This window comes from Sinomicrobium pectinilyticum (assembly GCF_003725735.1).
Lineage (GTDB): Bacteria > Bacteroidota > Bacteroidia > Flavobacteriales > Flavobacteriaceae > Sinomicrobium > Sinomicrobium pectinilyticum.
Map to the genome: position 1 here is coordinate 1 of NZ_RJTM01000002.1, position 230,686 is coordinate 230,686.

The window sequence follows — 230,686 nt, forward strand, 5'->3', positions numbered from 1 at the left end:
AATTCGGTTGACCGCTAAAGGGAATGGTTTAGCGGCTAAAGGAATTCGGTTGACCGCTAAAGGGAATGGTTTAGCGGCTGACTCAAACCGGTTCGGTGTAAACGTAATCCCTTAAATGGTAAAAAACAGGTCCCGGATCATCCGACGGGAAATACGGGACACCGGTCCGGCGGCAAAGGCAGGTGTGTTTTTTACCGGAAGGCCGATAGTGGTGCCATCACTTTCCAACCTTTTGATTTGCAGTCCGGGGGTGGTTTAGTTTTTCTCATTAAAAATCATCCCTTACAGGACAAGCCGTTTAACACAGTAAGGGCAGGAATAATTACCTCTGTACATGAAGCTGCTTGACGGACGGAAGCAAGACATTCAGGGCGTTGTGCCGGGATACCAGCCCTTAGAATACAATTCCTTAATAATGCGGATTAAAGGCTGAAATTAAACTTTTATAGCCTTCAGGCGGATATACTTTTTTGCAAGTTAGTTGCTGGTTATTGAGTTTATAGGTATTGCCTAAATAACTCAGTAACTCAATAATCTGATAACCCGACGGAAAAATCACAATGGATTGATCTTTAGCCTAAACAAAAATCCGATCCTTAACTCTCATTAATAGCCAAAAACCAGTTTCATTACCTGCCGGGACCCATAGACTTTAAAAAGTGTCCGTGAATTCATTATGACGGCTGGTATGGGTTTTGTATTTTTGACTCCTTGTTAAACAGAACAAAAAGCTACACATGCAGGAAGAAAAGGTCATACTGGTAAATGAAAAAGACGAACCGCAGGGATTAATGCCTAAAATGGAAGCCCATGAAAAAGGATTACTGCACAGGGCATTTTCCGTTTTTGTTATGAATGACAAGGGGCAGACCATGATACAGCAAAGAGCAAAGACAAAATATCATTCACCGGGCCTCTGGACCAATACCTGCTGTAGTCACCAGAGAGAAGGAGAAGGTTCCGTAGAAGCCGGTAAAAGACGGCTGATGGAGGAAATGGGATTTACCACCGGCCTCGAGGAAATTTTTTCCTTTATATACAAGGCGCCTTTTGACAACGGATTGACCGAGCATGAATTTGATCATGTGCTGATAGGGAAATACAATGAAACTCCGGACCCTAATCCGGATGAAGTGGCGGACTGGAAGTGGGTTTATCCGGAGGAGGTCAAAAAGGATGTGGAACTTCACCCGGAATTGTATACGGCATGGTTTAAGATTATTTTTGATAAATTTTACGGGCACTTAATGCAAAACGCATCGCTATGAGGGTAAAGGTAAGCAGGAAAGCCCATTTTAATGCAGCACACAAACTGCACAATCCGAAATGGAGCAACGAAAAAAACGAGGAAGTCTACGGCAAATGCAGTAGTCCCAACTATCATGGCCATAATTACGAACTCATCGTAAGCGTTACCGGGGAGGTAGACCCGGAAACCGGATTTGTTATGGACATAAAGGATCTGAAGGACCTGATAGCTGTGGAAATAGAAGATGTCTTTGATCACAAGAACCTCAATCTCGACATTCCCGACTTTGAGGAGCTTAATCCTACTGCCGAACACATTGCGGTGGTGATCTGGAACAAACTGCGCAAGTTCATAAAACCCGATCTGGATCTCGAAGTCGTCCTGTACGAAACTCCCCGGAATTTCGTTACATATACCGGGACCTGAAAACATGAAGGAACCACACAAGATCAGCAACAAAAACACAAACCATATATTACAGATGAAATCGTATCCTATAAAATTTACCCCCATTCTTAAAGAGCGCCTTTGGGGAGGAACCAAGTTACGTGATGTGCTCGGAAAAGAGATCAGCAGCGATATTACCGGGGAAAGCTGGGAACTGTCGGCAGTACCGGGAGATGTTTCCGTAGTGGCCAATGGTCCGTACAAAGATAAAAGCCTTCAGGAACTTATGGATACACATGGTGCGGCATTGCTGGGAGAAAGTGTATTAAGCCGGTTCGGGACCGAATTCCCTATCCTTATCAAGTTTATCGATGCCAAACAGGATTTGTCCATCCAACTGCACCCTAATGATGAGCTGGCAAGAAAAAGACATAACTCTTTCGGAAAAACCGAGATGTGGTACATCATGCAGGCCGATGAAGGGGCCGAACTGATCGTTGGGTTCAACAAAAATGTGACCAAAGAAGAATATACGGCCAATCTGGAAAAAAATACCCTTACCGATATCCTGAATTACGAAAAGGTAAAAGAGGGTGACACTTTTTTTATAAATACAGGAAAAGTACACGCCATAGGAGCGGGGGTATTACTGGCCGAAATACAGCAAACTTCCGACGTAACCTATCGCATCTATGATTTTAACCGCAGGGACAAGGACGGAAATACCCGCGAACTGCATACCGAACAGGCCCTGGATGCTATTGATTATGAAAAGAAAGACGATTTTAAAGTAGCATATACCAAAGAGAAGAACGTGTCCAATACCATGGTGGAATGTCCTTATTTCACTACGAATTATATGGATGTGGAAGGCCATCTCGAACACGATATAACAGGCAGGGACTCTTTTAGTATTTATATGTGTGTGGACGGGGAAGCCGAAATAGCTATAGGGGAAATAACCGAAAAGGTACGGAAGGGAGAAACCGTATTGATCCCGGCAACGACGGAGATGGTTAACCTCATTTCGGATAAAGCCAAACTATTGGAAGTATACATCGGGTAAATTACCGTAAAAAATCTAAATTTGTAAAAAATTAATATATCATGGCAAGTGTTAAGAATCTGAAGAAAGAGATCAATTCTGTTTTGGGAGATATTATAGAAGCGGTATACGTATGGGAAACTGCGACAGATAATAATAATTCCAAAGAGGGAAATGCAATAATTGACGAAGCTATCGACGTTTTTGACGATCTGATCGAAAAAGTGAACGATAAAAGTGTGGAGAACAGAACTGCTCATTTAAAGTCAGTTAACGAGGAATTGGAGACAAAGGCCAATGCGCTGATCGAAAAAGTAAACAAGTTGTCATAATTTTTTTGAAAAAAAGATTGGCAGAAAATAAAATCCATTTTATATTTGCCACCGCTTTTAAGGCATACTTGAGGCCGGCATAGCTCAGTTGGCCAGAGCACGTGATTTGTAATCTCGGGGTCGTGGGTTCGAATCCCTCTGCCGGCTCAAGCAAAACCCTTCGTTTCCGAAGGGTTTTTTTATGGGGTTAATTGAGGATTTCCTGGAGTTGTTCCGGACAAAGACGTGTCATTTTCATCTTTTCACGTATTTTTGCGGCACAAGAATACTGTTTTATGTACAAATCTCTCATCCGTCCCGTTCTTTTTCAGTTCGATCCCGAAAAGGTACATCACTTTACTTTCGCCTTTATAAAAGCGGTAAATAAGATACCCGGTATGCGGGCATTGCTTAAAAGCATATATACGGTTAACGATCCGAGCCTGGAAAGAGAGGTATTCGGTCTGAAATTTAAAAACCCCGTTGGCCTTGCCGCGGGATTTGACAAAGATGCCAGGCTGTTCAACGAACTTTCGGGTTTTGGATTCGGATTTATCGAAATCGGGACCCTGACCCCGAAACCCCAGCCCGGAAACCCGCGCAGGCGATTGTTCCGCTTACGTGCCGACACCGCCATTGTAAACAGGATGGGATTTAATAACGGAGGAGTGGAAGAGGCCGTAAAATGTCTCAGGAAAAACAAGGGCGTCCTGGTGGGGGGGAATATAGGTAAAAACAAAGTAACACCCAACGAAGATGCTGCGGAAGATTACCGTATATGTTTTGAAGCCCTTTACGATTATGTCGACTATTTTGTCGTGAACGTCAGCTCACCGAATACACCCAACCTGAGGGCCTTGCAGGATAAGGAGCCCCTGAAAAAACTACTGAGCAGTTTACAAGACCATAAACTACAGGCTACCGGGAAAAAACCGGTATTACTGAAAATAGCTCCCGATCTTACCGAGGGACAACTCAGAGATATTGTCCATATCGTGGAAGAGACCGGTATTGCCGGAGTAATAGCTACCAATACTACCATTTCCCGGGAAGGCTTAAGGTCTCCTGAGAAGGAAGAGGTAGGGGGACTGAGCGGAAAACCGCTGAAAGACCGTTCTACGGAGGTCATACGGTTTCTGAATAGGGAAAGCAAAGGCAGTTTCCCCATCATAGGCGTGGGAGGTATACATTCTCCCGGCGATGCCCTGGAAAAACTGGAAGCAGGGGCCAGTCTGGTCCAGGTCTACACGGGTTTCATATACGAAGGCCCCGGACTGGTAAAACGGATAAACAAAGGACTGCTCCGCAAATTGTAAAATTGGCTTCTGCCCCCGGAACAGGATTGTTGTATACGGTAAGCCGTGATAAACTAACCCAAATTGTTTACATTTGAATAAAATAAGACCTATGCAAAAACATGTTATTTTCGATATGGACGGTGTACTTGTGGATAGCGAGCCCGTTCATATGCAAATACTGGAAGAAGTGCTGGCGGGGATCGGGGTGGAAGTGACCAGGGAATACCATTTTACCCTTGTGGGAATGGGCGCATTAATGATCTGGGAAAAACTCAAAAAGGATTTCGGCCTTAACGGTGATCCCCGGGATCTTCTGGAGGCACATAAAGCATATTTTTTCCAGGTTATACACAACAGGGAAATTCCGTTGACCAATGGAATTTCCGAATTGCTCGACCGTTTGAAATTGGAAGGCTATAACCTTTCCCTGGGGTCCTCTTCTCCGGTTAAGCTCATCGATATTTTTATGGAAAAGGTAAACCTCAGGAGTTATTTTGATCATGTTGTAAGTAGTGAACATGTAGCCAACGGAAAACCTTTCCCGGACATTTTTCTGAGAATATCCGAGTTATATGATATTTCTCCCGATAAATTTGTGGTGATCGAGGACAGTAAGAACGGGGTCCGTGCAGCCCGGTCCGCAGGGATGCAATGTATAGGATACAGGAACATGAATTCGGGGAACCAGGATCTCTCCGCAGCCAATCTCTTGATTTATGATTTCCGTGAACTTACCACTGAGAAAATGGATATGTTTTACCTGGTGAATGAATAGAGTAAAGCTCATAGAATGTCCGCGGGATGCCATGCAGGGTATCCGGGCCTTTATACCTACAGCTGAAAAAGCGGCGTATATACAGTCCCTGTTGCGTGTGGGGTTCGACACTATAGATTTCGGGAGTTTTGTTTCCCCTAAGGCCATTCCGCAAATGGCGGATACGGCGGAAGTCCTGGGTGCCCTGGACCTTTCGGGGACAAAGAGCAAGTTGTTGGCTATCGTGGCTAATGTCCGTGGGGCAGAGGATGCTGTGCTCCATCCGGAAATTCATTACCTGGGCTATCCTTTCTCTATCTCCGAAAACTTCCAGATGCGTAATACCCACAAGACTATTGCGGAATCTACTGTTTTTTTACAGGAAATACTGGATATTGCCCATAAGGCCGGTAAAGAAGTGGTAGCCTATCTTTCCATGGGCTTCGGGAACCCTTACGGGGACCCCTGGAATGTGGAAATTGTTGCGGAGTGGACGGAAAAACTTTCCGCAATGGGAGTAAAGATATTATCCCTGTCCGATACCGTTGGCAGTTCTACCCCCGACGTCATCCGCTATCTGTTTTCCAACCTTATTCCGGCTTACCCGGACATAGAATTCGGTGCGCATTTGCATACTACTCCCGCTTCCTGGTACGAAAAAGCAGATGCGGCATACAAATCCGGATGCCTCAGGTTTGACGGGGCCATACAGGGGTTCGGCGGTTGTCCCATGGCCAAGGACGAACTTACCGGTAATATGCCCACAGAAAAAATGTTTTCTTATTTTACTGCTGAAAAAGCAGACACGGGGCTTTCTCCGATGAGTTTTGAAAGTGCCTATAATGAAGCGACCAGGATCTTTGGTGCCTATTTCTGATTTCATCGCTGCATATGGCCGTCAGGATTTCCCTCCTCAGGAGACCGAAGAGGCGGCTCCGGGAGCAATCGGTGTCTTTGCGGAACGGTTGTCCCGCTCATTCTGCTTGTTTTTTCCGCCTTCCACTCCGGGCAGACAGCAGTAGAAGTACAAACTCTTTTCTTTTTGCCGGAATTACTTTAGCGTGAATAATGGATAAGTATAAAGCATTGATAAACAGATGCTATATTAGTGATGATTTAGATATTTCCCAATGCCATAACTGAAAAGCGTCTCCCGATATCGGGAGCGAACCCTGCCAAAAGCTGGGTGCGGCAATCTCATGAGGCAGGCAGCATACTTCCAATAGTATGCGCATACCTGCCAGGAGACTGCCACCCCCTCACTATCGTTCGGTGTCGCAGTGACGATATTTTTATTTTAAATAATTGATAATGATATTATTGACAAACATTTTAAACATTATTCACGTTACTTTAATGAAAAGGATGGTATTGCTTTCTAGTTTACGGAATAACATATTTTATGTTTAAAATAAAAAATGGCCTTTAATCCCCCAGGGCAAACGCATTATAATGGAGTAATTTCATTTAAGGTTAAAAGCTTAAGGGGTATTTCCGGTTCTTGATAAGTTCGGAGTTGGTTAGTCAGGGAGTTGAAACGGAAACCTTCACTATAAAATTCCAGAACTCCCAAACTTAGTTTCCATCATCAGTTTACAACAAAACACTATAAATCACCAATTCTCCCGGTCTCTGAGCCCTTCAGCAAGCTCAGGATACCCGCCGGATGGGCAGAAACTAAAGCCGAAGGGCAGATTACAGGTTAGACTGGAACCTGGAACCTGAAACCTGAAACCTGAAACCTGTAACCTGAAACCTGTAACCATTAAACATTGCAATTATAGTTTTTTTAATACGTTTCCCCTATTTAATCCCCAAATTTGACGTATATTTGCGTGCAACTAATTTATAAGTTGCGCCATGAAAGCTCATAGTTCAAAAATTGTAGGAGAGGGGTTGACGTATGATGATGTCCTTCTTGTTCCGGCTTATTCGGAAGTCTTACCCAGAGAGGTCAATATCCAGACCAAATTCACTAAAAACATAACGATCAATGTACCTATAGTTTCCGCTGCGATGGATACTGTTACGGAATCGGCAATGGCCATTGCCATAGCGCGGGAGGGCGGTATAGGTGTATTGCATAAAAATATGACAGCCGAGCAGCAGGCTCTCGAAGTTCGTAAGGTAAAGCGGGCGGAAAGCGGAATGATCATCGACCCGGTGACTCTGCCGCTTACGGCAAAAGTAGTCGATGCAAAGAAAAACATGGCCGAACACAGTATTGGAGGGATACCTATTGTCGATGACGAAGGTTATCTCAAAGGGATTGTGACCAACAGGGACCTGCGGTTCGAGAAAAACAACAACAGGCCGATAGTGGAGGTGATGACTTCCGGCAACCTGGTAACTGTAGGAGAAGGTACTTCTTTGGCAGATGCCGAAGGGATACTACAGGAGAACAAGATTGAGAAATTACCTGTAGTAAATTCGGAAAACAAGCTCGTAGGGCTTATTACGTTCAGGGATATCACCAAGCTTACCCAAAAACCCATAGCCAATAAAGACAAGTACGGCAGGCTTCGCGTGGCTGCCGCAATAGGAGTTACGGGAGATGCCGTAGAACGCGCCGAAGCATTGGTAAATGCCGGGGTCGATGCCATAATAATAGATACCGCCCACGGTCATACCAGGGGAGTGGTAAGTGTACTTAAAGAAGTTAAAAGAACATATCCCGAACTCGATGTTGTGGTGGGAAATATCGCTACCGCAGAAGCGGCCAGGTACCTGGTGGAGAATGGTGCGGATGCCGTAAAGGTAGGGATTGGCCCGGGATCTATCTGTACAACCCGTGTCGTGGCCGGGGTAGGGTTCCCGCAATTTTCGGCAGTGCTGGAAGTAGCCTCCGGTATTAAAGGTTCGGGTGTACCTGTAATAGCCGACGGAGGTGTCCGGTATACCGGGGATATCCCGAAAGCCATTGCTGCAGGAGCAGATTGTGTAATGCTCGGATCACTGCTTGCCGGGACCAAAGAGTCCCCGGGAGAAACCATTATTTACGAAGGCAGAAAATTCAAGAGTTACAGGGGAATGGGATCTGTTGAAGCCATGAAGCAGGGAAGTAAGGACCGTTATTTCCAGGATGTGGAAGATGATATTAAAAAACTCGTGCCGGAAGGTATTGTTGGCCGGGTGCCCTACAAAGGAGAACTGGTGGAGAGTATGCACCAGTTTATAGGCGGTCTCCGTGCAGGTATGGGATATTGCGGTGCCAAAGATATAGAGACCCTTAAAGAAACCGGGCAGTTCGTTAAAATTACCGCCTCGGGTATCAACGAAAGCCATCCTCATGATGTGGCTATAACCAAAGAGGCCCCTAATTACAGCAGGAGGTAATAGTGCTGCAGGTTCCAGGTTGCAGGTTGCAAGTTTGATGACGTACACCGGTCTAACCTGCAACCTGTAACCACAAACTACATAAATCTTTGTTAAACGTCCGGGCCCTGACTTGCGATATTTTATCGAATTACTATTTTTGTTTGCCCTCGAATAATACCAGGAAAAAACCGATATATGCCTGTTGCCCCCTGGCGAAGGACCGTGGGGGACTAAAAAGAGGTTTGATGTTAAGAAAAAGTATAATTGGTTTAATAATAGTTCTCAACCTGGGAGCCTGTTCGTATTTCCGTAGCGATGAAACAGTAGATGCGGTAGCCAGGGTAGGGGACAGTTACCTGTATAAAAAAGACCTGTCGGGAATTTACGGAGAGAATATGTCCCGCGAAGACAGCCTGGTAGTGAAGAATAATTTTGTGAATAACTGGGCGATGAGACAGCTTTTCATGGAAAAGGCAAAGATAAACCTGCCGGAAGAACAGCTGAGGGAGTTTGAGAAACTTATCGAAGAATACAAAACCGACCTGTATACCACAACCTATAAAGAAGCACTGGTAAACAGCGCTATGGATACGGCAGTGACCGATGCGGAAGTAGAGTCTTTTTACAATAATACCGAGGACAATTTTAAACTGAATGAAGAATTGTGGCGTTTTCGCTACATAGAGGTCAGCCCGGATTTTGAAAAGCTTGCCGAGGTCCGGGAAAAATTCAGGAGATTCGGAGAAACCGATAAGGCCGAACTCGAGGAGATGGCCATACAGTTCAAATCCTATTCCCTGGAGGATTCTATCTGGGTGAAGACCTCCCAGATTTTTCAAAAGATTCCCCTTCTGGGTAACGAGGAAAATGAAAAAAACATAAAAAAATCGAATTTTATTGAATTAACAGACTCATTAGGGGTATATTTGGTCTATATTAACGATATTTTGCATCGCCACGATAATGCCCCGATGTCGTATATCAAACCTACTATTAAACAGATATTGCTGAATCGTAAGAAACTGGAATTCCTGAGGAAACTGGAAAAAGAAATAATGGATGAGGCAGTCAGAAAAAAGAAATTTCAAACCTATGAATCGGATAAGTAAGATTGTTGCAGGAATTGCTATTTGTATGCTGCAACCGGGATGGGCACAGGAAAATGCGAATGAAACGAAGGAAACTACCGGAACTGTGGAAACAATAAGCACAGAGATGCCGCAGGACAGCACTGCGGTGAGCCAGGTAAGTGAAGCAGCACCGAAAGAAATTTCCGAAAGTAGACCGACCCCCGGCGAAAAAGTGAAAGTAGACGGGGTGGTATCCGTAGTGGGGGATTACATTATCCTGGAATCGGATATAGACAAGAGTTATATAGATCTGCAGAATCAGGGGGTGTCTATAAAAGATATCAGCCGTTGCCAGCTGCTTGGTAAACTCATGGAAGACAAGTTGTATGCGCACCAGGCCGTACAGGACAGCCTGGAGGTGTCCGATAAACAGATCTTGGCACAGACGGAACAGCAGCTTAATTACCTGGTAAGCCAGGTAGGTACGATGGAAAACCTGTTGGCGTACTATAAGAAATCGGATGAAGAAAGTTTCAAGGAAGAACTTTTCCAGATCAATAAAATACGGGTACTGGCCGAAAACATGCAGAGCAAGGTGGTGGATGAAATAGAGATCACACCCGAAGAGGTAAGGCAGTGGTATAACAATATCCCGGAAGAAGAACGTCCGGTTTTCGGTGCCGAACTGGAAATAGCGCAAATAGTAAAAGAGCCTGAAGTTCCCGAAGAGGAAAAGCAGAAAGTGGTAAACAGGCTGCGGGAGATGAAGAGGGATATCGAAGAGAACGGCGCCAGCTTTGCCACCAAGGCCATCCTGTACTCCAAAGACCCCGGGTCGAGCACCAAGGGAGGTTTTTACCATGTGACCAAGCACACCGGCTTTGCCAAAGAATTTATGGACGTAGCGTATAGCCTCCGTGAAGGAGAAATATCCGATCCTTTTGAGACGAATTTCGGATGGCATATTATAAAAATAGATAAAATAAGGGGGCAGGAACTCGATCTGAGACATATCCTCCTCATGCCCGAAATACCACAGGATGCATTGGATAAAACCAAAAAAGAACTGGAAGAAGTGCGGGAAAAGATCATCAACGGAGAAGTTTCTTTTGCAGATGCCGCAAGAGAGTATTCCGATGAGAAGGAAACCAAGTTCGAAGGCGGACAATTGCGTAACCCCAGTAACATGGATACCCGTTTTGAACTGACCAAGCTGGACCCGACGCTCTATAACCAGGTGCGTAATCTGGAAACCGGGGAAGTATCACAGGTTTATAAAGAAGAAGACCCCAAAAGTCCCGGGCGCATCACCTTTAAAATACTTAAGGTAACCAACAAGTATGAAGATCACAAAGCGGATTACGTCAAAGATTACCTGAAGATCAAGGAACTGGCACTGAAAGAAAAACAGATAAAGGCCATCAGGGAGTGGATGGAGAAAACCATTGAGGATACCTATATTATGGTGAACTCCGATTATAAGGACTGCGATTTCTCTAATAAATGGGTTAAAAATTAAACCGTTCCCGGCATATCTACCCGGTATGCCGGTTTTTATATTGAACTTATCAGAAAATAAATACCTCAAATCCGAAACTTTATGTCTGACGTTTCCGCGCTGAAATCCCTGGTAGAAAAATATCTTGAGCTCAAAAAGGAAATAGCCAAAGTAATCATAGGTCAGGAAGCGGTCATAGAAGAAATACTGCTGGCCATATATTCCGGCGGACATGCCCTGCTGATAGGTGTGCCCGGGCTGGCAAAGACATTGATGATCCACACTATAGCCGATGCACTGGGACTGGACTTTAAACGGATCCAGTTTACGCCGGACCTGATGCCGAGTGACATTCTGGGAAGCGAGATCCTCGATGCCAACCGGGAATTCAGGTTTATAAAAGGACCTGTATTTGCAAATATTATCCTTGCGGACGAAATAAACCGTACACCTCCCAAAACCCAGGCTGCCCTGTTGGAAGCGATGCAGGAAAGAGCGGTTACGGTGGCGGGATACAATTATAAAATGAGCCTTCCGTACTTTGTACTCGCTACACAAAACCCCATTGAACAGGAAGGCACCTATCCTTTACCCGAAGCACAACTGGACAGGTTTATGTTTGCCATAGAACTGGGATACCCTACTTTTGAAGAAGAGGTAAATGTTGTAAAATCCACTACGATAGATAAAGAAGTAAAAGTAACTCCCATGTTCACTGCAAAAGAAATTGTGGATATTCAGCATCTGGTACGCAGGATACCTGTGGCAGACAACGTTGTGGAATATGCGGTGCGTTTGGTGGGTAAAACAAGGCCCAACAGCGGACAGTCAGCTAAAATTGTAGATGAGTATGTAGACTGGGGGGCAGGGCCGCGGGCTTCGCAAAACCTTGTCCTGGCGGCAAAAGCGCATGCGGCGGTCCGTGGAAAGTTCTCTCCCGATATAGAGAACATACAGGCCGTAGCCAACGGAGTTCTCCGCCACAGGGTCATAAAAAACTACAAGGCCGAAGCCGAAAATGTCTCTGTTGAAGATATTATCAAAGCATTACTTTAATCTCATTAAATTGGGTCTAATTCCCTAACACCTGTCCTTAGTTTATCGAAGGGCTCTGCATCGAAATGAGCTAAGGTTTGGCTCGTTTGAATACCTCGCATCCCCATAATTATCGGGATTGCCTCGAGGTAGTTGATTCTTTTTTGAATTTCCTCCCCGGGCCGGGAGCAAAAAAGATATACCTGTCACACATTTATGACAGGTATATGGAAAATTTTATATTGTTCAGTTTACTATTGATAAGGTGCCGAAGTCGTTTCCTTCTCCTGGAAAAAACGGTAAACGATCCCTGCCAGTATAGCACCCGCCACAGGAGCGGCAATAAACAACCACAGTTGCTGTAACGCCCAGTCACCTACAAATATGGCCTGGCTTATACTGCGCGCCGGATTTACCGAAGTGTTGGTGACCGGAATGCTGATAAGGTGTATAAGGGTAAGCGCCAGCCCGATGGCCATACCGGCAAAGCCCGAAGGTGCTCTTTTATCTGTTACCCCGAGGATAATGATAAGAAACATAAAAGTCATTACCACTTCCGTAAGCAGGGCAGCTCCCATGCTGTAACCGCCCGGAGAATGTTCTCCGTACCCGTTGGCTGCAAAATTCCCTATTTCACTACCATTTCCTGTAGCAATGACATAAAGAATGCCCGCCGCAACCAGCCCACCAAGTATTTGGGCGATAATGTAGGGAAACAGGTCGCGTACGCCAAAACGCCCGCCCATCCATAAGCCAATGGATACGGCAGGGTTCAGGTGCGCCCCGGAGATGTGCCCCAGGCCATAGGCAATGGTCAGTACCGTAAGGCCAAAAGCCAGTGCTACCCCGAGTAGGCCGATTCCCAGTTCCGGGAAAGCCGCTGCAAGTACCGCACTTCCGCAACCTCCCAGTACCAACCAGAAGGTGCCGATAAATTCTGCTAAAAATTTTTTCATAAAATAATCAGTTTTTAAGGCCGAGAAGCCTTGTTATACATAAAGGCATTTGTTTTATTGCCCGGCAATAACAACGTGTTACACAATTTTGACACAGTTATTTACTGCCGCGGTGTACATGAAAAAATATTTATCTCTTTCGGAGATAAGTGAAATGTGGGGTGGTAATGAAAAAAATAATTATATCAAATTTAACTAAACTACCGAAATATTGTTAAGGTTGTGAGAAAATTTTCATGTACATGGATAAAATGTATGGAAACAGGGACGAATTCCCAGGTATAAATACCCTTTTTGTGCGAATGGTTTACTTTTGTAAAAGACAAACAAACATGTGCTATGGAAATGCAATATAACCGGGAATTCCTGGTAAAACTCGCCAGGGCCAAAATGCCTTTCGGGAAATATAAAGACACTTATATTACCGATCTCCCGGAGCCTTACCTGGTCTGGTTTAAACAAAAAGGTTTTCCGGGCGGGACCCTGGGAAAACAACTGGAAGCTATGCTGGAGATAAAAATTAACGGGTTGGAAAACCTTGTCAGGACCATACGGCAACAGGGCTTTTAAAAGCCGTATACATGTCAAAGGCCGGACTTTAACCCGGCCTTTGATGTATTATTAGGATTGGCCCCGGACTTTTCGAATACGATCCGTCATCCCTTCAAACGGATAAGCGGAATGCGCAACTGGTCCGAAACACCTTACTGTTTTAAAACTGGTAACCCTCCTGCATCTGGTATTGCTCCATGATACCATCTATACCGTATATCGCAATAACTACAATGGTATAAATAAGATAAGCTATATTGAGAACAATACCCACAATGGCAATAATCCTTCCCGTTTTTATACTGTTGTAGTTGTCGTAAAGTTCGGGTTCGGCTTTGTATATGTTAATGGATTTATTAGCCAGTACAAGAGCAATGATCGCAGGGATAACCCCTATCCCGCCAATACAGCAGCAGAGCAGTGATCCTATACTTAAAATGAGGATGAGTGCGGCGTTAGGTAATTTTTGTTGTTCCATATTTTTAAAGTTAAGTTACAAGAATTTCAGGATGTAATTGCCCATTATAAATAACACACTTATAATGGCAAGACCCGTGGTGATTGCGGAGAAGTTTTTTCTCTTCCATAGGATACCTGCCAGAAGGAAGGCGGATAACAATAACAACGGATAAATGGCCGGGTACATTTTAAATGCCCCTGCAAAATCACCTTCGAATAATAAGGCTGCGGAACGTTGCAGTCCGCATCCGGGACAGTCAAATCCCAGAATCCGCCTGTTGATACAAGGCAACATATATTTTTCCGCGTCCAAAATCGATGAAGTATTTGTCTATCAGAATCTAAATTAATATTATTTTTGAGAAAAAGTAAGGATGAACAGTAAAAATCGCCCCGTATTGTATGTAATCTGTATTGTTATAGGAGGATTACTGGTCTTTATAGGACAGGATGCGGAAGAGAACAAGGAGATACCCTATGTAATGATACTGGGCTTCGTATTGCTCATGTTCGGGCTTTACAAGGCAACTACGGGATGGGTAAAGGACAATCCCCGGGAAGATAACAGGCCGGAAGATAACGGGCAGGACGAACGGGAAGATGATACCCGCGACAATTAAAGAGATTACAACTGATACAAATGAAGGGTATAAAGACAGGAGACAGGGTAGAGACCATAGACGATTCCTTAAAGGGAAAAGTAGTGGCTGTCCGCGACCGGGTGCTGCATATTCTTACTGACGAAGGATTTGAGTTGCAGTTATTCCCGGAAGAGGTCATTAAAATAAACGACGCTTCCCTGTTACATGAAACCTCGGCAGATGCTGATAAATACCTCGCCGAGAAAGCATCTTATAAACGACGGGTGAAGATGAGGGCGAGGCCTAAAGAACGCGATGCCCCTAAAATGGAGGTCGATCTTCATATCCATAAGCTGGTGCCTTCTACCCGGGGAATGACCAATCATGATATGCTTACCCTGCAACTGGACACAGCCAGGCGGCAACTGGAATTTGCCATACGGAAGCGTATTCAGAAAGTGGTCTTTATCCACGGAGTGGGGGAAGGTATACTGAAAATGGAACTTGAATACCTCTTTGGCAGATATGAAAATATTAAATTTTACGAAGCCGATTACCAAAAGTACGGTCTGGGAGCTACGGAAGTATACATTTTTCAGAATGCGTAATACACCTTCCGGTTATGCCGGAAACGGCTGGCCCCGAAAACAGTTCGAATTACGGGCTTAAGATTTCACCCTGATTTCCGGAAAAGTATGGTTCGGGGCACCGGGTTATTTAGGCCATGCCCCTGAACCCAGTAACCGGGTAACTAAAGAGCAATTTCATTGCTTTCGGGCAGTAGAGGTCTGGTTTTTAATAAGGATAAGACCTTTAAACAGGCTTATAAGCATCCTCCAGCTTTTGCAGGTCTATTTTTTTCATTTGTAAGAGGGCCTGCATAAGCCTGTCGGATTGCTTTTCATCTGCGTTTTGAAGCATTTCCGAAACAGCTTCCGGAACAATCTGCCAGGAAAGTCCGAATTTGTCTTTGAGCCATCCGCAAGCCTGTGCTTTTTCGTCTCCGCCTTCGGTGAGACAGCCCCAGTAATAATCCGTTTCCTCCTGATCTTTGCAGTTTACGATAAAAGAGACTGCTTCGTTAAAGGAAAAATCGTGTTGGCCAGGTCCGTCCATGATCATAAATTTTTCCCCGAGTAAATGAAACTGGGCGTGTTTCACAGCACCTTCCGGGGCTTCTTCCCCGGCCTCATATTTAAGTATACCATCGATTTCCGAAGGCGTGAATATTCCGGTATAATGATATATGGCCGTTTCGGCCAGCCCCATATTTTTATTGACAAATAAAAGACAGGGAGCTATCTTTTGGCCCACATCCGCTATATTGCCAAGGCTGATCTGCCAGGTGAGGCTATAACGGTCCTGAATAAAACCGTATCTTTTACTCCAGGGATAGGTGTTCAGCGGCATAAGAATATTGCCGTTTTCCGATAATTTTTGCCACAGTTCGTCCACTTCCGTTTCCGTTTCGCAGGTAACGAAAAAAGATACCGACGGGTTTGGTTTGAACTGCGGCCCCCCGTTAATGGCCACAAACTTATAATGCTCTATCTCAAATTCCACGGTCATTACCGACCCTGCCGGTTTTCCGTGAAATTCGAAACCTTCTTTACCGTATCTTGTCGTTCTTCCCGTTCCCGAATTTTTAAATATCGAAATGTAAAAAGCCGCGGCATCTTCTGCTTCATTGTCAAACCAGAGACCAGGAACGATTTTCTGTGTTTTTGTATTTTTCATAATGTGGTGTTTATGTTGTCAGACTTAGAAACTGTTTAAATTTTGTTTTTGGAATATTTTATAGTGTATTTTTTCGTCAGATGAAGGTATTTTGAGGTGCATAGCCATAGCTACGGATCGAAAAATACCTGAAATATGGCGGAAAAAGACGCGTAAAAGAACCAAAGGATAAAACTTAAACAGTTTCTTACAGTAAAGATAATAGATAACGGATTTATTTCCGGGGGGATACATGACGTTTTGCAGGGGAGAACGGGACAAATGTTCCCCGGATGCGGATTAAGGCTGCTTCCGGTTACTTTTTTTCCTGCCCGAAGGGGGTTCAGGTGTGATTTCAGCTTTTGTCCGTCCCCGAAAGCCTGGAGCCGGACCCGGAAATAAGGGTACGGACTGCGCCGAGTTTCTGGCCGGGGACTCGCAAAAATATGTTTATATTTGTGACTTATCCAAAAAAACAGATTAGCATGCAAAACGGTATTTATGCAAAATTTAATACCTCCAGGGGAGAAATTCTCGTGAAGTTAACCCACGACAAGACCCCCGGGACGGTAGGTAACTTTGTAGGTCTGGCGGAAGGAAAGCTCGAAAACAAGGCAAGGCCTCAGGGGCAACCGTATTACGACGGACTTACATTTCATCGGGTGATCCCCGATTTTGTTATACAGGGAGGATGTCCCGAGGGAACCGGCTCCGGTGGCCCGGGTTATCAGTTTGACGATGAATTCCACCCCGATTTAAAACATTACGGCCCCGGAGTACTTTCTATGGCAAATGCAGGTCCCGGCACCAATGGCAGCCAGTTTTTTATAACACATGTGGAAACCGCATGGCTGGATGGTAAACATACGGTATTCGGATTTGTCGAAAGCGGACAGGATGTAGTAGATGCCGTCCGCCAGGGAGACCTGATAGAAAGCGTGGAAATAGTAAGGGTAGGCGAAGAGGCTGAAAAATGGGACGCCGTCGGGGAATTCCGGAAATTTGAGGCAGCCAAGGAACAACGCCTTGCGGAAGAAAAACAAAAGACGGAAGATACCCTGAAAAAATTGACAGAAGGCTTCGACCGGACGGGAAGCGGCCTGTGGTACAAAATACTGGAAAAGGGCAACGGAGATAAAGCCGTAAAAGGGAAAACGGTTTCCGTGCACTATGAAGGCATGCTCATGGACGGCAGTGTTTTCGATTCTTCCTACAAAAGAAATCAGCCGATAGATTTCCGGTTAGGTGCCGGCCAGGTAATTTCCGGCTGGGAAGAAGGTATAGAACTACTGAACACCGGCGATAAGGCACGGCTTGTAATTCCGCCGGAACTGGCTTACGGAAGCCGGGGGGCAGGTGGGGTGATTCCGCCTAATGCTACCCTGGTTTTTGATGTGGAACTGGTGAAAATAAGCTAAATCCCCGAAATGGTTTAACAGGAAATAAAAAGGAGCGGTTTTAGGCCGCTCCTTTTCTGATTGAAACTAACTAACTAATTCAGGTTGGGCTGGGGAGTTAGCCGGAGGTAAGGCTTTACTTCCCTGAACCCTTTGGTGAATATACCGGTAGCCTCCTCGTTGGAAACGGAAGGGACAATGACCACTTCATCTCCGTGTTTCCAGTTTGCGGGCGTGGCCACCTTATGATATTGTGTGAGCTGGAGCGAATCGATAACCCGGAGCAGTTCGTCAAAATTCCTGCCTGTCGATGCCGGGTAGGTGATCATCAGTTTTATGGTTTTATCCGGTCCTATGATGTATACGGAACGTACGGTTGCCGTTGCACTTGCATTAGGGTGTATCATGTCGTAAAGGGTGGCTATTTTCCTGTCCTCATCCGCAATGATAGGGAAGTTTACCGACGTGTTCTGGGTTTCGTTAATATCCTTGATCCACCCTTTGTGCGATTCTACACCGTCTACACTTAATGCCAGTACCTTTACATTCCTCTTGTCAAACTCGGCTTTGTATTTTGCAGCCGCACCAAGTTCTGTGGTACAAACCGGGGTATAATCTGCCGGGTGAGAGAATAAGATTCCCCATCCGTCTCCCAGATATTCATAAAAATCGATCTCCCCTTCGGAGGTCTGTGCTTTAAAGTTGGGAGCTTTGTCTCCTAATCGTATTGTGCTCATATCTTCGTTCTTTTTATTAAACTATTTAGCCTATAAAGTTACTAGAGTAAAATGGAAAAAAGAAATTTTCCCTGTAAAATATTTGTTAATGCCAAAAGAAGGAGTGGATATTGCCAGGGCAAACGCATTATATACGGGAGGAGTGGTAATTGGTAAGAAGTAAGAGTGTTACATTCGGGTTTGAGGAGTCCTGATATATCGGGATGGAGTCGGGGGGATTGTTCTTTTGTTACAAGTTATAAGTTACAAGTTACAAGTTGCAGGTTTGGGTTCTGAGCCCAGAAAGTAAACCTGCAACCTGGAATTCTAAACGTTGCAATTATTAGTTTTTTTTGAATCCGTTTTCCCTGTGGATATTGCTAATATTTGTACGGGATCATTTTTTCGGATTAATAGCCCGGTACTCTGCAAATAACTTTTTAATTTTGAGAGTTATAAGGAACAGCTATGGAAAAATTACAATACCCGATCGGGAAGTTTGCCGCCCCGGTACATATAGGCCAAGAAGAAACAGCGGCCTGGACCGCAGTGCTGGAAACTTTTCCGGGGCGACTGGAAAAACTGGTAAAGGAATTGACAGATACACAACTGGATACCCCTTACCGGCCGGGCGGATGGACGGTCCGCCAGGTGGTACATCACCTGTATGACAGTCATACCAACAGTTATGTCCGTTTTAAATGGACATTAACCGAAGACTCGCCGGTTATAAAAGCGTATTTTGAAGATCGCTGGGCAGAACTGCCCGATACGAAATCTGCCCCCGTAACATTGGCATTAGACGGTTTAAGGGCACTGCACGCCAAATGGGTTTACCTGCTTAACGGGCTGGAGGAAAGTGATCTGCAAAGAACATTTATTCACCCGGCAGGTAACAGGAAGGTCACATTGGCCGAAAATATCGGTATTTATGCCTGGCATTGCAATCATCATTACATGCATATCCGGAATCTGCTCGAGAGAAACGGATGGCTTTCCTGATCCGGGACCGGTACAACTTTTTGTGGAAAATATTATTTCTTCCATTTTATATTACACCCGATGCTCGGTTTTTGTATTTCCGGGACTTTCTCTCCCTTTAAAAGGGCATCGAGGGCCGCCCTCATATCCTTTCCCGTTACGGGGATTCCGTTTCCCGGCCGGGAATCGTCCAGCTGTCCCCGGTAAACAAGTTGGAGGGCCTTGTCAAAAATGTAAAAGTCCGGGGTGCATGCCGCGTCATAGGCTTTCGCCGTTTCTTGTGTTTCATCGTACAGATACGGGAACGGAAAGCCTTGTTCCCGGGCATTTTCTGCCATGAGCCCGGGAGCGTCATCCGGATAATTCTCTGCATCGTTACTGGAGACAGCGGCAAAGCCGATCCCTTTCCCCCCGTAATCCGTGGCAAGCCTCGTGATCTCCGGATTCACGTGCTTTACAAACGGGCAGTGATTGCAGATGAACATGATTACCGTGGCTGTTTCTCCCCGTATATCCGAAAGGGAAATATTTTTTCCGGAAACAGTATCCGGCAGGTCGAATTCCGGTGCCCTGGTCCCCAGGGCGAGCATATTGCTGGGTGTTCTTGCCATGATTTGTCAGATTTTTGTTAGAAATGACTTTTCCATAAGGTAATAAGCCTTACGTAATAAGAGGACCGAAGTTACGAATTTGTGCTTTTCAGGGCAAACGTATCCGGAATTGATGTGCAGGTTTTTAGTTATCGCACGGAGGTTCACAGAGCGGGCGCAAAGATCCGCAAAATGTAACTATTCGCATACCTCTGCGTTTTCTTTGCGTATCCCTGCGTAATAACTTCTTACCGTGGTTATCCGCAGGAGGTCAAGTCTGCTTTTTGAAGATGCTCTAATCCCTTCCGGCAGTTTTCCTTTGATATTTTATATGTGCAGAGCAGGGATAATTGAAAATATCGTAAATTGTAGTGGCTTACTCACTAAGTGTCCCGGTAATTATCGGGATTGCCCCGAGGTAGTTGACTTAAAAATATTGATATGTTACCTATAAACAATTCCGATTATGAAAACATTGCAACAATGGTTCGACGATTATGCCGTTAGCCACCAGAACAAGACCAACAAGAAGATCCATTACATTTGTGTGCCGGCCATCTTTTTTTCCATAGTGGGTTTGCTGATGAGTATTCCGGCCGGTCTGCCGCAACGAATATGGCCCGGTGAAAATCCGTATGTAGAAAACTGGGCCGTAGTTGTTCTGATCCTGGTTTTGATCTTTTATGCCCGTTTATCCCTTTCCATGGCATTCAAGATACTGTTATTTTCCGCATTGTGTATCATCGTCAATATCTGGATTTCCCGCATTGCCCCCTTATGGCTGGTATCCCTTCTTATTTTTGCCGTTGCATGGGTGGGACAGTTCTATGGGCATAAGATAGAAGGGAAGAAGCCCTCTTTTCTGAAGGACATTCAGTTCCTGCTGATAGGTCCGGCCTGGGTGATACAGAATCTTTTTAAAAAGGCATAGAAAATTATTTGTTTTCCGTGTTATTGTTCGTAATTTTAAAGAAATCGATCTGCCAAATATTTACGCCATGAAGAATGCTTATGATACATTGTCGCAAGCCATTGCGGAACTCAAGGAAGAAGGGTTTACGCAGGATTACAACCTGCGGGACAAAGGCGTGCATAACACCCAGAAAAGCAGTCATATTCCTGCCGAGGATCTCAATGTGCTTAAAATTTATCGCTTCGAAGGTAAATCCAATCCGGATGATAATGCCGTACTGTATGCTATAGAGACCGCAAAAGGAGAAAGAGGGTTGCTGCTGGATGCCTATGGGGTCTATTCCGGCAATATTTCCAAGGAAATGATGGATAAACTTCGTATCCATTAATTGGTTACGGGTAAAGGGCAGAGCCCTGCTCTCGGTAGCTTCGGGATCAGTACGATATTTTGTTATGTGAAAATTTATAGTTCGGTTACCTGGTTAATGTATATTATCAGAGTATTGATCTAATGCCTGTTGTCTTACCAGTTGAATAACTTTATACCCCATCATTAAAGAGCCATTTTATTATTTATAAAAATACGCTGCACCTTTCGGTGCAAAATAGTAGTGGTCTAGTGCCTGCCCGGGCTCTTTTTAAATACTGCAGGCATGCGTTAAATCCTTTGGAATTGGGTATTTCTTGTATTAAGTTTGGTGTTTTTAAACAGACTGACACATGGAAGAAATATCCTGGCAAGATTTTGAAAAGGTAGAAATACGCGTAGGGACTATCGTAGAAGTAAACGATTTCCCCAAAGCCCGGCGGCCTGCATACCAATTGGTCATAGACTTCGGAGAGACCATAGGCCGGAAAAAATCATCGGCACAGATCACTAAAAGATATACGAAAGAAGAGTTGCTGGACCGGCAGGTCGTAGCAGTAGTGAATTTCCCTAAAAAACAGATTGCCAATTTTATGAGCGAGTGCCTTGTGGTAGGTGCCGTCGGAGAGGAAGGGGATGTGGTATTGCTTGCCCCGGATTTTAAAGTAGAGAACGGGCAGAGAATTGCCTGACAGTATTTCTCCGCCCGTTGATAATCCTGAATCAGAGCATGTTTAAAGAGGATTGATTGTAGTGAAAAATAATGATGATTTTAGTCAATTGAATTCTTTTTAAACATGCTCTTACATGAACTCGTGGAAATAAACGGCATTCATAAGTAATTTGTTGGTGCCGAACCAGAAAGCCCGGAAGTTGGTATTGTCGGTAAACAGTATTATTTTTCCTTTGCCCGACTGTTGCACCTTAAACGGTACCGACCCCTTCAGCTGTTCGAGGTTCTCTTCGGAAACGTATCCGCTTACCAGGGGGTTGTCCGTATAGCGGATAGGATTGTTATAGCTTTGCTTGTCCGGTTCCATAAAGATATTGGTATTGCGGAAGAGGGATATACTGTTGTTTTTGTAACCGAAATTTATGGGGTGTGACCGGTCTGTTTCCGCTTTGAATATGGCACCCCCGGTGACCTGTGCTCCGCGGAAATCCTGTTGCTCTTCATAGGTTACATTTTTGGCAACGATATCCGTTTTTCGGAATTCCGTACTTATGAATTCATTCTTTTTCAGCCAGTTTATGGCATTCCGGTAACCGATCAGCGTGCCGCCTTTTTTCACCCAGTTCTGTAGTTTTTCCTTGATGTTGTTGTTCAGGTTTCCCCCGGTGTTCGTCAGGATAAAGACATTGTACCTGTCGAGGTCTACACGGCTGAAATAGCTTTCGTCTATTTTGGTGATGGGAATATCGTACCGCTGATCGAACATGTGCCATATTTCCCCGGCATCGTAAGGGGAGATGCCGTTACCGGTAAGGATGGCTACCCGGGGTATTTCGAGAGTGCCGAACTGGCCGCTGCCGAGATCGGTGCCTATTGCGGAGCCGGTACCTACGCCGTGAATATCTATATGTGCTTCCCGTGCTGTTTCCTGTAAAAACGCATAGAGTTCATCACTGCTGATACTCTGGTTGTGTACCGGGATCATAATAGTCCCGTAATCATATTCTTTGCCTTCTATGGAAAAAATGCTTCTGCCTGCTTTTGCGCGGATACCTTTTTGCAATATTTTGTAAAGGGCTTTCGGGGTATAGTATTCATGCCATTCAAAAAGGTATGCGTAATTGCTTTTGGCAGTAACACTGCCTTCCCGAAGGCGAAGATCGGTAATTTCCGCTCCGCTCCGCGACGTGCTTACCGTGGTATAGTCCACATCAAATGCCAAGGGAAAGGTCCATGAGGAGATATCGTAAAAGAGGCTGTCCGTAAACTCGGTGCGGGTCTCGAACATGGCATTGATGATCTTGATATTCTTTTGATTACGGGGAACGACGTAGCTGAACCCTTTTTTATACAGCTTTCCTTTTTCGGTGAAATCTTCGGCGACCTCGTGGATCCTGATCTGGTGCTTTTTTAGTATTTCCGCAAGGTGCCAGGCCTTCGCCGCATCCTTTTCATCGCCGAAAACAATGGCTTTCCCCTTGTTCCCGGCCGCTTCCGAACGGGTGTCTTTATAGAAACCGCGCTGATAGTCCAGGAGTTTCTTCCGCATGTTCCTGGCCGCTTCTAGGGTAGAAAGGGCTGTGGTAAACTGGTTTCTGATGGTAAAAGGAAAAGTGAGGAGCCCGTTCTCACTTTCCTGTACATGGCCCCTGGAGCTGCCCTGTTCGAAGAGAATACCGATACTGCCGTTTATATCCGGGAAGGTAGAACCTTTTCCGTAGTAAAAATCATCGTAGTTCTCTTCCGAAAAATAAAGCGACCCGATATTGTCCAGTGCTTTTACATGGAATTGTGCTATTTCCCTGGTCAGTTCCTGGTTCATTTCCGGGGTCAGGGGATGAACTCTCGAAGGTTCTCCCGGCTGGAAGAAGAACGTGGAGTTCGTTCCCATTTCATGATGGTCGGTGAGGATATTGGGCAACCATTGGTGAAAACTCTTTACCCTCACACGGCTTTCCGGTAACTGCACGGGGAGCCAGTCGCGATTCATATCAAACCAGTAGTGATTGGTTCTTCCGCCCGGCCATACTTCGTGATATTCCCTTTCGTTATTGTCGGGGTTCAGGTTTTTGCTCCGGTTGGTATTGGCCCAGTAGGCAAAACGTTGCAGTCCGTCCGGATTCAAGGCCGGATCAAAGAGTATAACAAGGTTATTTAGCAATTCGTCCATTTCCGGTCCCTGTCCTGCCGCAAGATAGTATGCCACGGCCAGTGCCGCATTGGAGCCGCTCGGTTCGTTACCGTGTATGGAAAATCCCTGGTAGACCACGGCCGGCATATTGTCCGTGCTGAGGTCTTCGCTCCCGGCTTCTGTGAGTTTGATGTGTTCCCGGCGTATGTTTTCAAGGTTCCGGTGGTTTTCCGGAGAGGTGATCACCAGGAGAGGTAAGGGGCGCCCTTCATAAGTGGTACCGCGGTCTTCGATAGTGATCCGGTCTGAAGCTGCGGCGAGCACTTTCATGTATTCGATAAGCTTGTCGTGCGTTACGTGCCATTCGCCGACCTCATGCCCGATAATACTTTGTGGTGTAGGAATGTCCGTACGGTAGGAGATGTTCTGAGGTAAATAATAATTGAGGTTAACAGCTTCCTGCGCATAGGAAAAATGCACAAGCAAAAAGAGTAGTGCTGATTTTTTCATGATTATAACGGTTAGTCGGGAATAAATATAAAAAAACCGCTCCTTTTTAAGGGAACGGTCAGAGATTTTAAATAAGTTTTAACGCTTATATATCGTCAAAACTCAAATCCGTAAAACTTTCGCTGGCAGAGACTTCTCCGTTCGACTCGACTTCTTCTTTTTTAAAGTCTTTCTGGTGACGCTCGGAAATTACTTCTTCTCCTTTTTCGTCTATAACGTAATCGGTCATTTCCCCGAGAATATCCCTAAAGGCATCGAAATCCTCCTTGTACAGATAAATTTTGTGCTTTTTGTAATGGAAAGAACCATCGTCATGTGTGAATTTTTTACTCTCCGTAATAGTTAGGTAGTAATCTCCTGCTTTGGTCTCCCTTACATCAAAGAAATAAGTTCTCCTTCCGGCTCGTAATACTTTCGAGAATATTTCATCTTTCTCTAGTAAATCTTTTTCACTCATAATCCCTCTAATCTTAAAAATTAGTTGTATAGTTAAACAGAACCAAAAATGTGAAAAAAAATGAAATGAAGCAACAAAAAACTCACATTTCTTTTTCCGAAAGCTGGCTCAAATACAGGTCTTTGTAATATCCTTCCGTATTTATAAGTTGATTATGAGTGCCTTGCTGAACAACCGAACCGTTCTCCAGAATAAGGATTTTGTCGGCATTCCTGGCCGAGGAGATTCTGTGGCTTACGATAATAGTTGTTTTTTCTCTTGATACCTTATGGAGGTGTTTCAAAATCTTTTCTTCGGTTTCGGTATCTACCGCCGAAAGGCAATCGTCAAATAAAAATATCTCCGGGTCTTTGATAAGTGCCCTGGCGATGGATACCCGTTGCTTTTGTCCGCCGCTGAGTGTAATACCCCTTTCGCCCAGTACCGTATCGTATTTTTTGGTGAATTTTACAATGTTTTTATGTACTTCCGCCCGCCTGGCAGCATCGATAACCTGCTGGTCGGTGGCATTTGCTTTACCGAATTTGATATTGTTCTTAATGCTGTCCGAAAAGAGGAAGGCTTCCTGGGGTACGGCGCCGATGGCTTTTCTCAGGTCGTGCAGGTTCAGTTCCTTTATCGGGGTATCATCGATACGTATTTCTCCTTCGGCCACATCATACAACCGGCCTATGAGGTCCAGTATGGTCGATTTTCCGGAACCTGTTTTGCCGATGATGGCCAGGGTCTCTCCCCGGTTGAGCGTAAAGGACAGATTGTTCAGTGCGGTTATATTGGTGTCTTCATAAGTAAATGACACATTCCGAAATTCGATTTTTCCGTGAATGGGTGTGGGGGCAGGATTGCTGTTTTGTATTTGGGGTACCGTATTGAGGAACTCGTTGATCCGTTTCTGGGATGCTTCCGCCCGCTGTACCGTTGAAGTTACCCAGCCTACAATAGCTACGGGCCAGGTAAGCATGGCAATATAAATAATAAATTCCGCGATAATCCCCACCGTTTCGATCTCGCCGTTTATATACTGGTTACCCCCAACATATATGGCAATGGTACTGCTTATCCCGATGAGCAGGGTCATCAGTGGCATAAACCATGCCTCTACCCGGGCCAGGTCCAGGCTTTTTTTTCTCCCGTCTTCCGCAAGGACTTCGGATTCCCGGTTGATGCGGGGCTCTATGTTATAGGCCTTTATCACAAAGATACCGGAGAAAGTTTCCTGCGAAAAAGTAGACAAGGTTGACAGATATTGCTGTACCACGGTACTCTTTTTATGAATAACCCTGCTTATCCTGTAAATAAGGAAGGAAAGGAAGGGGAGTGGTATCAGGCAGTAAAAAGCCATCGTAGGCGATTTGTAAAACATAATGGGGATAACACATAGAAAAAGGGTCAGGGTCTGTATGCTGTACATAACTGCCGGCCCGGCATACATACGTACCTGGTTGACATCTTCACTGATACGGTTCATCAGGTCGCCCGTCCGGTTCTTTTTGTAAAAATTAAGCGATAGTTTTTCGTAGTGCCGGAATATCTCGTTCTTCAGGTCGTATTCTATATAACGGGATATGTTGATAATGGTCTGCCGCATCAGGAAAGTGAAAAAGGCAGAAAGTAAAGTAGAACCGACAATAATGAGAATATAGGTGAGCAGCGTGGACTGCAAAGCGGCCTTATCCGCATTTTCGGCGGATAAAAAATCCTCGACGGCAGCGATAGATTTACTGATATAAGGCGGCATAACCAGCGAAAATATCCTGGCTATGATAGTGATAATGACGCCGATAAGGAGTTTTGCCTTATATTTTTTAAAGTATTTGTTAATGTATTTTAATTCCTTCATAAAATATCAAAAAGAACAGTTGTTTTGTTAAATCGTCATTTTAAAGTGCTTGTTTTTAAGATATCGTCAATTTATTCGTATTTTTGTCTATTGATTTTATCAAATGTTTAAAATAAAGATAACTCTAATATCCAAAGCATAATGATGACAGATCTCTTACATCCCGACGAACTTAAAAAAGTTGACCCGGTTTTTGGTCAACTTTCGTTTGATGATCACGAACAGATCGTATTCTGTAATGACAAAGATACAGGATTAAAAGCAATTATCGGTATCCACAATACGGTATTAGGACCGGCGCTTGGCGGAACGCGGATGTGGAACTATAATACGGAATGGGAAGCCCTGAATGATGTGCTCCGTCTTTCCCGTGGAATGACGTTCAAATCTGCCGTAACCGGATTGAATCTGGGCGGGGGAAAAGCGGTTATCATAGGAGATGCAAAAACACAGAAAACTCCGGAACTGATGCGGAGGTTCGGTGAGTTCGTCAATTCTCTGGGCGGTAAATATATAACGGCAGAGGATGTTGGCATGGAAACTTCGGATATGGACCTTGTAAGAGATGTAACTCCCTATGTGACCGGGGTATCCGAGTCCAGGGGAGGTGCGGGCAACCCTTCGCCGATTACGGCATTTGGTGTGTATATGGGCATGAAAGCTGCGGCGGCATTTAAGTTCGGTACGGATAAGCTGGAGGGCAAACAGGTCCTGGTACAGGGTATCGGGCATGTGGGCGCATCCCTCGTAGAGTACCTGACCAAAGAAGGAGCCAAAGTATTAATAAGCGACATCAACGAAGACCGTCTGCAGGAAGTAAGCAAAAAATACGGTGCGGTGGTGTATACGGGAGACGACCTGTATACCGCCAATGTGGATATTTACGCACCGTGTGCCCTCGGCGCAACCATAAATGATGATACGGTATATAAAATTAACGCTAAAGTTATAGCCGGGGCGGCCAATAACCAGCTTGCCGATGAGAACAGGCACGGGGCCATACTCCGTGAGAGAGGCATCGCCTATGCTCCCGATTTCCTTATTAATGCAGGTGGTATTATCAACGTTTATGCCGAACTGGAAGGGTACGGAAAAGATGAGATCCGGCGAAAAACCGAGAATATTTACCATACGACGGGAGAAATTTTTGCACATTCCGAGAAAAACGGTTGTACCACACACCAGTCCGCATTACGTGTGGCACAGGCCAGAATAGATGCCAGAAAACAGGAAAAAAATGCATAAATTCCGTTGCGGAAACCAAAATTCCCATTTGGTAACATAAAAACTTGGAATTTGCAACCGGAAACACTTATTTTTGCAGGGCGAAAGAATATTTCTTTCGCCTTAATTTTTTTAAAGGCAACAAGTTCTTTTCATATGTTAACAAGACGACATATTCGGGTTAAGGTAATGCAATCCATTTACGCGCTGACCCAAGCCGAAAAAACCGACCTGGACAAGGAAGAAAAATTTCTGTCTGCGAGCATGGAGAATATGTATAACCTCTATCTTGTGCTTTTGAGCCTTTTGGTGGAAATGCAGAAAATGGGTGCTTACAGGTTAACAGCTTCGGGGAAAAAATATCTGGCGACGGAAGAAGAAAAAAATCCTAACCGCAAATTTGTGGACAACAAGGTGCTGGCACTTCTGGGGAACAACATACTTCTTGCGGACGAGCTGAAAAACCGGAAACTCAATAACTGGTACCTGGACGAGGAGTATGTGAAAGTACTGTTTAAGGAAATGGAAGAGAGCGATTTCTATGCGGAATATATGTCTACCCGTACTTCCTCCTTTAAAGAAGATAAAGAATTTCTGCAGGACCTTTACAAGGAAGTAATAGCCCCTAACGATAAACTTTATGATTACATAGAAGATTTTAACCTTACATGGGTAGATGACCTTCCGTTGGTAAATACCTTTATCCTGAAACTGATACGAAAGGTAAAGCCTGCGGATAACGAGCGTTATTTTCTTCCCCGGCTTTTCAAGGATGAAGAGGACCGTATGTTTTCCAGGGAACTTTTCCGCAAAACCGTACTCAATGAGGAAGTACTTCAGAAGGAAATATCTGGTAAAACCCCCAACTGGGATACCGACCGGATCGCGGAAGTGGACGAGGTCTTACTGAAAATGGCCATCTGTGAGTTCCTGAAATTTCCTTCCATACCCATTAAAGTAACCATCAATGAGTACCTCGAGATCGCCAAGGAATACTCTACCCCCAAGAGCAGTATCTTCATAAACGGAATACTCGATAAAATGGTTAAGGATTTCGAGTCCAGGAATAAATTGAACAAAGTGGGAAGGGGGTTAATGTAATTATCCTTATTTTTATGCCCGTAAACAAAAAAATAATTAGTTAATCCGAAAAATAACAGAGTGACATGAAAAAAGTTTTGTTGACCATAGCACTTGTGGTGGCAGTCTTTACCTCCTGTAAAAAAGATGCTGCCAGTAAAGTAAAGGCAGAAAACGTAGCTCAGGCAGCTGCAAGGGATAAAGCTGCAGGTAAGCTCCCTGTTCTGGAATTCGATAAAAAAGAGCACGATTTCGGTACTATTCAGCGCGGAACTGCCGTAGAGACCGTATTTAAGCTGACCAATACCGGGGAAGCCCCCCTGGTAATTACCAATGCAACAAGCAGCTGCGGATGCACTATCCCGGAATATCCCAAAGACAAGCCCATTGCCCCCGGGGAAACTGCGGAATTGCTGGTTAAATATAACGGTTCCGGGATCAACCAGGTGACCAAAACGGTAACCATAACCACCAATACCGAAAAAGGAAGCGAGCAGGTAAGGATCAAGGCTTTTGTAGAAGAGCCTGCAAAATAAGAAAAATTTAAATCAATATATGGAATCAATCAGTAGTCTGGCCCCCTTTTTATTAATGTTTGTGGTGATCTATTTTTTTATGATCCGTCCGCAAATGAAACGTCAGAAACAAGAAAAGAAATTTGCTGCGGAACTTAAAAAGGGAGACAAAGTGGTGACCAAAAGCGGAATGCACGGAAAAGTTGTTGAACTGAATGACAGTGATAACTCCTGCGTTATAGAAACGCTGGCAGGAAAGATAAAATTCGAAAGATCGGCCATTTCCATGGAAATGAGCCAGAAACTTAATGTCCCGGCAGCAGACAAAAATGCAGCAAAAGACAATAAGAAATAAGTGTTTACAGCCTTATAACGTTAAAAGCCGCTTTTTCGAAGGTGGCTTTTTCTTTTTGGTACTTATCTGTATTGGTCGTGCAGCCCTTTGCCTTCCAGGATGAGCGGAATTATTTTTTCCAGACGGGCGTATCTGGTGGTTTCTCTTTTGGCTTCCTCTATATATCCGGCATATTCCCGTTGTTTATAAGGGGCTAGGGCCTCGAATTTTTCGTGAAAAGACCGATCCTCCTGTAGTTTTCGGAGGAGTTCCTGCGGTATGACCAGTTCCTTTTTTTCCGGTTTTATTTCCTTTCCCTGTTTTTGATTGGCAATGGCCTCTTCTACGTATCGCCTTACTTTGTCCTTTTCTATTTCCGTTTCGGAGGTAAAACGCCATTGGCGCAGGGCTTTGGTTTTGCCTTCCTGGGCATTGACCAATACACTGTGCTCGTCCCGCAACAGGGCACCGTTATGGAACCAGAGGGCGATGTGCTCTTTGAAAGCGGCAAAACCCACTACATTCTTCCCGTTGACCGTGTACGTGGGGAGGCCCCATTTGACGGTTTCCTGCAATTCGGTCTTCCGGAGAACATCCCGGAGTGTTTCCAGTGCCTTACGCCATTTGTCGTGTTTTTGCAGATAGGCTTCTACGGATATGGTCTTTTCCATTTTACATATTTTTGACCTGTATGGTTTTATTTTATGTTATGGCTACGAAGGCACTCAAGCACAAAACAGGGAAGCACCAGGGCCTTTAGTTGTAGTTTCTTTTAATCCCCTTAATTGGGGGATCTGTCAATTTCAAATGACTGGGGATCTGTGCTTCCCAAACGGCATTTAACCGGTCTGCGGCTTTACCATTCCCCTGAGATGAAAGGAGGACGGAGGCACCGATTGCCTGTTATTATTTTATTTCCCGTATTTCTCCGAGGTGAGCTGGGCAATCTTTACGATAACCTCCACGGCTTTCTGCATGCTTTGTACGGGGATGTATTCGTATTTGCCGTGAAAATTGTGCCCGCCGGCAAATATGTTGGGACAGGGGAGCCCCATGTACGAGAGCTGCGAACCGTCCGTACCTCCGCGTATGGGTTTTATAAAGGGCTCTATTCCCACATCTTTCATCGCCTGCTCCGCTATGTCCACAATATGGAAAACGGGTTCTATCTTTTCGCGCATATTGTAGTACTGGTCCTTAATTTCCAGTGTTATGGCGTTACCGTGCTTAAAGTTCAGCTCATTGGCTATTTTTTGCAGAAGTTCTTTCCGGGCTTCGAATTTGTCAAAATCATGGTCCCGTACGATACCTTCCAGGACGGTGTTTTCCACATCGCCCTTTATACTGTAAAAGTGGAAGAAGCCTTCCGTGCCTTCCGTGCGTTGCGGCACCTCATTGGGCGGTAGCATATTGGCAAACCTGTTGGCCAGGAGCAGGGAATTCACCATTTTTCCCTTGGCGTAACCGGGGTGTACACTTTTCCCTTTTATCTTTATGGTAACTCCGGCAGCATTAAAGTTTTCGTATTCCAGTTCGCCAATCTGGCTGCCATCCATCGTATAAGCCCATTCCGCCCCGAATTTTTCCACATTGAACTTACCTGCGCCCCGGCCGATTTCCTCGTCCGGCGTAAAAGCGATACGTATTTTCCCGTGTTTTATTTCCGGATGACTGATGAGATATTCCATTGCCGTGATAATCTCCGTAATACCGGCCTTATCATCTGCTCCGAGCAGGGAGGTGCCATCCGTTACGATAAGGGTCTGCCCCTTGTATTGTAACAGGTCCTCAAAATAACGCGGGGAGAGTATGATATTTTCCTTTTCGTTCAGAACAATATCCTTTCCGTTATATTTCTCTATGACCCTTGGCCTTATATTGGTACCGTTAAAATCGGGGGAAGTGTCCATGTGTGAGATAAAACCGATGACAGGTACGTCATGGTCCGTATTGGAAGGGAGCGTAGCCATGACATAGCCGTTCTCGTCTACGGAAACATCCTGCATGCCTATGTCTTTGAGCTCTTCCACCAGCTTGTTTGCCAGTATCCATTGCTTGGCCGTACTCGGCGTGGTATCCGATTTGGGATCAGATTGGGTGTCTATGGTAACATAGCTTATAAAGCGGTCTATAATATTTTGCATGCGGAAATTTTTTACGAAAGTACTACGAATAGAGATAATTTTAAAATTTTGTTTCGCACCTTGCGGTACATTCGTTTAACGACCAATTTCCTTGGATGTTTTGTAGGAAATGGAGTATTTTTAATAATTGATAAAAACCATGAAAAATATGCATCGCGACATTCTTAACCTTTTAAAAAGAATACAGGCAATTACAGATACGGGACTTTTATACGCGAAAGATGAGTACGACATAGAACGATATGAGGAGCTCCGTGAAATTAATACGGAATTATGGCGGCAATACACCGGCCACACCGCCGAAAATATCGGCCTCATGTTCCCCGCAGTAAAAGATTACCCGACAGTAAAGGTAGATGTACGGGGGCTGGCACTGTCCCCGGAAAAGGAAATACTGCTGGTACGGGAGAGCGCCGACGGCAAATGGTCGTTACCCGGTGGTTGGGCGGATGTTGGCTTTACGGCTTCGGAAACCATCGTCAAAGAATTTAAGGAAGAGACCGGGCTGAACGTAAAACCCGAAAGGCTACTGGCTGTCATGGACAAAAAAATGCACCCACATCCCCCGCAGCCTTTTTATGTCTACAAAATGGTATTTCACTGTAAAATACTGTCCGGGAAAATGACCAGGAGTTTTGATGTCCTGGATGTAGACTATTTCAAGATAGACCAACTACCGCAATTGTCGGAAGACAGGATACTGAAAAGCCAGATAGAGATGCTGTACACCAAGGCGACTTCGGGAGATCATATACCTTATTTTGATTGAGTTGAGCGGAGTTGTGGAGTTATCTGGTCGCGGCCGGAACCTGGTGATTCAGGTGAGGTGGGGATTTGATTATTAACTTAATACCAAAAAAGGCGCAACATGCTGTGATGCTGCGCCCCTGACGGTTAAAAACCCTATTAACTACATAATCCCTCCGTCTTCTTTGGTATTGTCGTCCCTGTTTTTTCGTTGTACCTGCCTGTTCTTTCCGCTCCCGAAACGATAGGAGAGCCCCAGGTAAACCGAATTGCTTTCCCAGGTGAACTTCCCGTTTTGTACAAAAGGCCTTTCGCTGTCAAAAGCAAACCGCATGGTGTTGAATATGTCATTGACGTTGAGGCTTACGGTCCCTTTACCGTCCGCAAAAGCATAACGTGCGCCCGTATTTACGAAATACATGGGCTTGGCATCGAATTGCAGCGATTTGTTCCTGCCCCGGTAGAACCCGAACAGGGAAAGGGTGAGCTTTTTGGTTACCGTAAAGTTATTGTTCATCCTGAAGTTGTAAGCCGTGTTGTCCACTTCTACGTATTCCGTGCCCACATAGCCCTTTTGTGTCTGGGAGAAGAGATCGAAGCTGGTGTTGAAGTTCCACCATTTTACGGGCTTGTAATTCCCGGAGATTTCCAGTCCATAGGACGAGTTGTCGTCAAAATTATCATAAGTGAGGATAAGCCTGCTTTCGTCTAACGGGTCTACATAAAGGGCATGATTGATCTCATCTTCTATCCTGCGGTAGAATACCCCGGCAGTGATGCTTCCCTCCTTTAACCGCCTGGTGTAGTTGGCTTCTACGGAATTGGTAAACTGCGGTTCGAGGCTTTCGTTACCGAATTCTGATATCAACGGGGTACTCCATTTTCGTATGGGGTTTACCTGGCCTATACCCGGACGGTCCACCCTGCGGCTGAAACTCACCTGGTATTGGTTCTTTTCGCTGGGAGAATACGTCACGTAAGCCGAAGGGTATAGTTGTGTGTATTTATCCGTAAATGCCCTTACCGTATTGGTATCTGCTTTTACCTCCACATTTTCAACACGTGCCCCTACCTGGTATGACCATTTGTCGAAATTCTGCCCGAATGTAGCATAAGCAGAGTAGATGTCCATGCCATAATCAAAAGCAGTACTGGGAGTAGGGATCAGATCACCTTCTGCATTAAAGGACATTCCGGTGGAATTGAAATCCAGGTTGGTCTCAAATATCCTGGCCTCCGCACCAAGCTCCAGTTTGGTTTTTTCCGACAACGGGTTTACGTAGTCCAGGTTTATTGTGGTCTGTTCTCTTTTCGTGTCCGTATTGTCTACATAATCCGGGAATTGTGAAGGCCCCCGGAAACGGTTGTCAATACTTCCGTCATCCGAAAACCGGTTGTGATCCACTTCCAGTTCTATATTATGCCCTTCCCTGGCAAAATCCAGTTTATAATCAAAATTGTATTGCTGGCTATGGTTGGAGTTATGATCGTTCATGGATTGGAAGAGGTTTCTCGCTTCGTCGTCATGATAGAAAATATTTGTTCCTCCAGCCCCTTTGCCATCAAAAGTGTTCTGGTTCGTAAAGACAGAAATGGTGTTTTTGTCGTTGAGGTAAAAATCCATTCCTACCTTGTAGAGATGTGATTTGTTGTTGTTTCGGAAAGAAAATTTTTGCTCCAGGTTTTCTTCGCTGCGGAACAGTCTTCCCTTATTGTTGTACTTTCCTATGTTGTTGCCGTAGCTGCCATATACATTGAACTTTCCGTTTCTGTAATTCAGGTCTACGGAAGAGTTGAACTTGGCGTCTTCTGCTTCGGTAAGCCCGAGGTTGACGTTCCCGTTAAAACCGATATTGGCATTTTTGTGCAACACGATATTTATAATACCGCTCATACCTTCCGGGTTGTATTTTGCCGACGGATTGGTAATAAGTTCGATCTTTTTGATCGAAGTGGACGGGATCTGCTTTAAAAGCTGGGCTACGGGAACATTGGACAGTTTGCCGTCTACCATGACCCTTACGTTCTGGTTGCCCCGGAGCGACAGGTTGCCATCCTGGTCCACATTCACCGAAGGGAGGTTGTTCATGATCTCCGAAGCCGTTGCCCCGGTAGTTGTCAGGTCTTTCCCTACGTTAATGACCTTCCGGTCTATTTTCTGTTCGATGGTAGAACGTTCGGCTACCACATCTACTCCTTCCAGTTCGGCTACGTTTTCTTCGAGCGATATGGTCCCCAGGTTTACTTTATGGCTGTCCGAAGGAATATTTACCTGTTTGTGATACGTCTTATAGCCGATATATTGTACCTCGAAGATCAGCTGTCCGTCCGGAAGGCCTTTCAGTTCAAAGGTACCGTCGTCCCGGGTTATGCCTCCGGTGAGTATTTCGTTGTCTTTGGCAGACCGCGCTACCACCGATGCATAAGGAATAGGTTCCTGCAGGCCCTCGTCTATGACCTTCCCCGTAATAATCCCGGATCTGGAAAAAGATACGGGTGCTGTGGATGCTTGTGCGGTGAGTGCATAGGAAATCAGTAATGCACACCATGTAAATACATGTTTCATTAGTAGTTCTTAGTTTTTTGATTGATGATATGATGTCCCGCCGTTTTTTGTTCCGGCGTTTGTTAAATGGACGACAAACTGTCTGAAGTGTTACAGGGATAAATTTGTTTTAACAGTTTTTAACAGTGAAGTGTTAATGAGTTGATGAGCGTTTCGTACAGGTATAGTCCGAATAACTCAGTGGCCTATTGGTCTGGTTATTAGGTCAATGAGTGTTTCGTTAACCTGGTAACTTAATAACCTGACCAACAAGTTAGTGCGCTTACCGGTATTTCATAAGATATAAGATATGTATGCAATCTACTTTAGTATCCGGTGGGGTGGTTGTTATGTATGCCATTAACATTTTGGCAGCCTGACAAGGGGACAAATACGTGATGCCCCGGCATTTCTTGTTGCTCGCAGTTAAAGGCCACAGCGTTTTAGCTCTTCCCTCAACCGGGGGATAACCTGTTTGTCGAACCAGGGGTTTTTGGCCCTCCATATATTATTTCTAGGGGAGGGATGGGGCAGGACAAAGTATTTGGGAAGATATTCCTCGAAGTTTTTTACTGTTTCGGTGAGGGTATTTTTTCTTTGTTCCTGCAGGTAGTACTGCTGGGCATAGGTGCCGATAAGCAGGGTGAGCTTTACTTCCTTCATCTGTTCCCACAGGGTATGGTGCCATAAGGGGGCACATTCTTTCCGCGGTGGAAGGTCGCCGGACTTGCCTTTACCGGGATAGCAGAACCCCATGGGAATGAGGGCTATTTGCTCCGGATTGTAAAAAGTGTCGCGGCTTACCTGCATCCATTGGCGGAGGTTGTCGCCGCTTTTGTCGTCCCACGGAATACCGCTTTGGTGAACCACGGCCCCCGGGGCCTGACCGATAACCACTATTTTACTGTCCGGATGGGCGGAGAGTACGGGGTTTGGTCCGAACTCCAGGTGTTGTGCGCACGCTTTGCAGTTTTTTATGTCTTCGAGTAATTCGTCCACTTTAAGAGTTTATGGATTTTGAGTTCCTATTCGGATATAGCTGTCATTGTACCACCTTATATCTAAAGGTTCCCCGGCATCTTTAATGGTTTCTTCGCTCACATCCTTACCTGTGCCATAGTTTATCTGCCAGTCCGGATTTTTGTTGATGCCAAGCACCACTAATAACCTGCTGCCTTTACCCAGTTTCCTGGAGGTAAAGAATGTATTTGTTATAGGGACAGATTCCTTTTTCCCGGGAGTGAGGAGTTGTCTTTTGGTATTGTCCCTGGTAAAACTGGCCCTGGCTATGTAATTGGAGAGGGAGAAGTATTTGCCGGAAGGGAGTACTTCATAAAGGAATATGGCCATATCCATATCTTTTTTATTGATGGCAGCATGGATTTCACCGGTAAAGGAACCATTCACGATAAGGTCTTTATCCAGGGGTTCTGAAATATAGGTAATGCCATTCCCTGTGTAAATATCGTCCGAAAGGATACCCCCGGAATAACTGTTGTAAGCATCGAGATCTTTGCGGTCTCCCAGGTCAACTTCATGTCTTACGTATTCTGCCTGGCCCTCTTTTCGGGGAATAAGTTTATAGTGTTCCCCCTGCCGTATATTACTCAGGTACAGGGTGAGGGAGTCTGTATTCATGGCTTGTAATGAGGGGGCATGCCTCCACTTGTCCGTACCCATCACCTGGTAGTTTATCCTGTCTTTTAAGATGGCCGGAAGCGGTCCGCCCTTTAGGACATGATCGAACCATTCATAAACCACTTCGTATATACTGATATTGGCCGATTTATCTATGGTATAATCGCCTATGGTCTTGTTGGCATAGGATTGTCCTCCGCCGTGAGAATAAGGGCCGATCAACAGGTAATGTTCAGCTTCGGGATTATATTTGTAATGTTCTTTAAAATAGTACATGGCCCCGAGTTGATCGACATCGAAATATCCTGTGGTGGTAAGGACGGGAATATTGATATTGGCAAAGTCTTCCCGGTAAGGGACCATATTCTGCCAGAATTCATCATACGCCGGATGATCGATCCAGCGCTGGAATATTTTGTTCGGCTCACCGTTAAGGCTGTCCAGGGTTTGAAATGCAGAACCTTCTTTATACCATTTTTCAAATAATCCGGACCAATGTTCACCATCAAAGAACGACTTCTCATCGGTAAATTTATTGTTGATGACATAGTGTATCCAGCGTAACATATAACTCATAAAGACATGGTTTTGCATAGGGTAATCCACGCCTATGCCCACAGCTACCTGCGGAACAATGGTTTTTAATGCGGGATGTGGTTTTTTTACGGCAGACCATTGGCTGAAACCGAGGTAGCTCCCGCCCATCATACCTATCTTGCCATTGCACCAGGGTTGTTTACTTATCCAGTCAATAACATCATAGGCATCCCGGCCGTCGTGCTCAAAAGGTTCTATTTCGTTTTGACTCTTTCGTTTCCCGCGGGTGTTTACGGTGACTCCCACGTAGCCATTTACAGCGGCCCTTTTTGCTGTTTCAAAGTCGTAATCCCCGGCATATATATTATACACCAAAATTACGGGCAGGGGATCGGTATTTGTTTTTCTTCTGATGATGGTTGCGGTAAGCGTGGCTTTTTCGCTGGTTTTTATCAGAACGTCTTCTTCTATGGTAAAGATGGCTTCGTCCTTCTTTTGAAGGAGCTTCCGGGCCAAAGGACCAATTTCGGAAAACATGGCGTATTTGTTGTAGGCCTTGCACAGCCCTTTTGCCTGTGCCGTACTAATGCTGTCTTTATCTTTGAGTTCCTCGAGCTGTTTTTGCAGTTTTTCTTTCAGGTCAGGAATATCTTCGTCTATGTTTCTCGATATGGAAGGCATGAGGTGCCCGGGGAAGTTGTCGTAGTACCTGTTAAAAGTTGTGGTAAAAGCTTCGGTAAAGGCTGTGTTTTCGGTATTTTGTAATTGCTTGGCAGCGATGTATACTTCATGCACGAAAAGGTTAGGTTCGTACATCCGGTTTATGGCGTATGCATCCAGATAATGGTCGATACTTTGTTGTACATCTCCAAAATGTCCGGCAGCCATCTGCATTTGATAAAGGTTGCCATAATAGAGGAGGGTGGTGTCTTTTTTGGTATTCCGAAGCACTTTTTCCGCAAGGGAAGGAATAAATTCCCGAAGTGCGGAGCTGTCGCTTACCACTTTTTTTTCAAAATAAAATTGCTGTGCAAAAGTGCATGTCATTGCCAGCATGGCAACGGATAACGCAGTGTAGGTTTTCAGGGTCATATTTATAAGGATGTTAATAATGGGTTGGGTCATTCCTGTTTACAACCTCGCTTAAAAGTATTAAATTTTTATTTTATCGGTCTCGGTTATAGGGCTAAATCCTCTGCAGTTTTTTGCAAAACTTTAGTAATGCGAAAAAAATATAGGCTGATTATTCGATTAATGAGTTGTTGAGACAGTGAGTTTGTGCGTGCTCTGGTTTGATTAGTGGTCTGATAAACAATGATTAAAGAGGGAGTTTGTTTTATCCGAATCTCTGTACCTTTCAGTGCAGTAAGATTTGGTAGTGATCGGATTTAACCTTCGTTGACCGGAAATTCATAAACATCCAGAAAGCGCCCGGAAACTTTGCCGGGTTCCCGGTGAATTACCGAACCTCCCATTTTGTCGTAAAAACCTTTGGCATTGGGATCGGAGGAAAGGGACACGGACCTGCCGTTCTGTTGTTTTATATGTTTGAGTATCTGTTCGAAGATGCGGGTGCCGTACCCCTTCCGGATATACCCGGGTAGCAACCAGAAATGGTCAACTTCCCAATGGTGATCGCCCTTGTGTACCAATCCGTAAAATCCTATAAACCCATCCGCGTTTTCTACTTTGACCACTTCGTTCCGGGTAATATATTCCGGGGTAATGGTAAGGTCTTCCCTCCAGAGCTCCATAAGGCGGTCGGCATATCCCCAATTTTTTTTTGAACTCATGGCGGTCTGTGTAAGGAGGTCGTGGTCTTCCGGTGTGGCTTTGATGTATTTCAGTGTGCGGTTCATGGTGTGCTGTGCTGAAAGTTGTCAATCATTTTAAGAATGCGCTCCGCTCTGGCATCTTCCTGCCGGACTTCGTAAACCCATTGCAGCCATTGCCGTTGTTTATCCGTCTTCAGCCTGAGAAACCTTTTGTAGACTTCGGGGGGCTCCGTTTTAAAACAGGCAATGATTTCTTCGGGGATCTCAAATGGGGTGCCTGTGGAAAATGTGACGTTCGTCTTTTCGGCAGGGGGCGTTACCGGAAAAAGTTTCAGGTGCACATAATCTCCCTCGCCTTTTCCTATGGTTTTGCGTATGGCTGCGTTTACAGGGAAAAACAGGGTGCCGTCTCCCTTTGGCATCAGTGTTTTTACCGGTAACCGGTATCCGTCGATCTCTGCATGTACCTGAAGCATGCCGAAATATTTGTCTTTTTCCTGTTTTATTTCGGGCAGGGCTATGTAGGTCCATCCGCCTTTTCCGGGAAATTTTTCCAGCAGGTATTTCTTGCTGGTCAGGGGGTTGGGTGTCATGGTAGCCTGTGTTTTTTTGATGTATAAAAATAGGGATTTCCCCGCAATTCCGGGCTGTTTTCGTCAAAGAGGTGCGGCAGGCCATGTTAAGGGCAGGGGCCGGGAGTTTTTGAAGCGGAGACCTGCCCCGGGACTGTGGAAAAATAACATCCGGGGAGACAGGGAATATCTTTGGTCCTTGAAAAAAAATCGTATCTTGTCTTAAAAGATAAAAACAGGAAAAAAATGGCAAAAACTAACGGGGCAACAGCGTGTAACGGCCTGGATGACTACTATACCAAAGCCACAATTGGCAGGCATTCTTTTTATATAGATGAACCGGAAAAAGCAGGAGGCAAGGATAAAAGCCCTTCCCCGACGGATTATGTACTGGGCGCACTGGCTTCATGTACGGCGATTACCATGCGTATGTATGCCCAGCGGAAAGGATGGGAAGTGGGGGTAATAAAGGTACATGCGGTCTTTGCCCCGGTAATGACCGCCGATGGTATAAAACAAAGGATAAAAAAAGAAGTGACCTTTGAAAAAGAACTACCGCAGGATCAGGCAGACCGGCTACTGGAAATCGGGGAAAAATGCCCGGTAAGTAAAATGTTGAAGACAGAAGTGGAGATGCTGATGAAGCAGACCGGCTATGCGGATCAGGGGTAACGGGAATACAGGATATGCGGAAAAGGGACGGGAGCGGTGTTCAGGAGATTTTTATATGAAATGAGTTGTGACAATTTGAATTGATACCAACCGAAATGTTTCATGGCGAATTACATCAGCGAACACCATTAAAAAATAAATAATAAGTGAGTTAAATAAAAATGAACAGATGAAAAGATGTTATAAAAATCAGTTTGTTAAAATACCGGGACCGTAAAGTGTTAATCTAAAATCGTAAATCGTATATTTGTCCCTTTGTAATTGAAATAAGCTGGTTTTTTGAAAGATATTTTTTTGCATGGGAATCATTAAGCTTCACGACAAATACTTTAAACCATTTATATCTTCTGCGGAAATTGACAGTGCCGTAAGGCGGCTGGCACAAAGCGTGAATGCGGATATGCCCGGTGAGGTTCCCGTATTTATAGCCATACTGAACGGTGCTTTTATGTTTGCGGCGGATTTTATGAAGGCATACCCGGAGGATTGTGAGATATCTTTTGTGAAACTGGCATCCTATAGCGGAATGGCCTCTACGGGAGCCGTAAAGCAACTGGTAGGTCTTGATGAAAGCCTGGAGGGGCGGACGGTTGTGGTGCTCGAAGATATCGTGGACACGGGGAATACCCTGGTGGAAATTCACCGGATATTTTCGGGGATGAAGGTGAAAAGCCTGAAAATAGCCACCTTGTTCTACAAACCGGAAGCGTATAAACAACAATTGAATATCGATTATATAGGGTTGGAACTTCCCGATAAGTTCATCGTAGGCTATGGCCTCGATTATGACGGACTGGGAAGAAACCTGCCCGAAGTATATCAACTAAAAGAAAAGGACATGATAAATTTAGTTCTCTTTGGAAAACCCGGAGCCGGGAAAGGAACGCAAGCGACTTTTTTAAAGGAAAAATACAACCTGGTACATATTTCCACCGGAGATGTTTTTCGTTATAATATAAAGAACGAGACCGACCTGGGAAAACTGGCCAAAACCTATATAGATAAAGGAGAGCTGGTACCTGATGAGGTGACCATAAACATGTTGCAGGCCGAGGTGGAGAAAAATGAAGATGCCCGCGGGTTTATCTTTGACGGTTTTCCCAGAACTACTGCCCAGGCAGAGGCGCTGGACCGGTTGTTGCAGGACAAAAACATGGAGGTAAGCGCCACAATTGCCCTGGAAGCCGATGATGAAGTGCTTATAGAGCGTCTCCTGGAACGCGGAAAGGTAAGTGGAAGAAGTGACGACCAGGATGAGGATAAGATAAGGAACCGCTTTGAGGAATACAATGAAAAAACGGCCCCATTGATCGATTTTTACGAGCAGCAGGGCAAACTATACAGTGTAAACGGTATCGGCTCCGTAGCGGAAATTACGGCGCGCCTTTCGGAGGTTATTGAGAGCCTGGAGATCGTAAGCAGTAAATAATTCATTTACAGCAGGTATCAGGACAATATTGTCTGAAAAATATATTGTGGAGGCGCACCGTCGTGCGTCTCTGTGTTTCCGGATGGGTACACTTCCTGCCGTAATACAGGAGCAAAACACTATACATAAACCATAGCCATAAGAAGATGACGGAGGGGAATTTTGTAGATTATGTAAAAATATATGTGACTTCCGGGAACGGGGGTAAGGGGTCTTCCCATCTTCACCGGGAGAAATATGTTCCGAAAGGAGGGCCGGACGGCGGAGACGGTGGCCGCGGCGGACATATTATTATCCGTGGCGATAAGAACCTCTGGACGCTTTTTCACTTCAAATTCAAGAAACACTTCCGTGCAGGCCACGGGGAACATGGCAGTAAAAACCGCAGTACCGGCGCCGACGGGGAAGATGTGTATATGGATGTGCCCCTGGGGACTGTAGTTAAAGATACGGATAGCGGGGAAGTACTGTTTGAAATTACCGAACACGGCGAGGAAAAGATCGTAGTGAAAGGAGGTAAAGGCGGGCTGGGTAACTGGCATTTTAAAACAGCTACCAACCAGACACCCCGTTATGCGCAATCCGGGCTGGAAGGGGAAGAGAAGAATATTACACTGGAGATGAAAGTCCTTGCCGATGTAGGGTTGGTGGGCTTTCCGAATGCGGGGAAATCTACTTTGCTCTCTGTGGTTACCGCTGCCAAGCCCAAGATAGCCGATTATGAATTTACCACGCTGAAACCCAACCTGGGGATCGTACAGCACCGGGATTTTCAGACCTTCGTTATGGCGGATATCCCGGGGATCATAGAAGGTGCGGCAGAAGGCAAAGGGCTCGGGCATTATTTCCTGAGACATATCGAACGGAACTCTACGCTGTTGTTCCTGATACCTGCGGATAGTAAGGATATTAAAAAAGAATACGATATACTTCTGGACGAACTTCGCCGTTACAACCCGGAAATGCTGGACAAAGACCGTTTTATTGCGATTTCCAAGTCCGATATGCTCGATGAGGAACTCAAGGCGGAAATGCGTGAAGAATTTGGAAAAGCCTTTGACGGGGTACCGTATATGTTCATATCTTCCGTAGCGCAACAGGGTATACAGGAATTGAAAGACAGGCTGTGGGAAATGCTGAACAGGGATGAAGAAGGATAGAAGCGGTTATGGGTTATAGCCTGCCGTTCTTCACTACCCGGGCATTTTTTTCCGCAAATCGATCTCCCCAGTCCGCAATAGCTTCCAGTACGGGGATGAATGTCTTACCAAAATCCGTGAGCGAATATTCTACCTTCAACGGAGGTTTTGAGGTGTGAACTCTACGGTTTACAATACCATCCTCTTCCATCTGTTTCAGTTGGATGCTAAGTGTCCTTTCCGTTATGACCGGGAGTTTTTTCCGGAGTTCGCTGTATCGCATGGTCCCCTGTTTCAGGTGGGACAGGATCACCGTTTTCCATTTTCCTCCTATAAATGCCATGGTAATGCTCGTGGCACAAGGATACAGCTTGTCGCCTACCTCGTATAATTCTGTTTCGCAAATCAGTCCCATAGGTGCATCTATCCTTTTGGATAGTTATTGTAAAGCTAAATATAGTTAAATAGCTTTGCAACTATAATTTTTATAGTGTAAAAAATGAAAAGAATATTTGCTGTCCTGGTTTTTATTTGTCCCGTAATCCTGAATGCACAAAACGATGTGATTGAAGTAGCTTCCTTTAAAGGTATTCAGGTAACCGGTGTTACCGTGACCGAAGAAGGAAGGATCTTTGCCAACTTCCCCAGGTGGAGGAAAGGCATCCCCTTTTCTGTTGTGGAGGTTTTTCCTGACGGAAGTTATAAGCCCTATCCCGATAAAACCGTAAACTCCTGGGAAGTGGGTGATCCTGCAGGTGGAAAATTTATCGGGATACAATCGGTAGTGGCTTCCGGGGACGAATTGTATGTTCTGGAAACCGCCAACCCCCTGTTTTCCGGGATCATTACCTCGCCGAAGATCTATGTGTATGATCTGGGGAGTGATACTTTAAAAGAGACTTATGTGCTGCCCGATAGTGTCGTAAAAGAAGATTCTTATGTGAATGATCTGAGAGTGGACAAGAAAAAAGGGAAAATATACCTGACCGATTCCAGGAGGCCGGGGCTGATCATTGCAGATAAAAGCAGCCGTACTTATACGAGGGTGCTGGACGGACACCCGTTTACCACGGCGGAAACTGACCATCTTACTATTGATGGTAAACCCTGGAAGGCCAAAGTGCATTCGGACGGGATTGCATTGGATACCGGAAATGATATGCTCTATTTTCACGCGTTGACAAGCTATACACTCTACGGTATAAAGACCGCTGATCTGCTGGATCCGGAGAAGCTGGGGACTGCAAAGCCCTTCAGGAAGAGAACAGCCGCACCCGACGGAATGATAATGGATAAAAAGGGAAATCTCTATTTTGCCGACCTGGAGAACCATAAAATACAATACCTGACCCCAGACAGGAAAACCATTAAAACGCTGGTGGAAGGAGATGCCGTCCGATGGGCGGATACCTTCGCGATCTACAATGGTTACCTGTATTATACCAATTCCAGGATACATGAAGCAGACGGGGATATCGACGATATGGAATTCACTATTAATAAAGTGGAACTGCCCGAATAAACCGGCGGAAAGTTCGTCCGGCCCTGTGGTTTTTGTTTTGTTAAGTTCATTGTTGTTTTTGTGGTATATGTTTAATATGAGGCAGATATTTCTGTGTTTTTATTACATTTATGGTAATTGACCATAGAAACATTTAAAAAAAGGGACTTAAATTATGGAAACTACAAGGCGAAAGTTTTTGCAGTCGGTGAGTTTACTGGCTGCCGGAATAGCCATGCCTGTATCGGCATTCAGCTTCGGGAGTTCAAAGAAATTACGGGTTGCTCTGGTTGGAACCGGGGTCCGGGGGATCAGTTTTTGGGGGAAAAGACTGGCAGAACAATATTCGGATATCCTGGAATTTGCAGGGCTTTGCGATATTAATCCCGGGAGACTGGAATACGGGCGCCGGCATATCGGTGTAACCTGCCCTACGTTTACCGATTTTGAAAAAATGATCGGGGAAACCAAACCCGACCTCGTGATCGTAACCACAAAAGACTCCACCCATCACGAGTTTATTATCAAAGGGATGGACATGGGATGTGATGTGCTCACCGAAAAACCGCTCACTACGGACGAAGATAAATGCCAGGCTATTATCGATGCCGAGCGAAGGTCCGGAAAGAAGCTTATCGTAGGGTTTAATTACCGGTGGAGCCCGTACAATACCAGGATCAAGGAATTGCTGGCTGAAAATTCCATCGGAAAAATAACTTCAGTGGATTTTCACTGGTACCTGAATACCTATCACGGGGCTTCCTATTTCAGGAGATGGCACGGGTTAAAGAAAGAAGGAGGGACGTTATGGGTACACAAGGCTACGCACCATTTCGATCTGTTGAACTGGTGGATAGATTCCGAGCCATCCGAGGTATTCGCTTACGGGGACCTGGAGCACTACGGGGCAAACGGACCTTTCAGGGGAGATAAATGCAGGACCTGCGGACACAAATCGGAATGCGATTATTACTGGGACATTACCGAAAATGATCATATGATGAGGCTTTATGTGGACCATGAAAAACATGACGGGTATATCCGTGACAACTGCCTGTTCCGTAATGAAATAGATATTTATGATAAGATGTCGGCCCAGGTGAAATATAAGAATAATACCATCCTGAACTATTCACTCACCACGTATTCGCCCTTTGAAGGCTGGCGGGTTGCTTTTAACGGAACGGAAGGCAGGCTGGAAGCCTGGCTGGACATTCCTTACCAGAAAGGAGAAACCGTAGACCAGAGTGAAATGCATGCCAGGGAGATGGACCAGTCGGGGGAAGAGGACAAGGACCAGGAACCTATTATAGTGCATAGGTTATGGAAAGATTTTGATACTGTAAGAGTTGCCATGGAAAGAGGAGGGCACGGCGGCGGAGATATGCGGTTACAGGATAAAATGTTTAAAAACCCGGATATGCCCGACCCGTATGGCAGGGCCGCGGGTCTGAGGGACGGGGTGATGTCGGTGCTGATCGGCATTGCGGCCAGAAAAAGCATAGAAACAGGCCAGCCTGTGAAAATAAGGGAACTGACGGACCTGGAGCCCAGGACCAAAAGAGTATAGAAGGGAGTATTACGAAGGGATTGCCGGTTTCCTGAAGGGAGAAAAGTGCTATTTATGGCTTTCCCGGCGAAATCTTTTTGTCCTGTTTTTGAACGAAGTCGGAGGATTTCCTTAATTTTGAGAAAAGCAATGTATTATGCGACTTCTCAAAATTTTTCTCCTGGCCCTGCTTTTCGGGGCATGCGCTACTGCAAAGATAGATTACGACAGGAATGCGGATTTTTCTGCGTATAAGACATTTGATTTCTACCCGGACATGAATTCGGGGCTTAACCAGTTGGATGAAAAACGGATTATGGCCCGGACGGAAGCCTTTCTGAAAGGGAAGGGAATGGTGAGGTCAAATACTCCGGATATGTATGTCAATATTTTTACCAGGCAATATGAAACGCCTTATAACAGTTCGGTAGGTATAGGAATAGGCAGTGGCGGAAGGGGCGGGGGCTTCGGTATATCCGGGGGCATCCCCATACGTTCCAATTCCATGACCCAGGAAATTACTTTTGACTTTATCGATGCCCAGAGAGACGAACTTTTCTGGCAGGGTGTGCTTGAGGCTAAAATGGGGAATAATACCAGTCCCGAAATGAGAGAACAGGCCTACCGGAAAGTGGTGGAAAAGGTGCTGGGAAAATATCCCCCCGGGAAAAAATAATATTAAAGCCGACCGTTGCGGACGAAATAAAAGGCTGTTTTTTTAGCCGGCAAGTTGCAGGTTGCGGTTCTTAAGGTATTTGGGAAAAACACGGGAGAGGTAAGAGTAAGGGGTGCCGGAACGCACCCGTAGTGATATAAAAACGGGATAACGGGGCTCAGTCACTCAGGACGACCAGCCGGAAATTCCGCAACTTTATTGCCCGGCCCGGAAAATGAATAGTGATTTACGATAGTATACGGAAATAAAAAAAATCCCTGCGGTAACACAGGGATTTTTTCATTAAAACCAATTAACTAACTAAACTAACTCAATTCACATTATGAAATTTCAATAACCTTTTTGGGTTTCGGAAGGGCTTCCTCGCGCTTCGGAAGGGTAAGTTTCAAAATACCGTTCTCGTAAGCAGCGTTGATATCCTCTTCGTTTATGCTGTCCGGAAGGTTAAATGACCTGCGGAAGGCATAGTGACGAAATTCCCTTCGGGTGTACTTGTCATTGTCCTCTTTCTTTTCTTCCTTGTGTTCGGAAGAAATGGTCAGGACCTTGTCGTCCACTTCAATGTTAAAATCTTCTTTGGTCTTTCCGGGAACAACCAGTTCCAGGATAAAATCTTTTTCGGTTTCCTGAATGTTCACGGCGGGAACATGTGTGTTGTAATTTTGAATTCCGCCTAACCAGTCGGGTTTCAAAAATTCATCGAAGATAGAAGGAAACCAGACGTCGTTATTTCTCTTTACAAGGCTCATAATGCTATTATTTTTAAGGTTTGACATTTTTTGTTTTCATCTTACCTATTGCAAATTGAGTTCCATTCCGGAAAACAAGACATTATGGCATTTTATTGCTTGTAATTGATGACAAAATGGCATTATTTGGTGCTCCCGGCTGTTTTAAGCTTATGGAGATTACAGGAGAGTGAATTTTATAGCGTTGTCTAAATACCCATCAACGGAAAGCCTGTTTTATCCCTTGCGAATGTCCGGGACTTCAAATTCCGGGAGGTTTAGTTATAGTATGTCTTGAAGATTCGTACCAGGACGTCGGGCGGGATGACCTTATCGGGGTAGTGGTGCATGATTTCCAGCACTTTGTTTGTGGCCAGCGGGTTTAACCCCATGTGGATGCCGAGGTCTTTTATTTTTTCGATTTCCCGGGGAGAAGAGGACCTGTCGATATTCATAAGCAATACCAGGCGGTGGAATTGCAGGATACGTTCGGACTCCGGTTTTAGCGGTACGTTTTCCACTTTTGTAGTAAACAGTTTGTCGAGGGTCTTTTTCTCTACGCCCAGTTGTTCGGCTACGGTGAGGAGAAAGCGGTATTCGATGTCTTTGATATTGCCGTCCGATTTGGCCAGGGCGATCATATCAGCCAGCAGGCTCAGCTTTTCTTTTTCGGTGTTCATGGAAGGTCGGAATTGCGAAAGGTTCGGTTAGTACTATTGTTTTTGGTTAGGTAATAAAATTGGTCAATGTGCCTATGTGATAATATATTCATGACTGTAAAACAGTTAATGGTCTGACCGGCGCATTAGAACTTGTTTAAACTGAATTCATCCCGATGATTATCGGGAGGCTAAAAAAACGTCCTTTTTGCCCCCTATTCGTCTTTTTTTTGCTCCGTAGCTAAGGCTATGCAACTCAAAAAAGCCTTCATAGGGAACAAAAATCATCATTTTTCGCTACAATCAATCCAGTTTAAACAAGTTCTTAATTTGTATATATAAAACAAAAAACTCCCGGAAATTATTTTCCCGGGAGTTTGAATTTTATCATTTATATTGCCTGGTCCTGTCAGGTCCTTAGCTTAAAACTTCTTTTACCTTGTCGGCAGCTTCCTGGAACTGTACGGCAGAATGTACCGCGAGTCCTGAATTGTCGATGAGTTCTTTGGCTATTTCGGCATTGGTACCCTGCAGACGAACAATGATCGGTACCTTAATGGCATCTCCCATGTTCTTGTAAGCGTCCACGATACCCTGGGCTACACGGTCGCAACGAACGATACCCCCGAATATATTAATGAGGATGGCTTTTACGTTAGGGTCTTTCAGTATAATACGAAAGGCGGTTTCTACACGTTTGGCATCTGCCGTTCCCCCGACATCGAGGAAGTTGGCGGGTTCACCCCCGGCCTGCTTGATGAGGTCCATAGTGGCCATGGCAAGTCCGGCACCGTTAACCATACATCCTACGTTACCGTCAAGGTCCACGTAGTTGAGTCCTACGGCCTTGGCCTCTACTTCAATAGGGTTTTCCTCGCGCAGGTCCCGCATTTCCGCGTAGTCCTTATGACGGAACAGGGCGTTGTCATCCAGGGTAACTTTGGCGTCTACGGCCATGATCTTGTCATCGGATGTTTTTAACACGGGGTTTATTTCAAACAGGGAAGCATCGGATTTGATGTAAGCGGTGTAAAGCGAGCTCACGAATTTTACCATTTCCTTGAATGCATTACCACTCAATCCGAGGTTGAAAGCAATTCTTCTGGCCTGGAAAGGCATGAGGCCTACAGCAGGGTCAACTTCTTCGGTGAAGATGAGGTGAGGGGTTTTTTCCGCTACTTCCTCGATATCCATACCACCTTCGGTCGAATACATGATCATGTTCCTCCCTTTGGCACGGTCGAGCAATACGGACATGTAAAACTCGGAAGTTTCACTGTCTCCCGGATAGTATACATCTTCGGCAACCAATACCTGGTGCACCTTTTTTCCTTCTGCGGAAGTCTGGGGCGTAACCAGGTTCATACCGATGATCTGCTCGGCAAGTTCTTCTACCTGCTTCAGGTCCTTGGCCAGTTTAACACCACCTCCCTTACCGCGTCCTCCCGCGTGTACCTGGGCTTTTATAACATGCCATCCGGTTCCTGTTTCCTGAGTGAGTTGCTTGGCGGCGGAAACGGCTTCCTGAGGGTTGTGGGCCACTATACCCCGTTGTACCCTTACACCGAAACCTGCCAGTATTTCTTTTCCCTGATATTCGTGTAAATTCATAACAAAGGTTCATTTAAATGAGTGACAAAAATAGCAAACCTGGTATAATTACCCTAGCCTAAATACATTTTTTTGTATTCCCCGTAAAATAGCTTTATTTTGTCCCCGACGTATTAAAAAGCTGATTTCCAATACAGCATGTACCCGGCTTCCGAAGGTGGATGTGAAAAAATACCTCCGGGGAGTACAATTGTTGGTATTATCACAAAATGTTTATTTTTTATTTAATGTCTGTATTTGTTCTATCGGAATAGGGCTAATGGCTTATATTTGTGGACTTAAACAGAGGAATCGATCACTAACACACAAAGTTAAAAGATGAATAATCAGGATTTATTACATATTGCCCGGGAATTCGGTAATCCGGTTTATGTATACGATGCGGAAAAGATCATATCGCAATATCAAAGGCTTACAGGTGCGTTCAGCAAAGTGAAAAACCTGAAGATTAACTATGCGGCAAAAGCCCTTTCCAATATTTCGGTGCTGAAACTCCTCAATAACCTGGGGAGCGGTCTGGATACAGTTTCCATCCAGGAAGTACAACTGGGGTTGCAGGCGGGCTTTAAACCGGAAGATATTATTTTTACGCCCAACGGGGTCTCTCTCGAAGAAATCGAGGAAGTGGCTGCTCTCGGGGTGCAGATCAATATTGATAACCTTTCCATTCTGGAACAGTTCGGTACCAAACATGCGGATATACCTGTGTGTATACGGATCAACCCGCATGTGATGGCGGGAGGGAATACGAATATTTCCGTGGGGCATATCGATTCCAAGTTCGGGATCAGTATTCACCAGATGCCGCACCTGTTGCGCATTGTTGAAAATACGAAAATGCACATCAACGGTATCCACATGCATACCGGTAGTGACATTCTGGACATAGAGGTGTTCCTCTATGCTTCGGAAATTCTTTTCGAGACTGCAAAGCAATTCAAAAATCTCGAATTCATAGACTTCGGAAGCGGTTTTAAGGTGCCGTACAAGGAAGGGGATATTGAGACGAATATAGAAGAGCTGGGCAAAAAACTGACCAGGAGGTTCAACGATTTTTGTAAAGAATACGGCAAAGACCTTACCCTGGCTTTCGAACCCGGAAAATTCCTGGTGAGCAAGGCCGGATATTTCCTTGCCAAGGTCAATGTGGTAAAACAGACGACTTCGACGGTTTTTGCCAGCATAGATACCGGGTTTAACCACCTGATCCGCCCCATGCTTTACGGTGCGTACCACGAAATTGTAAATATTTCCAATCCCGAAGGAAGGGATCGTTTTTATTCGGTAGTAGGGTATATCTGTGAGACGGATACTTTTGCCAATAACCGGAGGATAGCACAAATAACCGAAGGGGACATTTTGTGTTTTAAAAATGCGGGGGCATATTGCTTTACGATGGCCAGCAACTACAATTCGCGTTTCCGTCCTGCCGAAGTACTCTGGTATAAAGGCCAGGCCCATCTGATCCGTAAAAGGGAAACTTTTGAAGACCTGGTAAGGAACCAGGTGGAAGTAGACCTGCCGCTTTCGGGGAGTAAAAAAGAGAAGGAAGAGGCTGTAGGGGTGAAAGACTAAGTACAAAAAAGCAGGCATAGTGCCTGCTAAATAAAATACCTGTCATTTCGGGCAGCATGGAAATACATTTTCTTTGCTGCCCGACGTGCAGACAGGGGCGCCTTAACGACCTTCGGCGCTTTTCCGGTTTAAATGTTAAAGTTCACATAGACCGACAAGCGGTTCTTGACTTCCACTTTACCATTATTGAGGTTCTGGTTTACGGGAAGCATTCCCATAACGCCCAAAGACCATTTTTTATAGGCGGCTTCTATGCCCCATTTCCCGAAAAACACATCTCCTTCGGTATTGGCAACAGCTTGTCCGTACTGTTCATTTTCTGCATAGACCTCCCCGGCAACACCGAGAATAGGGGTAATGGTGACATTGTCCGGAACGGAAAAGGAACGGAATACCTGTATGCCGTAATTGAACTGGTTCCCGAACTGGTAATGCTCGTTGTTTTCGGTTTTAAAAGTATAGTTGAGCATGGCGCTCGCTCCCCAGTTGCCGAGGGTTACGGCATAATCTGTCCCGATAATATAGTCCCAGCTTCCTGTTCCGGCCTGGAAACTCGGGTTTACACTCCCTTCGTTGTTGGACCTGTCATAATTCCCGGTAGGAAGTTTAATGCCGCCCCCCACTTGCAGGGTGTGGCGGAGTTTTCCGCTTGTTTCCATCGTATCTGCGGGTTTCAGCAGTTTATAGAATCCCATTACGGTCATATCTCCCATACCGGTAAGGTGCTGGTCGGATTTATCGGCAAAGGTACGGTTGTGAAAATGGTACGGTACCATGGCATGGACCACTACCCGCCGTCCTACCGGGACTCTTCCCCAGGCCTGTATGGTATTAAAGTTTTCATCTACCCAGGGCGAATTATTGAAAATACCGTCCCTGGAGCGATATTGCTGGGTGATGTACCTCAGGCCGATGAAATTATTGTCCAGCCCGGTACTGTACCCCATACTGCCTCCGTTACCGCTGCACCCGCATACATCGCACATAAGGAAGGCCTTGGCGGGACGGAATGCGGTAGCGAAAGGAGAGGGGATACTGTCCGAAAGCGTATGGGCTCTCATGCTTGTTGTGCTGCCGAGGAAGAAAAGAAAAAGGAGGAAGCATATTTCCTGCGGAACCAGGAGGAGGGTTGTAGATCTTTCCTGTTTTTCCGGTGTAAGTTCCCGGTGTTGCCTAATATTCTGAAAATCGTTCATCGTTTAAATAATTGTCGTCTGTTAATGTTTGTAAGAATGCTATCAGCACGGACTTTTCTTCGGTTGTCAAGGCAATTCCCGGGGTGTCGCCTGTTTTCAGAAGGGGGTCCAGGTTGTCCGATTCCACGACACCGCTGCTGTAAAAATTGAGTACGGATTCCAGGCTTCCGAAGCGTCCGTCATGCATGTAAGGTTTGGTGACGGCCACATTGCGCAGGCTGGGTACTTTAAATTTGTACCGGTCGGATTCGCTGCCGCTTACTTTCATCCGGCCCGTATCGTCCAGGGACGGATTGGGTGGCAGTCCGTTATTGCGGAAGGAATGATCTGTAAACAGGTCCGTGGCATGACAGCCTGCACATTTTTGGCGGAAGAGTTGCAGTCCGCGTTCTTCTTCGGGGGTGAAATTACCTCCCTGCTCACCGCGTACATATTTGTCATACCGTGAGTTGGAAGAGACCATCATTACCATAAACTGGGAGAGGGCCTTAAAGAAGTTTTCGTTGTTCACTTCTCCGTTTTCAAAGGCTTCGGCAAATAATTCCCGGTATTCCCTGTCAGCTCTTATTTTGCTGATGACGTTGGAGACCGTTTCCCCCATTTCCACCTCGTTGGTTATGGGAATAACGGGAAAGAGGTCCAGGTGAGAGGTAGCGCCGTCCCAGGCAAATTCTGTCATAAACGCGGCATTTTGGATAGCCGGGGTATTTCTCGTGCCTTCCTTGTCGTCAATACCATGGCTGAACTGGTGCCCGTGGTGGGTAAAGGCGAAACGCTGCTCATGGCAAAAACCACAGGAAATAAACCCGTTAGCGGACAATTTGCCGTCGTAAAAAAGCTTTTTTCCCAGTTCAAACCCCTTTTCTGTCGGCGGATTGGCCGTAAGGTCGTACTGCAGTTCGGGGAAGTTGGACGGTACGGTGAATGTCAATGGCTCATTAACAGCCCGGTATTCGTCATTATCCGGGCTACAGGCTGTAACGGTAAGAACCGCAATCAGTATCAGTAATCTTTTCATCTGTATCGTTTTTATGGAGAGAAGGAGGTATCCAAAAAGATTTTTAACCACAAAGTCAGCAAAGAATATGCAAAGCTCACAAAGGAACAGGTGCTTTATTACAAGACATTTAACCTTTTTATTTCTTTGTGCCTGCCCTGCCTTTGCCGGCAGGCAGGTTTGTGTACTTTGTGGTTTTAATAGAAGTTGAGACTTTTTAGGCACCCTCTTCTTCTCTCTGATGGTTAATGATGATTACCCGAGCCGTTATGTACGTGATCCACAGAGAACATCTCCGTTGCATTACCGGCGATTTTGGGCGATTTTTCTTCGCTGATCATAATAACCGGTTCTTCGGAAAGCAGCATTTTATCAGAACCGTTCAGTATTTTATCGGCATCTACGGAAAGGTGGATCAGCGGGCTCATTTCTTCGCTTACCATGGCCCGGGTACTGAGGTCCAGGCTCACTTCGCGGTAATTGTCCAGGCTGGAGCCATGGCTTCCCATATGGATCTTGAATTCCGTGGGTTCGGTTACAGTGGCTGAGGTGAATGTACCCTCGAAGTTCAGGAACTTGTAACCGGCCTGCCAGGACCACATCATTTCCTCCTGCTCGGCTTCCTCGAGGAAATCCCCCTGCCCTTCGGCTCCCTGAAGGTATTTTTCCTGGTCCACGCCGATACCGAATTGTAGTTTTACATAATTTCCCGCGGGGATCCCGGTAAGCGTGATTTGGGTTTTTTCACTTTCCTCGCTGATTACAAAATAACTGTCGTCTTTCGGGTACACATAGGTGTTCCCCCGGTCATCTGTCAGTGTGAAGTTGCTCACAATATAGTTCAGCCGGTCGATGGTAAGGGTCTCGTCGTTACCGTTGGTATATGCGGAGGTGTGCAATATAAGGTCGTCCCCGGCCACACCGTTATCGAATTCGACAGAGACCTGTCCTTCTCCGGCCAGTGCAGAGGTGTCGTCATCGGAAGAACATGAGGTATACAGGCCTGCAAGGGCCGCAAATAGAAAGGATTTAAATATATAGGTTCGCATTATCATTATAATTTAAGTTGAAAAATAGGCGTACCTGTCCCTGCGGTCATTCAGGGAAAGATACTTTTATGGTAACCGGTATTCAGGATAATGCGATCGGTGGTTTTAAAGGGCGGTTTACCGGCAAGAAAAAATAAATGGTATCACGGGGGGCAAAAGGATTCCCGGGGTGGTAATCCGGATTGTTACGGATGGCGGGGAGCGGGCTGCCCCTTTCTATGTAAAGCAGGGGTAATTCTGTTTTCTTCGGGGCTTCGGTCCCTTTTTCATCATTACCATCTGCGACTTCTTTTGCAATAGCCCCCATGAGATAACATTTCCCGTAACATTGTATTTTGGGACGTTCTTTGTTGATACATAACACATTGGCAATATAATCGTAGTTAGCCGCGTATTCCAGCACGGGGAACAGCGGCTTAAAACATATCAGGAATGCCAGTATGAAAAGGGAATTTTTCAAGAAACCGGTTTAAGGAAATGAATTATTTCTCGCTCAGCAGTTTTTCGGCTTTTTCAATACTTTGACTGATAAGTTCGCGAAGCTCGTAAACTTCGTTTTTTTCCTCCTCGAGGATATTTATTTTAGCCGTGATTTCTTCGGTGGTCTTGTCTTTTGGATTGAATTCGCCGTAAGGGAATTTTTCACTGAAATCCTTCATCCAGTCCATCATGGCTTTATGGGACATTTCCAGGCTGTCCAGGATGCCGGAGCTGTCGGTGGAGTCTGCTTCCTGTTCCAGTTTTTTTGACAGTGAATTCAGTTTCCCCATTGCGGGCATGATTTCGTCATGGGCGGTGATTACTTCGTCGAAAAGCTTGTTGTATGTTTCTGCTTCTTCGGACGGTCTGGTATTGCATGCGATAGCTGTAGCGATGACCATAAACCCTATTGCGTATAACCTGGGAGATTTCATTGCGGATAAATTTAAATTTTAAGTGAACGGAATTCTCCGGGTATACGGTACAGACTTTACATGATGTTGTAATGCAGGCTGTCCGGGCATCCGCGGAGAGAAATCCTGAAAAAATGAAACTGTATTTTTTTCCGTAGGGGAAAAAGGAGGTTAAAGCAATGAAATAGGTGGTTTCAGCGGACTGTCGCCGGGCCTGGAAGTGTAATTGGCCGCAGGGGAATAAGCGTTTACTTCATGAACAGGGGGGAAAGAAGGAACGGTTGCCGTTTCTTCCGCATTCCGGAAGAACAAAAGCTGGTGCTCGAATTTCAGGACAGGTTTGTCTTTATGGTCGTTCTCGACCTCTTTCACAGCTTTCATGAGATAACACTTACCGTAGCACTGCATTTGAGGTTTGTCTTTGTTGATGCAAAGCACTTTGGAAATATAATCGTAATTGGCGGCATATTCCAGGAAAGGAAAAGCCGGTCTGAAACAGATAAGTAATGCCAATATGAGAAAAGCGTGTTTCACAGGGCAAAAATAAAGAAATGTTGTAATTTTTCCTGGCCTATTCCTGTTAAATAATAGGATTTCCGGGCAATTATTTATGTTTTCATCTGCCCGGTTATTTCATACAGGGCAATTCCCGTAGCCTGTACCACATTCATGCTGCTGTTGCTTCCGAACATTTCTATGTGGATACAATGGTCGGAATTCCCGATGATTTCCGGTGAAATCCCCAGGTTTTCATTACCGATAATCAGTGCTATTTTCCGGAAATCACTGAAATCGAAACGGCTTAGCGGTGAGCTGTCCTCCGTGATTTCCAGGGCAATGAGGATGTATCCCTTCTCTTTTAATGTGGCAAGGGTGTTCCGGGTATCTTCGTTATAGGAGTAGGGGACATGTTTATCTGCCGCACGTGCCGTCTTTTTCATTCTCGGGGAAAATTCCGGCTGCCGGCTGCCGCAGAAAAGTATTTCCCGTACCCCGAATGCTTCGGCAATGCGAAACAGTCCGCCTACATTGGCAGGCCCGGTAACGGTATCGCAAACAATGACCAGGGGGAATTCTTTCTTTCGGAACGGGGTGTTCATGTGGGTAAGCTGCATGGTTTTAATTCTCAAATGCGTATTGTACGATATTTGCTCCCATTTGCAAGGCCTTTTGTCGTACTTCCTCCGGATCGTTATGTACTTCGGGATCTTCCCATCCGTCCCCGAGGTCGGATTCGAAAGTGAAGAGGAAAACCAGTCTCCCTTCGTGAAAGTACCCGAAAGCCTGCGGACGTTTATTATCGTGCTCGTGTATTTTGGGAAGCCCGTCTGCAAAACGGAATTTTTGTTGGAATACGGGATGATCGGCAGGGATTTCCGTCCATTCTTTGTCGGGGAATACTTTTTTCATTTCCTTTTCCAGGTACGGGTGCATACCGTAATTGTCATCGGCGTGTAAAAATCCGCCGGAGAGGAGATAATTTCTCAGGTTTTCAGCTTCCTCTTCCGTGAAAAAGACATTCCCGTGCCCGGTCATATGAAGGAAAGGGTACTGGAATATGTCTATGCTGCCTGCCTCTGCTGTATGTGGTTTTCCGTTGATCCTGGTCCCCAGTTGCCGGTTACAGAATGCTATAAGGTTGGGCAGGGAGGTAGGATTGGCATACCAGTCTCCGCCGCCGCCGTATTTCAATACCGCGATTTCCTGGGCGGATGCCAGATTACAGGCGGTAAGGAGGAATACTATTAATATTTTGTTCATATGATATCTCTTATAAAGCCCGGTGGGAATGCAGGGCCCTGTCCCTTTACAGACCGGTAACCGGGGTTACTGGTTGATGAGCGCTACGGTATGACAGGCTACCACAGCCGCAGTTTCTGTTCTTAACCGTGTGCTTCCCAAAGATACGGGAATATATCCTTTGTCGAGGGCAAGGGATATCTCTTTTGTAGAAAAATCACCTTCCGGTCCTATGAGTATGGTGATTCGCTGTCCCGGAACCACTTTTTCTTTTAAAAGGTGCCTGTTCCCGTCTTCTTCGCAATGGGCTATGAAGAGCTGTCCGTTCGTTTCCCGTTCCAGGAAAGATTCCAGGGCGACCGGAGGGTTTAGCCCGGGCAGAAAAGAAGAAAGTGATTGCTTCATGGCAGACTGAATGATTTTTTCCAGTCTTTCTGTTTTTACCACTGTCCTTTCGGAATGCTCGCAGATAACGGGAGTAATCTCGTCAACACCTATTTCCGTAGCTTTTTCCAGGAACCACTCGTAGCGATCGTTCATTTTGGTTGGGGCTACGGCCAGGTGTACGTAATAATCCCGGGGTTCCTGTGCGATTTTTTCCGTGATGCGTGCGTTACAGTGCCGGATATCGGCCAGGGTGATCTCCGCTTTAAACATGTGGCCCTTACCATTGGTAAGGTATACGCTGTCTCCTTCCGACTTCCGAAGTACTTTGACAATATGCCGGCTTTCTTCTTTGTTAAACGTAAATTGTGATTCCTCGCCGGTAATGTCCGGACTGTAAAATAAATTCATATCTGCAAACGGTACTGGTTTGTGCGAATATATAAATTATTGGTATTCCGTATGAGAAGCAATAATTTATATTTTATGGTTTTACAGGGAGCCTGGACGTTTTATTTTGGAGGCTAAACCATCAATATGTTCAAACAGATGTGGTTTTATGGGGTTCCACATGGGATCGAGAAGAAAGTCTATACCTTCTCTTCTGGCTAATTTGGCAGCTGGAACAAAATCACTGTCGCCTGAAATTAATATTATTTGATCTACTTGTTTTTTCAAAGTCATAGAAGCAATGTCCAATCCGATTTTTATGTCGACTCTTTTCTGACTTAAGTCAAATTGAACATCTTCTTCTGTCAAATCGTCTATGACGAGCTTTTTGGTCAGTAATTCTTTAGTCCTTGCAGGTTTTATTATCCAACGTTTTCTGTCTTCAAGAACACCGAGACGAAGAGCTACTTTCCTCTTCTTTTTAAGTTCTTCAAAAAAAATGTAGTTGGAACTTATATTGATCTGTTTTTGAGAAATCAATGGATTTTCCTGTTACCGGATTATGTTGTTTTTTATCGTAAGGTAAGCAGTCGTAATAAAAGATCCGATACAATTCACAAGACTCTCCTTTGGCTTGTGTCAGGTGTCTCAGGCACATTTCCCAAAGATCATTTGCAGTTCGTTCCGGGTTTAAGTTTTTAATTTGATGAATAGAACGGTATCGTTTTATAAAAAAACCTCCGTCTACAAGTATAGCAGTTTTTTTCATAAGAGGATATAAAAAAAGCCCCAGGGTAGGCATTCTCACTATAATATTGAAAAAAGTAGAATACGTGGCCAAGAGCATTATGTATACAAATATAATAAAAAATAACGTGAATAATGTTTAAACCTTGTGGATTTTAAGTGCTCAACCTGTTTGTTTTGAATGTTTTAAAGAGTTCCTCTACTTCGACCAGGCTCAGCACAGCGCCTTGAGATGAAGGGAGGTGGTTCCGATTTTAATCGGGATCGGAGGGTTTGAAAGTCCAAACCACGGGAAAAACACAAAGGTTTGGAGATAAATCCTAGGCCTGGTCAAACTCCCCGTCCCGCAAGATGGGTGCTTTTTTCTTACCCATGGAGTTCGGAATTGATAAGGTTAGAAAGACGGAAAATCTGTTTTGCCACGGATACGCGGATATAAAGTAATAGTTACTTTGCAAGGATTCGTGTATCCGTGGCTAAAATGAATAGAAATTAGAGGATTTAACCTAAACCATATTTTTAATAAAAAGGAGCTGCTCCACAGAAGCATTGCCCATCCGGGCATGCTCCGTTTTATGAGGTTCAAACCCGGCATTGCGGATGATCTTCTGTGCAGTATCGTTGGCTCCGAAGGTGCGGATCAGCAGGGTATCGTGCTTTTTCTGCCGTGCGATCTCTTCCGAACGCTGTAAGAGTTCCGCCAGTCCTTTCCCTTCTGTGTTGTGTAGCATTTTACGGGTCAGCAGAGGTTTGTCACTATTTTCCGGCCTTTCCTCTTCGGGCAGGGAAGCTAGCAGTTCGGCCGAGGCAACGGGAACGGATTCTTCAAAGGCCATCAGCATTTGTTTTGAAAAATCATTATGGCTTTTCACCAGGGGTTCCAGCGCATAGGTCTCGTCCAGGTACTTTTGTATGTCCTTATATTTCCCGTGATCTTTGAACAGTCTTTTATATTGTGCCCTGGTATTGTCTATGATCCAGTTGGCATGATCTTCGGTAAGGACGACGTATTTTACTTTAATCGGCATCTCTCGTTTTTTTGCGGTTATACTTCGATGTGTCCCGGCGTTTTCTTTTTCCGGAACATGTAAAGCCATATGGTGCGGGATAAACGGAAATTAAATGTACTGGACACCACGGCCATTATCATAATAATAACAAAAATGTAGATATTTCCCAAACCTATGACAAATTTACCCAGGATGAGCACGGCTACCATTTCGGCGATGGTAAGGGCATAACTCACGTACATGGCCCCGAAGAAATAGCCCGGTTCCCGGATGAAATTATAGTCGCAGTTATGGCATCTCCGGTGCATTTTGGGCATACGGAAAAGAAAAGGATTTCCCTTGGATTCAAAAATGTCCCCTTTTTCACAATTTGGACATTTTTCTTTTAGAATATATAAAATGTCAGCCATGATCTCCTGTGTTTTAATATTGAAGGCAAAGTTGATAAATAAACAGGAACAGGGTATTATACTATTTTCGCTTTAATTTGTACTTTTGGAACATTATGCGCGGTGATGAAAATGCGGAAACCGGCTTCGGGGATAAAAAAACTATGAAAAACATACAGGTATTGCATATAGGGGAGTTCGGCAGGCAGGAAGGCTATCCGTATTTTTACAGCAATACGTTCCGGGAACACGCGGGTAGTTTTCACGAAACCATAACCGTTCCGCACAAGCACGATTTTTTTATTCTGGTACTGTTTACCAGGGGGCATGGCGTACATGAAATCGATTTTAATTCGTACGAAATAAGGCCCGGAAGCATCTTTTTAATGTACCCGGGACAGACCCATTACTGGGAATTTTCGCAGGATGCGGATGGTTATGTGGTATTTCATACCCAGGAATTTTACGAGATGCACTATATAAACCGTTCCATTCACGGTTTTCCCTTTTATTATTCTGCCCAGAACCCACCCTGTCTGTACCTGGAGGAGCCGGATATGTTAAAGGCAATAACCGTTTTCCGGGAAATCCATTCCGAATACGAAGGGGAGGGGTTTATGAAAATGCAGCGCCTGGCAAGTTCTCTGGACCTGCTGTATATAGATCTGAGCCGCCTGTACCTCCGGGATAATAGCGCCGAAAGTCCGGTGTCGGCAACCTATATGCGCAGGATCAGGCAATTGGAGCAGTTGATAGAAAAACATTATATCGAAGAAAAACAACCTTCGGCCTATGCGGATATGATGCATATCAGTCCCAAGCATCTGAATCGCATGGTCAAGGCTTCGTTGCGGAAAACCACATCCGACCTGATTGCGGAACGGGTGATCCTGGAAGCGAAAAGGCTGCTGGTACATTCGCAGAATTCGTTTACCGAAATAGCCAGGGCGCTGGGATATGAAGACTATGCCTATTTTTCGCGCCTGTTCAAATTAAAAACGGGGCTTACACCGTCTGAATTCGTACATAAATATAAATAAGAGAAGCTGCCCCGTTTGATTGGGGGACCGATAGCCTCCTAAGGGTATCGCCGCTTCGGTATAGAGAAGTTTTTGCCACGAATATACAGGTACGAAACAACTGCTTTACAACAATTCCCGTATCCGTGGCAAAACTCACTTTCCGTTCGTTGCAAACCGTTGGGTTTTTAAGTCATAACGATTTGTCTTGTAAATACTGTCAACGTTACAACGGTAGAAGCTGGCACTCCAGTTCGGCGCATTGCAGGCCGTATTCGGAGCAGGTGGCAGGCGGGCAATCGCCCCACGGATCGTTGCATATAACAGGTACGATGCACTGTTTTTTTCCACCGGTGATGGACCTTTGCTGTTCCCTGTTCAATGGGGTGCCCAGGTTAAGAATGTGTTTTTTCATGGTAAAAAAGTTTTAGTTAATTAAAATATTATCCCGAACCTTTATGGACACTCGGGATGTGTGCCCGTAGAATTTAAGGGGATACTTATAATGCCGGAAGTGAATATTCGGGGTTTCATGTATAAACATGAATAACGTTTGGGGGTGTGTTATAAGTAGGTAAGATACAAAAAATATTTAATCCACATCCGGATCTTCTGAAAAGAATACCCGGAGTCATGGAAATCCTGTTGCTGGAATGCAGGCGGACTTATACTTTAAAACGTGCTTTTGCGGTAACGGTTTGTTCGGAAAAATCCTTTTCCCGGTATTTCAGGTACCCGGTAATACCGATCATCGCAGCATTGTCGGTAGTGTATTCGAACTTCGGGATAAAGGTTTTCCAACCGTATTTTTTTTCGGCTTCTTTCAGCGCGTTCCGTATACCGGAATTGGCAGAAACCCCGCCGCCTATGGCAATCTGTCTGATTCCTGTTTCCTTACTGGCTTTTTTGAGCTTGTCCATCAGTATATTGACAATGGTATACTGAATAGAGGCACAAATATCCCTGAGGTTTTCTTCGATAAAAGCTGAATTTTCGGCTGTGTGTTTCTGTGTGAAGTACAATATGGAGGTTTTGAGGCCGCTAAAACTGAAATTCAATCCGTCTACTTTCGGTTTCGGGAACCTGAATGCTTTCGGATCTCCTTCCCCGGCATATTTGTCAATAAGCGGTCCGCCCGGGTAAGGGAGGCCGAGGATTTTAGCACTTTTGTCAAAAGCTTCTCCGACGGCATCATCAATAGTCTCGCCGATGACGGTCATATCAAAATAATTGTCTACACGGATGATCTGTGTATGCCCGCCACTGATAGTCATGGCCAGGAACGGAAAGGTGGGTTTGTCAAAATTTTCTTCCTCGATAAAATGGGCCAGTATATGCGCCTGCATGTGATTTACTTCGATCAGCGGAATGTTTAGCCCGAGTGCCAGCGATTTGGCAAAGGATGTCCCGACGAGCAGAGAGCCCAACAAGCCGGGGCCACTGGTAAAAGCTATGGCAGATAACTCTTTTTTACCGATATTTGCTTTGTCAAGGGCCATATGTACAACAGGAACAATATTCTGCTGGTGGGCCCTGGATGCAAGTTCCGGAACAACACCGCCGTATTCTTCGTGGATTTTTTGAGTTGCAACAACATTGCTCAGGACTTTCCCGTTAAGTAAAACAGCGGCAGAAGTGTCATCGCAGGAAGATTCTATGGCCAGAATGTATGTTTTTTGCTCCTTCATCAGCACTTTTGGAATAAAAGTTGTTGCGTGCAAAGGTAGGCATTTTGTTCGTTGTTTCACCAACCGAACCGATCACCGGGCATAACCGTAATCCGTATTTCATAACCTGTTAATTCAGTTAAGGCATATCAGAAAACTCAGGAAAATAGTAGTCAGGACCTTTTTGATCCTGTTTGTGTTACTCGTGGCGGTGAGTATTTTTTTTGCACTTCCCCCGGTACAGACAGGTATTGCCAAAAGGGTAACCCGCGCCCTTAATAAAGATTTCGGCACCAATATACAGGTGCAGAGGGTCTATATCTCTTTTTTTGGCAGTGTCAACCTGCGTGGTATCTATATAGAGGACCATCACCGGGACACCCTGATCTCCGTAAATCGTCTCAATACATCACTGCTTAGCTTTCGGAATGTGAAAAGTATGATAGACGGGAAGCTGAATTTCGGTGACATGAGCATGGAAGGGGTGTTTTTTAATCTTCGCACCTATGAAGGCGAAGAAGATGCTAACCTGGACCTTTTCGTGGAAAAGCTGGACAGCGGGGACACCACCAGCACAGCTACAGAACCCTTTTTACTTACCACCTCTTTTATACGCCTGGAAAATGCGCGCTTCAAGGTAACGGACGATAATGCCGAGAATCCCGGTATTCTCTATTTCAGGGATATTCATACGGACCTGCATGACTTCAAAATAGAAGGTCCCGAAGTCACCACGAAAATAAAACAACTCGGGTGGATCGCGGACCGGGGTATGGAGGTACAGCGGCTCGATACCGATTTCTCTTACGGGCTGACCGAAATGCGGCTGGATAATCTTTCTATAGAAACGCCGGGATCGGATATTAAAGGTAATCTGGCTTTTTTGTATGACCGGGAGGATTTTTCTGATTTCCTGAACAAGGTAAGGATAGCGGGTAATTTTGAGGATGCTACTATTGCTTTTGACGAAGTCAATACTTTTTATAACGAGTTCGGCCCGGGGAAGCGGGTAACCTTTAGTTCCGGTCTGGAAGGAGTACTCAATGACCTTCGGGCCAAAAACCTCCGTGTCACTACGGAAAATACAAGTATAGCCGGGAACTTTCATTTCAAGGGGCTGTTCTCTTCGGACCTCCCATTCCGGATGGATGCCGATATCGGGTATCTTTCCTCCAATTATTACCAGTTAAGAGGGCTCTTGCCCAACATACTCGGAAATTCACTGCCATCTTCCCTGAAAAAGCTCGGACAGCTTCGTGCTCGCGGAAAAGCCGTGATCACGGAAACCGCCATTAAGACTGACCTGGAGCTGGAAACCGAGTTGGGGAGCAGTGTTTCCGAACTGGAGCTTACCAAAATAAACGACATAGATAACGCATCCTATACCGGGACCATAACCCTGACGGATTTTGATTTAGGCAAGTTTATCGAAGATGAAGGTTTCGGGAAAACTTCCCTGGAACTGGATGTAGACGGTAAAGGATTTACCAAGGAAACACTGAATACCGAAGTCAGGGGAGCCGTGAGCCAGGTCGTATATAATGGTTATAATTATAGGGATGTAGTGGTTTCCGGTGTGATTAAAGATCAGCTGTTCGACGGTTCCCTGGTATCTAATGATGAAAATTTTAAGATGAGTTTTGACGGTCTCGCCGATTTTTCCCTGTTGGAAAACCAGTTCGATTTCCGGGCCTCTATTACCCGGGCCGACTTCCGTGCTCTTAATTTTGTGTCCAGGGATAGCATATCCGTGTTTTCCGGAGATATAAGTATGAATATTACCGGGAATGACATTGATAACCTTAAAGGGGAGATCAATTTTACCAGGACAAATTATAAGAACCAGAACGACGATTATTACTTTGAAGATTTCAAGATCATCTCCGTTATAGACGAGACCGGCCGGGTACTCACCGTGGACTCCCCCGAAATCATCAACGGCTTTATGAAAGGGAATTTCTCATTCCGGGAACTGGGCAAAATAGTACAGAACTCCGTTGGAAGTATCTATACCAATTACAGTCCGCACGATATAAAACCCGATCAGTATGTAGAGTTCAATTTCTTTATAAACAGCAAGATCATTGAAGTGTTTTACCCCGAGGTGAAACTGAGTAAAAACACCTATATAAAGGGAGAAATGATCGCGGATGAAGGAGACTTCAAGTTTAATTTCCGGTCGCCCGATATTGAGGCTTTCGGCAATGTTCTTAAAAATATCGACCTGCAGATCGATAATAAGAATCCTTTGTTCAATACCTATGTTGAGATCGGGGAGATCCATACCGGCTTCTACGATATTTCGCAGTTCAACCTCATTAATACCACCATTAAAGATACCTTGTTCTTCCGTACGGAATTTAAGGGAGGTGATGATTCCAAAGATGTATACAATCTGAACTTCTACCATACCATAACCCCTGATAACAGATCGGTAGTGGGGCTTAAAAGGTCTGAGGTAGGTTTTAAGGGGAATCAGTGGTTGCTGAATAAAGACAACAATCATAAAAACAGGGTGGTGTTCAACAAAACGCTGGATACGGTTACGGTAGAAGAAGTGGTGATGAATTACAGGGAGGAACAGATCAACCTTCAGGGGAAAATGATCGATTCCACATACAAGGATTTTTCGGTGCAGTTCAAAAATGTTTCCCTGGATAAAGTGACCCCCGATATTGATAATCTCAACCTGAAAGGATTGATGAACGGAGAATTTTATGTGCTGCAACAGCGGAAAAATTTCTATCCCTCATCCAATCTGCGTATTGATGATTTTACGGTAAATGACATCAACTTCGGTAATTTTGATGTGGGGATTGTCGGTAACCGTGACCTTTCGAGTTACGGTATCGATGCGGTCATACAGAAAGGGAATGAGAAGATACTGGATATCGTAGGAGATGTATCTTTTGAGAATAATACGTCTTCTCTCGATGTGGAAATGTCTATGAGCGACCTTGATATGAAAGCCTTTAGTATGCTGGGATCGGATGTTATTTCAGACCTCAGGGGAATGGCTTCGGGAAATGCCAGGCTCACGGGGACATTCAAAAAACCCGAACTGAACGGACAGCTGACTCTGAGAGACGCCGGGTTGAAAATTCCGTATCTCAATGTCAACCTGGATTTTGACCCGGAAACTAAGGTAGATCTGTTCGGCCAGACATTTCAGTTCAATGATATTACGCTGACCGATACGGAATATAAGACCAGGGCTTTGTTTGGCGGGACTATAACACATACTGCCTTTTCCGACTGGTACCTCGACTTTTCCTTGGATACCCAGGGACAGCGTTTTCTGGCTCTCAACACCCCGGAGACCGAAGAAGAATTGTTTTATGGTACGGGGTTCATTAACGGAGAAGCACAGATATACGGGCTTACGGATGAATTAACCATCAAGGTCTTTGCTACTACCGGGAAGGGAACATCATTAAAAATACCTTTGGATAATGAAGTAACAGTGGGGGATACTTCCTTTATCAATTTTATAGACAAGCAGGGAGAAACCAGCTTCGAGACCCACGAAAGAGAACTGGCCGACTATAAGGGACTGGAACTGGAGTTTGACCTGGATATAAACCCCGATGCGGAAGTGGAGATCGTCATTGACAAGGAGCTGGGAAGTTCGCTCAGGGGAAGAGGGGCCGGAAACATACTCCTGGAAATCAATACCAACGGTAAGTTCCGGATGTGGGGGGATTTTACGACCTATAGCGGAGACTACAATTTTAAGTACGGTGGAATCATAGAGAAAAAGTTCAAGGTGAAACCCGGTGGGTTTATGAGCTGGAACGGGGACCCGCTCCGGGCTAATGTTGATCTCGAAGCCGTATATAACCTGAATGCCAATCCGGCCGTTCTGCTGGACAATAATTCCGTGACCCGCAAGATAGAGACAGACCTTATCATTAAACTCAACGGGGAACTCCTGCAACCGGATATCGATTTCGATATTCAGTTCCCGGGGACCAATGCCGTGATTAATTCGGAGTTGCAGTATAAGCTGGATGATAAAAGTAAGCGGGAATTACAGGCTTTGTCCCTGCTGTCCCAGGGCGCTTTTATTAATAATGAAATCAATATCAGCGGTGGCGGCGTGGCAGGTAACTTTATAGAATCCGGTTTTAGTATGCTGAACGATATTCTCAATTCCGGGGACGGTAAATTTGACATCGGGCTATCGTATGAACTCGGAACAAGAGATCCCAACCTGGATTTTGAGACGCAGGACAGGTTTGGTGTAACTGTTTCCACCCGGATAAACGAGCGCATACTTATCAACGGAAAGATAGGAGTGCCGATAGGAGGTGTGGCGGAAACGGCGGTTGCCGGTGATGTGGAAGTACAGATATTGCTGAACGAGGACGGAACGCTGAGAGCGAGGATATTTAACAGGGAGAACGAAATACAGCAATGGCTTGCCGACCGCATAGGATATACCCAGGGTGCCGGTCTTTCCTATCAGGTAGACTTTAATACCTTCCGGGAGTTACTGCAGAAAATATTCACCAAAGAAAAAAAGGCCCCGGAGAATGTTTCCGCACCTCAGAAAGAAGTTTCCGCCGGATCGGAAACCATGGGGAATGGCCTGATCCGTTTCGGGCAGAAAGGAGATTGAAGAAAGTACGAAGTTAGGAGTGCGAAGATTTTTTAAGCTTTACTTCTAACTTCGTACTCCTAACTTCGTGCTTCTGACTTTACAAAATATCACTTTTCATGCGGTTCCATACTACGGCCAGTAATAAGCCGGAGACGATCATCGCAACAGTAAGCCCTGTGGCAAGCGCATAATTACCGTATATCCAGTTTCCTGTGGCAAACATACAGCAGTAAACCAATATACAGCCCAGGACCATAGCCAGGATCCCGGAAGGGATCGACCATTTTTCCCTGTTGTCCACAATATTGATATCCTCTGCCTGTGCCTGGTCCAGTATTTTTTTCCATCCCGGTCCGCCGGGCTGTGTCTTTTGGTAAAAACTGTACAATACTTCCTTTTTTTCCGGTTTGGTGGCAAAGGTTACGATCACCCATATAATGGTGGTAATAAGCACTATGGCGGGCAGGGTGGCCCAGGAGGGAAATATACCTGCTATAGCGGTGCTGTCTATTTCTTTATAGCCGAAGAGGTAGTCTCCCAGAGGGGAGAGGGTCAGTACCAGGCTGGTAATGGCCGCGGCAAACATTACGGAAATTTCGCTCCATGCGTTGATACGCCACCAGAACCAACGGAGTATATATACCAGTCCGGTTCCGGCACCGAACATCAGCAGAATGTCAAACAGTTGTTTCGCATTGGTGAGCAGTAATGCCATTATCGCACTGGCCACCATGAGCAATACGGTAGAAATACGGCCCACGTTAACCAGTTCTTTTTCCGATGCGTTTTTGCGTATCGTCTGTTTGTAGAAGTCATTTACGATGTATGACGATCCCCAGTTCAGCTGTGTGGAAATAGTACTCATATAAGCAGCCCCCAGAGAGGCCAGAACAAGTCCGAGAAGCCCGTTGGGAAGCTTGGTGAGCATAGCTGAGTATGCCAGGTCGTGCCCCAGTTTGCTTTCCTCGATACCGGGGAATGCTTCGTGTATACTGGCTACGTCGGGAAATACTACAAGAGATGCCAGGGCTACCAGTATCCAGGGCCACGGTCTTACGCCGTAGTGCATGATATTGAAGAAAAAAGTAGACGCTATGGCATGATTTTCGTTTTTTGCCGCCAGCATACGCTGTGCAATATACCCTCCTCCTCCGGGTTCCGACCCCGGATACCAGGAACTCCACCACTGTACCGCCAGTGGGATGATAAGGATGGAGATCAGCGCTTCCGTATCTGAAAAGTCTGGTAAAATAGAGAGTTTTCCCGCTACGTTTTCATGGGTGATCAACTTGGAAATACCACCTACTTCCGGAAGGTTTACCAGGTAATAAGCAGCCCCCACGGCACCGATAATGGCTGTGAAAAACAAGATGAAATCCGTATAGACAACACCTTTGAATCCTCCTATGGCACTGAATATAACGGTGATCACCCCTCCTATGAGAACCGTTTGTACAGGAGATAGCCCCAGCATTACCCCGCCGATTTTTATCGCTGCAAGGTTTACCGCAGCCAGGGTGATGATGTTAAAAAAGAGGCCGAGGTAAATGGAGCGGAAACCGCGAAGGAACTTCGCCGGTTTTCCGCCGTACCGCAGTTCGTAAAATTCCATGTCCGTCAATACATTGGATTTGCGCCATAGTTTGGCATAAATAAACACGGTAGACAGCCCTGTCAGCAAAAAGGCCCACCAGGCCCAGTTGCCCGAAACTCCGTTGGTGCGGACAATATCGGTCACCAGGTTAGGGGTATCGGTAGAAAATGTTGTGGCCACCATAGAAAAGCCTAACAGCCACCAGGGCATGCTACGGCCGGAGAGAAAATATTCCGTGGTATTCTTCCCTGAACTCCTGGACACAACAATGCCGACGATCAGTGTTATTGCGAAAAAACCGAAGATAAGGGAGTAATCTAATAATGATAGTTTCATGAAAGTTGTAGTTAGTAATTGTTTCCTGGTTATATTTATTTTTTTATAAAAAATCTTCAATGCAACACCCGGGCCGGATCGCCAGCAGTAATTCTGTGGTTTTCATATCAGGTCCTGGTTGTCCTTAAAAATACTTTCTTTGGCCTGTTTGATATAGTTTCTTCCTATGGGGATCCTCTTGTTGTTTATTTCTATAATGTTCCCTTCTACCGCTTTTACCTTGTCTATGGCTATCGTATAGGACCGGTGTACACGTATAAAATTGGCGGAGGGGAGTTCTTCCGTGATATTGGTCAGGGATTTATGAACAATGTATTCGTCGATAGTGGTTACAACCTTGATATAATCTTTGAGGCTTTCGATAAAGAGAATATCATTGAGGTTGACTTTTACCATTTTTTTGTCTACCTTTAAGAACATGTGAGGTTCTTGCTGAGCCTTAATGTTTACGAGCCCACCCCTTTTTATAGTAATTTCTTTGGTAAGCTTGTTTACCGTTTTCGCAAAACGATGGAAGGGGATGGGTTTTACCAGATAGTCAAACACATCGAGTTCATAGCTTTCCACGGCATATTCCCGGTAGGCCGTGGTGATGACGACGAATGCGTTGTAGTTGATGTTTTTGATGAAATCCAGCCCGCTCATTTTGGGCATGTTTATATCGAGGAAAATAACATCTATATCATTGTTTTCCAACGAGGCCATGGCTTCGACCGGGTTGTTATGACAGGCGGAGATTTCCAGGTTTTGGAACTCCCCTGCATGAGATGACAATACACTTGCGGCAAGAGGTTCGTCATCTATAATGATACATTTAATTTTCATCTGTATGCTGGTTTAGAAATGCGGCATATTGCCGGTGCCATTCTGTTATCTGGTTTATGGCCAGAATTTTGAAAAATTGACAAAAACATCTCAAAAAGAGCCAAAAAATAGATGTATTTTTACTAAAAACAAAATATTTTAAAATAATTTTTTGTGTGCGTAAATTACTGATATTTACTAATATGTAAAATGATGTAATTGATGAGTTTTTTGATGTTGTTCAGCTAATTTATTTTTGTTACGGGATATTAAGCTCTAAATTTTTGCGCTGGAAATTGTGTGCTCCCGCGTCTTCAGGCGCCTTGCCGGCGCAGGAAGGAACAAGTGTTTTTTTGGCGGAAAACAATATCTCTAAGTCCGGAAAATAACGCTGTTTGTAACAGAGTTGAGTGCGCTGGTCGAAAAAGTTTTAGCATATGAACCATATAGAATAGTTTAGTTTCGAAAAAATAATCACATTCACACCGTTAGTTATGCATCGATATTTAGTACAAGCTAATGATATTAGCCACAAGGAAGTGGGGAAATTCGAAGAGACCCGTTACGAGAAGTTTCACAATGAGGTCTTTGAAAATTCTCACCGGGCTTCTGTCCTTGTTGCCGAAGAAATAGCGCAACTTATCAAGGACAAACAGAAAAAAGGAGAAAACTGCGTACTCGGACTGGCTACGGGATCTTCTCCCATAAAAGTATACGAGGAGCTGGTGCGTATGCATCATGAAGAAGGGCTGAGTTTTGCTAACGTAATTACCTTCAACCTGGACGAGTATTATCCTATGAACAAGGATAACCACCAGAGTTACCATTACTTTATGCATCAGCATTTGTTTGACCATATCGATATAAAGCCGGAGAATGTTCATATTCCGGACGGAAGGGTGTCCCTGGAAGAGATCCATCAGTATTGCATCGATTATGAAATGAAGATCAAGGAGCACGGCGGACTGGATTTCCAGTTGCTCGGTATCGGGCGTACGGGACATGTGGGGTTTAACGAGCCGGGGTCTCACTACAATTCCGGGACCAGGATCATTACCCTCGACCACCTGACCAGGGGAGATGCCGCGTCGGACTTTAACGGTATTGAGAACGTGCCGAAAAGAGCCATAACCATGGGTATAGGCACCATATTGAAAGCCAGGCGGATTGTATTGCTCGCATGGGGGCATAAAAAGGCAGAGATCGTTAAGAAGACCATAGAAGAAGATATAACCTCCAATGTTCCGGCAACGTACCTGCAACAGCATAAAAATACTACGTTTATACTGGATTATGAAGCAGCTTCGGAGCTAACACGGTTTAAAACCCCCTGGCTTGTAGGACAATGTGTGTGGACGGACGAGCTTAAACGCAAGGCTATGGTCTGGCTGAGTTTAAAAACCAACAAACCGATCCTGAAGCTGACGGACAGGGATTACAACGATAACGGTATGTCCGGTTTACTGGCACAGGAAGGTTCTGCTTACGAACTGAACATCCAGATGTTCAATGTGCTGCAGCATACCATTACCGGATGGCCCGGGGGAAAACCCAATGCAGATGATACCAAACGTCCGGAAAGGGCAGAACCCGCAAAAAAACGGGTTATTATATTCAGCCCGCACCCCGATGACGATGTGATCTCTATGGGAGGGACCTTCTGCCGCCTGGTAGACCAGGGGCACGAAGTACATGTAGTATATCAGACTTCGGGTAATATTGCCGTTACCGACGCAGAAGCACTCAAGTTTGCCGAAGTTGCCCAGGATATAACCGGAGATGAGACCCCGGCCGTATTCAGGGAAGCCATAGATTACCTGAATAACAAGAGGGAAGATCAGACAGACTCTAAGGATGTGAGGAAACTGAAAGGGCTTATACGGAGAAGGGAGTCTTACGGGGCTACACGTTACGTTGGCCTGAAGGATGAAAATGTACATTTCCTCGATCTGCCATTTTATGAGACCGGTGAAGTAAAGAAAAACCCCATAGGGGAAGAGGATATACGGATTATCGTAGATATTATAGCACAAATAAAACCGCATCAGATATACGCTGCGGGAGACCTGGCCGATCCGCATGGTACGCACAAAGTGTGCCTGGATGGTATTTTTGAAGCCCTTGAGCGGTTAAAATCCGAGTCGTATATGAATGACTGCTGGGTATGGTTATATCGTGGGGCATGGCACGAATGGGGACTGGATGAAATTGAAATGGCCGTTCCCATGAGCCCGGACCAGGTGATCCGTAAGCGGAATGCCATTCTCTTCCACCAGTCGCAAAAAGACCGGGTAATGTTCCAGGGAGATGATTCCAGGGAATTCTGGGTGAGGGCAGAAGAGAGGAACAAAGCTACGGCACGGTTATACGATGCCTTGGGACTGGCCGAGTACGAAGCCATAGAGGCATTCAAGAGATATCATTTTTAGTGTTTTTCAATTATTAATCATTACGTTCCGATCCGCCTGTTTTCCAGCAGGCGGATTTTGGATTATAGAAGGAAGGGAATAACAGTTTTGCGGACGGGAAAGGAAAAATCTTCCCGGTTATTTCATACGGAGCGGAAAAGATTTTCGTCGGTTACCGATAGTGATAATGAAATTGCCGAAATGGCATTAATAGGTCGGAGAAAGGCTTTCGGTGTTAAATAATGAAGGGTTAAAGTTAAAAGTTTTTAACGAAAACGTTAGAAATACACAAACATCCGCAATAAGATTTTTAAGTAAAAAATTATTAAATATCTTTGGTAGCTTTTAAAACAAAAATCATGTCAAACATTATAAAAAGGATAGCTGTTCTGACTTCCGGAGGGGATTCTCCCGGTATGAATGCAGCAATTCGTTCCGTAGTTCGTACCTGTGCATACCATGAACTGGAATGTGTAGGAATCTACAGGGGATACCAGGGAATGATAGAAGGGGATTTTAAAGTGATGAATGCCCGGAGTGTAAATAACATCATCAACAGGGGTGGTACCATCCTGAAATCGGCAAGATCCAATGATTTCCGTACGGAAGAAGGCAGGAAACAGGCATATGAGCAACTGAAAGAACACGGTATAGAAGCTTTTGTGGTGATCGGAGGAGACGGGTCTTTTACCGGTGCGATGATCTTCAGCGAAGAGTTCGGTTTCCCGGTAATGGGTATACCCGGGACTATTGACAATGATATTTACGGTACCAGCTTTACGCTCGGTTACGATACGGCATTGAACACGGTAGTGGAAGCCATCGATAAAATACGGGATACCGCTATCTCACATAACAGACTGTTTTTTGTTGAGGTGATGGGACGCGATGCAGGGCATATTGCACTGAATACCGGTGTTGGGGCGGGTGCAGAGGAAATCCTCATTCCCGAAGAAAATCTGGGATTGGAAAGATTGCTCGAATCCCTGGAAAGAAGCCGGCTGTCCGGAAAATCTTCCAGTATTGTCGTTGTGGCCGAGGGAGACAAAATTGGCAAAAGCGTGTTTGAGCTCAAAGAATACGTGGAACAAAACCATCCGGACTACGATGTCCGGGTAACGGTACTCGGGCATATTCAGCGAGGCGGAAGGCCTACCTGTTTTGACCGTGTCCTGGCCAGTAGAATGGGTGTGAAAGCCGTGGAGAGCCTGCTCGAAGGTAAATCCAATTACATGGTTGGCTTCAGCGAAGACAAGATACTGCTTACCCCGCTGGAAAAGGCCGTAAAAGGGAAATCGGAAATAGACAGGGAACTTTTACGCGTATCGGATATTATGACCACATAACCCTCGTTTTTTCGTAACTTAGAGGATGATAAAAACAGCAAATCAAAATAAATCACAAATAATAATTAGATCATGTCAAACTTAAAAATTGGTATTAACGGTTTCGGGAGAATCGGACGATTGGTTTTCAGGGAAACCGTAAAAAGAGATAATGTAGATGTAGTGGCTATTAATGACCTGTTAGACGTAGATCACCTGGCATACCTTCTGAAATACGATTCTGTGCACGGTACTTTCCAGGGTACTGTGGAAGTAAAGGACGGTAACCTCGTGGTAAACGGAAAGACGGTCAGGATCACTGCCGAAAGAGATCCGAAGAGCCTGAAATGGGATGAGGCCGGAGTTGATGTAGTTGCCGAGTGTACAGGTATATTCACCACTCTCGATACGGCACAACAGCATATAGAGGCCGGAGCCAAGAAAGTAGTTATTTCTGCGCCTTCAAAAGACGCTCCTATGTTTGTAATGGGAGTAAACCACAAAGAAGCAAAGCCTACCGATAATATCGTATCTAATGCTTCCTGTACCACAAACTGTCTTGCACCCATCTCCAAAGTGCTGAACGACGCTTTTGGTATCGAGGAAGGCCTGATGACTACCGTACACGCTACTACGGCAACTCAGCTTACTGTCGACGGACCGTCCAAAAAAGATTTCCGCGGAGGAAGAAGTGCATTGGCTAACGTTATTCCTGCAGCTACAGGTGCAGCCAAAGCTGTTACTAAAGTAATCCCCGAACTGGAAGGTAAACTTACCGGAATGGCGTTCAGGGTACCTACCCCGGACGTATCTGTAGTTGACCTTACTGTGCGGCTGAAAAAAGAAACTTCTTATGAAGAAATAAAAAAAGCGGTAAAAGCTGCTTCCGAAGGAGAATTAAAAGGGATCCTCGGGTATACGGAAGAATTAGTGGTATCTCAGGATTTCGTCGGAGATACGCGTACCAGTATCTTTGATGCGGATGCAGGAATAGAGCTTAATTCCAAATTCTTTAAAGTTATAGCATGGTACGATAACGAAGCGGGATATTCTAGCAAACTGGTAGATCTGGCACTTCACGTATCTTCATTATAATAAGATAGTAGTCAAAATAAGGCAAATAGAGGAAGGGTTTCGGAAGTATGTAATACCTTCTCTATTTGTTCTTTATTAATAAATTATTGAGAATATGATATTAATTGTTGATAGTGGAGCCACAAAATCGGATTGGATCGCTTTAGATGAGGAAGGAAACAAGTTATTTCTGACAAAAACCCTGGGACTCAGCCCGGAAGTGCTTACCCGGGAAATTATTGATGAACGTCTGGCCAATAATTTCGAACTGAGTAATAATAAAGATAAAGTAACACAACTTTATTTTTATGGTGCCGGTTGTGGTACGGACAGGATGAAGACATACCTTACGAAGATCTTTAAGAACTTCTTTGTCAATGCCAAGACGTTTATCAAGGAAGATACCTATGCTGCCATACACGCTACTGCAGAGCCAGGAGAGCATGCGATAGTCTGTATATTGGGCACAGGGTCCAATTGCAGTTATTACGACGGCAGTGAAGTTTTTCAGAAAGTCATATCTCTCGGCTATATCCTTATGGACGATTGCAGCGGAAATTATTTCGGCCGTCAGTTGCTCCGGGATTATTATTATCACAGAATGCCCAAAAGCCTGGCGCATAAGTTTTCGGAAACCTATGATCTGGAAGCAGATGTCATTAAAAACAATCTCTATAAACAGCCTAACCCGAATACCTACCTGGCAACCTTTGCCAGATTTGTTATTGAAAACCGCGAACACGAGTACAGCCAGAAGCTTATCCGGAAGGGAATGCAGTTGTTTATAGATAATTGTATCCGGCAATATGAGCAGGCAGAGTCCGTCCCCGTACATTTTATAGGTAGTATTGCATATTACCTTCAGGAAGAACTGAATGAAGTCATGGCGCAGAACAATCTGAAAGTCGGCAAGATATTACGCCGCCCTATTGACAACCTGGTAGAATATCACAGGTCTATCGTATTCAATAAATAGAATATACAAATGTTAACATAAAAAAAGAGGTTGCTCCAAAAAAGCAACCTCTTTTTTTATCACGCCATTCCGGTGATGGTTATTTGTGTTTTTATTCTTCCGGTTCCGGATATAGTCCGGTAAAAGGCCTTCTTCCCCTTTCCGGATATTTTCTGTCAGGAGACACATGGAGGTGACGGTGTAAACCTCTTTTTACGAGCGTTCATGCACCTGTTGCCACTTCCTCTGGTCCGGAAATGTAGGTTCTATAGAGGTTTACCTGCCCGCGATCATGGATATCTCCACGTTTACAAACTTGGGTAAATTGGCTACTTCCACGGTTTCTCTGGCGGGGGCATTTTCTTCACTGAAATACCTGCCGTATACTTCGTTTATTTTGCCGAAATTGTTCATGTCGCTGATGAAAATAGAAGATTTTATCACGTTCTCAAAGCTCATTCCGGCTGCTTTGAGTATCGCTTCCAGGTTTTGCATTACCCGGGTGGTCTCTTCTTCTATGGAATTCAGGTTTAGTTCCCCCGTAATCGGGTCCAGTGCGATCTGTCCCGAAATGTAAAGTGTGTCTCCCGTAAGTACGGCCTGGTTATAAGGCCCTATCGGGGCCGGGGCCTCGTCGGTGTTGATTATCTTTTTCATATGGCTAAAGTTTTATACGTTTCTTTCCTGTTTTTTGGGGTCAGGTTACAGGTTCCGGTCCGGTGCCCGTCTCTTTTCCCATTTGAGGTCGCTGAGCATGGAACTCTTTATCCCGATAAAGAAATACCAGGAGGTACGGGTCCCGAAAGGAGTCCAGCTAAAATTCATACGCCAGCTTTCCAGGTCCCTTTCAAAACGAAGCTGGGTATAGGAGAATCCCTTGTTCTTAAAATCATACCCGGAAGAAACACCTACACGCCATTTGGGCGACAATTCCACGTTCCCGGAAAACATCAGCGAGTTATTGCTGATTTCGTTTTGCCTGTTCGAATTGGAATATGTCATGGAATATGCCAGCCTTAAGTCCCACGGTAGCGAAGCACCGTAAAACTTGGTCTCTTCCTCTTCTTCCTCATCTTCGTCGTCGTCGGGGAACATCCGGCCATCACTGAAATCCTGATTGGTTCCGAAAAGATCATCATCCCTTCCCCCGCTGGCCGTATTATCCGTTTCACGGTCCACACCGCTGCCTTTAAACGTTTTACTGGAAATAGTGTAGCTTGTTGTAAGATTGGCATTGGTGAGACGGAATAGGCTCCCGCCATTGTCAATATTGAATTTTTCTATCCTTCTCCCGCTGTTGTCTATGGCATAGGGGTCTAGAGTGGCCCCGAAATTCACCGTCATTTTATTGTCAAACAGGGGAATTCCCCCGGTGACCCTCACCGGGCTCCAGGGCAGGGAATCCGCAGCGATATTATAACTTGTTGAGAAATTCAGGTTATTGAGCAAAGTTATTTTTTTAGGTTCGGTTGCCGTGGTGTCTTTGTCCGTTACTTTGGCTTCGAGAGTGTTGCTTATGGAGATTCCGATATTGTTGGAATTTCCCCTGCTCGGCGTTCCGTAAACACCACCTTCGAACCTGGTGTATTCCCTCACTTCTCCTTCTTCGTTCGCGATATATTCATCGTAATACTGGTCGAAGCCGGGGGTGTAACCATAGCTGACAGATGGTCTCATAACATGCCGGATAGCCTGTATTTTCTTACCTTCTTTAAAAAGGAACGTTCCGTAAATTGTAGTTCCGAGACTGGCGCTGAAATTATACTGGCCAAAGCGGTCAAAACCGTTTATAGTGTCAATAGGGGCCTCTTCCAGTTCTTCCTGGTAGTCATGTCTTTTAATTGTCTTCAGCTGCCATACCTCGTCATAATTCACACTTGTGGATACGCTCAGGTATTTCAATATCTTGAAGTTGGTACTTACCGGGATACTGTGGCGAAACCCCGTTTTGGCATCTTCGAACATTTCCTTTTTGAAGAACAGGGAATCCGTGGTCTGGAAACGGTTTTCCGCTCTCAGGTTATACTGGAAATTTATATTCTGGAAAAATCCCTTTTTAATGCCGGATTTGGGGGCAAAAGGATAAATACGTTCCACACTCGCCTGTAAGGTGGGGAGGGTCATATTGATTACCTCGGTATTGGTGTTCTGGGAATGTGTGGCGGTAACGCTCAGGTTGACTGCCGGGTATCCGGGGAATGATTTGGAATACGATACGGACGAAGACAGGGTGTTGTTCATAAAGTTCCCCGTGTTGATCTGGTTGTAGGAATCTTTGTAATACCGGCTGCTTCCCAGGTTTACACTTGCCGAGAACCTCGAACTGGGGTTGGATTTGGCATCCTGCGAATGCGACCATTGTATGTTGTACGTCGTTCCTCTGCTGTAATCCGGAAACCCTTTTTGTCCCTGTACCAGGTTTTCAAAGCGAAAATTGAAATTTCCCCGGAAACGGTACCTGACCGCATAATTTGTCTCTGTACGGAAGCCGTAGCTGCCATTGGTATAATAATCTCCCAGTACCGCCAGGTCAAGAAAATCGTTAATGGCAAAGTAGTAGCCCCCGTTCTGTAAAAAATATCCCCTGTCGTTGATCTCCCCGAAAGTAGGAAAGATAAGCCCCGATTCACTGCTTTTTTGCGACATGGGAAAATAGGCAAAAGGGACGGCTATGGGGGTAGGGACATCGGCAATATACATGTTGCTGAAACCGGCGATCACTTTTTTCTTGGGAACAAATTTTGCCTTTCGTACCCTGATGTAATATTCCGGATCATCCAGGTTCTTGGATGTGGTAAGCTTTCCTTCGTGCAGAAAATAAACGGAATCGTTTTCCTTTTTCGTGATTTCCGCAAATACGTTCATCTCACCACCTACGGTCTGTTCGGACCTGGAGTTCCATATCAGGGCCTTTTGCGTATCAAAGTTGTACCGGATGGAATCGGGTTCGACAATGTTACTTCCCTGTTTAAAATAAGGGGCCTGTGTCAGAGTGCCGGTAGAGTCTTTGATCCGTCCTGCGTAGACCTCCTTTTTTTCGTAGTCAATAACAATAATCCCGGCTTTCAGTTCGGTGTCCTGGTAATAGACTTCCGCTTCGTTATACAGGTATATTTTGTTTTCGCTCCGTACGGTCTTCTGATAGTCTTTGGCCTTGTATTTTATCTGGTCATCCAGAAATCCTTTTTTCGGGGGTACGCTGTCTTTTTGTATACTGTCTCTTTGTATGCTGTCCGTAAGCTGTAAGGTGTCGGTTAAAATATCGTTTGCAATGATGGAATCGCTGGTCTGGATATCCGGCAGTGCCTCACTTACAGGAACTTGTACGGAGTCCTTTTGGGCTTCAATGTTTAAAGGCTGCTTTACCGGGGTCTCCTGCGCAATGAGAAACGACCGGCCAAACAGCAAAATAAGCATTAAAAGTATGTAAGGGTTGTTTGCTCGCAACGCTTTAAATCCTATTTTTGTAAAAATATAGCTTGGTACTCCGTTTGTGATGCAGGACTTTATTTCCGTCCTGAGTTTCACACAGGCAAAGATGTAAAAAAAATATGCGAATTCCTCGCAACAGGTTTTGATTTTATGTTTTTTTTGACAGCTTCATAATATCTCCTTTGAGGAAAACATCCGGAGTTCTGTGTTCCTTTTCACGGTGTAAAAATAGACGGATTACCATTAATAACGTCATCCTTTTTGACAATATTTCGGATTTGTGACGTTTTAATAATGATAAGGTATCGGGTAAATACGGTAATATTGGCTGTAAAATAAAAATACATGATAAAAAAGGTTTGGGTATTGACGGTATTGCTTGCCGGGGTGTTCTGGCTGAGTTCTTTTAACGGCGGAGAGGAAAAAGAAGAAACAAATAAGATATTTACGGTGGTCCTGGATGCGGGGCACGGAGGGCACGATCCCGGAAATATAGGGAATGGGGCCAAGGAAAAAGACGTGGCCCTGGATATTGTTCTGGCCGTGGGCAGAGAGCTGGAAAAACATAAGGATATAAAAGTAGTTTACACCCGTAAAACAGATAAATTCGTCAACCTGTATGTTCGCGGTAAAATAGCTAATGAAGCTAATGCGGACCTCTTTGTGTCCATTCATTGTAATTCACATCACTCCAATGCTTACGGGACCGAAACTTTTGTACTCGGACTGCACGCGAACAAACAGAACTTTGAGGTGGCCAAGGCGGAGAACGAAGTGATTTATCTGGAAGAAAATCACGAATCCAATTATGCCCAGTACGATATTAACTCCCCCGAATCCGTAATTGGCCTTACCATTATGCAGGAGGAATTTTTAGGACAAAGTATTCAGCTGGCCAAGTTACTGCAGGACAACTTTACCGTAAAGCTCAAACGGAAGAACCGCGGGGTAAAGCAAGCCGGCTTTATTGTGCTTCACCAGACATTTATGCCGAGTGTGCTGATCGAGACCGGTTTTTTGAGTAACAGGAACGAAAAGAGTTATCTGGCATCTAAAAAAGGCAAGACGGACATGGCGGAGAATATAGCCGAGGCAATTATCCGTTACAAAAAAGAAATTACCAATAATATAGCGATTGATGAGGTGCCTGTGAGCCCCACACCGGAAAGTGATACCGCAACGGGAGTGGTATTTAAAGTACAGGTGGCTGCCGGGAGCAATAAAATAGAACCGAAACGTTACAACTTCCGGGGACTGGACCCCATATCCATGGAGAGCGTCGGCAGGGTTTACCGTTACCTGTACGGTAATACACCGAGTTATCAGGAAGCCAGAAACCTGCAACGCCAGGCCCGGGACAAGGGTTATAAAGAAGCTTACATAGTGGCATACCGGAACGGAGAACGGATTTCAGTAGATGAAGCGCTGAAAGATAATTAACCTTTTGGGTTCCCGGAAGACGCCCCCGGTCTAGCTGACCGGCGGATGTATTTCCGGTGAAATCAGTTGGAAGTGCAGGACAGCGAATTTTGGCAGGTCACACATTCCGAAAAATTACACTTTTAATATCCGTAATCTAAAAAGCGTCTTAAGAAAATTATTTCTAAATTTGTTCACAACGCAAAAGTGAGAACATTTGAAGATATCAAGAGAATTAAAGACAGCTATAATAGTATTGGGCGGAATATTGCTTTTTATACTGGGATTCAGTTTTTTGAAATCCAATCCCATATTTAAGTCATACCGCACGTATTACGCAGTATATGACCATGTGGGAGGACTGGCAACCGGGACCTCGGTAAGCATTAACGGTTTTACCGTGGGGAAGATCATGGATATCCGTTTTCTGAACGAAAGAGGTAAATTGCTGGTAACGTTTTCCGTGGAGAATGACTTTGAGTTTTCCCAAAACAGCAAAGCCGTACTATTCGACACGGGGATCATAGGCGGAAAAGGTATTCAGATCGTTCCGGTTTTCGATGGCAGTCCGGTATCGGTTTCCGGGGATACCCTGCCTTCTTCCATAAAGCCGGGCCTGACGGAACTGGTAACGCAAAAACTCACTCCTTTACAGGCGCAACTGGGCAGTATGCTGGAGCATGCGGATTCTGTCCTTTCCGGTGTCAATACCATACTGGATGACGATACCAAGGCAAATCTCAAGGCCAGTATGGCTAATTTAAAGGACATAACCGAGAATTTTAAAAGCAGCTCCGTAGCTCTGAACGGTCTTTTACGGGATAACAAGGAAAAACTGGACAATTCGATCACTAATATCGAAGGGCTTACCGGTAACCTGAAAGATGTTTCCGATACGCTCGCAGCGGCCGATCTGGGCCGGACGATGGCGGAGTTACAGCAAACGATCAACGGTTTTAATAACGTAATAGCAAAAATAGACCGGGGCGAAGGTTCCGTAGGTAAACTGTTGAAAGACGAAGAACTTTATGATAACCTCACCGGGGCTTCCCTGCAGTTGGAGCAACTTCTGGAAGATATGAAACTCAATCCCAAACGGTACGTTCATTTTTCCCTTTTCGGAAAAAAACCGAAACCTTATGAAACTCCGGAGGAAGAAACGGAAAATTAATAAAGGAGGAAGAGTAAATCCGGTTTATAATCCAAAAACATACTATGGCTGTCATACCTAATATAATTTTTGCTGTTATTCTCTTTGCCGCGATCTTCTTTTTTGTGAGGAATGTCCGGAAACTGATCCGCAATATACGGATAGGGAAGGATGTGGACCGGTCGGATAACAAGCCGGAGCGTTTCAGGAAAATGGCCCGTATTGCCCTCGGGCAGCAGAAAATGGTTGTCAGGCCCGTGGCAGGTATTCTGCACATTATTGTTTACCTCGGGTTTATTATAATAAATATAGAAGTACTGGAGATCATTATCGATGGTCTTTTTGGTACTCATAGAATATTCTCATTCCTCGGAGGGTTTTATGCTGTTCTTATAGGAAGTTTTGAGGTCCTGGCCTTGTTGGTATTGGTATCTGTTATTGTCTTCTGGGTACGGAGGAATATTATCCGTCTGCAGCGTTTCCGGAAGCCAGAAATGAAGGGATGGCCAAAAAATGACGGAAATTTCATTCTGTATTTCGAAATGATTTTGATGGTGCTCTTCCTGGTGATGAACGCTACCGATGTTTCCTTTCAGCAAATGCAGGCGGGAAATGTGGTAAGCGGACTTATAGCGCCGTTATTTGAAGGGCTGCCCGGATCTACACTGCATATTATCGAACGAAGTGCGTGGTGGCTGCATATTGTCGGAATACTGGTTTTCCTGAACTACCTGTATTATTCCAAACACCTGCATATCTTACTGGCATTTCCGAATACCTATTTTGCAAACCTGAACCCGAAAGGGCGGATGGATAACCTGGAAGCGGTTACCAAAGAGGTAAAGCTGATGATGGACCCCAATGCCGATCCGTTTGCCGCACCGGCCGAAGGAGAAGAAAGCGCTCCGCCGGAAAAATTCGGAGTGTCGGATGTTGCCGATCTTAACTGGGTACAGCTTTTGAATGCATACACCTGTACGGAATGCGGCAGGTGCACCAGTGAGTGCCCGGCCAGTCAGACCGGTAAAAAACTTTCGCCGAGAAAAATTATGATGGATACCCGGGATCGTCTCGAAGAAGTTGGGAAAAATATAGATAATAATGGTACTTTTGTAGAGGATAATAAATCGTTACTGGATAATTATATAACCCGGGAGGAACTTTGGGCCTGTACTTCCTGCAATGCATGTGTGGAAGCCTGCCCGGTAAGTATCGACCCTTTGTCGATTATCCTGGATATGCGACGATATCTGGTCATGGAGCAGTCGGCGGCACCGGCCGAGTTGAACAATATGATGACCAATATAGAAAATAACGGTGCACCGTGGCCTTATAATCAAATGGACAGGCTTAACTGGAAGAATGAGTAAACAGAAACAAGTAAATTAAAGTATAACCAATCCAAATGAGGTCCGTGAGAGGACGCAGAAACTATGAAAAAGGAAGACGTAGAAAGGCTGTTGCACGACAAAGTAGAAGCAGGTGAACATGTAAGCCCGGTACTGCCCGAAGGAATAAAGAACTACCTGATCGACATTGATGGTACCGTAACGGAAGACGTGCCCAATGAAGAACCGAAACGTATGGCTACGTGTGAACCGTTTCCCGATGCTTTGACAACACTGAACAAATGGTATGAAGAAGGACATGTGATAACCTTTTTCACCTCCCGTACGGAGGATCACAGGAAGGTGACGGAAGAGTGGCTCGATAAACACGGATTTAAATACCACGGCCTGCTTATGGGGAAGCCCAGGGGAGGTAATTACCATTGGATAGACAACCACCTGGTAAGGGCTACAAGATATAATGGTAAGTTTACGGACCTTATCGAAAAAGAAGTTACCATCGAGGTATTCGACGATGGAAAGCACGACTAAAAAGTGTTTGCGATTTCGGGTCGACGGTTTGCAGAGGTATAATATAGTCTCAGTCCGGCGATCCGAAACCGTAAATCCAAAATTGTAAATTTTATGAAAGTACCTACCATGGCCGAAATGATGGCGGAAGGAAAACAGCCCGAAGTACTGTTCTGGGTAGGCTGTGCCGGAAGTTTTGATGACCGGGCCAAGAAGATCACCAAGGCGCTGGTAAAACTGCTTGATAAAGCCAATGTGGAATTTGCCGTACTCGGAACAGAAGAAAGCTGTACGGGAGATCCGGCGAAAAGAGCGGGTAACGAATTCCTTTTCCAGATGCAGGCGGTGACGAATATAGAGGTGCTTAATGCCTATGAAATCAAAAAGATAGTAACCGCATGTCCGCATTGTTTCAATACCCTGAAGAACGAATATCCTTCGCTTGGAGGTAGCTATGAAGTGATGCACCATACCCAGTTTCTGAAATCATTGCTGGAAGAGGGCAGGCTCTCTATAGAAGGCGGAAAATTTAAAGGAAAACGGATAACCTACCACGATCCGTGTTACCTGGGCCGAGCCAACGGCATCTATGAAGCCCCGCGCGATCTTATCCGGAAACTGGATGTGGAGTTGGTAGAGATGCGCAAATGTAAAAAAGCCGGACTTTGTTGCGGAGCGGGAGGAGCACAGATGTTTAAAGAGCCCGAAAAAGGAGATAAGGATGTCAATGTAGAGAGGACCGAGCAGGCACTGGAAACCCGGGCGGATATCATAGCGGCCGGTTGCCCTTTTTGCAATACCATGATGACGGATGGAGTGAAAAGCAAGGAAAAAGAGTCCGAAATAGCCGTTATGGATGTTGCGGAGCTCATAGCCAATGCCGAAGACCTGTAATTCATCCGGCTGATTAAGAGCTCAGAACCAGGAAAATACCTTCCGTATTCCGGAACTTCCCCGGCAGAAAACAGGATTATAAACAAATCAAAAAAAACAGCATTCCCATTATGTATATTCCTTTTAACGAACTCCCCGAAACATCGAGGATATGGATATATCAGGCCAACAGGAGCTTCACCGAAGAGGAGCTGACGGAGATCACGGCCAGGACAGAAGCATTCCTGAAAGAATGGACGGCTCACGGGGCTGCATTGCAGGCCGGTTTCGAGATCAAATACAAGCGTTTTCTTGTCATAGGGCTTAACCAGGATGTGCATACTGCTTCCGGATGCTCCATAGATGCATCCGTGCATTTTATCCAGCAACTGGAAAAAGACTATAATGTGGACCTGCTTGATAAAATGAACGTCTCCTATAAACAGGGAGATTTTGTGGCATATAAGCCCCTTACGGAATTTAAAAAAATGGCCAAGGACCGGGCGGTTTCCGGGAAGACGATCGTTTTCAACAACCTGGTCTCCAATAAGCAGGAATACGAAGAACACTGGGAAGTCCCTGCCGAAGAAAGCTGGCATTCCCGTTTTATAAAATAGATGAATTTAATGTCTGTATTGCCCGACCCGTAATTGCGGGTCTTTTTGTATCCGGGGAATACAGGTTTTTAGATAATTACATGGAAAATCCCGGAACTACCCGCTAAAAAACTCCATCACTTTCGTACTCCATCCTGTAAAAAAGTGCTTGAGCACACAAATCCTGCATTGTTGATAATCCTGTCAGTAAGTTTGTCTTTTTAATTTACCGAGATAACCGTATATTGCCTGTGTTTTCCAGAAAACAAGGTGATTTATGAAGAAAATATTGGTATTGCTGTTAGTGATCCCGGCGTGGTGCTTTGCACAGGAAACTGACCCTCTGTCAGTAGGAAATGAATATTTACAGCAAAAATGGGTAGACAGTATCTACAAGAAAATGAGCCTGAAGGAGAAAATAGGACAGTTGTTCATGGTTGATATTTTTCCGGAGAAAGGAGAAAAACAAGTAGAACGCGTAGAAAAACTGATCCGGGAGTACCATATAGGAGGCGTTATTTTCTTTAAAGGGCATCCGCATGAGCAGGCCCTGCTTACAAATAAATTCCAGGCTATGTCCGAAGTGCCCCTTATGGTGGGAATGGATGCCGAATGGGGCCTGGCCATGCGACTGGATTCTACATTCGCCTACCCCTGGAACATGACCCTGGGGGCAGTGAAAGATAACAAACTGATAGAACAGGCAGGATACCAGGTAGGAAAGCATGCGCGAAGACTGGGTGTTCACATCAATTTTGCACCGGATATCGATATCAATACCAATCCTGAAAACCCGATTATAGGCAACCGTTCCTTCGGAGAAGACAAATCGAATGTGGCAGATAAAGGTGCCGCCTTTGCCAGGGGCATGCGGAATGCGGGGATACTGGCCTGTGGAAAACATTTTCCGGGGCATGGGGATACACAGACCGACTCGCACAAAACGCTCCCCATAATATCTTTCAGTAAAACCCGGATCAGCAATGTGGAATTATTTCCCTATAATCGCCTTATTTCGGAAAATCTCGAAAGTGTGATGGTAGCCCACCTGGATGTCCCGGCACTGGAAAGCAGGTCCGGGTACCCGTCTTCCATATCCAAAAATATCATTACCGGGTTGCTTAAAGAAGAACTCGGATTTAAAGGGCTCATATTTACCGATGCCCTTAACATGAAAGGAGCTTCTGATTTTACTGCCCCCGGAGATATAGACCTCGCAGCTTTTAGGGCCGGCAATGATATGCTGGTGATGTCCCTCGATGTACCGAAGGCCGTCCAAAAACTTACGGAAGCTTATGAAAAGGGAGAGATCACCGAAGAAAGGCTGGCCTATTCCGTAAAAAAAATACTCAGGGCAAAGTTTAAAGCCGGGCTGCAGCGCTATGTGCCTGTACAGACCGCAAACCTGTATCAGGACCTGAATACCCGCAGGGACAGTATCCTGGAAGAAGAGATCTATGCCAATGCCATTACCGTGGCAAAAAACCAGGATAGCCTGCTGCCGCTTACTTCTCTGGAAGAAAAAAAGATAGCTTACGTACATTTCGGAGATGACCGGGGAGGAGATTTTTTAAAAGCCCTGAACCGCTACGCACGTGTGGATCATATTACTGCGGATAAACTCGATGAACTTCTCAAGAACCTGAAACCATACAATACAGTGATCATGGGGCACCACAGGTCCAACGCTTCGCCGTGGAAACCTCATGATTTTACGGTAAAAGAGTTGACATGGCTTTACGAAATTGCAAGAGAAAAGAAAGTGATTCTCACTACTTTTGTAAAACCTTACAGTCTTTTGAAGTTAAGCACGCTGGAGAATATAGAGAGTATTGTGGTCGGTTATGAGAACAGCCCGGTGGCACAACGCAAGGCAGCCGAAGTCATCTTCGGGGCTATCGGTGCCCGCGGGATATTGCCCGTTACGGCAAATAAAGAACTTCTGGTAAACACCGGCATCGAAACCGCCCCGTTAGGAAGGTTGCAGTACGGGATTCCGGAGAGTGTGGGAATGAGTTCGGATGTCCTTAAAAAAATCGATTCCGTAGCAGAAGATGCCATAAAAACCCTGGCTATGCCCGGAGCACAGGTACTGGTGGCCCGAAAAGGAAAAGTCGTTTACCATAAGAGTTTCGGCAGGCATACCTATACCGGGACAACCCCCGTAAGGAGCGACGATATTTATGACGTGGCTTCCCTGACCAAGATACTTGCCACACTTCCCCTGATAATGAAAATGGATGACGAAGAAAAAATAGCGATGGATTCTACCCTGGGGAGCATTTTGCCGGAGCTTAGAGGTACAAATAAGCAGGACCTTGTGGTTAAGGACCTTTTGCTCCATTATGCCGGGGTAAAGCCCTGGATACCGTTCTATCGGTTTACGCTGGATAAGGAAACAAAAAAACCGCTGGAAAAGTATTACCGCAAAAGTCCGCAGGGAAATTTTAATGTCAAGGTAACAGAGCATCTGTACATGAGGGAAGATTATAAAGACTCCATTTTTAATGAAATAAAAGAGAGCGATCTCCTTCCCAAAAAAGAATACCGCTACAGTGACCTCGGTTATTTCATATTGCAAAAATTTATAGAAAAAGCCTACGGGAGTACGCTCGATTCCCTCGGAGAAAAGTTTTTTTATGCTTCTTTGGGTGCGGACCACACGATGTTTAACCCTCTGGACCGGGGAGTGGGAAAGGAAAAAATAGTTCCTTCGGAAGCCGACGATTACTTTCGTTACGACGTCGTACAGGGATATGTCCACGATATGGCTGCAGCCATGAAAGGAGGGGTGTCCGGACATGCAGGTCTCTTTTCGGATGCCAATGATATTGCCAAAATCATGCAGATGTACCTTCAAAAAGGGTATTACGGAGGTAAACAATATTTTGAGCAAGGTACTGTAGATAAGTTCAATACCTGTTACTACTGCGACAGGGGTGTGAAACGAGGGCTGGGATTTGACAAGCCCCGGCCGGAAAGCCTGGGAAAAGAGATGTACGACAGGGTCCCGGAAAGCAGTTTCTGCCATTCCGGGTTTACCGGAACGTATGCCTGGGCAGACCCGGAAAATGAAATAGTATACGTATTTTTGTCCAACCGTACCTATCCGACAGCGAGTAACCGGAAACTTATAACCCGGGGGACAAGGACGGAGATATTACGCATTATTTACGACGCTATAAAAAATTAACAAGCACGATACGGAACAGAGAAGGAAAGTAAAACCTGTACCCTGAATCCGGACTCAAACACAACACACATGAAAATAGCTATAGTATGTTATCCGACTTTCGGCGGAAGCGGGGTAGTTGCGACCGAACTGGGCATTGCCCTGGCCAACAGGGGGCATGAAATTCATTTTATTACCTATAAACAGCCTGTCAGACTGGCCTTACTGAACAGTAATATTCATTTTCATGAAGTACATGTGCCCAAATACCCGTTATTTCATTATCAGCCTTACGAGCTGGCCCTGTCAAGTAAGCTCGTAGATATGGTAAAACTGCACAAGATAGAACTTCTGCACGTGCATTATGCCATACCACATGCTTATGCCGGTTATATGGCCAAGCAGATGCTTGCGGAAGAAGGCATTTCCATTCCTATGGTTACCACGCTGCACGGTACGGATATTACCCTTGTCGGCAGCCATCCGTTTTACAAGCCGGCCGTGACTTTCAGCATAAATAAATCCGATGTGGTAACCTCCGTATCCAGTAGTCTTCGGGAAGACACGTTACGACTTTTTGAAGTGAAGAACGATATTCATGTTGTTCCGAACTTTATTGATATGAACAAGTATAAAAAGAAGTTTGAGGACTGCCGCAGGAGCATGATGGCCGACGAAGGGGAAAGAATAATAACCCACATCAGTAACTTCAGGAAAGTAAAACGCATTCAGGATGTGATCAAGGTGTTTTACGAAATACAGAAAAAGGTGCCGGCCAAATTATTGATGATCGGTGAGGGGCCGGAAAAGGAAAAGGCCGAACTTATGAGCGAGGAGTTGGGAATAGCGGAAAAAGCTTTGTATCTTGGTAACAGTAACGAAATTGACCGGATTCTCTGTTTCTCCGACCTGTTCCTGCTTCCTTCCGAAACCGAAAGTTTCGGGCTCGTTGCGCTTGAGGCCATGGCTAATGGTGTCCCGGTAATTTCCAGCAATACCGGAGGGATCCCGGAGGTCAACAAAAACGGGGTAACCGGCTTTCTCAGCGAAGTTGGTGATGTGGCCGATATGGCACGTAATGCCATTAAACTGCTGACCGATGAGAACAAACTGGAAACATTCAAGGAAAATGCCAGGAAAGAAGCCGCTAAGTTCGATATAGAGAATATTGTTCCTCTGTACGAAGAAATATATCAAAAGGCATTTACGGTTGCATGATGAGATAATGCCCCGGTGCCCCCGGAGCCTGCTTTATTCCGAACCAAACCCATATACCATGAAAAAATCGATATTCCTGCTGTTTGTATTTGTCCTGTGTAGCTGGAGCTGTACGGGCCAGGAAGGCAGGACTGTGGATAAGCAGGTTTTGGATAAAGCCTTTGATGTTTTCCGGGAAAAGAGTATTACGGAACATATATTTACGCATAGTGACATCGAACCCCTCATACGCAAACGGGAAGGGAGCAATATTTTTTCTGTCCGTGAACTCGGCACGTCTGTAGAAGGGAGAAGTATCTACCGGTTGCGCTGCGGAAACGGGAAAACAAAGATCATGTTGTGGTCGCAAATGCATGGTAACGAAAGTACGGCAACCATGGCATTGCTGGATATTTTTAATTTTCTGGAAGGCAGGAATGATGATTTTGACGAACTGCGTAGCCATATACTGGAAAATACCACGCTTTATTTCATTCCCATGCTCAATCCGGACGGGGCCGAAAAATTCCGGCGAAGAAACAGTTATGATTTTGATCTCAACCGGGATGCCGTGAGAACTGCCGCCCCGGAATCTGTTATCCTGAGAGAAGCAAGAGCCGAAGAAGAGCCGGATTTCGGTTTCAATCTGCACGACCAGAATATATATTACAATGTTTCCGGAACTTCCAGACCTGCAACTATTTCCGTTTTAGCTCCGGCTTTTAACCGGGAAAGGGAAATAAATGATGTACGGAGACGTGCCATGCAGGTTATTGTGGGAATGAACCGGCTTTTGCAGGAATACATTCCCGGAGGGGTCGGAAAATATGATGATACTTTTGAGCCGCGGGCCTTTGGCGATAATTTCCAGAAATGGGGAACCAGTACCATTCTCATAGAATCCGGAGGATATCCGGATGATCCGGAAAAGCAATTTATACGGAAGTTGAATTTTTCGGTTATTCTTCATGCTCTTTCGGAAATAGCCTCAGGAGATTATGAACAATACCGGACCGAAGATTATTTCCGGATCCCGGATAACGATTCCAAACTCACAGACCTTCTTATCCGTAATGTGGAAGTGACGGGAAGAGAGGGGGAGCATTACCTTACCGATATCAATATCCGCAGAGGAGAAGAAACTCCGCATATTGCTGATCTGGGGGACCTGTCGGTGTTTTACGGGTATGAGGAGCTGGACGCCTCCGGTTATACGTGGATGCCTGGTAAGGTCTATGAAAAGACATATTCCTCGCCCCGTGCCATTAATCCCGACGAAGCGATGTCCCTGCTCCGCAAAGGATATGCTGCAGTTCGTATCAGTTCTTCGGAAAAAGACGAAAAAACAGACCTCCCCTTACTGCTCCTGGGAGAAAAAGAAAATCTGTCCGAAGGCCTGTTTCTAGGGAGACCGGCTTATTTTTTCCTCGTCAAAGATGGCCAACCGGTATATGCCATAGCAGACGGAGAAGTGATAAAGCTATAACATTCTGTCCACCGGCAGGGCCGGTAAGCCACTGATGTGTTCCGGGGTTGATTTGCCGGCGATTTACACCCGGAGCCGGGTAAGGTATCCTGTAAGATGATTTCTTTGAAATACGTAGCCGGACCGGGATGGTATTTTTAACGGAAATTCCCATTACTGTCCATTACGTACCGGCCTCTTTAGTCCCTGTTCCTTTTCTTACCTCCGAAAAGCCGCTTGAAGAACCCTTCTTTTTTCTTTTTTTTCTTTGCTTTTTTCCTGTTTTCCCGTATCTCCTTTTTACGGACTTCATCCGGATTTCCGAAGATTTTTTCTAAGAAAGTATCCTCGCGGATATTGTCACAGTTCAATTCTTCGAGAACAGAAGCCGATGTAGCCGGGAACCGGGCGGCAGTATAAGTGTTATAGGTGGTGTCCCTGCTCATTTTTTGCATGAATTTCGCAAAAACGGGTAATGCGGAGTTAGCCCCCTGTCCCATACTTGTACTGCGAAACCCGATGCGGTGATCGTCTGCTCCGACCCAGGTTACGGTTACGAGGTTCGGAGTAATGCCTACGAACCAGCCGTCTTTGTTGGATTGAGTAGTACCTGTTTTTCCGGCAATGGCATTTTGCAGTTTGTAGGAATATCGTATCCTGGATGCCGTGCCTTCGTTTACCGTGGCCTTCATCATTTCCAGCATCACCTGCCGGGTATGTTCGGAAAATGCAGGTCTGGCTGTCTGTTCCGGCTCGAATTCCACGAGCACGTTACCCTCGTTATCTTCTATACGGGTTATGAAAAACGGCTTTACGGGTCTGCTTTTGTTTACATACGCCGCGTAAGCTCCCGCCATTTCTTCCACACTGATCCCCGCTGTTCCCAGTGCCAATGAAGGGACTTCCGGGAGGGGAGAGACAATCCCCATTCTTTTGGCCATGGCAATAGTATTCGAAATGCCGGCATAGTCCAGTACCTTCACCGCTATGGTGTTTATGGAACGGCTCAGGGCGTATTTAAGGGAGTAGTTTATAAACTCTTCCTCTTCCTTATCCGTGGCATTGGAGGGGCTCCATCCGTCATATTCTTCATAAACTACTTTTTTGGGCGAAAAATAAGAACAGGGGTACAGGCCGTTTTCAAGGGCGGTGGTATACACAATCGGCTTAAAAGTAGAGCCTACCTGCCTTTTGCTCTGCCGTACATGGTCGTATTTGAAATGTTTGTAGTTGATACCCCCGATCCAGGTACGTATTGCGCCGGTATGCGGATCAATACTTATCATTCCCGTATTGAGGAATTTGAGATAATGCACTATGCTGTCTATAGTGCTCCTGTTCGCTATCGTATTTTCTTCCCAGTCAAAGAGCTCTATCTTTCGGGGTTTATTCAGGGAATCCATGATCTTTTTTTCATCCCAGCCCTGCTGTTTCAGGGAAAGATAGGGTTGTGATCTTTTTACGGCTTCTTCTTTTATCCTGGCATTTGCCATCCAGGGAGCCCGTTTGCCGTAACTTTTTTCGAACTGTTGCTGCAGTTTCGAAAGGTGTTCTTTCATGGCCTCTTCGGCTAACGACTGCATTTTGGCATCCAGCGTGGTAAATATCCGAAGCCCGTCCCGGTAAATATCGTATGTCTTGCCTTCGGAATCCGGGTTAGTTTTACACCATGATTCCACTTCCTTCTTTACCTGTTCGCGGAAATAAGGGGCGATACCTTCGTCATGAGAATACGCAGTATACCGCAGTTCGGTCGGAACGGTTTTAAGACTGTCATAAACCTCTTTGTCCAGGTAGTCATATTTGACCATCTGGTGGAGTACGGTATTACGGCGTTCCATACTTTTTTCAGGAAACAACCTGGGATTGTAATAATAGTTGGCCTTGAGCATACCTGCCAGGGTGGCCGCCTCATCTACGGACAGCAGTCTGGCTCTTTTACCGAAGAACTTATAGGAAGCACTTTCTATGCCATAGGTGTTATCGCTAAAGGGCACGGTGTTGAGATACAGGGCCAGGATCTCCTTTTTGTCATATACCTTTTCTATACGCCTGGCTATGATCATTTCACGTAATTTGTTTACCGCAATACCCAGCCTGCCGTAATTTTTTCTTTTGTAAAGGTTTTTTGCCAGTTGCTGGGTAATGGTACTGCCTCCGCCGGAAGAATCGTCACGGAGCAGGATACTTTTAAAGAATACCCGGAAAAAACTGCGGTAATCAATACCGTTATGATCGTAAAAACGAAAATCTTCCGTAGCTATCAGGGCATCTATCATGTTTTCGGGAATATCCTCATACGCGATGGACTGCCTGTCGAACATGTAGTATTTTCCGATGAGTTCCTCCTCCTGTCCGTATACTTCCGACGCTTCGGCCTGTACGATCTCTTCGAGTTCTTTCCTGTCCGGAATATGTCCCCACAGGCCAAAGTAAATACTCCAGTAAAACAATAAAAAAGCCAGGATAAGTCCGCCAATTACCAGGAGGGACCACCGTAACCATTTGGATTTGATCTTTCGCATACGCTAATATATACGCAAAACGAACAATATTAGTATGTCTGTTTGAGATTTTTTTGAATTCCCCGCATAAATTTTGTAGCTGTTTTGCTGAAAACAGCGTTTTTAGCGAAAATTTTCCCCTGATCTTTATCGGGTGAAATTTTCCGGAAGACAAGGGCAGAACCTTTTTTATTTTTGTATTTTGACAGCGATTGTAAAGACAGGTAAAAAACAGCTTATGGTAGACATTACACACAAAATAACAACACTGCGTGCAGCCACGGCACAAGCAGAAGTACAGGTGGGGAAAAAGGAAACGATAGATGCTGTCAGGAAAAACCTGGTGCCTAAGGGAAATGTACTGGAAATGGCAAAAACGGCCGGCCTTTTTGCCGTGAAAAATACCAGCGCGGTGATACCGGACTGCCATCCGTTGCCTATTGAGTACACTGCTGTGGATTACGAGATTGAAGAACGGAAAATACGTATTGTTTTTACGGTAAAAGCCGTATATAAGACCGGGGTGGAAGTAGAGGCCATGCACGGGGCGTCGGTAGTAGCCTTGACCATGTACGATATGCTGAAGCCCATTGATAAGGACATAGAGATAAAACATATTAAACTGTTACATAAAAAAGGAGGGAAATCTTCTTTTGTGAATGAGTTTCCCATACCTCTTCGGGCCGCGGTAGTGGTGTGTTCCGATACGATATCCGCAGGAAAAAAGGAAGACAGGGCCGGGAAAGTGATCGTAGACAAACTGAACCGGTTGGATGTGCAGGTTTCCGCTTATGACATTATTCCCGATGAAACGGATATTATCGAAAACAAAGTACATGAATATGCTAAAAACAATGACTTACTGATCTTTACCGGCGGGACAGGGCTGTCCGGAAGAGATGTCACCCCGGAAGCTCTGTCTCCTCTTCTGGATCGCAGAATACCCGGTGTGGAAGAGGCTATCCGCAATTATGGCCAGCAACGGATGCCATATGCCATGTTGTCCCGAAGCGTAGCCGGAATGGCCGGAAAATGCCTGGTACTGGCATTGCCGGGGTCCACTAACGGGGCCGCAGAATCCATGGATGCCATATTCCCGCACATACTGCACCTTTTCAAGGTGACGGGCGGGCAGCGGCATGACTGAAACGGCCCGGATTTATCCGGATTGTAAGGCTTTCTTTATCAGGGTAAGTGCCCCGGGAGATAATTTCAGTTCCAGTGCGGCTTTCTGGCCGGGGCCGGACATTTTTGTCCAGGTTTTCCGCACGATATCCACAACTTTGTCCTCAGGGTGTTTGGCGGCAAAATCTTTAAAGTAATACTGCAGGAACACCAGGCATACCACATCTTCCAGTACCTGGCTTTCTTCGTCCTTCTTGAGTTGTTTTTTGCGTATGAGCACGGCGACCCGCTCGGTGAAATTGTCTTTAAATCCGAGGTCCTTAAGTATTTCAGTGGTTTTTTCGGCGTGAAATTTTTTCAATGCTTCCCGCCATTTCAGGTAACCTACCCTGTCCATAGGATACGCATTCCTGTCTATTTTCCAGCGGCATATGTGTTGCGCCCTGGCCGCTATTTGAAGTTCCCCGGAGGCATCGGGGTAATAATCCAGCAGTTTTTCCGTCATGCGCCTTGAATAAAGGAGTTCCTTGGGGAATTCTACCCCGCCGATGACTTCTGTATTCGGGTCTTTCGCATTCTCTGCATCTATTTGTGCGATAGCCATTTCAAACTTGGATACGTGTTCCATCTTACATTTTTTGTGGATTGGAAAATACGGTTATAAATGAAAAACAATATACGTTTTTTTCGGATTTTCCCTTTTAAATCGGAGATGCATTTTTACCGGCTTCCCGGAGCAGACTATAAAAATATGAAGGATTCGTTTTTATCTCTGTATAAATACATATATCAACCGGGTATGTTCTCTACAATTTCCTTGAGTTGAAGCAGGTCCATTTCCACAAGCCGGGCATCCTGCTGATACTGTTTTTCGGTCATTCCGGGCAATTGATACAGGCTAAACACTATTTCGCAGCCATCTGCATTGGAAAATACCCGCATGGGATTATACACGGTTTCTCCGGAAGGAAGGGTTACCTCGTGGTCCAGTACGCCAAGATCGTTAGAGGGAACAAAGGCTACCTGCACGGAGCCCATGGGAGATTCTGCAATCCAGACGTCACCTTCTTTGCGGATGGAGCCGCTCAGTCCCGCCGCCCATTTGGGCAGGTTCAGGGGGTCGGAAACAAAATCATAGACGGCTTTCATCGGCTTGTCAATGGATATGCTGATATGTCTGGAAGGTAAGGTCATTTTAATATTTTTTTTGATGATTATCAAAGTTAGCGACTTTTTCAGAGAACGGGAACAAAAGAAATAATAATACCTAAATAGTTGATTTTGTCAACTATTTTATGTTAATTTGTCCTTTATTTAAAACACTCTAATATGGAACAGGCCCTAGTGGATGAGATACGGGCATTCAACCGTTTTTATACCGACATCATAGGTCTCCTCAACCGGAATTTTCTCGACAGTCCGTACTCCCTTGCCGAGATCCGGGTTGTGTATGAGATCTTCCATCAACAAGGAATAATGGCATCGGAGATCATGGACAGTATGCACATAGATAAAAGTTACCTGAGCCGTATCCTGAAAAAACTGGAAAAGGACGGGCTGGTGACCAGGGAGAAGTCCGGAGAAGACGGACGGGCTTACCTGCTGTTCCTGACAGAAACGGGGAAGACCGAATTTAACCGGTTAAACCGGGCTTCAGACAGGCAGGTTGTGAGATTGCTGGAACCATTATCGGGAAAAGAAAAGGAACGGTTAGTAGAACTAATGAAAAATATAAAACGGATATTAACTCCGGAAACATAAAATAAGCATGCGAAATATCGTAAACCCGCCAAAGATTAATATAAGGACCGATTTGCGTCCGGGAGACCTTGGCTATGTGGCCTGCCTGCACGGCAGAATATATAACGAAGAATGTGGTTATGGCCGCGGATTTGAAAGCTATGTCCTGGAGGGACTGGCAGCGTTTTTACGGGAATATGATCCGTCCAGGGACCGGGCGTGGGTATGTGAGGACGGAAGTCAGATCGTGGGATTTCTGTCCGGAGTACACCGCGATCATGCGATACAACTGCGTTACTTTATTCTGTTACCTGAATATCGCGGTTTCGGATTGGGAAAAAAACTTATGCAGTCTTTTATAGCATATATGAAGGAAATCAAATGTTCCCGGGCCTATCTCTGGACCACAAGAGAACAGGAAACGGCCATAGCTCTGTATGAAAGATTTGGTTTCCGGCTCCGCGAAGAAGTGCCTTCCGAATCATTTGACAAGGTCTTGGTGGAGCAGCGCTACGATATGGAACTGTAAAAAAATGCACAGGATTGCACAATGACAATCCTGTGCTTAAATATTAATTCTTTCTGAAGAATGCCCGGTCTACCGAGTACTTTCCTCCTCCGAGAATAAAGACCACGATACTTAAAAGCAGAAAAACGAAGGCGATGGCCTTGGTGTCGAAAGGATCGTTTGCATGCGCTATAAAATAGGCAACACACATGGTAATGAAGATCGGAATTACGGCAAACCGTGTAAACAGCCCTATGGTGATCAGAATACCGCAAAAGAATTCTGCAAAAATCACCAGGATCAGGGATAATTCCGAACCAATCCCTATAATATCTCCGAACATGGGAAGAATATCGTTATAAGACATTAGTTTCATATAGCCGTAACGGATAAAGAGCCCTCCGAAAATGAGCCGCAGGAGTAGTGTAGCGACATCTGTGTTCAGGGAACGATAGTCAAGAAATTTTTTCATATTTGTCTGGTTTGGTTAACATTATGTTGGATAAATGTAGAAATTATTTTTCTATTATACACAGATAGAGAAGAATACGTAGAAAATAAATTCATTTCAAAGGCTATATTATTGTCCTGGCGATGGAATCCGTACAATAATATCCTGTTTTCGGATTATAATACTCCCCGGAATAGATATATTTATCCCTGATTTCAAAATAATATTAGTAAATAGATAATTAAGGAGCCTCATTATTTTTAATTTGTAAAATATTAACAATATTTACAGGGTTCTTTTTGAAGAATGATTTGCTTCTCCTGACGAAGCGGGTTTGTAGCGAATGTTGTACACTAATAGATATGGGCCGTATTTTTCTCCTCCTTTTTACCGTGTTTTTTTTGCCGTTGTCCGTAACGTCCCAGAATGACGTATATACTTTCCGCCATTTGTCTACTGCGGACGGATTGTCCCAGAGCTCCGTAATTGCCATAAAGCAGGATAGGCTGGGACAGATGTGGTTTGGGACACGCGACGGGCTTAACAAATACGACGGTACCAGTTTTACGGTTTACCGAAATATGCCGGAAGATTCCCTGTCTATTAGCAACAGTGATATTCTTTCCCTGGAAGAAGACCGTTCCGGTAATATCTGGGTAGGAACATATAACGGGCTCAACCGGTACGACCCCCGGAAAGACCTATTTACACGATATTTTCATACCAATTCCCCGCATTCCCTGAGCAATAATATGGTATTGTGTATCAGGGAACTTGCCAGCGGGGAAATCTGGATGGGTACGGCCCACGGTATTTCCTTATATGATCCGGAAGAAGACAGTTTTATTACCGTTTCCGCTACGCCTGGCGAACCGCGTAGTTTGCCGGATAATTTTATATCTGCCGTACTGGAAACTGCAAACGGAGATATCTGGATAGGGACTTCCCGGGGAATTTGCAGGCTTTTAAAAAGAGAGGGAAATCTTTTTTATTTCAAATCGTACAAGGCTTCGGATGGTGCGGAGCTATACGTCCGGGATATGGTAGAAGACCCGGAGGGGGATATCTGGATAGGGACCAAAGATAACGGATTGTATAAGCTTTATACTGCGACCGGTAAAGTCCGGCCATTTTCCGGAGACGGGGCGGATGGAAAAATAGACAAAGATGTCCGGACACTTACCATAGACAGGGACGGCGTATTGTGGGCCGGGACGTATAACGGAATAAATACGATAGCGCCGGATGGTGCCGTCCGGAAAATTCTGAACCGGCCCGGGAAGATGTCCGGTCTTAGCAGGAATACCGTAAAATCCGTATATACCGATAAAAAAGGTTCTGTATGGATAGGAGCTTATTATGGCGGGATCAACATCTGGGATAAAGCAAATGTTAATTTTACCAATTATCGCCGTACAACAGAACCCAATAGCCTCGGATATGACGTAGTGAGCTCCATTGAAGGGGACAGGCAGGGGAACCTCTATTTCGGGACCGAAGGAGGAGGAATAACCGTCAGAAATGCTGAAACCGGAAAAGTGGATTATCTACAGGTCCATAACGGATTGCCGGGGAATAATATAAAATCCATGTACCTTACGGGAGAAGAGCAATTGTGGATAGGGACTTTCAATGCCGGGATTGCAGTCTATGATACCCGGATCGGAAAATTTACAGAAAATGTACTGCCCGGGCCATTCCGGGATTTTCTGGACCGGGTGGGGATTTATGCCATAGAAAAAAGCGATACGGATACCTTCTGGCTGGGGACTTTCGGCAAAGGGCTGGTAAGATATGACAGTAATAATAAAGCCTTTTTTGTCCTCAGGCATGATCCGGAAGATCTTAATTCCATATCCAGCGACCAGATAAGGACCATCCTGGCAGATGCTGATACTATTTGGGCCGGAACGCCACGGGGGCTCAACCGGCTTGTTTTTGATAAAAAGAACCCGGGCACCCCGGAAATAAAGCATTTCTTTTACGACCCGGAAAAACTGTCGGGCGATGATATCCTTACTGTTTTTAAAGACAGTAAGAAACATGTATGGGTAGGGACAAAGTCGAGAGGGTTGTTCCGGTGGGACGGAAATACCTTCACCAATGAGCAATTGCGGACGGATAATCAGTATATAACCGCAATACATGGCATTATAGAAGACGAAAAAGGGGATCTCTGGATCAGTTCCAACCAGGGGATCGTAAAATACGGTCCCCGAACCGGTATAACAAAGCTGTATAACCAGAAAGACGGGCTGGTAAGTAATGAATTTAATGATAATGCCTGCCTGAGGCTGGCTTCGGGAAAGATATATTTCGGCGGCCCTATGGGAGTGTCCTCTTTTGATCCGGCTGAAATAGCGGTCAATGCCTATACCCCCCGGGTCATACTTACCGATTTCAAGGTCCGGAACGAATCGGTAAACAACAATCAGGAAGGCGAAATACTGGAAAAGAGCATTAGTTATACCCGGGCACTGACCCTGAATTATGACAAGGCCAATTTTTCCATCCATTTTGCCATTCCCAATTTCATAAACGCTACGAATAACCAGTATGCCTACCGCCTTATAGGTCTTGATGATCAATGGAATACCACGTTCGCTACGGAAGCTTCCTATACGATACAGAAACCGGGTACATACCGCTTTGAAGTAAAAGGGGCCAATAACGACGGAGTATGGAACGAAACCCCGACAGTATTGGAAATTACCGTTCGCCCGGCTCCCTGGAGGAGCTGGTGGGCTTTTACACTCTATGCCCTGCTGATTGTGCTGGCACTTTACGGGTTAATACGGATTATGAAGTCCAAAGCCAGGCTCCGGCATGAGCTGGAGCTGGAGCATCTGGAAAGGGAAAGGGTCAAAGAAATAAACCGCACCAAGTTGCAGTTCTTTACTAATATTTCTCATGAATTCCGTACCCCCCTGACCCTCATACTCGGACCGCTGCAACAACTTTTGTCCGATTATAAGGGCAGCAATAAAATGTACAAAAAATTATTGGTCATAGAGAGCAGTGCCAATCATTTGCTGCAACTCATCAACAGGTTGATGGATTTCCGGAAACTGGAAAGCGAACGGTACAGACTGCAATCGGCCGAAGGGAATATCGTTAAGTTCCTCCGGGAAATATACCTTTCCTTTACCGAGTATGCCAAAGCCGGAAATTACATCTATACCTTTGAAACTCCGGACGAGGAAATACTGGTATATTACGACAGGAATAAACTGGAACACGTATTTTATAATCTCCTATCCAATGCTTTCCGGTATACGCCCAATGGCGGGGAAATAAAATTGAAAGTGGGAAGGGGAAACAAAAATCTTATCGTAGAAGTAAAAGATTCCGGCATCGGGATACCCGACGCCTATATAGACAGGATTTTCGACCGTTTCTTTGAAATAGGAAGGCCCGGCAAACCGGAAAACTATAACAAAGGAACAGGTATAGGCCTTTCCCTCGCAAAGAGTAACGTAGAATTGCACAAGGGAAATATTTCCGTAAAGAACCGTAAATCGGGGGGAGCCGTATTTAAAGTAAAATTACCTCTGGGTAAAGAACATCTTTCCGGAGAAGAGATATTGACCGATTTCAAATTCAGTGACGATATTTCCCTGTATACCGGCCAGTCCGAAAAGATCGAATGGCAGGAAGAACAGGAAGTGCACGATCTGGTAACGGATGAGTCCAAAAACACCGTGATGATCGTTGAGGATAATGCCGCCCTGCGTGCTTTCATCGTTAATCTTATTCGTAAGGACTATAATGTCATAGAAGCGGAAAATGGCAAAGTGGCCATGAAAAAGGCGCTTAAATATATTCCGGACCTCATTGTGAGCGATGTCATTATGCCCGAAATGGTAGGTACGGAACTCTGTGCCAGCCTTAAGGAAAATCTTAAAACCAGTCATATCCCCGTCATTTTGTTAACATCCAGGACCTCTCTCGTGTATAAATTCGAAGGCCTGGAAAGCGGTGCGGACGATTATATCAGCAAGCCTTTTAATGTAAAGGAGTTTCTGCTGCGAATCCGTAACCTGCTGGAATCCACCCAGCGCCTGAAAAAGAAATTTTCCAGCGAGGACCACCTTACCCCGTCAGAAATTACCGTCTCCTCCATGGACGAACAACTGCTCAAAAAAGCCCTGCGGATCGTTGAAGATAATATTTCAGACGAACAATTCGATATCCCTGCTTTCTGTACCGAACTCGGGGTAAGCCGTACCATGCTGTTTACCAAAATCAAGGCATGGACCAATTTTACACCTAACGAATTTATCCGGGAGATCCGTTTAAAAAGGGCGGCCCAGTTGCTCGAACAGGATAAACTCAATATTTCACAGGTAGGGTATAAAGTAGGATTTCGCAATCCGAAATACTTTGCAAGGTGCTTCCGTAAAAAATTCGGGATGACCCCAACCGAATACATAGACAGATTTTCGGCGGATTACGTAGAATAATAATTTTTCCTGTAAATAAGCTTTCCCCGGAGGGTGTACCGGATCTTTGTACACCCATTTTCGAACTTTTACATCTTTCCCTATTTCTACTTTTGAAGCATGAAAAACGGAAAATCCGGTATCCGGTCGGCAGAACTGGCCCTCATGGCATTGATTGTGATCATGGGACTGTTGATCATATATCTCAGTTGAAGCGTATCCGGAATGATGTACGATGAGACCGACCGGAACTTTTCATAGTGTATAGAGAATCCAGCAAATAAAATCCTAATTAAACTTTACTCATGGCCCGATCATTTCTCGTTTTTGCCATTATTACCTTTTTTACCAGTACCGGAAATTATGCCCAGGACAGTACTTCCGTCAGGATCAGTGAGGGGTGGGAATTCCTCAAGGGCGACCTCGGAGGGATCTGGGAAGCCGTAAGACCCGCAGAGAAAGGAAGTCCCGAAGCAGTTCCTGTTTGGGAAACCGTATCCCTGCCACATAGTTTTAATGCGGAAGATGCCGTAGACCCGGATGTCAATTATTACCAGGGCCCCGGATGGTACCGAACACAACTGGAAATAGATAATCCTTTTCCCGGCGGGCGTATATTGCTCCGTTTCGAAGGTGCCGGGCAAAAAACAGAAGTGTATGTATACACCACCAGGGTAGGAGAACATGTCGGTGGGTATGACGAATGGACAGTAGATATTACCGAAGCCGTGGAGGCCTTCCGGAAAACTGCTGATTACGGGTCCCGTTTTGAGGGAAGGGTCCCGGTGGCGATACGGTGCGACAATTCCAGGGACCTGGAAATGATACCTTCCGATATGTCCGATTTTAATCTCTACGGAGGCATTTACAGGTACCTGAACCTGGTGTATGCCCCTGAAGTGTCCGCCGAAAATATCTTTGTCCGTGCGGAAACCGATGTAAAGGGAAAGCTGGGGAAACTGGATATCAGGGCCCGGTTTCACGATCCCCTGAAGGTTAACGAAGCAACCGTACATATCCGGCTTCTCGATCCCAGTGGGAAACATATCGGGAAGTATGAAAAAAAACTGGAAGGGCTGGCGGGAAAAGTACCATTATGGGAAACTGTCGTTAAAAAACCGGAACTCTGGTCCCCCGGAAGTCCTAACCTCTATACCGTGGAAGTAGAGGTGGAAACAAAGGGAGGAACAGCACGTTATTCGGAAAAGGCAGGTTTTCGCCATTTTGAGTTTGTTGAAAAAGGACCTTTCCGGTTAAACGGAGAACGACTGTTACTGCGCGGAACACATCGGCACGAAGACCATGCCGGAGTGGCCAATGCCATGACCGACGAACAGATGCGGGAGGAAATGTTGCTGATGAAGGAAATGGGGATCAATTTTATACGTCTCGGTCACTACCAGCAATCCCGTACCATTCTTAACCTGTGCGACAGTCTGGGTATTCTTGTCTGGGAAGAGATCCCCTGGTGCCGTGGCGGACTTGGAGGCGATATCTATAAAGAACAGGCCAGGCGCATGCTGACCAATATGATCGAACAGCATTATAATCACCCCTCCGTGATCATCTGGGGATTGGGGAATGAAAATGACTGGCCCGGCGATTTCGCCGAATTCGATAAAGCAGCTATCCGCGGTTTTATGTCCGAACTCAACGATCTTTCCCATACACTCGACCCGTCGCGAAAAACAGCTATACGGCGTTGTGATTTCTGTAAGGATATTGTAGATGTTTATTCTCCGTCCATCTGGGCCGGATGGTATCGCGGTATCTATACGGAATACAAACAGGTGAGCAGGAAAGAATTCGAAAAGGTAAACCATTTTCTTCATGTGGAATGGGGCGGCGACAGCCATGCACGGAGACATTCGGAAAACCCGGATAAAATACTGGGGAGGATAACTACCGGAGAAGGAGCCGACGAAAGACAAGGAGATGCTTCACTTTACGGGGGGACGGCAAGGGTTTCCAAAGACGGGGACTGGAGTGAAAGCTATATATGCAACCTCATAGACTGGCACTTAAAAGAGCAGGAAACCATGCCCTGGCTTACCGGAACGGCTTACTGGCCCTTCAAGGATTTTTCCACACCCTTAAGACCGGAGAACCCCGTACCCTACGTGAACCAGAAGGGGGTCGTAGAACGGGATTTTACCAAAAAAGAGGCTTTCTATGTCTTTCAGTCTTACTGGACCGATATACCTATGGCTCATATTTACGGACATTCCTGGCCCGTACGCTGGGGCGATGAAGGAGAACAGAAAATGATAAAGGTATATTCTAACTGTGATGAGGCCGAACTCTTTGTCAACGGAAAGAGCCGGGGGATAAAAAAAAGGAATTCCCGCGATTTTCCCGCAGCCGGATTACGATGGATGGTAGTCCCCGAACCCGGAAAGAACGAGGTGAAAGTAATAGCCCGCAAGGGCAGACAAACAGTTACGGACAGCGTTTCGTTCCGTTATCAGACAGCAAAATGGAAAGCCCCGGCACGTATGGAACTCACCATCGAAAAAGAAGAGAATGATACGGTAACGGTTGGCGTCCGTGTATATGACAAAGACGGAATAGCCTGTCTCGATGCAAGGAACTTTGTACGCTTTTCGCTTACCGGGGACGGAAAACTCCTGGATAACCGCGGTACTTCGGCCGGTTCGCGCAAGGTACAGTTATACAACGGCAGGGCTGTGATAAACGTCCGGAAGCATGGAGGGCGTAGCGTGATTAGTGTAAAAGCTGAAGGAATCCCGACAGCATTTCTCGATCTCAAAGGTGAAGCGGAATGATCGGCCTGTATAAACATATCGGCAATAAGAAGTACCCGGTAAAGTCATATGGAGGACCTGTAGCAAAAAGCGCACGGGTTTTCCCGGTCCTGTGGATACTGCTGGTTATAACAGCGTGTTCGGGAGAAAAGAATGCGGATTATTATGAAGAGGCAAAACAGGTCCTTCACGATCAGGTACTGGAGGAAGCGGAACGTGCAAAAGAAATGGAGCCGGTGACGGTAACGTCGGAAATCTCGCCGCGGAGTGCAGGCTGGAAAAATGATTTTTACTCCGAAGGGGATTACTGGTGGCCGGACCCGGAAAACCCGGATGGGCCGTACATCCAAAAAGACGGACTTACCAATCCGGATAATTTTGTGGCCCACCGGAAAGCCATGATCCGTTTCAGCCGGATTATCGGTGCCCTGGCTTCTGCCTATAAGATTACCGGAGAAGATGATTATGTAAAATATGCCGTACCCCATCTGCGGGCGTGGTTTGCAGATAAGAAAACCCGTATGAGCCCGCACCTGAAATGTGCGCAAGCCATTCAGGGGAGGGTTACCGGACGCGGTATAGGTATTATTGACGGGATACAGCTTATGGAAGTGGCCCGGGGAATGCAGTGTATGGAACGATCGGAGATGATGGACAGTGATGTTCTTGCTGCTGCCAGGCAGTGGTTCGCAGATTACCTGCAATGGCTTACGACCCACCCTTACGGGAAAGAGGAAATGGGAAAAGAAAATAATCACGGGACCTGCTGGGTTATGCAGGCTGCATGTTTTGCCAGCTTTACGGAAAATGAAGAGCTGCTGGATTTTTGCAGGAAACGCTATAAAGAGATATTGCTTCCGGGGCAGATGGCAGAAGACGGTAGTTTTCCCTGTGAAATCGGCCGGACAAAAGCTTACGGATATTCTCTTTTCAATCTCGATGCCATGGTTATGGTATGTCTCATATTATCCGGGTCCGGCGATGACCTTTGGCATTACCAGACACCTGACGGGAGGTCTGTACGGAAAGGGATCGAATACCTGTACCCGTTTGTCGCCGACAAATCCCGCTGGTATCTCGAACCCGATACCATGTATTGGGACGAATGGCCCGTGGCGCATCCGTTCCTCGTTTTCGGGGCGGAAGAATTCCGCCGGAAAGAATGGCTGGATACCTGGAAAAAACTGGATCACAACCCCCGGGTTGATGAAGTAATACGTAACCTTCCCGTTCGTCACCCCCTGCTGTGGTTTGATAACTGACCCGAGGACGGAAGTTTTTCCGTGCCCTTAAAAACTGTTCCGTATGAATGTTTGTATACCCATTTTCGAACTTTTACGTCTGACCGGATACCTAATTTTGGAAGGCTGAAAGAAAAAAGAATACAGGAAGTGCTTTCGGGAACGGTGAATATCCTGTTTAATAGTAAAAACCAATCAAAACCAAAACACATGATAATAAGTAAGAAAGGGAAGTATGTCTTCGGATTTTTATTGCTTGCATGCACTGCCCTGACGGCGCAGGAACGAAAAATAACCGGTACGGTAACCGGTTCTTCAGATGGCCAGCCGCTACCGGGGGTGAACGTGGTGATAGAAGGATCCACCACAGGGGTCACTACGGACTGGGACGGGCTTTACGAGATCACTGTTCCGGACGGTACGGCCGTGCTTAAATTCAGTTATATCGGGTTTATTACCAAAGAGATTACCGCAGGAAACCGGCAGCAAATAGATGTGGTGCTGGAAGAAGATGTCAGTAAACTGGATGAGGTAGTTGTTATCGGTTACGGTTCCCAGAAAAAAAGCGATATTACCGGGGCGGTGTCCTCCGTGAAAGCGGAAGAACTGGCAGCCTACCCGGCCTTAAGTGCTGAGCAGGCTTTGCAGGGACGTGCTGCCGGGGTGGCCGTGCAGTCGAATAACGGCGGAGAGCCGGGAGCTCCCGTTAAAATACGTATACGCGGCGGAACATCAATCAATGCCAGCAGCGATGCGCTTATTGTAGTGGACGGGTTCGTGGGAGGCTCTATGCCTCCTCCCGAAGATATAGCCTCCATGGAAATACTCAAAGATGCTTCTGCAACCGCTATTTACGGTTCGCGCGGATCGAACGGGGTGATACTGGTAACGACCAAAAAAGGAAAACCGGGGAAAGTTTCCATAGAACTGAATTCCACGTATTCCGTCCAGGAGATCAGCAACAGGATAGATCTTCTGGACGCCGATCAGTTTGCGGCATACCGGGCTTCGTACAATGATAATTACACGAGAGGCCCGGCCGATACCGACTGGCAGGATCAGATATACCATACCGGGAGTATAGCAAGTCATCAGCTTTCCTTTTCAGGGGGGAGCGATACGGCCCGGTATTATATATCCGGGACCTTCTACGACCAGGAAGGTATTATTATTAATTCCGATCTTCAGCGTTTTTCCTTTTTGAGTAATGTAGACCTGGATGTAACGGACAACCTCCAGGTAGGCCTCAATATGTTCGGCAGGAGGAATACGGCAAACGGAATTATCACACAGGTAGCTTCCGGGGGTGCGGGGGCGGCAGGAGTAGTATCTTCCGCTTACCGGTTTGCCCCGGACCTGGGTATTTATGATGCCAATGGCGATTATACCATAAATTCACTCGGTGATGATATTGACAATCCTGTGGCCACCGCCCTGGAAAATGTGAACGAGAGGATTTCGGACCTCTACAGGGCCAATTTTTATGCAGATTATACTATCCTGGAAGGCCTGTCATTCAAAACGACATTCGGCTACAGTACGTCCAACAGTACCACCGGTACTTTTCGCCCTACTACCCTTATCGCGGGGGCGGGTGTTGGTGGTGAAGCTACCATACGTAATTCCAGGTCTACCAATCTGTTGTCAGAAAACTACCTGACCTATAAAAAAGATATCGGTGAAGGCTCTTTAACGGTAATGGGAGGGTATTCCTATCAGAAAAACAAATCGGAAGGATCATTTGCAGGGGCCAGGGGATTTGTGTCCAATTCCGTCTCTTACAGAAACCTGGACGGGGGCTCCGTTTACCTGCAACCCGAATCCTCACTTTCCGAAAGGGAACTGGTCTCCGTGTTCGGCAGGGTGAATTTTGAATATGACGACCGGTATATGCTGACGTTTACCGGGCGTCGTGACGGGTCTTCCGCATTCAGTAAAAACAACAAATACGCATTTTTTCCTTCCGGGGCCATTGGCTGGAACATGGCTAACGAAGAATTTTTGAAAGAAAGCAGTGTGATTTCCAACTGGAAATGGCGTGCGAGTTACGGGGTCACCGGAAATCCATCCATCCCGGCATATGGTACCCTGGCCAGGTTTTCGGAGATCTATTCCGTTATAGGTGACAACCTGGTGAACGGAGTGGCTGTAACGGTATTGGCCAACGATAACCTGAAATGGGAGTCGTCTTACCAGACCAACCTGGGAGTGGATATAGGTTTGCTGGATAATCGCCTGAACCTTACGGTGGATTATTACAACATAGAGACGCGCGATCTTTTGTTTGCGCGCCCCTTGCCCGAGTATATCGGGCTGGCTAACCCTTTCCAGATTCAGAATATTGGAGTTTTGGAAAATAAGGGATTAGAGGTAACGATATCTTCCAGGAATATTTCCGGTGAAAATTTTAGCTGGAATACGGATTTCAACTTTTCCATGAACAGGAACAAGGTGAAAAAATTGCCGGATGGTGAAGACATTCTTATCGATTCCTCCCCGGGGCATTTCCTGCAAAGCGATTCGCAGATACTAAGGGAAGGAGAACCTGTAGGGTCCTTTTTCGGATATATTTACGACGGTGTCATTCAGGAAGGGCAGGAAGTCCCGCAGGGATTCGAAAACCAGCCCGGGGGTGAACTGTTCCGGGATATTAACGGAAGAGATGCCAACGGCGATCTTACCGGGATGCCGGACGGCATGATCAATTCGGATGACAAGACCATTATCGGGGATCCCAATCCGGATTTTATTACCAGTCTCAATAATACCTTTACGTATAAGAATTTCGACCTGAACGTATTCTTTCAGGCTTCCGTAGGAGGTGATGTCCTCAATTACACACTTCTGGAGCTGGCCTCGGGAGATTCCAATGCCACCACCGAAGCACTGAAGGCCTGGACGCCCGAAAATACGGACACCAATGTGCCGGCAGCTGCCGTACGGGAAAAAAGGATAACGTCCAGGTTTGTCTATGACGGTAGTTATGTACGCCTGAAAAATCTTTCCCTGGGCTATTCCCTTCCGGAGAAGATACTGGAAAAACTGGGATTTCAGAAGATACGGTTCTTTGTGAGCGGTCAGAACCTGCTCACCTTTACGGATTACCCCGGTGCTGACCCGGAAGTTAACTACAGGAATGACAACGATGAAAGGGGCAATACCTTCCTGGGGCTGGATTACGGCAGTTACCCCAATGTCCGGTCGTTGACCATGGGAGTGAATGTAAAATTTTAACAGATTCAAAAAGGTATTAAGACATGAAAATAAATATATATAAAACACTGTGGTGTATTGGGTTGGTATCCCTGTTTGCAGGATGTTCCGACCTCGAAGAAAAACCTGTGGGGATACTTGCACCGGAAACATTTTTCCGGACAACGGAAGACCTTCAGGCTGCCGTTAACGGAAGTTTTGCCTACATGGCTTCGGAAGAATATTGGGGAAGAAAATTAACTACGGCCCTGCTATTACGGGGAGATCTTGCGGATATCGGAGATCTCGGAACCTCCGCAATGCGGGTAGATGTCAATAATTTTGAAATGAATGATGCCAATGGTATGGTAGCCAGTTTCTGGCCGCGTTCCTATGCCATCATCGGTGCTGCAAACCAGGCTATTGCCGGTGCCGGGCAGATAGATGACGAGCCGGAAAAGGTAAATGCCATTGCCGCACAGGCCTGTTTTTCAAGAGCCTTCGCCTATTATCACCTTGTCCGGATGTTCGGGGATATCCCTTACATTGATTTTGCCGTTTCCGATGTTTCCGATGTGGATGATATTTCCAAAACACCGGAAGCGGAGGTGTATGCAAAGATCATTGCCGATCTCGAATTTGCCAAAAAATGGCTTCCGGACGAACAACCTTACAGGTCCCTGCCATCAAAAGCTACGGCTACGGCTTATCTTGCTTCCGTATATCTTACCTTGGGAGAATACAGGAAAGCATATGACGAGGCGAAATTTGTCATCGATAATGCAGGTACTTTCGGCCTTTCCCTGGATGCGGATTTCCAGGACCTGTTCAATGCCGATAAAGCGCCCGGGCTTCGGGAACCCCTTTTTACCATTGATTTCATAGGACAGAATGCCGACGGAAATCTTGGGACGGATTACCTTGCTTCTATGACAGGAATACGTGAAGATGAGACCGGTAGGGCAATCGGAGGAGGGTGGACCGTAGCGGTACCACAATTGAAAGTATTTGAGGAGTGGGACGAAAAGGACTATCGGAGGGCAGTGAGTTTTGATACCATTGCCGTGTTCAACGGGGAGACTATGCCTTATACGGTTTTTGCCAATTTTTCCGACAGGGGGGTCAACCGTCCGCATATTGCCAAATATTACCGTTATCCGGGACTGGCAGGGAGCAACGGGCGCCAATCCAGCCATAACTATATAGCCATGCGTTATGCAGAGGTATTGTTAATAGCGGCGGAAGCACTTAATGAAATAAACCCGGGATCTTCGGAAGCCACAGGCTATCTCAACAGGCTTCGGGAAAGAGCGAGAAATCGCGCAGGGGTTCTCTCCGCTTACCCGGAAGATGTACCGGGTGGTCTGTCGCAGGACCAGTTCAGGGATACGGTGATCCGGGAAAGACGGATTGAACTTGCTTTTGAATTTAAACGCTGGTATGATATCAAGAGATTGCGGATCGGGGAAGAAGCGTTCGGCCCCGATGGCCTTGAACCACAACCGAATTTCGATCCGGCCAGGGATTATTTGTTTCCGCTGCCCGGTGATGAACTGGCCAGGAATCCGAACCTGCAACCTAATAACCCCGGTTATTAGGGATAATCAGGATCTTTAGCCAAAACAAAAATCCGACCCTTACTTCGCATTAATACAAGATTAGTTAGTTTGATGATACTTACCCGGGAGGCCTGTTTTAAGTTTGGCATGAAGGCTTCCCGGTAAGTTATTTACGAATTCCCCGATTCGGAAAGATCCATGGCTGATATAACGTTCTTTTCCCCGTTTCGGGCAAGATAAGAGGTTATGATCTGCTGAATATCCCTGTTGTACTTTTGGGGCGTGATGAAATCACGGAAGTTTTCATAATATTCTATGCGCTCTTCTTCCGGAATAAACCCGTACCCGGCATAATTTCCGTTCCGTACCTCAATGAGGGCTTTTTCATCGGGAGTTCTCCCTTTTTCCACAATAAGAAAATTCTCCTGAAGGTCCCGGATGTCCCGTATGGCCTGTTCAACACGTTTATTATAAGTCTCCGGGCTTTCCTCTCCCCGGCATATGCCCCTGCAATTTTTTAGTTTATAATGAGAGCAGTGGGGTACATTGGTCTGCAATTGGGTGAATTTCGGGCAAAGATCATATGCCTCACATATTTGTTCAAGGAAAGCAAGGCATTCCGTAACGATGTAAAAAACCCTGAGCGGGCCGGGGACCAGCTTGAGCTGGTTATAACCGAGATGGAATATACCTTTGCGGTCCGTATAAGCCATAATACCGTAACCTTTTACCGGTTTTTTCTGGGCGGTATTGAATTTCGGGAAGTATTGTCTGATCTGCGTGGATTCCCGGATAAGGGCGAGTAGTTCGCTCCCGGTCTCCTCACAGTCGATATGTGCGGTTTCTCTCGCCAGGGCAATTTCCCGGGATGTTTTATCGTAAAAATGACCAAGGACCCTTTTTTTGATGTTAATGGCTTTTCCCACATAGATAATGGTATCCCTTTCATCCATAAAATAATACACCCCCGGTGTTTCGGGCAATTTGTCAAATACGTTTTTCGGAAGCAGCGGGGGAAGTGTTATTTCCCCCGAGCGCGGATTTAACTGTTTGGTAAAGATGCCCTGCGTATCGTTTTGAAGCAATTTCTCGAAAAGGATCACAGTGGCATCCGTATCTCCCTTGGCCCGGTGCCTGTCTTGTATGGGAATATTAAGATGACTGCACAATTTTCCCAGGCTGTACGATTTCAGTCCGGGGAATATTTGTCTGGACAGCCGTACCGTACACAGTTTCTTTCTTCGGAATTCCCCGCCGTTCCTTTGAAATTCTTTGCGGATGACATTGTAATCAAAACTTACATTATGCGCTACGAATATCCTGTCTTGTGTGAGCCGGAGTACGGTATCGGCAATATCCGCAAAGACCGGGGCATCCATAACCATATCATTGTCAATGCCCGTTAAGCCGGTTACATAAGGAGAGATCGGAACTTCGGGATTGACAAGACTATGAAATTCCTCCACCAGCGTATTGCCATCATGTATGGCAACGGCTATTTCGGTAATCCTGTTGGCATTTCCACCGAGACCGGTGGTTTCCACATCGACAATGGCATACATCTGATCGTTTTTTTGGGAGGCTATAAAGATACCAAAAAAACATGTTTCGGTGAGGGCATATATCCTTAACGATGGGAAATATCTATTCCATAGGCTCTCCGCGGATGCTGTTGAAAAAATCGTAGGCCTTTTCTATCTGTTTTTTATCGGCATGTCCGAATTCATCTTTGGTAATGCCATAGACTTTTTGAAGGGAATCGAGGGTTACCTTCAATTGTTCCCGGATGTTGCGGTATCTTGTACTATCATAGATATTGTTGTTTTCGCCCGGATCGGTTTCCAGGTCGTACATTTCCCAGGAGTCGATATCGTCATAGAAGTGCATGAGTTTATAGCGGTCTGTGCGTACCCCGTAATGTTTTTTTACCATATGAAAGTCCGGATAGCCGTAATAGTGGTAGTAAATGGCATTCCGGAAATCTTCCTGACCGGTACGTCCTTCGAGAAGGGGGCGGAAAGATTTACCCTGAAGGTCATCCGGTATGGGAGCTCCTGCAAAATCGAGCAGGGTAGAGGCAAAATCGAGGTTTTGGGTAAGGGCGCGGATATTTGTCCTTTCGGATATATGCGCGGGATATTGCATAAGCAATGGCATGCGAAGTGATTCTTCATACATAAAACGTTTGTCAAACCAGCCGTGTTCTCCCAGGTAGAATCCCTGATCTGAAGTATAGATGACGATAGTGTTTTCCTCCAGGTTATTTTCTTCGAGGTAATCCAAAACGCGGCCTACGCTTTCGTCTACCGAGGCTATGGTAGCCATATAATCCTGTAAATAACGCTGTGCTTTCCACTCGGCCATAGCCTTTCCGGTTAAGTCGGCACGGTGCATAGCGTCGTTTTTCGGCAGATAAATGCTGTCCCAGGTTTTGCGTTGTTCCGGAGACATGCGGTCAAAATCAGTGGTCCAGGGATTACTGGCCAGTTCCGTACTTCCTTCGGCAACACTCATTTTAAGGTCATGGCCTTCGTACATATCCTTGTAAACCGTCATTAACTGTTGCTGTGCGGCAAGTTGTCCTTCGTGTTTGGAAAAATAATTGTCGGGCAACGGAAATTTAACCGAGTCGTACATAGCCGCATGGCGTAGTGCGGGCATCCAGTTGCGGTGCGGCGCCTTATGATGCATCATAACAAAGAAAGGCCGGTCTTCTTTTGCATTTTTCTCCAGCCAGGAAATGGTTTTATCCGTGATAAGGTCGGTGGCGTAACCTGGTGTAACAGCGGTATCCCGCCCGTGGATGAATTCCGGGTTGTAATAATTTCCCTGGTCATTGAGGATATCCCAGTAATCGAATCCTGTAGGAGCACCGTGTAAATGCCATTTGCCGATCATCGCGGTCCGGTAACCTTCTTTTTTAAGATATTTCGGTAAGGTGGGTTGGCTTCCGTCAAATTTTTCCCCGTTTTTGCGAAAACCGTTCTTATGGCTGTGTTTCCCGGTAAGGATTACCGCACGACTGGGACCGCAAATGGAATTGGTGCAAAAATTGTTGCGGAAAATAGCCCCGTTTCGTGCAATCCGGTCAATATTGGGGGTAGGGGCTATCTGTCCTATGGGATGACCATAGGCACTAATGGCTTGTTGTGCATGGTCGTCAGCCATGATAAAAATAATGTTCGGCTTTTTGGCCTCAGGTGTCTCTTTTTCCTGCTCCTTGTTTTTACAGGAAGAAAAGCTGATCATTATACAGAACAATAAAAATAATGTTTTGGTATGCATAGCATTTGTATTCCGGTTAACAGGTATAAAATTAAAGATCAGGCCACAGATGGGAGGTTTGATGTAAGACAGGATCAGTTTTTTTATTTATGGAGCTATTCTAATATTCTGTTTTTTAGTTGTTTAAATTGGTTCGGGGAAGTGGCTGACGGAAAGGTTTTAACAAACTGATGTAGTGATGATGAGTTATTTTTTAGTAAAAAGAATGGAATTTCAATAAAAAACCGGTAAGATCATTGACGTTTTTGTGTACATTGAAATTTTAAAAGCCCGTCCCCGGTGAAAAGGACGGGCTTTAAAAAGGGCCTCTTTGTCAAAAAAGGATAGTAATAACGTATGCCATTATGTTTAATGGCGGGAAGTTTAGTCACAATCCAGGCAGGTCCATTCTACGATCCCGGACCCGGACCCGAAACGTTGCATGGTGTATTTTTCCATATCAATGAGAAAACCAATACCGTTTTCATCGGCATTGGTTGTACAGCAACCATCGCAATCGGTATCCGAACAGAAGTCGTATACGACGGCATCTATTTGCCGGTCTCCCTGTCTTATGCGGAGTGTTTTTAACTTGTATTGATACGCATCACGGGAATGCAGGGCGATAATATTATGTGATGCTACCCAGCTTTCGGGCATGACTCCGGAGACAAAAGCGAACTGACCGGCCCATTGGCAACCGTTATATAAAATACATTCGTCGCTGTCCGGGTCCGGGTACGATTCAAAATTGGTGAGATTAGCTTGTCGCCATACTGCTGCCGTAGACAGTTCAGCCTTCGGGTTTACCAATTCCGGATCGGTTTCCATTTCGTTCTGTGCACAGGAAATAACGAATACTAATGCAGCAGGGAGAATAATGGCTTTTAGCCTCATGTAAGGTAAGATTTTCATGATATCAAAGATTTTGGGTCGATAAAACAGTTGGTTAAAGGAAAAAGCTTTCCCTTTTTTGATTCATTTAAGTTAGTATGTTTTTAAAAAAGCAGGAAATTTTTTATACATACGACATGGTTTCAGTAATAAACAGCGTGATTTTAAAGACGAAAGTAATTTCTCTTTAATCCAAAATCTTTTTCTTACAATTAATTTCCGGGAACAAAAAAAGGATATATCTTTCTGAACGGATATATCCCCGGATTTTGTACGCTATTCCCGGCCCGGTTTAACTGTTGGCCCGTTTTTTTAGTTCTTTTATGGTTTGCAAAGGCGTTTCGCTTTTGAATACAAAACTTCCTGCTACCAATACATCTGCACCGGCATCTACGAGTTGTTTTGCATTTTCCGAAGTAACACCACCGTCTATTTCTATCTTGGTAGTAGCATTGTTTTTGAGGATGATTTCCTTCAGCTCCGAAACCTTTTTATAGGTATTCCGGATAAATGACTGTCCGCCGAACCCCGGATTGACACTCATAATGCACACGATATCGATATCGTTGATGATATCTTCCAGCAAGGTAACAGGGGTATGCGGGTTCAGGGCCACACCGGCTTTCATGCCTTCTGCCTTAATGGCCTGTAAGGTACGGTGGAGATGGGTACATGCTTCATAATGTACAGTGAGGTTATTGGCACCGAGACCGGCAAAAGTTTTGATGTACCGGTCCGGATCAACGATCATCAGGTGTACATCGATTGTTTTTTCGGCGTGTTTATTTATGGCTTCGAGTACGGGCATACCGAAGGATATATTTGGCACGAATACCCCGTCCATAATATCGATGTGAAACCAGTCGGCCTCACTTTTGTTAACCATTTCAATATCGCGTTGCAGGTTGGCAAAATCGGCTGCCAGAACGGAAGGGGCTATGAGTTTTTGATCCATTGTTACGTGTTGTCTTTTGTCGAGGCAAAAATAGGGGAAATCTTTGACTTTGGTGAGGAATGGCTATAAAGAAAAACTCCGGTTATCAACCGGAGTTCATCCATCAATCAAAAAACGAACAGTTATGATAAACTGTTGTTACCTTCTCGTTGAGGCCGATGGTTTACCTCAATTTTCCGGGTGATCCTCGTTGAGCCGCACGGCCGTACGGCTTTAACGGGTTAACCCAGATAGGTTTTTAATATTTTACTACGGGAGGTATGTTTCAACCTTCGGATAGCTTTTTCCTTGATCTGGCGTACCCGTTCACGGGTAAGGTCAAAGGTTTCTCCTATTTCTTCCAGGGTCATCGGGTGCTGGTCTCCCAGTCCGAAATACAAACGGATAACATCCGCTTCCCTTGGTGTAAGGGTTTCCAGTGCTCTTTCGATCTCCGTACGAAGCGATTCGTGCAGGAGGTCTTTGTCCGGGTTAGGGGACTCTCCGCTGCGCAAAACGTCATACAGGTTGGAATCTTCACCTTCTACAAGAGGGGCATCCATAGAAACGTGACGCCCGGAATTCTTCATGGATTCTTTAACGTCATTTACGGTCATGTCCAGTTCCTTGGCAATTTCTTCGGCAGAAGGAACACGTTCGTGTGCCTGCTCGAGGAATGCATAGGTCTTATTGATCTTGTTTATAGATCCGATCTTGTTCAGGGGCAAACGTACAATACGCGACTGTTCCGCTAATGCCTGTAATATAGACTGGCGAATCCACCAAACTGCGTACGAAATAAATTTAAAACCACGGGTTTCGTCAAAACGCTGTGCGGCTTTAATTAATCCCAGATTACCTTCGTTGATAAGATCGGGAAGGGTCAACCCCTGGTTTTGGTACTGCTTTGCTACGGAAACCACGAAACGCAAGTTGGCTTTCGTCAACTTTTCCAGGGCGCGTTGGTCCCCGGCTTTGATACGTTGTGCCAGTTCTACCTCTTCATCTGCAGTAATCAAGTCAACTTTCCCTATTTCCTGAAGATATTTATCCAGGGAAGCAGTTTCCCTGTTGGTTACCTGCTTCGTAATTTTAAGCTGTCTCATCTAATCTTCTCCTTGATTTTTTTATGTGTATAATTGCTTATGCAGTTGGTTATACGTATTATTGACGTTAAATGTTACAAAAGGTTTAATTTAATTTCCATTATTTTCCGGATTTTGTATTCCTTTTCGGTTATGGTCCGGATTTACAGGTTGTTTACGACTGTATTGCCCGTTTCAGGAAATACGGTTACTAATTATTATAGACTAAACATGGGGCCACGTGTTACACTATATTTCTTCTTTTTTATTTGTTTGGTTACGGGAGTCCGGTTTTCGTATGCACAGCAGGCTGTTCTTCCGGTGAGCAATTTTTCCGTGAATGACTATCATGCCGCCAATCAGAACTGGGATATAACCACCGATGACCAAGGGCTCACTTTTGTGGCAAATCACCAGGGCTTACTCGTGTTTAACGGGCAGTACTGGAAATTGTATACGCTGCCCAATAATACCATTATACGATCGGTATACCGGGATGGGGACAGAGTGTATACCGGGTCGTATGAAGAGTTCGGATACTGGAAGAAAAACGAACTCGGGGAATTTGAGTATACTTCATTAACCTCACAAATAGATGTAGCCCATGAATTCAGGGATGAAGAGTTCTGGGAAATAACCAGGTGGGGAGAAAACATCGTATTCCGTTCCTTCGCTACGGTGTATATCTATAACGGAGAAAAGATAACCGTATTGAAGCCGGGTTTTATCATAACCAAAATGATGTCATCCGGCGAAGCCCTTATCCTCGGAGAAAATACCGGCAGGGTACATCGCTATACGGAAAAAGACGGACTGGTACCACTTCCCGAAACCGAAAACATCGGCAATCCCGTAGCCGATATTGTTGCAGACGGGGATAAACTTATTATAGGAACGAAATCCGCCGGGTGTTTCAGTTATGATCCCGGGCATCATAAACTGCAGCGGTGGGACCGAGAAATCAATGAAGAACTTTCCGCATATGAACTTAATAAGATCTGCATTGTGGGGGAAAACCGCATTGCTTTCGGTACCATAAAGAACGGTGTTATTATTTATGACAGGGCTACCCGGACCAGCCAGTATATCAACAGGCACCTGGGGCTGCAGAACAATACGGTATTGGGGGTTGATGTCAGCGGGGATAAGCTATGGCTGGCCCTGGACAACGGTGTGGACGTAGTAAAAGTAAATTCGGAATTTACCTTCTTTAAAGACGAGACCGGGGAACTGGGGACCGTCTATGACATTGCTTTCTATAACAACACTGTTTATATGGGGAGCAATACCGGTGTGTATTATTTTAAAGGGGATAAAATGGTTTTCCTGGAAAACTCCCAGGGGCATGTGTGGGACCTGGAAGTGGTTAACGGCAGACTGCTTTGCGGCCATAATTCGGGCACATATGATATAAGCAATAATACATTTGACCGGATTTCTCGTTTTTCCGGCGGTTATGCCATACGCAGCGTGCCCGGTAAAGATGATACTTTTATACAATGCACTTATGTGGGGTTGGTGGTATATATCTACGGTGAGGAAGGCTGGGAAGTGAGCCCGGTAGAGGGGATAAATTTTCCGATAGACAATATCGTTTTTGAAAACCGCCATACCGTTTGGGCATCGCATCCCTACAAAGGCTTTTTTCGTATCCGGCTTGGTGATGATTACCGTAAAGCAACAGCTATCCGTGAGTTCGATCAGGGTGAATTAAAAAGCCTGAGGACACAGGTGTTCCGGGTGGGGAACGATATAACCTTGTATAATGCGGGAGAATGGTATACCTACGATCCTGTTAAAGAATACCTGGAAGCATTTATTCCTTTTGAAAAATACAAGGATAAAAAGCTGCTGTACCAGGACGGGGGGCATTTCTGGTTTACCGATACGGGAAAGAACGGAGTAATCTATACCGACCTCGTGAAAGATACGGTAATCGTGCAACGGGAGCTTGGCAGGAGACTGACCCCTTTGTTTGAAAAAGTGGTAAAGAGGAATGATTCTCTTTATTACTTTACCCTGAACGACGGTTTTGCCGAATTCAATTTTCACAAGTACAGGAGGCAATGGCACAATCAGCCGTTAACCGTAACGGACAGGGTACGGATAGACCATGTGGAAACGGGAGATTCCCTCTATGCTTTTTCCGCGAACCCCGGGATAGCTTTCCGCAATGCCGGAAATATTCGCTTTTTTGTATATTATCCCGATCATTTTGGCCAGGATTTTCAATATCGTTTAACCGGGCCCCTTACCCAGGAAGGCAGGGTGGACAACGGGGTGATAACATTGCAAAACCTGACATACGGAGACTACAGGATTGATGTTTCGCCCGTGTCTTTTGACATGGACAGCCCGGTTACACTTCATTATGGTTTTCGTATCCATCCTCCCTGGTATTTGTCTCCTGCCATGAAAGTTATATACCTTCTGTTGTTTTTCGCCATAATTTATCTGTTCTTCCTGTGGAACAAAAGGCTTATCAAGGATCATCAGCGTAAACTTACCAGGCGGATGTACCGGGAAAGCCAGAGAAAAATGGAACTGCTGGAACGGCAAAACCTGGAGAAGGAAGTGAAATTGAAAAGAAAAGAGTTGATGAACTCTACCCTGATGATCAGTAAGAAAAATGAACTTCTTCTGGAAATCCAGAACGAATTACGGCGCATACGAAAAGATAATGTCAACGAATACAGGGTAAAAAGCCTTATTGCCAGGACTACGGAGGTCATACACAACCAGGAAGACTGGCAGGTTTTCGAAACAAATTTTAACGAACTTCACGACGACTTTTTCAAGAGACTGGTACAGCGTTATCCGAAATTAACCTCCAAAGACATGAAATTATGCGGTTACCTGAAGATGAATCTCACATCTAAAGAAATAGCACCCTTAATGGGGATTACTTCCAGGGGGGTGGAGATACACCGCTATCGTCTTCGGAAAAAGCTTGAACTGGACAAAGATCAGGATCTGGTGAAATTTTTGCTTGTTATTTGATAATACAATCAAAAAGTATGGCTTTTATTCAGAAAACCACCTCATCATTATTACATCATTATGTTAAAATTGCCTGGGCATTCTACTATTTTTATTGTCTTAAGTTGTTGTTTTTCATTGTATTGTGTTTTTTATGTTTTCCTGTCGGAACATATGTGACATTCCTGCCCGTATTAATAGGAAGAGAGTTTTTAATTTTATCTTCAACCAGTTCAAACTTTAGATGATGAAGGTAAAATCCACTGTTAAGATGTTGCGGATAATTTCCGTTGTTTGTTGTATAAGCACACAAAATCCAGCCCTACACGAGAAGCCTGCTCCTTTTTAATAAAGACCGGATTCGGTTTATCGGACTGCCGGAACATCTCCCGGTACTCATAAGGGAGTTCCGGATGATGAATGTTTAGTATAGTGCTTCCGTAGTGTATGTCCATCCGGATTTCCCCTTTAAGCTTCATAATTGGAAAAAAAGTCCGGAATCCCTGGCTTAATATTTAAAGGAATGATCCGGGAATTATGAAGGAAACGGGAAATTTCCGGCTGAACAGTTTCTGCAAAATCTACATCATGTCAACTCATCTAAATACTAAATGAACACGAAGTTTAAAAATTTCGGAGTATGAAAAAAATTAGTTTTATAACCGCCGTATTTTTTGTTCTTTTTTCCTACGGGCAGAAAGGGAAAAGAATAAGCTATCCGGAAGTGATTAACCGATTGACAGATCTGAAAGCATTGGCCTGTTTGCCCGAAGCGGGAGAAGCCAGTGCCATGTGGTCGAGTTATGATCGTGAGAGCAAAATAAATCCGGTAACCGGAGAATTTACGAACTGGGGAGCGAATATTGACGGATTCGAACCCCAGTACATCCGAAAAGAAGGGAATAATGAGGTCCTTGCCGAAATGAAAGGGCCCGGTGCCATTGTGCGTATTTGGTCCGCCAGTCCTAAGAAGGGTAAAGTGAAGATATATATAGACGGAGAGGAAAAACCCGTATTGGACCTGGCATTTGCAGATTATTTCAAACCTCGTATTGCCGCTTTTGATTTTCCGGAGCTGGTCTATGAAACAAATGCCAAAGGCTTTAACAATTATGTTCCCATTACCTACCGGAGGTCCTGTAAGATTGTTGCTGAACCCGGGTGGGGGCAGTATTACCATTTCAATTACATCAGCTTTCCCGATGGGACCGAAGTAGAAAGGTTCCGTCCCCGGCCGGACAATGCGGGGCTGGAGGCCCTGAACAGGGTAAACCGCTTTTTTTCGGAAGATATGGGGAACAGCCCTTATACTTCTGATTTTCAAACAGCCGAAGAGCGGGAAGAAATCCTGACAGGAGAAGAGAAACAGATTTTCAAACTGGATGGTGCCGGGGCTATTTCCTCTTTTAGGGTGAGGGTCAGAGACACTACCGGTATGGAAGAAATGTTGCGAAAAGTGGTGCTGAAAATGAAATGGGACGGCGAAGACGAAGCTTCCGTATGGTCGCCCTTAGGTGATTTTTTTGGTACTTCACCCGGATGGAACACTTATAAAACCCTGCCTATGGGAATGACAGACGGCTGGATGTACAGTTATTGGTATATGCCTTTTTCTAACGGGGCCGAAATAGTGGTTCATAACGAATATGATGAAGATGTGGAGATAGAATTTCAGGTAAGTTATGAGAAACTCGGAAAAGAAGCTGAAGAACTCGGAAGGTTCCACGCAAAATGGCATCGCAATATCATGCCTCCCGGAAAAGACCGATGGCCGGACTGGACTCTATTGAAAACGACGGGGAAAGGCAGGTTCGTAGGGACTCATTTGCTGGTCTGGAACCCGAAAGGCGGGAGTTGTACCCTGGCAGGCCCCGGTCATTATTGGTGGGGAGAGGGTGATGAAAAATTCTTTGTGGACGGGGAAAAGTTCCCTTCCGTATTCGGTACCGGCACTGAAGATTATTTCGGCTATGCCTGGTGCGATCCTTCCCGGTTTGAACGTGCTTTCCACAGTCAGACCCAGGATAACGACAATATGGGATATCAGCCGGTAAACCGCTGGCATATTACGGATAATATTCCCTTTCGGAAATCTTTTGACGGTTACCTGGAAAAATATTTTCCCGATCACTGGCCTACCCAATATGCAACAGTGGTTTACTGGTACCTGGAGCCCGGTGGCTATGATCCTATAGGGGAAACCCCGGTGGAAGAGCGGTACGGTTATGAAATACCATATGATGTTTACCGTGAAGAAGGTGTAATAGAAGGGGAAAATCTAAAGATAGACAAAAATACGGGAGGCTGGGCTTCCACAGATGTCTGGGCCCATGAAGACCTGTTCAGGGAGGTGAGCGGGCACAAAATAATAACCTGGAATGCCGATCCGGACAAGGAGAACCGTTTGACAGCCGGTTTTGAGTGGGATGAAGGCGGCAGGTACAGTATAGAGGCCAACATAATCAAAACAGGTAACGGAGGAAGGTTCACCATAACCTTAAACGGTAATAATCTACAGGAGATGGACTTTAAAACGGAAAGGGAAGGTCCTGCTACCGAAAAGCTCCGGCTGGGGGTGGTGGACATCGAACCCGGTACCCAGAACCTGGAAATAAACTGGATAGGCGAAAAAGAAGAAGGGAAAAATCTCAGTATAGATTATATCAGCTTTAAGAGGGTGAAATAAAACAGCCCTTGAAGTTTGACTGTCAATATAAAGAAGAAAAATTTATTAATGATTAAATCAGGTTTTATGAAGAACAAGGAGGCGCATTTATTTGCGGGAATTTACGGGGGCAAAAGCGGTTTGTTAAAGATAACAAGGATAGCTTTATTTTGGGTCCTCTGTGTGACAGGTACAAATGCCAATGCCCAGGTCAAAGAGAAACAACCTCCTAATGTGGTGTTTATCCTCGCGGATGATGTGGGATATGCGGACCTCGGGGTATATGGCGGCAAGGTGCCTACACCTAATATTGATCGCCTGGCAAAGCAGGGAATGCGATTTACGGATGCCCACGCGCCGGCAGCTTTGTGTGCCCCTTCCCGTTTCAGTTTATTAACCGGGAGTTATCCCTATCGAAATGGCAGGCCGGGCGGATCCTGGGATGTCAATAACAGTTCGGCTTTCAGTCATAATGGAGACAGAACGGAAGCCGGCCGCCATATCACGGTAGGGGAGGTCATGCAAAATGCGGGCTACCGGACCGCTTTTTTCGGAAAAATGCACCTGGGAGGTGACGTTTATGACAAGGAAGGAAACCTGATAAGGGAAAAGGCAAAACTGAATACGATGGACTACAGTCGCGGAGTTGACGACAACCTTAATGACCACGGGTTTGATTACTGGCTGGGTCTCCTCAGTGGTATCCAGCATGAGCCTTATGCCTATTTTGAAAACGGCAGGTTCCGTCCCGTCAATCCGGACAATCCTGCCGATAATACCAGCACCCGCTTACTCAATAACGGGTTTTACCGGGTAAGCGACAACGGTTTGTCTGAAATAGTGGAAGCGGGAAGGGTACCGGCCAGGGGAGATGTCGATTATGATTCCAGCCAGGCAGGTATTATCCTCACCAACGGGGCAACAGATTTTATAGACCGTCATCTCCGGGAAAACGAGAAGACCGGAGAGAACAGGCCCTTTATGCTTTATTTCTCCTCGCAGGCTATTCACGTACCGCATTCACCACCCTTCGATTTTGATGGTGATCCCTCTACAATTGATGAGCAGGTATACGGAGTTACCGGGGCGATGACCTCTGATGTTCTCTACGAACTGGACCTCCAGGTAGGTAAGATTATGGATAAACTCGAAGAGGAAGGGATAGCAGATAATACCCTTGTGATCTTTACGAGCGACAACGGTGCCCTCTGGCCGAACGTAACGCACTACGGTGATCCCGGGCATGATAATAACGGCCCGTTACGCGATTATAAGGCCTCTGTTTACGAAGGAGGGCATCGGGTGCCTTTTATTGCAAAATGGGGAGATGGTACGCAGGCCGGCTCGATAATTCCGCCCGGGACGGTATCAGACCAGTTGATCGTAGGTCATGATTGGGTAGCCACCATGTACGACCTTACCGGGCAGTCCATGGAGGAAGACCAGGCCCTGGACAGTGCCTCTCTGCTTTCCGTGTTTACGGGGAAGCGGGCCGAGGATGATCCTGTGCATGAGTTTATTCTATACCAGGCCGGTTTTGCTTATGACGGAGCTATCCGCGAAGGGAGCCTGGTGCTTGTTGTGGACAGAAATAATGAGGTCACGGAATTATATGATCTCTCTACGGACCTGGGACAGGAGAATAACCTGATCAGGGAGGAAAAATATAAAGATACGATCACCAGGCTTCATCAGAAATTCCTGAAATACAATGACCATGATAATTCGACGGTTATGCCAAGGACGACAAAAGCTTTTCGTGCAGATTAAAAGGTGTGATTGTTAAAGTAAGATGAAGAAAACAGGAAGGCAATAGCCCCCGGAATTGTTATTTGGCAAAATTTTCACCGCTTATTTGGTATTTCGATAAAAATAATCTGTATGTTTTGCGATAAAGTAACTCATCATCCCTACATCAATATGTTAAAATTTTAGGAAACAGCTGATTTTTGTCATGTGATAAAGTGTTGGTTGTCAGTGTTTTGATGTAAGGGTTGTTATTTGGTTATTGGATGTGGTCCTACTACTACAATTAAAAACTCCGGGACTCTCTAATTTTATCTTCGACTAAATCAAATCTCTTAATTATGAAGGTAAAATTGTTTTGGCTTGTATGTTGTCTTGCGATATTTCCCGTTGGTGTTTACGCACAAAATACGATCACGGGACAGGTAACGGATGCAGATAACCAGCCGCTTCCCGGGACCAATATTTTAGTAGAAGGGACCAACAGGTATGCGGTGTCCGATTTTGACGGAAATTTCACTATCGAAGCTTCTCCCGGAGAAGTCCTGCAGGTGACTTATGTTGGTTTTAAGGACCGGCTGATCACAGTTGGTGATGATACTTCAATAACTATCGTTTTACAGGAAGACACTTCCGAATTGGATGAAGTGGTTGTAGTGGGGTATGGTACCCAGAAAAAGGCCGACCTGACAGGTTCCATAAGTAGTATAGAAGCTGAAGATATTGTAAAGCAGCCCGCCCTGACGGCTACTCAGGCGATCCAGGGGAAAGTTCCTGGTATTAATATTATCAACAGTGATCAACCTGGGGCTACACCAACGGTAATTATCCGCGGATTGGGAACGGCACTTTCGGGGAGAGACCCGTTATACATTGTAGACGGAATGCCCGTAGACAATATCAAGAGTATCAGCCCTTCGGATATTTTAAAAGTAGATGTGCTGAAAGATGCATCTTCTGCCTCTATTTACGGTTTACGGGCTGCAAATGGGGTGATTATCGTTACGACAAAACAAGGGAAGAAGGGAAAAGCCAAGTTTAGTTTTGATTCCTTTTATGGAGCCAAAAGTATACTTAATCCGGTAGAAATGGCCAATGCCAATCAGTATATCGATTATTTTAATGAGGGAGCAGCGGCAATTGGCGGTTATTCTCTGCAGGAAGATCAATTACATAATACCGATTGGTATAACGAACTGGCACAAGTAGGAAGCATTAATAATAATACCTTTGCGGTATCCGGGGGCGGAGAACATGTAGATTATTATTTCAGTTATAACCATTACGAAGAGGAAGGGGTCCTTAAAGACCATAAATACAGGCGAGGAACGATTAAAAATAACAATACCTACAGGTTGTTTGATGATAAACTGAAGCTTACACAAAACCTCAACATATCTTTTACGAATGAAAACCCCAAACCATTGGGAGCCTTTAACAATGCGTACCGCCAATCCCCGTTGGTGCCCGTGCGTTATGAAAATGGGAGATGGGGACAGTCCTTTGTAAATCAGACTACTGGGATAGTGACTTATGAAGCAGGTCCCGGGGAATCTATAGGAAGATTGTACTCTCATGGGAACCCCATGGCTGATGTGTTTTTTCAAAATGAAAAGATACATACCACAACATTGCAAGGAGGTTTTACAGGAGAATTTTCCATTTCCGAAGACTTAAAGGCAACATCCAGGTTCGGAGCCACCAAGTATTATTTTGACAAGAGAGTTTTCAACCCTATGAGAGAACGGTGGATAGCCGGGGACCCCACAAGGACTTACGAAGAATTTGATGAGAGCAGGAAGAATGCCACCAATGAGGAAACAGGAATAATACCTACCAGCTGGGCATATAACTCTTTATCTCTCGAAGATATTGAAACCTTTAGATGGAACTGGGACGGTTTTCTGACTTTTGACAGGCTTTTCGGAAAACATCATGTCAATCTTGTTCTCGGCGGATCCAAGGAAAAGACAAATGTAGGAAGAAGGTTGTACGGCCAGGGATATGAAGTCCCGGAAAAAGAACAGTACTGGAGTATACAGCATGTAAGCGGATTTTTTGATAATGTAACCGAGAATGTATACTATACACCACGAACATTGATGTCGTACTTCGCCCGTGCTCAATACAATTTTGATAACAAATACTACATTACGGCTACTATAAGAAGGGACGGGTCCAGTGTGTTCAAGGCAGGGGAGAACTTCTGGGAAAACTTCCCTTCATTCGGACTTGGCTGGACGCTTTCCAACGAAGACTTTTTGAAGGATTCCAAACATATCAACTTTCTGAAAATAAGAGGGGGCTGGGGTAGGCTCGGTAACCAGAATGTGCCGCTGAATATCGATCAAATACAAACAAGTACCGGAAGTGCTAACCAGAATTATGTTCTGGGGCCTAATCAGGAATTGATGTTTGGTGCATCGGTAGCGAGCCCGGTCAAAGACCTGACATGGGAAATCGTAGAAGAATGGGGAGTGGGCTTGGATCTTGAACTCCTGGATTCCCGCTTGTCCGGTAGTGTTGATTATTATGACAAAACTACGAAGAACATGATCCTTCTGGTACAACCGCTTCTTAATTCCCAGTTTGCCGAAAATTTCTATGACCACGGTGCGGAAGTATCCAATAAAGGGATGGAATTTGCCTTGGAGTGGAGAGACAATATATCCGAAGACTGGTCTTATAGCATAGGAGGTAATTTTTCATACAATAAAAATATGGTGGAAAACGTAAAACCGGCTTATGATGGTATGACCGGCGGTAGTTTGAACAACGGGAGGATCACCAAAAGATTAGAAGAAGGACAGCCACTGGGAGCCTGGTGGATGTATGAGGTAGAAGGCGTGTGGCAAACTCAGGATGAGGTTGATAACAATGCCTCTATCGAAGGGGCTGCACCAGGACATTTGCGGTATAAAGATCAGAATGAGGATGGAGTTATAGATGACAGGGACAAAAAATTCTTTGGTTCCTATATCCCGAAATACAATTACGGTATTCGCCTCGGTCTGAATTATAAAAATATAGATTTTAGTGTAGATGGTTTTGGTGTAGGAGGGAATAAGGTATATAACGGACTTAAAAATACAAGGACCGATAACGAAAATATTACCGCAGATACCTATAATACCCGGTGGACAGGTGAAGGGTCTACGAATATTCACCCCGGTGCGGACAGAGATATCGAAGCTTCTGACTACTATCTGGAAAGCGGAGCATTTTTCAGAATAAACAATATCACTGTCGGATATACTTTACCCGACTTCTCAAAATACGTTTCCAAACTCCGATTCTATTTTACGGCGCAAAATCCTTTTATGTTCACCGATTATTCCGGGTTTACTCCCGAAATTATAGGAGGTGACGGTGGAAATCCTTACAGAACGGCGGGAGTAGAACTGTCCGCGTATCCAAATACAAAGACATTCATATTTGGGATAAACCTCGAGTTATAAGAAACAATAATATAAACGCATAAATCATGGAACAACTAACACTAAAGAAAATATATATTTTCTTATTCTCGACCTTCTTGTTTTACGGATGTAGCGAAGACTTCCTGGATGTTGATTCCAGGGAAAAGATCGAAGCCGGGGACAGTGAAGAGGTATTTGAACCCGATGACTTTGTGACAAGTACCTATGGAATGCTTACCGACTGGGACTATGCATTTTCCTGGCTGGGAGTTACGGAGATCATTTCAGATAATGCCGACAAAGGAAGTACACCCACGAGTACGGGGACGGACAAACATTTTTTAGACGGATTGACTCATACTTCCACAACCCCGTCCATTGCGGCAATGTGGGAGCGTTGGTATAAATCCATTGGCCGGGCTTCCTATGCCATAGAGTATGCGGAAGAATATGGTCTGACCGATGAAGATTACAAGAATAGATTAATTGGAGAGGCAAAATTTCTCAGAGCCCTGAATTATTTTTGGCTGGTAAGAATGTTCGGAGATGTTTCATTACAACATACCGATTTGCTGACCAGAGCACCTGAAGAAGAAGTGTATGATTTTATAGAACAGGACCTGTTAGATGCCATAGCCACGCTTCCGAACAAAAGTGAATATGCTTCCGGAGACCTGGGACGGGCAACAAAAGGAGCAGCACAAGCCTTATTGGCTAAAGTATATCTCTATAAGAAACAATGGGAAGATGCTTTAAATTATGCCGGTATGGTGATGACTTCCGGAGAGTATAGTTTAGAACCGAATTATGAGGATATATGGAGAGTGTACAGTGAAAACGGTGTGGAATCTATTTTTGAAGTACAGGCCCGGGGAGAGCAAATAGCTCACGGGGTAAATCAATATTCTCAGACACAGGCTCCCCGTGGTACAGGAGGCTGGGGCTGGGGTTTTAATGTCCCTTCGGAAGACCTGTTAAATGCATTTAATGAAGAAGGAGATACCATAAGAAGAGATGCCACCATTATATTCAGGGGAGAAACTTTATGGGATGGCAGAGAAGTATCAGGAAGTGTGGAGAACCCGATGTACAATGAAAAAGCATATTCCAGTGCGAACCTCGGAGATGCCGATGGTGATAAAAATGTCCGTATCCTTCGTTTGGCAGAAGTTTTATTAATCCATGCCGAAGCAGCCAATGAACTGGGTGATAGCAATACAGCTCTGACTTCTTTGAACCAGGTAAGGGCCAGGGTAAAACTTCCGGAAGTAACCACTACAGATCAGGGGCAGCTCAGGGAATTGATCTGGAAAGAACGAAGACTGGAACTGGCCTTTGAACATGACAGATGGTTCGATCTTATCCGTACCGGACAGGCCGGTGAAGTGATGAGAGCACATGGAAAACCCTTCGAAGATGGTAAACATGAGCTGTTTCCCGTCCCTAACGACCAAATCAATCAAACCCCCGAAATGACACAGAATCCGGGATGGTAAGTTGAGATGGACAGGGACTGGTCGTATCAACCATAATGCTCTTTCGTCCGGGGCATACAGATGAAAGAGCAATCCCGTTTTAAGGAGGCCGTCACGGATTTTAACGTGGTCTTCAATATCTGTTGGGCCCGGATTGCTCAAATCAAATCCTTTTAATAGTTAAACACATAAAACTAATCACTGAATAAATAAGCATGCGAATTCTAATTTTTGTCCTGGGTATATTTTGCCTTATCGGTTGTAATAACAGCCGGAGATCAACAAAAAATACTCCTGAAAAGGATACATCACATCAAAACGAAGAAGAACACCGTCTTGAACAGTTAAGCGAGGAAGAACTTTTGGATATTGTTCAAAAACAAACCCTGAAATATTTCTGGGATTATGCGGAACCCAACTCCGGAATGGCCCGTGAACGCTATCATCCGGATGGAGATTATCCTAAAAATGATGCACATATTGTCACCACGGGAGGCTCCGGTTTTGGGTTGATGGCCATTGTAACAGGTATGGAGAGAGGCTTTATTCCGCGTAATGAAGGTGTGGAACGTCTGCGTAAAATTGCCGGTTTTCTGGAAGCGACCGAGCGTTATCACGGGGCCTGGCCGCACTGGATAAACGGAGAGACAGGTGAAACACGATCTTTTAGCGATAAGGACAACGGGGGGGATATCGTAGAAACCTCCTTTTTGGCACAAGGGTTTATTGTTGTACGTGAATATCTCAAAAACGGAAATGAAGAGGAAAAAGCAGTAGCCCGGAAATACAATGAACTTTGGGAAGGAATTGACTGGAATTGGTATACCAACGGCAAAGATGGTATTTTCTGGCATTGGTCCCCCGTATATGAATTTGAGAAAAACTTCAAGATCGAAGGCTACAACGAATGCTTGATTACCTACATTATGGCCGCTTCTTCACCGGATCATGCCATTGATCCGGAAGTTTATCACAAAGGCTGGGCGAGAAACGGAAATATTACCACCGATAAAAAAGCTTATGATTTACCCCTTATCCTGAAACATAATACTTCAGGTGATAAAGGCGGGCCGCTTTTCTGGGCCCATTATTCCTATTTGGGGCTAAATCCGAAAAACCTTCAGGATAAATATGCCAGTTACTGGGACCTGAATGTAAACCACTCAAAGATCAATTATAAGTATTGTGTGGAAAACCCGAAGCAATCCGAAACATACAGCCCCGAATCCTGGGGATTAACGGCCAGTTATTCCAGAAACGAAGACAATAGTATAGGGTATACCGCTCATTCTCCGGATAATGATAAGGGGGTGGTGTCTCCCACGGCGGCAGTGAGTTCCATACCGTATACCCCGGAAGAATCATTGAGGGCCATTCGTTATTTTTATACGGACCTGAACGATCTTGTCTGGGGTCCGGCCGGTTTTTACGATGCCTTTAGCCTGGATGGAGAACCCTGGGTAGCGGATAAATATCTGGCCATAGACCAGGGGCCGGTAATTGTTATGATAGAAAATTACCGCAGCGGTTTAATATGGGACCTGTTCATGCAGAACGAAGATATACAGAACGGGTTGAAGAAACTTGGCTTTACCAGTCCGTATATACCATGAAAATAATTATTAAATACTGGTTTCTCAGCATGCTGGTACTCCTTGGGGTATCCTGTGATTCCAAAGGTGAAAAGGTACGTATTGTGTTATTGCCCGATACCCAGACCTATGCAGAAAAATATCCCGAAATACTTCACGCACAACTGGAATGGATTGCCGGGAATGCCGGGAAAACGGACCTGGTCATACAGCAGGGAGACCTTACCCAGAACAACAGCAAAAAAGAATGGGAGACCGTACAGCGGGCATTCCGTATACTGGACGGTAAAGTCCCTTATGTAGTTGCAGTGGGCAATCACGATATGGGCAGTGCCCCCGGGAAATTTGCCGATGTGAGGAACACTACATTGTTCAACGAGTATTTCCCTTATTCCCGGATGTCAAAACTTCCGGGTTTCGGGGGGAGTTTTGAACCGGATGCTATGGACAACACCTGGTATACGTTCCAGACCGGAAACGTAAAATGGCTGGTGCTCTCCCTGGAATTCGGCCCGAGGGACAAGGTACTGGACCGGGCGGGAAAGATTGTTGAGGAACATACCGATCATCTGGTCATTATCAATACGCATAGTTATATGTATTCCGATAATACCCGGCAGGGAGATGGGGACAATTGGCGCCCGCAAGGCTACGGTATAGGAAAAGATACGGGAGAAGATGCGGTAAATGACGGGGAAGATATCTGGCAAAAACTGGTAAAACGATATCCCAATATCAGGTTTGTCTTTTCCGGGCATGTCCTGCATTCCGGGGTAGGGACATTGGTCAGCATCAATGACGAGGGTTACCCCGTCTACCAGATGCTGGCAAATTACCAGGAAGGTGTTCAGGGGTCGGAAAAAGGAGGGAACGGCTGGCTTCGTATCCTGGATATGGATTTAAATAAAGGTACCATAGAAGTAAGCACTTACTCCCCCTATCTCGGAACATATATGGAAGACCCGGCACATCACTTCCGGATAAAAAATGTATTTTTTGCCCCGGGGGAACAATGATCTTTGCATTCGGACAAATTTGTTTTGCTAAATTGAAAACAAAAAAACTAACATGAGCAACAAAGTCGTCTTTCCTGTTTTGTATTGTATATTATATACTGTCCTGTCATCTGCACAGGCGGACAGCTTATATCAAAAGAGGCAATTTGTTTCCGGAAATGATACCCTTTTGTATCGCGTTTTATATCCGGAGAATTATACGGTAACCAAAAAATACCCGGTAGTACTTTTTCTCCATGGGGCAGGAGAAAGAGGAAGCGATAATGAAGCACAACTGACACACGGAAGCTCCCTTTTTAAGAAAGATACGGTGAGACAGCAATTTCCCGCTATCGTTATCTTTCCGCAATGTCCCAGAGAAGATTACTGGGCCAATGCCAGGGTTAAACGGAACAAAACGCCACTGAAGATCAGGTTCCGCTACGGACGTAAGCCCACAAAGGCACTGGGTCTGGTCATGAAACTGATGGACAGTATTACCACGACACCTTCCATAAAAAAAGACCAGGTGTACATTATGGGGTTATCTATGGGAGGCATGGGAACATTTGAACTCCTGTACCGTAAACCGGAAATGTTTGCCGCGGCCATCCCTGTTTGTGGCGGGGGCAGACCCGCATCGGTAAAAAAATATGCTACGGAAATACCCCTCTGGATTTTTCACGGGGCAAAAGATAATGTAGTTGATCCCATGCTTTCCGTAAAAATGGTGAAGCGATTGCTCCGGGAAGGAGGGCATCCGAAATTTACATTATACGAAAACGCCAACCACAATAGCTGGGACCCTGCTTTTGCAGAACCGGATTTGCTGGCATGGCTTTTTTCCAAGACTTTGAAAAAATAAAAAACACTATGATAAAGATAACCAGACGAATCGTTCTGCTCTCCTTTCTGCTACCGGCTTTAATATCCTGTACGGATAGCCCGGAGCAGGATAAAAACAAAGAAAATCCGTATGCGGCCGAGGTTGATTCCGTTCTCGGGCTTATGACCCTGGAGGAAAAAATAGGGCAGACCGTTCTGTTTACCAGCGGATGGGACGTTACGGGACCTTCAATGGATGATAATTATAAGGAGTACCTGGAAAACGGCAGTGTAGGTGCGGTTTTTAATGCCTTTACCACGAAATACAACCGGGAATTACAGAAAATAGCAGTAGAGCATACACGGTTGGGGATTCCTTTACTCTTTGGTTATGATGTAATACACGGCCACCGGACTATTTTTCCCATTCCTCTGGGCGAATCGGCGAGCTGGGATCTGGAACTGATGGAAAAAACAGCACGGATAGCAGCGGTGGAAGCTTCGGCGGAAGGGATCAACTGGACATTCGCACCCATGGTAGATATAGCCAGGGACGCGCGGTGGGGCCGTATAGCCGAAGGGGCCGGAGAAGACACCTACCTGGGGTCGCTTATTGCCCGGGCACGGGTAAAAGGTTTTCAGGGCGATGACCTTTCAGCCGATAATACGATACTCGCATGTGCCAAGCATTATGCAGCTTACGGGGCGGCTCTTTCCGGAAGGGATTACAATACCGTAGACATGTCCGAAAACGAATTGCGCACGACCTACCTGCCGCCTTTTAAAGCAGCACTGGATGCAGGAGTGGCGACATTTATGAATTCCTTCAATGACCTCAATGGCGTACCGGCAACAGGAAATAATTTCCTGTTGAGAAATATACTTAAGGGTGACTGGAAATTCAATGGGTTTGTGGTAACCGATTATACCTCCATGAACGAAATGGTAGCGCACGGTTATGCACGCGATGATAAGCATGCGGGAGAGATAGCCATGAACGCAGGTGTAGATATGGATATGCAGGGCGGTATTTATATGAAATACCTGAAAAAATCTATAGAAGAAGGCAAAGTAAGTGAAACAGACCTGGATGATGCGGTTCGAAGGATACTGGAAATGAAATTCCGGCTGGGATTGTTCGATGACCCCTATCGCTATATGGATGAAACCAGGGAAAAAGAAGAGGTGCTCAATAAAGAGCATCTGGCAGTGGCCAGGGATGCCGCAAGAAAATCGATGGTATTGCTGAAGAATGATAACGAGGTGCTTCCTTTGAGCAGTGACAGTAAAGTGGCGTTGATAGGTCCTTTGGTGAAAGATGAGAAAAATATAATAGGGAACTGGGCAGCAGCCGGAGACCGGGGAGGTACGGCCGTAAGTGTTTTTGAGGCATTTGAAGAAAGACTGGGGACCGATAATTTTTTATATGCCGAAGGATGTAAGGTGCTCGGGGAAGATATATCCGGTTTTAAAGAAGCCGTTTCTGCAGCCGGGAAAGCGGATGTGGTAGTCATGGTTGTCGGAGAACTGGAGGGAATGACCGGAGAAGCGGCCAGCCGTACCGATATTAATATTCCCGGCAGGCAGAAGCAGCTTATAGAAGCGATAAAGGAAACGGGGAAACCGGTGGTCCTGGTGTTGATGAACGGCAGACCCCTTACCCTGGAATGGGAAAATGAGACTGCAGATGCCATACTGGAAGCCTGGTGGCCCGGAACTATGGGAGGACATGCCATTGCAGACGTGCTTTACGGAGACTATAACCCTTCCGGCAAATTAACGGTGAGTTTTCCGAGGGCGGTAGGCCAGCTACCGTTGTTTTACAATCATAAAAATACCGGAAGACCTATAAAACCTGAAGACCCGGATCAGAAATATGTTTCCAGGTACCTTTATACACCCAACACCCCGTTGTACCCTTTCGGTTACGGGTTGAGTTACACCACGTTTGCCTATGATGTTGTTACGGATAAAAAGAGCCTGACTCCGGGTGATACGCTTACCATAACGGCCAAAGTAACAAATACCGGAGAAAGGGACGGGGAAGAGACAGTGCAGTTGTACGTGCATGATAAAGTGGCCTCCATAACGCCGCCTGTGAAAGAATTGAAGAGGTTCAGGAAAATATTTCTGCGAAAAGGAGAGAGCAAAAATGTGACTTTTTCCCTATCTGCGGAAGACCTGAAATTTTATAATCAGGATCTGGAATGGGTATATGAACCCGGAGCGTTTGAGTTTTTTGTAGGAGGAAGCTCCGATCTGCCATTTACACATACTTTTGAGCTGGCGGAAAAATAACGGAAAGGAATATGAGTGAGATACAATAAAAAAACACCCCGGCATCGCCGGGGTGTTTCTTAAGAATTGAAAAAAATATATAACGCTTGATTAAGATCTGTTCTTAGCTTCTCTTCGTTCCGGCCTTTCGGATCTCTCCGGTCTCGGAAGCAATGCTTTCCTGGATACTTTCGGTTTTTTGGTCCTCGGATCCAGTCCTATGTATTTAACGTCGATGACGTCGCCTACATTTACCACATCGGTTACATTATTCGTACGCTCCCATGCCAGTTCGGAAATGTGGAGTAAAGATTCTTTACCCGGAACAAATTCTATCACTGCACCGAAATCCAGCACTTTAATAACATTTACGGTGTACGTTTCACCTACCACAGGTTCGAAAGTATGAGCTTTTACGGCTTCTATGGCATTGTCTATACCCTGCTGGTCTACGCCGAGGATTTCCACGATGCCGAGATTTCCTTCCTCCTCGATAACGATAGTGGTCTGGGTGCTCTCCTGTAATGCCTGGATATTCTTTCCGCCTGGCCCGATAACCGCACCGATAAATTCCTTCGGTATTTCCACCTTCACGATCTTCGGAGCATGTGCTTTTACATTGGCAGCGGCAGAAGGGATGGCTTCGGTCAGTTTGCCTAAAATATGCAAACGTCCTTCACGTGCCTGGTTAAGGGCTTTCTCGAGTATTTCGTAAGACAATCCCTTTATTTTGATGTCCATCTGGCAGGCCGTAATACCATCTTCCGTCCCGGTAACTTTAAAGTCCATGTCCCCGAGGTGGTCTTCGTCTCCCAGGATATCGGACAGTACGGCATACTTATCTCCGTCGGAGATCAGTCCCATTGCAATACCGGAAACAGGTTTTTTCAGTTGCACACCGGCATCCATAAGTGCCATTGTACCCGCACATACGGTAGCCATGGAAGAAGAACCGTTGGATTCCAGTACTTCCGATACAACCCTTACGGTGTAAGGACAATCGGCCGGGATCATGTTCTTCAGGGCACGTTGCGCCAGGTTTCCGTGTCCTATTTCTCTTCGCGAAGTACCTCTTATCGGCCTTGCTTCCCCGGTAGAGAAAGGAGGGAAATTGTAGTGCAGGTAGAATTTTTCTTCACCCTGATCGGTAGGAAGATCTATGACGTTGGCTTCCCTGGAAGTCCCGAGGGTCACGGTAGCCAGCGCCTGGGTTTCTCCCCTGGTGAATATAGATGATCCGTGTGTGGAAGGCAGGTAATTAACCTCGCACCATATGGGGCGGATGTCGGTAGTTTTTCTGCCGTCCAGACGAATATTTTCATCAAGGATCAGGTTTCGTACGGCTTCTTTCTGCGCTTTACCGAAATATTTACCGATCAGTCCTTCGTTTTCCTCGAGTTCTTCTTCGGTAAAAAGCTCTTTACAAGCTTCTTTCACCTCGGCAAATTTTTCGCTGCGTTCCTGTTTGGAAGTATTGGCCTTGGCTATGGCATAACATTTGTCATAGGCAAATTCCTGTATTTTTTTGGCTACTTCTTCATCTTCTCTTTCACCTTCGTATTCGCGAACGGCTTTTTTGCCTACTTTTTCGGCAAGGCGTATCTGTGCTTCACATTGTACTTTAATAGCTTCGTGGGCAAATTTTATGGCTTCTGCCATTTCTTTTTCGGACACTTCCAGCATCTCTCCTTCCACCATAGCTACAGAATCGATAGAAGCCCCTACCATAAGGTCTATATCAGCTTCTTCAAGTTGTACCTTACTGGGGTTGATGATGAGTTCGCCGTTTACCCTTGCCACTCTTACCTCGGAAATAGGATATTCGAAAGGAATATCGGAGAGGGCAATACATGCCGAAGCTGCAAGTCCTGCCAGAGCATCCGGCATTACTTCGTTGTCGTGAGACATCAGTTGTATCATTACCTGTGTTTCCGCATGGTAATCTTTAGGAAACAACGGGCGCAGTACACGGTCTACCAGTCGCATGGTAAGTACCTCGTTGTCACTCGGACGTGCTTCGCGTTTAAAAAAGCCTCCGGGAAATCTCCCTGCAGCGGCAAATTTTTCGCGGTAATCTACGGTTAAGGGTAAAAAATCCACATTGGGATTCGCTTCCCGTGCAGAAACTACGGTAGCGAGTAACATGGCATCTCCCATGCGTACAACAACAGACCCGTCGGCTTGTTTTGCCAGCTTTCCTGTTTCTATGGAGATGGTCCTGCCATCGCCCAAATCAATCACTTCTTTTTTTACTTCAGGAATCATAATTTTTCTTAAAATTAATTATACATAGGGTTCCGTCGGGTTGACGGGGTTGTTGTTGTGTTGTTGTAGTTAACCCAATGAAAATTACTTTGCCCTGAGAAATGTTCCGGATAAAAACCGGATATTATAAAACAAAAAAGAGGCACTAAAGCCTCTTCCGGAATTATTTTCTAAGTCCTAATTCTTTAACAATCGCACGATATCTTTCGATATCTTTTTTCTTGAGGTAATCGAGCAGACTTCTTCTTTTACCTACCAGGCTAACCAGTGCTCTTTCGGTATTGAAGTCTTTACGGTTTCTTTTCAGGTGCTCTGTAAGGTGGGATATCCTGTAGGTAAACAGGGCTATCTGGCCTTCTGCCGAACCGGTATTGTTCTCCGACCCTCCGTGTTTTTTGAAAATGTCTTCTTTTACTTCTTTAGTTAAATACATGCCAATATTGTTTAAATGATTCTTATGTATTGTGATAGCTCGTCTATCAGGGCGCAAATATAGGGTAAATAGTTGTAATATTTATTTTTTACCGTAAAAAAGTAAGGACGCAATACATTGCGCCCCTATTATATATTTCCGGCCTTGTGTTATGACCGTACTTCCCGGTTAAGAATAAGGTCCAGGTAGAGATTTACATTTTTCTTCAGGTCTTTACGATGTGTTATAAAGTCGAGGAAACCGTGTTCCTGTAAGAATTCGGAGGTCTGGAATCCCTGGGGAAGATCCTGGCCGGTAGCTTCTTTTACCACTCTGGGGCCGGCAAAGCCGATAAGGGCGCCCGGCTCGGCAATGTTGATATCTCCCAGCATGGCATATGATGCTGTTGTTCCCCCGGTAGTCGGGTCCGTACAAAGCGAAATGTAAGGGATCCGGGCTTCGGCAAGTTGTGCCAGTTTGGCAGAGGTCTTGGCCAGCTGCATCAGTGATAAAGCTGCTTCCATCATCCTAGCTCCTCCGGACTTGGAGATCATCAGGAAAGGTATGTTGTTTTTAATGGAATAGTCTATGGCCCTTGCGATCTTTTCTCCGACCACGCTTCCCATAGATCCCCCGATGAAAGCAAAGTCCATACAGGCAATGACCAGGTCTTTACCCATGGATTTTCCGACCGCGGTACGAACGGCGTCCTTCAGCTTTGTCTTGTCCTGGGCTTCTTTAAGGCGGTCTGTGTATTTTTTGGTATCTACAAACTTCAACGGGTCCTTGGAAGTCAGGTTGGGGTCCAGTTCTTCGAATTTATTACCGTCAAAAAGAATAGAAAAATATTCCTTGCTTCCTATCCTTACGTGATAATCGTCTTCAGGGCTGACGTAAAAGTTTTTCTCCAGTTCTTCGGCTCCGACAATTTTTCCGGTGGGAGACTTATACCAGAGTCCCTTGGGCGTGTCTTTCTTTTCCTCTGTTGTGGTCTGGATACCTTTTTCTTTTCGTTTGAACCAAGCCATGTTTTTATTTTTCGTTATATAAATACTGTTGAGTTGTCCGTTTACCGGGCTTTTCTGCGGTGCAAGTTATAAAATCTGCACGACACCGGGTCAAACCCGGTAAGCGGCTCTACTCTTTAGCTTGTTTATAAGGTATTTACGTTGTTCAGGTCCTCAAAAGCCTTTTTCAACCTGGCGATAAAGGTCTTTTCTCCTTCGCGCAGCCATACCCTGGGGTCGTAGAATTTTTTATTGGGTTGATCATCTCCTTCCGGGTTGCCTATCTGGGCCTGCAGATAATCTTTTTTGTCCTGGATGTAATCTCTTACACCTTCCAGGAAGGCATACTGAAGATCGGTATCGATATTCATTTTAATAACGCCATAACCAATAGCCTCGCGGATCTCTTCCAGGGTAGACCCGGAACCTCCGTGAAACACAAAATCTATGCTGTTTGCAGGTACATTGTATTTTTCGGATACGAATTCCTGAGAGTTCTTCAGGATTTTAGGAGTAAGTTTTACATTTCCCGGTTTGTATACACCGTGAACATTACCAAAAGCAGCTGCTATGGTGAACTTAGGGCTTATTTTCATCAGTTCTTCATAAGCGTATGCCACTTCTTCGGGCTGTGTATAGAGTTTGGAAGAATCCACATCCGTATTGTCCACACCGTCTTCTTCACCACCGGTAACACCGAGTTCGATCTCCAGAGTCATACCCATTTTGCTCATACGCTCCAGGTACTTTTTACAGATCTCAATGTTTTCTTCGATAGGTTCTTCCGAAAGGTCTATCATATGAGAACTGAAAAGCGGTTTTCCTGTTTCCGCGTAATGTTTTTCACTGGCATCCAGAAGCCCGTCTATCCACAGCAGCAGTTTTTTTGCACAGTGGTCCGTATGCAGTATAACGGTAGCTCCGTAAGCTTCTGCAAGTTCGTGTACATGTTTAGCCCCGGCAACAGCCCCGAGTATCGCGGCTTTTTGCCCGTCATTGGAAAGTCCTTTTCCGGCATTGAACTGCGCACCTCCGTTTGAAAATTGGAGAATAACCGGAGAGTTCAGCGTGGCTGCGGTCTCCAGTACGCCGTTTATGCTGTCCGAACCTATTACGTTTACGGCAGGCAAAGCGAACCCTTTACTTTTTGCGTAGGCAAATATTTCCTGTACTTCATCTCCGGTAGCTACGCCGGGCTTAATGTTATGACTCATAGTTTTTAAGTTTTCCAGAATTTGAAAATTAGTAAAGAGCAAAAATAATAAATTTCAACGGCTAAAACTCAAAATCCGGGTCTAAATTAGCATACGGAGGGGTTATGAAAGATATAAAGAACAAACACTTCGGTCAGAAAGGGTAGTTGATCCCTATGTTATATACCGCATTACCGAAATTGTAATCCCTGAACCAGCGTCTGGACATTCGTTCGGCCGGGTTGTATGTTTTGAACCCGGTATCGAGACGAATAACAAAAAAACCGAAATCATACCGGAACCCGAACCCGGTTCCCAGGGCAATGTCCTTTAGAGAAGACATACCGGAAAAAACAGCTTCTTCATCCGTAACATCATCCAGGGCATTCCATATATTTCCCGCATCGGCAAAAAGGGCGCCGTTAAGGCTTCCCATAATATTGAAGCGGTATTCCAGGTTCATGGCTATCTTGAGGTTGGCTTCGTTGAAATCGTTCCGGGCATCAGTTCTTCCGGGACCGAGAGAGTAGGCCTGCCATGCCCGGTTGTCATTGGTCCCGCCGGCAAAATAACTCCTGGAAAAGGGAATGTTACTGGCATTGCCATAGGGAATGGCGAAGCCGAAGAAACTCCGGAAGGCAAGAATACTTTCCCTGGATATCTGCATGTGTTTTATGAAATCGAGTTCTGTTTTTACGTATTGGGAATACTGCACGTCGAATACAAGCTTTTTGCCGTTCTCGTTTTTGTTGAATTCAATGATCCGGGAAGCGGCAGACAGGAAATTCCCGGCAGTTTCCAGCTTGACTTTAAACTGGGAAAAGGTATTGTCGCTGGCCCCCCGGCGTGTATTTTTGGTATAGGTGAAATTGGAAGCAAAAATGAGGTTATTGGCACTGAGCCTCCTTCTTCGTTCGTCTATACTCGATATAGACCGGTAATCATCCGAACCGGGAGTCAGTCCGTTTATCTGTCCGGATAGGGCATCCCGGGTAAACTGGTTTGTCCCGGCCGGAACGAGCAGGTTCCCGTCATCGTCATAATAGGCAGGGTCTGTCGTATATCTTTCGGCTATATTGTTCAGTCTTTCGTAGCTGTTCTGGTATACCCTGAAATAACGGTCTGTGTTCAGGTTCCGGATAAACTCTATGTTCATCAGCTCGAAAGTATGTTTTTTCTGGAAAGACGGTGTCCAGTTATACCGCAGGATGGTATTGAAACTCTGTTTGTCCAGCCCTATGTTTTTCTGAAAGGAGCTACCTACGGATATACGTGTTTCGGGCAACATGTATTTGGGAATGAACTTCCGGGTGTCGAACAGGAAAAATATCCTCGGGAAATTGAGCCGGATATCCCCCCCGAATTCGGAAATATTAAAAAACCTGTCGTTGGGATTACTGGCTTCTCTCGATGATCCGACGGTACCTCTTGCGGAGACCTCCAGGGTTTCCGCACCCCGGAAAACATTCCGGCTTATGAGCGAGGTGCTGAAAGAAATACCGATATCCTGGATGTTGGAGTGCGATATGTCAGTATTAAGCCCAAGTGAGAATTTAGGACGGTGCGTCAGGTATATATTTGTATTTAACTCGTCATCTTTTCCGGGAACATACAGGTATTCTATGTTGGGATATTTGAAAGTATTCAGATTACTTATTTGCCTGTAGGTACGCGTACGGTCTATTTCGCGGTACAGGTTTCCGGGAGAAATGCCTACGGCATCTGCAAGTGCTTTCGGTTTATAGCGAAGCTTATCGCGAAAGTAAATGGTAAATTTATCATAGGAAATAGAGTCCAGGGAATCCCGGTCCATTCCAAAGGTATAGTCTGCATAAATATTGACATTCTTGATGCGGTGTATTTTATAGGGGATCTCCTGCAGGGAATCCCCGATCCTTTCATGGCGGTTGTCTATCTGTATTTCTACCGGCATTTTGTAATCTTCGTTGGCTACCAAAGTATCCCGGAGCACATTAAAACGGATAGATGAATTGGGCTGGAACTGGTATATACCGGAATTGATGAGGATGGAATTGATGCGTTCCCTTTCCGCCTCAAAATGGTTCAGGTCAAACTGTTCGCCTTTTTTTATCAGTCTTCGGGCATCGTACCGGGCATAAATGGAGTCTATATCCTTTGATGCTATTTTTTTTGTTATGCTATCTATAAAATACGGTTTCCCGGTAGTTATGTGATAGCTTACTTCGCCCCGTTTTTCCTTTTTGGGTACGGAGTCGACGGAATAGGTTACCTTATTGTTGAAATAGCCTTTACTGTTGTAATACAGGTTGAGCCGTTCTTTCGACTTGGCTGCTTTCGCTTCGTTAATGATCACGGGGGCCTCCCCGGTTTCTTTCAGCCAGTTGTTAAACCCTGCTACCGATCTCCCCAGCTCCAGGACCTGCTTTTCCGACAATAACCGGATCAGGCGTTTTTCCCTTTTTTCCTTTCGGTGAAGCCATGCCAGGTAGGCCGAATCGGATTTGGGGGTGGCCATGTTGTATATATGGAGTTTCAGGTTAAACCCCAGTAGTGAACTGTTAGGACGCTGGGAAATAAGATTGCGGAGCGTTTCATCTGTTTCCCTTTCCCCGTTTATATAAATATTGTTTTTGGTCAAAAGCAGTTGATCGTCATTCACCCTTTTTACCGCATTACACGATACTATAGACAGTATTAAAAAGATTACCGCTATTTTTGTGACCAGAGTTTTCAATGGAAAAAAGAAAGGTTTAACAGATTATCGATCCACAACACATAAAATACATGCTTTTGCAATTAAGCAAAAACAAAGATGAAAAAATTTTGTGTGAATTCCTCCCGGAAAATAGGGTCATAGCCTAATTTTTACCGAATAACCTGAGGCCGCCTCCGGCTTTACAGGGAAAAATGCACGATAACAGATGGTTAGTAAAAGCGAAATTAAATTAATAACGGGTTTACACCAAAAAAAGTACAGGAACAGGCACGGAATGTTTGTGGCGGAAGGGATAAAGGTCATTACGGAACTTTATGATGCCGGAATGAAACTCAGGGAATTGTTTACGACAGAAGCGGACCGCTTTTCCTTTGCGGGAAGTCTTGTCCGGGAAATCTCCGGTGATGAACTGAAGAAGGTCAGTCAGTTGAAAACGCCCAACAAAGCACTGGCCCTTTTTGAAATTCCCAAAGAGAAGGAAATAAGGAATTCCGGCCTGGTGCTTGCCCTGGATGATATACGAGATCCCGGTAACCTGGGGACTATTATCCGGTTGTGCGACTGGTTCGGGATAGAAGATCTGGTATGTAGTGCAACTACGGTGGATTGTTATAATGGCAAAGTGGTACAGGCCACCATGGGGTCACTGGCCCGGGTTAATATTGTATATACCGATCTGCAGGCCTTTATCGGTGAATCCGGGCTGCCTGTTTTTATCGCCGATATGGACGGAGAAAATGTCTTTGAGACAGCCTTGCCGCAAAAAGGTATCCTGGTCATGGGAAACGAAGCTAACGGGATATCGGGAGAGATCCGATCACTGGCAGATGGTGTGGTCTCCATTCCCCGTTTCGGTCGTATACAGGAGACCGAAAGTCTTAACGTAGCAACAGCTACGGCTATACTTTTAAGTGAATTCCGGAGACGGGGGAGCAGCAGTTGATGCGTTTTGTAGTTCGGAGTTTTGTAGTGTGATTTTTACGACACAATTTTTGGATTCGCCGGATGCTTAAGAACCCGTTATGAAGCTGATTAACCAACAACTCCCGCTAATGTCTGTTAAAAATGATTATACGTTCTCTGAACTCTTTGTATCCCATAGCTTCCCACCTTTTTTATGATGTGGCGATCTGAATTGTATGAATGACACTTACCTTGCTGCTTCACCGGGAACGGATATAAAATGCTCTATTTCTAGACGAGAAAACGGTCATTTAAGGGATTGTGTATATGCCGGACCGGGTCCGGTATACGGTTTAGCTGTTTCCTTTAGCCGCTTACCGGGTTGTTTATAACATTCTATACAACTGCTTTAACCGCTTACCGGGTTACATTTACGGCTTAAGGGAACGGGTGTGAAATCCTAAGAGACCTTGTTTGCCGCATACACAGTTCCGTTGACCGTTTACCCGGTTGCCTGCGAAATCATACGCAATTGCTCAGGCGGCTAACGGGGTTATGTTTGCGGCATTAGGGAATAGGTATGCGGCCTAAGGGATTCTGTTTGCTGCATATACGGTTTTGTTGACCGCTTATCGGGTTGCTTGTGAATTCCTACGCAATTGCTTAAGCAACTAACCGGGTTGTGTTTACGGTATAAGGGAATGGTTACGAAATCATAAGGGTTTCTATTTGCTGCATACGCAATTACTTATGCCGCAAACATAACCTGGTTCAGTATATACACAATCCCTTAAATGGCAAAAACCGGCCCCGGATTATCCGGCCGGGGATACGGTATGCAGGTCCCGTGACAAAGGCAGGCGTATCTTTGCCGGGAGGCTATCTGCCCTGAATTTGCGGGGAAGCCGGCAGTGATACCGTCTGTTTGACAGCTATATTCCTACCGGTATCGCACCGGCAGAAATGCTTTTGGTTGTAACGCCGGGGTTTTACCGAACGCGGACTGCGAAGTCAGAGATATTCGCGACCCCAGAAGGAGCACACGCCGTATCCGGATTTACACAGTGATGACAGCCTATTGTTCAACAGTAATAATGCATGATAACCGGAGTGTGGATCGTTTAGCTTGCAAAATAGTACTAACTCCGGATATTTCCTTACCGGACAAAGCAGCTGTAAAAAGAACTGCTTGCAAATACAGACTACCACTATCTTAAAGAACATAAGTGTAAATGTGTGAAAATCAAATTGCTATAAGTGGGTGCGAGCGAACAACCCCTAAGCTAATCAATTCCGGTACCAAAAAAAAACTCCTCAATCCTTTCCCCGGTTGAAAAGAAATCCCAGGGGCAGAATTAAAAAAAGAAAGAAAAACTTGCCGGTGACCACGCCGATAATGGTGAGGGCGGCAGCGATAATCATAATGATCTGAGATGTCTTTTTGTTTTTGAACATTATTTCCGTCCCGTTTAAATGAAGTGCGTAGATTGGCTCTCGCTTTCAAAAGTATTATTTTTTTGAGGAAACCCCAAGTAAGGGAACATATACATTTTAGAGATCTTTACCCTGTTTCTCCGTACCTGTAAATAACAACCCTCCGGAATAACTTGTTCCGGAGGGTTGTTGTATCGAAACCACAACTTATTCTAATTCCTGCTACGCGATGTTGTAGCCTGTCTGTTGCTGCTGCCCGAAGTCCGTGTTGCGGTATCGCCCTGCCTGTTGGCAGGAGCAGCGGTTTGTACTCTTGTCGTATTTTGTGGAGCAGCATTGGCATTCCTCCCGGGTGCTGTACTGTTTCTGCCGGCATTGCCGTTCGTATTGCCTGTCGTACGGTTCTCTCGTGCGGTTGTACCGGTATTTGCCGGTGTCCCCGGGGAAGTATTGTTCCTTCTTTTGTCCGCAGTTGTTGTATCGCTGCGGTTTGTACTGTTTCCGGTTGTGGCGGGACTGTTGCGCTTTGTGCCGGAAACAGTAGTATTTTCCCGGCTGTTTTTTATCGTCTTGCTGTTTCTCCCGGTTTCTGCGCCGGTAGAGGAGTTTCGCCTTGCCGTGTTATTATTAACATTTGTCACAGCGGAAGCTCTCCTTGCGGTGGAGGCATTGTTTTTTAAAACAGTGTCATCTCTTCTGTACGTAGTGGCATTTGTGCTGCTTCTTCTTTCCGTATTACGGTACGAACTGTTCGCGGCTACTCTCCCGTCCTGGTAATGTACCCTGCTTCCGGGAAGGTAAAAATCCCGTCGGCTGTTGGCGTATGATCTGCTGTCCCTGTAATGTGCTTTGTGATAGGAATAATTATATCGTACAGGGGTGTAATACCTGCGGTATGGTGTGGTATATACGACGCTATAGGTATAATAGGGGACTGCGTAATGGGCATGCCACGGCCTGTAGATATACCTTCTGTTCAAGGTATTGATATACCCGGTATAATGCGTAAAGTGCCAGAAATTGTCATAGTGTATCACCAGTCCGCCTATCTGTGCGAGGTAACCGTTGTTATAACGGATAAATACATTTCCGGCCCTTGCGATACGTCCGTAGTCGTCGTAATAAACAGGAACATTTTCTATCTGGATAACCGCTCCGTAAGTATCGTATTGTACATACGGATCATAATCATAGCCCGAATTAAAACTGATCGAAACCCCGGGAGAGTTGATACTTACCCGCGTTCCCCGGTCACCGAGGTAGGCAAAATCGAACTGTCCGTCGGGATAGACCGCGAATTCAACATCTCCTTCCGTGAAAATATAGGAATCCCCGCTGTAGAAACCGTAATTAGCCGGAGTTTCCGCGGATGCTTTTATGCCCGTACCCAGGAACATAAGCACCAATAGTGTAAACAGATTTTTCATAACATCTATTTTTAAGAGGTTAGTAATTGTTTGTTGTGGCCACAATTACTCCATAACAGCACTCTACCAAAGGTTATGCCAAAAATGAACACGATGTGTAATCTATTAATTTTCAGATGATTATTCTTTAGGGAAAAGGGGATGCGCGTTCGGGCACTCATTTCCTGGTACTTCCTTTTGACAAGGATACTTTTTAATCATAAATTTCGTGCATTTATCCGGCGTTGGGTCCGTTTTTATGAAAATGAATTCTCTCAAAACGACAATAATTCAATAAATAAAACAAAAAAATATGTAATCGGTAATAATTGTATTGTTTTTTATTTACATTTGTATAATGTTCATATGTATGAACATATAAAAATCAACCTAAAACCTATTCACAATGACACCACATAAGATCAGGCTCTGGAGTATCGGTTTCTTTTTCTGTCTGATTCATACCGTACAGGGGCAGACGGGCAACATAGCAGCGGAGGCAAAAATATCCGCCTCCACAGCCTTGTCCGAAATGTACCTTCCCGAAAATGTAGCGGATGGGATCATTGGAACCCCGGCAACAGGAGAGTGGGCCTGTGAAGGAGTTACTACGGATTGGGGCTATATCCGTTTCCCGTGGATAGAACTTCGGTGGGACAAACCGAGGAAAATCAACCGCATTGTTTTATACGACCGGCCTTCCGGAAAAGAATTTACCGCCGGGGGCAAACTGATGTTCAGTGACGGAAGCCTTATCTGGGTCAACCGGATACCGGATAACGGGGAGGGCAAGGAAATAAGGTTCGATACCAAAACCGTCGACTGGGTGAAATTCCAGGTGACTGACGGCAATGGCAAAGACCTGGGACTGTCGGAAATGGAAGTGTTCGCAGCCCCGGAAGATAATAATGATTTTGTCGCATGGGTAGATCCTTATATAGAGACCAATCGCGGCCGGTACCTGTTCTTTATTACCGGGTCCAGGCCGTTCGGTATGGTGGGGGCTGCTCCTTTAACCCGGAACAAGAACCAGAACGGAGGTGGCTATAACTATAACGACGAATATATCCTGGGGTTTGAACAGATACACAGCTGGATGCTGGGCGGCCTGGAGATTATGCCGGCCCCGGCGGTTATAGATCCTACCAAAGGGCAGGAGGGGTGGAAGTCGGCATTCCGTCATGAAGATGAAATCGTGCAGCCCGGATACCAGCGGGTCTATTTACGCGATCACCACATATGGACTGAACTGACCGCTACCGAACGGGTGAGTTTTTACCGTTTTCGTTTTATCCGGAATATGGAAGCCCAGGTATTAATGAACCTCGGCGGCTATGTCAGCAATGTACAAATGGAGAAGGCGCATGTTACGCAGGTGTCGGATACGGGGATTGAAGGATATTTCAGTACGACCGACCGCTTCTGGGGTGGCCCGAAAGAGGTAAAGGTCTTTTTTGCAGCGGAATTTGATAAGGCTTTCAAAAGATTGGACGGCTGGACCGGTAAAGAACGTTTCCGGGATATCCCGGAGATCGAAGGCGACAGCACCGGTGTTACGGCAATCTATGATGTTCAGGGCGGAGACCTGCTGCAGATGAAAATCGCTATATCCTATACCAGTGTAGAGAATGCCAGGAATAACCTTGATGCGGAATGCCCGTACTGGGATTTCGATAAAGTTCACGGTGAATCCCTGAAGGTATGGAATGACTGGCTCGGGAAGATAGAGGTAAAAGGAGGAAGCCGGGAACAAAAGATAAAATTTTATACCGATCTGTGGCATGTGCTTCTCGGCAGGCAAAAGATCAATGATATCAACGGAGATTATCCGGATCGTACTTCCGGTAATCGCGAAGGCACCTTTACGGACGCGGAATTCAAAATAAAGACGTTGCCGAAGGACAAAAACGGGAACCTTAAATTCAATATGTACAATTCCGATGCCTGGTGGCTTACACAATGGAATTTAAATGTGCTGTGGGGGCTTGCATGGCCTGAGGTCATGGACGAAATGTCTGCTTCCATGGTGCAATATGCCGTCAACGGGGGGCTTCTCCCCCGGGGCCCTTCCGGTGGCGGTTATTCCTATATTATGACCGGGTCTCCTGCTACCAATCTTATAGCAGCTACCTTCCAGAAAGGGTTACTTACCAAAATAGATAAACAAACGGCTTATGATAAGATAAAAGAAAGCCTCCTGCCCGGAGGGATGCTCGGAGATGCCGGCGATATCCGGTTTTACACGGAAAATGGCTATTGGCCCGGAAACGCAGGCATTACCCTGGAAGCGGCTTTTCAGGATTATGCCCTGTCCCAGATGGCAAAAGCGCTTGGGAAGAAAAAGGATTACAACTTTTTCAGTAAAAGGGCAGCGGGATGGAAAACTCTTTTTCACCCGGAGCAGAAACTGGTATTTCCCAAAGACCGGAATGGAAATTTTTTGCATAGCGAGCCCCTTTCCGGTGAAGGCTGGATAGAAGCCAATGCCTGGCAGGCTACCTGGTCCGTATCGCACCAGATCGATGAACTGGCAGTACTTATGGGGGGAGAAGATGTTTTATGTGAAAAGCTCAATTATGCTTTTGAAATGGCTGAAGATGACGATTTTGTCTTTGCCTATAATGACGGTTATGTAAGTTATGCTAACCAGCCCGGTTGTTCCAACGCCCATGTTTTTAATTATGCCGGGAAACCGTGGCTTACCCAGTACTGGGTACGGAAGGTCAAGGAACAGGCATACGGAGGCATTACACCCGATCTGGGTTATGGCGGTCACGATGAAGACCAGGGACAAATGGGAGGCGTCAGCGCCCTGATGGCCATAGGACTGTTCAGTCTGGACGGTAATGTTTCCGAAAACCCTGTATATGATATCACCAGCCCAGTTTTTGACGAAGTGATCATTAAACTCGATCCGGATTACTACACCGGAACCGAATTCAGGATCATTACCCATAATAACAGTATGGATAATATGTATATCCAAAAAGCCCTTTTGAATGGAAAAGAACACACGAAGTTCTGGTTTCCGCACGAAGTCTTTCAAAAGGGCGGAAGCCTCGAACTTTACCTCGGACCTGAGCCCAATATGCAATGGGGAACTAAGGATTAAAACCGAAAATTAGTATCAACCAAAAATCTGTTTCTTATGGAAATATACCGATTAATGAGGGCGTATGTCCTGTATCTGCCCCTGTTTTGTTTCGGATTATCCCTGCAGGCCTATGCCTTTCCGCAGCAGGAAGGGATAAAGGTTACCGGAACGGTCCGGTCTGCCGAGGGAGAGGTCCTTGCGGGGAGTAATATTGTGGTAAAGGGAACAAATACCGGTACCATTGCGGACTTTGACGGGAATTTTGAAATTGAGGTTCCCGACAGTAATGCCATATTAGTGTTCAGTTATGTGGGGTTTGCTTCCAGAGAGGTGAAAGTGGGAATGCAAACCACGATCCGGGTAGAGCTGGAACCCGATATGGGAAAACTCTCTGAAGTTATTGTCATCGGGTACGGCAGTCAGCGGAAATCGGACATTACCGGATCGGTTTCTTCTATAAGTGCCAAAGAGCTGCAGGCTGTCCCGGCTTCCAGTTTCGAGCAGACCCTGCAGGGCAGGGCTGCAGGTGTACAGGTTACCCAGGCCTCCGGCGTGCCCGGAGGAGGGACCAATATACGTATCCGCGGAACGAGTTCCGTAAATGCCAGTAGTGAGCCCTTGTACGTTATAGATGGCATGCTCGTAAACAGTGATGCCAACGAAACGTCTGCCGGAAGCAGGGGCCCGGGAGTGAGCCCGCTTTCCACTATTAACCCCAATGATATAGAGTCTATTGAAATACTCAAAGACGCTTCCGCAACAGCTATTTACGGTTCCAGGGGGGCCAACGGCGTCGTATTGATAACTACCAAAAAGGGAACAGCGGGAAGAGAAACCATAAGTTTCAACGCTTATCACGGCATACAACAGGTGGCTAATAAGCTTAATCTACTCAATGCCAGTGAATATGCAGCACTGGTAAATGAAGCGGAAATCAACGCGGGGAGGACTCCCGTCTATGTTAACCCGCAAACCTTAGGCAAGGGCACGGACTGGCAGGACGAACTTTTCAGGGCTGCACAGATCTCCGATTACCAGCTTAGTTTTTCGGGAGGAGATGCCAAGACCAGGTATGCGCTTTCCGGCGGCTTATTTACACAGGATGGTATAGTCATAGGCTCCGATTTCCGGAGATATTCATTCCGGGTAAACCTGGAACGGAATGTAACGGACAAGCTGAAAGTAGGCAACAACCTTTCGTATGCGAGAATTATATCCAACGGGGTGCTTACAGGGCCCGGGCAGATTGTTCCCGGGGTAATTGCCAATGCTCTGCAGATCAATCCCGTTCTGCCGGTATACAATCCTAACGTACCGGGAGGTTATACCTTTGAGCATGACCGTAAAGACGCCGTGGCCAATCCGGTGGCAGAAGCCAGGGAATACGAATCCAAAACCGTTACCTCCAGGCTCCTTGGTAATGTGTTTGCCGAATATGCCCTGACTGATGACCTGGATTTCCGCACCAGCTTCGGGATAGACCTTTTGCATACCAAAAACAGTGCTTTCGGTCCAAACTTTCTGAAACGTACGGAGAGCAGCCGCGGCGAAGCATCCATCTCTACGCTGGAAGCGCTTACCTGGCTTAATGAAAATACACTTACCTATAACAAAACCTTTGACGGCGGGGACAACCTTACGGCTCTTTTAGGATTCACATTACAGGAATTCCAAAACGAGTCCCTTACCAGTATAGCTTTCGGTTTTCCCGATGGCAGGACCGGCTATCACAATCTTTCCGCAGCAGAAAATCCGCAGCCGCCGGTCAATAGCGAATCACGGTGGGCACTGGTGTCCTATCTCGCGCGGATAAATTACGCTATGGACAACAAATATCTCTTTACCCTTTCCGGAAGGGTAGACGGCTCGTCCAAATTCGCAAAAGGCAATCAATACGGTTTCTTTCCCTCCGGGGCATTTGCATGGCGTGTTATCAATGAGGATTTTATGAGAGACTCGCAGCTTTTCAGCGACCTGAAACTGCGGTTGAGTTACGGCGTTATCGGTAACCAGTCCATCGGTCCCTATAATTCCCTTGCCCTGATAGGGCCTTTCGGGGAAGGTGTTTTTAATAACGGCCCCGGAAGCCCCGAAGTATTTTACGGGCAGGAGCCGAGCAGTTATCCCAACCGCAACCTGAAATGGGAAACCACACGTCAGGCCAACTTGGGATTGGACATGGCATTCTGGAATGGTAAATTGCGGTTTACCGCGGAGGTATATGATAAGAAAACCTCCGACCTTTTGCTGGCAACCCCTATTCCGTTTACCACCGGGTTTCAGAATACCCTGCTGAATGTAGGAAATGTACAGAACCGCGGTTTCGGACTGGAAGTGAGTTCGGATATCCTCAACGGCCCATTCACCTGGAATGCTTCCGGAAACTTTTCCGTCAACCGGAATAAGGTGACCAACCTGGCCAGGGAAGAAGATATCAATCTCCTGGTAGCCGGCAGCATACTGAGAGAAGGTAAGCCTATCGGAACTTTCGAAGGATACGTTTTTGACGGCATTTACCAGACTAATGAAGAAGCTGCTGCAGGTCCGGCTTTACGCGGGCAGACACCGGTTGCGGGAGATCGTAAATACAAGGATATAAGCGGTCCCGATGGTTCCCCTGACGGATTTATAGACGAATATGACCTTGCGATCATAGGAACCGCCCAACCCGATTTTACGTGGGGACTGAACAACGAGTTTTCCTATAAGAATTTTAACCTCAGTGTTTTTGTACAGGGCAGCCAGGGCAATGATATGGCCAATATGAACCTGCTCAACCTGGAGAATATGAACGGACAGCAGAACGTGCTGGCCAAAGCGGGAAAAAACCGCTGGACGCCGGATAATCCCGGGAATGTATACCCCCGGGCCTCGGCAAACAACTCCTTTAACAGTACCTTCTCGTCCGCCTTTGTCGAAGACGCTTCTTATGTAAGGGTCAAGAACATAACATTGGGGTATAATTTTCCTCAACAATGGATGGAACATATTGGGGTGAGCAACCTGCGTATTTACGCCAGTGCAACCAACCTGTTTACCTGGACCAGCTACAGCGGGTACGATCCGGAAGGGAATGCTTATGGCGGAACTACCAATATTGTAGGTGTGGATGATGGTAATTACCCTCAGACGAGAATGTACACCTTTGGAATTAACCTGGGATTTTAACATAAAAAGACATGATGATGAAATCAGTAAATAACTTTCCGGTAAAAATATGGAGCAGTATCCTGTGTGTATTACTGTTGTTTTCCTGTAGTGATTTTCTGGAAGAAGATCCTGAAAACCAGGTGAGCACCGGTAATTATTACATCACAGAACAGGATGCCCTTGCGGCGGTAAATTCCATATATGCCAATCTCGGCTCTTATGATGCTTCCCGGGGGAATACCGCAGGGATATATCACAGTACCTTCTGGATAACCCAGGGACTGGCTTCCGACGAAATGGACAATAACCAGTTGGGAACCCCGCAGTACGATCAGCTTGCAACTTTTACGCACAATGCCGAGAATGCGGCTCTGCAGGAAATATGGCAGGTGCATTACAAGACCATATACCTGGCCAATGTGGCTATAGACCGTATTCCGGCTATTGATATGAATGAAACACTTAAAACCCGTTTTATCAATGAAGCTAAATTTCTGAGAGGATTGCTTTATTTCAATCTCGTACGCATGTTCGGAGATATACCGTTGGTCATCACCGAAGAGGCCCCGCTAAACCCGGAGGCCGCCCCGGCAGATGAGGTTTATGCCCAGATAATCCGGGACCTTACCGATGCGGAAGCCCTGCCTCCGGACGGAGAAATACAGGAAGGGCGTGCCACACAGGGAGCAGCACGGGCATTACTGGCAAAAGTATACCTGCGAACAGGAGAATACCAGCTTGCCTCGGAAAAAGCCCTTAATGTCATCAATTCCGGTTTATACGGACTCTGGGACCGTTTTAAAGACGCTTTCCGTATTGAGAACCGGGGAGGCAGGGAAGCTGTTTTCTCCGTAGGGTTCGGAGATGCGGGAGGAGCAATTTCTTTCTGGGAAGTAGGACAGTTCAACGTAAGGCTGTTACCGGCAGCCCTGAGTGCCGAAGTAGACGGTATTTCCAATACGCAGGGCTGGCAGATAGCCAATGAAGCCATGTATAACACTTTTGCCACTTCCGATGAACGCCGCGAGGATACGTTTATGACCAGTTTTACCGCTTCCGATAATGCTACGGTAAACCTGGATCATGTATATATAGACAAATACTGGGACATGGAAGCAGACCCCACTGCGGGAGGTTCTTTCAATGATTTTCCTGTAATCCGTTATGCCGATGTGGTACTTACCTATGCCGAAGCACAGGCCAGACTGGGAAATTTTGATGTGGCCAACGACTATCTGAACGATGTAAGGCAGAGAGCAAACCTGGGAGAAGCGGAAGCGGACAATATCGACGGTTTCATTGACCTGCTGGTAGAAGAAAGGGGCAAGGAGTTCGTAGGCGAAGGACAGCGATGGTTTGATCTTACCAGGCTTGGCAGGCTCAGACAACGTGTAGAAGCCGTAAAAGGGATTCCGGTAGGCGAACAATACAACCTGTTCCCCATTCCGCAACGCGAAAGACTGGTAAATCCCAATTTACCACAAAACCCCGGCTTTTAGTACCGGTTAACTTGTTGTTCAACCAAAAATACACGATATGAAAACCAAAATATATCACCTGATTTTTCCCCTGATCCTGGGATTGCTGGTAAGCTGTAACGAAGACGAGCAGGGCCCGGAAGATTATTACGATCAGGGAGATTTCCTGGTTAGCCTGGGAGCGGAAAAAGTACCGGGACACGGGCAGTACCGCAGTCGGATGGAATCCGGCGATACCCTTAACCTGGAGGTGCTTGTGGAAGCCCCGGAAGACCTGGAAAAACTGGAAATAACCAAGACGGTAAATCTGCAGAAAGATTCCTCGTTCGGACAGGAAGGAGTATTGCAGGTAGAGGCTTCGGGAAAAGAATTCAGTTATACATTTATCTATATTCCTCCTGTGGAGGACGTGGATAAGCTGGTGGGGTTTAGTTTTAAAGCCACCACATCCGGAGGAAAGGAGACGACCAGTGACCTCACAGCCAATATAAGCCTTAGTCCACGGGATAACCTGCCGCGCCGAAGATGGGAATGGAAGTCCATTCTGCATGTCAATAACGAAGATGATCCGAATGCCGAAGTCATCGAAGATTGTGAAAAAGACAATGCTTATCTTTTTAACGGGGACGGTACCATGAGCCTGGAGTACGGGACCGATACCGGGGCCGGGGCCTGTGCCTTTGACGGGTTGAATGTTTTCAGCGGCTGGTATATTACCGAAGACGAACAGCATTTTATCATGGAAAAGTACAATGTTTTTACGCCCAATACCATTGTGGCCGATACTTTTCGAATAAAAACACTTACCGTAGAAAAACTGGCTCTGGAACTTACGGTAGACTTATCCGAACTGGGACTCCGGGAAGAAGAGGTTTTCCTGTATACGTTCGAAGCAGCCCAAAGGAATAATTAAACCATGAGCCCGTTGGCCGCTAATGGAAATCGGGTTAAACAAATTTTAAAAGATGACAACCAAAAACAACTCATATGGCAAACCTTGAAAAAAGAAAATGCATATGCATCTTCGGAGGGATATTTATTGCTCTTTTCGTTTCCTGTAAAGATGACGTTCGGGATAAAGATGAAGAAGATAATCCTTCCCCGGAAGAAATCACCTTTACCGTAGAACGGGCGCCGGAATGGACGGCGGTGTTTAAAAGGGATTCCGGCTGGTTCGGCGGGGATGGTATTTTTGCCATACCCTATTCCGGGGAAGATGACCGGAAGGAGGCAGACAGTATTGTTTTTCTGTTCAGCGATACCATGGTCGGGGAAATTATCGGGGATTCCCTGGTGCCGGGTTACAGTATGGTCAATAATTCCATGGCACTTTACCGCAAAGGCGATGCCCCGGAAAGCACAGCATTTATCCTGGCAAAAGACAGTGACGGAAAGCCTGCTACCATGCTGGTTCCGGATACCGGTAACGAGGAATATTACTGGCTGGGGGACGGTTTTGTAAACAAGAAGGCAGGAGGAAAGCTGTATATATTTGCCTATCGTATACGTAATACTCATACGGACGATCTGCTGCCGTTTGAAGAAGTGGGCAATGATCTCCTTGTAATAGATGACAAGAGCAAAATACCGTTTCAAGAACCCCGTTCATTGGAAATACCCTTTTTTAATACCGGGGATAATTCCGATAAAATTTCCTTTGGAATCGGAATACATGCCGATCCCGGAGAGGAATATACCTATGTATACGGCGTCAGGGGACAGCATAAGGAACTGGTATGTGCTCGGGTAAAATATGGAGAAATAGAAGATTTCAACGCCTGGGAATTCCGGAAGACAGATGGCTGGACAAAAGACAGGGAACAGATGACAGCCCTGGCAGACAGTGTATCCAATGAACTGAGTGTATCCAGGTTGTCCGATGGCAGCTACGCGCTTATTTACCAGTACGGGGGGATCTATCCCAACATATATATGCAAACGGGAGATACTCCGTACGGGCCTTTCGGCGAAGTGAAAGAAATATGGAACACTACAGAAGATATCGATAATCCGGACCTGTTTACCTACAATGCCAAAGCGCATCCGGCAATTTCCGGAGAAGGAGAATTGCTCGTAAGCTATAATGTCAACAGTTTTAAATTTTTCGATGTCATAGGAGATAAACCACACCTGTACAGGCCGCGGTTTATCCGTCTGAAATTCAATTCCGCGAACAAAAATACGGCAGATGAAGGATCAAACTAATAACGGGGGAGCATCCCGGGGGTATATTATTCATATTACCATAGCAGCAGCGTTGGGAGGATTGTTGTTCGGCTATGACACGGCGGTGATAGCAGGCGCGATCGGTTATCTCCAGGAAAAATTTTCCCTGAGTCCGGCCCTTGTGGGCTGGGCCGCCAGCAGCGCTATCTGGGGATGTATCCTGGGGGCAGCGGTTGCCGGTTATGTCAGCGACCGTTTCGGACGAAAAAAAGTACTGATCATTACCGGGCTGTTGTTTTTTATCTCCGCCCTCGGATCGGCCATAGCAACAGACCTGACCGGGTTTATCGTGGCACGGTTTGTCGGCGGAATAGGAGTGGGGGCAGCTTCCATGCTGTCCCCGTTGTATATTTCGGAAGTTGCCCCGGCAAAGTTCAGGGGACGGCTGGTGAGTATATATCAACTGGCTATCGTATTCGGTATCAATATCATTTACATTGTCAATTACCTGATCTCTGTTTCCGGAAGCAATGTGTGGAATGTGGAATACGGGTGGCGATACATGATAGGCTCCGAAGTAATACCGGCCATCATCTTTTTTGCGTTGCTGTTTACCGTACCCGAAAGTCCGAGGTGGCTCATGAAAAAAGGCAGGGAAGCAAAGGCAGGAGAGATACTCCGCCGGATAAACGGTGATAAGGCCGAAGCTATACGCGAAGAGATCCGGAATACCCTGGGAATGGAATCCGGGAGATGGAGCGATCTTTTTGGCAAGGAGCTCCGGCTTGCCCTTGTTGTCGGAGTTGTCCTGGCCCTGTTCTCACAGATTACGGGGATAAATGCCGTTATCTACTTTGCCCCCGAGATATTCAAAAGCATAGGTTTCGCAGTGGAGTCCGCATTCTATCAAACCATTTTTATTGGGATCATCAATACCGTTTTCACTTTTGTCGCCCTTTGGCTCATAGACAAAGCAGGGCGTAAAAAGCTGCTGTTATGGGGAGTGTCCGGAATGGTGGTCTGCCTTTTTGCCATTGGCGTGTGTTTTTATTTTGAGATTACCAGGGGTCCCTGGCTTATAATATTTGTTCTGGGCTTTATAGCGTGTTTTGCATCCTCCCTCGGACCTATCCCGTGGGTGATGATCGCTGAGATATTTCCTACTAAGATCAGGGGAACAGCCATGTCATTCTGTACACTGATTCTGTGGGTAGGTGTTATCCTTATAACCCAGCTTACGCCCGTAATGCTGGACAGCCTGGGAGGAGCCTTTACGTTCTGGATATTTATGGTTAATTCCGTATTCCTGCTGCTCTTCACCTGGAAATTTATTCCCGAGACCAAAGGGAAGAGCCTGGAGCAGATAGAAAAAGGTTGGCTCGGGCCCCATGAGGAATAGTTTATGAGATACCTCCTGACGGAAGTTTTATAGTATTATTATGTAATACGGAACAAGGATAGACTAATGAAAAAAGAATTAAAGAATTAACAGATGGTAAATGTGAATATCGGCATCGATATGGGGGGCACCCGTATAAAAATGGGACTGGTGGATGAGGAAGGGAATCTCCGTAAAATGCAGTCTTTTGAAGCCAGGTCAGGACGTAGCATGGACAATGTGCTGAAGGACCTGTCAGTTCCGGTAAACGAACTTTGCAGCGATAAGGAATATCGTGTAGGAGGTATAGGTATAGCCTTTCCCGGAATAGTGGATCCCGGAAAGAAAAAGGTGCTGTCCGATTATGTGAAATACCCCGGGGCAGGACAGACGGATTTCGGGGCCTGGGGAAAGGAAAACTGGGCCTTACCGGTAGCCCTTGAAAACGATGCCCGGGCGGCTCTGTTGGGAGAGTGGCAGTACGGAACGGGAAAGGGCTGTAACAATCTCGTAATGATCACCCTGGGAACGGGAGTAGGATCGGCAGTGCTCATCGAAGGGAAGTTATTACGCGGTAAGAACTTTCTCGCCGGGAACCTGGGCGGGCACATGAGTATCGACTATAACGGCCCGGAATGCAATTGCGGTAATACCGGATGTGTGGAAAGCCTGGCATCGACCTGGGCCCTGAAAAACCACCTGGAGAATGCCCGGGATTATACCGGCAGTGCCCTTCACGGAGCCGAAAACCCGGATTACGAAAGCGTTTTCCGTTATGCCCGTTCGGGGGACAGTGCAGCGGTTGAGGTGCGCAACAGAAGTATAAAAGCCTGGGGTACCGGGATCGTAAACCTTATTCATGCTTACGATCCGGAAAAAGTAATTATGGGCGGAGGTATTATGAAAAGTATGGATGACATACTGCCCGGTATAGAAAAAATAGTAGAAAAACACAGCTGGATACCACCGGGAAGTTTACCCATAGTGGTCGCCGGCAAAAAAGAAACAGCAGGAATATTAGGAACAAGTTATATATTAAACAATGAAAGGAAAAAAAATAACATCTAATTACGACAAGTATCCCAGGATAAGGGTTAGTGGAGATAAACACGAATGTATACGCGGCTGGGATGCCATATGCGGGGCTATAAAAGACAAAGCGGGAGACAACGGAAAAATTGTTATCGAAACTTACCAGGGTGTCGATACCGCAGAGGTGAGGACAGCCCTTGAAGAAGTATTTGGTTCCTGCACAATATATGACAGTACCGACGCGATGAAACCTGCTCCGGAAATAGAGAAAATGGTATATCCGTATGTCACGGACGACCGGGTTTTCGGGTATATGACCGATCTCGCCCTCAGCGATTTTTTCGATCCTGAAAGTTGCCGGAAGCTGCGGGAAAAAACGGGAAAAGGAAACAAAGACATAACGGTTATACTGGGACCGGGAGCGAGCTTTTGTTGTGACAGAAGCGATCTCCTGGTATATTTGGACATGCCTCGCTGGGAATTACAGCTTCGCATGCGCAGGCACGAGGTGAACAATCTGGGGGTATTAAATAAGGATACGGAATTTGCCTTGCGTGTCAAACAATCTTTTTTTGTGGACTGGAGGGTACTGGACAGGCATAAAACAGCCCTTTTTGAAAAAACAGATTTTTTTGTCGATACCGTCCGGTCGTCAGATCCCAGGATGATTTCCGGCGAAGCGATGAAGCATGCACTGGAAATAACCAGCAGGCAGCCTTTCCGCGTTGTGCCGTTTTTCGATCCGGGCCCGTGGGGAGGACAATGGCTTAAAGAAGTCATTGATCTCGACAGGGACAGGGTGAATTTCGCCTGGGGGTTCGATTGTGTCCCCGAAGAGAACAGCCTGCTTTTTGATTTCGGGGGAATTACTTTCGAAACGCCTTCCATAAACCTGGTGCTCACCCGCCCGGAACCGCTACTGGGACAGCAGGTCTATAAAAAATTCGGAGCAGAGTTTCCCATACGGTTCGATTTCCTGGATACTATGGACGGAGGAAACCTCAGTTTGCAGGTACACCCTACCAAAGCCTATATAAAAGAACAGTTCGGCATGCCTTATACCCAGGACGAAAGCTATTATATCCTCGATGCCGGGGAAGGGGCCGAAGTATACCTGGGTATCCGGGACGAGACCGATCCGGAAAAAATGATCGCCGGCCTGAAGAATGCCCAGGAAAAGGGGCAGGCCTTTGATGCAGATGCTTATATCAATAAATGGCCGGTAAAAAAGCACGATCATTACCTGATCCCTTCGGGGACGGTACACTGTTCGGGAAGAAACAGCGTAGTACTGGAAATAAGTGCTACCCCCTATATTTTTACATTCAAACTGTGGGACTGGGGCAGGCTGGGACTGGACGGAAAGCCGAGACCGATACACCTGTTCCACGGCGAAAATGTTATCGACTGGAGCCGGAGAACACAGTGGACGAAAGACAACCTGGTGAACCGTATCGAAGAAGTAGCACAAGGAGAAGGCTGGAAAGAAGAAAAGACCGGCCTGTACGTTTCCGATTTTATCGAAACGCGACGGCATTGGTTTACCGGGAGCGTGCCCCACAACACCAACGGCAGCGTCAATGTGATCAACCTGGTGGAAGGACGGGAAGCCATCGTGGAAAGTCCGGAAGGTAAATTCGAGCCTTTTGTGGTGCATTATGCGGAGACTTTTATAATCCCTGCCGAAGTAGGGGATTATACCATACGTCCCTACGGAGCGTCCGAAGGTGAAGAATGCGCTACGCTGAAAGCTTTTGTGAGAGAATAACAACATAAACATATTTTAAAAGACCGATGATGAGATCCCTATTGTTATGGCAGTTTGTCCTGGGCGTCATTTTTACCGCTTATGCCCAGGAACTCCGCCTGCCGGCCTACTTTACCGGCAATATGGTATTGCAACGCGATGTTCCCGTGACCCTGTGGGGGTGGAGTGCCCCCGGCCGGGAAATTAAGGTGGAAATAGGTGGCAGGCCGGCACACACCAGGACAGATAAGAAAGGAAAATGGAAGCTGCAATTGCCCGCTTTTCCGGCAGGGGGACCGTACACCGTAAAAATAAGTGACGGAGAGTCCGGTATAACCCTGAAAAATGTATTAATGGGAGACGTATGGCTTTGCGGTGGCCAGTCCAATATGGAATGGCCCTTGAAGCAAACACCCTACCGGGAGCCGGATACCACATGGCTTGAAAAAGGACAAATAAGACTTTTAAAGGTGAACCCGGAAATGGATTACAGGCCGAGAGAAGACATAAATTCTTCCGGATGGATAACTCCGGACCTGGAAAGTATCGCGGATTTTTCTGCCGTAGGATATCATTTCGGGAAATTTGTTCAGCAGGAAAGCGGGGTCCCGATAGGCCTGATCAGCGTAAACCTGGGGGCAACGGCCGTAGAAACCTGGATGAGTAACGAAGCTCTGGAAGCATTTCCCCAGTTTAAAGAGGAAATAAAACATACGGGAAGTTTTGCAGATGTCCGGAAGGCATTTGAGAAAAGCAAAAAGCATTGGTATAACAAGTATTATTATACCGGGCCCGGGGTAACCGGAAAATGGTACCTGCCGGAAACAGATATCTCTTCCTGGGATACCCTGGAAGTTGCCGGCAATACCTGGAAAGAAGAGAAAGCCCTGAAAGATTTTGACGGCGCCGTATGGCTTAGGAAGAGTTTTGACCTTCCGGAAGGGTTTAAAGGAGATTCCCTGCATTTACAATTGCTGCAAATCGATGATTATGATATTACCTGGGTAAACGGACACCGTATCGGTGAAACGTTTGGCAGGCATAATCACAGAAATTACCAGGTACCTGCCGGTATTCTTAAAAAGAAAGGCAATGTACTGGTCGTACGTGTTTTTGATGCCGGGGGAATAGGAGGTTTTACAACTTCTGCTTTCTGGGGGAACGATATACTGTGGGGAAAGTGGCACTACAGGAAAGGATTACAGGTCGAGGCCGGGAAATTCCCGGAACCGGAATTAGTGGATGTCTCCCCGTTTTCGTCGCCCGGAGTGCTGTACAATGCCAATGTAGCGCCGCTTACGGCATTGCGCGTTAAGGGAACGATCTGGTACCAGGGCGAATCCAATGCGGCGAGGGCAGCGGAATACCGGGAGTTATTCCCGGCCCTTATCCGCGACTGGCGAAATCATTTCAACAATGAAATGCCCTTTCTGTGGGTGCAACTGGCAAACTACGGTAAAGAACCTGAAGTTCCGGGCCCGTCGTCCTGGGCAGAACTCCGGGAAGCCCAGGCCATGGCACGGGCCTTGCCGAATACGGGCATGGCGGTAACGATAGATATAGGAGAAGCAGAAGACATCCATCCCCGGAATAAGGAGGATGTAGGTAAGCGTCTCGGCACATTGGCTATGAACCTCGGTTATGGCGGAAAATATCCGGCACAGGCTCCCCGGTTTAAAGAAACGGAGAAAAAGGGAGATAGTCTCCTGGTACATTTTACCCTGGCGACTGATTCCCTGAAGACTAAAGACAAATACGGATATATACGCGGTTTCCAACTGGCCGGTAAAGACGGAAAATTTCATTGGGCCCAAGCTTTTTTACGTCGCAATACCGTAGTGGTATACCGTCCGGGGTTAAAAGATCCGGTGGAGGTACGATATGCCTGGAGTGATAATCCCGGGCCCCTGGACCTCACGGACCAGAACGGCCTTCCGGCAGAACCCTTTAGGAGTGATGACCACCAGCTCAGTACCGAAGGCATGGTGTTCGACAGCAAGGCACCCCGTTTTTAAAAAGGATCATATAACAACTGCGGTTAAATATGTAGGAACATTGGGATATATAAAATTAGTATCTTTGTTTTTTAAAAATTCCGAGGGAAAAGAGCAACAATGCAAAAAGAGAGACCTATTGAATTTAAAGTGGACCATCACAACGGAATACCCCTGCATTTACAGGTAGAACAGTTGTTGAGAACCCTGATTGAAAAGCCGGAATACAAGGAAGGAAAACTGCTTCCCAAGGAAGTGGAACTGGCTAAAATGCTTGGAATATCCCGCAATACCGTGCGGCAGGCTACCAATAAGCTGGAAAACGAGAAATTACTGGTCCGCAAAAAAGGGGTCGGTACACGGGTAGTAAAGCAGACGCTCAGTACGAAGTTGAGTAACTGGGCCAGCTTCAGCGAGGAAATGCACAGTAAAGGAGTAGAGTTTGTAAATTACCAGATCAATGTTTCATGGACAGAGGCAGACCAGGAGGTGGCCGCTGCTTTACAGATAGAAGAAGGCAGGGAGGTGCTTCGTATGGAACGTCTCCGGGGCCTGGATAAAGGGCCTTTTGTTAATTTTATTTCATTTTTTCACCCTCGTATCGGCCTTACCGGAAAAGAAGATTTTTCCCGTCACCTTTATGAAATCCTGGAAAGGGATTACGCTACTATCCCCTCCGTATCTAAAGAGCAGATCAATGCTATCCCCGCTACAAGAAAACTGGCGGAATTACTGGATGTTAAAACAGGAAGTCCCCTGTTGTTCCGCAGACGGCTGGTATGCGATCCGGGAGACCGGCCCATAGAATATAACCTGGGGTATTACCGGGCGGATAGTTTTACTTATGAAATAGATATTAAACGCTGACCGGATAAACTGTTTTTCAGTCTGTTCGTTTTCTCTGTTTCAGGGCCTTTACCGCACCCGAACCCATATCGATCTCAAAATGATCGGCCGGGGCGCCGTGTATAAAACGGTACAGACATTCGAACACCAGTTTTAACTTGTTCTGTAACTCCGTATCACCGGGTAGCTCCCTGTATTTTCCGGCGAGAAAGTTATAATGTGCAATGCGTTCTTTGGGGATATCTTTAAGCGCAAGTACATCCGCATTCCGCAATTTATAGAAATCGAGCAAAAGGTCCTTTCCGTCCCATTTCCGGAAATCTCCGGGTTTTAAACCGGCTTTTTGCACTTCCCTGTGTAATGCCCTTTTGGTCAAAGTACCGGTTTTTACAGGCTCGTACAGGAAGTCCGTGCCGTTTCGTATTTGTAGGGAATCGAGGAGTCTTTCCGGCCAGTCCTTTGCAAAACGGAGCCTCACCAGTTCTTTAAGATGCCACAGTGTAAAACCGGAATACCGTTCTGTTTTGAGGATCGATTTGTCCCAGACAGGTTTGTTACCACTACGCAGATAATCGTATTCCATGGAGTAGAACGGGAAAAGCGTCCGGAATTCCGGGACCTGGAGAAGGGAGACTGTTTCTACTTCTATCCGGTTGTCTTTCCTTACGTTGAGTATTTTATACCCGGGCATATAAGCGGCGGGAGAAGGAGATTGTATATTGACCAGCCAATTCCCGTCTTCATATGTTCTTATCCCGGTGTCGTTGATGTGCATATGTCCTCCCACATGTATACGAAGCCCGGCTGCGGCAAAGGTCCTGGCCACGTTTTCGGGAGGAACGCGTTCGAGTTGCCATTTTTTCCCGTCGAAAAGTTTTTCCAGCAGGGGAGAGGCATCGTCATTAAAATCAATCATGGGAAAATGGCTGAAAGCGATGAGTTTTTTGTTCTTTTCCCTGGCCAGGGAAGCTATTTCTGCCACCCAACGGATGAGGTGTTTTTTATGGGTGAGTATGTTTTTGTACCCGGTCCCCGCACCGGAGTAGTTTTCGGCAACGGAAGGACCGGCGGAAGGATCTTTCGGGATGTGGACATCCCCGTCTATGGCAAGTAACCATATACCGGGCACCGGTTCAACGACATAGCTGGCATCCGGAACCGTAAAACCGGGAATAACATCATACATGCGGTGTTGTAACCGGGCTGCTTCCTTTGCCTGTTCAAAGGAATAGGTATCCGGGGTGTAATTGCTGAAAGGCGTCGCCCAGTAGAGGTATTCCGGGGAAGGAGAGAAGCCGAAATCTTTCAGGCTTTCCATAATATCCTTGTACCCGGACCTGGCAATATCTTCGGAAACAATTACGGGCAGTCCGTCTTTTTCCGCGTTCTTTACAGGATCTTTGGTACTTGTGATAACCTGGTTTTGTCCGCCCTGTCCCAGAAAGTCGTTTTTTCCTGCTTCCTGACGGAATGGCCCCACCGGATCGTGATTTCCGGTAGTGATAAAGAACTGTATGCCATATTGGTCACTGTATTTTTTCAGGATGCGTTGCAGGCCCCGTATGTGAACAGGCTGGCCGTCGTCCGAATAATCCCCGGGCAGTGCTACCAGGCGAATACCTCTCCCTGCTATATCGTCAAGAGCAGTGAGGAAGGCAAAATAATTCTCGTTAAATATACGGGTGGAATGCAGTTGCGCACCCATTGTCCGGAGAAGTGTGTATTTCCCTGTTTCCGGATTGCGGATACCGCGGTAATCCGTATCGGTAAAAGTGCCATAGAGGTCCTGGAGGTGTACATCGGCCAGGAAGGCTATCTGAATGTTACCGGGCGAAGACTGTGAAAACCCTGGTATGGAGACCAGCAGTGATAATAGAACCGAAAGAAGGAGGTATTTCATGGTGTTGTCATTGTAGTACATCAAACGCTTTGCGCAAAAATGCGATAACTCCGGTTTAATACGGAAGATCGCACGGTGAAATTTAGGTTATCATTTATTCCTTCGGGGACGGGGAGGAGCAAACGTTTACATTTCCGCGATGGACCTTTCCAGTACAGGCAGCATGGATGTGCGTAAGCGGACAAACATTTTCCGGACTTTGCAGGTCTTTTCATCAATACATTCCTCGCATTTTTCATAAAAATTTTCGGAGGTACATGTGGTAAGCGCAATGGGGCCGTCTATAATACGCATTACGGCGGCCACGGTAATTTCTTCGGGAGCCCTGGCAAAATCATATCCGCCCCTCGGCCCGCGACGGCTTTTGACAATGCGGTTCTGCTTAAGTGTATTCATAATGGCTTCCAGGAATTTGTAAGGGATCTTCTCGGCCTCTGAAATATCTTTGGTCGAAACCGGCACCATTTCCGGATGCTCATAAATGAATACAAGTGCTTTGAGGGCGTATTTGGCTTTTCTGGACAGCATGTGTACGGGTAAAATATATGCAATAATAAGAAGATAACTTTACGTACTCAAAATGATACGACCTAAAGTAAGCCCCCGGTTCCCGGAACGGAATTCCGGAGTGAATTAAAAACCGCCCTTTTGCCATGTACCGGTTTGGACCAAATACCGTGACTATCCCAGTAGTGCTGTAATGGTATGGGAATATTGGTTAAGGGCATTGTAAATAGTTAATGAAGAAGTGAGGATAACTACCAGGCCCACCACAATAAAAAGAACCCTCTTGTTGATCCGTGATGCAAGAAAAGCGCCTATGGGAGCGGCAAAGACCCCTCCGATGATAAGTCCCAGGACAACCTGCCAGCTGTCAATCCCCACATAGTAAAGGAAGATACCGGTAGCAAAGAAGGTAATAAAGAACTCGGCTGTGTTTACGGTGCCTATGGTTTCCCTGGGGCTTTTGCCCTGGTTGATGATGTTGGAAGTAACAATGGGGCCCCAGCCCCCACCGCCTATGGCGTCGAGCAAGCCTCCGAAAAAGGCGAGCAGGCCGGCTTTTTTTACCTCTTTCTTCTCTTTCTGCCTGTTGCGGATACCCTTGTACAATATGATAGTCCCGAGGATGAGAAGGTAAGCGGAGATATAAGGTTTTACTATTCCGCCGTCAAGAATATCCGAAAGGAGATAGGCGCCGAGGACCGCACCTATTACCCCTGGAATAACCAGGCGTATAAGCAGGGTTTTATCAATATTCTTAAACCGGAGATGAGACAGGCCCGAAACGCCGGTAGTGAATACCTCTGCAGTATGTACACTGGCAGAAGCAATTCTGGGAGACACACCGAAATGTAACAGGAGCGCGGTGCTGCTTGCCCCGTATGCCATACCCAGTGCCCCGTCTATGAGCTGTGCGAAGAAACCTATCCCCACAAAAGTAAAAAAGGTACTGTCAAAAGAAAAAACATTCCCTTCTCCCTGGCTTATGATGTAAATAAAATAACCGATAAGCAGAAACTTCAAAATCAGAATCGCAATGCCGATCTGTTTGAAGCTGATTTTTAAAAGTCTGTCCTTAAGAATGCGTGTTGCGGCCATTATTCTGTTCTCTTTGCCGAAGCTCCGTTGCCTTGGGAATTATCGGTTATTTTCACTTTTCATATACAGTATTCGCGAACAATGGGATATAAAAAAATCCCTGATCGGTTCAGGGAGCGAAGATATATATAAAATTATTAATTCTATAGATTTAGTAGGATTAATTCTGTAACGTAAAATGATATCAAAAGAATTCTCAAAGAATGCAGAGTGGTAATGGTCCTGAAGTTAAGGGGTTGGTTATATCGGTTCCGGTGTTTCTTTTAGCTGTAATACCGGCATCAGGGGGCGAATCGGAATATCGGGTTTTCTTCCGTAAAACAAGGGCTTACAGCGCATGGGAAGGTTTATATTTATTCCGGGTGAAATACCTGCCGGAACTCCCTGAAAACCGGTATTTTCACAGGGGATGTTGTGTAAGATGCTAAATTTTAATATATTGCGTACTGTATTTATTCGATATTTGATTTGGTATTTTTATTTATTTAACCTTAATTTTTAAGTATTATGTCATTTAAAGCAACACTATCTGTTGGCGGCAAGAAAGTGAATATCTTGAACGTCAACTACGATCTGGCACAGGAAGTAGATGCCACAGGACGTCCTTCTTCGGTAACCCGGGGAGGGCGAATTTATTTTACGGTAGAATCTACGGGAGACTCTTTCTTCTTTGAGTGGATGACCAATAACTTCGAACGTAAAAACGGAACCATTACTTATCTGAAGCGTGATACGGATGCCAAGCTGAAAGAGGTGAATTTCACCGAAGGATACCTGGTGAAATACAAAGAGAACTTTGATGCATCCGGTGATAATCCCCTGACGGAAACCTTTACCGTATCCTGCAGAATGCTCGACTGCGGCGGAGGTAATCACACCAACGAATGGGTTTAATCATCCGTCCGTTTAACCTGTTATTATAAACGAGCAAATCAAATATTGCAAAGGGGACGGTTTTGCCGTCCCCTTCATTTGTTTTAATTAAAAATTCCGGTGCCCGTACCGGTCATTCCACCTGTTATCACCGGTAGTGGGTTGACCTTACTGATCGATTATATAGGTTCCCACCTCAGCCAAACCGGGTTGGGGCTGGCTGTCGTATCCTTCCCGGGGAACTATCCTGAAATACCGGAACTGTTCCTGCTGCGGCAAATCCCTGTACTGGTCCATAAGACCGATGTCGTTCAGTTCAAAGTGACCCAGGCTTTCCCAGTTTTCATTATCATTGCTTACGAGGATTTCCAGTTCCTTCACTTTGCGGTCGCCATTTTTCTGGGCTATGATAAAACCGTCTACGGTACATACTTCCCCCATGTCTACGGTGATCCAGTGATCCGGATAGTCGGTGGGATCGGAAGAGTAACGGGTGATCCAGTACGTAGATGCTTCATCGTCGATCAGGCGGATGGCCAGGCGGCTGTTATTTATTTCTTCGGAACTGAACCCAGCGATCGACCAGTTGTCTTTGAGGTGCCTGTACCGCAAAACCTCTCCCGACGGCCTGCGTATCGGGGTGTTGATGGGCACCGGATCGCCGAAATGCGGCGTACCGTCGGCATTCCAGGTGAAACGCTGGATCCGCGGGTTCCGGCCTCCGCCTCCGGCCTGGCTGCGGGCGTGATAGATAATCCAGTCTTCCGTACCGTCGGGAGATGTGAAGAGACCGTTGTGCCCCGGACCGTAGGCATTACTCTCCGCTTTCATGGATAAAACAGGTTCGGGTGTTTTGGTCCAGTCCGCCGGATTCATGGGATCACCGTTTGTACGGAGTGTCAGCAGTCCCAGGCAGTACGTATCTACCCAATAACCGCTGCCCGAGTACACGATGAATACCTGTCCGTCGGGATTAATCAGTACCTGCGGACCTTCGTTTATCGGGTTTCCGTTCTTTTCCCAGTTATAGGTAGGGGAGGAAATAACGACCTTTTCACCGGATATTGTCCAGGGGTTGCTCATTTCCGCAATGTAGATCTCCTGTGGTGGCGCCCCGGCATTGCCCCCGGACCACAGCATATAGAGCTGGCCGTTGAGTTCCAGGATGGTACCATCAATAGCCCATTGGTCTGTGGCATCGGCAACTTTTCCTTTCATTACCCAATTACCTTCTACCGGACTGGCTGATGTATTTTCGAGGACATACATCCGGTGGTTGGCATTCTGCCCGTCGTCGGCAGCGAAATAAAAATACCATTTGCCGTCAATCTCGTGGAGTTCGGGTGCCCACAGGTTTTTGGAATAGGGCGTCCCCGCCGGGGGTGTCCACACTTCATGCCGGGTAGACGATGCGAGTTCCGACACATTTTCGGTTTCGAGGATTACCAGTTTACCACCCTGGGTGTAGGTATAATAATATTTATCGTTTTTCCGGATAACCCAGGGATCGGGGCCGCCGGGCAGGACGGGATTGGTAAACGTACTGTCGGCAATGAACCCGGTGAGATCTTCCGGGGGGGCCGGTTCTTCGGACCATCCGGGTAATTTGTCACAGGCATTCAACAGGAATGCGCTACTGATTACACATGCATAAAAGATTGATCGTTTCATAATTTAAGGGGTTTAGTTAATAATAATATGTACCGGATTTCGCGAAACCGGGGTGTTTTTGTAAATCGTGACCTGTGGCAGGAACAATGTTAAAGCACCGGATGTTTTTCGCCGGTCGGTGCCTGTATGGCAATAGTTCCGCTGAATATCGGCCAATCCGGATAATCCCGTTTTTGGCAAAGAAGCATTCGTCCGGATATTCAGGAAGGTCCGGGTGGCATCTTTTGAGATTGGTGTGCCGGGAACTATGAGATGGTTTCGGCACCGGGAGAACCGGTGAAGGGCAATTAGTCCCGGACCGTACTTTGTATCCATCGGAGACTCTCCGGGACCATCACAAACCGCCCTTCCCGGAACTGTAGTTCTACAAGGGCCGTTTTCCTGGGATGTACGGCACCGGGAGTGTAGTGGGTGTGAAGTACGTAGCGTATATCGCCGTTTTGGTCATATACGATATCTCCGTGCCCCGGGCCGGGTTCCCCCGTATTACGGGAAGAAATTATGGGGTTGTTTTCCGGTTTTTCCCAGGGACCGAGCGGCGAATCGCTCACGGCGTAGCCTACTGCGTAGTCCGGGTTCCGGAAATCGTTGGCCGAGTAGAGCAAATAGTACAATCCGTCTTTTTTGACCACAGTAGGGCCTTCGGCCACAGACCAGCCGGCATTTTCGGTATTTTCCCAGTCTTCTTCGGCATAAATGCATTCCCGCAGGGTTTCGGATTTTATTGCCGTGAGGTCACCGGTCATTTCGGCTACGAAAATCCTGTTGCCGTCCTGTAGCCTTACGTGATAAATATAGGCCTTGCCATTGTCAAAGAAAATAAAGGGGTCAATCTGTTTCACCGGGGCATCTAAAGCTGTGCCGTCATTGGTAAAAGGCCCCAACGGGCTGTCTGCCGTAGCGATGGCAATGTGTTCGTCGGCAGTATAAGCCATGTAGTATACGGAATTATAACGGAAGATCTGGGGCGCCCAGAATCCCCCGTTGCCAAAGGCATCTCCTTTTTTCAGGGCAAAACCGTCTGTAGCCCCTGCAGGCCCTTCCCAGTGCACGAGGTCATCCGAGGTATAGACCAGGAAGCCTTCACCCTGTATATCCGGGTCATTTTTGGTACCATACAGGTAGTAGGTGCCGTTACTTTCAAAAATGGTGGGATCGGCCAGGTAAATCTGCCGGGTCGCGATTTCTTCCTCTTTTTCGGGTGTACCACCGTTGAGGTAGTTGCCACAGGCATTCGATAACAGCACTATTGCGGGAAACAGGTAAAAAAAATGCATTTTCATGATTTCTTGGTTTTTGGTGGTTTGATAAGGGGATACAACAGGAGTAGTGTGCGATTTTCGTCATTCACACAACCGGTTGTGTCGATAGGGAATAAAAAAATGATCGGTCATAAGGTTTTTTTATTGATGTTCGGTTTATGTGTTAGGTCAATGCTCCGAAGGCACAGCTAAACGTTCATTTTCCGGGACAGGTATGCCCAGGTTTGGTGTGCCATCTGCATTCCATCGTATTTTTTGCATCCTGGGGGAGCGTTTCCTTCCACAACCTTCCCCCGGATTGGAATTGGCGTGGTACAATATCCAGTCTTCCTTACCGTCGGGCGATTTGAAAAAGGAATTATGCCCGGGAGCATAGACGCCGTTGTTTTCTGACCCGCTGAAAACGGGTTCCGGATGTTTGGTCCATGAAGCCGGGTCCAGGATATCTCCGCCTTTGAACTTCAACAGTCCGAGGGCGTAGTAATCGGTCCAGCACCCGCTGGCGGAGAAAACGATAAATATATTGCCGTTGTGTTCCAGGTACTGGGGGCCTTCGTTGACATTGACATGCGGGGGATTTTTCTCGTCCTGCAGGTCACCCTGTTTTTCCCAGGCATACGTAGGTTCGGCTATTAAAACTCGTTTTCCGTCAATAGTCCAGGGATTTTTCATTTTGGCAATGTAAATATTCTGCTGGCTGTTGGTATGGCCTTCCCAGCCGGACCAGATCATATATAATTCGTTTTTATATGTAAAAACATTGCCATCAATGGCCCAGCGATCGGGCCATGCCGCTACTTTGCCTTTTAATTCCCATTTTCCCCCGAAGGGGTCTTTGGAAGTATTTTCCAGTACGTACATGCGGTGATTGTTATTATCCCCGTCGTCGGCAGCAAAATATACGTACCATTTGCCGTCTATGATATGAAATTCGGGAGCCCAGATCTCTTTGGAATAAGGAGTGCCCGCAGGAGGTGTCCAGATCAGTTTGCTTTCGGCATTTTTAAGGTCGGCCAGGTTTTCCGTTTTCCAGAGCATGAGCTTATCTCCCGTGGTATGGGTGTAGTAGTAATACCCGTTGTGATAGGTGCTGTACGGGTCTGCCCCCGAGGGCAGCAGGGGATTGGTAAACGTTTTCTGCTGCCCGAAAAGAAGGCTACCATACACAAGTGATATTACAAGTATGATTTTCTTTTTCATCTATATATTTTTATTGAACTCATTTAAACTTTTTCCACAAGCAAGGGTCGGTTTTACTTTTCATTTTTTTCTATTCCGAATTTTTTGACCAGCAGGTCGTATTCCTTTCGGGATATGGTAATCATACAGCCATGCCTCACTTTGGCCGGGAGGGCATATTTGTCCCAGTCACTGAAAAAAGTATAACCGGATGCCTGGTACCAGGGGCCGTTGAGGTTATCGGCTATGGAGAGCCCGTAGGATACGCCGGGATACTGCTCATAATAAAGGTACCATATTTTGTCGTCCGGGGAAGGAATGAGGGCCGGGGCTTCCCTGAAATTTGGGCTGATGGGGTCCTGTGGTAATGAATAAGGGCCCAACAGCGAGCCGGAACGGGTAATACGGATGGTTTTTCCCGTAGGCCAGTACAAGGTAGGGTAGGTCTCGTCTTTTAGAATGGCATAATAGGTGTCCTTCACTTTCCGGATGATAACGTCGATCGTGCCGAATTCCCATTCGAACAGTTTCCGGGGAGGGTCCTCGAAAGTGACCAGATCGTCGGAAAGTACATAAAGTGTCCTCTGGCTTGCCCAGTAGCGTTCCGGGTCTTCTTTAGTGCCTTCTTTATGCGGGGTATGCCATGTCATCATAAACTTTCCGGAGTCTTCGTCATAGAACAATTTCGGGGCACCGATCCTCTGAAGCGCTCCGGGATAACCCGGAACGGATTTCAGGTCGGGGGTATATACGCTATGCTTTTTCCAGCTTACCAGGTCATCCGACACCCATATATTGATATCAGGGGAGGAATCGCTGGTATTTCCGGCAATAAAGTAACGACCGTCGGGACCTTTGACAATGTCAGGATGCCCGCGGTATTCGTCAGAGATCCTTTTTCCGCGGTTCAGGGTATTCCAGTGAAGCCCGTCCAGGCTCACCGTATAATACAGGCGACCGTAGTCTTCGTGTGTCATATGTGCAAAGAGATAGGCTTCGTTTACGGCCTTTTCTCCTTCCGGTACCTGTCCCGGCGGGTCGGGTTGTTGTGCATTGCCCGCAAGAAAAAGGAGCAATGCCGGCAAGAGGTACGCGATGTTACGAACGGTTGGTCTCATGAGTGTTTCTTATCGGGCGTTAGCTTCTGTCGTAAGCCTGGATATGAGTTCGGTTTCCGCTTCTTTGTAAGGTGTTCCATCCGTATGAAAAACCTCGTGGAACCAGAGTTCCGGTTCGGCTGTGTATTGTTTTGTCCAGCTGTCCCAAGGGTATTTGGTCTGTGATTTTCCGTCCACCAGGCCCCAGTTATACATGCCTACGTTGTATTTCCGGGCTATGGGAAGAAAGCCTTCGAAGGTACTGCCGTTCGGCCTGGCCATATATTCCGTGCATAGCATGGGACGGCCGTACCGTTGTAACTGTTTTATTTTTTCTTCCAGATCTTCCGGGTGATCGTAGTTGTGGAAAGAGATAATATCCGATTGTTCTACCTGCAGCCTGTGCATGGGTTTCATCCGGGCATGAGCGCCCCAGTCTCCTGTCCAGACTCCCGAGGTAAGCGGCTGACTGGGATTGGCTTCCCGTGCCCAGACAAATACTTTTTCCAGCAATGGCAGTACCAGTTCTGCCTTATTGGGAATTTCCACTTTTTCATAGGAAGGCCCGGTCATGTTATCGGGTTCGTTCCATACGTCCCATCCCAGTATGCGCTTATCGTCCTTAAACCTACCTATGGTCTCTTTTACATAGCTTTCCAGTCTCCCGTACTGGCTGCTGTCCTGCAGGACCTTCTGTCCCGGGCTCTGTACCCATCCCGAGTTATGCACATGTGGTTTGGGCTCCCGTTGTTTCCCCGTCTCGGGAAAGGGGTCCCAGCAGGAATCGAACAACACGAACAAGGTGCGGATATGGTGTTTGTCGGCAATATTGAGATACTTGTCTATCCGGTCATAAAATCCTTCTTTATCCTGTTTATGGAGCAGATCGTGCAGGTATACGCGCATGGTATTCATACCTATGGATTCGGCCCAGCCGAGTTCCCTGTCTATGGTTTCGGGGTCGAAGGTTTCTTCCTGCCACATTTCCAGCTGGTTGATGGAGGTACTCGGATTAAAGTTGGCCCCTACAAGCCAGGGTTGTTCTTCGTACCATTGATTGGCCTGTTCCTTACTCCAGATAGGCCGGGCGGTGATTTCGGTTTTTGTTTCGTCTTTTTCCGGTTTTCCGGTGTTACTCTTCTTCTCTTTACAGCCCACCAGGATGAGGATGAGCATAACATACGGTTTCCAGTTTAAAATTTTCTTCATTTGATAATAGTATAAATGACCTGATAATTTTCCGGGGCGGGATAATTCGGTTAACACCGGGTTCTTGTTTCAGGTCAGGGTTGTTCTCGGTTTTTTTCCCTTCTCCCGGGGCTCCTTAATTTTCGTAACACACTGTCCCGGTATTGCCCGTCATCGTGTTATTCCATTGTCCGAAATTTGTGACCAGATGAGGTTTGTTTATGCTGATGGCGCATCCCTGGCTGCTGGTAATCGTGTTATCGTATATCTGGCACCCGTCATTCGGCTGGTTTAAATTGTTCTGGAACCGGATGGCGTGACCGAAAGTCTGGTCTATCGTACAGTTCCGTATGTTGGCACCGTTGGCCTGGTCAATGCCTATACCGCCAACACCCCGATGCTGATTATTGTTCCTGTAAATCCATACGTTCTCTACGATACAGTTATGAGAGCCGCCGTCTATTGTAATTCCTTCACCCCCGTTTTCAAAGGTCTGGCAGTTTTTTATCGTATTGTCCGAACTGGCCCATTGCGAAATGCCTACAACTCCGTTGTAATATGCTTTAACGCCTTCTATATGGAGCATATGGGCCTCGTGTATCAGAATGCCGGAATGATCACTGTTCCTGAAGTGGCTATTGTAGATGCCGGTCTGGTTTCCGAAAACACGCATATTGGGTTCGGGTAAATTTCCCCCGTCGATATATATCCAGTCGATAAGGGTATTTAATACCCCCGGGTCGACATCCAGGAGAGAAACCCCCTGCCCGGTCTTCCGCAGATAATTTGTGGGATCGGTACCGTTGTTGGCGCCCCTGATGGTCAATCCGCTTTTATTGATGTGGACCGTACCGCTGAAATAATGGTTACCTGCATGAATAAAAATAATATCGCCTGAAGAGGATTGATCGATCAAACTTTGGAGCTCCGCTGTTTCGTCCGGTCCGTCCTGGGCGTGCAGATATCTTGTAATACCCCGGGCTGCAATAGTGTCGCTCTTTTGGGAAACTGCCCCTTCCGGGGCATTAGTAATGTCATAAGTTTCATTCTCTATGCCGGTAGCATCATCGGTTTGAGTACAGGCAGAAAATATTGAACATAGTAGGATAAGCTTTAGTAAAGTCTTTGGTTTTTTCATGGTTGATTATCAATTTAAAGGTTCAAATCCTGCTCCTGATCCCGATCCCGATCCCGATAATTATCGGGATCGGGATCGGGATTATCGGGATTATTACAGTTACTTTGGTTTTTACGAGCTTTTTGCCACGAATACACACATCTCTCTATATAACCTGTTGCAGTGTAAAAAAATGATTCGTGAATCCGTGGCAAACAAACTTTCGGTCTGTCGCCAACCTATGGATTTCAAATCCATAGAATGGCTCCGTTAATAGCCGGGATTTTGTTCCAGGTTGGGATTGTTTTCCACTTCTACCTGGGGTATGGGCATACGGATGTCCCTGCCTACATCGAAATTCCCGAAATCCGGGTCTCTTTGGGCGATTTCATCTACCGATGCCTGTTCGTCCAGGTCTCCCCATCTTTTAAGGTCTTCCCAACGCATGCTTTCCCCGCAGAGTTCCAGGACACGTTCTGTTTTCAACCGGTTGAGGAAAGCTTCCCGGTTATTCCCTATAGCCGGATAAGCTTCGGCCAGCGGGGGCATATCGGCCCTTTCACGAACCATGTCCACATACTGATAGGCGTCGGAAGTCATGCCCAGTTCATTCAGAACTTCCGCATAACGCAGCAATATATCGGCATAACGTATCAGCCGGTAATTGACTTCTGAAAAATAGTCCTCGTTTTCCCGGTAATAATCTCTCTGGTACTTTCGGAACCAGGCTTCGTCTTCGTCCCATTCCCAGTCTTTGCCGTAAACCTTGTCGCCGAAGTCCTCATGGAGCCCGGGATAAAAGAGGGTATACCGCAGCCTTTCATCAATGCCACCGTTCGTGTTTTCTTCTTGTTTAAAGGCATCCACAAGCCAGAACCGTGCCTGTCCGTCCGACCAGCCGATGCCCCTGGGGGCGAAAAACTGTGCCCTGGTGGTGGAAACGGAGGCATCGGCACTTTCGCCGGTACCGCCTTTCCGCTGGTCTCCGTACTGGATTTCAAAAACCGATTCGGCATTGTTTTCATTGAGATGGGTAAAATTATCTTCGTAATTATCCACGAGGCTGTATATGGCGCCTTCACCCGTAACTAGGTATTCGAGCGCGGTCTTGGCTTCTTCCCAGCGGTGTTGCTGCATGTACAGCTTGCCCAGCATGGCCTTTACGGCTCCTTTGGTAGGTCTTCCTGTTTGAGAGGCATCCCAGGTAGGGGGGAGGGCCCCAAAAGCTTCGTTCAGGTCTTTTTCTACCTGGGCGAATACTTCTTCTTTGGTACGCTGTTCCGGCAGGTCATTGGGCTCGGAAGGTTCCAGTACCAGGGGAACATTTTCCCAGAGCACACCGAGGTAATAATAATGCAGGGCCCTGAAAAACCTGGCTTCGCCCAGGATTTGCTCTTTCCGTTCCGCATTGGAAAATTCTATTTCCGGAACATAGGCCAGGACCTGGTTGGCCCTGAAAATGGCTTTATAGGAATCGCGCCAGGTCACGGTATTTCCTTCCCAGAAGTTATAGTTGATGTAACTGAATCGCGTCCAGTCCGCCAGTTCCACCCAGGGGCTTTTGCTAAAGCCTTCGTCGGAGGTGAGGTCGAGCCGGAAATATAGCCATCTTGCCCAAAGCCCGTCCTTGTAAAACATGGCGTAAATGGAGTTCACCCCTTTTTCGGCATCATCCGGTGTTGTCCAGTACTGGTCGGTGGTAAGCGCATTGGGGTTTTGCAGGTCCAGTTCGTCTTTGCTACAGGAAACCGCTGTGAGCAGCGAACATATCACTGTGGTCAATATTGCTGTTTTTTTCATGGTGATCATTTTTTGTTTAGAAACCGAATTCCACGCCTAATGAATAGGTACGTACGTTAGGGAAAGAGCCGAGATCCACCCCTCTCTGAAAGATGTCCCGGTTACTGAATTCCGGATCGAGACCGTCATAACCGGTTATGGTAATGATATTCTGGGCGGAAAGGCTGACCCTTACCCGGTCAAAACCTATTTTACCCAATACGTTTTCCGGGACATTATATCCCATACCGATATATTTTAACCGGACAAAACTTCCGTCTTCGAGCCAGCGGTCACTGTCCGAACGGGCACTGAAAGAAGTGCCTTTAACTACCCGGGGGAAACCGGTATCCGGGTTTTCCGGGGTCCATGGCCGGATGCCGGAACGATAGTTACTGTCGTCATCGAAACGGTCCACAATACTGTGATAACCATTATAGACCGTAGCGCCGAAAGAACCGATCCAGTTCATGGAAAAATCGAAGTTTTTATACCGGAACCCGGCGTTGAATCCCATTTCAAAATCGGGCCAGGGACTTCCTACTACACTTTTGTCCTCGTTGGTGATCTGGCCGTCGTCATTGAGGTCTACGAAACGGATATCCCCGGGTTGTGCATCGGGCATGATCACTTTACCTTCGGAATTGGTATAATTGTTTATTTCTTCCGTGCTCTGAAACAAGCCGTCGGTTTGCAATACATACCACATTCCTACCGGCTCCCCGGAGCGGGTTATGGTATTTCCCTGTATGCTTTCGTTGAGGCCGTTACCCAAAGAGACCAGGCTGTTACGTAGGGTGCTCAGGTTTACGGAAGCATTGAAGCTGAAATCGTCGTTAACCACCTGGCTGTAAGCGGCATTGAACTCAAATCCTTTGTTTTCCACGGTAGCGGCGTTGGCAATGGGCGGATTACCGTCGTTACCGGTAGAGTGGAGAATGGGAAAGCTGTAGAGCACGTCCTCGGTACGGGCAATAAAGTAATCTGCCGTGAGCTGAAGCCTGTTGTTAAACAGACTCATATCGATACCGACATTGGTTTGCTTGAGGGTTTCCCAGCGCAGTTGTGAATTCGCCAGCCTTACCTGGGTAGCCGAAGGATAGAGTACCTGGCCGTCACCCAGAACAATGGCCCCGAAAGTATTGATAAAGCCCATATATTCGTAATTGCCAATGTTACCGCTGCCGAGTTCACCATAACTGGCCCGCAGCTTCAGGTCGCTTATTTTTTCCGATTGGAAAAAGCCTTCGTTGCTTATCCTCCATCCGAGAGATACGGATGGGAAGTTGGACCATTTGTTCTCGTCGCTGAACTTGGAAGAGCCGTCACGTCTCAACACGGCGTTGAGGAGGTAACGGTCGTCGTAGTTGTATTCCAGTCTTCCGAGATAGGATATAAGCGTTGATTCGTTGCGAAACCCTCCAACGATGCCCTGATCGCCCAGGTCGAGGACATCAAAATATTCTCCTGTGTTAGGGTTTACCAGAAGGTTTCTCTTGGTACCGTTTATTTGCTCGTATTTGTCTTTCTGGTAAGTGGTCCCTACCACCAGGGTAACATCGTGTTTACCGAACTGCTGGTCGAAAGTAAGGGTGTTTTCAATGATCCTGGTCTCGGACTGTGCTTTATTCTGATTGGTAAAAGAAGCTTCGTAAGGCTGGTTTAAGGTCCAGTTTCCTTCACGTCTCAGGTGGAGATAATCATCAAAGCTGGTTTCATAGCCGAAATTGAAGCGGTATTTAAGGAAAGGGAACGGATCGATCTCTGCCCAGATATTTCCCCGTATCCTGAAATTCTCGACTTCCCGGTCGATGAGGTTGGCAATGGCGACGGGGTTTGCGGCAAAGGTATTGGCCACCCCGGATTTTCCGTACCCGAAACCTCCCGGATTGGCATCGTCATATACCGGGATGGTGGGGAACATACGCACCACATCGATAAAAGGATTGCCTCTTAAGGTTTCAGGGCCCCCGATCTCATTGGTTTTGGAATTGGACAGGGCGAGGTTTTCGCCTACGCTGAAGATCCCTTTTTTACCGCTGGTATTTACCCGGAAGGAGAGCCGGTCAAAATCTGTGGAGATTACGGTTCCTTTATTGCCGAAATAGTTCCCGGAGATGAAGTACGTCGAATTTTCCCCGCCCCCGGAGAAACTGACGTTCTGGTCCTGTATGAGCCCCGTTCGGAAAACTTCTTTCTGCCAGTCGGTATTCACGCTCATGTCCAGGTTTTGCCTGGGCAGCCCGGCATTGTCATAGGCCATATTGTTAAGCCTGGCAAATTCTTCCTGCCCGGCAAGGTCGTAAGTAGGCACCTGTGTGAGGCTCATTTTTGAGCTGGCACTCACTTTAAGCGGCCCGCTCATTCCTTTTTTAGTAGTGATAATAACCACCCCGTTTGCCGCTCTCGAGCCGTATATCGCTGCTGCTGCGGCATCTTTAAGGATTTGGACGGATTCGATATCGTTAGGGTTAAAATCGCGATTGGCCGTGGTGATCAATCCGTCGATAACGTAAAGCGGATTGGCATTCTGCAGGTTTTTAAGGCCCCTGATCTCAATCCTGGCTTCCTGCCCGGGCTGGCCGCCGCCACGCACATTCACCCCCGGCGCCAGTCCCTGGAGGCTTTCGGCTATGGTTGTCGTCTGCCGCTTCTGTATGTCTTCGGACTGTACGACGGAAATAGCACTGGTAAGGTCTTTTTTTCGCTGGGTACCGTAACCTACGACAACAACTTCGTCAAGCGCCGCAACATCTTCCTCCAATCGTATCGTCAATGTGGTCTGATTGTTTACCGGGACTTCCTGTTTCTTAAATCCTATATAAGAAAATACCAGTATCGCGTCCGGTGCGGCGGAGATAGAGAAATTTCCGTCGAAATCGGCCGATGTCCCTGTGTTGGTCCCTTTAACTACAATGTTTGCAAACGGAATGGGTTCCCCGTCCGTTGTGGTTATACTTCCCGAAACTTCCACCGTATTCTGCGCAGATAAGTTCTGCGATAAAAACAGTACGGGAAGTAACAGGTACTTAAAACTGGAAACAAGTGTTAGAATAGCTTTCATAGAATTTCATTTTGAAATTTTTTAAAGGTTTTGGTCTTAATGAAACAATTTGTAGAAGCATTTTCCTGATCCATAAACTTTTGAACCGGTAAAAGAATCCTTGTGGTTGTTGTTTGATCAAAAACCAAACATCATTTTTGACGATTATTAAAAAATGGTGTCTGATTATTGTTAAATTAACTTTTTCAAAGTAGATTATTTTATTTTGAAAACCGGCCGGGCCGGCGTTTCAATTTTTCATCAAAAAAGTTCAATCTCCCGGTAATTTGCGGAAATCCTTTAATTTGAAATGATTTGATGAAAAATGATATGATTTGTATAGCTGTGTTTCCTGTGAAATGAATTGATTTGTAGAGATATGAGGATACTTTTTCTGTTGTTGATATGTGGCTTTCCGGCGACCGGTTCGCGGGCCCAGACTTATGCTTTTAACAAACTGAAAGTAGAGGAGGGGCTTTCGCATAACTCCGTTATCTGTATGTTGCAGGATAAACGCGGGTTCTTATGGTTTGGCACCAAAGACGGGTTGAACCGTTACGACGGGTATAACTTCAAGTTGTTTCAGCATCAGCCCGGCGAGGAGAAGAGTATCGGCAGCAATTTTATACGATGCCTGCACGAATACGATAACTATATCTGGGTGGGGACGGATACGGGATTGTTCCGTTATGACGAGAGGACCGAATCGTTTACCCTGATAGAGAGTACCAAAAACCAACCCATTCTGGATATTGAAGGAGATACGAACGGGAACCTCTGGTTTATTGTGGCCGGCAACCTGTATAAACTGGATATGGCTACGGCCGAAGAAGAGAAATTTAATCGGTTTCACGCCTCGTTTGTTACATGCAATACATCCGGGGAAGTATTTGTTTCCTCTTCGGAAGAACTGTATCGCTTTGTTCCCGATAACAATTCGTTCCGTATTATCGACCTGGCCGCTTCGGACACAGCGGGGGAGGAACTGGTGATTACCGCCCTTTCTTCCGGTGGCAAAGATTCCCTTTGGATAGGGACAAAAAACCGGGGAGCCTTTCTTTATAAAGAATCCGAAAAACGACTGAAAAGCCTGCTGGGAGCACATGAAAACCCCTTGTTTGTAAGGGATTTTCTTAAAAAGGGGGACAATGAATTATGGGTCGCCAGCGAATCGGGTATTTACATTTACAATCTCAGGGACCATACTTACCAGAACCTCCGGAAGAATTATAACAATCCTTATTCCCTATCGGACAATGCCATATACACCCTGGTGCTGGACAGGGAAGAGGGGGTCTGGATCGGTACGTATTTCGGAGGGATCAATTATTATCCCAGGCAATACACTCCCATGCAGCGTTATTTTCCCAAAGTCGGTGAAAATTCCATAAGCGGTAACGCGGTACGGGAGATTAAAAAAGATCGTTTCGGCCATCTGTGGATAGGTACCGAAGATGCCGGGCTCAACAGGTTTGACCCGGAAACGGGGAAATTCACCAACTATTCTTCCGGGGGAGAGAAAGGCTCGCTGTCCAATTACAATATTCACGGACTATTGCCTATAGATGATAAACTCTGGATCGGCACCTTCGAGCATGGACTGGATATTATGGATATACGGTCGGGGAAGGTTGTCAAGCATTTCGGTTCGGGGGAAGACGAAGGGCACCTGCGCAGCGACTTCATATTTTTTATTTATCAAAGCAGGGACAAGGATATATATGTCCTTACTTCTTCGGGTATCCACCGGTACCTCCCGGAAAAGGACTCGTTCGAAGTTGTACAGGGGTTTCCGGAAGTATACCACTATACCTGTTTTGCCGAAGACCATAACGGGGTATTCTGGGCGGGGACTTACTGGGACGGATTGTTCTACTTTGACCCGAAAACAAAAGAGAAAGGGTTTTACAGGTACGACCCGGGTAATCCCCGTAGTCTCAGCTCTAACGTGGTTAACGGAATTTTTGAGGATTCCGCGAACCGTCTCTGGGTGACCACCGAAAACGGGCTTAACCTCTTGCAGAAAGAAACCGATGATTTTCGCAGGTTTACCAAAAAAGATGGTTTTCCCACCAATGTGACCTATTCCATCCTGGAAGATGAAAATAAAAATCTCTGGATAAGTACCTCCAATGGTCTTGTAGAATTTACCCCGGAAACGGAAAAAGTGAAAATATATACCAAGGCCAACGGTCTGCTTAGCGATCAGTTTAATTATAGTTCGGCTTTCAAAGATGAGAACGGAGAGATGTATTTCGGAGGAGTCAACGGTATGATCCGTTTTAACCCGGATACCTTCCTTCCTGACAATTCCCATCCCCCGGTGTACATTACCAATATCCGTATCAATAACGAAGAGGTACGGGTGGGAGAAAAAGGCTCCCCGCTGGAAAAATCTGTTTCATACTCCGGCCAGATAACACTTAACAACAAACAAGCCACTTTCAGCCTGGAGTTTGCTTCCCTGAGCTATACCGCCCCGGGAATGACCAAATACTGGTATAAACTCGAAGGGCTGAATGACGACTGGATTGCACTGGACAAAAGCCATGAAGTAAGTTTTACCGAATTGCCGCCGGGCGATTACAAGTTCAAGGTAAAGGCCCGGAATAATCACGGGGTGTGGAGCGAAGAGAACAGTGCCCTGGAAATAAAGGTCCTGCCTCCTTTCCTGGCGAGCAATACGGCCTATGTTATCTATACCTCCCTGCTGTTAATTGTGTTCTACATGCTGTTGCGGTATTACCACCAGTATACAAAGAACAAAAACAACCGCAAGATCCGCCAGCTCGAAAACGAAAAAGAGAAAGAAATATACCAGGCGAAGATTGAGTTTTTTACGAATATCGCCCATGAGATCCGTACACCCCTGACCCTGATCAGCGGCCCGCTGGAAAAATTGCTCAAAGGGAAGTACAAATCGCCCGAAATACCCCGGAACCTGGGCATAATGGAGAAAAATACCTCCAGGTTATTAAACCTTGTAAACGAGTTGCTGGATTTCCGGAAAACGGAAATGAAGCATATGAAACTGAGTTTCGTAGAGGTGAATATCAGCGAAGTCCTTGAAGAAACCTATATACGGTTCAGCCAGCTTATCCAGGAGAAGGGCCTGCGGTTTGACCTGCTGAAGAACGACAATGACATCTATGCTTATGTAGATGAGGGTGCGATAAAGAAAATACTCAGCAACCTGTTCTCCAATGCCATAAAATATTCGAAAAGCCGGGTCCGGGTCAACCTGGAACAAAGTGAAACGGAATTCAGTATTGAAATAGAAAATGACGGACCTGTTATACCTGCACACCTGAAGAAACGTATTTTCGAGCCGTTTTTCCGGCTACCGGGAGAGGCAGAAAACACCGGCACGGGGATAGGTCTTTCCCTGGCCCATTCCCTGGCCGAATTGCACAACGGCAGCCTTTATATCGATGAACAAAAGCAATCGGTAAACGCATTTGTCCTCAGCATACCGGTTCACCAGGACGAAGAATTTAAAACGTTGGCGGCAGATCATGAGAAAACCGGTAACCCGGATACGAGAGCAGGAGTACCCGATCTGGACAGGCAGCTTCCCCTGATTCTTATAGCGGAAGACAATAAGGAACTCGCCGGTTTCATTTACGGGGAATTATCCGATACCTACAATATTATCCTTGCCGGTAACGGAAGGGAAGCTTGGAAGATGATCGCGGATTATGAAGTACAGCTGGTTATCAGCGACGTCATGATGCCCATATCGGACGGGGTAGAGCTATGCCGGCTTATAAAGGAGAATACGGAGACCAGCCATATTCCGGTTATCCTGCTTACGGCCAAGAGTGCCATGAATGCCAAGATAGAAGGATTGGAGTCCGGTGCCGATGCGTACATATCAAAACCTTTTTCCATGAACCATTTGCAGGTTCAGATATCCAATTTGCTGAAAAACCGTAAGACCATATTAGGCCATTATTCCAGTTCGCCGCTGGCCCACCTGAAGTCGCTGGCTACTTCCAACCTGGATAAAACCTTTATATCAAAATTAGACAAGGTGATAGATAAAAACCTCAGGAACCCCGATCTCAATATAGACCTGCTGGCGGATTACATGCATATGAGCCGCTCCACACTGTACAGGAAGATCAAGGAAGTCTCCAACCTGTCCCCCTACGAGCTCATCAACATAAGCAGGCTTAAAAAAGCCGCCGAGTTATTGAAAACGACCGATATGAAGATCTATGAGATATCCGAAAATGTAGGGTATAAATCCCAGACGAGTTTCGGCAGGAACTTCCAGAAACACTTCAGCATGACCCCTACGGAGTACATAAACCAGGGATCAGCCCCTAGTAAGCAGCAGGATATCCTTCGTTAACGGATCCCATCGGGACCTGAGAAAAAAACGGATCTATAACAACGGCTTCCCGGCAAGTGACATGTAACATATCCATATAGCCTGTATGGAGCAAAGCCAGAGCAGGAAGATGTCTGAAAAGGTTTTTAACCACAAAGTCAGCAGAGAATACACAGAGTTCGCAAAGAAATAAATAGTTGATTAGGACACGTTCTATGCTTTGGTTCCTTTGTGTTACTTCGTGCGCTTTGTGGTTTTGATAGAACTTCAAGACGTTTTAGACGGCTCTACCCTCTTATGATGTTTCACCCGTCCCTTGGCTTGTTTAGTCCCGGTGAGGGAGTTTTTAAATAATACCCGGGGTCATTGAGTTGTTTAGTTGATGGGTTGTTAGTTTTTTATGGTGTTCCGGGACTAAAGACTAAGAACTCGCGAACCCGAAAACTTAATCAAAAAGTACTTTCGTTGTTTATAAAACCTCTGCACCTTTTGAGGTAAGGTGGTTTATTTCATGTCTGTTTGCAGGGTGATTTCCGCATTTTTTACCGTACCTTAGGTTCATCGATCACACATCCGTATGAAAAGCAATCCGGTCTGCATATTCACCGTTCCTTTGTACCGGGAGAAAGACAATTTTTCCCGGGAGAACCATAATACCCTGGCCCCGCTTTACGGCCTGGTGCTGGCCGGAGGGGAAAGCAGCAGGATGGGGAAGAACAAGGCGTTGTTAGAGTACCATAGCCAACCCCAGTTCGCCCACGTGGCCCAACTGCTTGATGTATTCTGCGAGCAGGTGGTGATCTCTTCCAATACCGCGCTCCCCGGGTCTTATATAAAAAACAGGTCACTTCTTTCCGACGAAGCTGCTTATACCGGTTGCGGGCCGATGAGCGGGGTACTTACCGCCATACGGCATTTCCCCGGGAAATCTTTTTTTGTCCTTGGCTGTGATTACCCGGCACTTACGCAGGGTGACATGGAACAGTTGTTCATGGCGCGTTCCCCGGAACACGATGCTGTTTGCTTCCATCATCCCGAAAGCCGGGTCTCCGAACCCCTTATTACTATTTATGAAGCCGCATCCCTGAAAAAACTACCTCGCTTTTACCGGAACGGGGGAAAATCGCTGCGGAAATTTCTGGAAGGAAGTGTTGCCAAAAGAATTGCTCCCCGGAACCCGGGGGCATTAAAAAGCTACGACTCCCCGGAAGACCGGGACAGGTTTGGTCATTAAATGTCATTATAATTTAACGTGAAGAATGTTTAGCCTTATGGATTACAAGTGATCCACTTGTTTATTCTAAATCTTTTAAAAAGTTCCTCTCTTGGACTGAAGATGAGAGCTTTTTTCTCATCCATTATTCATGTTAATTTACTTTCTGTTAACTTATGAGAAAATAAATTACAGTTATTTTGCAGGGTGTCTTCATCAGGTAATATATCCACAGCAGCCCTTTTAACCCAAATAAAAAAGCCGGACCAGAACGCCCTGCATTTACTGTATGGAACATATTGGGAGCCTTTGTTGAAAATTGCCTGTAATATTTTAGCCCGTATGAGATTGTTTCCTGTACGCTAAAATGAGCGGATATTAAACTCTAACTTAAGTCAGAATCCTAATTACTAACCACTATGAAAAACAAATTTTTAGTCCCTGTATGTGCTTTTTTTACCCTTATGGGGTATACGCAGGAGCGTGTAACGGGAACCGTTTTTAATGATCTGAACAAAAACGGGAAAAAGGATAAAACAGAACGAGGAATAGAAAAAGTTGCTGTTACCAACGGGACGGATGTCGTTCTGACCGATTTCGAAGGAAAGTACGAATTGCCTGTGGATGACGATAACATTATTTCGGTAATAAAACCGGCAGGTTATGCCGTTCCGGTGGATGAGAACAACCTGCCGGAATTCTTTTACATCCATAAGCCAAAAGGAAGCCCCGGTTTAAAATTCAAGGGAGTGGAGCCTACGGGAAAATTGCCCGGATCCGTAGACTTCGCGTTGTATGCTGTTGAAGAACCACAGGAATTCACCACGCTGATATTCGGCGACCCCCAGCCTTACACTTCGGAAGAAATGGAATATTTTGCCCGCGGTGTGGTCACCGAGGTAGAAGGTATAAAAAATGTTGCTTTCGGCCTGAGCCTGGGAGACCTGGTAGGAAACGACCTGAGTTTGTTTAACCCGTATATAGCGGCTACGAAAAAAGCAGGCATCCCCTGGTATAATGTTATGGGGAACCATGATATGAATTTTGATGCGGAAGAAGACAAACTTTCCGATGAAACTTATGAGGCGCATTTCGGGCCTAATAATTATGCCTTTAACTATGGCAAGGTCCACTTTGTTATCCTGGATGATATTATTTATCCCGATCCGCGGGATGATAAAGGATATTGGGGCGGTTTCAGAAAAGATCAGCTTCAGTTCGTAGAAAATGATTTACGGCTGGTACCCAGGGATCATTTGATAGTCCTGGCTTTTCACATACCGCTCAGCGAACCGGGAGAGGGCGATGCTTTTATAGATGAGGACAGGCAAAAACTGTTTGACTTATTGAAAGATTTTCCGAATACCCTATCTCTTTCGGCACATACCCATATTCAGAAACAGGATTTCTTCACCGAAAAAGACGGCTGGAAAGGAGAGAACGCACATCATGAATATAATGTGGGAACAACTTCGGGAGACTGGTATTCGGGAAAACTGAACGACCGGGGAATTCCGGTTTCTACGATGCGCGATGGGACTCCCAAGGGGTATGCCTTTATTCACTTCACCGGAAACACTTATGAAGTGGATTACAAAGTAGCCGGGAAGCCCAAAGACTATCAAATGGAAATTTTCGCTCCCAAAGTAGTGGCCAAAGGACGCAGGACCCAGGCCGGGATTTATGTGAATTTTTTTATGGGAAGCGCGGGTGATACCGTGGAGTACCGTATAGACAATGGTGACTGGAAACCGATGACCTATGTGGAAGAAGCCGATCCGTCATATGTAAAGCTGGTCTATGAATGGGATACCACCGATACCCTGTTCGCAGGAAGGCGATCTTCCAATCCTGTAAAATCCACACATCTGTGGAAAGGGAATATCCCCGTCAAACTGGAAACAGGCGAACATAAGATCGAAGTACGGGCTACGGATATGTTTGGCAAAAAGCATCTCGGAGAAAGTAGTTTTATGCTGGCATTGCCCATCACCAGATAGTTTTGGTATAATCTGAAAGAATAAACCGGCATTCGGAGAGGCAACCCCTGTGATTGACAAACAGCAAAAAAGGGGTTGTCTTTCTTTTTCCTGTTGAAAAACTCATTTGTCAATATTTTAAAAATAGTTTTTACATCAATACAATATTTACAGGTCACAAAAAAAGTTTAAAACTATGTGCTTTAGTGCTTCTTTCTTTCAGTTCTAAAAAGTTATTCATGCCACGAAATCACGAATGAATATGGGATTGTACTTATAAAAATATTGGTGAACCCGTGGCCAAACAGACTTTCGGTCTGTCACAAACCTATGGACTTCAAGTCATAGGAGTGGTTTAGTTTTTACCTCCTTAAAGTGTATTGCCAGCGAACACCAGGTGTACCGAAACCGTACAGGGAAGATAAACTGATTAAATTCAATGTGCTGATTCATTAATAGTTATATGTTTGGCATAATTGTTATTACTATTAGCGCGCAGTATGAAGACCAGGAGTTATCTGTCTTTTTATCCACCGGATTATGATCGGAAACTATATCAAAACATCGGGACGTAACCTAGTACGCAATAAACTCTTCTCATCGATCAATATTATTGGCCTTGCCATCAGTATGTCGGTGGGGTTACTGCTGATCGCGTTCATGTTAGACCTGTATTCGTACGATAAGTTCAACAGGAATGGTGAGCGGATTTACCGCATTACCAATATAACTACTTTTAACAGTGAACAAAACAGCAAGGTTGCAACTACGTCAATAAAGGCCGGAAAGCTTATCCGGGAGAAGGTGACCGGCATCGAAGAAGTAGCTATTTTGCGCAACGGTTTTGCGCAGGATGCGAAGGTTGCCGATAATATTCTTCCTATAGAGGGCTTTTGGGCGGAACCGTCGCTGTTCAGGATATTTACGTTCCCGATGCTGGAAGGCAATCCCGGCACGGCGCTGAAAGAACCTTACTCGATCGTTCTCACGGAGACGGCAGCCAAAAAACTGTTCGGCGACGAACCGGCACTTGGTAAGGCGATTGCATTCGATACGCTCAATTACAAGGTGACCGGTGTAATGAAGGACGTTCCCTTCTTTTCGCATATCAAATTTGAAGCACTGGTGTCGTTCTCCTCGGCCGAACAAATAAACAAAGATGATACTGATTTCGGGGCATGGACAAGCATGTCGTCGAACTACGTATACCTCCTGATGCCGGAAAATGCAGATATGCCTTCAATCCGCTCGCAACTTGATAAAATTGCAAAGGAAGAAAATCTCGCTGAAAAAAGTACCAAAATCCAACTCGAGCTTCTCCCTTTATACAAAATTGTGATCGGAGAAGATCTCGTATCCATGGGCCCGGTTGGTCCGCACATGCCCCCGGTTGTACTATGGATACTCGGCGGGCTCGCACTGGTTGTGATATTGTCGGCATGTTTCAACTATACCATTCTCACCATAGCACGTGCCATGCGGCGCTTTAAGGAAGTGGGTCTTCGCAAAGCTATCGGTGCGGGAAAAAGCCAGATACGGCAACAGTTCCTGGTGGAGGCGATCCTGATCTCCCTGGCAGCCCTTCTTCTCTCATTTTTTATATTTCTCATATTGCGGCCGCAGCTGATAAAGATGGCACCGGAGATGCAACACCTGGTGAAGCTCGAACTGTCTCCGTCCATGGTCATAGCTTTTATTATTTTTTCGGTTACCGTAGGTATTATTGCCGGATTTATGCCTGCACTGTTTTTTTCGAAAGTCAGTGCGATCAATGCGCTCAGAAATGTGTCACCGGTGAAAGTACTCAAACACGTATCGCTCAGACGTGCCCTGGTGGTGATTCAATACACGATTACCCTTATCTTTATAACGGCAACCGCCATCGGCTATGTGCAGTACAAGAACATTCTGGCATTTGACCTGGGGTTCAAAACAGAAAATATCCTGAACATCGATATGCAGGGAAATAAAACTGCAGGGCTTCTCGACGAACTGGGTGAGATACCGGAAGTAACCGCCCTGTCCCGGTCAATGATTGTCACCAGCATCGGAAATGCATGGGGTACTTTTATGAAATACAGGGATTCACGCGACTCCGCCATGGTCCTGACCAATCACGTGGACGAAAATTATCTGCCTCTGCACGAATACAGGTTCATTGCGGGAGGAAATTTCATTGGACGGCCCACTACAGCCAATGCCGCGAGGGAAGTCATCGTTAACCAGCAGGTCTTAAAACGGTTTAATATAGGTGCCGATGATCCGGAGAACGCGATCGGGGAGGAGATTGTGCTGTCATACCCCCCCGATTTCTCGGAGGAACGCAAAATGACCATTGTCGGGGTTATAAAAGATTTTCATTACGGTAAAGTCCAGGATCTCATTGAGCCGGTCGCATTCCAGTTCTGGACACCGGAAGACAGGGCTATTGTTAATGTCAGGATACGAAGTACAGACATGCCGACCACGATGGCCGGAATTGAGGCTGCATGGAAGAAGATCGATCCTGTTCACCCTTTTCAGGCTGAATTTTATGACGCGGCAATAGAAGATGCATACAGCGAACTTTCTGCCATGATGAAGATTATTGGTTTCCTTTCATTCCTCGCTATCTCCATCGCCTCGATGGGGTTGTTCGGAATGGTGGCGTTCACTACCGAAACCAGGCTGAAGGAAATCAGTATCCGTAAAGTGCTGGGTGCAAGTTCCGGCAAGCTTGTCTACTTATTGAGCCGTGGTTTTATCGTACTGCTGTCGATATCGGCCATCATTGCGCTGCCCGTTACTTATCTCTTTTTCGAAAACGTTGTGCTCACCAGGTTTCCGTATCATACGCCCGTTCATGCTGCCGAATTGTTTGTCGGTTTGCTGGTGGTATTATTTATCGCATTTATTATGATCGGGTCCCAGACGATAAAGGCAGCGAAGAGTAATCCGGCAGAGGTCCTGAAGGGCGAATAGAGTGTGCTTATTTAGCTTATTGATAGAGGTTTAAAGTGTTCTGATATTTGCGTCAGAATGTTTTATCCGGTCTTCCGGTGTATGTCTTGCAAACTTGTTCCGGGATTGCCGGTTTTTTTACGGTTTTATAAAATCGTCATGGGAAAGCCGGATAAATTCACGAGGAATGAGGTATCTTTCCAAACTAAAGACTATGGACAGACACTAACTTAACCTACACAATGTCTCATGAAATACCTGATGAATTTAAAACCGGGGAAAAGCTTACTGATAGTCCGACATTTTTTGCTTAGTCTGCAACTTCAAAGGGAAGACCTGTAATCTTCTATACGAAACGACATCTGCCGCAAGACCGGAAGAACTTTCAAACCCTCCGATCCCGATTGAAATCAGGATGACCTCCACTTCGGCTGGTTCAGCACAGGCCTTGATCTCAAGAGAGGAGCTTTTTAAAAGCCTTAAAATAAACAAATAGAACACTAGTAGTCCATAAGTTTAACATTATTCACCTTAATTGAAACCACTGCTTAACAGAAAGAAAATAACTTTAGATACATTATAATGAGTTGCGAATAATAACTTTAGCCGGGTCGCGAAGCGTTACGGTTGTACGGTTTAATATTGCTTTGGCCGCCTCTTCTCCCATTTTCCGGAAATCAGAACTGATTACTGTGATCCCATTTTCCAGGACCTCTTTGACAGCAGTATCATTATAGGAGATCAGGCCGATGTCTTTGCCGAGTTTCCAGTTCTTTTTCCGGGTAATCTTTATAATATCCACATCATCCTTGTCATAACGGTTGAAAGTGATGTAGGCATCGCCTTTTTGGGTTGTTTTTTCATTTATGCCGTGAATGATCCGGTACTCTTTGTTGTACTGCGCGGCAAAGGATTCGAAACCTTCTATAAGGTCGCTGGCATGAAAAGCTTCCGGCGGAACCACCAGCACCAGTCGCCTATATTTTTCCAGTTGCGGTAATAATGTGGTCAGGGAATCCCGGATGTCCGATTTGTGATCCTGGTAGATACAGGTATGTTCATCTTCCAGCGTGTTTTCCCGGTGATCTATAATCACCCGTTTATGCGGAGGTATTTTGCTTAGTACTGTTGCCGGGTCTTCCTTAAAATATGTTACTATGACAAAATGCGTATAGTTGTTCAGGTTTTCTTCGACCAGTTTTTCAAATACCTTAAAATTATGATGGTGAAAGAATACATCCACATCGGCGTGATCTTTTATGGTTTCCAGAAAAGATTGATAAACCTGGTCGCGGAGGATATTCATCTTATCCAGGATAAGGCACACCCGGTAGGGCAAATGCTGTTTGATACGCTTTAAATAGTAGCCTTTGCGGTATTCCGATTCTATAATTCCCTTCTCCGAGAGGTAATTCAAACCTTTTAAAGCAGTTTCCTTACTTATTTTGAGCCGGCTGGTGAGTTGGGCAAGAGAAGGAAGCCGGTCATTGATGCTTAATTTTTCCTCTTCTACCAGCGACATGATATAATCAACCAGCTGCAGGTACTTTAAGCGGTGCATGTTACCGGTATTGTTCGGCGTAGATTCAGGAGCCTTTTCCAACTATATGTTATTATAGTGTTTATTAATAAATGACAAATTTACCCTTTTTGTGTGTCTAAAACAAGAAAAAGAGCAGACCAAACCAGGATAATTGAAGATATGATAATTTTTTACATAAATAATTTGGTGTTTTGATTTTATTCCGCTATCATTGCCATTAAAACAGACCACACCAAACCAGACTAAAATTATGAAAACAATTACAAATCTTTGGTACGGATGTATTGATCCGTACAGGTCAATCAGACTAAAACCGTTGTTGAAACGGGTTTTCTGCTCCGGGGAAAAAGCATCGGTTAACTTTTTAATGATAGCTGTCATTTTACTGGCAGGTTGTGAGAAACAGTCGTTTGAGACATCCGATGTGATTACAGGGGAAGATGCGATGACTTACACTGCAACGCTACCCGGCTACACGTTGGTATGGGAAGATAATTTTTGCGGTAAAACTCTCGACAGTACAAGATGGAAGTACCGTACGGACTGCAAATTTCAGAGTTGTCAGCGGCCGGATAATGTGGTGGTTAATGACGATACCCTGAAAATTCTCCTTGAGGAAGAAAATTACCAGGGCAAACCTTTCACCGGAGGAGGAATTATCACCAAACAACCGAATAGTTACGGCTATTATGAGATCAGTGCAAAGCTGGATGACGGGTATGGCTGGCACCAATCTTTCTGGGCCATCGGAAAAAGCGGGTTTGATGATCCCGATCCGATATATGCCGACAGTACGGGTGCACGTATAGAAATAGACTGTTTTGAACACTATGGCGATTTTCCCAATACTAAGTTTCGCTACGGGGCCATAGACTGGTCAACGCTCAGAGGGTCTTCGGTCTATATGGGGTCGATTGGCGAAGGCACATATGAGGCTACCTCCGATTTGTCACAGGATTTTCATACCTATGGTTTTGAGTATAGCCCGGATTATATTAACTACTTTCTTGACGGGGAATTATTAAAGACCATAGATATCCGTGATGCACCCCAGCACGATGTCTACTTGTGGATTACTTCCATAGCTTCTGAAACAAATGCCACAGGAGACGGAGCCATGTATGTAGATTACATTCGGGCTTATGAGATAAGCCCGTCTCAATATCATGTTAGAAAAGTTGAGTTCCTTCAGTATCTGGATTCACTTCGGGGGCCCCAGCAGTCAAACGGGACAGACCTGTGGATGGAAGCCGAGGACTTTGCGGATATCAATAACTGGAAGGTGGAAAAAGATATAGATCGCACCGTGGTATTGAAAGGATTTACAGGTTTTGACGCTACACGGAATTCTACTGATCTCAAAGCCACTACAGGAGTTGTGGTTGACGAACCCGGTGTGTACAGGTTATGGGTAAGGTCCAGGGACTTTGATACACAACAGGGAGCACGAAAATTTAAAATGATCGTAAACGGAGAAGTATCCCCTGTTGAATTTGGCACACACGGAGAAGTGGGGTACGAATGGCAATCGGGAGGAGAATTTACTCTGGATGCGGGGGTGAATGTCCTGGAGATTTATGACAGTTCACAATATTTTGCAAGATGCGACAGAATCTTGCTGACTACGGATACCTCTTTCGAACCGGAAAGAATCGGCGGGTTTGCAAACACGTCACATGTAGATCCGTAATTAATCAATCGCTATAAATTAAAAAACCATAAGATGAGAGAAAATCTATTATTGGTACTATTGGCCGGTCTGTGTATTAATTGTGCATGGGGCCAGGAACTTACGGTTTCCGGTACAATTACTACGGCAGATGGTGAACCTATACCTTTTGCCAATATAGTAGTAGAGGGAACCGCCACCGGGACAGTGGCAAATATGGATGGAGCGTACTCCATTACTGCCGCTCCCGATGCCGTATTGGTGTTCAGCTATGTCGGTTACAGTAAACAGAAAGTCAATGTCGATAGTCGTACCGAAATCAACATACAACTCGAAGAGGATGTGGCCGCTCTCGATGAAGTGGTGGTCATAGGGTACGGTACACAGAAAAAGGCCAACCTTACGGGAGCGGTAACGTCAGTATCGGTAGACGAGGTAGAAGGCAGGGCATTGAGTTCGGTAGACCAGTTGTTACAGGGAAAAGTTGCCGGTATGGGAGTTGTACAGAATTCGGGACGACCGGGTGATGATATGGCCGAGATACGTATACGGGGAGTGTCATCGATAGACAATAACAACCAGCCACTGGTTATTATAGATGGTGTACAGGGAAGCCTGAATGATGTAAGTCCTAATGATATAGCTTCTGTTTCCATATTAAAGGATGCCGCATCTGCCGCAATTTACGGTTCAAGGGCGTCTGCCGGCGTCATATTGATCGAGACAAAAAAAGGAAATGGCGGAAGCGGTGAATTGAAGGTGGAATATAAGGGAACGTTTTCCGTTAGTCAGGCTACACGTCTGCCCGGGATCGTCGATTCGTGGACCTATGCTACATTAATGAACGAGGCCCGGCAGAATGTAGGCCAACCTGCCGCTTTTACAGAAGAAAGTATTGAAAAATACCGGAGCCAGACAGATCCCCAATATCCTAATACCGATTGGTACGATGTGTATTTCCAACAAGGAACTATGCAGGATCATTATGTTGCTTTACGTGCCAGGGGAAAAAACTATGGGATCTCAAATTCCATATCCTATAAAGATCAGGAAGGAGTACTGATCGGAACCGGGGCAAACCGTTTGTCCTTTAACAGTAATCTTTGGGGAAACTTTTTTAATAATAAGGTAACCGTATCCATAGGGGCAAACGGTTACCGGGATCGTGTAGATGAATTGACCGACAGGACCAATACGGTGATGGCACAGATCGCCGGAATGATACCGACCACTTTTGTCCGCTCCAATGATCCGGAGACAGGAGAAGCGAATTTATACGGTTACCCCGCCCGGTACCTGGCCGGGAAAGAACTTGGCGGGGGAACAAAAACATTGGGGAATCAACTCAATACAAGAGCTTCCGTAGAAATTACCCCTGTTAAAAACCTGAAGGGAAAAGTACTGATGGCCAATAACAAGCTGATAAGCCATTACGAAAATTATTCCCCGGAGTTCTACACGGCCGGAGATTTCCTGGAGAGCAGTACCAACAAACGATTATCATCACTGGAAAAACAGTCGTTGCAAAGAGACCGGAATACCCTGTTGTTGTCTTTGGAGTATGCCTTGTCCATCGGGAAACACGACATGCAGTTCTTTGCGGCCCATGAAAAACTGGAAACCATCTACAAAAGAGACGACGGCTCCGTACGCGAATTGTCCAGCAATGCCCCGATCTTTAATTTCGGTGACCCCAATACGTTTTACTTAAACAGTGTGGCTAATGAATTTGCCACGGCTTCCTATTTCGGAAGGTTTAACTACGCTTTCGATGGCAAGTACCTGCTGGAATTTAATTTCCGGAGGGATGGTTCTTCTCGTTTTGCCGAAGGTAATAAATGGGGGAATTTTCCATCGCTCTCACTGGCCTGGCGTGTAAGTGAAGAGAAATTCATGGAAAAACTTGATTTTATGAGCCTGAAGCTACGCGGATCATGGGGCCGCCTGGGGAACCAGAATATCTGGACCCCGTATGCCTTTGCAGATGAAATGAGCGGACAGGAGTACTATGCCTTCGGAAACACCATTGTTCCCGGCAGGGGAACAAACCTGCTGGCCAACAGGTCGGTGCGTTGGGAAACCACCGAGCAGGTCAATATCGGGTTCGATCTCTCCCTCTGGAACAGGCTGAGCCTGGAAGCTGATGTGTTCCGGAAAAAGACCTATGATATTCTGGCAAGGGTCACAGTACCGCCTTCATTGGGTGTAAGTACACTTCCATACCAGAACATTGGCACCATGATCAATAAAGGAGTGGAAGTAAGTGTAAATTACAAGTCTCCCTATCTTGCAGATGGTTTTAATTATGCTGTTTCTGCTAACTTTACCTACCTCAATAACAAACTCACCGACCTGGGCGGATTGCCTTTCGTAGACCATACGGCCAATACCCGGAGCGTAGTGGGGCATCCTTTCTCATCGTTTTACGGTTATAAAACAGAGGGAATATACCAGGTTTCCGATTTCATATGGCAAAGCGATAGTGACCCGGCTATTCCGCATGCCGAGCGTGAGTATATATTAAAAGATGGTTACGCCGACCAATCCGGACTAATGGATAATCCGGCTCCGGGAGATATAAAACTTGCCGATACCAACGGTGATAAGGCCATTACCCCGGATGACCGGACTCTGATCGGTAACCCGCTGCCCAAATATCAGTATGGGTTCGGGATAGACCTTTCCTATAAACGGTTCGGTCTGAATATTATCGGCCAGGGAGTTGTCGGGGCAGATGCATATATGAATGGTAATGTAATAGCTCCGTTCTTTAATACGCAGGGCCCGTTGAGCAAGGAAATAGCAAATCATCACTGGACCTATGAAAACCCTTCAAATAAATACCAGCGATTATACGTGGATAAGACCCGCGATGCCCTGGTTACCAGTTATAACATTTACGACGCATCCTATTTTCGTCTCAAAAGCGTACAGTTCAGTTATGACCTTCCCGATAAATTTATTCAGTTGTATAAGGTAGATCGCTGCAGGATATTTTTCAATGCGGAAAACCTGTTGCTCCTGACGCCTTTTGTTGACGGATTTGATCCCGAACGCAGTTATAATAATGTTACCGCGGCGTTTCACCCGCAGGTTTCGAGTTACACTATAGGGCTAAACTTAAATTTTTAAACTCATGGAAAAGAAAAACATCATATGGTTCGTTTTTACAGGCCTTTTATTTTTAACCTTTTCCTGCGACGACGAATATTTGGATCGCAACCCCATAGACTTTCTGTCGCCGGACAATTTTAATAATGAGAAGGACATCAGGGAAGCCGTAAATGGTATTTATAAGGCCTATATTTCCGATATTTACGAACCCCTGTTTACCGATTTTATCGTAGACGACGGTTATTTTGTGGATTATCAGTTATTGTGGACGAGAAACTATAACAATGAAACCCCCCAGATAGGCAATAAGTGGTCGAGAGATTATAAGGTGATCCTGAGGGCTAATACCGTATTACATTATATAGATGATGTGGAGATGCCACAGAGCAGCTATGACCAATACAAGGGGGAAGCCCTGTTTCTGCGCGCCCTGGCTTATTTTGATCTGTCATTCTTTTTTGGCGATGTTCCCCTGCGTACGAAGCCCGAGGGACTGGAAGGAAGCAATAAACCGCTGACTCCCAAACCGGAAATTTTAGAAATGGTATTGAACGACCTGGAAACAGCAGCCGGATTGCTGCCTGTTACCTATTCGGATGATAACAGGGGGAGGGCAACCAGGGGGGCAGCTTTGGCCATAAAGGCCCGGGCATTGCTGTTTAACCAGCGTTATGCGGAAGCCGCAGATTATTGTAAGAAAGTAAGGGAGTTGGGCGTATACCAGATTATGCCGGAATACAAGCTGTTGTTCCTGCCCGAAGGAGAGGCTGCTAATAAGGAAGTCATATTTGATATGCAGTTCGAAAAAGACTCAAGGGATTTCGGGTTGTCTAACCAGTGGTATACCCGTTTCCGTTCCTGGAGCGGCTATATGGTGGGACATGACCTGTATGAACAGTTTTATTCCACGAACGGTTTGTCTATCAACGATCCGGATAATACATTATATGATCCTACGGTGAGATCAAGCGGACTGGCAGCACCTTCCGAATATATAAAAGAAGGAGGATATGACAATCGTTTTCAGGATCGTGACCCCCGCCTGCATTATTCGCTTGTAGTGCCTTATTCCATAAGAGATTACAACCCGCAGACGGGAGAACCCGTAGTGTATTATCCCATACAACAGCAAAATGCTAATTTTACCGGTTTCAAGGTAAGGAAATACGTGGATTATTCTGATAACGGTGTTCAGAACGCCTCCGGAGTTAATCCCGTCATTATCCGCTATGCCGATATATTGCTCATGGAAGCAGAAGCCCTGGTGGAGCAGGGAAGCTATAATGAAGCAGAGGTGTATGCCCTGATCAACCAGGTCCGTCAAAGGGAAAGCGTGATGATGCCCAAGGTTGAAGATGTGGAAGGTACCGGACTTTCGCCGGAAGAACTGATGGCGGTCATCCGTCACGAAAGAAGAGTGGAATTTGCCTTTGAAGGGCTGCGGATATTTGATGTAATGCGCTGGGATATAGGGGAAGAAGTCTACAATGCCGATCTGCGTGGTTTCAGGCCTGACAAACTTTCCCCGAAAGCCAATAATATTTCATACGAAGTCTATTCGGTATTCTCGCGTTCTTACGACCCGTCCAAAGGATACCAGTGGCCCGTTCCCAAGGCAGAACTGGACGCCAATAAAGCACTTACACCATGAGAAACGGGTTTTTAACCGCAGAAATGATTACATACGGAAATACATTTGTTAAAAAAGAAGGGCATTCCTTATGGGGGCGTCTGGGAAAAGCAGGTTTGTAATGGCTGATGCATTTAAATTCAGTATTGTTATATGGATAGCGGTCCTGTTTATATATCCGGCAGGATTAAAGGCAACGAATGGAGAAGAGCGCCTTTCCCTGAATGGTTACTGGGCGTTTAAAACCGTACACCGTATGGAAGAAGCCATACCCCTGGTACACCCCCGTTCCGTATGGAAGGAAAAAGATTCTTTATGGATACCCGGCAACTGGGATACGGAATCCGGGTATGCCCTGTACAAAGGTATGGGAGTCTATAAAAAAGAGATCCGTATTCCCCCGGAATGGAAAAACGGTTTTATTCGTATCCGTTTCGGCGCAGTTTACGAAAAAGCCTATGTCTATGTCAACGGGCATTATGTGGGGAGCCATAAAGGCGGGTACACTCCCTTCGAATTCAGGGTGGAGGACCTGCTTTCTGCGGGGGAAACCAATACCATAGTGGTGATGGCCGATAACTCCTATGCCAGGGGAGCCTGGTGGGCCTGGGGCGGGATCAGCAGGGATGTGACCCTGGTCCGGAATACTTCGGTAAGGATCAACCAGTTGAAGGTGACACCGGAAGTGGACCTGCAAACCGGGAAAGGCATGGTAAATATTGATTACGGTCTGGAAAATAACGGGAGAAAACAGGAAGATATGACTGTTTCCGTTAAAGTTTTTGCCGATAAGGAATTCCATTCGGTGATCCGGGATACTACCTATAAGGTTACGATCAATAGCGAAACATCCGTGATAAAAAACCTGTCCCTCAAGTTGCAGGGAACAGTTAAGCTCTGGCATTTCGATCATCCTGGTCTTTATGGCTGTGAAGTGACGGTCCGGGAAAACGGAAAAATAATACATCACAAAAAAACACATTTCGGTTTTCGTAAAGTGGAGGTCCGGGAAAATCGCCTGCTGCTGAACGGGGAACCGGTCAGGCTGGTCGGGTTTAACCGGGTACACGATCACAGGGCTACGGGCAATACAGAACCTTTGTGGCTGATAAAGAAAGACCTGGACCATATGAAGAGTCTGGGATGCAACATGACAAGGATGATGCACGCCCCCCTGTCGCCGGAGCTGCTGGCATATGCAGACGAAATAGGGATGCTTATCATCCAGGAAATACCCGTATGGGGGAGGAATGACCCTCAGGCCTTCGAAAATAACCCGGTGACCAGGCAGTGGCTGCAAGTGATGATAGGACGCGACTATAATCATCCGTCGGTCATAGGATGGAGTGTTGGGAACGAACTGTCCCTGGATATCAAAGACTGGAAAACACTTCATATGAGTCGTGAGCAATACCAATATATAGTGTCTATGATAAAGTATGTGAAAAAGGAACTGGATACCGGCAGGCTGGTAACCTATGTGAGCCACACCGCTTTCCGGGAAGGCATAGACATTAACATGGAACCTGCCCGGCATGCCGACCTGATCTGTTTTAACAACTATGGAGATTTTGTGAAGTCTGCCCGCACCATTCATCAGCGCTGGCCGGATAAACCGGTCTTTATTACCGAATTCGGACAAAAACAGATAGGGTACAGCCGCGATGACAGCCTGGATCAAAACGTTACAGCCGGGTTAGCCGAGATAGGAAAACTTCCGTATATCGCCGGAGCGTCACTGTGGACGTATAATGATTACCGGAGCGATTTCAAGGGCACACCTTTGGGAGGCGACCGTACCTGGGGAGTTGTTGATGTGTGGCGTAAACCCAAACGTGCAGCCCGGCAGATACGAAAAGCCTTCGCCCCGGTTTCGGACTTAGATGTGCAATGGGACGATAAAAATCACACCGTTCAGGTACGCATCAGCCCCAGAGCTGAGAACGAGTTGCCTACCTATACATTGAGCGGGTATAAACTTCGATTGTCCTTACACGATAAAACGGGAAAAATGCTATCCGAAAAGGAGACGGGACTAAAGGACATCACCCCGGGTGATCCTGACTTAACACATGCGTTTTCTTATGCCAGAGAAAGCCCGGGTGAATGGATATATGCAAAGGTGAATCTGGTCAGCCGAACAGGACATACTGTTTATGACCGGGTTTTATACAGAAAAGTCCCGGACCAGCCAAAGGTGTTACACACTATATCGGGAGATACCGAAGCAAGGCTGTATTTCGGTACGGCATTGCCCGGTACGGATATCCTTTTGGAATTTCCATCCGGGGAGACCATCACTACCCGGGAACAATGGGTGGATGTTCCGGAAGAAAACCTTCAGCCGGGAACAGAAGTAAAGATATATGCTGTCAATCATCTGGGGCGAAGCAAACCCCTGGTGCAGAAGATAAAATTTTCCGGAGGTTCCCTGCCTCCCGTGATAAGGGCTGCGATGCAACTGGAAGACGGGATAGTGGTGGGATACAGCGTACGGTCGGGAGAAAGCCGTTACAGGATACAGTACAGACCATTGGGAGAAGAAAAACACATCCGGGAACGGGTTACCCCGCTCGAAGGGTCTGTTAAAATAAGGGTGAATCCCGGAGAGGGCTTTGAAGTTCGGATCAGGGAAGAAAAAGAAGGAGTAAAAAGTCAATGGTCTCCCTGGAAAAAAACGGAGAGCCCGGATCTTTAAGAATCCCCGGTGAGAAAAATATTAACGAATTGATCAGACCTATTTTATATGTATAATCGGATTATAGTTTGCCTGGCTTTATCGGGATATATCTTTTTTTCATGTAACAGTGACAAAAAGAATATTGTATTGGTTAGCCCGGATATGGAAGTACGGGTGAACATCCGGAAAGACAGTACCGGGTACAACATAAAAGCTGCAAAGCAGGACTTTGTTTTTATGGAAAAAGGATTCCTGGGGTTGAACATCCTGGAAAAGGAAAACCTTTTTTCTTCCCTGACCAGCCTGCAAGGGCCGTTTCCCAAGCAAGAAGTGGTCAGTGTAATGGGAATAACAGATACGGCTATAATCAAATGGAATGAATACCTGCTTGAATTCAGTAAGGGAGAACAACTTGAATTCAGGGTCTTTGACCAGGGCACAGCATATAGGTATAAAGCAGGCGGGGGGAAAGAAATATATCGTGTTACCGGTGAAGAATCTTCATGGACCATACCGGCTGATACTAAAGTCTGGTACTTTGAACGTAATAACAACTGGAAGCTGAAATCTTATGCAGGCGAGTGGATGTCAACAACCATAGAACAGCTTCCTGTGGTTTCCGGAACCGGTCCTGTACAGGGAAAACCACTGATTTTCGGGTATTCGAACGGAGGGTACGGCATCCTGGCAGAAGCCGGGTTGTTTAATTACAGCGGCTTGCGTTATGAAGCACTTCCGGAGAACACCCTGAAAGCCGATTTTTTTGAAGGAAAGTCCGGGTTTGAGGTCCGCGGCAATGTTATTTCTCCCTGGAGAATAGCTTTAGTTGCGGAAGACCTCAATCAACTGGTCCATCAGCAAAGTGTCATTACGAGTCTCAACCCTGAAGCCGATCCCGCATTATTTGCTGACCGAAGCTGGATCAGGCCGGGAAGATCGGTCTGGCGATGGTGGTCAAACCTCACCGGCACACCCGAAGAGGAAAAAAAGATGATCGATGCTGCCGAAGCATTGGATTTCGAATACAACCTCATTGATGCCGGTTGGGAGAAATGGCCCGGTAAATGGCAGGCCTTAAAAGCCATATGCGATTACGGAAAAGAGAAGGATGTAGGTATATGGGTATGGAAACACTCCAAAGAACTCAATTTCCCGGAAGGGGATTATCAACAGATGCAATCCTTTATGGACAGCCTTCATAATGCAGGTGTCAGCGGAATTAAAGTTGATTTCATGGATGGAGAGCGCAAAACGCTGATTGACTTTGACGAGGCCGTACTTCGCCATGCCGCAGCACGGAAACTGATGGTGAATTTTCACGGGTGCCAGGCCGCAACAGGAGAAATAAGGAGCTACCCCAATGAACTTACCCGTGAAGGAATAAGAGGGCTGGAACTGAACACACATCCCGAAGGACCGATAACGGCATCTCATAATGCGGCACTTCCTTTTACAAGGTTTGTTTCCGGGCATGGTGATTATACGCCGTTGGCATTTACAGCCACTGGCGAAACCACCTGGGCCCATCAGTTGGCTACATTGGTTTTGTTTACCTCTCCTTTGCAGGTCATAGCAGAGAACCCGGAAATATTGTTGCACCATCCGTCCGTGGCTGGAGCTTTGCCTCTCATTAAAGAGATGCCTACGGTATGGGATGAGACCTTGGTATTACCCGGAAGCCGGATCGGCGAATTAGCGATCATGGCCCGGCGTAAAGGGGATGACTGGTACATCGGTATAATCAACGGAGGAGAGAGAAAGACGTGTGAAATAGACCTTGCGGTGTTGAACTCCGCAGCTAAAGAAGCCATTTTATATCACGATGCTTCCGAAAGTATTCCCAATCCCATAGCAAAAGGAACCAATGCCAGGAGCAGGTATTACAGCGAAATAATCACACCTTTTGTAACAGATACAGTGCAGTTACCGGATGATGTATTATCCGTGGAGCTCGAAAAGAACGGAGGAGCGGTTTTGTGTCTTGGTAAAAGAGTTAAATAAAGAGCCTTCAGGCAGAAAAACAAAAATTAGAAAATGATCTACAAAGGATTTTTAGTAGTGATCGCCATGTGGATAACAGGCCATCATATGGGCCATGCCCGGGATAAAATTGTGAATGTTACCGATTTCGGAGCATTTCCCGATGATTCGAAATGTGATATTAATGCGATTAAACAGGCTTTGGAACACGCAAAAACCGTAGGGGCCAAAGCATTGGTATTCGAGGCCGGTACGTACGACCTGTTTGTGGGAGATGTTACAAAGAATACTGCTATTGAAGTTACGAAGCTTCATGATTTTACCATGAGAGGCAGTAAGGATAGTGAAGGAAATCCCGCAACAACATTTCTCCGGCATTATGACTTCAGGAACGATATGTATGGAAAACCCATATTGTCTGTACGGGAATGTAATAATTTCCGCCTGCAACATGTCATTTTCGATAATGCTCCGCGCTACTCGACCGCAGGAGAGGTCATTGCCAATGACGGGCAATCCGTTACCGTAAAAATATTCGAAGGAAACCCGGTGATTGACGGAACATTGTTTTTTACGAGTAATATTTGGGACCTTTCTACCAAAACCCTTAAAAAAGCAGAAAGTCCCACCTATGGAGGCGATGTATATAAGAAGAAGGAAGAATATACATGGCATGTGGAAGGTGACCCGGCCGAACGTATCATGAAACTCAATTCACCCACAGTAGCTTCCGGGGTTGAGGTAGGCGAAGGCCTGAGCTGGCATTTTTCATATAAAGGCGTTCAGGTCAATTTTTATGGATGTCATGACCTCTTTGTAGAAAATGTATGGACCTATAATGCCATCGGATTTTGTATGCAAGCTCAGGCGTGTGAAAATATCACTGCGGGAAAAATTAAGATCATGGCGCCGGATAATCAGCTGGCCGTCGGTTCCAGGGACGGGTGGAAGCTTTATGCTTGCCGGGGTAAAATTGTTATGGACGAATTATATATGGAAGGAGTGCGATGGGATGGGCAGAATGTCCACGGCTCTTTTCTTTCACCATACCGGGTCATTAATAAAAACACAATATGGTTAAAGAAGAAAAAAGGAGCAATATTGCCTATTCCTGAAGGATCGAAGATCGGGTTCTGGAATGGCCGGGAAGAAGTTTTGTGTACCGTTCGTAAATCGGTTATAAGACCCATAGAAAACAAGGGAGGTTTTCTGCTGACTTTTGAAGAAAATATACCGGATTTTGTTACCGATAAAACGCTGTGCCAAATCTACGGGTGGAATATAGACCATTATGCCCTGAGCAATTCCGAATTCAGAAATATTGCGGGAAGTGCCAGCCTGATCAGGAATACTGACGTAACGATCGTAAATAATACGTTCGATCATATCATGTACCCGGCCATCATGATCGGGGCCGCCATTAATGAAGGTGAAGGTGTGGTGCCGAAAAATGTAAGGATCGAAAACAACAGAATATCCCATTCCGGTTGGATGGCGCGTTACGGCATTACCGGGGCTATCGGTATCCGGAACCAGGAAAAAGGCGAAAAACTGGTCTTTTTTGATAAGGATAAGGCGGCTGCGAAACTGAAAAAAAAATCCCCTCCGCTAACCAATATTCAAATCATCGGAAATACGATAATGTACGGTGAAAAAGGTATCGTGGCTAGCGGGACACTCGACCTTCTCATCAAAGGAAATGTGTTCCGGCAGGTGGAAGAGACCATTGTTGCCGATCGGAAAAGCAACCCCGGGATGCTAGTAACAGGTAACGAGTAAAGCGGTGTCAAGCTGTTAAGTAGTTTTCGAAACTCAGATAATGACCAGGAAATAAATAATGTATCAAAAAATGAAAAAACAAACACATCAAATTACCGGCATACTGGCTGCGGGGATTGTACTATCCTTTCTCGGCAGTTGTAATTCACAACAGAAAGAAACATCCGGCCCTGATCCTGTATTACCCAATATCGTAATTATAAATATGGACGACCTGGGGTATGGAGACCTTGGAGCTTACGGAGCAGAGGGAATACCTACGCCTAATATGGATTACCTTGTAGAAAACGGTATCCGTTTTACCGACGGGTATGCCGCCTCCTCGACCTGTACCCCGAGCAGGTATGCCCTGCTTACGGGTGTATATCCTTGGCGTAACAGCGATGCAAAGATCCTTCCCGGAACTGCCCCGCTTATTATTGATACGGCTCAGCAGACCCTGCCGAAGATGTTGAAAAAGGCGGGTTATTACACAGGTATTGTGGGGAAATGGCATTTGGGTCTCGGAACAGGGCAGGTAGACTGGAATGAGCATATAAGCCCGGGTCCTAACGAAGTAGGTTTTGACGAAGCTTTTATCCTGGCCGCAACCCAGGATCGCGTCCCCACGGTATACATAGAAAATGGCAACGTGGCAGGGCTGGAAGCCGATGACCCCATCCGGGTGAGTTACGAACATAATTTTGAGGGAGAACCCACAGGACTGGACAACCCCGAATTGCTGAAAATGAAGTGGCATCACGGGCATAACCAGAGTATCGTAAATGGTATTCCCCGAATAGGTTACATGAAGGGCGGCGAGAATGCAAAATGGGTGGATGAGGACATGGCAGATACCTTTTTGGCCCGGGCACAGTCTTTTGTACGGGAGGAGCGATCATCGCCCTTCTTTCTCTATTATGCCATGCAGCAGCCTCATGTACCCCGTACACCGCATCCCAGGTTTGTGGGAAAAACGGATATGGGCCCCCGGGGGGATGTCATTGTTGAGGCCGATGCCTGTATAGGTGCATTTGTCAAAACACTGGAAGAAGAAGGTCTGCTGGAGAGTACATTGATCATTTTTACCAGTGACAATGGTCCGGTACTAAACGACGGGTACTATGACAACGCCGTGGAAAAGGTGGGCAATCATCGTCCGGGAGGTCCGCTGAGAGGTGGAAAATACAGCATATATGAGGCCGGGTTCCGGGTGCCGTTCGCCGTTTTCTGGAAAGGGAAAATCAAACCGCAGGTGTCCGATGCCATAGTGTGCCAGGTCGATTTACTGGCCTCACTGGCACAATTTACCGGTCAGCAAGTAACAGGAACGGACAGTGAGGATTACCTGGATGCTTTTCTGGGTAAAAGCAATAAAGGACGTGAAACCCTTATCCTGGAAGGTACATCGCGAACCATCCTCAGGGATGGGGATTGGGTCATGATCCCCCCGTATCCCGGGGCAGTAGTACAGAAACAAGTGAATATTGAAATGGGGGCTGCGAAGACCTATCAGTTGTATAATCTTGCGGAAGACCCGGGCGAACAGCATAACCTGGCGGAAAAACAGCCGGATAAACTGGAGGATATGAAGAAAAAGTACAGGGAATTAAGAGGAAAAGCCGGAAGTGAAATACAGGAGCTGGAATTACATTGACCGGTACAGTTATAGTATTGAATAAAGAAAATAAAAAGAAATGCTATCCTGATGCTATCATAATTTATGTGGATCAGGGGTAAAAAGATAAAGAAACTTAAGCTATGATAAAAAGGGACTGTGAAGCGAACAGGAAGTTAAATACCGAAATATATCACACGGAACTTGCTGTTGTAGGTGGTGGACTTTCGGGGGTATGCACCGCCATCACCGCAGCGAGGAAGGGAGTAAAGGTGGTATTGGTACAGGACAGGCCCGTATTGGGGGGAAATTCGTCTAGTGAAGTTCGCTTATGGATACTCGGCGCCACCTCTCACCTCGGCAATAACAACAGGTGGAGCCGTGAAGGTGGGGTGGTAGATGAACTGCTGGTAGAGAATATGTACAGGAACAGGGAAGGAAACCCGCTGATATTCGATGCAATACTGCTTGATAAGGTAAAGGCAGAACCTAATATAACCTTACTGTTGAATACCGCTGTTTACGAAGTCCGGAAGCTGACTGATGACAGCATAGGAGCAGTAAAAGGTTTTTGCAGCCAGAATTCGACCGATTACATTGTCCATGCACCATTATTCTGTGATGCTTCCGGTGACGGTATTGTCGGTTTTCTATCGGGGGCAGCCTTTAGAATGGGGGCCGAGAGCAAAGAAGAGTTCGGAGAAAAATTTGCTCCTACCGAAGAATACGGGCAGCTTTTAGGGCACAGCCTGTATTTTTACAGTAAGGATACGGGAAGGCCTGTAAAATTCAAGGCACCGGATTTTGCCATGGATGTCAGTAAGGAAATTCCCCGTTTCAGGAGTTTTAATGCCAAAGAGTATGGATGTAAGCTTTGGTGGCTGGAGTACGGGGGACGAATGGATACCGTATACGATACGGAAAAGATCAAATGGGAACTATGGAAGGTGGTGTATGGTGCCTGGGATTATATCAAGAACTCTGGTGAATTTCCGGAAGCCGAAAATATGACGTTGGAATGGGTGGGGACTATTCCCGGAAAACGGGAAAGCCGGCGGTTTGAAGGAGACTATATGCTTCGTCAACAGGATATTGTGGAGCAGAGAACCCATGAAGATGCTGTGGCTTACGGTGGATGGTCCATAGATTTGCACCCGGCAGACGGGGTGTTCAGTGAAAAACCGGGGTGCAACCAATGGCATGCCAAAGGTATTTACCAGATTCCGTACAGGTGTTTATACAGCAGGAATATAAAGAACCTTTTCCTGGCTGGGAGAATCATCAGTGCAACACATGTAGCTTTTGCTTCGACCAGGGTTATGGCTACCGCAGCCTATATCGGACAGGCTGTAGGAATGGCTGCTTACATTGCCGGGACAAAAGGAGCCGTTGAAAATAAATTTGTAAAAACAAAGCGCGAACAGTCGTACGCGAATCATGGGGGGGCTGCTGAAGATATGACAGAAGACAAGGAAACGGGGCATACAGTTGTTACAGAAATATATCATAAGGGGTATCTGAACCCGCGGGATATCCTGGAGAAAGGCTTTATAACCGATCTGCAACACGAGTTACTGAAAAGTGGTCAGCATATCCCCGAACTGGTATTACATGATGATACCGATCTGGTTCAACAGGGAAGTCTGACTGTGTCAAGTACTTTCGCATTGGGATGTTTAAGTGCCGATTTCGTACTTCCGCTGGATATTTCGGTTGCACAGATGCTCCCTTTACAGGAAGGAAAATTACCGGCGATAACTTTTGACCTCGAAGCGAAAAACGATACTGTTCTGGATGTTGAATTGCGGATCAGCGGGAAAACAGGAAACTTTACACCGGATGTTTCCCTGGAGAAGTTTGCCGTGGCAGTAAAAAAAGGCAGAGAAACTGTTCGGGTAGCGTTTTCAGCACATATAAAGGAGCGGGCTTATGCCTTTATCATTTTGCACAAAAACCGGGATGTGGAACTTTACAGGTCCTCCCTTCGGGTTACCGGGATATTATCGACATTTAACCTGGTGAACAAAGCAGTATCCAACTATGGGAAGCAGGTTCCCCCGGAAGACATCGGGATGGACGAATTTGAGTTCTGGTGCCCTCAGCGGCGGCCCGGGGGACATAATGTGGCCATGAAGATCGATCCGCCGTTACACCCTTTTGGTAAGGAACATATCAAAACAGGAGTCTACCGGCCTACTACAACCCCGAATGCATGGGTGGCCGATTTGAATGATGCGGAGCCATGCGTTAAAATAAGCTGGGAAAAGCCCAGGGAGATCAGCAGGATTGAATTATTTTTTGATACGGATTACGACCACCCGATGGAAAGCGTTTTAATGGGACATCCGGAATCGGTGATGCCCTTCTGTGTGAGGAATTATAAGATATTGGATGATAAAGGAGAGGTCGTATTTGAAAAAACTGGCAACTATCAGACCATAAACAGAGTAGATTTGAAAACTACGATAATCACCCGGGAATTAACTATTACAATGGAACATCCTTCAAGAGATGTCCCGGCCGCATTGTTTGCCGTTCGTTGTTATCGCTAAAAGACAGAACATGGGAATTTTGGATTATATCGTGATGTTTGTTTTTACAGGCATTATTATTGCGGCGGGGCTGTCATTCGGAAAAACGGGGAATTCCATGAAGTCTTACTTCGCAGCGGGAGGAGCGGTACCGTGGCAGATCAGTTCACTGTCTTTGTTTATGAGTTTCTTTTCGGCAGGAACATTTGTAGTGTGGGGATCCATAGCCTACCAGTATGGTTTTGTTTCCATAGCCATTCAGCTTACCATGTGTCTCGGAGGGTTTTTCGTAGGTATGTTTATCGCCCCTGCATGGCAAAAATCACGTGCATTGACGGCAGCGGAATTTGTGTCCAGACGGTTGGGACTGACCGTTCAGAAATTTTACAGTTATCTTATTCTGCTGATCTCTCTGATGTATACCGGGGCCTTCCTTTACCCGGTGGCTAAAATTATAAATGTATCCACGGGATTTCCCATTGAAGCCTGTATCCTGGTACTGGGGATTTTAATTATTATCTATACTGCTGTCGGAGGCCTTTGGGGGGTAATGATTACGGATGTTATTCAGTTTATAGTACTTACAGGAGCGGTGCTTATTGTCGTACCGCTGGCATTTGATAAAATAGGGGGCGTAGAAGAATTGTTTACTCATACCCCTCCCGATTTCTTTATGCCGGTGAACGAAGAATATTCCTGGCTTTTTTTACTGGCATTCGGTATTTATAACGGAATTTTTATCGGAGGGAATTGGGCTTATGTCCAGCGGTATACCAGTGTAGATAGTCCCAAGTCGGCCAGAAAGGTAGGATATCTGTTTGCGATACTGTATCTCATAAGTCCCTTTGTATGGATGTTGCCTCCCATGATCTACAGGGTGGTCAACCCGGATTTGTCCGGATTGGAAAATGAAGGAGCTTACCTGATGATGTGTAAGGCCGTACTCCCCCGGGGACTGGTGGGATTGATGCTGGGAGGTATGGTGTTCGCTACGGCGAGTTCCGTAAATACGACCTTAAACCTGGCAGCGGCTGTGTTTACTAATGATTTATATAAGTCGGTCCGGCCTGATACCCAACCGAAGCATCTGATGCTTATAGCCAAACTTGCTGTTATTGTTTTTGGAATTATGACTATTGGTGTAGCACTGTTGGTGCCATCCGCCGGAGGTATAGTGGAAATAGTTTTAAGCGTAGGGGCAGTAACGGGATGCTCCTTGTACGGTCCGCCTATATGGGCATTGTTCTCCCGGTATCATACGGGAAAATCAATCTTGTGGTGTACCCTCCTGGGCCTTTCCCTGAATCTCTACCTTAAATTTCTGCATCCCTTGTTAACCGGTATTTCATTAAACAGGGCAGAAGAAATGCTGGCAGGCTCCCTTATTCCCATTTTATTTTTATCGGGCTACGAAATATGGGCGAGAAGCTGGGGTAAAGTTTCTGAAGAGTACCGCCTGTATAAAAAGATCAAAGATACAGTCAGTCACGGGGAAAAAACAAAACCGGCAGATGAAAGCAGTAAGGCTCAGAATAGCTTTGGTTTAAAGATACTGGCAAGGACCATGGCAATAACCTCTATGATCTTTATCGGGCTGGCTTTGACAGCAGATCAGAAGGCGTTATGGACAACACTCTGTGTAGGAACAGTGATCGGTTTTATGTCGTGGTTTATACACAGGAAGTCGGGGAGGTACTCCCGGAATCAATAATTTCACGGTTTTGGTTCTGACTAAAATTGAATAACAAAGTCTAGAGAGGGGAGTTTTAGACTTTTTTGTTCTTCAGGATGCAGGAGAGTGCTGCATCTTTTGTTTCCTGAAAAAAGCCTTAGGCCAAAATATTTTTTGTAATGTATTGATTTTGTTTGTGTTGGTTGGGTGTTTTTTGGTGTTGTTTGATGAATTTATTTACCGATACAATATTTTTTATCCCTTTTATTCACAAGAGTTGGAACAGGGGAGGTGTAATTTTGGTGTAAGACTTTAGTTGCCTTTTTTGACGATTTATTTGGAAAGAAGTAAAGGTAATAAAATTGACTAATTAGACTGAGTTCTATATGTTAATAGGTCAGATGCCTCTTTATCTAATGAAACCCCTGCATCCTTGAGTTCTTCAAGTACAGTATCTTTAAATTTAAGCTTGTCTACCATATGTTTATTTTTTAAACGGTAGTCTGTAAATACATCATCCCAAGTCATTGCATAAAATTCATAATTTCTGATTGATTGCACTAGGAATTTTTTGCCCTTATTCTTCTGATTATCGTATTGATCTTTTATGTAATCATCAACTTTTTTACCAACTAACAAAAATTTCCATTTTCGATGCTGACTATTAAATTGTTCCTCTTCAACTATAAACCTCATATAATTCTCAATCTGCCTAAATTGATCTATGCCAATGATTACAGAAGGTCTTTTAAGCTCTACAATTATATTTTCTTCTATAATATCACTTTCTGTAAGAGGATCTGGATAGAAGTTTTGTCGACAAATAAATATATCTGGTCGCTTTAGCTTGTTCTTTTTATTAAGTGAGCTAATATTAGGCTTTTTATTTTCTGCTTCTACAAAATGAAGATAATTATGTAATAAGATCTCAAAATTGTCGTCTGCTGAAATTAAGTGATATTGTTCTCCAAACAACCAATAATTTGATTCAATAACTTTTTGAATATGTTCCCTTTCGTTGGTATATTTTTCGAGGTCAAAAACTAAAGCTTTCAGGGAATTGATAACCTTAAACCTGTTTTCTAAAAATCTAACTAATGAGACAATATGTTTAAGTTCTGTATTTTTAAGTGCCTTTGCCAATTCTTCTCTTTCTTCTTCATCCAATTTTGTAACACTCTCCAGTATAGTCAGTATATTTTCTCTTTCTTCAGAATCTAATAAAAGATTTAAAAAGCCTACTAAAGTTTTGCTTTGTTCCTTATTTAGTTTTAAGAAGATTTTTGGCTCAGCACAATATATTTCTTTTACTACATTTTCTAAATCTTGTTTTCTTAACCTCTCATAAGCATTGGACTTAAATTTTGGAAATACTCTATCTTTGTTATACCTCTTAATTAGTTCATCTGCCTTATTTTCTTTTATGAAGTACTTTTCTTTCTCTTTGAGGAATACATTTAAATGACTTATTAATGCTTTGTACGTATCATCTGCTTGATTTTGAAAGAAGCCTAATGTAGGCTCGTTTTCCTTAGTTTCTTCAAAATCATCAAAATATAGGGACTCAACATATAAAGAGTGGTGAAATTCAATTGCTTTATTATTAAATGATGTATGCTTTCTACCTATTTCAAGCTGTTTAGAGTTCAAGAAATAATAAAAATACTTATCACCAATTTTCTTTGACCACCTTATGTAGGTGATTTTAAAATTGTTCTTCCCTATTTGTAAATCAAAACTATCAGTATCGGCTATAATAGACTGATAATTTATTTCACCACCATTTAAAACTAATTTATAACCTTTATCCTTATTTAAATAGAGAAACCAGCCAAATTCTTGGGCTATAAATTGTTGAAAATCATCTGATTCTAATAAATCTCCTGTTAAGTTAAAGAACTTTTCAAATGAAACTATAGTTCCAGTATTTTGTCCTTTTTTAATGGTCTTTTCATTTGATACTGCATAATTTACACTATCAGATTTTTCAATTGAAATAGTAAAATTTAAAAGTTTGTTTGCATTGTTAAATGTTGTATTCCAAATTGCTTTGTGACAAAAATTTGTAAATGAATAACGTCCTTTTCCTTTTTTCCCTTTTACAAACCCTGTTGCAGAGAAGGATTGTTCTTTTTGAGAATCTAAAAAGTTTCCAAAAGTATCGTCTAAAGTACTTATGTCTATTCCTGTGCCATTATCTACTATGGAAAGATGATTAATAAAACCAACTTCATTAGCATCAAAATTAATATCTATTCTTGAGGCATTGGCATCAAAACCGTTCCAGATATATTCAGCAATAGCTTTTCTATAATCTGTAGGTAAGCCACTTTGCTCTATACTTTTTGATGTTATTTTAGCTGTATGTTTTTGCATTGATTTTTAATTAATTATCCATTCCATTGATAAAGGTATCTACAAAGTTAATCACTTTACTCAAAATTCTGTCACCTATTGTTTTACGTTTTAAAACTGAGGGTTTATCGCCTTCAATCAGGCCTAATAGTTCGTCACGTAATGGCTCTCTTTCGGCATAAAGGTAATCTTCAATAAGTTTCTGGGTTTTTTGGGATGATAGGTTTTCTTCTTTTACAAACTTATCGAATGCCATTTTTTGTTCTTCTGTCCAGAATTTTTCAAATTCTTGAGGAATCTCGTCAGAATCTTCAATTACAGGTAAATTTTCTTGAATGAATTTTTCAATCAATTCACGCTTACTACGCAAATTGGCTTCACCAGAAAGGATATCGACAATTTCTTTTTTCTTAGCTTCTTGTTCTGATTCTTTAGCATCTTTCAATGCAGCTAAGAGCTTTAATATGTAAGTAACGTTAATTTCATCTCTATGAATCAGTTCCAACTCAAAATCTACATCATTAAGAATTGACACTTTTTCTTTAGCAGAATCATGTTTGGTTTTTTGCCATAAATCTAAATATTTACTTCTGTAATCATTAAACAATTGCTCATGCATGGCTAAATCTTCCCAGTCGAAATTGGCAAAGGTTGTTAGTATGTTTTTGAGACGCATCAATTCCCTAAATGCCTTGATAAATTCTAATTCGTCTTCTTCACTTACTAAATCATTAACACTATTGACTGTTGGCGTTATTTTGAGTAAATTGATAAATGCTTCATTGAATTTCTGCACATACTCTTCATAGGGCTGCATTATAATAACCTCTATGGCTTCCTTATTACTAAATAGCGTTATGGCTTGGTCTGTAGCTTTTTTAAGGTTTCGGAACACAACAATGTTTCCTTGTGACTTCTGCTCGTTTATTATTCTGTTGGTACGTGAATAGGCTTGTATTAATCCGTGGTACTTTAAATTTTTATCTACATATAAAGTGTTTAAAGTAGGACTATCAAAGCCTGTTAGGAACATATTTACGACTAACAGTACGTCAATCTTTTGTTCTTTTACTTTCTTGGAGATATCGTTGTAATAGTTGTAAAAGGATTGGCTATCTTTGGTAGAGAAGTTAGAACCAAACATTTCGTTATAATGTCCTATATAACTTTCCAATTTGTCCCGTTTGTGGGCATTCATACCGTATAGGACAGCAGCTTCCTCAACTACAGAAACTTCTTCAGGAATATAGCCATTGGCATCCGCATCATCTTCGTTTGCGACATAGCTGAATATGGTTGCTATTTTTAGGTTGTGTTTACCTTCTTCTTTTTTACGCTGAAGTATATCATAATAATTTACTATCATGTCAGTGCTCCCAACACAAAACATAGCCGTAAATTCTTTACTATGTGTTTTTCGGTTGTGATTAGCAATGATATAATCAGCAATTTTTTCCAATCGCTTAGGGGATTCCATTAATTCTTTGCGGTCAATGTCTTCTACTTCAATATCTATTTCGGTAGCAGATTCTTTTTGCTTATACTTGCCTACATATTCTACAGAAAACTTTAACACATTTTCGTCCTTAATAGCATCTGTAATCACATATTTGTGTAAACATTTACCAAATAATTCTTTGGTAGTGCGTTTTCCTAATTCGTTTTTAACGGCATTATCTGCAAAAATTGGCGTGCCTGTAAAACCAAACATTTGATGGTTGTTAAAAAACGACTTAATGCGGTTATGGGTTTCTCCAAATTGACTACGGTGGCACTCATCAAAAATAAAGACAATCCGTTCGTCTTTAAGTTGTTCCATTTTTGCCAAGTAGCTCTTTCTGCTGATGGCTGTATTTAGTTTCTGAATGGTGGTTACAATGATTCTGGTATCATCGCTGAACTGCTTTACCAATGCCCTTGTATTATCTGTACCATCAATACTACCTTTAGAAAAACTATTGAATTCTTTGGTAGTTTGGTAATCCAAATCTTTTCTATCTACCACAAACACCACTTTTTTAACTTGTGGCATTTTCATAATGATCTGGCTTGCCTTAAATGAGGTTAAAGTCTTTCCTGAGCCTGTGGTATGCCATATATAACCATTTTTGGTTGAGTTCTTTACTCTGTCTATTAAAGCCTCTACAGCATAGAATTGATAAGGGCGCAATACCATTAAAACTTTATGGGTTTCATTTAGCACAATGTACTTGCATATCATTTTTGAGATATGACAAGGCTCTAAAAACTCGGAGGTAAACCCATTAAGAATGTTGGTTAAGCGTTTGTTTTCTTTATTGGTCCAATAAAAGGTTTGTTTAAAGGATTGATGCCTGTTGTTAGCGTAATATTTTGTATTAACCCCATTACTAATTACAAATATCTGTACGTATTGAAATAAAGCAGATTTAGCACCAAATGAATGTCGTTGATAGCGGTTTATTTGGTTAAAGGCTTCTTTCATTTCCAAACCTCTACGCTTCAATTCTATCTGCACCAATGGCAATCCATTGATTAACAAGGTAACGTCATAACGGTTTTTGTATGAACCCTCCATAGTAACCTGGTGGGTAACCTGGTACTGGTTTTGACACCAATGCTCTGTATTTAAAAACTCGAAATATAAATTTTCTCCATTATCCCTTACAATATGCTGTTTTTCTCGTAGGGTTTTGGCCTTTTCAAAAACAGAACCTTTGCTTAGTATATTGAGAACTCGTTCAAACTCTTTTTCTGTAAAGGTTATATCATTATGTTTTTCTAACTGAGTCTTCAGATTGGTTAATAAAGCAGCTTCATCCGGAATATTAACTTTAGTATATCCTATAGTTGAAAGCTGCTCTATTAATTGTTTTTCTAATACCTGTTCTGGTTGAGTTGACATTCTTGGTTGTTTAAAAAGCTAAAAATAGTAAATATCATTTCAACGAACGATACATTTGATCAATAGCTTTTTTCTTTTGTTCTATGTTTGGGTGAACATATAAGTTTAATGTTGTACTGATGTTAGAATGCCCTAATAATACACTTACGGTTTTGTAATCGCATTTGCTTTCAATACACCTGGTAGCGAAGCTATGCCTAAGACCATGAAATTTAAGATCCGGCATTTCTAATTCCTGCATAAACTTTTTATAATAACTTCTGTATGTTCTTGGTTCTGTAGGTTTGACTTCGTTAGTTAATACGAAAAAATTAGGATTCATTACTTTTTTAATAGGTTTTAACATACGTAACAAATCCCGATTCATGGGCACTTCCCTGATGGAGTTTTTGGTTTTTGGAGTGTCCAGAATCAATTCTGTTTTACGAATACCTGATTCAATAGTGTAAATACGCTGTATGGTTTTATTGATGTTAATGATGCCATTTTCTGTATCAATATCTTCCCAGGTTAGGGCACATACCTCACCAATACGCATACCGGTACTTAAACATAAATAAACTCCCAGATTTCGAAAGGTGAAATGTTGCTGTACATGCTGCATAATCTTTTTTTGGTGGGTGCGACTTAAAATTTCAACCGTTTGATTCTCTCTTACCGTTGGGAACTGAATATCAAACTCTTTGTAGTCCAACCAATTGTTCTTAGCACCAAATTTAAGTGTCATCTTTAGAACAATTAAAATATCTTTTATGGTTTTCTGGCAGAGACCTTGCTCTAATTTCCGGAAAACAAAGGCCTGTACTTCTGCTTCATTAATGTTATAATGGTTGCCAAAAGAGGGGAGTATGTGGTTCTCGACCAATAATGCATAAGCCGAAAAACTTGATTTTTTAACATATTGCTTTTTGTCAGCTTGCCATAAGGTAGTAATTTCTGAAATGGTCTTTTGTTTGGTCATTTTTTGAATTTTAAGATTTAAAACTCAAAGGAAAATAAAAGAGATTTTATAACCTTAAGGATTAAGATTCGGAAATGTCCCCAATTTGAGATTTCCGGATTATAAAGATGATTGGTGTAAAGAGAAGCTGGGAAGGCTAATGGATTTTAAGGTGACGAATTCCTTTTCAAGAAATGATTTAAATTATGATAATGGAGCAGTTAAAAATATACATTACGGTGATATTCATACTAAATTTCAAACCCTATTAGATATTACCAGAGAAGAGGTGCCCTATGTGAACAAGAATATCTCACTAGATCGAATTTCTGATGATTATTATTGTAAAGAAGGAGATCTTGTTTTTGCTGATGCTTCCGAAGATTTGATTGATGTTGGGAAAAGTATTGAAATATTAAATTTAAATAATGAAAAATTGCTTTCAGGACTGCATACTCTTCTCGCAAGACCAAAGCAAGGATTGTTTTTTAAAGGGTTTAATGGATATCTATTCAAATCAAAAAACGTTAGATTACAAATCCAGAAAGAGGCACAAGGAACAAAAGTGTTGAGTATAAGTGCTAGACGAATTTCTAATATAAAACTCTCTTTCCCTTCAGAAAAAGAACAGGAAAAAATCACCTCCTTCCTTTCAAGGTTAGACCAACGCATTCAAACCCAAAGCAAAATAATTGAAAATTTTGAGTCCTTAATGATTGGTTTAAGGCAAAAGATTTTTTTACAAAAAATAAGATTCAAAAGTAATAATGGAAATAAATTTCCTGAGTGGACAAAAATTCAATTAGGTAAATTAATTACGAAAACAGGTAACAAGAATAAAAAAAATATTCAATACCCAATATATTCAATTAATAATAAAGAAGGCTTTTTACCCCAAAATGAGCAATTTGAAGGAATGAATAGTAATGATAGAGGTTATGATATTAGCCTTTATAAGTTAATCAAAAAAAATACTTTTGCATACAATCCAGCTCGTATAAATGTAGGTTCCATTGGTTATAGCAGAGATTTAGAGGACGTCATTGTTAGCTCACTATATGTCTGTTTTAAAACCAAAGAAGAGCTACAAGATGAGTATTTATATCAGTACTTAGAAACTTTTCCATTCAAAAAAGACGTATTAAGATATAGTGAAGGAGGTGTAAGACAATATTTATTTTTTGAAAATTTTTCAAAAATAAAAATCCCTTTACCTTGTATTGATGAGCAAATCAGAATCGCCAATTTCCTTTCGTCCATTGATGAAAAAATAGAAAAAGAGAAATACATTTTAGAGCAATATCAACAACAAAAAAAGTATCTGCTACAAAACCTGTTTATTTAATACATAAAGACAAACAGGAATGATGTTTCCAAAACTTATTTCTATATCGTCTTTTACCACGTAGGCATTTTCCACTCCTGCTACTTGCTTTTTACTAAAAGCAATTTAAATGAATAGGTTTTGTAAAAAGTATTGCTTTTGAGTCTTAAATTGCTCTAGTAGTTTAGTCTCAAGCTCTATTTTGTCGTCAATAGCAGATAATGTTGATGCTATTTTTTGTTGTTCTTGTTTTGAAGGCAGTAACAGTTTAGTGGCAAAAAAATCTCCAACAGCAATATTTAGTAAACCGTGGTTTCTAGCACCTTCTTGTGCTACTTTTGATAATTCGTGATTGTGAAATCCAGATTCAAAATACTGCTCCATAAATTCTAAACTTACTTCAGCGTTAAATTCGAAGCATATATATAGTGTTGAAACAACACCTTTCTCATACTTTTTAAGCCTTTTAACGGCACCCATTGGATAACCTTTAGAGTAACTTTTGTTATAAGCAAACTCATTTTTCTCTAAAAGATAATATCCAGTCACATTTTTAGCTGAAACAGATGTGTTAAAATATTCTTCTTGGTTAATTAAACCAAGTTGAGCAGATATAGTAAGTACATTTTTATTATCCTCTTTATTCTTTCTACTTACACGTTCACAAAGATTTGACAGTTTCTTTATTTCCCACTCATGCAACTCTTGTCCATCCTTATCTTTAAACCGTATTTTTTGTTTGAAGATTTTCTGCATTAACCCTTTTTTTAGCAATTTATAATCTTCAATTATTTTGCTTTGGGCTTCAATTCTCTTGTCAATTATTGTGAAGAAAGAGGCTATTTTATCTTGTTCAGATTTTGATGGAACCCAAAATTTGAAACTTGCATATTCTTTTGAATTAATTCCAGGCTGACCTGACCTCATAGACATTACAGTAACCCATCTTTGATAGTGATCTGTTTTGGTTTGATTAAAAATGAAATTTGCATTATTTAAATGATTTACTTTCACTTTTATTAAAAATCCGGCGAAATATAGTTTACCATCATTAATATTGTATAAGTAACTCTTGCCTGTACTTGCACCTGTTCTAGCAAATAGAATGTCATTTTCCTTCACAAGATATTTATCTTCCAAATCGCCTTCAGGAGAAACAGGAACATCAGGATTGTATTTTGATGAAGCTTCGTCTATATCTGTAATTCTAATATATTTATTTTTTCCATCAAATGTCATAGCAGCAGAATTCATTCCATATTCCAAAGATTCTGAGCATGCTTCGAGAGTTGTTTGTGTCCATTCATAGCCAAACCCCGGAAATCTCAAATTGGGGACGTTACGACCTTCTTTACTTTTTTGTGTCATTATATAAAATAAATTTCTTTGCTATAAACATTAAGGATTTTAAAAGTTAAAAACTTAATCCCAATTCCTGAAAATACCCTGCAATTTCCATGTCCAACTCTGCACGTTGGGTCTCCAAGTTTTTTATCTCTGCCATTACTGTATCAATGTCAACTGGCTCTTCTTCCTCAAAAGTATCTACATATCGAGGGATATTAAGGTTATAGTCATTTTCTTCAATTTCGGAAAGGTTCGCAACATAACTGTATTTATCTTCAGTTTTACGTTCTATATAAGTTTCAATAATTTTATCAATATCTTCTTGACGCAGTACATTTTGGGTTTTTACTTTTTCATAATGTTCACTGGCATCAATGAATAAAATATCATCCGGGTTTTCCCTACATTTTTTGAATACTAAAATGCAGGTGGGTATTCCCGTTCCATAAAAGATATTTGCAGGTAATCCAATTACAGCATCCAAATAGTTCTTCTCCTTAATCAGATATTCTCTTATGTGTCCTTCGGCACTTCCTCTAAATAACACACCATGTGGTAAAACAATAGCCATAGTACCGTTTTCGTCAAGCTGATAGATCATGTGCTGGACGAAAGCAAAATCCGCTTTACTTTTTGGTGCCAATTTCCCATATTGACTAAAGCGGTCATCACTCATAAAAAGTTGGTTGGCACTCCACTTGGCAGAAAATGGTGGATTGGCAACAATAGCTTCGAATCGGTGTTCTAAGTGTTGTGGATGTTCTAGGGTGTCTTCTTGTTTAATGTCAAACTTACGGTAATGCACATCATGTAAAATCATATTCATACGTGCCAGATTGTAAGTAGTACGATTTAATTCCTGACCGTAAAAATTGTTGACTTCTTCTACTTCTTTGGCTACACGTAACAATAAGGACCCACTACCACAAGTTGGGTCATATGCCGATTTCAGTTTCTTTTTACCGGCCGTTACCAATTTGGCTAAAACCATACTTACTTCCTGGGGTGTATAGAATTCTCCGGCTTTTTTACCGGCTCCACTTGCAAACTTTCCTATCAGGTATTCGTAAGCATCACCCAATACATCTAATTCTGTTTGCTCTAATTCAAAATCTATTTTATCTAGGTGTGCCAATACTTTGGCTATAATTCCGTTACGTGCCTCCGGTGTCTTTCCTAATTTGGTAGAGTTAAGATCCATGTCCTCAAAGAGATTGTCAAAATCCTCCTCACTCTCAGTACCCATGGTGCTGTTTTGTACATTATTTAGGATTTTCTGTAGATCTTCTAAGATGAAATTGTGCTTGGTGTTATAGGTTTCTGTAGGTTCTGCTGCCTGACTTAAAGATTTTTCTTCTGTATTGTGATTCCCTCTTTTTGCAATGGCAGAAAACAATTCGGAAGGTTTTAAGAAGTAGCCCAATTTTTCTAAGGCCTCTTCTCTTATCGCTTGTATATAAGCCTGACCTTCCTCTGTGTTTTCGTCAATATCTGTAAATTTTATGCCATCCGGTTTTAAAATGGAATCGGCATATATTTCCATTTTCTCGGCCAAGTATTTATAGAAAATAAAGCCTAATATGTAATCGCGAAACTCATCGGCATTCATTTTGCCTCTGAGAGTATTCGCTATATTCCAGAGCTGCTGTTCGAGTTGTTTTTTGTGTTCTTCTGACATAAGTAGTTTATATTTTATCGACTAATTCTTTTTTTATCCAGTCAAAAGCTGCCGACTGATCGTACTTTATTTCCGGTCGTAGTAAGGCCTCCATGTCTCCTTTAAAATCAGGGTCATTTTCTTTTTCTTCTAAATTCATTAGAAATTCTTTACTACTGGGAGATCTTCCAACAGCAAATTTCATATACTCTTTAAAGCAATTTAGAATCAAAGGATAATCAAGTTCTTTCTTTAACCTGGAATAGTCCAAATCAAAAAGATCCCTCCCTTTGTTGCGTTGGTATAATGCCCTGAGTTTGGTGCCTAACAGTTCTTGTATGTCATAGGTGCGAATATTGGTCTTACCTTTAAACCAGTTACTATCCACTTCATAGGGAAATTCTACCCAGGGTAATATATTGAAGTGCTCTTTACAATTTATTTCAAGTTTTAATCGGAGTCTGATATTTTCATATTCCGAAGTAAACCTGTAGAATGCTTTTGCTCCATGTCCCCCTATTTTAGTGCTTCTTTTTTCCTCAAAAAAAGTGATTACTTCTCCCAAACGTTGCATTATTGGTTTTATAGGACCCGGTTTGATCTGAACGAGGTCTATATCTTCCGAATATCTGGGAGCAGGATTGAGATATAGTTTATGAAGAGCCGTACCTCCACGAAAGGCCAGATTCTCCCTAAGAAAATCATCAGAGAAAATTTCAATTAAGGTTCTACTTATTATAAGATCTTGCTCAACTTGGGAAAATTCTTTCCAGGGGGCATTTATTTGCCATTTGGCTATTTCCGGTCTTGGAATCATAAGTCACTTTCAATTTTAATATTTACATCTACTCTCCATCTGTTATTTACTGCGCCTGCTTTTTGTTTGGGTTTGGGAGTTAATAATACCGGGTAAAATTTTTGATGTTTCAGATGTTCATAAATAAGTTCTGCTGACTCAGAATTGGGAGATAGTTCATCTAATAAAAATCCCAATCGTTGTAGTACACTTTTATGTGGATACCAGGACAATAGATCTTTTATATCTGAAAGGGATATTTCTTCAATTAATTCTTCTATGACAGAAACCATTCTGTTTAATCCTCCTATTTTGGTTTGGTGATGGAGCAAATCAACGGCTGTGAGTCCAGGGCTGGATATTTTAAACATTCCAGCATCTCCTTTTCTTGACAAGATATTTTTTTGTGGCCAATTGGAAACAGTGAAAAAATCCAACTTTATTGTATCTTTAGAAATAGATAATAGGGGAGATTTGTCATGCAATATATAATCTTTTTGAATCTGTTGATGGCTGGCTCCATAAAATTTAGCAGCAGAATATAAGCCTAAATAGTAATGTCTGTTTAGATAAGTAAATAATTTATCAATATAGAGTTCTATAGGTAATTTTCCAAGACGAGAGTATCGGGGAGGGATTATTAAATAAAAATGCTGCCTTAGAGGAATTATGTCTCCTTTGTTTATAGCATAAGACAATTCGCTCCTAATTGAAACGTCCGACTTATTTGTTTTGGCCTGAAGTAATTCGTTCCAAGTAAAAGCGTATTCTTCAAAGGATAACCGCTCTTTTATAAAATCAGTGAAATTCAACTTTAGTAAAATTTCGAGTAATATAGTGATTTTTGCTTAATTACTCGAAAAAATACTATACATTTCAATTTTATTCATGAAATTAATATCTGTACCATTCCCACCTTTTAGGTTTTAATGTATCCTTGTCTACATCTTTTAACAGTTCATCTTCTTTTTCTATTAATGGGTCATACTAATCAGCTATATCTTTCGCCCATTGAATGGAATTTTTCATGTCTAAACCGAGAAAATGTAAAGTAATATTCTGAGATTCCATTTTGTTGATGGATTTTCGTAGATAATTGGCTTTATGTCAACGTGTGGCCGCATCGAGTAGTTAAACGAAATTTGAAAGCTCCTGTTGCTGAAGTTTCCTCTTTCTCCGAGGTGGACTTGTAGTTGGAGATAAAAGAAGATTAATTTTGAAAATTCAGAACTTGAGATCAACGGAAAATGTTATAAACGCGTTTTTACGGAAGATACTTGTTTTCGTTTTACTTAAACGAGCGTCAGCGAGGTTTATTTCTTCTCTAATTCTTTGATGTACTTATCTACATTAATTTCTAACTCAAGTAGAGTTATTGTCTTTAAATCCAATGCCTTGGCTAAAAGAATCAATTTATCTAAGGTAGGATTAGCTTCTCCTCTTTCAACAGTCCCTATGAAGAATTTGGTTAAACCGGTATTACTGTCAGCGAGTTCTTGTTGGGAAATATGTTCTTTATCATACTCTTTACTTGGAATTCTTTCCCTAAGTTTTAATAAATACTTCCCAAGTTTTTCCTTTTCTGTCACTCTTATTTTATTTTAATCAATAAATTTCTTACTTATCCTAAAAAATAATGGTATGATATATCTTACCGTTTATAGTTTTTTATTATATTTGTATGGATTAACATAAATTTGCAATTCTTCAAATAGAAAATATTGGAAGCAATTGCTTTGAATCTCGAACGGAAAACTGGCACTTTTCATTTACAGCGAGAGGATAAGTAAGATTGCTCACGACCCGGGCGTGGGCTCTTTTATCGCTGTAAGGTATGCCAGTACCCCTGTTCGATAAGTAGAGTTCCACGCCCATCCATTTTCTATCATGGGCTTTCTCAATAACTCTTCTTCTCCAAAGCAAAGGTTTCTGCATATGATCACTATGAAGTCTTGCAAGGGAATTCTTTTGCCCTAAGTATTCCCAAAAAAAAACTATTTGCAAAACTTTATACCCTATGAAAAGTATAAACAATCCCCTTCCAAAGTATTTTGAATTATTAAAAAATGGCGACCCTGCCGCTTTAGAACAAATTTATGCGCAATATCGCGGAATCATCTTTTGGATCGGTAATCGAATGCTAAAGGACCATTTCGTAGTAGAATCCCTGGTCCAGGATACTTTTTTAAAGTTATGGGTGCTCAGGGACAGGATAGAAAGACCTGAGCATATTCTCTATTTCTTAAAGTTTGTGATGAGAAGGGAATGTATTTCGTACTACACCAAACCCAGGAATAAGTTTTTCAGGAAAGTCAATTCGTTAGAGGACTACGACAATTACCAGGACTATATGGCGGGGTACGATCCTGCAAGTGTGTCTGAAAACCTGGAAGACCAGGAGTCTAAGCAAACGGCCTTCGACCGGGTCAAAAGCATATTGCCCCTGCTTAATGCAGAAAGAAGGCATTTAATTGAACTCTGCTTAAAATACGGCTTTCGGTATAAAGCCATAGCCAAAGCTATGGGAAAAGGGATCACCGAAACCAGCAACGAGGTAAAGCGGGCTATCCAGGACATTAAAACCATCGTCCATCACGGAAGTACACATGCGAATGAGCAAAAATCCCCTGTTAATGCTGTAAAGGCTCCGAATGTAATGTCCCAGGAACAGGAAATGGTATTGGAACTCAGATGCAACAAGAAGTATTCCTTTGCATTGATTGCCGAAGAGTTGAACTTGTCCCAAAAAGAAGTTCACAAAGAATTTGTAGCCGCATATAAACTCATGCAAGAGAAGCATAATCTACAATTAGAATCTGCTTAGTATGGAAAAGTCTACCCTGAAACTCACCCGAAAGATCCAGTTACTGGTTGATCTACCTACTAAAGAAGAACGGAAGGAAAAACTGGATAAGCTCTACCAGTGGCAGAACCGATGTTTTAGAGCGGCTAACCTTATTGTTTCCCATTTGTATGTACAGGAAATGATCAAGGAGTTCTTTTATTTGTCCGATGGCATAAAGTACAAACTGTCCGACGAAAAAAAAGACGAGCAAGGAATCTTGCAACGCTCCCGTATCAATACGACCTATCGCGTGGTATCAGATCGCTTTAAAGGGGACATCCCTACGAACATATTGTCCAACCTGAATAGGACCTTGATCGCCTCCTTTAACAAAAACAAGCCCGAATACTGGAAAGGCGAACGCTCGCTAAAGAACTTTAGAAAGGACATGGCTTTTCCCTTTGGCCCCGAGTGCCTTAGCGGATTATCCTTTAAAACGGAGAAACAGGTCTTTTGCTTTCGTTTGTTCCAAATTCCCTTTCGTACTTACCTGAGAAAAGATTACACCGACAAACGAAGACTATTGGAGCGGGTGATAAAAGGGGAGACCAAACTTTGTACTTCCCATATCAAACTAAAGGATGGCAAAATCTTCTGGCTGCCTGTTTTTGAAATTGAAAAAGAAAAACATGGCCTAAGACCGGAAGTGATAGCGGAGGCTTCTTTGTCCCTTGAATATCCCATTGTAGTGAAGACTGCTAACACCAGGCTTACCATTGGCACCAAGGAAGAGTTCCTGTACAGAAGATTGGCCATACAGGCGGCCCTGAAAAGGGCACAGATCGGGGCGACCCATTCCAGATCGGGCAAAGGGGCAGAAAGAAAATTAAAGGCCGTGAACAAACTCCGCAGTGCAGAAAGTAATTATGTGCATCATCGTATACACATATACAGCAGGAGATTGATCGATTTTTGTATTAAACATCAGGCAGGAACGCTCATTTTATTAAATCAGGAGGACAAGATCGGGATCGCTAAGGAGGAAGAATTTGTATTGCGAAACTGGAGTTATTATGAACTCATGGCAAAAATAAAGTACAAAGCCGAGAAAGCTGGTATTGAACTCATCACAGACTAAGAGGTCTATAGAGGGTGCTTGTACACCCGTAAGGTGAGGTCAATGACACTCACTAAATACGAACAGTATATACAACGCGTGGGCTCTCTTATTTTATAGACCTAAATTTCCAGATAAAACAAAGGGATGGCCCATAGATAGCTTTTTTGCCCAGGTCATAGGGAAGGCCATACCCAAAAGGCCCCCAAATCCTTACCGAACTAATACTATTTTGCGCGGTTTTTTTCCTTGTCTGTCCATTCTTGGTATAGCTTTTTAGCTTCCGGGGTATCCTTAAAAAAACTGTTATAGTGCCGGATATACTGGGTCATCGTTTCCTTGGTATTATCATTTTTTTGGTAATAAAAAATAGCAGCACCTACCGAAAGAAAAGTTACTCCAACACATACAAAAAATAGAATGACAATCCATCGCGGAAGAAGATAGGTGTCTTCCATCGTTTCATAAACTTTATCCAGTTTACTGCTCTGCCCCGATAGGTTTTCCTCTTGCTTGTGGAAGTGTTTTTGTAACAGTTGTTCAATATTAGTGGCGTCTGCCCTGACTTTTATATCCCCAAGGTATTCCGACAACTCTTCCAATCGGTCAATGGATTTATTAAACCCGTAGATTTCTTCGGTGAGCAGTTCTGCGATTTCTTCTAATTTAGCCATAACATTACTGTTTTTAATATCCTATTTCAAAGCCTGTGTCTCTTACTCTTTTAGCTACTTGTTTGGCCAATTCTTTGGTTACTTTTGCTGCCATATTTCCGCTAATCTCCACGGCTTTTCCCATCAGGCTTACCTGATTGTTTTGCATTAGCTTCTGTCCGAACCGTTGATTACGGGATAAGGCCAGGCCTAACTTTGCCCCGGACATCTCCCGGTGTACTTCGCTACCTTTCAGGTTATGGTTCTTGTACTGAAACCGGAAACCCTGTAACTGGTTTTGCTTATTGATAGTTGGGATTACTGAAACCCGTTGCCGTTTCATCAGGGTGATGTACTCATCAAAACTTTTCGGTCTGTGTTGCTGTATGATCCGGTCGTGTATCTGTTTAATCTCTCTCCGGATGTGTTTCAGGGATTGAGTCTTGCTCTGCTGTACCTCTTTAACTGTGGTAAGTTGTAATTGCTGTGCAGTTCTTTCGGCAGCCCTCTGGCTGCGTTTGCCAATATAGTTGTCTTTATAGGCCTTCCCCTGAAAATCAATCCGGTTCACATACAGATGAATATGGGTGTGTGCCTTATTTCGGTGCACAAAGGCAATGGCTTGTCGCTCCCCCAATTCCATTTCTTTCATAAAGGTATCGGTGAGTTCCTCCAGGTCTTCCCGGCTTAGGGTCCTGCCGTCTTCGATAGTGGGACTAAGCACAAAACTTAAAGTATTCTTTTCACAACGAACATTCATTTGCTGTATCATTTGAAATTCTTTAGTGACTTCTTTCGGGTTCTCTCCGCAGAGGTTTTGGGTATAGACAATTTCGGCATTCTTTTCCTGGTTCCATCCGTATTGCATGGAAGCCCGGGTATGTGCTATGGATTTGCCTTTACCTATCATTTTTTAAAATTATACAGGTGTGTTTTTATCTCACGGGCTAATTGTATGACTTCATCGGACAGTTTTGGGTTTTGTTTGCGGAACATATTGGCAATACGTTTAAAGTTGTTGTGATACCGCACCAGCATTTTATAGGCATCCAGTTGTTCTTCGGTTAACCGTTCTACGATTCGGTCTTCCATAACAGCCCTCCGACAATAAGCACTTATACTCAAACCGGCTCTTTTGGCTTTGACATACAGCAACTTTTTTTCGTACTGTGTGCAGCGAAATTTGATATACGTGCTTTTGTTATGTTTGCTTTTTCGTACCAACGGAATATGAAATAAATAGATTCAGCATGTATTCTTGTACTATCTAAAATTTTTCTTTTGCGACCTCCGGGAGCAAAAGCGAGATTGTTTTTGTGGCAACAAAAACACATCTCGAAATTCTTACTCAGCCGGATAATTTTTTTTGGTTGTCTGCTTTCGTTTATGTCTCAGTTTCGATATAGAGCAATGTAATCTGCTGGGAGTAAAAGCAGATTAGGAGAAACATATCAAACAAACCTGTGAATTGGTAAAGATCTGTTTGATATGTCTGGCCAAACGATGGTAATATTGTGATCGGAATTTTAAAGCAATAGGAAAGTAACTATCGCTTATTTCTAAGCGTATAGCCCAAAGCCTCTTCCTGGATATCTTTTTCCGATTTTTTGTGATTACGCAATAGCCATTTATCCAGCTTCTCCTTGTCGAAAAATATCATCTTATTATTCGGTTTGGAGTGCGGAATATTTCCGGTAGAGGTCAGTTTGTACATATAGCTTCTGGATATACCTGTGTAATCACAAGCCTCTGTGAAGGTTAGTACGCTCTTGCTTGCTGAAAGAAGTTTTTCAATTCTTTCAAGTCGTTCTGATAATTCCAAATTGTCCATTAGTCATAACTTTTAGATTAGTAATGAACAAAGGCCTTTGTTTTCTTTTTGTAAAATTCCTGAAAACAAAATTATAGCATGAAATAACAGGGAGGATTAAAAACCGAAATAAACAAGTAAAAACAATTAGATCAAAGAGACTTATTGATAGTTGTCGGCGAGCAGGTAATTTTCCATGTCATGTCTTAGCAATACATTTCTTTTTTATAATACAATGATTTAACGGATTAGTTAATAAATGTATAGGCCATTCCTCGCTTTCTTGTTCTACCTGTTCTTCCTATACGGTGAATGTAACTGCAAAGGGTTCGTGGTGTCTGGAATTAATCACATGAGTGACATTGTCTATATCGATCCCCACAAGGCTATATCCGTTGTGACAAGCACTTTTATTTTGCCGGACTATCACAGTTACTGAATTTAAAATTGCTGAATTTCAATTGGAAACAACAATGGTGTGGATGGGAATAAAAAGACCACCCTGCTTACCGGGTGGCCTGACAATAATATGACAAGGACAATTTAAACCGTTGTGACATTTATTGCAGTATGCCCCTTCCAACGATTGGATTTGATGGTTTGAAAGGATAAACAAACAGATCAGGACGATACCATCGTCATTTCTATTTTTCCCAACCGCCGGAGCATTCTTACGTGATCTGCAATAGCAGAGACAAAAGTCTTTTTTATGTGGTAGGGAAGGCCGTATTCATGTGCCGTTTTCGCAACGATATGAGATATTTTCCTGTAGTGAACATGGCATATATTAGGCAGTAGATGATGCTCTACCTGGTAGTTCAGGCCTCCTATGAGCCAGGAGAAGAACCGGCTTCGGGGCGAAAAATTACTGGTCGTTTCCAGTTGATGGAGAAACCAGTCATTTTCTATAACGCCGTCCTTGTCGGCCAGCGGATATTCGTTGGCGGGCATGATATGGGCCACCTGGAAAATACTGCTTATCCACAGGCCGGTGACCACGTGCATGCACAAAAAAGCCAGTATAACGATCCAGGGCGACAGGGGAACCATAATAAGCGGCAGGACCAGTGCATAGGAATAATAAAGCAGTTTCCACCCAATCAGTTTAAAGAGTTCCTTTTTATATTTCTGTTCCCGGTTCAGCAGCCCCATGTTTTTATACCGGGTAAGCCTTACAAAATCTTTGGCAGTGATCCACATCAGGGTGGAAATTCCGTAAAAGAACCATACATAGACATGCTGAAACCTGTGGAGCCAGTGCTTCCTGGCATGCGGTGAGAACCTCAGGAAGAACGGAACATTGATGTCATCGTCCGCCTGCTGAATGTTGGTGTAGGTATGGTGTAACACATTGTGCTGTATTTTCCATACCGTGGCATTGGCGCCTATGAGATTCATGGTATAACCCAGGCACTTGTTTACTTTCCGGTGTTTGGAGTAAGAACCGTGAATGGCATCGTGCATGACGCCCATTCCTATCCCTGCCATGCCCAATCCGCTGATTACATACAGGACAAAGAGCAGAAATGCATGATGAATGATGCCGGTGTTTATAAGGACCAGGGGAGCAAAGAAAGCTAAAAGCATGATCGCCGTTTTGCTAACCATGCTTTTGTTGGCATGTTTGCTGATGTTGTGGGTTTTAAAGTAAGCGTTTACCCTCTTCCTCAATGTTCTGGAGAAGTCCGAACGTTTGTTTGCTGAAAATTTCAAGGTATTCATAATATGGTATTTTTAAGCCGCAGCCTTTTTTGTAGCTTGTTGTCATTAACCGGAAGACGGAGCTAAAACTTTTTTAGCCCTGTCGCAGGAAAAGACGGAAAGTCCGGGAAAAAGTAGGGAAATTAATATTTGTTTCATCCTGAATTCCTACGAAGACATAAGAAAACATCACCTGTCCTATGTCCGGGATCTTTTAAATTCAGCTTGTAAATGTTTAGTGCACTATCGCTATGTAAAATACAGAAGAGAGAAGCATTCAATAAAAGAGCAGAAAACGCTGACCGCAGAACTATATTTTATATAAGATACAAGGTAAGCATAATTTTTTGCTATTCCTAATTAAAACCTTAAGAATATCTTGTATTACGGGGCGGCATGAATTGTCTCCTGAGTTTTTTGCTACCTGTTTAAGGATGGAAAGGAAAAAAACCATTGAATTAGGAATTTTCCATTTATTGACTTTAATGGTTGTAGGTTCTGAAGACAGATAATTATTGAACTTGCGTAGTACATGCAGAGGTTTCGAAATTACATGATTACGTTTATAAAGTCTGTGATTCGCTGAAAACCTTTATTTCCCTTTCGAAATAAACCTGTTCTTTCTCTTCAGGATGGTTTTTTACATCGCAATAGTAAACCCCTCTTGCAAAAACCCTGACTACCAGAGGCTGCGTTGGGTTTATTTTGGCACAGACTACATCTCCTGTTTTAAATAAATTATTCATGGCTTTTTTGTCTTTGGATTATACTTCTATTCATCATAACCACTTTTTAGAATGACCGAAAGCATTTTAAACCTTTGATTGGCTTCTATGGTGTGGGGGGTGCTTCCCGGAATAATCATAC

General features: G+C 45.0%; 172 protein-coding genes, 1 tRNA gene and 1 pseudogene (1 of these 174 cut by a window edge). 92 read left to right on the forward strand and 82 right to left on the reverse strand.

All coding sequences use genetic code 11. The features are described 5' to 3' along the window. Positions 1-737: 737 nt before the first annotated feature. The 12 genes from idi (at position 738) to ED312_RS00095 (ending at position 11,986) form a co-directional block, all read left to right on the forward strand. Positions 738-1,268: an isopentenyl-diphosphate Delta-isomerase gene (gene idi, locus ED312_RS00040; RefSeq protein ID WP_123213946.1), complete on the forward strand. Its 531-nt coding sequence runs from the start codon at positions 738-740 to the stop codon at positions 1,266-1,268. Further along, entirely contained in the window at positions 1,265-1,675 is a 411-nt protein-coding gene (locus ED312_RS00045) for a 6-pyruvoyl trahydropterin synthase family protein (protein WP_123213947.1), read from the forward strand. Before idi ends, ED312_RS00045 begins: the two co-directional genes overlap by 4 nt. Positions 1,676-1,730: 55 nt before the next feature. Next, a complete protein-coding gene (locus tag ED312_RS00050) occupies positions 1,731-2,702 on the forward strand; it encodes a type I phosphomannose isomerase catalytic subunit (RefSeq protein ID WP_123214183.1) in 972 nt (323 codons plus the stop codon). Positions 2,703-2,743: 41 nt separating this feature from the next. After that, positions 2,744-3,013, forward strand: coding sequence for a hypothetical protein (locus ED312_RS00055; RefSeq protein WP_123213948.1), 270 nt, complete (start codon positions 2,744-2,746; stop codon positions 3,011-3,013). A gap of 73 nt (positions 3,014-3,086) precedes the next feature. After that, positions 3,087-3,160 (forward strand) — tRNA-Thr (locus ED312_RS00060). Between the two features lie 128 nt (positions 3,161-3,288). After that, positions 3,289-4,308 (forward strand): quinone-dependent dihydroorotate dehydrogenase, encoded by a 1,020-nt coding sequence (locus ED312_RS00065; RefSeq protein WP_123213949.1) that lies wholly within the window; start codon positions 3,289-3,291, stop codon positions 4,306-4,308. Between the two features lie 91 nt (positions 4,309-4,399). Next, positions 4,400-5,065, forward strand: coding sequence for an HAD family hydrolase (locus ED312_RS00070; protein WP_123213950.1), 666 nt, complete (start codon positions 4,400-4,402; stop codon positions 5,063-5,065). Beyond that, complete coding sequence (locus ED312_RS00075; protein ID WP_123213951.1) at positions 5,058-5,921, forward strand: hydroxymethylglutaryl-CoA lyase; 864 nt, start codon at positions 5,058-5,060, stop codon at positions 5,919-5,921. The genes ED312_RS00070 and ED312_RS00075 overlap by 8 nt, the downstream gene beginning before the upstream one ends. Before the next feature lie 983 nt (positions 5,922-6,904). Next, positions 6,905-8,380: an IMP dehydrogenase gene (guaB, locus tag ED312_RS00080; protein WP_123213952.1), complete on the forward strand. Its 1,476-nt coding sequence runs from the start codon at positions 6,905-6,907 to the stop codon at positions 8,378-8,380. Positions 8,381-8,607: 227 nt separating this feature from the next. Further along, the gene (locus ED312_RS00085; RefSeq protein ID WP_123213953.1) at positions 8,608-9,471 is read left to right on the forward strand and encodes a peptidyl-prolyl cis-trans isomerase; all 864 of its coding nucleotides are present in this window, start codon (positions 8,608-8,610) and stop codon (positions 9,469-9,471) included. Beyond that, positions 9,455-10,951 carry a peptidylprolyl isomerase gene (locus tag ED312_RS00090; RefSeq protein WP_123214184.1) on the forward strand — a complete coding sequence of 499 codons (1,497 nt, stop codon included), beginning with the start codon at positions 9,455-9,457 and terminating at the stop codon, positions 10,949-10,951. The genes ED312_RS00085 and ED312_RS00090 overlap by 17 nt, the downstream gene beginning before the upstream one ends. An 81-nt stretch (positions 10,952-11,032) precedes the next feature. Further along, positions 11,033-11,986, forward strand: a complete 954-nt coding sequence (locus tag ED312_RS00095; RefSeq protein ID WP_123213954.1) for an AAA family ATPase — start codon at positions 11,033-11,035, stop codon at positions 11,984-11,986. Positions 11,987-12,219: 233 nt separating this feature from the next. Here the strand turns inward: ED312_RS00095 and aqpZ are convergent. After that, a pseudogene (gene aqpZ, locus ED312_RS00100) lies at positions 12,220-12,924 on the reverse strand (aquaporin Z); the annotation flags it as partial. Positions 12,925-13,260: 336 nt separating this feature from the next. Between aqpZ and ED312_RS00105 the strand changes: the two are divergent. Next, a complete protein-coding gene (locus tag ED312_RS00105) occupies positions 13,261-13,491 on the forward strand; it encodes a DUF3820 family protein (RefSeq protein ID WP_123213956.1) in 231 nt (76 codons plus the stop codon). Positions 13,492-13,633: 142 nt separating this feature from the next. Here ED312_RS00105 and ED312_RS00110 read toward each other — a convergent pair whose 3' ends face one another. Both ED312_RS00110 and ED312_RS00115 read right to left on the reverse strand, forming a co-directional pair. Continuing rightward, complete coding sequence (locus ED312_RS00110; protein ID WP_123213957.1) at positions 13,634-13,951, reverse strand: CCC motif membrane protein; 318 nt, start codon at positions 13,949-13,951, stop codon at positions 13,634-13,636. Between the two features lie 15 nt (positions 13,952-13,966). Then, on the reverse strand, positions 13,967-14,245 hold the full coding sequence (locus tag ED312_RS00115) for a DUF2752 domain-containing protein (protein WP_240642962.1): 279 nt from the start codon (positions 14,243-14,245) through the stop codon (positions 13,967-13,969). Positions 14,246-14,306: 61 nt separating this feature from the next. On the opposite strand from ED312_RS00115, the gene ED312_RS00120 reads away from it, so the two are divergent. After that, positions 14,307-14,552 carry a hypothetical protein gene (locus tag ED312_RS00120; RefSeq protein ID WP_123213959.1) on the forward strand — a complete coding sequence of 82 codons (246 nt, stop codon included), beginning with the start codon at positions 14,307-14,309 and terminating at the stop codon, positions 14,550-14,552. A 20-nt stretch (positions 14,553-14,572) separates the two neighbouring features. Then, complete coding sequence (locus tag ED312_RS00125; protein WP_123213960.1) at positions 14,573-15,121, forward strand: Smr/MutS family protein; 549 nt, start codon at positions 14,573-14,575, stop codon at positions 15,119-15,121. 205 nt (positions 15,122-15,326) lie between these two features. Here the strand turns inward: ED312_RS00125 and ED312_RS00130 are convergent, their stop codons facing one another. Continuing rightward, positions 15,327-16,250, reverse strand: coding sequence for a VOC family protein (locus tag ED312_RS00130; protein WP_123213961.1), 924 nt, complete (start codon positions 16,248-16,250; stop codon positions 15,327-15,329). 464 nt (positions 16,251-16,714) lie between these two features. On the opposite strand from ED312_RS00130, the gene ED312_RS00140 reads away from it, so the two are divergent. Then, a complete protein-coding gene (locus tag ED312_RS00140; RefSeq protein WP_123213963.1) occupies positions 16,715-17,647 on the forward strand; it encodes a peptidylprolyl isomerase in 933 nt (310 codons plus the stop codon). 74 nt (positions 17,648-17,721) lie between these two features. Here ED312_RS00140 and ED312_RS00145 read toward each other — a convergent pair whose 3' ends face one another. Next, the gene (locus ED312_RS00145; RefSeq protein WP_123213964.1) at positions 17,722-18,363 is read right to left on the reverse strand and encodes a peroxiredoxin; all 642 of its coding nucleotides are present in this window, start codon (positions 18,361-18,363) and stop codon (positions 17,722-17,724) included. 447 nt (positions 18,364-18,810) lie between these two features. On the opposite strand from ED312_RS00145, the gene ED312_RS00150 reads away from it, so the two are divergent. After that, positions 18,811-19,344, forward strand: coding sequence for a YfiT family bacillithiol transferase (locus ED312_RS00150; RefSeq protein WP_123213965.1), 534 nt, complete (start codon positions 18,811-18,813; stop codon positions 19,342-19,344). Between the two features lie 32 nt (positions 19,345-19,376). Here ED312_RS00150 and ED312_RS00155 read toward each other — a convergent pair whose 3' ends face one another. Continuing rightward, positions 19,377-19,934 (reverse strand): thioredoxin family protein, encoded by a 558-nt coding sequence (locus ED312_RS00155; protein ID WP_123213966.1) that lies wholly within the window; start codon positions 19,932-19,934, stop codon positions 19,377-19,379. A 445-nt stretch (positions 19,935-20,379) separates the two neighbouring features. Between ED312_RS00155 and ED312_RS00160 the strand changes: the two genes are divergently transcribed. The 3 genes from ED312_RS00160 to ED312_RS00170 all read left to right on the forward strand — a co-directional run bounded on the left by ED312_RS00160 (position 20,380) and on the right by ED312_RS00170 (position 21,884). After that, positions 20,380-20,844 (forward strand): Mpo1 family 2-hydroxy fatty acid dioxygenase, encoded by a 465-nt coding sequence (locus ED312_RS00160; protein WP_123213967.1) that lies wholly within the window; start codon positions 20,380-20,382, stop codon positions 20,842-20,844. 67 nt (positions 20,845-20,911) lie between these two features. Continuing rightward, on the forward strand, positions 20,912-21,214 hold the full coding sequence (locus tag ED312_RS00165; RefSeq protein ID WP_123213968.1) for a phosphoribosylpyrophosphate synthetase: 303 nt from the start codon (positions 20,912-20,914) through the stop codon (positions 21,212-21,214). A gap of 331 nt (positions 21,215-21,545) precedes the next feature. Beyond that, positions 21,546-21,884: a tRNA-binding protein gene (locus ED312_RS00170; RefSeq protein ID WP_123213969.1), complete on the forward strand. Its 339-nt coding sequence runs from the start codon at positions 21,546-21,548 to the stop codon at positions 21,882-21,884. Positions 21,885-21,995: 111 nt separating this feature from the next. Here the strand turns inward: ED312_RS00170 and ED312_RS00175 are convergent, their stop codons facing one another. From ED312_RS00175 to ED312_RS00185, 3 genes are all read right to left on the reverse strand, one after another. Continuing rightward, the gene (locus tag ED312_RS00175) at positions 21,996-24,506 is read right to left on the reverse strand and encodes a M14 family zinc carboxypeptidase (protein WP_123213970.1); all 2,511 of its coding nucleotides are present in this window, start codon (positions 24,504-24,506) and stop codon (positions 21,996-21,998) included. A gap of 85 nt (positions 24,507-24,591) precedes the next feature. Beyond that, a complete protein-coding gene (locus ED312_RS00180; protein WP_123213971.1) occupies positions 24,592-24,963 on the reverse strand; it encodes a PUR family DNA/RNA-binding protein in 372 nt (123 codons plus the stop codon). Positions 24,964-25,045: 82 nt separating this feature from the next. Continuing rightward, complete coding sequence (locus ED312_RS00185; RefSeq protein ID WP_123213972.1) at positions 25,046-26,803, reverse strand: ABC transporter ATP-binding protein; 1,758 nt, start codon at positions 26,801-26,803, stop codon at positions 25,046-25,048. A 141-nt stretch (positions 26,804-26,944) separates the two neighbouring features. Between ED312_RS00185 and ED312_RS00190 the strand changes: the two genes are divergently transcribed. The 4 genes from ED312_RS00190 to yajC all read left to right on the forward strand — a co-directional run bounded on the left by ED312_RS00190 (position 26,945) and on the right by yajC (position 29,977). After that, positions 26,945-28,048, forward strand: coding sequence for a Glu/Leu/Phe/Val family dehydrogenase (locus tag ED312_RS00190; RefSeq protein WP_123213973.1), 1,104 nt, complete (start codon positions 26,945-26,947; stop codon positions 28,046-28,048). Positions 28,049-28,183: 135 nt separating this feature from the next. Further along, a complete protein-coding gene (nusB, locus tag ED312_RS00195) occupies positions 28,184-29,128 on the forward strand; it encodes a transcription antitermination factor NusB (protein ID WP_170164416.1) in 945 nt (314 codons plus the stop codon). Between the two features lie 65 nt (positions 29,129-29,193). Then, positions 29,194-29,643: a DUF1573 domain-containing protein gene (locus ED312_RS00200; RefSeq protein ID WP_123213975.1), complete on the forward strand. Its 450-nt coding sequence runs from the start codon at positions 29,194-29,196 to the stop codon at positions 29,641-29,643. 19 nt (positions 29,644-29,662) lie between these two features. Beyond that, positions 29,663-29,977 carry a preprotein translocase subunit YajC gene (yajC, locus tag ED312_RS00205; protein ID WP_123213976.1) on the forward strand — a complete coding sequence of 105 codons (315 nt, stop codon included), beginning with the start codon at positions 29,663-29,665 and terminating at the stop codon, positions 29,975-29,977. A gap of 62 nt (positions 29,978-30,039) precedes the next feature. Here the strand turns inward: yajC and ED312_RS00210 are convergent, their stop codons facing one another. Together ED312_RS00210 and pepT are read right to left on the reverse strand one after the other, a co-directional pair. Beyond that, positions 30,040-30,627: a YdeI/OmpD-associated family protein gene (locus ED312_RS00210; protein ID WP_123213977.1), complete on the reverse strand. Its 588-nt coding sequence runs from the start codon at positions 30,625-30,627 to the stop codon at positions 30,040-30,042. Between the two features lie 240 nt (positions 30,628-30,867). Beyond that, positions 30,868-32,100 carry a peptidase T gene (gene pepT / locus ED312_RS00215; RefSeq protein ID WP_123213978.1) on the reverse strand — a complete coding sequence of 411 codons (1,233 nt, stop codon included), beginning with the start codon at positions 32,098-32,100 and terminating at the stop codon, positions 30,868-30,870. Positions 32,101-32,239: 139 nt separating this feature from the next. Here pepT and ED312_RS00220 point away from each other — a divergent pair, with 139 nt between their 5' ends. Next, positions 32,240-32,869 (forward strand): NUDIX hydrolase, encoded by a 630-nt coding sequence (locus ED312_RS00220; protein ID WP_240642963.1) that lies wholly within the window; start codon positions 32,240-32,242, stop codon positions 32,867-32,869. 141 nt (positions 32,870-33,010) lie between these two features. On the opposite strand, the gene ED312_RS00225 is transcribed toward ED312_RS00220, so the two are convergent. The 5 genes from ED312_RS00225 to ED312_RS00245 all read right to left on the reverse strand — a co-directional run bounded on the left by ED312_RS00225 (position 33,011) and on the right by ED312_RS00245 (position 39,935). Next, complete coding sequence (locus ED312_RS00225; protein WP_123213979.1) at positions 33,011-35,413, reverse strand: TonB-dependent receptor domain-containing protein; 2,403 nt, start codon at positions 35,411-35,413, stop codon at positions 33,011-33,013. A gap of 405 nt (positions 35,414-35,818) precedes the next feature. Beyond that, entirely contained in the window at positions 35,819-36,391 is a 573-nt protein-coding gene (locus tag ED312_RS00230; RefSeq protein WP_123213980.1) for a uracil-DNA glycosylase family protein, read from the reverse strand. A gap of 9 nt (positions 36,392-36,400) precedes the next feature. Then, positions 36,401-38,692: a CocE/NonD family hydrolase gene (locus ED312_RS00235; protein WP_240642965.1), complete on the reverse strand. Its 2,292-nt coding sequence runs from the start codon at positions 38,690-38,692 to the stop codon at positions 36,401-36,403. A 263-nt stretch (positions 38,693-38,955) separates the two neighbouring features. Beyond that, positions 38,956-39,426 carry a GNAT family N-acetyltransferase gene (locus tag ED312_RS00240; protein ID WP_123213981.1) on the reverse strand — a complete coding sequence of 157 codons (471 nt, stop codon included), beginning with the start codon at positions 39,424-39,426 and terminating at the stop codon, positions 38,956-38,958. After that, complete coding sequence (locus ED312_RS00245) at positions 39,423-39,935, reverse strand: YdeI/OmpD-associated family protein (protein ID WP_123213982.1); 513 nt, start codon at positions 39,933-39,935, stop codon at positions 39,423-39,425. The genes ED312_RS00240 and ED312_RS00245 overlap by 4 nt, the downstream gene beginning before the upstream one ends. Positions 39,936-40,160: 225 nt before the next feature. On the opposite strand from ED312_RS00245, the gene ED312_RS00250 reads away from it, so the two are divergent. From ED312_RS00250 to obgE, 3 genes are all read left to right on the forward strand, one after another. Then, the gene (locus ED312_RS00250) at positions 40,161-40,586 is read left to right on the forward strand and encodes an OsmC family protein (protein WP_148044190.1); all 426 of its coding nucleotides are present in this window, start codon (positions 40,161-40,163) and stop codon (positions 40,584-40,586) included. Between the two features lie 298 nt (positions 40,587-40,884). Further along, positions 40,885-42,015 carry an adenylate kinase gene (locus ED312_RS00255; RefSeq protein WP_123213984.1) on the forward strand — a complete coding sequence of 377 codons (1,131 nt, stop codon included), beginning with the start codon at positions 40,885-40,887 and terminating at the stop codon, positions 42,013-42,015. A 146-nt stretch (positions 42,016-42,161) separates the two neighbouring features. Continuing rightward, entirely contained in the window at positions 42,162-43,175 is a 1,014-nt protein-coding gene (obgE, locus tag ED312_RS00260; RefSeq protein ID WP_123213985.1) for a GTPase ObgE, read from the forward strand. 13 nt (positions 43,176-43,188) lie between these two features. On the opposite strand, the gene ED312_RS00265 is transcribed toward obgE, so the two are convergent. Beyond that, a complete protein-coding gene (locus tag ED312_RS00265) occupies positions 43,189-43,569 on the reverse strand; it encodes a winged helix-turn-helix transcriptional regulator (protein ID WP_123213986.1) in 381 nt (126 codons plus the stop codon). Positions 43,570-43,653: 84 nt separating this feature from the next. On the opposite strand from ED312_RS00265, the gene ED312_RS00270 reads away from it, so the two are divergent. The 3 genes from ED312_RS00270 to ED312_RS00280 all read left to right on the forward strand — a co-directional run bounded on the left by ED312_RS00270 (position 43,654) and on the right by ED312_RS00280 (position 46,880). Further along, positions 43,654-44,676: an L-dopachrome tautomerase-related protein gene (locus ED312_RS00270; protein ID WP_123213987.1), complete on the forward strand. Its 1,023-nt coding sequence runs from the start codon at positions 43,654-43,656 to the stop codon at positions 44,674-44,676. A gap of 154 nt (positions 44,677-44,830) precedes the next feature. Further along, complete coding sequence (locus ED312_RS00275) at positions 44,831-46,225, forward strand: Gfo/Idh/MocA family oxidoreductase (protein WP_123213988.1); 1,395 nt, start codon at positions 44,831-44,833, stop codon at positions 46,223-46,225. Positions 46,226-46,361: 136 nt separating this feature from the next. Further along, positions 46,362-46,880 carry a DUF4136 domain-containing protein gene (locus tag ED312_RS00280; protein WP_123213989.1) on the forward strand — a complete coding sequence of 173 codons (519 nt, stop codon included), beginning with the start codon at positions 46,362-46,364 and terminating at the stop codon, positions 46,878-46,880. A 320-nt stretch (positions 46,881-47,200) separates the two neighbouring features. Here the strand turns inward: ED312_RS00280 and ED312_RS00285 are convergent, their stop codons facing one another. The 3 genes from ED312_RS00285 to sucC all read right to left on the reverse strand — a co-directional run bounded on the left by ED312_RS00285 (position 47,201) and on the right by sucC (position 49,878). Then, complete coding sequence (locus tag ED312_RS00285) at positions 47,201-47,656, reverse strand: Hsp20/alpha crystallin family protein (RefSeq protein ID WP_317125650.1); 456 nt, start codon at positions 47,654-47,656, stop codon at positions 47,201-47,203. A 230-nt stretch (positions 47,657-47,886) separates the two neighbouring features. Continuing rightward, positions 47,887-48,288 carry a TerB family tellurite resistance protein gene (locus tag ED312_RS00290; RefSeq protein ID WP_123213991.1) on the reverse strand — a complete coding sequence of 134 codons (402 nt, stop codon included), beginning with the start codon at positions 48,286-48,288 and terminating at the stop codon, positions 47,887-47,889. 396 nt (positions 48,289-48,684) lie between these two features. Beyond that, complete coding sequence (sucC, locus tag ED312_RS00295; protein WP_123213992.1) at positions 48,685-49,878, reverse strand: ADP-forming succinate--CoA ligase subunit beta; 1,194 nt, start codon at positions 49,876-49,878, stop codon at positions 48,685-48,687. Positions 49,879-50,196: 318 nt separating this feature from the next. Between sucC and lysA the strand changes: the two genes are divergently transcribed. Next, positions 50,197-51,453 (forward strand): diaminopimelate decarboxylase, encoded by a 1,257-nt coding sequence (gene lysA / locus ED312_RS00300; RefSeq protein ID WP_123213993.1) that lies wholly within the window; start codon positions 50,197-50,199, stop codon positions 51,451-51,453. Positions 51,454-51,581: 128 nt separating this feature from the next. Here the strand turns inward: lysA and ED312_RS00305 are convergent, their stop codons facing one another. The 12 genes from ED312_RS00305 to ED312_RS00360 all read right to left on the reverse strand — a co-directional run bounded on the left by ED312_RS00305 (position 51,582) and on the right by ED312_RS00360 (position 60,269). Further along, positions 51,582-52,649, reverse strand: coding sequence for a transporter family protein (locus ED312_RS00305; protein WP_123213994.1), 1,068 nt, complete (start codon positions 52,647-52,649; stop codon positions 51,582-51,584). Continuing rightward, positions 52,627-53,667, reverse strand: coding sequence for a cytochrome-c peroxidase (locus tag ED312_RS00310; RefSeq protein ID WP_123213995.1), 1,041 nt, complete (start codon positions 53,665-53,667; stop codon positions 52,627-52,629). The genes ED312_RS00305 and ED312_RS00310 overlap by 23 nt, the downstream gene beginning before the upstream one ends. Positions 53,668-53,891: 224 nt before the next feature. Then, positions 53,892-54,695 carry an MbnP family protein gene (locus ED312_RS00315; protein ID WP_123213996.1) on the reverse strand — a complete coding sequence of 268 codons (804 nt, stop codon included), beginning with the start codon at positions 54,693-54,695 and terminating at the stop codon, positions 53,892-53,894. An 82-nt stretch (positions 54,696-54,777) separates the two neighbouring features. After that, positions 54,778-55,155, reverse strand: a complete 378-nt coding sequence (locus ED312_RS00320; protein WP_123213997.1) for a hypothetical protein — start codon at positions 55,153-55,155, stop codon at positions 54,778-54,780. Positions 55,156-55,177: 22 nt separating this feature from the next. Then, positions 55,178-55,609 (reverse strand): hypothetical protein, encoded by a 432-nt coding sequence (locus tag ED312_RS00325; protein WP_123213998.1) that lies wholly within the window; start codon positions 55,607-55,609, stop codon positions 55,178-55,180. Between the two features lie 150 nt (positions 55,610-55,759). Then, positions 55,760-56,122 (reverse strand): hypothetical protein, encoded by a 363-nt coding sequence (locus ED312_RS00330; protein ID WP_123213999.1) that lies wholly within the window; start codon positions 56,120-56,122, stop codon positions 55,760-55,762. A 74-nt stretch (positions 56,123-56,196) separates the two neighbouring features. Next, positions 56,197-56,703 (reverse strand): TrmH family RNA methyltransferase, encoded by a 507-nt coding sequence (locus tag ED312_RS00335; protein ID WP_123214000.1) that lies wholly within the window; start codon positions 56,701-56,703, stop codon positions 56,197-56,199. A 4-nt stretch (positions 56,704-56,707) separates the two neighbouring features. Further along, positions 56,708-57,349 carry a DUF4159 domain-containing protein gene (locus ED312_RS00340; RefSeq protein WP_123214001.1) on the reverse strand — a complete coding sequence of 214 codons (642 nt, stop codon included), beginning with the start codon at positions 57,347-57,349 and terminating at the stop codon, positions 56,708-56,710. Positions 57,350-57,415: 66 nt separating this feature from the next. Next, positions 57,416-58,123 (reverse strand): 16S rRNA (uracil(1498)-N(3))-methyltransferase, encoded by a 708-nt coding sequence (locus ED312_RS00345; RefSeq protein WP_123214002.1) that lies wholly within the window; start codon positions 58,121-58,123, stop codon positions 57,416-57,418. An 81-nt stretch (positions 58,124-58,204) separates the two neighbouring features. Continuing rightward, positions 58,205-58,642: an NYN domain-containing protein gene (locus ED312_RS23635; RefSeq protein WP_206363184.1), complete on the reverse strand. Its 438-nt coding sequence runs from the start codon at positions 58,640-58,642 to the stop codon at positions 58,205-58,207. Positions 58,643-59,355: 713 nt separating this feature from the next. Continuing rightward, positions 59,356-59,877: an N-acetyltransferase gene (locus tag ED312_RS00355; RefSeq protein WP_123214003.1), complete on the reverse strand. Its 522-nt coding sequence runs from the start codon at positions 59,875-59,877 to the stop codon at positions 59,356-59,358. Between the two features lie 17 nt (positions 59,878-59,894). After that, positions 59,895-60,269 carry a DUF983 domain-containing protein gene (locus ED312_RS00360; RefSeq protein WP_123214004.1) on the reverse strand — a complete coding sequence of 125 codons (375 nt, stop codon included), beginning with the start codon at positions 60,267-60,269 and terminating at the stop codon, positions 59,895-59,897. A 143-nt stretch (positions 60,270-60,412) separates the two neighbouring features. On the opposite strand from ED312_RS00360, the gene ED312_RS00365 reads away from it, so the two are divergent. Continuing rightward, the gene (locus ED312_RS00365) at positions 60,413-61,288 is read left to right on the forward strand and encodes a helix-turn-helix domain-containing protein (RefSeq protein WP_170164417.1); all 876 of its coding nucleotides are present in this window, start codon (positions 60,413-60,415) and stop codon (positions 61,286-61,288) included. A 205-nt stretch (positions 61,289-61,493) separates the two neighbouring features. Here the strand turns inward: ED312_RS00365 and ED312_RS00370 are convergent, their stop codons facing one another. Continuing rightward, positions 61,494-61,682 (reverse strand): hypothetical protein, encoded by a 189-nt coding sequence (locus ED312_RS00370; RefSeq protein ID WP_123214006.1) that lies wholly within the window; start codon positions 61,680-61,682, stop codon positions 61,494-61,496. Positions 61,683-61,932: 250 nt separating this feature from the next. Beyond that, positions 61,933-62,955 carry a tRNA (adenosine(37)-N6)-threonylcarbamoyltransferase complex transferase subunit TsaD gene (gene tsaD / locus ED312_RS00375; protein ID WP_123214007.1) on the reverse strand — a complete coding sequence of 341 codons (1,023 nt, stop codon included), beginning with the start codon at positions 62,953-62,955 and terminating at the stop codon, positions 61,933-61,935. A 190-nt stretch (positions 62,956-63,145) separates the two neighbouring features. On the opposite strand from tsaD, the gene ED312_RS00380 reads away from it, so the two are divergent. Next, the gene (locus ED312_RS00380) at positions 63,146-67,555 is read left to right on the forward strand and encodes a translocation/assembly module TamB domain-containing protein (protein WP_240642966.1); all 4,410 of its coding nucleotides are present in this window, start codon (positions 63,146-63,148) and stop codon (positions 67,553-67,555) included. A 79-nt stretch (positions 67,556-67,634) separates the two neighbouring features. Here ED312_RS00380 and ED312_RS00385 read toward each other — a convergent pair whose 3' ends face one another. Both ED312_RS00385 and ED312_RS00390 read right to left on the reverse strand, forming a co-directional pair. Then, positions 67,635-69,467, reverse strand: a complete 1,833-nt coding sequence (locus ED312_RS00385) for a sodium:solute symporter family protein (RefSeq protein WP_123214008.1) — start codon at positions 69,465-69,467, stop codon at positions 67,635-67,637. Positions 69,468-69,569: 102 nt separating this feature from the next. Continuing rightward, positions 69,570-70,292, reverse strand: a complete 723-nt coding sequence (locus ED312_RS00390; RefSeq protein WP_123214009.1) for a LytR/AlgR family response regulator transcription factor — start codon at positions 70,290-70,292, stop codon at positions 69,570-69,572. A 473-nt stretch (positions 70,293-70,765) separates the two neighbouring features. Here ED312_RS00390 and nagB point away from each other — a divergent pair, with 473 nt between their 5' ends. From nagB to ED312_RS00410, 4 genes are all read left to right on the forward strand, one after another. Next, positions 70,766-72,700, forward strand: coding sequence for a glucosamine-6-phosphate deaminase (gene nagB, locus ED312_RS00395; protein WP_123214010.1), 1,935 nt, complete (start codon positions 70,766-70,768; stop codon positions 72,698-72,700). 338 nt (positions 72,701-73,038) lie between these two features. Beyond that, positions 73,039-74,025, forward strand: coding sequence for a 6-phosphofructokinase (gene pfkA, locus ED312_RS00400; protein WP_123214011.1), 987 nt, complete (start codon positions 73,039-73,041; stop codon positions 74,023-74,025). Positions 74,026-74,097: 72 nt separating this feature from the next. Then, positions 74,098-75,099, forward strand: coding sequence for a type I glyceraldehyde-3-phosphate dehydrogenase (gene gap / locus ED312_RS00405; protein WP_123214012.1), 1,002 nt, complete (start codon positions 74,098-74,100; stop codon positions 75,097-75,099). A gap of 94 nt (positions 75,100-75,193) precedes the next feature. Next, positions 75,194-76,054, forward strand: a complete 861-nt coding sequence (locus ED312_RS00410; RefSeq protein ID WP_123214013.1) for an N-acetylglucosamine kinase — start codon at positions 75,194-75,196, stop codon at positions 76,052-76,054. A 255-nt stretch (positions 76,055-76,309) separates the two neighbouring features. Here the strand turns inward: ED312_RS00410 and ED312_RS00415 are convergent, their stop codons facing one another. Both ED312_RS00415 and ED312_RS00420 read right to left on the reverse strand, forming a co-directional pair. Then, on the reverse strand, positions 76,310-76,690 hold the full coding sequence (locus ED312_RS00415; protein ID WP_123214014.1) for a RidA family protein: 381 nt from the start codon (positions 76,688-76,690) through the stop codon (positions 76,310-76,312). A 45-nt stretch (positions 76,691-76,735) separates the two neighbouring features. Next, positions 76,736-79,450, reverse strand: a complete 2,715-nt coding sequence (locus tag ED312_RS00420) for a putative LPS assembly protein LptD (protein ID WP_240642967.1) — start codon at positions 79,448-79,450, stop codon at positions 76,736-76,738. Between the two features lie 360 nt (positions 79,451-79,810). Here ED312_RS00420 and ED312_RS00425 point away from each other — a divergent pair, with 360 nt between their 5' ends. The 9 genes from ED312_RS00425 to ED312_RS00465 all read left to right on the forward strand — a co-directional run bounded on the left by ED312_RS00425 (position 79,811) and on the right by ED312_RS00465 (position 91,217). Beyond that, entirely contained in the window at positions 79,811-80,905 is a 1,095-nt protein-coding gene (locus ED312_RS00425) for an N-acetylmuramoyl-L-alanine amidase (protein WP_123214015.1), read from the forward strand. Between the two features lie 196 nt (positions 80,906-81,101). Beyond that, positions 81,102-82,055: an MlaD family protein gene (locus ED312_RS00430; RefSeq protein ID WP_123214016.1), complete on the forward strand. Its 954-nt coding sequence runs from the start codon at positions 81,102-81,104 to the stop codon at positions 82,053-82,055. Between the two features lie 44 nt (positions 82,056-82,099). After that, a complete protein-coding gene (locus tag ED312_RS00435) occupies positions 82,100-83,404 on the forward strand; it encodes a (Fe-S)-binding protein (protein ID WP_123214017.1) in 1,305 nt (434 codons plus the stop codon). Between the two features lie 63 nt (positions 83,405-83,467). Continuing rightward, positions 83,468-83,914: an LNS2 domain-containing protein gene (locus ED312_RS00440; protein WP_123214018.1), complete on the forward strand. Its 447-nt coding sequence runs from the start codon at positions 83,468-83,470 to the stop codon at positions 83,912-83,914. A 93-nt stretch (positions 83,915-84,007) separates the two neighbouring features. Beyond that, positions 84,008-84,787 (forward strand): (Fe-S)-binding protein, encoded by a 780-nt coding sequence (locus ED312_RS00445; protein WP_123214019.1) that lies wholly within the window; start codon positions 84,008-84,010, stop codon positions 84,785-84,787. A 110-nt stretch (positions 84,788-84,897) separates the two neighbouring features. Then, positions 84,898-85,383, forward strand: a complete 486-nt coding sequence (locus tag ED312_RS00450) for an ABC transporter ATPase (protein ID WP_123214020.1) — start codon at positions 84,898-84,900, stop codon at positions 85,381-85,383. Positions 85,384-85,639: 256 nt separating this feature from the next. Then, positions 85,640-88,555, forward strand: a complete 2,916-nt coding sequence (locus ED312_RS00455; RefSeq protein ID WP_123214021.1) for a glycoside hydrolase family 3 N-terminal domain-containing protein — start codon at positions 85,640-85,642, stop codon at positions 88,553-88,555. A gap of 69 nt (positions 88,556-88,624) precedes the next feature. Further along, positions 88,625-89,752: an N-acetyl-alpha-D-glucosaminyl L-malate synthase BshA gene (gene bshA, locus ED312_RS00460; RefSeq protein ID WP_123214022.1), complete on the forward strand. Its 1,128-nt coding sequence runs from the start codon at positions 88,625-88,627 to the stop codon at positions 89,750-89,752. A gap of 58 nt (positions 89,753-89,810) precedes the next feature. Next, positions 89,811-91,217, forward strand: coding sequence for a M14 family metallopeptidase (locus tag ED312_RS00465; RefSeq protein ID WP_123214190.1), 1,407 nt, complete (start codon positions 89,811-89,813; stop codon positions 91,215-91,217). A 179-nt stretch (positions 91,218-91,396) separates the two neighbouring features. Here ED312_RS00465 and ED312_RS00470 read toward each other — a convergent pair whose 3' ends face one another. Continuing rightward, positions 91,397-93,721, reverse strand: coding sequence for a penicillin-binding protein 1A (locus ED312_RS00470; protein ID WP_123214023.1), 2,325 nt, complete (start codon positions 93,719-93,721; stop codon positions 91,397-91,399). Positions 93,722-93,911: 190 nt separating this feature from the next. On the opposite strand from ED312_RS00470, the gene moaCB reads away from it, so the two are divergent. Beyond that, positions 93,912-94,847: a bifunctional molybdenum cofactor biosynthesis protein MoaC/MoaB gene (gene moaCB, locus ED312_RS00475; RefSeq protein ID WP_262707123.1), complete on the forward strand. Its 936-nt coding sequence runs from the start codon at positions 93,912-93,914 to the stop codon at positions 94,845-94,847. 12 nt (positions 94,848-94,859) lie between these two features. On the opposite strand, the gene ED312_RS00480 is transcribed toward moaCB, so the two are convergent. Continuing rightward, the gene (locus ED312_RS00480; protein WP_123214024.1) at positions 94,860-95,453 is read right to left on the reverse strand and encodes a DUF4202 domain-containing protein; all 594 of its coding nucleotides are present in this window, start codon (positions 95,451-95,453) and stop codon (positions 94,860-94,862) included. 161 nt (positions 95,454-95,614) lie between these two features. Beyond that, complete coding sequence (locus ED312_RS00485) at positions 95,615-96,019, reverse strand: SRPBCC family protein (protein ID WP_123214192.1); 405 nt, start codon at positions 96,017-96,019, stop codon at positions 95,615-95,617. A gap of 135 nt (positions 96,020-96,154) precedes the next feature. Here ED312_RS00485 and ED312_RS00490 point away from each other — a divergent pair, with 135 nt between their 5' ends. Both ED312_RS00490 and ED312_RS00495 read left to right on the forward strand, forming a co-directional pair. Further along, entirely contained in the window at positions 96,155-96,586 is a 432-nt protein-coding gene (locus ED312_RS00490; RefSeq protein WP_123214025.1) for a MarR family winged helix-turn-helix transcriptional regulator, read from the forward strand. A 7-nt stretch (positions 96,587-96,593) separates the two neighbouring features. Beyond that, positions 96,594-97,094, forward strand: a complete 501-nt coding sequence (locus tag ED312_RS00495; protein ID WP_123214026.1) for a GNAT family N-acetyltransferase — start codon at positions 96,594-96,596, stop codon at positions 97,092-97,094. A 43-nt stretch (positions 97,095-97,137) separates the two neighbouring features. Here the strand turns inward: ED312_RS00495 and ED312_RS00500 are convergent, their stop codons facing one another. After that, positions 97,138-97,545, reverse strand: coding sequence for a DoxX family protein (locus ED312_RS00500; RefSeq protein ID WP_123214027.1), 408 nt, complete (start codon positions 97,543-97,545; stop codon positions 97,138-97,140). Positions 97,546-97,886: 341 nt separating this feature from the next. Here ED312_RS00500 and ED312_RS00505 point away from each other — a divergent pair, with 341 nt between their 5' ends. From ED312_RS00505 to ED312_RS00525, 5 genes are all read left to right on the forward strand, one after another. Further along, positions 97,887-101,987, forward strand: a complete 4,101-nt coding sequence (locus ED312_RS00505) for a hybrid sensor histidine kinase/response regulator transcription factor (RefSeq protein ID WP_123214028.1) — start codon at positions 97,887-97,889, stop codon at positions 101,985-101,987. A gap of 284 nt (positions 101,988-102,271) precedes the next feature. Next, positions 102,272-104,752 carry a glycoside hydrolase family 2 TIM barrel-domain containing protein gene (locus tag ED312_RS00510; protein WP_123214029.1) on the forward strand — a complete coding sequence of 827 codons (2,481 nt, stop codon included), beginning with the start codon at positions 102,272-102,274 and terminating at the stop codon, positions 104,750-104,752. Beyond that, complete coding sequence (locus tag ED312_RS00515) at positions 104,749-105,993, forward strand: alginate lyase family protein (protein WP_123214030.1); 1,245 nt, start codon at positions 104,749-104,751, stop codon at positions 105,991-105,993. The genes ED312_RS00510 and ED312_RS00515 overlap by 4 nt, the downstream gene beginning before the upstream one ends. Positions 105,994-106,182: 189 nt before the next feature. Then, positions 106,183-109,206, forward strand: coding sequence for a SusC/RagA family TonB-linked outer membrane protein (locus ED312_RS00520; RefSeq protein ID WP_123214193.1), 3,024 nt, complete (start codon positions 106,183-106,185; stop codon positions 109,204-109,206). A 23-nt stretch (positions 109,207-109,229) separates the two neighbouring features. Continuing rightward, a complete protein-coding gene (locus tag ED312_RS00525) occupies positions 109,230-110,762 on the forward strand; it encodes a RagB/SusD family nutrient uptake outer membrane protein (RefSeq protein ID WP_123214031.1) in 1,533 nt (510 codons plus the stop codon). A gap of 131 nt (positions 110,763-110,893) precedes the next feature. On the opposite strand, the gene ED312_RS00530 is transcribed toward ED312_RS00525, so the two are convergent. From ED312_RS00530 to ED312_RS00550, 5 genes are all read right to left on the reverse strand, one after another. Further along, positions 110,894-112,285: an exonuclease domain-containing protein gene (locus tag ED312_RS00530; RefSeq protein ID WP_123214032.1), complete on the reverse strand. Its 1,392-nt coding sequence runs from the start codon at positions 112,283-112,285 to the stop codon at positions 110,894-110,896. Positions 112,286-112,367: 82 nt separating this feature from the next. After that, positions 112,368-114,008 carry a sulfatase family protein gene (locus ED312_RS00535; protein WP_123214033.1) on the reverse strand — a complete coding sequence of 547 codons (1,641 nt, stop codon included), beginning with the start codon at positions 114,006-114,008 and terminating at the stop codon, positions 112,368-112,370. A gap of 363 nt (positions 114,009-114,371) precedes the next feature. After that, positions 114,372-114,902, reverse strand: a complete 531-nt coding sequence (locus ED312_RS00540; RefSeq protein WP_148044191.1) for a hypothetical protein — start codon at positions 114,900-114,902, stop codon at positions 114,372-114,374. Between the two features lie 271 nt (positions 114,903-115,173). After that, positions 115,174-115,836: a ribulose-phosphate 3-epimerase gene (gene rpe, locus ED312_RS00545; protein ID WP_123214035.1), complete on the reverse strand. Its 663-nt coding sequence runs from the start codon at positions 115,834-115,836 to the stop codon at positions 115,174-115,176. 221 nt (positions 115,837-116,057) lie between these two features. Next, a complete protein-coding gene (locus tag ED312_RS00550; protein WP_072317189.1) occupies positions 116,058-116,921 on the reverse strand; it encodes a sigma-70 family RNA polymerase sigma factor in 864 nt (287 codons plus the stop codon). A gap of 210 nt (positions 116,922-117,131) precedes the next feature. On the opposite strand from ED312_RS00550, the gene ED312_RS00555 reads away from it, so the two are divergent. Beyond that, positions 117,132-119,900: a helix-turn-helix and ligand-binding sensor domain-containing protein gene (locus ED312_RS00555; RefSeq protein ID WP_123214036.1), complete on the forward strand. Its 2,769-nt coding sequence runs from the start codon at positions 117,132-117,134 to the stop codon at positions 119,898-119,900. A gap of 245 nt (positions 119,901-120,145) precedes the next feature. Here the strand turns inward: ED312_RS00555 and ED312_RS00560 are convergent, their stop codons facing one another. Beyond that, the gene (locus tag ED312_RS00560; RefSeq protein WP_123214037.1) at positions 120,146-120,358 is read right to left on the reverse strand and encodes a hypothetical protein; all 213 of its coding nucleotides are present in this window, start codon (positions 120,356-120,358) and stop codon (positions 120,146-120,148) included. A gap of 161 nt (positions 120,359-120,519) precedes the next feature. On the opposite strand from ED312_RS00560, the gene ED312_RS00565 reads away from it, so the two are divergent. From ED312_RS00565 to bglX, 8 genes are all read left to right on the forward strand, one after another. After that, a complete protein-coding gene (locus ED312_RS00565; RefSeq protein WP_123214038.1) occupies positions 120,520-122,565 on the forward strand; it encodes a glycoside hydrolase family 172 protein in 2,046 nt (681 codons plus the stop codon). A gap of 66 nt (positions 122,566-122,631) precedes the next feature. Next, on the forward strand, positions 122,632-124,314 hold the full coding sequence (locus ED312_RS00570; RefSeq protein WP_170164418.1) for a sulfatase family protein: 1,683 nt from the start codon (positions 122,632-122,634) through the stop codon (positions 124,312-124,314). Between the two features lie 317 nt (positions 124,315-124,631). Beyond that, positions 124,632-127,748: a SusC/RagA family TonB-linked outer membrane protein gene (locus ED312_RS00575; RefSeq protein ID WP_123214040.1), complete on the forward strand. Its 3,117-nt coding sequence runs from the start codon at positions 124,632-124,634 to the stop codon at positions 127,746-127,748. Between the two features lie 26 nt (positions 127,749-127,774). Continuing rightward, positions 127,775-129,205 carry a RagB/SusD family nutrient uptake outer membrane protein gene (locus tag ED312_RS00580; protein ID WP_123214041.1) on the forward strand — a complete coding sequence of 477 codons (1,431 nt, stop codon included), beginning with the start codon at positions 127,775-127,777 and terminating at the stop codon, positions 129,203-129,205. A 194-nt stretch (positions 129,206-129,399) separates the two neighbouring features. Beyond that, positions 129,400-130,797: a glucoamylase family protein gene (locus ED312_RS00585; RefSeq protein WP_123214042.1), complete on the forward strand. Its 1,398-nt coding sequence runs from the start codon at positions 129,400-129,402 to the stop codon at positions 130,795-130,797. Beyond that, positions 130,794-131,792 carry a metallophosphoesterase gene (locus tag ED312_RS00590; RefSeq protein WP_123214043.1) on the forward strand — a complete coding sequence of 333 codons (999 nt, stop codon included), beginning with the start codon at positions 130,794-130,796 and terminating at the stop codon, positions 131,790-131,792. The genes ED312_RS00585 and ED312_RS00590 overlap by 4 nt, the downstream gene beginning before the upstream one ends. A gap of 52 nt (positions 131,793-131,844) precedes the next feature. Next, a complete protein-coding gene (locus ED312_RS00595; protein ID WP_123214044.1) occupies positions 131,845-132,636 on the forward strand; it encodes a carboxylesterase family protein in 792 nt (263 codons plus the stop codon). A gap of 8 nt (positions 132,637-132,644) precedes the next feature. Beyond that, positions 132,645-134,894, forward strand: a complete 2,250-nt coding sequence (bglX, locus tag ED312_RS00600; protein WP_123214194.1) for a beta-glucosidase BglX — start codon at positions 132,645-132,647, stop codon at positions 134,892-134,894. A 90-nt stretch (positions 134,895-134,984) separates the two neighbouring features. Here bglX and ED312_RS00605 read toward each other — a convergent pair whose 3' ends face one another. From ED312_RS00605 to tamL, 5 genes are all read right to left on the reverse strand, one after another. Beyond that, on the reverse strand, positions 134,985-137,138 hold the full coding sequence (locus tag ED312_RS00605; protein ID WP_123214045.1) for a polyribonucleotide nucleotidyltransferase: 2,154 nt from the start codon (positions 137,136-137,138) through the stop codon (positions 134,985-134,987). A 163-nt stretch (positions 137,139-137,301) separates the two neighbouring features. Further along, the gene (rpsO, locus tag ED312_RS00610) at positions 137,302-137,571 is read right to left on the reverse strand and encodes a 30S ribosomal protein S15 (RefSeq protein WP_123214046.1); all 270 of its coding nucleotides are present in this window, start codon (positions 137,569-137,571) and stop codon (positions 137,302-137,304) included. 149 nt (positions 137,572-137,720) lie between these two features. Next, positions 137,721-138,578 carry an acetyl-CoA carboxylase, carboxyltransferase subunit beta gene (accD, locus tag ED312_RS00615; protein ID WP_123214047.1) on the reverse strand — a complete coding sequence of 286 codons (858 nt, stop codon included), beginning with the start codon at positions 138,576-138,578 and terminating at the stop codon, positions 137,721-137,723. 125 nt (positions 138,579-138,703) lie between these two features. After that, complete coding sequence (gene fbaA, locus ED312_RS00620; protein ID WP_123214048.1) at positions 138,704-139,771, reverse strand: class II fructose-bisphosphate aldolase; 1,068 nt, start codon at positions 139,769-139,771, stop codon at positions 138,704-138,706. Between the two features lie 133 nt (positions 139,772-139,904). Next, entirely contained in the window at positions 139,905-142,466 is a 2,562-nt protein-coding gene (gene tamL, locus ED312_RS00625) for a translocation and assembly module lipoprotein TamL (RefSeq protein WP_123214049.1), read from the reverse strand. Between the two features lie 187 nt (positions 142,467-142,653). Here tamL and ED312_RS00630 point away from each other — a divergent pair, with 187 nt between their 5' ends. Beyond that, positions 142,654-143,391 (forward strand): TrmH family RNA methyltransferase, encoded by a 738-nt coding sequence (locus tag ED312_RS00630; RefSeq protein WP_123214050.1) that lies wholly within the window; start codon positions 142,654-142,656, stop codon positions 143,389-143,391. Between the two features lie 1,274 nt (positions 143,392-144,665). Here ED312_RS00630 and ED312_RS23640 read toward each other — a convergent pair. Both ED312_RS23640 and ED312_RS00635 read right to left on the reverse strand, forming a co-directional pair. Next, entirely contained in the window at positions 144,666-144,806 is a 141-nt protein-coding gene (locus ED312_RS23640; protein WP_170164419.1) for a hypothetical protein, read from the reverse strand. A gap of 191 nt (positions 144,807-144,997) precedes the next feature. Beyond that, positions 144,998-146,212, reverse strand: coding sequence for a hypothetical protein (locus ED312_RS00635; protein WP_123214051.1), 1,215 nt, complete (start codon positions 146,210-146,212; stop codon positions 144,998-145,000). Positions 146,213-146,597: 385 nt separating this feature from the next. On the opposite strand from ED312_RS00635, the gene ED312_RS00645 reads away from it, so the two are divergent. The 10 genes from ED312_RS00645 to ED312_RS00690 all read left to right on the forward strand — a co-directional run bounded on the left by ED312_RS00645 (position 146,598) and on the right by ED312_RS00690 (position 163,097). Then, entirely contained in the window at positions 146,598-149,303 is a 2,706-nt protein-coding gene (locus tag ED312_RS00645; protein ID WP_123214053.1) for a GH92 family glycosyl hydrolase, read from the forward strand. Between the two features lie 36 nt (positions 149,304-149,339). Further along, on the forward strand, positions 149,340-152,453 hold the full coding sequence (locus ED312_RS00650; RefSeq protein ID WP_123214054.1) for a SusC/RagA family TonB-linked outer membrane protein: 3,114 nt from the start codon (positions 149,340-149,342) through the stop codon (positions 152,451-152,453). An 11-nt stretch (positions 152,454-152,464) separates the two neighbouring features. Then, positions 152,465-153,934 (forward strand): RagB/SusD family nutrient uptake outer membrane protein, encoded by a 1,470-nt coding sequence (locus ED312_RS00655; RefSeq protein WP_206363185.1) that lies wholly within the window; start codon positions 152,465-152,467, stop codon positions 153,932-153,934. A 37-nt stretch (positions 153,935-153,971) separates the two neighbouring features. Continuing rightward, complete coding sequence (locus tag ED312_RS00660; RefSeq protein WP_123214056.1) at positions 153,972-154,826, forward strand: hypothetical protein; 855 nt, start codon at positions 153,972-153,974, stop codon at positions 154,824-154,826. Positions 154,827-154,900: 74 nt separating this feature from the next. Then, positions 154,901-156,118: a DUF4185 domain-containing protein gene (locus ED312_RS00665; RefSeq protein ID WP_123214057.1), complete on the forward strand. Its 1,218-nt coding sequence runs from the start codon at positions 154,901-154,903 to the stop codon at positions 156,116-156,118. Then, the gene (locus ED312_RS00670; protein ID WP_123214058.1) at positions 156,102-157,478 is read left to right on the forward strand and encodes a sugar porter family MFS transporter; all 1,377 of its coding nucleotides are present in this window, start codon (positions 156,102-156,104) and stop codon (positions 157,476-157,478) included. Before ED312_RS00665 ends, ED312_RS00670 begins: the two co-directional genes overlap by 17 nt. Positions 157,479-157,571: 93 nt before the next feature. Further along, the gene (locus ED312_RS00675) at positions 157,572-158,525 is read left to right on the forward strand and encodes an ROK family protein (RefSeq protein ID WP_123214059.1); all 954 of its coding nucleotides are present in this window, start codon (positions 157,572-157,574) and stop codon (positions 158,523-158,525) included. Then, positions 158,500-160,257 (forward strand): class I mannose-6-phosphate isomerase, encoded by a 1,758-nt coding sequence (locus ED312_RS00680; RefSeq protein ID WP_123214060.1) that lies wholly within the window; start codon positions 158,500-158,502, stop codon positions 160,255-160,257. The genes ED312_RS00675 and ED312_RS00680 overlap by 26 nt, the downstream gene beginning before the upstream one ends. Positions 160,258-160,283: 26 nt before the next feature. After that, positions 160,284-162,251 (forward strand): sialate O-acetylesterase, encoded by a 1,968-nt coding sequence (locus ED312_RS00685; protein WP_123214061.1) that lies wholly within the window; start codon positions 160,284-160,286, stop codon positions 162,249-162,251. A gap of 99 nt (positions 162,252-162,350) precedes the next feature. Next, positions 162,351-163,097: a GntR family transcriptional regulator gene (locus tag ED312_RS00690; protein ID WP_123214062.1), complete on the forward strand. Its 747-nt coding sequence runs from the start codon at positions 162,351-162,353 to the stop codon at positions 163,095-163,097. Positions 163,098-163,113: 16 nt separating this feature from the next. Here the strand turns inward: ED312_RS00690 and ED312_RS00695 are convergent, their stop codons facing one another. From ED312_RS00695 to ED312_RS00705, 3 genes are all read right to left on the reverse strand, one after another. Further along, positions 163,114-164,976, reverse strand: coding sequence for a metallophosphoesterase family protein (locus ED312_RS00695; protein WP_123214195.1), 1,863 nt, complete (start codon positions 164,974-164,976; stop codon positions 163,114-163,116). A gap of 126 nt (positions 164,977-165,102) precedes the next feature. Beyond that, positions 165,103-165,504 carry an RrF2 family transcriptional regulator gene (locus tag ED312_RS00700; RefSeq protein WP_123214063.1) on the reverse strand — a complete coding sequence of 134 codons (402 nt, stop codon included), beginning with the start codon at positions 165,502-165,504 and terminating at the stop codon, positions 165,103-165,105. 153 nt (positions 165,505-165,657) lie between these two features. Then, a complete protein-coding gene (locus ED312_RS00705; RefSeq protein WP_123214064.1) occupies positions 165,658-166,578 on the reverse strand; it encodes a sulfite exporter TauE/SafE family protein in 921 nt (306 codons plus the stop codon). A 507-nt stretch (positions 166,579-167,085) separates the two neighbouring features. On the opposite strand from ED312_RS00705, the gene tssD reads away from it, so the two are divergent. After that, positions 167,086-167,472, forward strand: coding sequence for a type VI secretion system tube protein TssD (tssD, locus tag ED312_RS00720; RefSeq protein ID WP_123214067.1), 387 nt, complete (start codon positions 167,086-167,088; stop codon positions 167,470-167,472). Positions 167,473-167,619: 147 nt separating this feature from the next. Here the strand turns inward: tssD and ED312_RS00725 are convergent, their stop codons facing one another. From ED312_RS00725 to ED312_RS00765, 8 genes are all read right to left on the reverse strand, one after another. After that, positions 167,620-169,122 carry a family 43 glycosylhydrolase gene (locus tag ED312_RS00725; RefSeq protein ID WP_123214068.1) on the reverse strand — a complete coding sequence of 501 codons (1,503 nt, stop codon included), beginning with the start codon at positions 169,120-169,122 and terminating at the stop codon, positions 167,620-167,622. Positions 169,123-169,409: 287 nt separating this feature from the next. Then, positions 169,410-170,405, reverse strand: coding sequence for a glycoside hydrolase family 43 protein (locus ED312_RS00730; protein ID WP_240642969.1), 996 nt, complete (start codon positions 170,403-170,405; stop codon positions 169,410-169,412). A gap of 147 nt (positions 170,406-170,552) precedes the next feature. Further along, positions 170,553-171,584, reverse strand: coding sequence for a glycoside hydrolase family 43 protein (locus ED312_RS00735; protein ID WP_123214069.1), 1,032 nt, complete (start codon positions 171,582-171,584; stop codon positions 170,553-170,555). A 53-nt stretch (positions 171,585-171,637) separates the two neighbouring features. Further along, positions 171,638-172,681 (reverse strand): glycoside hydrolase family protein, encoded by a 1,044-nt coding sequence (locus ED312_RS00740; protein WP_123214070.1) that lies wholly within the window; start codon positions 172,679-172,681, stop codon positions 171,638-171,640. 9 nt (positions 172,682-172,690) lie between these two features. Then, a complete protein-coding gene (locus tag ED312_RS00745; protein WP_123214071.1) occupies positions 172,691-173,869 on the reverse strand; it encodes a glycoside hydrolase 5 family protein in 1,179 nt (392 codons plus the stop codon). Positions 173,870-173,984: 115 nt separating this feature from the next. Continuing rightward, a complete protein-coding gene (locus ED312_RS00750; protein WP_123214072.1) occupies positions 173,985-174,986 on the reverse strand; it encodes a right-handed parallel beta-helix repeat-containing protein in 1,002 nt (333 codons plus the stop codon). Between the two features lie 249 nt (positions 174,987-175,235). After that, on the reverse strand, positions 175,236-176,765 hold the full coding sequence (locus tag ED312_RS00760; RefSeq protein WP_123214074.1) for a RagB/SusD family nutrient uptake outer membrane protein: 1,530 nt from the start codon (positions 176,763-176,765) through the stop codon (positions 175,236-175,238). Between the two features lie 16 nt (positions 176,766-176,781). Beyond that, positions 176,782-179,808: a SusC/RagA family TonB-linked outer membrane protein gene (locus tag ED312_RS00765; protein ID WP_123214075.1), complete on the reverse strand. Its 3,027-nt coding sequence runs from the start codon at positions 179,806-179,808 to the stop codon at positions 176,782-176,784. Between the two features lie 358 nt (positions 179,809-180,166). Between ED312_RS00765 and ED312_RS00770 the strand changes: the two genes are divergently transcribed. The 4 genes from ED312_RS00770 (at position 180,167) to ED312_RS00785 (ending at position 190,276) form a co-directional block, all read left to right on the forward strand. Then, a complete protein-coding gene (locus tag ED312_RS00770) occupies positions 180,167-184,144 on the forward strand; it encodes a hybrid sensor histidine kinase/response regulator transcription factor (RefSeq protein ID WP_123214076.1) in 3,978 nt (1,325 codons plus the stop codon). Between the two features lie 556 nt (positions 184,145-184,700). Continuing rightward, a complete protein-coding gene (gene mobA / locus ED312_RS00775) occupies positions 184,701-185,357 on the forward strand; it encodes a molybdenum cofactor guanylyltransferase (RefSeq protein ID WP_123214077.1) in 657 nt (218 codons plus the stop codon). A 398-nt stretch (positions 185,358-185,755) separates the two neighbouring features. Continuing rightward, a complete protein-coding gene (locus tag ED312_RS00780) occupies positions 185,756-187,336 on the forward strand; it encodes a calcineurin-like phosphoesterase C-terminal domain-containing protein (RefSeq protein WP_123214078.1) in 1,581 nt (526 codons plus the stop codon). A 519-nt stretch (positions 187,337-187,855) separates the two neighbouring features. Beyond that, positions 187,856-190,276, forward strand: coding sequence for an ABC transporter permease (locus ED312_RS00785; RefSeq protein WP_123214079.1), 2,421 nt, complete (start codon positions 187,856-187,858; stop codon positions 190,274-190,276). Positions 190,277-190,832: 556 nt separating this feature from the next. Here ED312_RS00785 and ED312_RS00795 read toward each other — a convergent pair. Next, entirely contained in the window at positions 190,833-191,816 is a 984-nt protein-coding gene (locus ED312_RS00795; RefSeq protein ID WP_123214081.1) for a substrate-binding domain-containing protein, read from the reverse strand. 232 nt (positions 191,817-192,048) lie between these two features. Here ED312_RS00795 and ED312_RS00800 point away from each other — a divergent pair, with 232 nt between their 5' ends. From ED312_RS00800 to ED312_RS00840, 9 genes are all read left to right on the forward strand, one after another. After that, positions 192,049-193,488 (forward strand): family 16 glycosylhydrolase, encoded by a 1,440-nt coding sequence (locus tag ED312_RS00800; RefSeq protein ID WP_123214082.1) that lies wholly within the window; start codon positions 192,049-192,051, stop codon positions 193,486-193,488. Between the two features lie 33 nt (positions 193,489-193,521). Continuing rightward, complete coding sequence (locus ED312_RS00805; protein ID WP_123214083.1) at positions 193,522-196,599, forward strand: SusC/RagA family TonB-linked outer membrane protein; 3,078 nt, start codon at positions 193,522-193,524, stop codon at positions 196,597-196,599. 4 nt (positions 196,600-196,603) lie between these two features. Further along, complete coding sequence (locus ED312_RS00810; RefSeq protein ID WP_123214084.1) at positions 196,604-198,232, forward strand: RagB/SusD family nutrient uptake outer membrane protein; 1,629 nt, start codon at positions 196,604-196,606, stop codon at positions 198,230-198,232. A gap of 100 nt (positions 198,233-198,332) precedes the next feature. After that, positions 198,333-200,909 carry a glycoside hydrolase family 2 protein gene (locus ED312_RS00815; protein WP_170164420.1) on the forward strand — a complete coding sequence of 859 codons (2,577 nt, stop codon included), beginning with the start codon at positions 198,333-198,335 and terminating at the stop codon, positions 200,907-200,909. Positions 200,910-200,957: 48 nt separating this feature from the next. Beyond that, positions 200,958-202,892 carry a glycoside hydrolase family 97 protein gene (locus ED312_RS00820; RefSeq protein WP_123214086.1) on the forward strand — a complete coding sequence of 645 codons (1,935 nt, stop codon included), beginning with the start codon at positions 200,958-200,960 and terminating at the stop codon, positions 202,890-202,892. A 33-nt stretch (positions 202,893-202,925) separates the two neighbouring features. Further along, complete coding sequence (locus tag ED312_RS00825) at positions 202,926-204,650, forward strand: pectate lyase family protein (protein ID WP_123214087.1); 1,725 nt, start codon at positions 202,926-202,928, stop codon at positions 204,648-204,650. 70 nt (positions 204,651-204,720) lie between these two features. Then, the gene (locus ED312_RS00830; protein ID WP_123214088.1) at positions 204,721-206,286 is read left to right on the forward strand and encodes a sulfatase family protein; all 1,566 of its coding nucleotides are present in this window, start codon (positions 204,721-204,723) and stop codon (positions 206,284-206,286) included. 104 nt (positions 206,287-206,390) lie between these two features. Further along, entirely contained in the window at positions 206,391-208,799 is a 2,409-nt protein-coding gene (locus ED312_RS00835; protein ID WP_123214089.1) for an FAD-dependent oxidoreductase, read from the forward strand. A gap of 10 nt (positions 208,800-208,809) precedes the next feature. Then, positions 208,810-210,489 (forward strand): sodium:solute symporter family protein, encoded by a 1,680-nt coding sequence (locus ED312_RS00840; RefSeq protein WP_123214090.1) that lies wholly within the window; start codon positions 208,810-208,812, stop codon positions 210,487-210,489. Between the two features lie 327 nt (positions 210,490-210,816). Here ED312_RS00840 and ED312_RS00845 read toward each other — a convergent pair whose 3' ends face one another. Genes ED312_RS00845 through ED312_RS00855 form a run of 3 tightly spaced genes read right to left on the reverse strand, consistent with a single transcriptional unit; the run spans position 210,817 to position 216,650 of the window. Further along, positions 210,817-212,826, reverse strand: coding sequence for an ATP-binding protein (locus ED312_RS00845; protein WP_123214091.1), 2,010 nt, complete (start codon positions 212,824-212,826; stop codon positions 210,817-210,819). 10 nt (positions 212,827-212,836) lie between these two features. Further along, a complete protein-coding gene (locus ED312_RS00850; RefSeq protein ID WP_123214092.1) occupies positions 212,837-215,689 on the reverse strand; it encodes a type I restriction endonuclease subunit R in 2,853 nt (950 codons plus the stop codon). A gap of 34 nt (positions 215,690-215,723) precedes the next feature. Beyond that, positions 215,724-216,650: a tyrosine-type recombinase/integrase gene (locus ED312_RS00855; protein ID WP_123214093.1), complete on the reverse strand. Its 927-nt coding sequence runs from the start codon at positions 216,648-216,650 to the stop codon at positions 215,724-215,726. An 85-nt stretch (positions 216,651-216,735) separates the two neighbouring features. Between ED312_RS00855 and ED312_RS00860 the strand changes: the two genes are divergently transcribed. Continuing rightward, on the forward strand, positions 216,736-217,974 hold the full coding sequence (locus ED312_RS00860; protein ID WP_123214094.1) for a restriction endonuclease subunit S: 1,239 nt from the start codon (positions 216,736-216,738) through the stop codon (positions 217,972-217,974). 105 nt (positions 217,975-218,079) lie between these two features. On the opposite strand, the gene ED312_RS00865 is transcribed toward ED312_RS00860, so the two are convergent. From ED312_RS00865 to ED312_RS00885, 5 genes are all read right to left on the reverse strand, one after another. Continuing rightward, on the reverse strand, positions 218,080-219,321 hold the full coding sequence (locus tag ED312_RS00865; RefSeq protein WP_123214095.1) for a restriction endonuclease subunit S: 1,242 nt from the start codon (positions 219,319-219,321) through the stop codon (positions 218,080-218,082). A gap of 46 nt (positions 219,322-219,367) precedes the next feature. After that, positions 219,368-220,978, reverse strand: a complete 1,611-nt coding sequence (locus tag ED312_RS00870; RefSeq protein WP_123214096.1) for a type I restriction-modification system subunit M — start codon at positions 220,976-220,978, stop codon at positions 219,368-219,370. 7 nt (positions 220,979-220,985) lie between these two features. After that, positions 220,986-221,774, reverse strand: coding sequence for a nucleotidyl transferase AbiEii/AbiGii toxin family protein (locus ED312_RS00875; protein WP_123214097.1), 789 nt, complete (start codon positions 221,772-221,774; stop codon positions 220,986-220,988). Next, complete coding sequence (locus ED312_RS00880; RefSeq protein ID WP_123214098.1) at positions 221,771-222,565, reverse strand: type IV toxin-antitoxin system AbiEi family antitoxin; 795 nt, start codon at positions 222,563-222,565, stop codon at positions 221,771-221,773. Before ED312_RS00880 ends, ED312_RS00875 begins: the two co-directional genes overlap by 4 nt. A 501-nt stretch (positions 222,566-223,066) precedes the next feature. Beyond that, entirely contained in the window at positions 223,067-223,342 is a 276-nt protein-coding gene (locus tag ED312_RS00885) for a helix-turn-helix domain-containing protein (protein WP_123214099.1), read from the reverse strand. Positions 223,343-223,770: 428 nt separating this feature from the next. On the opposite strand from ED312_RS00885, the gene ED312_RS00895 reads away from it, so the two are divergent. Both ED312_RS00895 and ED312_RS00900 read left to right on the forward strand, forming a co-directional pair. Then, a complete protein-coding gene (locus ED312_RS00895; RefSeq protein ID WP_123214101.1) occupies positions 223,771-224,577 on the forward strand; it encodes an RNA polymerase sigma factor in 807 nt (268 codons plus the stop codon). 1 nt (position 224,578) lies between these two features. Next, positions 224,579-225,676 (forward strand): hypothetical protein, encoded by a 1,098-nt coding sequence (locus ED312_RS00900; protein WP_123214102.1) that lies wholly within the window; start codon positions 224,579-224,581, stop codon positions 225,674-225,676. Positions 225,677-225,882: 206 nt separating this feature from the next. On the opposite strand, the gene ED312_RS00905 is transcribed toward ED312_RS00900, so the two are convergent. The 7 genes from ED312_RS00905 to ED312_RS00935 all read right to left on the reverse strand — a co-directional run. Next, positions 225,883-226,329: a DUF6730 family protein gene (locus ED312_RS00905; protein ID WP_123214103.1), complete on the reverse strand. Its 447-nt coding sequence runs from the start codon at positions 226,327-226,329 to the stop codon at positions 225,883-225,885. 13 nt (positions 226,330-226,342) lie between these two features. Beyond that, complete coding sequence (locus ED312_RS00910) at positions 226,343-227,218, reverse strand: relaxase/mobilization nuclease domain-containing protein (RefSeq protein ID WP_123214104.1); 876 nt, start codon at positions 227,216-227,218, stop codon at positions 226,343-226,345. Then, complete coding sequence (mbpA, locus tag ED312_RS24400) at positions 227,215-227,532, reverse strand: mobilization protein MbpA (RefSeq protein ID WP_123214105.1); 318 nt, start codon at positions 227,530-227,532, stop codon at positions 227,215-227,217. The genes ED312_RS00910 and mbpA overlap by 4 nt, the downstream gene beginning before the upstream one ends. Before the next feature lie 322 nt (positions 227,533-227,854). Next, positions 227,855-228,139: a helix-turn-helix domain-containing protein gene (locus tag ED312_RS00920; protein ID WP_123214106.1), complete on the reverse strand. Its 285-nt coding sequence runs from the start codon at positions 228,137-228,139 to the stop codon at positions 227,855-227,857. A gap of 600 nt (positions 228,140-228,739) precedes the next feature. Further along, positions 228,740-229,840, reverse strand: coding sequence for a fatty acid desaturase family protein (locus ED312_RS00925; protein WP_170164421.1), 1,101 nt, complete (start codon positions 229,838-229,840; stop codon positions 228,740-228,742). A gap of 542 nt (positions 229,841-230,382) precedes the next feature. Beyond that, complete coding sequence (locus ED312_RS00930; protein WP_123214107.1) at positions 230,383-230,565, reverse strand: hypothetical protein; 183 nt, start codon at positions 230,563-230,565, stop codon at positions 230,383-230,385. A 26-nt stretch (positions 230,566-230,591) separates the two neighbouring features. Continuing rightward, positions 230,592-230,686: the 3' end of a cupin domain-containing protein gene (locus ED312_RS00935; protein ID WP_123214108.1), read on the reverse strand. It continues 247 nt past the right edge of the window; 95 of the gene's 342 nt are visible here — the last part of the coding sequence; its start codon lies beyond the right edge, outside the window — the gene reads right to left on this strand; the stop codon is at positions 230,592-230,594.

Coding starts and splice junctions, on each gene's coding strand:
- ED312_RS00150 (WP_123213965.1), top strand. CDS start 18,811: ATGGAAAAATTACAATACCCGATCGGGAAGTTTGCCGCCCCGGTACAT.
- ED312_RS00450 (WP_123214020.1), top strand. CDS start 84,898: ATGTATATTCCTTTTAACGAACTCCCCGAAACATCGAGGATATGGATA.
- ED312_RS00765 (WP_123214075.1), bottom strand. CDS start 179,808: ATGAAAGCTATTCTAACACTTGTTTCCAGTTTTAAGTACCTGTTACTT.
- ED312_RS00815 (WP_170164420.1), top strand. CDS start 198,333: ATGGCTGATGCATTTAAATTCAGTATTGTTATATGGATAGCGGTCCTG.
- ED312_RS00550 (WP_072317189.1), bottom strand. CDS start 116,921: ATGAGACAGCTTAAAATTACGAAGCAGGTAACCAACAGGGAAACTGCT.
- ED312_RS00785 (WP_123214079.1), top strand. CDS start 187,856: ATGATCGGAAACTATATCAAAACATCGGGACGTAACCTAGTACGCAAT.
- ED312_RS00510 (WP_123214029.1), top strand. CDS start 102,272: ATGGCCCGATCATTTCTCGTTTTTGCCATTATTACCTTTTTTACCAGT.
- tsaD (WP_123214007.1), bottom strand. CDS start 62,955: ATGAAGGAGCAAAAAACATACATTCTGGCCATAGAATCTTCCTGCGAT.
- ED312_RS00180 (WP_123213971.1), bottom strand. CDS start 24,963: ATGAGTGAAAAAGATTTACTAGAGAAAGATGAAATATTCTCGAAAGTA.
- ED312_RS00835 (WP_123214089.1), top strand. CDS start 206,391: ATGATAAAAAGGGACTGTGAAGCGAACAGGAAGTTAAATACCGAAATA.
- ED312_RS00360 (WP_123214004.1), bottom strand. CDS start 60,269: ATGGCTGACATTTTATATATTCTAAAAGAAAAATGTCCAAATTGTGAA.
- ED312_RS00675 (WP_123214059.1), top strand. CDS start 157,572: ATGGTAAATGTGAATATCGGCATCGATATGGGGGGCACCCGTATAAAA.
- ED312_RS00580 (WP_123214041.1), top strand. CDS start 127,775: ATGGAACAACTAACACTAAAGAAAATATATATTTTCTTATTCTCGACC.
- ED312_RS00520 (WP_123214193.1), top strand. CDS start 106,183: ATGATAATAAGTAAGAAAGGGAAGTATGTCTTCGGATTTTTATTGCTT.
- ED312_RS00495 (WP_123214026.1), top strand. CDS start 96,594: ATGCGAAATATCGTAAACCCGCCAAAGATTAATATAAGGACCGATTTG.
- gap (WP_123214012.1), top strand. CDS start 74,098: ATGTCAAACTTAAAAATTGGTATTAACGGTTTCGGGAGAATCGGACGA.
- ED312_RS00875 (WP_123214097.1), bottom strand. CDS start 221,774: ATGATTCCAAGACCGGAAATAGCCAAATGGCAAATAAATGCCCCCTGG.
- ED312_RS00125 (WP_123213960.1), top strand. CDS start 14,573: ATGAAGGGTATAAAGACAGGAGACAGGGTAGAGACCATAGACGATTCC.
- ED312_RS00840 (WP_123214090.1), top strand. CDS start 208,810: ATGGGAATTTTGGATTATATCGTGATGTTTGTTTTTACAGGCATTATT.
- ED312_RS00490 (WP_123214025.1), top strand. CDS start 96,155: ATGGAACAGGCCCTAGTGGATGAGATACGGGCATTCAACCGTTTTTAT.
- ED312_RS00855 (WP_123214093.1), bottom strand. CDS start 216,650: ATGACCAAACAAAAGACCATTTCAGAAATTACTACCTTATGGCAAGCT.
- ED312_RS00850 (WP_123214092.1), bottom strand. CDS start 215,689: ATGTCAACTCAACCAGAACAGGTATTAGAAAAACAATTAATAGAGCAG.
- bshA (WP_123214022.1), top strand. CDS start 88,625: ATGAAAATAGCTATAGTATGTTATCCGACTTTCGGCGGAAGCGGGGTA.
- ED312_RS00190 (WP_123213973.1), top strand. CDS start 26,945: ATGATGACAGATCTCTTACATCCCGACGAACTTAAAAAAGTTGACCCG.
- ED312_RS00045 (WP_123213947.1), top strand. CDS start 1,265: ATGAGGGTAAAGGTAAGCAGGAAAGCCCATTTTAATGCAGCACACAAA.
- ED312_RS00845 (WP_123214091.1), bottom strand. CDS start 212,826: ATGCAAAAACATACAGCTAAAATAACATCAAAAAGTATAGAGCAAAGT.
- ED312_RS00170 (WP_123213969.1), top strand. CDS start 21,546: ATGGAAGAAATATCCTGGCAAGATTTTGAAAAGGTAGAAATACGCGTA.
- ED312_RS00200 (WP_123213975.1), top strand. CDS start 29,194: ATGAAAAAAGTTTTGTTGACCATAGCACTTGTGGTGGCAGTCTTTACC.
- ED312_RS00695 (WP_123214195.1), bottom strand. CDS start 164,976: ATGAAATACCTCCTTCTTTCGGTTCTATTATCACTGCTGGTCTCCATA.
- ED312_RS00265 (WP_123213986.1), bottom strand. CDS start 43,569: ATGGGACTGATTTGCGAAACAGAATTATACGAGGTAGGCGACAAGCTG.
- ED312_RS00825 (WP_123214087.1), top strand. CDS start 202,926: ATGATCTACAAAGGATTTTTAGTAGTGATCGCCATGTGGATAACAGGC.
- ED312_RS00290 (WP_123213991.1), bottom strand. CDS start 48,288: ATGAACACCGAAAAAGAAAAGCTGAGCCTGCTGGCTGATATGATCGCC.
- ED312_RS00145 (WP_123213964.1), bottom strand. CDS start 18,363: ATGAGCACAATACGATTAGGAGACAAAGCTCCCAACTTTAAAGCACAG.
- idi (WP_123213946.1), top strand. CDS start 738: ATGCAGGAAGAAAAGGTCATACTGGTAAATGAAAAAGACGAACCGCAG.
- ED312_RS00780 (WP_123214078.1), top strand. CDS start 185,756: ATGAAAAACAAATTTTTAGTCCCTGTATGTGCTTTTTTTACCCTTATG.
- ED312_RS00570 (WP_170164418.1), top strand. CDS start 122,632: ATGAAGAACAAGGAGGCGCATTTATTTGCGGGAATTTACGGGGGCAAA.
- ED312_RS00280 (WP_123213989.1), top strand. CDS start 46,362: ATGCGACTTCTCAAAATTTTTCTCCTGGCCCTGCTTTTCGGGGCATGC.
- ED312_RS00770 (WP_123214076.1), top strand. CDS start 180,167: ATGAGGATACTTTTTCTGTTGTTGATATGTGGCTTTCCGGCGACCGGT.
- ED312_RS00120 (WP_123213959.1), top strand. CDS start 14,307: ATGAACAGTAAAAATCGCCCCGTATTGTATGTAATCTGTATTGTTATA.
- ED312_RS00210 (WP_123213977.1), bottom strand. CDS start 30,627: ATGGAAAAGACCATATCCGTAGAAGCCTATCTGCAAAAACACGACAAA.
- ED312_RS00455 (WP_123214021.1), top strand. CDS start 85,640: ATGAAGAAAATATTGGTATTGCTGTTAGTGATCCCGGCGTGGTGCTTT.
- ED312_RS00535 (WP_123214033.1), bottom strand. CDS start 114,008: ATGCATACCAAAACATTATTTTTATTGTTCTGTATAATGATCAGCTTT.
- ED312_RS00930 (WP_123214107.1), bottom strand. CDS start 230,565: ATGAATAATTTATTTAAAACAGGAGATGTAGTCTGTGCCAAAATAAAC.
- ED312_RS00650 (WP_123214054.1), top strand. CDS start 149,340: ATGGAAATATACCGATTAATGAGGGCGTATGTCCTGTATCTGCCCCTG.
- ED312_RS00910 (WP_123214104.1), bottom strand. CDS start 227,218: ATGATAGGTAAAGGCAAATCCATAGCACATACCCGGGCTTCCATGCAA.
- ED312_RS00465 (WP_123214190.1), top strand. CDS start 89,811: ATGAAAAAATCGATATTCCTGCTGTTTGTATTTGTCCTGTGTAGCTGG.
- ED312_RS00795 (WP_123214081.1), bottom strand. CDS start 191,816: ATGCACCGCTTAAAGTACCTGCAGCTGGTTGATTATATCATGTCGCTG.
- ED312_RS00155 (WP_123213966.1), bottom strand. CDS start 19,934: ATGGCAAGAACACCCAGCAATATGCTCGCCCTGGGGACCAGGGCACCG.
- ED312_RS00655 (WP_206363185.1), top strand. CDS start 152,465: ATGATGATGAAATCAGTAAATAACTTTCCGGTAAAAATATGGAGCAGT.
- ED312_RS00420 (WP_240642967.1), bottom strand. CDS start 79,450: ATGCTTATTTTGCTGTTTGGCCGGTCGTTTCTCATTGCGCAGGAGACC.
- ED312_RS00810 (WP_123214084.1), top strand. CDS start 196,604: ATGGAAAAGAAAAACATCATATGGTTCGTTTTTACAGGCCTTTTATTT.
- rpsO (WP_123214046.1), bottom strand. CDS start 137,571: ATGTATTTAACTAAAGAAGTAAAAGAAGACATTTTCAAAAAACACGGA.
- ED312_RS00895 (WP_123214101.1), top strand. CDS start 223,771: ATGAAAAGTATAAACAATCCCCTTCCAAAGTATTTTGAATTATTAAAA.
- ED312_RS00670 (WP_123214058.1), top strand. CDS start 156,102: ATGAAGGATCAAACTAATAACGGGGGAGCATCCCGGGGGTATATTATT.
- sucC (WP_123213992.1), bottom strand. CDS start 49,878: ATGAATTTACACGAATATCAGGGAAAAGAAATACTGGCAGGTTTCGGT.
- ED312_RS00760 (WP_123214074.1), bottom strand. CDS start 176,765: ATGAAAAAAACAGCAATATTGACCACAGTGATATGTTCGCTGCTCACA.
- ED312_RS00515 (WP_123214030.1), top strand. CDS start 104,749: ATGATCGGCCTGTATAAACATATCGGCAATAAGAAGTACCCGGTAAAG.
- ED312_RS00725 (WP_123214068.1), bottom strand. CDS start 169,122: ATGAAACGATCAATCTTTTATGCATGTGTAATCAGTAGCGCATTCCTG.
- ED312_RS00255 (WP_123213984.1), top strand. CDS start 40,885: ATGGGAATCATTAAGCTTCACGACAAATACTTTAAACCATTTATATCT.
- ED312_RS00485 (WP_123214192.1), bottom strand. CDS start 96,019: ATGACCTTACCTTCCAGACATATCAGCATATCCATTGACAAGCCGATG.
- ED312_RS00345 (WP_123214002.1), bottom strand. CDS start 58,123: ATGAATTTATTTTACAGTCCGGACATTACCGGCGAGGAATCACAATTT.
- ED312_RS00820 (WP_123214086.1), top strand. CDS start 200,958: ATGTATAATCGGATTATAGTTTGCCTGGCTTTATCGGGATATATCTTT.
- ED312_RS00335 (WP_123214000.1), bottom strand. CDS start 56,703: ATGCAGCTTACCCACATGAACACCCCGTTCCGAAAGAAAGAATTCCCC.
- ED312_RS00705 (WP_123214064.1), bottom strand. CDS start 166,578: ATGGCCGCAACACGCATTCTTAAGGACAGACTTTTAAAAATCAGCTTC.
- ED312_RS00340 (WP_123214001.1), bottom strand. CDS start 57,349: ATGAACAAAATATTAATAGTATTCCTCCTTACCGCCTGTAATCTGGCA.
- ED312_RS00920 (WP_123214106.1), bottom strand. CDS start 228,139: ATGGACAATTTGGAATTATCAGAACGACTTGAAAGAATTGAAAAACTT.
- ED312_RS00315 (WP_123213996.1), bottom strand. CDS start 54,695: ATGCGAACCTATATATTTAAATCCTTTCTATTTGCGGCCCTTGCAGGC.
- ED312_RS00665 (WP_123214057.1), top strand. CDS start 154,901: ATGGCAAACCTTGAAAAAAGAAAATGCATATGCATCTTCGGAGGGATA.
- ED312_RS00285 (WP_317125650.1), bottom strand. CDS start 47,656: ATGTCAAACCTTAAAAATAATAGCATTATGAGCCTTGTAAAGAGAAAT.
- ED312_RS00525 (WP_123214031.1), top strand. CDS start 109,230: ATGAAAATAAATATATATAAAACACTGTGGTGTATTGGGTTGGTATCC.
- ED312_RS00740 (WP_123214070.1), bottom strand. CDS start 172,681: ATGAGACCAACCGTTCGTAACATCGCGTACCTCTTGCCGGCATTGCTC.
- guaB (WP_123213952.1), top strand. CDS start 6,905: ATGAAAGCTCATAGTTCAAAAATTGTAGGAGAGGGGTTGACGTATGAT.
- ED312_RS00440 (WP_123214018.1), top strand. CDS start 83,468: ATGAAAAAGGAAGACGTAGAAAGGCTGTTGCACGACAAAGTAGAAGCA.
- ED312_RS00700 (WP_123214063.1), bottom strand. CDS start 165,504: ATGCTGTCCAGAAAAGCCAAATACGCCCTCAAAGCACTTGTATTCATT.
- ED312_RS00415 (WP_123214014.1), bottom strand. CDS start 76,690: ATGAAAAAGATAATCAACACCGACGAGGCCCCGGCCCCGATAGGGCCT.
- ED312_RS00865 (WP_123214095.1), bottom strand. CDS start 219,321: ATGACACAAAAAAGTAAAGAAGGTCGTAACGTCCCCAATTTGAGATTT.
- ED312_RS00275 (WP_123213988.1), top strand. CDS start 44,831: ATGGAAACTACAAGGCGAAAGTTTTTGCAGTCGGTGAGTTTACTGGCT.
- ED312_RS00745 (WP_123214071.1), bottom strand. CDS start 173,869: ATGAAGAAAATTTTAAACTGGAAACCGTATGTTATGCTCATCCTCATC.
- ED312_RS00105 (WP_123213956.1), top strand. CDS start 13,261: ATGGAAATGCAATATAACCGGGAATTCCTGGTAAAACTCGCCAGGGCC.
- ED312_RS00075 (WP_123213951.1), top strand. CDS start 5,058: ATGAATAGAGTAAAGCTCATAGAATGTCCGCGGGATGCCATGCAGGGT.
- ED312_RS00870 (WP_123214096.1), bottom strand. CDS start 220,978: ATGTCAGAAGAACACAAAAAACAACTCGAACAGCAGCTCTGGAATATA.
- ED312_RS00900 (WP_123214102.1), top strand. CDS start 224,579: ATGGAAAAGTCTACCCTGAAACTCACCCGAAAGATCCAGTTACTGGTT.
- ED312_RS00270 (WP_123213987.1), top strand. CDS start 43,654: ATGAAAAGAATATTTGCTGTCCTGGTTTTTATTTGTCCCGTAATCCTG.
- ED312_RS00805 (WP_123214083.1), top strand. CDS start 193,522: ATGAGAGAAAATCTATTATTGGTACTATTGGCCGGTCTGTGTATTAAT.
- ED312_RS00685 (WP_123214061.1), top strand. CDS start 160,284: ATGATGAGATCCCTATTGTTATGGCAGTTTGTCCTGGGCGTCATTTTT.
- tssD (WP_123214067.1), top strand. CDS start 167,086: ATGTCATTTAAAGCAACACTATCTGTTGGCGGCAAGAAAGTGAATATC.
- ED312_RS00245 (WP_123213982.1), bottom strand. CDS start 39,935: ATGACACCCAACCCCCTGACCAGCAAGAAATACCTGCTGGAAAAATTT.
- ED312_RS00325 (WP_123213998.1), bottom strand. CDS start 55,609: ATGAAATCTCCCAGGTTATACGCAATAGGGTTTATGGTCATCGCTACA.
- ED312_RS00585 (WP_123214042.1), top strand. CDS start 129,400: ATGCGAATTCTAATTTTTGTCCTGGGTATATTTTGCCTTATCGGTTGT.
- ED312_RS00385 (WP_123214008.1), bottom strand. CDS start 69,467: ATGAAACTATCATTATTAGATTACTCCCTTATCTTCGGTTTTTTCGCA.
- ED312_RS00390 (WP_123214009.1), bottom strand. CDS start 70,292: ATGAAAATTAAATGTATCATTATAGATGACGAACCTCTTGCCGCAAGT.
- ED312_RS00590 (WP_123214043.1), top strand. CDS start 130,794: ATGAAAATAATTATTAAATACTGGTTTCTCAGCATGCTGGTACTCCTT.
- ED312_RS00250 (WP_148044190.1), top strand. CDS start 40,161: ATGGCAAAAACTAACGGGGCAACAGCGTGTAACGGCCTGGATGACTAC.
- ED312_RS00575 (WP_123214040.1), top strand. CDS start 124,632: ATGAAGGTAAAATTGTTTTGGCTTGTATGTTGTCTTGCGATATTTCCC.
- pfkA (WP_123214011.1), top strand. CDS start 73,039: ATGTCAAACATTATAAAAAGGATAGCTGTTCTGACTTCCGGAGGGGAT.
- ED312_RS00435 (WP_123214017.1), top strand. CDS start 82,100: ATGGCTGTCATACCTAATATAATTTTTGCTGTTATTCTCTTTGCCGCG.
- ED312_RS00540 (WP_148044191.1), bottom strand. CDS start 114,902: ATGAAAATCTTACCTTACATGAGGCTAAAAGCCATTATTCTCCCTGCT.
- ED312_RS00220 (WP_240642963.1), top strand. CDS start 32,240: ATGAAAAATATGCATCGCGACATTCTTAACCTTTTAAAAAGAATACAG.
- ED312_RS00310 (WP_123213995.1), bottom strand. CDS start 53,667: ATGAAAAGATTACTGATACTGATTGCGGTTCTTACCGTTACAGCCTGT.
- ED312_RS00085 (WP_123213953.1), top strand. CDS start 8,608: ATGTTAAGAAAAAGTATAATTGGTTTAATAATAGTTCTCAACCTGGGA.
- ED312_RS00095 (WP_123213954.1), top strand. CDS start 11,033: ATGTCTGACGTTTCCGCGCTGAAATCCCTGGTAGAAAAATATCTTGAG.
- ED312_RS00830 (WP_123214088.1), top strand. CDS start 204,721: ATGAAAAAACAAACACATCAAATTACCGGCATACTGGCTGCGGGGATT.
- ED312_RS00370 (WP_123214006.1), bottom strand. CDS start 61,682: ATGAAAAAACACATTCTTAACCTGGGCACCCCATTGAACAGGGAACAG.
- ED312_RS00425 (WP_123214015.1), top strand. CDS start 79,811: ATGATAAAAAAGGTTTGGGTATTGACGGTATTGCTTGCCGGGGTGTTC.
- ED312_RS00070 (WP_123213950.1), top strand. CDS start 4,400: ATGCAAAAACATGTTATTTTCGATATGGACGGTGTACTTGTGGATAGC.
- ED312_RS00635 (WP_123214051.1), bottom strand. CDS start 146,212: ATGAAAAATCTGTTTACACTATTGGTGCTTATGTTCCTGGGTACGGGC.
- ED312_RS00110 (WP_123213957.1), bottom strand. CDS start 13,951: ATGGAACAACAAAAATTACCTAACGCCGCACTCATCCTCATTTTAAGT.
- ED312_RS00530 (WP_123214032.1), bottom strand. CDS start 112,285: ATGTATGCCATTGTCGATGTGGAAACCACCGGTCTCGGTGGAAATGCC.
- ED312_RS00175 (WP_123213970.1), bottom strand. CDS start 24,506: ATGAAAAAATCAGCACTACTCTTTTTGCTTGTGCATTTTTCCTATGCG.
- nusB (WP_170164416.1), top strand. CDS start 28,184: ATGTTAACAAGACGACATATTCGGGTTAAGGTAATGCAATCCATTTAC.
- ED312_RS00660 (WP_123214056.1), top strand. CDS start 153,972: ATGAAAACCAAAATATATCACCTGATTTTTCCCCTGATCCTGGGATTG.
- ED312_RS00165 (WP_123213968.1), top strand. CDS start 20,912: ATGAAGAATGCTTATGATACATTGTCGCAAGCCATTGCGGAACTCAAG.
- ED312_RS00160 (WP_123213967.1), top strand. CDS start 20,380: ATGAAAACATTGCAACAATGGTTCGACGATTATGCCGTTAGCCACCAG.
- mobA (WP_123214077.1), top strand. CDS start 184,701: ATGAAAAGCAATCCGGTCTGCATATTCACCGTTCCTTTGTACCGGGAG.
- ED312_RS00800 (WP_123214082.1), top strand. CDS start 192,049: ATGAAAACAATTACAAATCTTTGGTACGGATGTATTGATCCGTACAGG.
- pepT (WP_123213978.1), bottom strand. CDS start 32,100: ATGCAAAATATTATAGACCGCTTTATAAGCTATGTTACCATAGACACC.
- ED312_RS00905 (WP_123214103.1), bottom strand. CDS start 226,329: ATGGCTAAATTAGAAGAAATCGCAGAACTGCTCACCGAAGAAATCTAC.
- nagB (WP_123214010.1), top strand. CDS start 70,766: ATGCATCGATATTTAGTACAAGCTAATGATATTAGCCACAAGGAAGTG.
- ED312_RS00065 (WP_123213949.1), top strand. CDS start 3,289: ATGTACAAATCTCTCATCCGTCCCGTTCTTTTTCAGTTCGATCCCGAA.
- ED312_RS00505 (WP_123214028.1), top strand. CDS start 97,887: ATGGGCCGTATTTTTCTCCTCCTTTTTACCGTGTTTTTTTTGCCGTTG.
- ED312_RS00445 (WP_123214019.1), top strand. CDS start 84,008: ATGAAAGTACCTACCATGGCCGAAATGATGGCGGAAGGAAAACAGCCC.
- ED312_RS00595 (WP_123214044.1), top strand. CDS start 131,845: ATGAGCAACAAAGTCGTCTTTCCTGTTTTGTATTGTATATTATATACT.
- ED312_RS00235 (WP_240642965.1), bottom strand. CDS start 38,692: ATGACCCAACCCATTATTAACATCCTTATAAATATGACCCTGAAAACC.
- ED312_RS00305 (WP_123213994.1), bottom strand. CDS start 52,649: ATGAACGATTTTCAGAATATTAGGCAACACCGGGAACTTACACCGGAA.
- obgE (WP_123213985.1), top strand. CDS start 42,162: ATGACGGAGGGGAATTTTGTAGATTATGTAAAAATATATGTGACTTCC.
- ED312_RS00365 (WP_170164417.1), top strand. CDS start 60,413: ATGAAAAACATACAGGTATTGCATATAGGGGAGTTCGGCAGGCAGGAA.
- ED312_RS00735 (WP_123214069.1), bottom strand. CDS start 171,584: ATGAAAAAGAAAATCATACTTGTAATATCACTTGTGTATGGTAGCCTT.
- ED312_RS00605 (WP_123214045.1), bottom strand. CDS start 137,138: ATGATTCCTGAAGTAAAAAAAGAAGTGATTGATTTGGGCGATGGCAGG.
- bglX (WP_123214194.1), top strand. CDS start 132,645: ATGATAAAGATAACCAGACGAATCGTTCTGCTCTCCTTTCTGCTACCG.
- ED312_RS00410 (WP_123214013.1), top strand. CDS start 75,194: ATGATATTAATTGTTGATAGTGGAGCCACAAAATCGGATTGGATCGCT.
- fbaA (WP_123214048.1), bottom strand. CDS start 139,771: ATGAGTCATAACATTAAGCCCGGCGTAGCTACCGGAGATGAAGTACAG.
- ED312_RS00630 (WP_123214050.1), top strand. CDS start 142,654: ATGGTTAGTAAAAGCGAAATTAAATTAATAACGGGTTTACACCAAAAA.
- ED312_RS00565 (WP_123214038.1), top strand. CDS start 120,520: ATGAAAAAAATTAGTTTTATAACCGCCGTATTTTTTGTTCTTTTTTCC.
- ED312_RS00480 (WP_123214024.1), bottom strand. CDS start 95,453: ATGGAACACGTATCCAAGTTTGAAATGGCTATCGCACAAATAGATGCA.
- ED312_RS00140 (WP_123213963.1), top strand. CDS start 16,715: ATGCAAAACGGTATTTATGCAAAATTTAATACCTCCAGGGGAGAAATT.
- ED312_RS00730 (WP_240642969.1), bottom strand. CDS start 170,405: ATGAAAATGCATTTTTTTTACCTGTTTCCCGCAATAGTGCTGTTATCG.
- ED312_RS00055 (WP_123213948.1), top strand. CDS start 2,744: ATGGCAAGTGTTAAGAATCTGAAGAAAGAGATCAATTCTGTTTTGGGA.
- ED312_RS23640 (WP_170164419.1), bottom strand. CDS start 144,806: ATGTTCAAAAACAAAAAGACATCTCAGATCATTATGATTATCGCTGCC.
- ED312_RS00090 (WP_123214184.1), top strand. CDS start 9,455: ATGAATCGGATAAGTAAGATTGTTGCAGGAATTGCTATTTGTATGCTG.
- lysA (WP_123213993.1), top strand. CDS start 50,197: ATGAATAATCAGGATTTATTACATATTGCCCGGGAATTCGGTAATCCG.
- ED312_RS00130 (WP_123213961.1), bottom strand. CDS start 16,250: ATGAAAAATACAAAAACACAGAAAATCGTTCCTGGTCTCTGGTTTGAC.
- ED312_RS00645 (WP_123214053.1), top strand. CDS start 146,598: ATGACACCACATAAGATCAGGCTCTGGAGTATCGGTTTCTTTTTCTGT.
- ED312_RS00355 (WP_123214003.1), bottom strand. CDS start 59,877: ATGCCGATTAAAGTAAAATACGTCGTCCTTACCGAAGATCATGCCAAC.
- rpe (WP_123214035.1), bottom strand. CDS start 115,836: ATGGATCAAAAACTCATAGCCCCTTCCGTTCTGGCAGCCGATTTTGCC.
- ED312_RS00240 (WP_123213981.1), bottom strand. CDS start 39,426: ATGAACCGCACACTGAAATACATCAAAGCCACACCGGAAGACCACGAC.
- ED312_RS00560 (WP_123214037.1), bottom strand. CDS start 120,358: ATGAAGCTTAAAGGGGAAATCCGGATGGACATACACTACGGAAGCACT.
- ED312_RS00500 (WP_123214027.1), bottom strand. CDS start 97,545: ATGAAAAAATTTCTTGACTATCGTTCCCTGAACACAGATGTCGCTACA.
- ED312_RS00690 (WP_123214062.1), top strand. CDS start 162,351: ATGCAAAAAGAGAGACCTATTGAATTTAAAGTGGACCATCACAACGGA.
- ED312_RS00470 (WP_123214023.1), bottom strand. CDS start 93,721: ATGCGAAAGATCAAATCCAAATGGTTACGGTGGTCCCTCCTGGTAATT.
- ED312_RS00925 (WP_170164421.1), bottom strand. CDS start 229,840: ATGAATACCTTGAAATTTTCAGCAAACAAACGTTCGGACTTCTCCAGA.
- ED312_RS00185 (WP_123213972.1), bottom strand. CDS start 26,803: ATGAAGGAATTAAAATACATTAACAAATACTTTAAAAAATATAAGGCA.
- yajC (WP_123213976.1), top strand. CDS start 29,663: ATGGAATCAATCAGTAGTCTGGCCCCCTTTTTATTAATGTTTGTGGTG.
- ED312_RS00050 (WP_123214183.1), top strand. CDS start 1,731: ATGAAATCGTATCCTATAAAATTTACCCCCATTCTTAAAGAGCGCCTT.
- ED312_RS00680 (WP_123214060.1), top strand. CDS start 158,500: ATGAAAGGAAAAAAAATAACATCTAATTACGACAAGTATCCCAGGATA.
- ED312_RS00555 (WP_123214036.1), top strand. CDS start 117,132: ATGGGGCCACGTGTTACACTATATTTCTTCTTTTTTATTTGTTTGGTT.
- ED312_RS00225 (WP_123213979.1), bottom strand. CDS start 35,413: ATGAAACATGTATTTACATGGTGTGCATTACTGATTTCCTATGCACTC.
- ED312_RS00750 (WP_123214072.1), bottom strand. CDS start 174,986: ATGAAAAAACCAAAGACTTTACTAAAGCTTATCCTACTATGTTCAATA.
- accD (WP_123214047.1), bottom strand. CDS start 138,578: ATGGCTTGGTTCAAACGAAAAGAAAAAGGTATCCAGACCACAACAGAG.